Source organism: Synechocystis sp. LKSZ1 (assembly GCF_040436315.1).
GTDB lineage: Bacteria > Cyanobacteriota > Cyanobacteriia > Cyanobacteriales > Microcystaceae > Synechocystis.
Window position 1 is genome coordinate 2299259 of sequence record NZ_AP031572.1, and the last position, 230686, is coordinate 2529944.

Below are 230686 nucleotides of genomic sequence, written 5' to 3' on the forward strand. Positions count from 1 at the left end.
TGGTAACAAAAATCTGGTTTGGCTGCTGTTGGGGGCCTTGGCCCTGGTGGGCATTGGTCTAGGCGCCCCGTCTTCGTTCCTCTCTCACCTCACCGTCTTTGTGTTGGCCTGTGTTGTGGGCTGGCAGGTGATCTGGAATGTTGCTCCGGCCCTGCATACCCCCCTGATGAGTGTCACCAATGCCATCAGTGGCATCATTATTATCGGCGGCATGCTCCAGATTTCTGGCCCTCTCCAAAGCCCAACCACAATTCTGGGGATAATTGCCATCCTAGTCGGCACCATCAATATTTCCGGGGGCTTCCTGGTAACCCAGCGAATGCTCAAGATGTTCAGAAAATAAGTTTCTTGAGTTCAAATGACTAAGCCAAGGACAATACTAAAGCACTGCAACCGCGCTGAATTCCCTTGGCTAGCAAAAATTTCCGAATAGTTCATTCCTTTGCCCATTATGTCCAACAGCTTACAGACGGTGGCCTATATTGCCGCCAGTGTTCTTTTCATTTTTAGTCTAGGGGGCCTGGCCAATCAGGAAACCGCCCGACGGGGAAATTGGCTTGGTATCGCCGGGATGGTTTTGGCCTTTATCGCTACAGCTCTGAGTCCCCAGTTTCAGGGTTATGGGCCTCTAGTAGTGGCCATTGTGCCGGCCGTGCTGGTGGGTTTTCTGCTGGCCTCCCGTGTTGCCATGACCTCCATGCCTGAGTTGGTGGCCATTCTCCATAGTTTTGTCGGACTAGCGGCCGTATTGGTCGGGATTGGTAACTACCTGGCCCCGGAGGCCGGTTTGACAGGAGCAGAGGCCACCATTCACCAGATTGAAATCTATCTGGGCGTTTTTATTGGGGCTGTCACTTTTACCGGTTCCATTATCGCCTTCGGCAAACTGCGGGCTCTGATTAGTAGTAAACCGTTACTTTTACCGGCCCGTCATTTTTTAAATCTTGGCCTGTTAACTGCCGTCATCATTCTGGGCTGGCAGTTTATGGTTCTGGACAACCCCCAGGGCCTAAATCCCTTGCTGATCATGACGGGATTAGCGGGACTTTTAGGAATTCACCTCGTCGCGGCCATTGGGGGGGCTGATATGCCCGTTGTTATTTCTATGCTCAATAGCTATTCCGGTTGGGCAGCGGCGGCGGCAGGTTTTATGCTCTCCAACGACCTGCTAATCATCACTGGGGCATTGGTAGGCAGTAGTGGGGCCATCCTAAGCTACATCATGTGCCGAGCCATGAACCGTTCTTTCCTGAGTGTGATTCTTGGGGGCTTTGGTGAAGGGGCCAGTGCGGTGTCAGGCCCTAAAACCGACAATACGCCCGTCGGCACGGTAACAGCTACCACCGTCGAAGACGTAGCGGAACTCCTCAACCAGGCCCAGAGCGTGATTATTACCCCTGGTTACGGCATGGCCGTGGCCCAGGCCCAGCACGCTGTTTCGGACATTACTAAACTGCTCCGGGGCAAAAAAATCCCCGTTCGGTTTGGCATTCACCCGGTGGCGGGGCGTTTACCGGGCCACATGAACGTCCTTCTCGCTGAAGCCAATGTGCCCTACGACATCGTACTGGAAATGGACGAAATTAACGAAGATTTCCCAGAAACTGACGTTGTTCTCGTGATTGGGGCCAATGATACGGTCAACCCCAGTGCCCTGGAGGATCCCCAGAGTCCCATTGCCGGAATGCCCGTCCTAGAAGTCTGGAAAGCTAATCATGTTGTAGTCATGAAACGGAGTATGGCCTCGGGCTATGCCGGGGTAGAAAATCCTCTGTTCTACAAAGACAATACCCAGATGCTTTTTGGGGACGCCAAGCAAAACGTCGATGCCATTCTGGCTTGTCTCCGGTCTCATCAAGATGCGGGAGCAAAGGCGGCCCAGGTGCCCCTAGGCGTCTAATACTACCTCTCTGGAGCCTTCCACCACACAACTGGTACCTATCCTGTCCTCCCCTTTGCAAGGGGAGGTGCCGAAGGCGGAGGGGTAAAAAATCTGTAGTCTCCTAGTTTGGAGGATTAGACTAGAGGACATTGGCGGCAATTAGGGCCCTCAAAAAAGGAGAGTAGAAAAAGCCCAAATCTGGACTTAATCTACTCATCCCAACCACGATTATGAAGCTCAAAAAAACTGGAGCTTTCGGCGGCCGAGCTTACTCAGCACCACTCCCCACAAAGGCATCAACATCCTTCACAAAACCTGTGTAGGCTTCCATGCCGTGTTCGCCAATATCCAGACCCATGAGTTCCTCGTCCTTCTTGACTCGAATTCCGAGGGTTTGTTTCAGGATAAACCAAGCCAGGACACTAAAGGCAACGGTAAAGGCCCCAATGGCCACAATCCCGATAATTTGATTGATTAGGAGTCCAACGCCACCACCGTAGAACAGACCACTAGCCGCACCTTCCGCAGGAGCAATGGGGTTTTTGGGGTCGGCCAAAAGACCCACTGCGAGGGTTCCCCAGGTACCATTAACCAAGTGAACAGAAACCGCACCTACGGGGTCATCAACCTTAATACTGTCGAAAAAGCCAACAGCATAGACAACGAGGATACCGGCAATACTACCGACTAGAATCGCTCCCCAGTAGGAGAAAACATTACAGCCTGCAGTGACGCCGACTAAGCCCGCCAAAATACCATTAATGATCATACTGAGGTCGGGCTTACCATCCTTTGCCCAGCAAGTCGCCGTTGCGGCAATCCCTCCGGCGGCCCCCGCCAGGTTCGTGGTCACAGCAATGTAGGCACAATCTGGAGAAGCAGCTAATTGGGAACCGGGGTTAAAGCCAAACCAGCCAATCCAGAGAATTAAACAACCAAGGGTCGCAATACTGAGGTTATGGCCGGGAATCGCACTAGGACGACCATCAACATACTTGCCAATGCGAGGCCCGAGAATAATAGCTCCCACCAGAGCGGCCCAACCACCAACGGAGTGAACCACAGTAGAACCAGCAAAGTCACGGAAGCCTAGAGTACTAAGCCAGCCACCTCCCCAGGCCCAGTGGCCGGTGATGGGGTAAGAAATCCCTACTAGGAGCAGACTGAAGATAATAAAGTCAACAAATTTAATGCGCTCCGCCACCGCCCCAGAAACGATCGTGGCGGCGGTACCAGCGAAGGCTACCTGGAAAAGGAAAAAAACGGGAACGGGCAGGCCTTCGGGGAAGGGCTTGAGGCCATAGGTCTCTGAGGCACCACTCACAAACCAGCCACCAAGGCCCAGGAAGGGACTGCCGTCTGCACCAAACATCAAAGAAAAACCAATGGCCCAGAAAGCAATGGTAGCCAGAGCAAAGACGATCAGGTTTTTGGTCAAAATGTTAACGGCATTTTTTTGACGACAGAGGCCAGCCTCCAGCATACAAAAACCGGCATTCATGAAAATAACCAAAATGGCCGCGATTAGAATCCAGATGGCATCTAATGTCCCTTTCAGGGTAGCGACATTTGCGTTAACACTTTCAACGGTGATATTGACAACTTCGGTACTTTGGGCAGTCGCCGCTGCATGCCAGGCCACGACAATAAGAGCAGACAGAGGAACGCTGGCAAACCAGTAGGAAGTAAATAAAGGCTGGAGGAAACCCAGTCCACTGCGCCAATCTTCCTGGAGAGGTAATTGCTGACGGGATCGAACCCTGTCCGCGGAATTAACATAATCCACGGTCTTCTTCGTTAGAATCTGCTTAGACATCTTGATTTAATCGCTTACGTTTGACTAATTAATCTCTCAAAGACCCGTCTCATCCGGTATAAATTCGGACTAAAAAGGGGGGGAAATACCGAAGAAATGAAGGTTCCTAGGGATTTATCAGGTGTTAAGACTTACAGATTATTTATATTTTCTTTACTTTCTTTCTGTATTTTTAATTACAGAAGCAGTTCTAAGGCCCACTTCTTTCGGTCTCGGGACTGGTATCAATCTCGACGCTGGGCCAAGGTTTTCGTCCACCGTCGGCGAGCACAGCAGGCACAAACAGACCAACGGGCCAGGGCCAGGGAATCAGTGGGGGCCTGACATTGGGGACAACTAGGTAAGACTTGCCGCCGTTGTTCCATCACAGCTAGCCAACGGCCCAGGGCCTGCTCTGGATCCATCACGGGCTTTTGCTCGGGAGATTCTTCAGGAAAGAGTGTTGTCAGAGGTGGGGACGTTTCTGGCTCTGTCGGATTCGCATCGGGACGCCATTGGTACCACTGCCCTGGAGAAAAACGCAGATCCTGGAGGGGGTCTGAGAGATGGCGATTGAGTTGAGTCAATAGTTGAGGACGTTGGAAGCTCAGGGTCTGGGCCCAAACAGGGGAGGCCGTGGCAATCCAAAGTACCTGCTGGCGAAGGGCAATGGGGCGAGTATGCGAGTAGATCTCAGGCGTTACTACCTGACGCCAGGCTATCAGCGTTTGCTGGTAATGACGCAGGTGCTCCCAGTGGGGATGCTGTTGCAAATTACCAAGAAGACCGGACAGGGAGTTGAAGGACATGGCTATCACAAAGCCGCAGGGGATGGCCCTGATTCTAACGCTGACGAGGAGCCGAAATAGGGTACAGTAAGGCAAGGTAGCATATCATCCCCGTCCATAATCATCATTTTTTAAGGAGCACCTATGTTAACCCTCAAAATTGCGGTCTACATCGTTGTTGGCTTTTTTATCTCTCTCTTTATCTTTGGTTTTCTCTCCAGCGATCCCACCCGTAACCCCGGTCGCAAAGACTTTGAATAGGCATCCACAAACATTACTGGCCTTGAGTTACGCTAGACAGCAGGGACGAGAACGTTCTCGTCCCAGTTGCTTTTTTGGCACAATCTTTAGCCAAATCAGTCTTCATTACTGCTAAATATTGACTGTTAGTCGCCCCGTCGATCTAGATGCCCCCCTTTGTTGTCCCTCCTCCCCCGGCCCAAGTACAGTACGTCAGTCCAAGGGAAACGGATACCCGTCTCGTTGCTGAAACAAGAGGATCGTCTATATCGCCCATTCCTGCTGAGGTTCCTACGGTTGTAGAGTATCATTACGCCGCTCCCAAACCGACTCTATCTTCTCCCCTTCCTCCCCCAGCCCAGGCCCAGCAACTAGGACAACCCCTCTCAGTCCACACGGAGGGCACCCAGGGATGGAAGCCATCCTCGACAACACTCCAGCCCATTGTTGGCCTTGGTCAGGCCCAGCGCCTAGTAACCCAAGCTCGGCAGGGTACGTCCCAGGAATTTGTTATTACTCCTGAAAATCCCTCACCAGCACCAGCCGTCAAACCCGCCCCCCCTCCAGAAGTGGTGGAACTCATTTCTGACCAACAAGAATACGATAGTGAACGCCAAATCGTTACCGCCACCGGGAATGTGGTGATGCGGTTTACCAATGGGGTGCTGCTGGCCGACCGCCTACAGGTTAACTTGCCGGATCGTTTTGCCGTGGCTGAAGGCAATGTCACCTTAGAGCGAGGCGACCAAACGCTTAAGGGCCAACGTTTTGAGTATTTTTTTGTGTTGAATAAGGGGGTCATCTATCAGGCCAACGGGGATATCTACCAACCGACAACCGGCCGGGATCTGTCCCCCACCCTCCCCACCGACCCTGGGGGTAGTATTATTTCTGGCAGTACTCTCAATGAACGCTTGGCCGCCAATCAGCCCGTCCAGAATATTACGGCAACGGATGGCTTGGGAGTAGCGGTCGGTGGCGGTCTTAGCCTTAATCAATTCGGGACTGCAGGGACTCCCGGTACGTCTGGGGGCCAGGTCAATCGTCTGCGCTTCCAGGCCGAGCGAGTTGATTTTGATGCTGATGGTTGGAATGCCAAGAAAGTCCGGATTACCAATGATCCCTTCTCACCACCAGAGTTAGAAGTTCAGGCGGAAACCGCAGACTACTATAATGTGGCGCCCCAAGTCGATGAGGTGAAACTCAGTGGTTCTCGGGTTTTACTTGACCAAACGACCTCTCTCCCCTTCCAAGATCGTCTAACCATCGACCGTCGTGACCGGCAGCCAGGGGTTCTCAGCATCGGCTATGATGGCCAAGACCGGGGCGGGTTATTTATCCAATCGGGCTTTACGCCCATTGATACCAAGCAGGTTCGTTTCCAAGTCAAGCCCCAGTACCTGATTCAAAAGGCCCTTTTTCCCGATGCCTTTCCCCAGGCCAATCAGAGTGAATCGACAGTGTGTGCCCTTTGTCCTTCGGTTTTTGGCCTGATTACGGACCTGGATGTCAGCTTCAACGAGCGGATGCGGTTGATCAATACCCTTAATTTTTCTAACCTCAATCTTGATGAAGTAGACAATTCCCTGCGGGCTAAATTGGCCCTGCAAAATAAAATTGGGCCGATGGATAATCCCCACGACCTGCGGGTGGAATACAATTACCGCGAACGTCTTTTCAATGGTTCCTTAGGCTTTCAAACTGTAAACCAAAGTCTAGGGGCAGTCTTAGTCTCTCCCACCATCAACTTGGGCGACCCTAGTTTTCGTCTCAGTTATCAATTTTCCATCCAAGACATTCAGGCCGACACTGATCAGGCCGCTCTCCTGAGTCCTAATCGGGAAAATAACCTAGTCACCCTCCTACGCTACCAAGGGGCCGCTTCCATCAATAAGGATTTTCTTCTCTGGGCTGGAACCCAGTTACCCCTGACACCAGAAGAAGGCCTGCGTTATTCTCCACGCCCCGTGGTTCCCTACCTATCCCTAACAACGGGGCTCACAGGGGTTAGTAGTTTTTATAGCGATGGCAGTACTCAGCCGTCCCTAACCGGCAGCATTGGCTTATTTGGCCAGTTTGGTCATTTTTCCCGGTCCTACCTCGACTATACCGGCTTCAATATTACCTACTTCCAAGGCATTCGGGGGGAGGTATCGCCTTTTCTGTTCGACCGTTTTGCGGATACCCAAGTGTTGACCTGGGGCCTGACTCAACAGGTTTATGGCCCCCTCCGTGTCGGCATTCAGAGCGCCTATAGTATTGATGCCAACAAGGAAATCAGTACAGATTACTTTTTAGAGTATAGTCGGCGTACCTACAATTTACAGTTGCGTTACAATCCCCAACTCCAAGTGGGTTCGATTAATCTTCGCATTAGTGATTTTAACTGGAGCGGCAATCCCGGCACCTTTGAAGGCACAGACATCCGTCCAGTTATTCAAGGCGTTACTCGTTAGAATAAGAAAAGAAGCCTATGCAACTATCTAAACTTGAAAAAGTAGACTTAAGGGAAATTTGGAAACATGAAGCATTAGATTTTACAATTTGGCTTGCACAAGCAGAAAATATTGGTTCATTAAGTGATACAATAGAAGTGAATATTTCTATCATTCAGACTAAAGCAAGCATTGGAAAGTTCAATATCGATATACTGGCAGAAGAAGAAAATACTAGTAGAAAGATAATTATTGAAAATCAGCTTGAATTTACCGACCATGACTACCTAGACAAGCTTATTACCTAGTGCGTCGGGATTAAATGCAGAAATAATTATTTGGATTGTTAAAAATGCACATAAAGACTAGTCTCTATGAACAAGATTTTTACGCCTGGACACAATCCCAGGCAGAAGCCTTAGCCCATAGGCAAATTTCAAATTTAGACTGGCAAAACCTACAGGAGGAAATTTCAGCCTTGGGACGGCAAGAATACCGAGAAATAGTAAGTCGTTTAACCGTTCTGTTAGGGCATTTACTCAAATGGGAATTACAACCAGAAAAACGGTCTCGGAGTTGGTTTTTAACCATTCGTGAACAACGACGCTCAATTCGTCGTCACCTCAAACAAAATCCCAGTCTAAAGGCTCGATTACCCGAAGCCCTAGAAGAAGGATTTGAAGCCGGGACGGATCTGGCTTTACGTGAAACGGGCCTACCGATTCGTATTTTTCCTTTGGTCTGTCCCTATCCATTAGAACAAGTTTTGCAAGATTATTTTCTCTGTGACACAACTCAGGACTGGGATTAATCAAGATTGTTTATTGGTTAGAGAGGTAGAACAAAAGATTTAGCTAACTTGTCAGTTGGTTAGGTATTCACTGACAAAGCTTGGTAAGATATAAGACTGATTATTTATTGAAACAATTCCCTGACTATGGCCCCTTCTTCCAAAGCGACGGCTTTTTCACACGATGATTTTGCTAAAGCCTTAGAACAACACGACTACCACGCAGAAAAAGGGCAGACCGTACGAGGGAAAGTTTCCCAGCATACGTCTGATGGGGCCTATGTTGACTTTGGCGGAAAATCACCAGGGTTTTTACCCCTGCGAGAAGTGGGCCTTAATGCCGTACCCGTCCTTGAAGAAGAACTCCCCCTGGGTAGTGAATGGGATTTTCTGGTGATTAGTGAACAAAATGCTGATGGTCAGGTTCAGCTTTCTCGGCGTCAACTCCAACTCCAAGAAGCCTGGGATAATATCGCCAGCGCGGCGGAACAGGGTAAAGCGCTTGAACTGTTGGTCACAGGGGTCAATCGCGGTGGAGTCACGGGAGATGTGGCTGGTTTGCGGGGCTTTATTCCTCGTTCTCATTTAGTCGAAAAAGACAACCCCGAGGGGTTAGTGGGCCATGTTCTAACTGCTGAGGTGCTAGAGGCAGATCCAGACCGCAATAAGTTGGTATTATCTCAACGGAATCAGCTCAAAGCGGCGGCCATGAGCCAGATCGCGAAGGGGAGTATTGTGGCTGGACGGGTGGTCAAAATCCAACCCTACGGCATTTTTGTGGATCTGAATGGGGTGACAGGCCTATTGCACATTACCCAAATCAGTGGCGTTCGGATTAGTGACCTCAATACATTGTTTACCTATGGCCAAGGTATTCAAGTCATGGTTCTAGACATTGATGAGTACAAAAACCGTATTTCCCTCACGACGAAAATTCTAGAGGCCTATCCCGGAGAATTGGTGGAGAAATACGAGGAAATGATGGCGGATGTCCCCAACCGTATTGCCGATATTCAGGCCAAGTTAGCCCAGGCAGAAGCCCAAAAGGATTAAGTCCCAGGCCTCTGACCGATGGGTTAACCAAGCCGTCGAATTAACCGAAGGTTTGGATCAGCCAAGTCTGTAAAAGGGGATTAACTAGCTCGGGCGTATCATCGTGGGGACAATGGCCCGAATTGAGATAATGCTCCGTGAGGGAGGGGTAGAATTGTCGGAATTTTTCTCCCCGTTCCCGGGCCTTCATCCAGGGGTCATGCTCGCCCCACAACACTAATAGCGGTGACTGTAAACGTTCCAATAAATGATCAACGGCTTCTCCCTGGGGCGTTTTGAAGACAGAGGCGAAGACCTGGGCGGCGCCGGGGTCGCAGGACGGCTGATAAATTTCCTCTACGAGACGGTCGGTAATGGCGGTCTGATTGACGTAGACCTTCTGGAGGGTTTTACGAATATTGCCCTTGCGCCGCACGTATTGAAAAAGCAAGTTACTAGCCCAATCCTGAAGCAGGAGATTTTTGAGAAACTGCTGGACGGGGTTAGGTTGGCGGGGATGGAGTTGATCACTAAAGGGGCCAGCACTATTGAGGAGTACCACGCCGGCAACCTGTTCAGGATGATTGGCCCCGGCACAGAGGGCCGCGTAGCCGCCTAGGGAATTGCCCGCCACGACAGTCTTTTGGCCAATCACTTGTTCGATAAAGTCCTTTAACTGGGCCTGCCAGAGGGCGCCACTATAGGCTAAGGCCGGTTTTGCGGAGCGGCCAAAACCCAGGAGGTCAATGGCCCAAACTTGAAAATCCTGTTGGAGTTCGACGATGGTTTTGCGCCAGTGGTCGGTGGAGGCCCCAAAGCCGTGAACCAAGAGTAGCGGCGGACGCGAAGAGGCGGTCGAACCCGCTTGCACGTAATAGATAGAGTGTCCTTGCCACTGCCAAGTATTACCTGGAAAAGATTGGGCCAGCATGGGGGAAACCGCTTGCATATTGTTAAGAAATGTTAAGGATTTACCCCCTATCTTAGCCCATGGGGAGGCCTAGCCGGGGGGCCAAGCCAAGGGTCGATTGCCCAGGATATGACAGTGGAGATGATCAACGGTTTGACCAGCATCTGGGCCATTGTTGATCACCAGTCGATAGCCTCGGGTCAGACCGAGTTGCTCTGCTACGGTCTTGGCCTTGAGCAGGAGATGGCCCAGTAAGGCCTGATCAGCATCAATGGCGGCATCGAGTTGGGGAATGGGCTGTTTGGGAATTAGTAAGACATGAACGGGAGCCTGGGGATTCACATCCCGAAAGGCTAAGCAGAGGTCATCTTCGTAGACGATATCGGCGGGAATTTCACGGCGGATAATTTTGCTAAAAATCGTGTCGCTACCCATGGCAATCTCAAAAAAAGTCTTCAACAGTGTAACAATGGATGCAAAGAGGCGAAAACTTCACTTTTAAATGCGAATAGCAATCTCCTCCAATTAATACACCCCCTGAATTCCTAATCTAATACATTCTTTTAATTCCATTCTTATTTCGGTGTGGGTCAAACTATATAAATGTCTATTCGGATATGGATTAAAAAACTATTAAATGTCCTTTCTCAGGGGCCCCCTTCCTCCAATGACTCTCTTCCTGCCATTCTCCCTCCCTCACTGCCAGGGCTGATTTCATCGTTGCCACGGTCAACCACCGGTGAGGCTTCCTCGGTCGCAGACTTATCCGTACCAGAGTTGTATCGTTACCAGGGGGCTATTGCCGAACTGAGTCAACAAGGCATTGCCGCACGGGATCTGTATCCTTTTTTTGATGAAACAGCCCGCATTCTCCAGCAGACCTTAGCTGTCGATTGTGTTGCTTTGTGGGAGTTACTACCCAATCGCTCTGCCTTTCTACTTTCTGCTGGCCAGGGCTGGCCCAAGGGAGTTGTCGGTTCCTACACCATTGATGGTAGTCATCGCTCCTTTACGGGCTATACCCTGCGCCTGAACCAAGACCGTTCTATGTCATCCTACGAGGCGGTAGTGGTGGAAGACCTACGGGTAGAGACGCGCTTTCGGGCCTCGCCGCTGCTCCATAACAGACATCTCATTAGTGGCATCAATGTGGTGATTCCCACGCCCAAAGGCCCCTTTGGCGTTCTGGGGGTCTACAGTAATGCTTCTCGGCGATTTACCTCCGCTGAAGCCAACTTTCTGATTGTCGTTAGTCACATTTTAGCCGCGGCCATTGAACGGCAGGAGGATGAAGCCAAGCTCCAACTCCTCGAACGGGCCGTTAATGCGAGCCAAAATGGCATTTTAATTATTGATGCCTTGGAATCTAGTAATCCGATTATCTATGCGAATCAGGGTTTTGAGACCATTACTGGCTATAGCCGTCAGGAGGCCATCGGCCGGAGTTGTCGTTTTTTGCAAGGCCAAGACCGCCAGCAACCGGAAATTGATATTTTGCGTCAAGCCATTGCCCAGGGGCAAGAATGCAATGTGAGTCTCCGCAACTATCGCAAGGACGGGCAATTATTTTGGAATCGTCTCCACATTTCTCCCGTCCACGACAACAATGGGTGTCTGACCCACTTTATTGGCATCCAAACCGACATCACCGACTACAAACAAGCCGAGGCCCAACTACGCGATAGTGAGGCCCGGTTACAGGGTATTGTGAGCACGATCTCCGATGGCTTACTGGTTGTAACTCCCACAGGGATAATTAAGTTCGTTAATCCGGCCGCTGAGCGATTGTTTTGTCGGTCGAAAGTAGAATTACTAGAACAATATTTTGGCCTCCCCGTGGCCCAAGGAACGGCGACAGAAATTGAACTTACGTCCCCCACGGGCCAATTAACCATGGCAGCCATGCGGGTGGTCGATATTACTTGGGAACAGGCTCCTGCTTTTTTGGTCTCCCTACGAGATATCACTGAGCAATACCGAGTCACCCAGGCCTTGGCGGAAAGTGAAGAACGGCTAGAGGGTGTTTTAGGCTCGATTCAAGATGTGGTCTGGTCTACCGCCGCCGTAACCCGAGAGGTTCTGTATCTCAATCCGGCTACGGCTGAAGTCTATGGTCGTCCCGTGACCGATTTCTATCAGGACCCCCAGCTCTGGTCGGCTCTCATCCACCCAGACGATCGGTTACTCATGGAATATGGCCTGCAGAGCTTGCTAGAGCAGGGCCATCTGGAAATTGAGTACCGGATTCTGCGACCAAACGGGGAAATTCGTTGGCTCCTGCGCCGAGCCAGAGTAGTCCGAGATGACGAAGGCAATCCCCTGCGTCTCGATGGCATCGATAGTGACATTACCGAACGGAAGCTAGCCGCAGAACAACTCCACTACAGTGCGACCCACGATACGCTCACCCATCTCCCCAACCGTCTGTTCTTTCTGAATCGCTTAGAACATGCTCTCCAGCGTCACCGCCGTCATCCCGATTTTAATTTCGCAGTCTTGTTTCTCGATTTAGACAGTTTCAAGGTGATTAATGACAGCCTGGGCCATGCTTGCGGCGATCTATTGCTCCAGGAAATTGCCCAGCGGCTTAAGAGTTGTCTCCGGCCAGAGGATACTCTTGCCCGTCTTGGGGGGGATGAATTTACCATGCTGATTGAGGAGATTCACACGATTCAGGATGTTGTTTTGATTGCTGAGCGCATTCACCGAGCACTTTTTCGCCCTCTCAATCTCCATGGCCAGGAAATTTTCACCAATACCAGCATTGGCATTGCCACCAGTCACATCTTCTACCGCCGTCCCGAAGATATCCTCCGGGATGCCGATACCGCCATGTACCAAGCCAAGGCCAAGGGCAAAGCTTGCTACGTCGTTTTTGACCAGGCCATGCACCACAATGCGGTTTTACGCCTACAGCGGGAGAGTTCCCTCCGCCGGGCCCTCGAACGCCGAGAACTGGAACTCCATTATCAACCGATTATTAACCTGGATACCGGCCAACTATCAAGTCTTGAGGCCTTAGTTCGTTGGCGACATCCGGAAGAAGGCTTGATTATGCCCAGTCATTTCATTGACATTGCGGAGGAAACCGGCCTGATTATTCCCATCAGTCAATGGATTTTAGAAGAAGCTTGTGCCCAAACCTTGGCCCTGCAAGCGGAACTTTCTGCCTGGCACGACCTCACTATCAGTGTTAATGTGTCGAGCCGACATATGCGTAACCGCGATTTACTAGAGGATATTGATCGAGTGTTGGCCCTGACACATCTCCGGCCCCAATCTCTCAAGCTTGAAATCACTGAAACCCTACTGATGGATAATCTAGAATTGGCCACGGAGGTCTTGCTGGAACTACGCAAGCGAGATATTAGTATTTCTCTAGATGATTTTGGTACAGGCTACTCTTCCCTGAGCTATCTTCATCGTTTTCCCATCAATACGATCAAGATAGACCGCTCCTTTGTCAGCGATATGCAGCCCCATAGTGAAAATGCGGAGATTGTGCGCACCATTATTACCCTAGCCCATAGCCTCAACCTCGACGTGATCGCCGAAGGCGTTGAAACGGAATTACAATTAGCCCAATTGCATTGGTTGGCCTGTGACCAGGGCCAGGGCTTTTTCTTCTCTCCCCCCATTCCGGGCCCTCTCTTGAGCCAGACCCTCAGGGCCAAATTTATTGACCACAATCCTCTCAGGCATCTGAAGAGTACTCCCGGTTATCTGTGGCCGAACGGTTCTTCTCCCTCACGGGTAGATAAATTAGCCGAGGCTTGAGATAATACCGAGTGATCTTTCGCGGCCTTGATTCTCATGGCATTTCACCATCTTCTCGTCACGGGTGGGGCCGGTTTTATTGGTGCCAATTTTGTCCATCATTGGTGTCGCCGCTATCCCCAGGATCGTTTGGTCGTCCTAGACGCCTTGACCTATGCCGGCAATTATCAAACCCTCGCTCCTCTGGCAGGTCAGGCCAATTTTCGCTTTGTGCAAGGGGATATTAATGACCAACGCCTCGTGAACGAAATTCTAGAACAGGAAGCGATTACGGCCGTTGTTCATTTTGCCGCTGAATCCCATGTAGATCGCTCGATTTTAGGCCCTGTGGCCTGTGTCCAGACCAACGTGGTGGGCACGTTTAATCTACTGGAATGTTTTCGTCAGTATTGGTTGCAACAGGGCCAAGCCGACCAGTTTCGTTTTCTCCACATCTCAACGGACGAGGTTTTTGGCAGTTTGGCCCCCACGGATCCAGCCTTTACCGAAACCACGGCCTACGCCCCCAACAGTCCTTACTCCGCCTCCAAGGCCGGTAGCGACCACCTCGTCCGGTCTTATTTCCACACCTACGGCCTACCGACCCTGATCACCAACTGCTCCAATAATTATGGCCCTTACCACTTCCCCGAAAAGTTAATTCCCCTGATGTGTATTAACATTTTGCAGGGTAAGCCCCTGCCGATTTACGGCGATGGTCAAAACGTACGGGATTGGCTCTACGTGGAAGACCATTGCCGGGCCTTGGAAACCGTCCTCCGTCAGGGCCAACCCGGAGAACGCTACAACATTGGCGGCAATAATGAAGTCAAGAATTTAGACTTAGTTTATCTGCTCTGTCAATTAATGGATGAATTGGCCCCCCAATTGCCGGTAAGGCCCTGCCAACAACTGATCACCTTTGTCAAAGACCGGCCGGGCCACGACCGACGCTACGCCATTGATGCCAGCAAAATTCGGCGGGAGTTGGGCTGGGAACCCCAGGTCACTGTCGAAACTGGCCTGCGGAAAACGGTGCAGTGGTATTTAGACAATGAGGATTGGTGGCGGCCCCTCCTCTCGGCAGAATACCAGGCTTATTATCAACAGGCCTACGATTTAGATCCCAAATAATCCCTAAAACCTAACGGTTTTCAAACAGATCGAGGGGGAAATAACCATAGGTTCCGTTAATTGCTTCGCTGTCACTCTGAAAGGCGATCAGCACCCCCCGGTAGGGGCCATCGTAACTATCCAGGTAGGGGCTTTGTTTTTGGGTATTGAATTTGACATAAACCGGCCCGGAGCCTTGCTCTAAGGAATTCAGCACCAGATTGCTGTAACCCAGGGCCTGGAGATAACTGGCCAAGGCCTGTTGCGCTTCCTGGACGGTCTCGGCACAGATGCCTAAATTTTCGGACTCGGATTCCTGACAAACCAAGGTAATGGCCTGGCGCAGTGCCTGCTTTTCGGCCTCATTCTGGGGAATTTTGGGCGTGAGGCAACTGTAGCTTTTCAGTAAATCGAGGGCTTGCTGGAGTTCAGAAATCATAGTAAACGTAAGGGTGGGATAACCAGCTGATTCTAGGGCATTATACTCGGCGTTTTAACTCGGCCTTCACGGCATCGATAATCGTTTGAATTACCTGGACTCGGGCGTAGTATTTATCGTTGGCGGGAACTACCGTCCAGGGAGCCGCCGGGGTACTGGTGCGAGCAATCATCTGATTAATGGCCACGTCGTAGAGGGGCCATTTTTCCCGGTTGCGCCAATCTTCATTCGTCAGCTTGTACTGCTTAAAGGTATTTTTTTCCCGTTCCTGAAACCGCCGGAGTTGTTCCTCGGGGCTAATGTGCAAAAAGAATTTAACAACAACGTAGCGGCCCGTGGCGAGTTGAGCCTCAAACTCATTAATTTCCCGATAGGCCCGACGCCATTCCAGTTCGCTTGCAAAGCCTTCGATACGCTCCACCATCACCCGGCCATACCAACTGCGGTCAAAAATACCAATTCCCCCCCCAGCCGGTAACTTACGCCAAAAACGCCAGAGATAATGATAGCGCGCCTCCTCTTTACTGGGGGCCGAAAAAGCGTTAACTTGATAACTGCGAGGGTCGAGGGTATCGGTTAGGCGTTTAATTACCCCCCCCTTGCCTGCGGCATCCCAGCCTTCAAAGAGGGCCACCACCGGAATTTTGTGTTGATAAATTTGAACTTGTAAGCGGCGTAGCTCGACCTGGGCTTCTCGCAGTTGTCCAGAGTAATCTTCGGCTTTGAGATGTCGAGTCAAGTCTACTTTGGCTAAAAAGTTGGGCTCTGTTGGTAGGAGTTCTGTCTGAGGAGGCGGTGGCAGGTGTTCGGCCCGCGGTAGTTTGAGATTATCTAAGGCTTGAACAATGACGGCCACTAGTTGCGACAGCACTTTGACGCGGGCCCAGCGCTCACAATTGCCCTCTACTAAAACCCAAGGAGCATTTCCCGTACTGGTGTAGGTCAGCATTTCCTCCGCTAGGGCGCAGTACTCATCGTAATGTTTTTCCTGTTGCCAATCCTCTGGGCGCACTCGCCAGGATTCCAACTCATCGGCCTCATAGCGCTTGAGGCGCTTTTTCAATTCTTTGCGGCTGAGGTGAATCCAGAATTTAGCAATGGCGACCCCATCATCTACCAATTGATGCTCAAAGGCGTTGATGTCACGCATTTGCAGAGGGGCCTGGCTCGGTGTCACCCGGTTAAAAAGGCGCTCCTCTAGACAGTTGGTGTACCAACTATGATAGAAAAAACCGAGACTACCTTTGGGGGGAATTTTGCCCCAAAAACGCCACAGAAAAGGATAAAGGCGTTCCTGTTCCGTGGCCGTAAAGGTGGGATTAACGCGAAATCCCCGGGGATCCATGTAGTTGGTGATTTTCTTGAGTAGCGTTCCCTTGCCCGCGGCGGCCCAACCTTCTAGCACGACAATCACCGGCACTTGTTCTTCCCAGCAGGTCTGCTGGAGGGAACGCAATTGACGCATTAAATCTTCAATTTGGCCCTGGTAATCATCTTTACTTAAGCGGAGGTCTAGGTCGAGGGTGTCTAGCATCGGGATACAAAAGTCGGGAATAATGGGGAGGGAATTTCTCAAGTATAGAGACGATTATGGTAGAGCCACCCACAATTCTGGTGACGGGAGGGGCCGGTTACATTGGAGCCCATGCGGTTAAGGCCCTCCAGCAAGCCGGCTATCGGGTGTTAGTGCTGGATAACCTGTCCTACGGCCATGCCGAACTCCTGGTGCCACTGGGGGCTGAACTGATTGTGGGGGATACCCATGACCGCCCCTTGCTCGACCGTATTTTTCAGGACTATACCATTGCTGCCGTCATGCACTTTGCGGCCTTTATCGCGGTTGGCGAATCGGTACACCATCCCGCGATTTACTACCGTAATAACGTGCTCGGGAGCTTGACCCTGCTGGAGGCCATGCTGGCGGCCGAGGTCAAAAAATTTGTCTTTTCCTCCACCTGTGCAGTTTATGGCCTCCCCCAGGCCATTCCCATGACAGAAGAGCATCCCATTAATCCCCTCAGTCCCTACGCCACCAGTAAACGCATGGTGGAACAAATACTAGCGGATTTTGATCAGGCCTACGGCCTCAAGTCAGTCATTTTCCGTTATTTCAATGCCTCCGGGGCCGACCCAACCGGCCAACTGGGAGAAGACCACTATCCTGAAACCCATCTGATTCCCCTGGCCTTGCTAACGGCCCTGGGCCACCGTTCCCATCTTTCTCTTTTTGGCACGGATTACGATACCCCTGATGGAACAGCAATTCGAGACTATATCCATGTCTGTGATCTAGCCGATGCCCACATTCTGGGTCTGCAATATCTTTTGAAAAACGGCGATAGTGAGGTGTTTAACCTAGGTAATGGCAATGGTTTTTCGGTGCGGGAGGTGATTCAAACCGCTGAGCAAGTGACCGGCCTCCCTATTCCTGTCGTCGAATCTCCCCGTCGGGCCGGTGATGCTCCCGTTCTAGTTGGTAGTAGTACTAAAGCCCGAGAGATACTGGCCTGGCAACCCCAGTACGCAGAGCTAGAAACCATCATTGGCCATGCCTGGCAATGGCATCAACAACGCCACCCAAAATCAAAATCGTGAATCAAAATGGAAACTAAAGCCCTAGGGATTCCATCTCTAAGCTTATAGTTCTCTCTATGTCCCTGCCTCCATGAGTAACGCTGATTTCTTTTCCCTCTTCTCCGCCGATGAGCCGAGTCACCATGAGCACGCTGCTGACCTCAACTCATCCCTTCAAGAAATGGGGTTAGAACTCGATGCTGAAGCCGATGATTTTGAGGCCATGTTTGACCACCTTGGCCTAGAAGAAGACCCGGAAATGGAACTATTGGCCCTGGTAGAGCAGACTACACAAAAAACCGCGCCTTCTCTGATTCCGCCCTTTTTCCAGGCCCATCAGGCCCTTCAACAAAAAGTCCAAATTCTAGAATTGGCCCTGGCGGAGGCCGAACAACAACTCTCAGGTCAAGACCGCCGTACCCAGAGTAATGATGATTTAATTCAACAGCAGGCTGAGGCCCTGAAAACCGCTCAAGAGCAGTTGGCCCATACGGTGGCCGAACTGACGGTCTATCAACAGGAAGCCCAGCATCAACAATTCCAAGTGGAAACCCTCGCAGAAGACCTGGCTCGCAGTCAACAACAAGTCCAAGAATTCGAGCAGGAATGCCAACGCCTCCGTCAAGACCAAGCACTCCAGTCCCAACAGATGGCGGCCCTAGAGCATCAGACCCAAGACCTCCAAGCTCGTCTCCAACGCCAACAACGCTACACCCTCCAGTACAAGTCAGCGCTGGAACAGTGTCTAACTCAGCCAAATTTCCAACCCTCTTCGGATATTGCCAGCGCCATTGCCGCCCTGACGGGCAAACTCTCCGAAATTCGGCCCTGGTCGAGCTCTCCCTCAACAACTTCCCCAGACCTAGCTGAATCGGAGTCCCCGCTGGTTCCCAGCGTCGCGGCAGTAGAGAGCCCACCGCCGACCCTAGAAACATTGCCTGTCACTGAACCGGCCCTGGCCATTCCATCCTATCTAGCCCCAGAGGTGACTCCTCTGCCAGCCCGCCCAGCTCGGGAAAAACTCAGTTTTTCGATCCAACCCCAAAAAACATCTCGTCGGCCCATCGATCTGCCTCGTTTCCTCTCCCAATCGGCTCCCCAGGCCTAGAAGTCGGTCTTGGATATGCTGGGTCATTACCCCAGGGGCGTATAGTAATAGATTGGGCCCCTGGCCATTTCAGGGCCTTGAGGGATTACTGCGTTCTACAAAAATAGTATGTTAAATCTGAAGGGAAAAACGGCATTTGTCACAGGGATTGCCAATAATCGCTCCATTGCGTGGGGCATTGCCCAACAACTCCACCAGGCGGGGGCCGAATTGGCGGTTACTTTTTTACCCGATGACAAGGGACGGTTTGAAAAAAAAGTCCGGGAGCTAGTAGAGCCCCTCAATCCAGCCTTGATTTTGCCCTGTGATGTACAGCAGGAAAGCCAGATCGACGATTGCTATCAGGCCATTCAGGAAAAATGGGGCCGGCTCGATATCTTAGTCCATTGCCTCGCCTTTGCCGACAAGGAAGGCCTGACGGGCAACTTCACGGATATTTCCCGAGCGGCCTTTAGCCAGGCCCTGGAGATTAGTACCTATTCCCTGGGGCGCTTAGCCCAGGGGGCCAAACCCCTAATGACCGAGGGGGGCAGTATCCTGACCCTTTCCTACCTCGGCGGCGTTAAGGTGATTCCCAATTACAACTTGATGGGGATTGCCAAGGCCGGCCTAGAAATGAGTGTTCGCTACCTGGCCGCTGAACTTGGCCCCCACAACATTCGTGTCAACGGCATTTCCGCTGGCCCCATCCGCACCCTGGCATCCTCGGGGGTGGGCGGTATTTTAGACATGATTCACCACGTCGAAGAAAAGGCCCCCCTACGCCGCACCGTCAGTCAGTTAGAAGTGGGCAATACAGCGGCCTTTTTGGCCAGTGATCTCGCCAGTGGGATTACCGGACAAATCATCTATGTCGATGCGGGTTACGAGATTACCGGCATGTAGGCCCTGGCCATGAGCGACTCCTCTGCCAGTTTTCGAGAACAATTTCAAGCGGGCCGAGACGCCTTTGAGCGGGGGCAATACCGCCAGAGTATTACGGCCTTTGAAGCGGCCCTGAAGCTTACCAGTCTGGGCTCACGAGAAGGGGGAGAAACTCAACTCTGGTTAGTCATGGCCTACCAGGCAGCGGGGGATTTAAGTGAAGCGAGAAATCTCTGTCGTAAGCTAACCCGGCACCCCGATCCCGACTGTCGCAAGCAGAGTAAGCAAGTATTGTATATTCTGGAGGCCCCCCGTCTGGCTCGGCCTAAGGAGTGGCTAACAGAAATTCCTGATCTCAGCCAAACAGAGGGCCAACGCCCAGCCTATGTGCAATTTCAACGGGCCAAAAAAGAAAAGCCGCCGCCATCCCCTATTTATTTTGAGGATACTAGTCGCATAAATACGCGGGACAATGGTTTTATTCTGGTTGCCATTGCCCTAGCCGTGGTGCTTATCGGTGGTCTAATCTGGTTTGCTTAGGGAAAAAGGAGCGTTGTTGCTATGGCCTACTGGCTCTTTCAAGGAAATCCCAAATACTATCGCATCCAGGATGCTATCCGAGATTTGGATACAATGCCCTGGTTAGTCACTCGCTATGCTTCAGAAATCCAAGCGGGAGATGGTGTCTTGGTGTGGATTGCAGGACCAGAAGCCGGGATCTATGCCTTGGCAGAGATTATTGCCGCTCCCCAGGTTTTAACCAACATCCCTGATCAAAATTATTGGCTGATACCGGGAAATCAGCGGGCTGATAAGCCCCGGGCCTACCTTCGTTTTACTCGTAAACTATTGGGCCAACCCCTCCGCCGCCACGAACTCAAGCAAGACCAGGTGCTAAAACATCTACTGGTCATCAAGGCCCCGAACAGTACTAATTTTCGAGTCACACCAGAGCAGTGGGCACGCATACACCACCTTAAAGGGTAGGGGTCATAGAAAATAAATAGAGCATTGGTTTTTATCTCGTTTTGGTATTTTGTAGCTTGTATGACAGCTCCGGTGGGTAAGGGCCGACCTAGAGGTTAGCTAAGAGCGAAAAAATTTGATACCCTAGGCAAATACTTTGGGAAATCAAACAGCGTGACTATTACAATTGGACGGGGAAAAACCGCTCGTCGAGCCTACGGAATCGATGAAATTGCACTGGTCCCCGGAGTGCGTACTTTAGACCCTGTCTTAGCTAATACTCACTGGCATATTGGTGGTATCGAACGACAAATTCCTATTATTGCCAGCGCCATGGATGGTGTGGTAGACACCAAAATGGCCGTTCTCCTGTCTGAATTGGGGGCCTTGGGGGTTCTCAATCTAGAAGGCATTCAAACTCGCTACGAAGACCCTAATCCCGTCCTAGATCGGATCGCGTCCGTGGGCAAATCAGAGTTTGTTGGCTTGATGCAAGAACTCTATGCAGAGCCGATTAAGCCTGAGTTAATTCACAAGCGTATTACCGAAATTAAGGCCCAAGGGGGCATTGCCGCCGTCAGTCTGACCCCTGTGGGCGCGGCCAAATTTGCTTCGGTTGTAGCCGAGGCCCAAGCCGATCTGCTGTTTATTCAAGCCACGGTTGTCTCCACGGCTCATCTTTCGCCCGAATCGGTGCCAGTATTAGACTTGGCCAAGCTTTGCCAAGAAATGCCCATGCCCGTCATCCTGGGTAATTGCGTCACCTATGAAGTCACCCTAGAGTTAATGAGAGCCGGGGCGGCAGCTATTTTGGTCGGTATTGGGCCAGGGGCCGCCTGTACTTCCCGTGGAGTCTTAGGCGTCGGTGTTCCCCAGGCGACAGCGGTGGCGGATTGTGCGGCCGCCCGCGATGATTACCAGGCCGAGACCGGCCGCTATGTGCCGGTTATTGCCGATGGTGGCATTATTACCGGTGGTGATATCTGTAAATGTATTGCCTGCGGGGCCGATGCCGTCATGATTGGCTCTCCCATTGCCCGAGCCGCTGAAGCCCCCGGACGGGGTTTCCACTGGGGGATGGCCACCCCCAGTCCTGTTTTACCCCGAGGTACTCGGATTAATGTGGGCACGACGGGAACGATCCGCGAAATTCTAACCGGGCCCGCTAAGTTAGATGATGGCACTCACAACCTACTCGGGGCCCTGAAAACCAGTATGGGAACCCTGGGAGCCAAGGACATCAAAGAAATGCAACAGGTCGAAGTGGTCATTGCGCCCTCCCTGTTGACCGAGGGCAAAGTTTACCAAAAGGCCCAGCAGTTGGGCATGGGTAAATAAACGACTTCCATCCAGCACTGGCCAGGGATTGTTGGAGGTCAGGCCTCAGCCCTCCTCCTCTTCCCTCGCTGAATCTTGAGCCCTGCTAGCTCATCCCCCCATCCTCTCAATATCTATGGCCCGTAAACCGCCCCCCCGCTATACACCCCCTCGGGGTTATCCTCCAGAGCGAGACTACGATACTCCCCGCAATCAAAATAAATTTAATTTTAATTACGGTAGCTTGGCCCTGCTGGGAGGCATTTTTGTCCTCGGAATTGGGGTCGGTATTGGTTTTACGTCCACCGCTAGTTTTAGCCCTGAAAACGTTGCCTCTCGGGAAGTCATCGACCGCAGTGCCCCCAATACGGAACTCTGCATTCAATTTGGAGCCAGCGCCATTGTGACGGATATGCGGGTATTTGTCACCTTAAACCCTTTCAATGTCTATGTCACCCAACCCGTAATGCAACCCGGCTGTGTGTTGCGGCGTAGTAACTGGACAATTTTAGAGCAACAGAAATTAGTGGATGGCCAACAGGTCAATGATTGCCGCAACCGTATGAATACCTTCGGCTTTACCGGGCCCCTAGAGGGCAAGCCCAAGATTGATTGCATTTATCAAAACGAAGCCGCGGGCAATTTATTTATCAACCAACCGGGGGCGGTCGGGCCACGACCGGATACGGATAAATTCTAGTCCCTTCCATGCCGCTCCCTGAGCCGATCTGAGCGAAGACTTCCCTTTTGGCCAAATATTGTTAAACTTGGTAAAGAATCTGAACAAAAACCATTTATTTTTAATGCCATGGGTCGTGTTGGGGTATTGTTGCTCAATTTAGGAGGGCCGGAGAAACTAGAGGATGTCCGTCCTTTTCTCTTTAATCTCTTCGCAGACCCAGAAATTATTCGACTGCCCTTCCCCTGGTTGCAGAAACCCTTAGCCTGGCTCATTTCAACCCTCCGCAGTGCTAAGTCTCAAAAAAATTACGAACAAATTGGCGGCGGCTCTCCCCTTCTGCAAATTACCGAAGCTCAGGGAGAGGCCCTGGGCCAAAAATTAACGGAAATGGGCCAAAACGCCCACATTTACATTGGCATGCGCTATTGGCATCCCTTCACCGAGGAAGCCATGGCTCAAATTAAGGGAGACCAGATTCAGCAGTTGGTGATTTTGCCCCTCTATCCCCATTTTTCCATCAGTACCAGTGGCTCTAGCTTTCGTGTGCTAGAGGAATTGTGGAAGCAAGACCTCACTCTACAGCAGTTAGACTATACTTTGATTCCGTCTTGGTACGATCATCCAGGTTATCTCCAGGCCATGGCCGACCTGATTCAGCAAGAACTGGCCAAATTTCCCCAACCGGATCACGTGCATATTTTCTTCAGTGCCCACGGTGTTCCCCAAAGCTACGTCGATGAAGCCGGCGACCCCTACCAGGCAGAAATTGAGGCCTGTACTCGCCTGATCATGAAGACCCTGAACCGGCCCAATGCCCATACTCTGGCTTACCAAAGCCGAGTCGGCCCTGTAGAATGGCTCAAACCCTACACAGAAGATGCCCTGCATGAACTCGGTCAGGAAGGGATCAAGGATTTACTAGTAGTTCCCATTAGCTTTGTTTCGGAACACATTGAAACCCTCCAGGAAATTGATATTGAATATCGAGAAATTGCAGAGGAAGCGGGGATTTCCAATTTCCTACGGGTGCCGGCCCTCAATACCCATCCCGTTTTTATCAACGCTTTGGCCCAAATGGTGGTAGATTCTCTGTCCCAACCCCCCTGCACCTTTGAGACGGTTCCCCATCCCAAGAAAAATATGAAGATGTACCCCCAGGAACGTTGGGAGTGGGGCATGACAACGGCGGCCGAAGTCTGGAATGGCCGCTTGGCGATGCTGGGTTTTATTGCATTGATTCTGGAATTATTGAGTGGTCGAGGGCCGCTTCATTTTGTCGGTCTTCTGTAGGCAAATAATTGCCCCAGAGTCGAATCTGTCGGTCTTGGCCCCCAGTGACGAGATAACGGCCATCTCTGGATAGGGCCGCACACCAAATCCGTCCCTGGTGTTCCCGTTGCTGGTGAAAACAATGGCCCGTCTCCAGTTCCCAAAAGCGGATACTTTCGTCCCAACTGGCGGTGATAATGACGTGGTTGTCGGGGCTAACCAAAAGATCGGCAATACTTTTACTATGTCCACGCACAGTTTTACGGCATTTACCCTGACGGACATCCCAAATACTGATGGCTTTATTTTTACCTAGGGCCACAATTCGGCTGGCATCCTGGGTGATGACCGCCTTGTCAAATTGCTGAGAATGACTGGTCAAGACTTGGACACAGGCCCCCAAGTCTAAATCCCAGCAACGAATGGTGCCGTCCCAACTGCCACTGATTAGATAACGATTATCTGAGGTAAAGGTCAGACTATTGATATCCCCCTGATGGCCAACGAGTGGGCCAAGGTAATCTCCCGTTGGAAACTGCCAAAGGTGAATGTGATGGTTCCAATCCGCGCTGGCTAGGCAGGTCTCCGTAGAATTAATGGCTAAGCTACTAACCGGCTGTCTTGAGCCGAATGAATAGCCTTCGTTGAGGGATTGACGGGCCGGTAAATGCCGACATTGAATGGGTTCATCCCAGCTATAGGTGACCAGATACTCCTCCCTGGCAGAAATCCACAGGCCCTTAATTTGATGCAGGCCCGTTAGGGTGCGCAGACAATGGCCAGAGGCTAAATCCCAGATTTTAAGCGCGCCGTCCAAACTCCAACTATAGAGGTGCTCTCCCGTGAGACTCAGGGCCAGGGCATAGACAGATTTTTCATGGCCGGTTAGACAGCGTAGACAACGGAAGCGGGAGTAGTCAGGAGCTGGAGCCGTCATTAGCGAGGCGGAATAGGGCGCAACAGGGAACAGCATGGTAGCAGTCTCTAGGTTTGGTTTGAGATTGACCGAGTCAAAGAACCTGATCTTGAGAGTAAACCGCGCTTGCGGTTCTCGGCCATGGCAGAATACACAGTATCGGTAGTGGTTAGTCGATAACGCCCTAGCTCGTAGTGATTGACCAACCTCTGGCCTCAAAACTTGCCCTTGCTCCTGTGGTCAACCCTCCTGCCTTAACCACTGTCTATCATCTATCCTACGCCCAACGGGATGAGTTACCGGCCCTAGCCCAGCTTGACCAACAATGTCTAGGTGGCATGTGGACGCTAGCGGGCTACCAGCGGGAATGGGAAAGTCCCAACAGTGTTTTACTCCGCTTGACCCATCTGGCCAGCGGTGTTATTGGGGGCGGGGCCTTTTGGCAAATTTTAGAAGAGGCCCACATTACGCTGTTAATGATTCATCCCGATCACCAAGGGCAGGGCCTCGGTTCCCGGTTACTAGCGACGCTGTTGGCCCAAGCCGTGACTCGACAATTGGAGCGGGCGACGCTAGAGGTTCGTGTTTCCAATCAGCGGGCCCTGGCTCTCTACGAAAAGTTTGGCTTTCAAGTCGCCGGACGACGCAAAAAATATTATCCCGATACCCAAGAGGACGCCCTGATCCTCTGGCGTAATGGTCTCCAACATCCAAGCTTGGCCCAAGAATTATCGCCGTTTGGGCTGGCCTAGAGGTGTCATCGCCAATCTCGGAAGCCCGACGATACCACTGAGCTCACTGTCCCCTTACCAAGGGGAGGTGCCGGAGGCGGAGGGGTAAAAGTCTATCGCTTTAACTTGACGTGTTGGTATCTGCCCTTGTCATCATCCCCTGAGTCTATGGTTGGGATAGAAAAAAAGCGCTAGGGCGAGAAAACTGTAACGTTTTATTGCGATTTACCCGCCAGCAGAGAGAACCTTCTACAATCGCGGATATTTACAAATGTTAAGATTAAGAAACATAACAAGCTTTGTTTCTCACTTCTTTAAGTCACCTTAATATCCTCTTTACTGTCGTCCCTGTAACCTGTGTCTCCAACGACTGCTTCTGTTTCTAGCCCGCCCGCTGGTATTGAAGGGATTCGTATCTACGATCCCGCGGCCATCTCCCGTTACTACCGCTCTCGTCCCTGGCGACTCTTGGGACGGGCCCTGCTCATTTTAGGCTCCTTTCTTTGGTTTTTAGGAGGATTGCTGTGGGATCATTGGACGGGCCAAGGCGAGGCCCGCAAGGCCCAGCAGGCCAGCGATCTGCGAGAATTACTGACCCGTTTAGGGCCAACGTTTATCAAAGTGGGCCAGGCCCTCTCCACGCGTCCAGACCTGATCCGGCCCGATTTTCTAGAAGAACTAATTAAACTCCAGGATCAACTGCCCCCCTTCGACAATCAATTGGCCTTTGCTATTCTGGAACGGGAATTGGGCATGGCCGTGGATGAGGCCTATCGAGAAATTTCCCCCCACCCCGTTGCGGCCGCTAGTCTTGGCCAGGTATACCGAGCGGTGCTCTACAGCGGTGAAGAAGTGGCCGTTAAGGTACAGCGGCCCTATTTACGTCAAGTCTTAAGTTTAGATCTCTGTCTTTTGCGTTGGGGGGCCAGCCGCTTTGGTCGCTTTCTGCCCCTGAACTTGGGCCATGACCTGACCTTGATCGTGGATGAGTTTGGCATCAAACTCTTTGAGGAAATTGACTACCTCAACGAAGGCCATAACGCAGAAAAGTTTGCGGAAAATTTCCATGGAGATCCTGAAGTTAAGGTACCGGCCATCTATTGGCAGTTTAGTAGCCCCTTGGTACTGACCCTGGAGTGGATTCAGGGCTTTAAGCTGACCGAGACGGATAAAATTCGAGCGGCAGGCGTTGACCCCTACGCCATCGTCAAAATTGGGGTGACGTCCGGCCTGCGGCAACTGTTGGAACATGGCTTTTTCCACGCCGACCCCCATCCGGGGAACCTCTTCGCCACCCTCGACGGGCGCTTAGCCTACATTGACTTTGGCATGATGGACCAACTGGAAACCCAAACAAAGGAGACCCTGGCCAGTTCCGTGGTGCAATTGATTAACCAGGATTATGCGGCCCTGGCGGAGGACTTTGTCAGCTTGGGCTTCCTGGCCCCGTCCACGGATATTCGTCCCATTATCCCGGCATTAGAAAAGGTCTTGGGGAAGGCGATCGGCCAGAGTGTACGGGATTTTAACTTCAAGACGATTACCGATGAGTTTTCGGCCCTAATGTACGAGTATCCTTTTCGGGTACCGGCTAAGTTTGCCCTGATCATTCGTTCCCTCGTCACCCAGGAAGGATCGGCCCTGAGCCTCGACCCCAACTTCAAGATTGTGGAAGTCGCCTATCCCTACGTGGCCCGGCGTTTACTCACCGGCGAATCCCCCCAACTGCGGCGCCAACTGTTAAATGTACTGTTTAAAAATGGCAAGTTCCAGTGGCAACGTTTAGAAAGCATGATTGCTATCGCCCGTTCCGATAGTCAGTTTGACCTATTGCCCACGGCCCAGATGGGGTTCCAGTATCTGATGTCCGAAGAAGGGCTGTATCTGCGTCGTCAGCTACTATTGGCCCTAACGGAAGACGAACGATTGCATACGGCCGAGGTGCAACGACTCTGGGGCCTGATTAAGGATGAAATTAAACCTCAGCAGATCTTTTCCGTTGCCATTAATGCGATTCGAGATTTTTCCCTGACCGGGGTAACCACTCTGATTTCCCAAACGCCTGCCGGTTCTAGCCGCTAGGCCAGGGAGGCCAATTTGGTATGATGTCTGTTGGTTTATTTATTTCCTATTAATGCCATGTATTACTTGCCAGAACCCCCTTATTTTCTGGTCTTCGTCGGCCTCTTTGTCGGTATTACCTGTGGCCTGGCCTTTGAAGCGACCCTGAAACAAAAAGTAAGCACATGGCTGAAAACGCCCAATAGCAGTCTGCGGGATTTAGATCTACAGCTCCCTTTCCTCGGCATCTGTCTGGGGATTTGTGTCTTTCTCTCCTCGGGGGTGGAAATTTTCCTCGGCGATCGGTGGCTATCCTACGCCATCTCCTTGCCGGTCACGCTGTTTATCGCGGCTCTAGTCTGGCGACAATTGGATAGTTTGCTAAAACAACTCAAGGCCGGTGGGTCGCGGGCCATTGACCTCGATGCCTTTTAGTCACCATGCTTGATGGACAGTATGAAGTCCTCCTCGCCACGGCCCACCATACCCAGCGATTGGGCCAGGCCCTAGGCCAGGGCCTGCCAGCGGGGAGTGTGATTTTATTGAGGGGAGACCTAGGGGCCGGTAAAACCACCCTGGTTCAAGGCATTGGTGACGGCTTGGGCATTACCGAGCCCATTGTCAGTCCGACCTTTACCTTAATTAATGAATACCTCGAGGGCCGTCTGCCGCTCTACCACCTTGACCTCTATCGCTTGGCCCCGACGGAAGTGGCCCAGCTTTACCTGGAACAATATTGGCTTGGTCAGGATTATCCCCTCGGCCTCACCGCTATTGAATGGGCCGACCGCTTACCCCAACAGCCCGAGCAATGGCTGACGATTGAGCTTTATCCCTTCAATACAGGACGAGGGGCCAAGCTCATCTCCCCCTGGCTCGATCTAAAACCGCTCCTAACAAACGTTTTCTCCTTCCATTAATTTTGACTGTACTAACGGTGTTGGCAATGGCAACCTTACACGGTAGCTGGCGGATGACTCCCATGGGGAGATCTTTTTTTCTGTGGGGAGAAACCTGGCGAGATGAGGTGATTCCCCCTGAGCCTGAAGCAAAGCTTCCTTTTCATCCTTTTTGCCTCAACAGCACTGAACTCCAGGTCTGGCTAGAGCAGGAACTGTCTTTAAAGATGACCAGGGCCCAACCCCAAACGGAGACCCTGACGCTTCCCAGTCGCGTCCAGAAAAAACAATCCTTACCGCTCTTGGCGAGTCAAATCGGAGAGGGCCTTAAGCCCCAGGGTCTGACCTTGACTCCCTGGCAGATCTCTGGCCTGGCCTTAGCTCCCTCCGAAACGTTGGCACTTTTGCAGGCGATTCCCCTAGGAGAAACAGAAGCCCCCTTCTGGGGCCAGGAGCTCTTTTTCTTTGCCCATCTCTACCGCTGGAGTTTAGACCTTTTGGCCCGGGGCAAGATGGTGCCTGGCGTGCAAGCAGATAGGCTAGGAGCCCAGGCCGTTTGGTATCCCGTTTTAGACAGTACCCTCGACCAAGCTCGTTTAGCTCTTCTCTGCCAGGCCTTGCCGCCCTGTTGTTTAGCCGATAGCCATTCTAAGCAAGAAGTCGGCCCCCATGCCCTAATTCTCGACTGTCTCCAGGGCCTGCTCCAGGCCATCATCGGTGAAAGCGGCCTCACCCCCATGGCCAACCGAGAGCCTTGGTTACAGCCTTGGCTCCAGGGGTTAGTCTCTCGAACGCCCCAACCATTACCAGAAAGCACGGCCCAAAAACTACTCACCCCCCTCCAGCACTGGCAACTCCCCATCCAGACCTATCTAGGGCATCGCCACAATCGGGCTCTGGAACAACGTCAATTTCGAGTGGCCCTCCGTTTGGCCCCACCGCCATCCGGGTCAGAAAACTGGCGGCTAGAGTATCTGCTTCAGGCCCTGGATGAGGCAACCTTTCAAGTCGAAGCGGCCAGTATTTGGCAACTCGAGGCCGAAGCCATGGTTTATCACGGCCGGACAATCCATCACCCCTCGGAAACGCTCTTGCAGGGTCTAGGCCTCGCGTCTCGTTACTATCCCCCCATTGCCCAGAGTTTAGAAACTGGCTATCCGACGGGCTGTGACCTTGACCCTATCCAGGCCTACGAGTTTATTCAGGCCATTGCTTGGCAGTTGCAAGACCGAGGGCTGGGGGTAATTCTACCGGCGGGCCTCCAGGGCGGCCAATCCAGTCAACGTCTGGGGGTCAGTATTCAGAGCCAAGTCCAGCCCAAAAAAGGTGAACGTCTCAGCTTTCAAAGTTTGGTGAGCTATCGGTTACAACTGATGCTGGGGAAGCAGGTGATTTCCGAGCGGGATTTCCAGAACTTACTAGACCAGCGTTCTCCCTTAGTGGAAATTGGCGGCCAATGGCTAATTCTGCAACCGGTGGAAGTCCGGGCAGCCCAGGCAATTCTACAACAACGCCAAGGGCCGCTCGATTTAACCGTTGAAGAGGCCCTGCGTCTAGCCGTGGGAGAGCGCCAAACCCTGGCCAAACTTCCCGTGGTTAAGTTTGAGGCCACGGGTATTCTCCAAGACCTAATCCAGACCTTGAGCAATCCCCAAGGGGTCAAACCCATGGCCGCACCACCCGGTTTTAAAGGAGAGCTGAGACCCTACCAGGCCAGGGGGGTAGGCTGGTTAGCCTTCTTGGAACGCTGGGGCCTGGGGGCCTGTCTGGCTGATGATATGGGATTAGGGAAAACACCTCAACTCTTGGCGTTTCTGCTCCATCTCCAGGCCGAAGCCAGTTTAGAGCAACCGGTTCTAGTCGTCTGTCCAACCTCTGTGCTCAGCAATTGGTGGCATGAAGTCCAAAAATTTGCCCCTGGTCTGAAAGTCACCCTCCATCACGGCGACCGCCGTAAAAAGGGCCAACCCCTGCTCAAGGCCTATCAATCGCAACATCTGATCTTGACCAGTTACTCCCTCCTACACCGCGATTTAAGCAGTCTCAAGCTTGTCCAGTGGCGGGGTATTGTTCTAGATGAGGCCCAAAATATTAAAAATGCTGAAGCTAAGCAGTCTCAGTCCGTCCGTCAACTCACCGCCGGTTTTCGCATTGCTCTGACGGGAACCCCGGTGGAAAACCGTCTGCGGGAACTGTGGTCAATTCTAGATTTTCTGAACCCTGGCTTTTTGGGCAGTCAGGCCTACTTCCAAAAACGCTTTGCTACCCCCATCGAAAAATACGGCGACCGTCAATCCCTCTACGCCCTCCGGAGTCTGGTGCGGCCCTTTATCCTGCGTCGCCTCAAAACCGACCAGAGCATCATTCAAGACCTGCCCGCTAAACAGGAAATGACGGTTTTTTGTGCCCTCTCCCGTCGTCAGGCAGAACTGTACCAGCAATTGGTCGATCAGGCCCTAGAAAATATTGAAACCAGCACCGGCATTCAACGCCATGGCCAGATCCTGACCCTGATCCTGAAACTGAAGCAACTCTGCAACCATCCAGCCCAGTTTCTCAAGGAACCCCAGTTGAGTCAACCAGAGGCCTCCGGCAAATTACTCCGCCTAGAAGAGATGCTGGAAGAAGTGGTGAGCGAAGGGGAACGGGCCCTAATCTTTACCCAATTTGCGGAATGGGGCCATCTCTTGCAACCCTATTTAACCCACAAATTTAAACGGGATGTCCTCTACCTCCATGGCGGCACCCCCCGCCTCAAACGTCAGGCCCTGATCGAGCGTTTCCAGAACGACCCCGATGGCCCTCAACTCTTTATCCTTTCCCTCAAGGCCGGCGGCACAGGCCTCAACTTAACCCGTGCTAACCATGTCTTTCACGTTGACCGTTGGTGGAATCCCGCCGTGGAAAACCAGGCCACGGACCGGGCCTTTCGCATTGGCCAGACCCGTAATGTCCAAGTCCACAAGTTTGTTTGCACCGGCACCCTGGAGGAAAAAATCCACCAAATTCTGGAAAGCAAACAACAGCTAGCGGAACAAACGGTTGACGCCGGGGAAAACTGGTTAACCCAACTCGACACCGATCAATTGCGCCAACTACTGCTTCTAGACCGGGGCAGTATTATCGATGAAGAAAGCACCTAGCCTTAGATAGCGCGTACCTAGACTGTCTTCCGTAGGCCTTTGGCCAGGCCGGCCCCCTCTAAATCCACCGGCACAAATTCGAGGTGATTAAACAAGGTGGTTACGAATGCAAACAATAAAAACGGTAACGATAAAACCAGCACTAGCCCAACGGTAGCCAGGGCGTAGATCTGCCGAGTACTACTCCACAGGGCCAGGGCTGTAGCCAAGGAAAGAAAAATAACAATTAACCAGACAATGATTTGTCCATAAATATCACCGAAGGTCAAAGTACAAACCATGCGGTATTTGGGAGAGTCTTGATCCATTGTTAAAATCCTCTAAAAACGTGGAGAAGCAATCAGCGTAGTTAAAAATCGTCATTGCCCCAGAATTTTAGACGATAAACTCTGGCCCGGCTTACTTTTTAAAGCAGACTTAACAATAATCAGAAATCACCCCTCCCCGTTGGCCGGTGGTAACTCTAGGGGTAAGGGCCCCATTAGGCCCTTGCGAAAATCATTCAGCAGTTGCCGGGCCGCCCGTTCCTGGTCTTGCTGGTAGCGTTGCTCAGCCAGGCTGGCCAGATAATCCTCGGCGCTTTGGCCCGCCAGTTCCCACTGATAGCGTTGGGCCAAAATAGCGTCTAACCCTAATTGGCCTAGGAGATGAATCAGGGCAATGGCCGTGCGTTGGTTGTCGTAGGCCGCTTCCCCGATGTCTTCACAAATAGCTAACTTAACCGCATCCGCCTGATTGTCGAGTTTGAGGGGGATTACCCCTGGAGAATCCAGCAATTCAATGGTGTCCGAGATGCGAATCCAGCGCAGTTGTCGCGTGACCCCTGCCCGGCGGGCACTTTCCACCACCTTGCGCCCCAGGAGGCGATTAATCAGGGCCGATTTTCCCACGTTGGGAAAGCCCATGACGACGGCGCGGACGGCGCGGGGTTGCATACCCCGTTGTTGCCGTCGTTCATTGACGCTCTGGCCCGCTTTTTGGGCCGCTTTACTAATGGCCTTAATGCCAGTTCCCAGTTTGGCATTGGCACTAAAAACCTCTACCCCCTGGCCCCTAAACCAGGCCAACCAGGCCTGACAGGTCTCTTCAGGGATCATGTCCATGCGATTCAGAATTAAAAGACGGGGCTTACTGCCGATCCACTGGGGCACCTGGGGATGGTGGGAAGCTAAGGGAATTCTTGCATCCAACACCTCCAGCACCACATCGACGCGCTTGAGTTGCTCCTTCAGTTCCCGCTCTGCCTTGGCGATGTGACCGGGATACCATTGAATAAGTGCCATAAATTTACTCTTATGCCTGAAGCGTTGCTCCCGTCCCAGGGCCCGTTAACTCTATAATTGTAATGCCGAAGCTGGATTCCCCAGGCATCAGCGGTATTTTGCTCTCCGACGAGACCCCTTTGTTTGATGAATAGCTTGCAGGTGATGGCCGGTGCCCAGGAGTCTTTAGTCTTTACCAACGGTTCCTTAATTCAATTGGCCCTGCCCTACGTCAATCTCCACGGGGCCAACTTGATGGGAAGGGATTTGCGCCAGGCCAATCTCTTCGGGGCTAACTTGCAGGAGGCCAATCTGATTGCGGCTAGTCTCCGTCAGGCCAACCTCCGCCAAAGCACGTTGAACCGGGCCCGTCTCCAGCGCTGTAACCTCAGCGAGGCGGATCTAACGGCGGCCCATGGCAATGAGGCCGATTTTCAGCGGGCCACCTTTACGGAAACCGAGGCCCAGGGCATCTATCTCTACCGGTCTAATTTGAGCCAGGCTACCCTTGTCCAGGGCCATTTTCAACAGGCCTATGCCCCCGAGGCTAGTTTTGTGGCCATTGAAGGGGCCGGCCTAGATCTGCGGTGGGCCACCTTGATTCAGGCCCGTTTCAACTATGCCCGCTTACCGGGGGCCAATCTGCGGGGGGCCAACTTGAGCCGAGCCGATTTTACGGGAGCCGACCTGCGGGGCGCTGACCTGCGGGGGGCCCATCTCCAGGGAGTCATTTTTCACCAGACCTGTCTCGATGGCGTTAATTTTGACGATTAGCGGCCGATGGCCCTGCTAGGCTGGCAGTATGGTTTCTCTCTTTCCCCGTCAGGTCATGGAAACGACAATTTTAAAACTGGAACCGGCTATTCACCTCAGTGAGGGCCAATTTGTCGCCCTTTGTCAGCAAAATCCTGACCTGAAGTTTGAGCGAAATCCCCAAGGAGAGCTATTGATTATGCCCCCAACCGGCGGAGAAACTGGCCGTCGCAATGCCCTCTTGATTGCGCGTTTGGTGCTGTGGAATGAAACCTATGATCTGGGGGTTGTCTTTGATTCCTCGACCTGTTTTCGGCTACCGGGGGGAGGCGACCGCTCTCCCGATCTATCCTGGGTAACGAAGGCGCGTTGGCAGGCCCTGACCCCAGACCAGCAACGTCAATTTCCGCCTCTCTGTCCTGACTTCGTTTTGGAATTATTGTCGCCTACGGATACCCTCACCACGACCCAGGCAAAAATGCAAGAATATCTGGCCGCGGGGGCCCAATTGGGGTGGTTGATTAATTCCCTGGCCCAGCAGGTTGAAATCTATCGCCCAAGACGATCGCCCGAAATCTTGACCCGACCGGTTAGCCTAGGGGGAGAAACGGTTTTACCGAATTTTGAGATTAACCTGCAATGGCTATGGCCCGCTTGATTTACACTTTTTCTGTTTTTGTCTCGGCCCGGCGACGATGCTCTTGAATAAAGGATTCCACCAGGGCCACATCTTCAGGACTACCAATGACCAGGGGTGTCCGCTGATGTAGTTTACTGGGAACCAGATCCAGCAGAGGCGTCTGGCCATCACTGGCTTTTCCACCGGCCTGTTCTAACAAAAAGGCCAAGGGGGCCGTTTCGTAGAGGAGACGTAATTTGCCCTCAGGATTTTTTACCGTGCCAGGGTACAAAAACACGCCGCCCTGCATCAAGATACGGTGGATGTCTCCGACTAGGGCACCGCTGTAACGAGAGGTATAGCCTTCGTGGCGATGAACATAGCGGGTATAGTCCCGCAGGGCCTCGTCCCATTGCCAAAAATTGCCTTCATTGGTGCTGTAGATAGGGCCATGGGCCGGGATTTGAATATTTTCCTGGGCCAGAATAAATTCCCCGAGACTGGGATCAAGGATAAAAGCATGTACCCCAGAGCCAATGGAATAGACCAACAGGGTGGAAGGGCCGTAGAGGATATAGCCCGCCGCAATCTGTTGCCGCCCATTCTGTTGGAGTAGGTCACTAGCCGTACCGTCGAGGTCGTCTCCCTGTTGCTGACGAATGGCAAAGATCGAGCCGACGTTTAAATTAATGTCCACATTGGAGGAACCATCAATGGGGTCGTAGAGGAGGGTATAGCGGCCGATGGGGCAATTCTCGGGGATGTAGTAGGGGTTTTCCATTTCCTCCGAGGCTAGGCGACAGACCAGGCCACTCTGTTTAAAAACGGAAATAAATACCTCATTGGCGTAAACATCCATTTTTTTGACGGATTCCCCCTGGACATTGATCTCTCCCGTAAAGCCGAGGACATCCGCCATCAGGCCGGCCCGACTGAGGCGACGGGCAATCAACTTCCCCGCCAGGGCAATGCGATTCATGATGGCGCTCAAGTCTTGGGCATCCGCACTGAAGCTATGAAGTTGTTGCAGGACGTGGCGAGACAGGGTAGTACAGTCCCGGTCTAGGGTATGTTCAGGGATGGAAAAGGAGGTAGCCATGGAAAAGGAGATCTCTCGAGAATTGCAAGCCCATGCTAACGAATCTTCTCGGGCCCAAACCACCACGAGCGGCCGGGAGCTAGACATAGATCATTTAGCCTGGGTAATCACGATAGACACGATATAATTTAGATCCAGTAACCAAGGGAAATACTGATATCAAAACTTGAGAAGTTAGCCTTGGGCGGCTTCCGAGTTAATTTTTGTTACGTCGTACTGAGGAAATACCCTTGAATGCTGGCATTTTATCGGTTTTTCTGGGCAAGCTATTAGATAGCCTTTGGTGTGCGAAGCCATTGACCTACAATCCTTTTTGTAAACGATGACTGCTCAATTTCCGCCGTCTCCCTCCATTCCCATTCAAGAATTTTCTGCCTCACGGCAGGTCAGTTTTTTTGATGGCCTAAAGCAACCCCGTTTTAGTGGGCAACTGATCCTCACCAGTCCGACGGGAGAGCAGTGGTTTTTCTATTTCTATCTCGGGCGCATCATGTTTGCGACGGGGGGAAATCACGCTGTTCGGCGTTGGCGTCGGCAAATTACCCTCTATTTGCCGCAGATTGCCGCCAATCTGTCATCGGTACAACTGGATCTCGCCAGCATTGACCCCCAAGAACTCCAACTCTGCTGGGAATACCAACTCCTCTGCCATTGGGTAGAACAGCAAAAGGTGACCCGAGAGCAGGCCGCCCGCTACATCCGGGCCACAGTGGTCGAGGTCTTGTTTGACATTACCCAAACCAATGAAGTTTCCTGTGACCTGCGCCAGGATCATCTCCTCTCCACCCGTTTGGTGCTGATTGATGCCGACCAAATCATCGCCGAGGCCCAGCAACTCTGGCAGAATTGGCGGGGGGCCAAGATTGCTGACCGTTCCCCCAATGCGGCCCCCGTCATCCGTCAAGCAGAGGAATTGCAGCAGCGCACCTCTCCCCAGGTCTTTCAAACCCTGAAACAATTGCTGGATGGGAATCAGAGCTTACGGGATCTTTCGGTGCGGATGAAGCGGGATGTCCTGAGTGTGACCACCTCCCTCTTGCCCTATCTGCAACTGGGCCTGGTAGAACTGGTGAAAATTCCTGACCTACCGCCTCCCATTGCCCCGACGCCTCTGGGCGTAGTGGCCCAACCCGATGTCCCCACAGGGCCGCTGATCGCCTGTGTGGATGATAGCCCGCTGATGTGTCAGACCCTAGAAAAAATTCTGACGGCGGCCAACTATCAATTTATCGGTATTAATGATCCTCTGCGAGCGTTGGCGGTGTTGTTGGCCCGTAAACCGGCCCTGATTTTTCTCGATCTGGTCATGCCCAATGCCAATGGTTACGAAATCTGCGGTCAATTGCGGAAACTTTCCATCTTCCGCCAGACCCCCATTGTGATTTTGACGGGCAATGATGGCATTGTGGATCGTGTCCGTGCCAAGATGGTCGGCTCCACCGATTTTTTGAGCAAACCCGTGAATCCCGACACCGTCCTGCAGACAATTCAAAAGTATGTGCAGGAAACCGCAGATCATTCAGAAAGCGGATCTCCCTAGGCTCCTGTCCATTTTTTTTCTATGCTGGAAGGGAATGAGTTGATTACTCAACTGTCAATCGTTTGAAGTTTTTATTGAGGTAAACCATGGGCACGGCACTGGTCATCGACGATTCCTCTACGGAGCGCTCGATCATCACAGAAATTTGTAAAAGCCTAGGCATTAACGTTACGACAGCCGTCAGTGGTGAAGAGGCCTTGGAAAAATTGGCCCAAAGCATCCCCGATGTGATTGTCTTAGACATTGTTCTGCCGGGACGCAGTGGCTTTGAAATTTGTCGGGAATTAAAAGACCGGGAACAGACTAAACAGATTCCCATTATTCTCTGTTCCACCAAGGCTACCGATATGGATAAATTTTGGGGCAAGCGCCAGGGGGCGGATGCCTACATTACCAAGCCCATTGATCAAGCGGAATTTACGGCAACGTTAAAGCAATTCCTGACGGTGTAGTTTTCTATTTTTCTTTGTTGCGTCGTTATTGCCATGGCCTCCGATTTTTCCACTGCTTCCCGTACCCTTGCCCCGACCCAGGGCCAACTCCAACAATTTCTGCATTTTTCCCTAGAGCCCCATACCCAGGCCATGCTCCCTATTGCTCAACTGAGTGAGGTGCTCAATGTCCCCCTGGGCCAGATTGTCCCCATTCCCCACCTGCCCCCTTGGGTGCTGGGGGTTTATAACTGGCGCGGAGAGATTCTCTGGATGGTGGACTTGGGACAACTGCTGGGGCTGACCCCCTGGCATCGTCAATCTGTAGCTCGTTCTCACTATGCGGTCATTGTCCTTAACGGGAGCGGTGACTACGACCCCAAGCGGCCCCTGCGTCGTCAGAATCGCCAAGACCGCAACCAGATGCTCGGCTTAGTCGTCGGTGAAGTCAGGGATATTGAATGGTGTAATCCTGACCAAATTCAATCGGCCCCAACGGCCAGTATTAGTGCGGCCCTGGTGCCCTATCTGCGGGGTTTTTGGGTGAGTGAACCGGGGGAAATGTTTGTGGTGCTCAATGGCCAGGCGGTCATTTCCCGTCTTAACCAGGCATCCATTACTTAAGCATTAAATTTTACTCATTTTTTTATTATTTATCTTCATCCCTAGGCCTATTTTCAACGACTATGACTCAGACTTCCTCTCAATTCTCCCCCTCCGATGTCCCCGATGATGAGCCATTGTTTGCAGGAGACACTCTCCTGGGTAATCTGGATCCCGCTCTTCCTTCCCTAGAGGAAGCGGCCGTAACGGAAGATCCCTTGACCTTGGTGGATACTGACCCGCCTGAACCCGAAGCTATAACCGCCACCAATAATGCTGGAGACGGCCCAGCGACGCCGACTCCCGCCTGGGAGTCACCTAACCTCCCCCAGATTGAACTGCCCAGTCCCCCCACTTTGCCAGCGTTACCCCAGCTCACGCTACCCAGCCCGGCCCGGCCGCCCTTGCCGCAACCATCCCCTAGCAGTCCTCCCCCCGCATCTCCTCCCAATTGGGGCCAACGTTTCTCCTTTACCCAAAAAGCTGTCCTTGTGGCCCTGCTCATGGGCCTGGGGCCAGCGGCAATCATCGGTGGTATTAATAATCAGGCCACTCAACAACTACCCAACTCACCAGCCCCTCAACAAATTGAAGCAATTAAGCAATCAAATCAATCGACCCTCTGGCTGGGTCTACTCCTCACTGCCGGTCTAGTGGGTGGTCTAGCCTACGTTTTGGCCCATCAGAGCAGTCAAGCCTACCAGGCCCTTGTCAAAAGAGTGACCGCCCTGGGGGCCACTAACCTGGACACGCCCCTCAACCTCACCAGTCAGGATGAAATAGCCGTTGTTGATGCCACCGTGACGGCCCTGACCGAACAAATTCAGGTTCTGCGCCAGGGCCAATTGGAATCCCTCCGGCAGGCCCAAGTACTGAAGGATATTACCCTCAAGGTGTCAGCGGCCTTAAATACCACGGCGGTTTTTGAAGTAGCAGTGCAGGAAATTCGCCAGGCCATGAAGGCTGACCGGGTAATTGTCTACCGTTTTGATGACACCTGGGCTGGTACCGTCATTGCCGAATCCGTCGAGCCGGGGTATCCCGTGGCCTTGGGGGCCCAGATTGCCGATCCCTGTTTTGCCCAGAATTACGTCGATAAGTATAGCCAGGGCCGCATTCAAGCCACCCCCAACATTTTTGAAGCCGGTCTGACCCCCTGTCACCTGGGCCAACTGAAACCCTTTGAGGTCAAGGCAAACCTAGTCGCGCCGATTATTACCGAGGGCAAACTTCTTGGCCTGTTGATCGCCCACCAATGTGCTGGCCCCCGCCACTGGACGCCCGGGGAAATTGAGTTATTTGGCCAACTCACCATTCAAGTGGGCCTGGCCCTGGATCGAGCCGATCTTCTGCAACAACAACAGGAAGCCAACCGACAAGCGGAACTACTGAAGGATTTGACCCTGAAGATCTCGGCGGCCCTTAGTACCGAAGATGTGATGCAGGTGAGTGTCGCGGAGATCCGACAGGCCCTGAAAGCGGATCGGGTGATTGTCTATCGTTTTGATGAACGTTGGGCCGGCACCGTCGTTGCGGAATCCGTCGAGCCGGGCTATCCCGTGGCCCTGGGGGCCGAAATTATGGATCCCTGCTTTGCCCAAAATTACGTTGATAAGTACCGTCAGGGCCGGATTCAGGCTACTCCCGATATTACTAAGGCCGGTTTGACCCCCTGCCATCTGGGCCAACTCAAACCCTTTGAGGTCAAAGCTAACCTAGTAGCGCCGATTATCTTTAAGGGGTCATTGATGGGATTATTAATTGCCCACCAATGCGCTGGCCCTCGGGATTGGAGCCAGAATGACATTTATCTGTTTGGCCAGTTGACAGTGCAAATGGGCCTGGCCCTAGAGCGGGCGGATCTATTGGTACAGCAACGCTTAGCCGAGATTGAGCAACGTCAAGTGCGGGAACAACTGCAAAAACGGGCCCTGGAACTGTTGATGGAAGTCGATCCGGTCAGTCGCGGCGACCTCACCATCCGAGCCCACGTCACGGAGGATGAAATTGGTACCATTGCCGACTCCTACAATGCCACCATCGAAAACCTGCGACGCATTGTGACCCAGGTGCAAAAAGCCGCTACCCAGTTTGCCTCCACCACCGACACCAACGAAGCGGCGGTGCGCCAACTCTCTGGGGAGGCCCTGCGTCAGGCCCAGAACGTGGCCGTGGCCCTGGAAAGTTTACAGGCCATGACCCGCTCGATTCAGGAAGTCGCTGAAAATGCGGCCATGGCCGAAGCGGCAGTCCAACAGGCCACCCGCACTGTAGACCAGGGGGAAGATGCCATGAACCGTACCGTAGACGGGATTGTGGCCATCCGGGAAACCGTAGCGGCAACGGCCAAAAAAGTGAAGCGGCTGGGGGAATCGACTCAGAAAATTTCTAAGGTGGTGAATCTGATTAGCAGTTTTGCCGACCAAACCAACCTGTTGGCCTTAAATGCAGCCATTGAGGCGGCCCACGCTGGGGAAGAGGGCCGGGGCTTTGCGGTGGTTGCCGATGAAGTCCGTTCCCTGGCTCGTCAATCAGCGGAAGCAACGGCGGAAATTTCCGAGTTGGTGGCCAGCATTCAGGCCGAAACCAATGAAGTGGTGATTGCCATGGAGGCCGGTACCGAGCAGGTGGTGGTAGGAACCAAGCTGGTGGATGAAACCCGTAAGAGCCTCAACCAGATTACCGCCGCCAGTGCCCAGATTAGTGAGCTGGTGGAAGCCATTACCTCAGCGGCCATTGAGCAGTCCCAGACCAGTCAGTCTGTGACCCAGACCATGGCCCAGGTGGCCAAACTCGCCGACCAGACCTCCTCGGAGGCAGCCAATGTTTCCAATACCTTTAAAGATCTTCTGGCAGTGGCCCAATCCCTCCAGGATAGTGTGCGTCAATTTAAGGTGGAATAACCCGCCCGTTGTTTACCCCTACCGATTGCTAACCCCATGGTCTCTTCTAGCCTCACGTCTCCTGAACTGTCTCTCCTGACCCAGCAGGCCCTCCAGCAAACCTGTCAAAATCTGACGGAGCAAGTTGTTCGCTTGCAAAAACAAGAACAAAGCCTGCAACAGGCCATCACCCAGGGCACAAACCAGGGCCTGGAACATACGGCGGGGATGCAGACCCTGCGGGAAACCCTCGCCAACACCAGCGGCCAGATTCAACGGTTGGACCAATCCACCCAGGCCGTGGCCCAGGCCATTAACCTGATCCGACAATTCGCGGCCCAGACCCATCTCTTGGCCCTCAAGGCCTCCATCGAGGCGGCCCGGGCCGGAGAAGAGGGCCGGGGCTTTGCTGTGATTGCTGAGGAAGTAAGGGGCTTGGCTGCTCAATCCGCCGAGGCCACAGCGGCCATTGAAACCCTGGTGGTAGCCATTCAATCGGAGGCCAGGGAGGTCAGCGATACCCTCCAACGGGGCAAACAACAATTGGAACGGGAAAACCAGACCGTGGATACCATCCAAGACCACTGGCACCAGGCTGCCCAGTCCCAGCAGGCCTTGACCCTTGCCATCCAGTCCATTGCCCAAACGAGCTATCAACAACAGCAACTGCTGGCCCAACGACCGCAAGCCCTATGATTAACGCTGACATTCGTGACCACGCCTACCAATTCTTCATCGAAGAGGCCCCGGAACTGCTCCAGGTGATTGAACAGGAGTTATTAACTCTGCGCCAGGAACGCACACCAGCTAAAATCCATGCCCTGATGCGGGCGGCCCATTCCCTCAAGGGGGGAGCGGCCAGTGTGGGTTTGCCAGCCATTAAAACTCTGGCCCATCGTCTGGAGGATATTTTCAAGGCCCTCTACAGCGAAGCGGTGGTCATTGATGAGGATATGGAAAGCCTCCTGCTCCAGGCCTTTGATGGTCTGAAAAATCCCCTAATGGCAGAAATTGAACAGGGCCAGTTTGACAGTGACCAGGCCCTGGCCACGGGACTACCCGTGATCGAAGCCATTGAATTTCTACTGGGGGATCACCTGGCCGCTGGGGAACAGTTTTTACCCAGTTCGGCAGATCTCGGAGTGGATATTGTTTCCTCCCTGTTTGAAGTGGATATTCAACAGGGCCTGAACCAGATTCAAGGGGCCTTGGAAACGGAGGACGCTGAGGTAGTGCGGGAAACCCTAAGCGCCCAAACCGAGGTCTTTGCGGGTCTAGCGGAACTCCTAAACCTACCGGGGTTCCAGGAAATTACTACTCTGGTACAAACGGCGCTCGTTAATCAACCAGAGGCCATTTTGGCCCTGGCCCCCGTGGCCCTCCGAGATTGGCGGCAGAGTTGCCAACAAGTATTAGAACAAGGGGATCGTCAGCAGGGAGGCTATCCTTCAGCGGAACTCCAGGCCCTTGCGGGTGCATCTGGTTCCTTCACAACAGCCTCCGAAATCCCAGTGGAAACGCTAGAAACCCTTTGGGGCAATGCCGGAGATCTGACCCCAGCAGCGGCCATGGATAACCTTTGGGGTAATGCAGACTTGGGAGCTGAAACCTTCTCCCTGCCAGAACTGGAGCCAGCAGAATTAGCTTGGCCCGAACTTCCTCCCCTCACCGGAGAGCTGAGCCAAGAAGCAGAAACAGTCACGTCCGAAATGGTCAATACCGACGAGCCAGCCTATCAATTTTTTATTGAAGAGGCCCCGGAACTGCTCCAGATGATTGAAGAGGGCCTATTGACTCTCCGCCAAGACCGCAGTGCGGTCAAGGTTCATAGCATTATGCGGGCGGCCCATTCCCTCAAGGGGGGAGCGGCCAGCGTGGGTCTGACGGCCATTAAGACCATTGCCCATCGTCTAGAGGATATTTTTAAGGCCCTGCACAGCGAGACTCTCAGCTTTGATGAAACCCTAGAATCCTTGCTCCTAGCCGGCTACGACTGTCTGAAAAATCCCCTCGAAGCCCAAATCCATACCGGGTATTACGATCCCCAACAGGCCCTGGCCGCCGTCCAGCCGGTGCTAGAGGCCCTGGAATTTCAGTTAGGCGATGCCCTCCAGGCCGGAGAGCAGTTTCTGCCCAGTTCTGCGGATCTGGGGGTGGATATTGTTGCCAACCTGTTCGACTTGGATATTCGCCAGGGCCTGCAACAACTGCGGGAGGCCTTGGACAGTGATGATACCGAAATCGTCCGAGACAGCCTCATCGCACAAACAGAAGTCTTTTTAGGCCTGGCGGAAATTTTGAATCTCCCCGGTTTTAAGGCCATTGGGGAAGCGGTACAAAAGGCCTTAGAAAATAGTCCTGACCAGGCCCTGGCCATTGCCCAACAGGCCGTTGTGGATTGGACGAATAGTTGCGACCAAGTGCTCCAGCAGGGGGATCGACAACAGGGCGGCAGTCCTTCAACCTTCTTGCTAAGCTTTGGCGAAAAAGCGGTGGTTGAGGTCAAAGAGGCCCTCCAAGCCAGCCCGGCCTCACGCCTATCTATCAGTGATTTATTCTTTGGGGATGATGAAGAGGAAGCAGAGATTCCCTCAACGGCAGAAACTGAGGCCCCCAGTCGGGAAGAAGAAATACAAGCCCCTCTCGGCCTGGTAATGGAGCCGGAGATTCTAGCCGAAACAGAGGTACCCGTCGAAGCGACGCTAGCTGAAACCATCCTCGAGGGCCTACCCCTGGCCCCTTCCCTCGAAGACGTTTTTGGCGGACTGGTGGCCGAAGAAACTCTGTTGGATGCCGGGATTTTTGCCGACTACGATGCCACCCCCAGCGTTGACGACACGGAAATTGACCAAATGGTACAGTCCGTGGCTCAGGTATTTGAACAATTGCCGGCCCTGCCGGAAACACCACCCCTGACGGCCCCAGAACTGTCAACGGCCATTAGTCCGGCCCCAACACCAACCCCCCAACGGGCCGAAACGCCACCAACACCGACAGCGGCGCCCCTCTCCATTCGGGTTGATTTCCAGCGCCTGGAACGCATGAATAACTGGGTGGGGGAACTGGCTATTAACCGCAATAGCCTTTCCCTACAAAATCAACAACTACAAGGCTCAGTTCGTTCTCTGTTAACACGCTTTAGCCGTTTCCAGGGCCTGACAGTCAAACTACGGGAACTCGCCGACCAATTGGTGACAGCCCCCGGCGGCGATAAGCTATTCCGGCCCCAGGGATCCACTGCCTGGGTAAGCAATGCCTTCGATACGTTGGAAATGGATTCCTACAGTGCCCTCTCGGGACAATTGCAGGAAATTTTAGAGGAAATGATGCAGTTGGAAGAGGCTGTTGATGACATTGTGCTCTTCGCCCGAGCCTCTAACCAAAGCCTCGATGCCCAAAAGCAAATGCTTTTCTCCCTACGGGATGAACTGATGTGGGCCCGCATGTTGCCTCTGGGAGAAGTCCTCAACCGTTTTCCGAGAGTTCTGCGGGATCTTTCAACCCAGTACCATAAGCCGGTTCAACTCAAGCTCTATGGAACCTCTGTTTTGGTTGATCGCCTGGCCATTGAAAAACTCTACGACCCCCTCCTGCACCTACTGCGTAATGCCTTTGACCATGGCATTGAATCCCCCGAAGTACGCCGGGCCCAGGGCAAACCGGAAAGCGGCACCATTGAGATCCAGGCCTATCACCAGGGCAACCAGACCATTATTGAAATTCGGGATGATGGCGGGGGCCTGAATGCAGAGAAAATTGCCCAGCGGGGCATTGAGAAAGGCCTGATCACGGAAGCCCAGGCCAAAACGATGACGCCAGAGCAGATCTATAACTTGATCTTCGAGCCGGACTTTTCCACCGCCAGCCAAGTCAGTGAACTATCGGGGCGGGGCGTCGGCCTAGATGTGGTGCGTCAACAGATTGCCGCTCTTAAAGGAACTATTGTTCTTTCCTCTCGCCCCGGCCGGGGTACGACTTTTTCCCTGCGCCTACCCCTCACCCTGACCATTGCCAAGCTTCTGGTCTGCACCATTAGCCAAGACGACCAACGGACAGCGACAGCCATTGCCATTCCCTCCGATAGCGTAGCTGAATTGCTAGTTCCCCTCCCCAATCAACTGAAACTCTCGGGCAATCAACGGTTTCTCTTCTGGCAGGGCCAAATGATTCCCATCTATCCCCTAGCCTCCCTGATTCCCTACAACTGTCCCCTAGGAGACCGCCAATTGAGCAAGGTCTTGAGTGCTGTTCCTCAACCGGAAGACTGGAACTTACCGCTGATTCTGCTCCGCCAAGGAGACCACTACTACGCCCTCGAAGTCACTCGCCTGATCACCGAGCAAGAGTTGGTGATTAAACCCTTTGCCCCCATTCTGCGGGCTCCCGATTACTTATATGGCTGTACGATTCTGGGGGATGGTACTCTAATTCCGGTGATCAACGGCGGCCTCCTGTTGGAATGGTATTGGCAACGGGGCGAGGACAGCATGGGTCAATTCCTCACCGAAGGGCCGGTTCTGGCCGAAGAAACTCTAGCGGAAGTCGCAACCGGCTTGGCCCAAACCCAAACCATTTTGGTGGTGGATGATTCCGCCGCGATGCGCCGGACCCTGGCCTTTAGCCTCGAAAAATCGGGCTATCGGGTCCTCCAGGCCAAGGATGGCCGCGAGGCCCTGGATATTCTGGCCCAGACCCCCGGTATTCAACTGGTGATCTGTGACATAGAAATGCCTAATCTCAACGGCTTTGAGTTTCTGGGGCAACGTCGTCGTAATCCCGCTATGGCGAGTATTCCCGTGGCCATGTTGACTTCGCGGGGCAGTGATAAACATCGCCAACTAGCCACCCACCTCGGGGCCAATGCCTACTTCACCAAGCCCTACATCGAACAGCAATTCCTGACGGCCATCAAAGAACTGCTGGCCACCCCGGCCCTGTCTGTCTAAGTAAATCTACAACTTTTCTCAATCAAAATACAATTAATCATTGAATATTTGCTATTGACTAACGACTCACTAATACTAAATCGCTGAAGCGCGACGGCACAATTAAACCTCACCCGTCCTCCCCTTGCTAAGGGGAGGTGCTGGAGGCGGAGGGGTCAAGACCTGAAGACAGGGTTGACATTAAACCCTTTAGTCACAAGCGTCAGGGATTAAAGGCAAACTTTGCTAGAACACCTAACAGGGCCAGAAACATGCCTGAAATGAGAACCCATAGGCGGTTGTCTTGTTTGTCAGTCTGTTTTTTAAGGTCCGATAGGCTGGTATTGATGGCGTCTAGCGTTTCGGCCATGAGTGCTTGAGTGCTCTTACGCTCCGATGGATCTGAGAACAATCACAGGTAAGGTGTGAGTGGGATCACCACAATTTGCTCAAATCATTGAGTAGAATTAAAAAGTTCAGCATAATTACGGAAGAATAATTACGGAGAGACTCTTTCCCTTCCTCGTCCTCATCTTACGTTTATTGATAAATGTCAATTAATTTTTACAATCCATTAATCTTTGGCCATCTTCTCGATCCTTGGAAATGGTCAAGTGGTGATGGCACTCCCCTCCTCAAATCACTGACCTACCCAAAATCAACGGGTCGGCCCATGACCGCAGTATCCCGGAAATCCCACTCCGGCTTGGCCCAACTGATTTAAAAGTATTCTCCCGCTTCCTGAATCCCACTCTTTGTCCCCGCTCCTAATTCCATACCGACCATGACTGCATCGACCCTGCTCGTTCTAGATGCCCAAATTTCTCATGCAGAATCCCTGCTCGCGGCGGTTTTACCATCGATTCCTGTCGTGATTCTGTCCCCATCTAGAGATGGCATTACTCAAATCAGCCAGGCCCTCCAGGCCTATCCCGGTATTCGCTCCTTACACCTCGTTTCCCACGGAGCACCGGGATGTCTTTATTTGGGTAACAGCAGTCTGTCCCTGGAAAATTTGACCCAGCAGGGGGCTGAATTACGGCGCTGGTTTCAGGGAATTCCTCAGCCTCAAATATTCCTCTATGGCTGTCAGGTCGCGGCGGGGGATGCCGGGGCCGAATTTATTGAAAAATTGCGTATTTTAACTCAGGCCGCTGTGGCCGCATCAACAAGCCTAACCGGGGCCGCATCCCTGGGAGGCAACTGGAATTTAGAACTTCAATTAGGTGATATTGCCATGGAATCAGTTTTTTCTGCTAATGAGCTAAATAATTATGCCGGAGTTTTGGATGCGCCGGGTTCGTTATTTATCTATGCGGAATCCTCGGTAGCCTATACAGCCCTGCTTGACCCTCTGCAATTATTAGTACAAGAAAGACTGACGGACTGGTTTGGCCAGGAAGATTACCTAACTCAATTGGCCATTCCCTTTAGTGCCACAGCAAGCAGTGAGAGTTGGACAGCCAACGCAGAGGCCCTGCGCCAGTTGATCCTGGGCGGCGACTATTCCATTCGGTTAGAAGTTCGCTCCGGTGAAGAATTAGAAGGGGCCTTTGGGGCCTATAGTGCGACGGGAACCACTAATCAGCCGACGATTTATTTAAACGGGAATTGGTTAACGACAGCAAGTACCGACCAAATACAAGCGGTTTTATTGGAAGAGCTAGGCCACAGTTTTGATCAGATTCTGAATAATGGGGCCGATAGTCCGGGCGACGAAGGAGAAATTTTTGCCAATTTGGTATTGAATACTGGCGCAAGTACAGCTAGTCTTTTACAGCAAAATGATCATCAAATCGTGACCATCGGTGGTCAACAGGTGAAGATCGAGGCTGCTGCTTGGGGGCCGTCCAATGTGGCCCAGACGTTTTATCTGCCCATGGCAGAGGACCAAGTTCGTACTTCTCTTTTCAAAATCAGCAGTTCGGTGGGGAACGACATTCGCACAGTCATTTCCCTGGTATCCACCAGTAATGGTACGGTCATTGTCTATGACCATTGGGAAGATGGTTATGAGGCCGATATTAATAATCCCACCCAAGCCACAACACAAATTTGGGGGGATGGCAATTTAAGTAATGGTGTTGCCCCTGGTGATGCTGATGACGTGCTGGCATCCGGGCAAGTCATTACCCTCATTAATACCATTAATATTGGCAATCTTGCCGCGGTGGATTTCGATGGCCGTGATCGCATTGGAGCCACCAAGGCTATTGCAGTCACTAAAGCAGGATGGGCAACTAATCCTGGGACGGTCTTAGCCGGTGCAATCAATATCTATGATGTGGGCAATTCTGGGAAGGAATATATTATTCCCATCGGGCAGAATACCGTCACGAACAATGCCAATCCAGGTGATACGGCTAACCGTTTATTTGAATATACCTCCCTTCATATCATCGCCTACGAAAATGGCACGACGGTCAATATCGACCTCAATGGTGATGGTGATACCAGTGATGCGAATGAAGTTTCCGTTACCCTTGCCCAAGGACAAAGTTATCTGGTTAATGGCAATGTGTTAGCGGGAACTAAAGTCACCTCTAATAAGGCCATCGGGGTTTACAGCATTGCAGGGGATATTGGCTCTAGCTATGAAAACCGTTGGTTAGCTATTACTCCCACCGAGCAGTGGTTCAGCAGCTACTATGCCCCCGTTGCGACAACTCGTGCTGATGCACCGGCCCACGTGTTTCTTTACAACCCCGGCAATACAGCCATCACCGTCACCTACGATACCCAAACCACGCAAGGAGCCACCATTTCGGTTCCGGCTAAGGGGAATGCCTATGTAGTGATGCCAGCTTCGGCGGCCCATTTCTATACCGTTGGTGGTGAAAAGTTTTTTGCTATTAGTACTATTGATTCGGATGCGACCTCCAACCAGTCCTACGACTGGAGCTATAGTCTGGTTCCTGAAAGTTATCTAACGGATAAGTTTGTGGTGGCCTGGGGCCCTGGCTATAACAATACCGATGGTGCAATTCCTACCGCTAAAAATGGGAGTCCGGTGTGGGTAACGGCCCCTAAAGATACCACCATTTATATTGACTATAACGGCGATGGAACCGTTGATGCGACCTATAACCTCAAGGCCCTGGAGTCCTATCGGATTCGAGACAATGCAGATAAAGACCAAAGTGGGTTAACTGTCTATACTACAGATGGCACTTTGATCACGGCGGCCTGGGGGGAGGATCCTTCCGTTGCGGATGCGGGCAATCCTTATTTGGATATGGGAACTACCGTCCTTCCCTTCCCCGATTATGTCTTCAAAAAAGCCTCTAAGGAAGCAAGTACTGCTGTCTATGGAGCCGGCGTTAGTGACAATGACAACCTAGTAGAATTAACGGAGCAGATTGAATATACCGTCAGTGTCACTAATCGTGCAGTCATTGATCTATTCAATATCAACATCAAAGACTCTATTGCGCCTTCAGATAGTGCAACCTATGTGCCAAATAGCACCTCGTTCACCATCTACGATCCCAATGGTAATATTGTTGTTTCTGTTTTAGATTTAGACGGTGCTAGTAATAATTTCCCGTTATCAGGGGCCGGTTATACGATTACCGATGCGGATCCCAACACTCCAGGTATTCAAGGCTTGCAACGGGGCTATCAAGCGGTTATTAAATATCGGGTTCAAGTCCGGGCGGATATTAATCAAAACCTCAGTGATGCGGATTATGTCATCACCAATAATGCTCAATTAACGGGAAATCCCGCTGATGGAGATCCCATCACCAAGACTGTTGAGAATGAAACTCAAGTCATTGTCAATAGCTATGACGGTGAGGTCGCCTTTTATAAGTCCGATTTCTCTGCCATTGCGACATCCTTCCAGGAAGGCGATACGATCGGTATTCAAGTCACCGATCGTGACCCAAATAAAACGAGCACAACCGCTGAAACCTTGACAGTGACGGTGACTAATATCACCACCGGGGAAACAGAGGTAGTAACCTTAACGGAAACAGGCGTTAATACAGGAATTTTTCGGGGTACCCTAGCAACTTCTATTACCAGTTCCAATAATGGGAACAATAGCGGTACGCTTTACATGGTGCAGGCGGATTCCCTAAAAGTAGAATACACTGATCCAGTTTTTGGAACGGCGTTTGATAATCCAACTAAACCGGGGATTCCCCAGAGTTCTAACAATACGGCAAACCCATTATTACCATCTCCAGGAAATAATAGTGACGCTGATACCAGTACGGCTACGGGGAAACCGAATACAGCCAATGCAACGGTTGCTGTTCCCAGCAAAACGAAAATTTTATATCTATCGGCAGATGCGGCCGATAATGACGGAACCGGTGATTTAGACCGGATTAATCCAGCCGATCCTGATAGTAACCCAAGCACTTCAGACCCGGATACCTCGACTTCCAGTACGACTAACATTACTCCTGCTATCGCTGCTACAGGGGGCGGAACGGGGACTTATCGTGATAATTTTTCAACTGCTGCCTATAACAATAGTGATGGCACGGAAAGTTGGACAACCTCGTGGACAGAAGTTGGCACTAACACCGACACGAATGCTGGATCAGGGATCATCAAAATCAATACATCGGCTCCGGCTGGCTTGGCTTTTGAGCGAAGTGGGAGTACTAACCCTGTAGATGCTGATGTTCAACGCTCTTTGAATCTAAGCTCAGCAGATACATCACAGGCTATTACATTAAGCTTTACTGTTACAACACTAGATAGTCTTGGTTATAGTGGTATTAATAATGATAATAGTACTGAAAGTGTAACACTAAGAATTTCCACTGATGGTGGAACGACGTTTAATGCGATCACCACTGGAAGTTTTACAAAGACCTCAGGTTCAACCACCTCTGCTGTTCATAGTAACGGTGTATTTAAGGGGGACAGTAATGGTACGGGAAGTTATACAGTTGATATCAAAAGCTTGATTGCTAGTGCAACCAATAAAAACAATATCATTGTCCGATTTGATGGTACTAACTTAAGTAGAACTAACGCAAGTGATCCACTTTTTGCTGTTGATGATTTCCAAATTTCTTTTACGAAAACAGGTACCCCTGCAACGCCTGCTGTTCCTGCGACTTTCACCCAAGCTATCAACATGGCAGACGCTTTTGCCATGCCAACTGGTGGACAAATTTCTGTTGTTACCTACGTCAGCAATGTAACAGGAAATCCTAATGGTTCTGCCAATATCACTGCCAATCTTACCTATGGTGCTGGCAATACTGTCATTGCCAATTTGAGTAACCCTGTTTATAACAGTGGTGCCGGTACTCTTACTTGGACAGGAACATTAGCCAGTGCAGTTAATATACCTAGTGGAAATGCTGTTAAGTTAGTTATTAACAATAACCAATCTGGAGTCAGTTTCAAAGTTGATTATGACAGTAACACGAAACCCTCTCGCATTGAGCTACCGACTACAACAGTTATTGACATTAAAGACGTAGACAATAATGCCGGTAATGGCATCCAGGAAATTGGTTTTTATGACAATTCTTTAGCCAATGGCGGTAGTCTCATCACCGCTGGCACCGTTAATGCGGGTCAAATTGTTTACCTGCGCGTCAGAGTTAGTGATCCCTTTGGTGACTACGACATCACCGGTCTGACCGTAACTATTGATGGGCCAGGTGCAACTGGCGATCAAACGGTTACTTTAACCAATGCCAACGTCATCAATGCATCTGGAGATGGGGTTGCCATCAAAACCTACGAGTACGCCTGGCAGACTGTCTTTAATACCGGGATCTACGACATCAAGGTTGTGGCTAAAGAAGGTTCTGAAGGAATTACCACTAGTGCAACCTCCAGCCTTATTGTCACATCTACAGATACAGGCACTCCCTCTGTTACTACCTTTATCACGGCCCTCGGGGGAATCGATGCAGGCCCTAATTATGCCCAAGGAGCCAATGCCTTTTTGCGGGTCACTGACCTAGATGAAAATTCCAATCCCTCTGTTCAGGAAACAGTTACGGCCATTGTTAATGGCACATCTTTTACGCTTACTGAAACAGGGCCAAATACAGGGATTTTTGAAGCGGCCCTGACTGGCCCAGGTTTTACGAATTTACCCCAAGGTGCAGTCCTTAGCGCCAGCTATGTTGACAATGATGATGCCACCGACACCAGTACCGATGTCATCAGTGTTCCGGTTCCGGGCAATCAGGCGCCCGATGCCGTCAATGACAGTTTCAGTACCAATGAAGATACCCAATCTGCAGTCCTCAACCTGTTAGCTAATGATACGGATGTTGATGGTAATCCCCTAAGCATCACCAATATCGCTGGGACAGTCTTGACACCGGGGACAGCCCAGAACATCGCGGTGACCAATGGCACCGTGAATGTGAGTGCCGGTGGTCAAATCACCTTCACCCCAGCCGCCAACTACAACGGTCCCGTCAGCTTCGACTACACCATCAGTGATGGCAACGGAGGAACCGATACCGCCACCGTCAATGGCACCATCAATGCCGTTAATGATGCGCCCGATGCCGTCAATGACAGTTTCAGTACCAATGAAGATACCCAATCTGCAGTCCTCAACCTGTTAGCTAATGATACGGATGTTGATGGTAATCCCCTAAGCATCACCAATATCGCTGGGACAGTCTTGACACCGGGGACAGCCCAGAACATCGCGGTGACCAATGGCACCGTGAATGTGAGTGCCGGTGGTCAAATCACCTTCACCCCAGCCGCCAACTACAACGGTCCCGTCAGCTTCGACTACACCATCAGCGATGGCAACGGAGGAACCGATACCGCCACCGTCAATGGCACCATCAATGCCGTTAATGATGCGCCCGATGCCGTCAATGACAGTTTCAGTACCAATGAAGATACCCAATCTGCAGTCCTCAACCTGTTAGCTAATGATACGGATGTTGATGGTAATCCCCTAAGCATCACCAATATCGCTGGGACAGCCTTGACACCGGGGACAGCCCAGAACATCGCGGTGACCAATGGCACCGTGAATGTGAGTGCCGGTGGTCAAATCACCTTCACCCCAGCCGCCAACTACAACGGTCCCGTCAGCTTCGACTACACCATCAGCGATGGCAACGGAGGAACCGATACCGCCACCGTCAATGGCACCATCAATGCCGTTAATGATGCGCCCGATGCCGTCAATGACAGTTTCAGTACCAATGAAGATACCCAATCTGCAGTCCTCAACCTGTTAGCTAATGATACGGATGTTGATGGTAATCCCCTAAGCATCACCAATATCGCTGGGACAGTCTTGACACCGGGGACAGCCCAGAACATCGCGGTGACCAATGGCACCGTGAATGTGAGTGCCGGTGGTCAAATCACCTTCACCCCAGCCGCCAACTACAACGGTCCCGTCAGCTTCGACTACACCATCAGCGATGGCAACGGAGGAACCGATACCGCCACCGTCAATGGCACCATCAATGCCGTTAATGATGCGCCCGATGCCGTCAATGACAGTTTCAGTACCAATGAAGATACCCAATCTGCAGTCCTCAACCTGTTAGCTAATGATACGGATGTTGATGGTAATCCCCTAAGCATCACCAATATCGCTGGGACAGTCTTGACACCGGGGACAGCCCAGAACATCGCGGTGACCAATGGCACCGTGAATGTGAGTGCCGGTGGTCAAATCACCTTCACCCCAGCCGCCAACTACAACGGTCCCGTCAGCTTCGACTACACCATCAGCGATGGCAACGGAGGAACCGATACCGCCACCGTCAATGGCACCATCAATGCCGTTAATGATGCGCCCGATGCCGTCAATGACAGTTTCAGTACCAATGAAGATACCCAATCTGCAGTCCTCAACCTGTTAGCTAATGATACGGATGTTGATGGTAATCCCCTAAGCATCACCAATATCGCTGGGACAGTCTTGACACCGGGGACAGCCCAGAACATCGCGGTGACCAATGGCACCGTGAATGTGAGTGCCGGTGGTCAAATCACCTTCACCCCAGCCGCCAACTACAACGGTCCCGTCAGCTTCGACTACACCATCAGCGATGGCAACGGAGGAACCGATACCGCCACCGTCAATGGCACCATCAATGCCGTTAATGATGCGCCCGATGCCGTCAATGACAGTTTCAGTACCAATGAAGATACCCAATCTGCAGTCCTCAACCTGTTAGCTAATGATACGGATGTTGATGGTAATCCCCTAAGCATCACCAATATCGCTGGGACAGTCTTGACACCGGGGACAGCCCAGAACATCGCGGTGACCAATGGCACCGTGAATGTGAGTGCCGGTGGTCAAATCACCTTCACCCCAGCCGCCAACTACAACGGTCCCGTCAGCTTCGACTACACCATCAGCGATGGCAACGGAGGAACCGATACCGCCACCGTCAATGGCACCATCAATGCCGTTAATGATGCGCCCGATGCCGTCAATGACAGTTTCAGTACCAATGAAGATACCCAATCTGCAGTCCTCAACCTGTTAGCTAATGATACGGATGTTGATGGTAATCCCCTAAGCATCACCAATATCGCTGGGACAGCCTTGACACCGGGGACAGCCCAGAACATCGCGGTGACCAATGGCACCGTGAATGTGAGTGCCGGTGGTCAAATCACCTTCACCCCAGCCGCCAACTACAACGGTCCCGTCAGCTTCGACTACACCATCAGCGATGGCAACGGAGGAACCGATACCGCCACCGTCAATGGCACCATCAATGCCGTTAATGATGCGCCCGATGCCGTCAATGACAGTTTCAGTACCAATGAAGATACCCAATCTGCAGTCCTCAACCTGTTAGCTAATGATACGGATGTTGATGGTAATCCCCTAAGCATCACCAATATCGCTGGGACAGTCTTGACACCGGGGACAGCCCAGAACATCGCGGTGACCAATGGCACCGTGAATGTGAGTGCCGGTGGTCAAATCACCTTCACCCCAGCCGCCAACTACAACGGTCCCGTCAGCTTCGACTACACCATCAGCGATGGCAACGGAGGAACCGATACCGCCACCGTCAATGGCACCATCAATGCCGTTAATGATGCGCCCGATGCCGTCAATGACAGTTTCAGTACCAATGAAGATACCCAATCTGCAGTCCTCAACCTGTTAGCTAATGATACGGATGTTGATGGTAATCCCCTAAGCATCACCAATATCGCTGGGACAGTCTTGACACCGGGGACAGCCCAGAACATCGCGGTGACCAATGGCACCGTGAATGTGAGTGCCGGTGGTCAAATCACCTTCACCCCAGCCGCCAACTACAACGGTCCCGTCAGCTTCGACTACACCATCAGCGATGGCAACGGAGGAACCGATACCGCCACCGTCAATGGCACCATCAATGCCGTTAATGATGCGCCCGATGCCGTCAATGACAGTTTCAGTACCAATGAAGATACCCAATCTGCAGTCCTCAACCTGTTAGCTAATGATACGGATGTTGATGGTAATCCCCTAAGCATCACCAATATCGCTGGGACAGTCTTGACACCGGGGACAGCCCAGAACATCGCGGTGACCAATGGCACCGTGAATGTGAGTGCCGGTGGTCAAATCACCTTCACCCCAGCCGCCAACTACAACGGTCCCGTCAGCTTTGACTACACCATCAGCGATGGCAACGGAGGAACCGATACCGCCACCGTCAATGGCACCATCAATGCCGTTAATGATGCGCCCGATGCCGTCAATGACAGTTTCAGTACCAATGAAGATACCCAATCTGCAGTCCTCAACCTGTTAGCTAATGATACGGATGTTGATGGTAATCCCCTAAGCATCACCAATATCGCTGGGACAGCCTTGACACCGGGGACAGCCCAGAACATCGCGGTGACCAATGGCACCGTGAATGTGAGTGCCGGTGGTCAAATCACCTTCACCCCAGCCGCCAACTACAACGGTCCCGTCAGCTTCGACTACACCATCAGCGATGGCAACGGAGGAACCGATACCGCCACCGTCAATGGCACCATCAATGCCGTTAATGATGCGCCCGATGCCGTCAATGACAGTTTCAGTACCAATGAAGATACCCAATCTGCAGTCCTCAACCTGTTAGCTAATGATACGGATGTTGATGGTAATCCCCTAAGCATCACCAATATCGCTGGGACAGCCTTGACACCGGGGACAGCCCAGAACATCGCGGTGACCAATGGCACCGTGAATGTGAGTGCCGGTGGTCAAATCACCTTCACCCCAGCCGCCAACTACAACGGTCCCGTCAGCTTCGACTACACCATCAGCGATGGCAACGGAGGAACCGATACCGCCACCGTCAATGGCACCATCAATGCCGTTAATGATGCGCCCGATGCCGTCAATGACAGTTTCAGTACCAATGAAGATACCCAATCTGCAGTCCTCAACCTGTTAGCTAATGATACGGATGTTGATGGTAATCCCCTAAGCATCACCAATATCGCTGGGACAGTCTTGACACCGGGGACAGCCCAGAACATCGCGGTGACCAATGGCACCGTGAATGTGAGTGCCGGTGGTCAAATCACCTTCACCCCAGCCGCCAACTACAACGGTCCCGTCAGCTTCGACTACACCATCAGCGATGGCAACGGAGGAACCGATACCGCCACCGTCAATGGCACCATCAATGCCGTTAATGATGCGCCCGATGCCGTCAATGACAGTTTCAGTACCAATGAAGATACCCAATCTGCAGTCCTCAACCTGTTAGCTAATGATACGGATGTTGATGGTAATCCCCTAAGCATCACCAATATCGCTGGGACAGTCTTGACACCGGGGACAGCCCAGAACATCGCGGTGACCAATGGCACCGTGAATGTGAGTGCCGGTGGTCAAATCACCTTCACCCCAGCCGCCAACTACAACGGTCCCGTCAGCTTTGACTACACCATCAGCGATGGCAACGGAGGAACCGATACCGCCACCGTCAATGGCACCATCAATGCCGTTAATGATGCGCCTGTCTTAGATTTAGATGCAAATAATAGCAGTGGGGCCAGCGGGGCCGATTATGTAACGGCCTTCACTCCTGGTGTCCCAGTCGCTATAGGAGATTCAGATCTCACCATCACAGATGTTGATAGCTCCAATATTGTCAGTGCAACGATTACCTTAACCAACGCCCAAGCTGGGGATGTCCTCAACACCCCCACTATTGCTGGGTTAAGCTTTAACACCGACACATCAGTAGCGGGTCAAATAAAGGTCACTGTAACGGGTAGCAAAACCCTAGACGAATACGAAGCGGCCATCAAAGCTATTACCTTCAGCAATAGCAGTAACAACTCTGATACTACGGCTCGAACAATTACAGTTGTTGTCAATGATGGCGATCAAGATAGCAATATAGCTACCACGACTATCAGCACGTTAAATATCAATAGCCTTACTGTTAATGAAGGCTCCCCCTATGCCGTATTTACGGTAACCGGTAGCAGTGGACAATCCGTCTTTCTCAGCACCACTGGAGGAACCGCCACCAAAGAAACGGATGGGATACTCGGTAATGGTGAAGACTTTGGCAATGGACTAGAGTATTTTGATGGTACGTCCTGGGTTGCTTATACGGGGACTGCAGTAACCTTCCCTTCGGGAGGAACGACTCTTCTAGTCCGTACTCCAATTACGAATGACTCGCCATTTGAGGGCCCGGAAACCTTTACCTTATCTGCCATAAGTAGTACGGGAGGATCTAGTGCAACCGGAACCGGAACTATTGTTGATGATGGTACCGGTACTATCTTCAACGACAACGGCACTCCAAATAATACAGCGCCTAAAGATGATGACCGACCGAGCTTCAGCATCAATGATGTCACGGTCAACGAAGCGGCCGGAACAGCAACCTTTACGGTCACCAAGACTGGTACCACTACCGAGAGTGCAACGGTCAATTTTGGTACATCCAATGGCAGTGCTACCTCAGGTCAAGACTACACAACCAACAGCGGCACCCTGACCTTTGCGGCCAATGAAACCAGTAAAACGGTCACGGTCAATATCACCAACGATGGCATCTTTGAAGGCAGTGAAACCTTTAATGTCAATTTGTCCAATGCCACTAATGCCACCATTGCTGATGGGACGGGGGTAGGAACCATCAAGGATGATGGAACCGTGAGCGGGCCAGGCCCAATTCCCGCTGATGATGACCGACCGAGCTTCAGCATCAATGATGTCACGGTCAACGAAGCGGCCGGAACGGCAACCTTTACGGTCACCAAGACTGGTACCACTACCCAGAGTGCAACGGTCAATTTTGGTACATCCAATGGCAGTGCTACCTCAGGTCAAGACTACACAACCAACAGCGGCACCCTGACCTTTGCGGCCAATGAAACCAGTAAAACGGTCACGGTCAATATCACCAACGATGGCATCTTTGAAGGCAGTGAAACCTTTAATGTCAATCTGTCCAATGCCACTAATGCCACCATTGCCGATGGGACGGGGGTAGGAACCATCAAGGATGATGGAACCGTGACCGGGCCAGGCTCAATTCCCGCTGATGATGACCGACCGAGCTTCAGCATCAATGATGTCACGGTCAACGAAGCGGCCGGAACGGCAACCTTTACGGTCACCAAGACTGGTACCACTACCCAGAGTGCAACGGTCAATTTTGGTACATCCAATGGTAGTGCCACCTCAGGTCAAGACTACACGGGAACCACTGGCACCCTGACCTTTGCGGCTAATGAAACCAGTAAAACGGTCACGGTCAATATCACTAACGACGGCATCTTTGAAGGCAGTGAAACCTTTAATGTCAATCTGTCCAATGCTACTAATGCCACCATTGCCGATGGGACGGGGGTAGGAACCATCAAGGATGATGGAACCGTGAGCGGGCCAGGCCCAATTCCCGCTGATGATGACCGACCGAGCTTCAGCATCAATGATGTCACGGTCAACGAAGCGGCTGGAACGGCAACCTTTACGGTCACCAAGACTGGTACCACTACCCAGAGTGCAACGGTCAATTTTGGTACATCCAATGGTAGTGCCACCTCAGGTCAAGACTACACGGGAACTAATGGCACCCTAACCTTTGCGGCCAATGAAACCAGTAAAACGGTCACGGTCAATATCACCAACGATGGCATCTTTGAAGGCAGCGAAACCTTTAATGTCAATTTGTCCAATGCCACTAATGCCACCATTGCCGATGGGACGGGGGTAGGAACCATCAAGGATGATGGAACCGTGAGCGGGCCAGGCCCAATTCCTGCTGATGATGACCGACCGAGCTTCAGCATCAATGATGTCACGGTCAACGAAGCGGCCGGAACGGCAACCTTTACGGTCACCAAGACTGGTACCACTACCCAGAGTGCAACGGTCAATTTTGGTACATCCAATGGTAGTGCCACCTCAGGTCAAGACTACACGGGAACCACTGGCACCCTGACCTTTGCGGCTAATGAAACCAGCAAAACCATCACCGTTAACATCATCAACGACGGCACCTACGAAGGCAGTGAAACCTTCAATGTCAATTTGTCCAATGCTACTAATGCCACCATTGCTGGCGGTACTGGCGTAGGAACCATCAAGGATGATGGAACCGTGAGCGGGCCAGGCCCAATTCCTGCTGATGATGATCGACCGTTAAATGTCAGTAGCCCAGTGGTAACGGAAGGGACTAACCCCTTTGCCATTTTTGAGATTCAGGGAGTGGCTGGTCAAACACTATCGTTGACATTGGGCAATACCAGCGATGGTGAGAATACAGCCACCCAAGGCTTAGACTACGCCTCTTCAACGCCTGCTCTCCAGTACTCTATCGATGGAGGGCAAACTTGGCAGGCCTACAGCGGTGGCAATATCACCATTCCAGGGGTATCGGGAAGTACCAACGCATTTTTGGTGCGGACAGTCATTGTCGATGATACCGTTGCCGCTGAAGGCAATGAAACATTCACCTTGAAAGCCACCTATACCAGTGGTGCCAGCAAGAGTGCAACGGGAACCGGCACGATTCAGGATAATGACTCTTTAAATGTAAACGTCATAGCCTTGACCCCCGTCAATGAAGCCTCAACCTATGCCCTGTTCACTGTGAATGGCAGCATCGGAGAAACGCTAGATCTTAGTCTAGGTAATACAACAACTGGAACAGACCAGGATGCCAGCATCAATGGCTTTGTAATGGAGTATTCCAGCGATGGTACAAACTGGATAGCCTATAGTGCAGCCAGTAAACCAATTGTTCCTGCCAGTGGCACGATCTATGTACGGGTCAACATTAGCAGCGAGCAAGATAGCCCCTATGAAGGAGCAGAAACGTTTACCTTAAAGGCAGACATCACCCGAGCCCCTGGGGCAAGTGATACGGATATTGCCACCATTGTTGATGATGGAACGGGCAATAAATATACAGGCAATATCATCGGAGGAAACCCTACCACGGATCCAACGACCAAGGATGATGACCGTATTCTGACAATTAATGACGTTACGGTCAACGAAGCCTCACCCTACGCGGTCTTTACGGTTACAGGCATAAGTGGCCAAACCATCTCACTTGCAAGCAATGGAGACAGTGCGTCAAAGGGGATAGACTTTGGTGACGCTCTAGAATACTCCTTAAACAATGGCATAACTTGGAACAACTACTCGACTCCGGTCACCCTAGCCGGGACGACGATGCTAGTTCGCAGTGCCATCAATAACGATACATCCTACGAAGGAGCGGAAACCTTCACCTTAACGGCCACCTATACCAGTGGAGGCGTGAAGAATGCCACGGGAACCGGAACCATTATCGATGATGGCACGGGTATTATCTTCAATCCCAACGGTAGCCCAGATAATACAACACCCAAAGATGATGACCGTCCGAGGATTAGCATCAACACCATTGCCGGAGACGACATTATCAATGCATTGGAAGCCAGTAGTCCAATAGCAGTAAGTGGCACTACCAGTGGTGTAGAAGATGGACAAACCGTAACAGTTATCATTGACGGCAACATTTATACCACCACGGTGAGTAGCAATGTTTGGACGCTCGATGTCCCCGTTGCGGATATTGCCAACTTTGAAGCGAGTGAAATCGTCACCGCCAATGTGAGTGACCTGGCGGGTAACCCAGCGCCCCAGGCCAATCGGAATATCATTATAGATACCGCTGCCCCTAATGTGGCCATCACCAGCATTACGGATGACAGTGGCAATGCAGGAGACTTCGTTACCAATGACCAAACCTTAGTGATTGCTGGAACTTGGACAAATCTGCCCACAAATACCTTGGCAGTAACCTTTAACGGAATTACTTATACACTGGGAATAGCTCCTCAATTAACGGTTAGTGGCAATAATTGGACGTTAGATCTCACTGGTGTGACGACCTCTCCAGGTAATTATGTCGTAACAGCTAAAGCCACTGATCTTGCTAACAACACGGCCCAGACCAGTCAAAATATTACGATTGATACCACCGCTCCGACTCTAGACATCACAGGGCCAACAGATCCCCTTGGGCCTGGAGAAAGCAGGACGATTACCTTCACCTTCAGCGAAGTCCCCGTTGGGTTTGATAGCAATGACATTACGGTAACGGGCGGAAACCTATCGAACTTAACACCAACGGCAAACCCCTTAATCTTTACCGCGATTTTTACCCAGTCAGGTACTGGTGAGCCTAGCATCAGCGTGGCCAACAACCGCTATAGCGACGAAGCGGGGAATCTTGGCACAGGAGATAGTTTAACCCTGGGTATTGATGCCACACCGCCCGATATCCGGATTACCCTGGCTGCTGATATTACCGCGGATGACATTATCAATGGAGCAGAGGCCAGCCAAAGCATTCCCATCACAGGCACAGTCGAAGGAGAATTCAACCCTGGCGATACGGTTATCCTAACGATTAATGGTCAAACCTTTACTGGCCCCGTTGGCAACGATGGTAGTTTTAGCATCAACGTACCCGGCAGTACCCTGGCCGCCGATCCTGACCGTACTATCGAAGCTAGCATCACCAGCACAGATGGCGTGGGCAATAGCACTACTGCCACGGATACCGAAACCTACAGCGTTGATACGACAGCTCCTGGTGCGCCCACGGTCACCATTACCGAAGATACCAACAATGACGGGATTCTGAATGGAGATGAATTGAGTGGTAACGTCGATGTCAAAATCGATCTACCTGCCGATGCCTTAGTAGGAGATAAACTCACCGTCACTGACGGTAGTATCCCCCGGGAAATCATCCTAACGGCACAACAAATCACCGATAAATTTGTTACTACCAGCTTTGTCCCACCCGCCGATGGTTCCTCCCTCACGGTAACGGCTTTCCTAACTGATCGAGCGGGCAATACAGGGCCTGCCAGTAACGATAGTGCCACCTTGGATCTCACCGGGCCTGAAACCGGCGACCTTGATATTACCGATGCAACAGATACCGGGGCTGATGATCTATTAACGGCTAATGGCAATCCTCAGCTCACCTTCGTGGGAGAGCCCGGCCTGACTATTTCCCTACTCGGGCCGAACGAAGAACCTTTAGAGAGCAATCAATTCAGTGTCAGCTACGACCCTGTCACCGGCCTTTACACAGTTACCCTACTCGATGCCGATCTGGCTCAAAGCGGGAATCAACCCTTCGGTACCTTTGACAACCAAGGGCCAACGAATAATCCGCCCAATGCTGTGGATGGTTTCTACACAATCCTTGCCACGGATACAGCGGGCAATGAGGCTGATGTCGGCCAGTTTGAAATTGAGACTTCCCCCCCTCCTCCACCGCCCCCAGTCAGTGTAACGGTAACGAGTCCCACGGTGAATGAGGCCTCTCCCTATGCCGTCTTTACGGTGGATGGAGCACTAGGCCAATTAGTCAGTCTCTCGCTCACTAACGGCACAGCTGGGTCAAGCGACTATGGCAATGGTCTGGAGTATTCTGCGGATGGCGGAGCCACCTGGACATCCTATACGGGGGGGGGAATTCCCCTCAATGGCGCTGGGGGAACTCTGCTGGTGCGCACACCAATTACCAATGACACGATCTATGAGGGAGCGGAAACCTTTACCCTGACGGCAACTCCCACCGGCGGAACGGCGGCAATCGGAACGGGAACCATTGTCGATGATGGCACGGGTATTATCTTCAATCCCGACGGTAGCCCAAATAGTACCGCACCCAAGGATGACGACTTCATTCAGGCTCTACCTGACTACAAGTTCATTGATCAAAACACCGATAAGCCTTACCTGATTAATGCTCTTGCTAATGATGCTGGCAACCAAATTAGTATCCTGAGTTATGAGCAACCTCGTTTGGGAACGGTTACTAAAGTTCCAATGGCTCCATCTCTAGGAGTAGAAGGCAATAATTCCAACAGCGAACAATTTCTCTATACACCGGCTTTGGTCGGTGATGATCCTGAATTTATTGGCTCTGAGTTTGTCAATCAACTCATCACAGAAGTTACACAAGGCGTATTCCGACTCTCAACTACCGGCATCAATAATCTCCCGGGTGCAATCCCTCAGCTCAAATTCACCCTCAAAAATAGTAAGGGGGAGTTTACCAACGAGCTATTTGTTTTCAAGGTTGATGATGCTAGTGGCAGTATCAATGGTCTTCAACCGGGTCAAGCCGGATACCTGGCCGCAGCCCTCCAATCTAGTCGGGTGATTTTCTCGGCCCTGGCCAATAATCGTCTTCTGGAAACCTCTCGTATTCTGGATGACTTTAGTGCCACTGACCTCGTCGGATTTGCTTTGGTACAAAATAGTAGCCTCGAAGATGTTTTAGCCGCTCTTGAGACGGGCACAACCCCCGCTAATGTTTTCTTGAGCATTGCCAAAGGGAATCCTGATGGTATTAATCATGTTCAGCGCTCAGGTATTAGTACCAATCAATTTACCCTGAGCTTTGAAGATCAACTCAATGGGGGCGACAGAGACTACAACGATGTTGTGATTCAAGTAGAAGCCAATAATGACTCGATGCGCCTTGGTACGGAAATTCAAGGTTCTCCGGAAAATGAAGTCATTGACCTCCGTCAAAGTACTCTGCCGATTACTGCATTTTTCAACATTAGTGGCAATAGTATTGCACGCAATCAACTCGGTTTTTATCGGGTTGAAAACGAACAGGGAAGTATTCGTAACCCTGTCACGGGTGCGCTGGTTAATCCAGGAGATGCTAACTATACACAGTTGGCCCTGCAAATCAGTAATAGTCTTGGCTTATCTTCTGTACAAAATCTCCGCTCTGCGAACTTAGCGCCCGGATTTTTGTACGCCCCTTACATCACAACGGTGGGCGAAAATAGTTCCAATACCTATTTCCCCTACCGTCTTGCGAACTCTGATGGCATCGACCACGTTCGTCTGTTAGGAGATAATACCTTTGGATTTGAGGATACGGAAGGGGGCGGTGACAAGGATTATGAAGACCTCGTTGTCCAGGCCAATTTGGAGATGGAAACCAGTCGGGGAGTATTTCAACTCCGGCAAATTCAGCCCTACACGGACACCTTTAACTACACGATTACGAATGCTAGCGGACTAACGGCAGAGACAACTGTAACGATAGATGTGCAGGATACCTTGATTTCTAACCTCAAGGTTACTCTCCTAAACAACAATGCTGGCTTTAATAATGAGGTTATTTTCTTCAAAGTCGAAGATGATGCTGGGACAATTAACGGTTTAAAGCCGGGTGATGCGGGCTATCTTGAGACGGCCTTAGCCCGCAGTCGGGTCATCTTTTCTGCGATTAATGGGGCCACATCTCCGTTTAATGAACCCCTCACTCGCATCTTTGAAGATTTTACTCCCACTGATCGACTGAGCTTTGCCCTCATCCAAAATAGTACCCTTGATGATGCCTTAGACGGACTGTCCCTGGGACAGGCCCTACCGAATATTTTCTGGAGCCTGGAAACTGCTAATAAGGATGGAATCAACCATGCCAATCTAACCGCCTTTAGCCCCAGTTCCTTTACCTTGAGCTTTGAAGATTTAGCAGGAGGCGGAGACCTGGACTACAACGATATCAATCTTAAAGTTGAAGCCACCAGTGAAGTTATTCCCTTTGGCGCTAATTTGCAAGGTGGACAACAAGGTGAAATTCTCGACCTGCGCTCAACGGCATCACTCCAGGCCTTAGACTCAACCGAAATTCTCCTGGGCTTCCAAGTCAAAACCGCCGCCAGCAATCTCAACTCGGTCGGTTTGTATCTCGTCCAAGATGCCGAAGGAACCATTCTAGACGCCAATGGCAATCGGTTAACTCCGGGTAATCCCAACTATGCGGCAGAAGCCATTCGCCAGCGTGTCCCCTTGATTTCCAATGGCTTGCCTATTGGGACAACCATTGCAAAAGAGGGAATCTATGCTCCATTCTTGATTACCAAAGGAACCGAATCAGACTTTCTGGCCAAAAATCCCCAAAACCTGGCTCAAACAGATACGCCCATTGCCTATTTCCCCTTTATTGAAGCTAATCCAGATCAACTCGATCACCTTCGATTGTTAGCCGATAATACATTTAGCTTTGAAGATCAGCTGGGGGGAGGCGACCAAGACGATAATGATGTCATTGTTAAGGTCAATCAAACTCCGCTGAATAATGAACTTCTCGATTTAAGTTCTTTCTCGGGCCAAGTTCAAGCCAGCTTTACCAATATTGTGAGTAATGCCCAGTTTCTTAATTCCGTTGGCTTCTATCGTGTAGCAGATCAATTGGGTACAGTTATTGACCCCCTGACCAATCGGGCCTTAACGCCTAATGATCTGGGCTATGCTGAAGCGTCCTTGCGTAACGCTATTCCCGGTTTAGTGATTAATAAAAATACGTCTCCGTCAACCATTAACCTACCAGGAGGTAGTCTTTTTGCTCCCTACTTAATCGTGGATACTGGAACTGGACTGCCAACAACCTACTTCTCCTACCTGGGGGCCAATCCCGATAAGGCCGACCATATGATCTTCTCGGAGGACAATAAACTCTTCCGCTTTGAAGATTCCTTTGGTGGTGGTGACATCGATTTCAATGACCTGCAATTCCGGGTCAACCTCAGTCCCCTCTAGGCTTTTCGGGAAAGCTTAATTCTTCAGGGTAGGGCGATGATGACTCCGCTCTCCCTGATTTTTGATCTCTGCCAAGATGGAGCGGGGGATGGTAGGCTTAGTAAAAACGTCAGATAACAGGTCATTAGGTTGAGGATTAGGGTTGTGGACTGGAGAGTGCGGGCCATTCGTGGCGCAACAACAGTAACGGAAAATACTGCCGCGGCCATGCGAGAAGCCGTCAGCGAATTACTGGATACTATTGAAGCCCACAATCAATTTGACCCTAGTGACATTGTCAGTGTCACTTTCTCCGTCACCCGTGATCTAGATGCCCTCTTTCCGGCGGCCATTGCCCGAGAACGGCCTGATTGGGATAATGTCCCCCTGTTGGATGTCCAGCAAATGCATGTCCCTGGTAGCTTGGAACGCTGTATTCGAGTGCTGATTCATCTCAATACTTGCAAGCCCCAGACCGAAATTCACCATGCTTACCTCCGTCGGGCCCAAAGCCTACGACCCGATTTGCCCGTGGCCCAACTGAGTCTCTCGGCGCCAATTCGTTGAGTTGGCCCTCAGTCGGAAGGATTGATAGATTTATAATCGAGTTGATCAAAGCACCAAAAGGTCTTTCTCCTATCCGCTAAAGTTTGGGGTTTTCAAAAGCTACAATCTTTCCGTAGGCGTTTGGCTGGATAATCAGTCAAGATAGGGGCTAGTCTATTGACAGGTTGTCAAAGCTCCCTTTATCGCGTCATGCTGGTATCTGTTCTTCTTTATCTGTGAGGTAACTGTCCTGTGTCTAACCCTATCCAAGATACCTCTACGTCCTCTACGGATTTGCCCTGGTGGAGTCGTCCCATTGAAGGGAAAGGCGGGCTCCTTGATAGTCTATTAAACCGGAGTAAGAAGCAGGACATTCCAGAGGCGGTGCTGGCTTTTCGGCAAAAGCAAATGCTGGATATACGGGTTTTTGCAAAAACGGCTGAGGCCATTGACTCCGATAAATTTGGCGATGAAGAATTTTTGACCTATGTGAGGATCAAGTATCTTTTGGCAAAGGGCATCGGTGAATTTGCAGGTTTGGGGGAAAGCGCACAACTCTTACAATTTGCCATTGATGCCAAGGATTTGTTTATTGGCATTGACCAAACAGAACTCCGCTACCGCAGTGTTAAACAGCAGGAGTTTTATCAGTTTGTAGAAGAACTACTTAGAGAAGAGATTACCGCTCAGGATTTTCGGGCCAAGGTTCTCGAAAAAGCAGAGGATATTATAGCCTTTGTTAAGACCGAAGAAGGACAGCAAGCCATGCAGGTCTATACCCGCAATCTAGAAAAAGTGTCGGAAAATCCCCTTGGTTTAGAACTCCTTTCCCTCTTTAAAACCTTTCAATTGGCCGACTATTCCATTTTAAGAACCATTGCAGACTATATCTTGAATATTGAGATCAAGCATATTTACGACATCCGGGCCTTAATCAGTTTTGTTAATGCTAATCTCCCTATTTTTGAAAAACTCAGAAATATTATTAAACTGTCTGAAACGCTGGCTACCCCCCAGGCCTACGCGGTGATGGTACAGTATATTGCCCTTTCCCACCAACATGCGATCTCCTACCTCAAATTTGAGGAGTTAATGAAAGTTCTACGCAAATGGAATCGCTACTATCAAAACCTGCTCCAGGTTGCGACGGAATATCCCGAAGCGGATTACGCTTGGCCCCAGGAATTTAAAGAACCGATTCCGGGCGAAACGATATACCTCAAATATCAAAAATGGCTGACGGATCCCAAAACGGGGATGGTCTACTATGACTTTTTCTAAGACTGCCAGAGTATTATGATAAAAAACGATTCTCTGCCGACCAGTTCTGTTTTTGATTTGCCGCTCCACCTCTCATCTAACTATTTGGCTTGGTTGGCGCAACGCTTAACCAAGGGAAAAGGCGGCCAGGTCGTCACCCTCAATGCCGAAATGGCCATGCTGGCCCAGAAAAATCCGCGTATTCATGACATTATTCAGCAAGCAGACCTCATCGTTCCCGATGGAGCCGGCATTATTTTTTATTTACGCTTGCAGGGCCGACGTCAGCATCGTTGCCCAGGCATCGAACTTGCGGCGGATCTCATTCATCACAGCGCCCAACAAGCGCAACCCTATCCCATTGCTTTCTATGGCGGCGCGCCGGGAGTCGCCCTACGGGCGGCAGACTATTGGCAAAGTCAGTATCCCCAGTTGACTATCCTTGCAAACCACGGCTTTCTCTCGGAGCCGGAGCAGGCCCAATGGTGTCGTACCCTAGCGGAAAAGCAACCTGCCATTATTTTTGTGGCCCTCGGTGTACCCCGTCAAGAATACTGGATTCAAGACCACCGTCACCTCTGTCCCCAGGCCCTCTGGATGGGGGTCGGGGGGAGTTTTGATGTCTGGTCTGGCGAAAAACAACGGGCCCCCCAATGGTTTTGTGATAACCATCTCGAATGGCTCTACCGGCTGTATCAAGAGCCTTGGCGTTGGCGGCGGATGCTGGTCTTACCTCGATTTGCCTGGAAAAGCCTATACCATCATTTCCGCAAGGCCTAGCTATTGACAGGCCCCCAGGGCCAAGCTCGCGTTTATTGACAGGCTTGCAAAGCCGCCAGGTCAGCCCCGACAATTTTGTCCAGATGACGGGTAATTTTTTCGATGTTCCAGTCCCACCAGGCAATCTCCAGTAAAGCCGCTATCGTCTCTGAATCAAAGCGCTGACGAATCACCGTCGCAGGATTGCCGCCGACCATCGTGTAGGGAGAAACATCTTTCGTAACGACGGCTTTTGCGGCCACAATGGCCCCATGGCCAATCTGAACCCCTGGCAAGCAAAGGGCCTCGTAGCCCAGCCAGACATCATGGCCAATGACCGTATCACCTTTATAGGGATAGGCTTCTGGCGGCGGCGCAAATTGGGCCCAATCCTCACCAAAAATTTCAAAGGGATAGGTAGAAAACCCCGCCATTTGATGATTAGCGCCATTCATAATAAACTTGACCCCCCGGCCCAGGGCACAGAATTTGCCGATAATCAAGCGATCCCCCACAAAGGGAAAGTGATACAAGACATTGCGCTCAAAGTTTTCTGAATCTTCGGGGTCATCATAGTAAGTATAATCCCCAATGATGATGTTGGGATTCTGAATCGTATTTTGAATAAAGCAGACCTGGGGAAAGCCGGCGAGGGGATGAATCTGACGGTGGCTAGGGTAGGGCATAGGCAAAGATAGAGATTAAACCAATGGGAGAGTATCCGGCAGGCCCTGTTCTGTATCGACAAACGTCACCAGGGCCAACTCGTCGGCAGAGAAAGTCTCCTGCTCCCGTTGTTGTTGGGCCAGTAGGTCGGCGGTAGCGTCGGAAATATCATGCTTACGTTCTAGTAGACGGGCCTGGAGCGTGTTTAAACTGGCCTGGCAGTAGATAATCCGCAGGGGAATTTGCTGAGCTTGAGCGGCGGTGATCACCGTTTGGCGTTGGTCTCGGCACGGGTAGCGGGCATCGAGAATGACCGTGAACCCCTGGGAGGACAAGGAAAGCCCGAGGGCCAACAAACGGTCGTAGGTCTGGGTCGTCATTTCCGGGCGATAAAGGTCTACGTTTCCCCGCTGGTGGAGGGGGATGCCGGCCAACTGCTTGCGGACTGCATCAGAACGGAGGTGAATAGCCTTAAGTTGGGCCGCTAAGCGACGGGCCAGCCTGGTTTTGCCTGAACCCGATAGGCCAGACATGATCAAAATTTGGCCCAATTGAGGTTGAGTGTATTTCCAGGCCAAGTGGTAATAGGCTTGAGCAATAGCGAGGGCGTCTTGTTTGTCCTGCTCGGCAATATCCGGGTCATCCAGGAGCATAGAAGTCACCTTGGCGCGGACGTAGGCCTGACGGGAGAGATAAAAGGGTAAAACTTGTACACCCTCCCAATCCCCTGTCTGTTCCAGGTAGGTATTTAAAAATAAATTGCCCCAATCCGGTCGGCCCTTAGCTGTAAGGTCCATGACGGTGAAGGCAATATCGTACATGACATCCACAAAGCGGAAAGGTTCATTAAATTCGATACGGTCAAAGAGCTGAATTTGCCGATGCCAGTAACAAATATTTTTGAGATGTAAATCCCCGTGGCATTCGCGGATTTTGCCCTGGGCCTGACGCTCTTGAAAGAGGTCTTTTTTTTCGGTTAGAAACCGGTTGGTAAACTGTCGGGTCTGGTCGTACTGGGTTTGGGTCTGGGCCAAGCCAATATATTTCTCGGTCGTAGTGTAGTTATCCTCAATGGACTGGCGAATGACTGCAATGGAACCAAATTGACTAATATACTCGCCTGTCCGAGCTTGTTGGTGAAAATCCGCTACCTTTCGTCCTAGTTCCTGAATTTGCTCCGGGGTCAACTGGCCCTGTTCAAACAAATGAATAAGCAGACAATCCTGGGGAAATTGATGCATTTTCAAGGTGTATTCCACCACGGCCTGTGGGTTAGCGAGCAGAAATTTTTCTCCCACTTGACTAATGGCCATGACTTCGACATAAATATCAGGCGCTACGGGTTGATTGAGGGCCAATTCCTGATGCAAAAAATAATGTCTTTTTTCTAGCGTCGAAAAATCCAAAAAGCCAAAATTGACGGCTTTCTTTAACTTGTAGGCAAACTTCCCGGTCAAAACCACCACCGAGCAATGGGTCTGGAGAATTTGAATTGGCTCCGTCACCGGATGATCGTAGAAATCCGGGCGCTGCATGGCTTGTAGTAGGAGAGAGCCAGTTGTCATTATGGGTGGAAAAAAGGGGGTGTTGGGCCCCTAGAGTCGGGCGAGGAGTTCTTGCTTCTTGGACTGGAACTCTTCCTCCGTGAGAATTCCCCGGTCTTTTAATTGACCGAGTTTTTCCAAGGCTTGATAAATATCCGCCGCATCATCGCCCTTTTCGTTCTCTAGGTCTGAGACATAACTTTTACCTTTTTCAAAGGCCGAGTCGTAGGCACTTTTCACGGCATCATCGACAATATTATTGAGGTTACCCCCACTGGCAAAATGACTGACGGCTACCTGGCCTACGGCGTAGGTCGAAGCCCCGGAGGTAATGGCCATGGAGGCTCCCCCTAAAATGGAACCAAAACCAGGGATGGCTTTAATAAAGCTGGCCCCGAGACTTGCCAAGGTTGTACCCGTTAAAGCCGAAACGAAGGCTTTGCCCGTACTGCGAGAGTAGTTGACGTTGTAGAGATGGGCGAGTTGTTGTAACATCTCCAGTTGGATAGCGGTCACCGCCGCAAAATCGACCAGGGGAATCGGGATCAAGCCTCCCCCCATGGCCCAAAGTACATGGGAGCGAATAATAGCCTCGGCTTGGGTTGATTTGCTCATGGTGTTACCTGCTGGGAAGAGAAAATGGGCTTATCTCGGCTTTATTCTAGACAAATTCCTGAGTAACGGAGAGAGATACTCAAAATTTCTCGATCTCATCAAATCTTACTCAGGGTAATTACCTAGATTAACGAAAGAGTGTTACCTTATGGCACGAGAGATTCTCGCATGGATGCTTCTAGATAGTGATGGTAGAGCCAATCTTGCCTAATTTTTGTTGCGTGGCCAAGGGCCTAGAGGAGACGGCAATACCTGAGATAGATCCCCGCCTTGAACAGGCCCTCAGTAGTTTTCCTGGCCAAACCCTGACATTGCCAATGGGGAGTTATGTTCTAGCATCTCGTCCCAATTTATACGGCACCCTTAGTCGTGAGCGGGTTTTGGCAGAATGTATGACTTATCTCCGTCAGGCCCTTGACCATTTGGGGCTTTCTTCACCACCACGTTTACTGTTAGTACTGCCCGACAAAACCCGAACGAATATCGCTGCCCATCTCCTTTTAGACGTAGTTTTGAGTTTGCAGACGGAATGTCCAGGCCTACAATTTACAGTGCTCTTTGGCCTGGGAACTCATCCACCGATGACGGAGCAGGACCTCGAACAATGGCTAGAGCCCCAGCGGTACCACCAGCTAAAAATACGAGGGATTAGCCTGCGGCAACAAACGACTCTGGCCCCCCTCCAGCCCCAAGCCACGGTTGAAGTCAGAGAATTTCCTGAAATGTCTGCTAGTAGTTTTTCGGCTCTCCATCAGGCTATCACTCAACTCCAGGGCCATTTGACGGCGATGACCTCTCCAGGTGAACCGCTAACCTTGGAACGTTACTTGGAACGAGAACAGGCCCTTAAGGAAACAACTCCTTTCCAGACAGCCTCTACTGGCCCGGAAAACCCGCCGGCTAGTACTGTTCCCCTAGCAACGGCGGCTCAGCAAGGCTTCTCTCTCTCTCTCCCCCTGGAACTCTGGCAACACCATTTAACCCTGGTGGCGGGGGACACGGAGTTACATCCCTACGAAGTTCGGGGTGGCAGTGGTGGTATCCACAAAATGTTGGCAGTTGGCTTGGCGGATCTACAAACCATTAGACGAACCCATAGCACTCGCATTTTATTAGATGCAACCTCTCCTACGGCTGAGGCCAACAATGCCTTTGTCCGGAGTTTAGACCATATTATTGCCGACCTCTACCAAGACCTCCTGCATCGTCCCGATAGTCTAGCTTGCACTATTCCTCTGGGTCTTTCCATTGCCTCCCTACAACCAGGCTGTATTAATGGTCTATGGCTAGGCCAAGCAGAACCCGCTCGACAGCAATTGACCCGTATCGTTCGGCACAGTAATACCGTTAGGCTATCCCAGGCGACCCATTTAGTAATTGGTGATGCGGATCGCAAAAAAGGAACAGATATTTTGGCTGGGGCCCGGGCCCTGCAAACCCTCTGTGAGGAGGACCGGGGGGATAATGTGTTGTTAGCTGATAGTCCCCGTCAGCGGGTTGCCTTACTGTTTAATCCCTGTCTGGAGACTCGCAACCATGGCGGCATTGGTAATCTAGGCACGAAAAAACAACTTGATGTGCTAGGGCAATTAGTTCATGAATGCCAGGGCATTCTCCAGGCCCAACTATCCGCTGTAGAAACCTTTGACCAGGCCTTGACCCTGGTGCAGGCCCGACGTCGTCAAATTTTAACGGCCTGGACGCATCATTTACTCTTGGTGAGTGACTTCCCAGATTTTCTTGATTTGCTAAAGACCTTAATCAGAATGTTAAGACAATTGGCAAGTATTAATTTTGATCCCCAAAAAATTGGGGAATATCTACAAAGCAGTCTGAGTAATTATGCCAATCATTACAGTGATGAAGGGAGGATGATTCATCAACTACAAGCCGCTTACCTTAGCCAGCCAGACCTCGAAGCCCTTTTCTATCAAGTGAGTAACCTCCAGCAAGCTTACACAAAGATGGAAGGGTTAGGGGAAGGGGGACAAAGGGCCCTACGATTGCTGAAGATTTTGCAAAATTTTGAGACGTTTCTCCTTGCCACAGATAACGTCATGGTCTTGAACTACCTAGAAGCATTAGATCCCGACTTGGCCCCTTGTCTGCCAGCTCCTTTAGGTTCAGGCTTAATCAATCAAGGTCTCCGGTTTGGCCTACTGGGGATAACCGGCATTGATCTTACGCGACATGCTTGCCAACAGGCCCTCGATAAGGCTATTGATTATATAGAATTCTATAATTCCCAATCTAAAAACTATCAAATTACTTTTCTTCCTAAGCCTTTAATTATCAAAAATCCCCAAACAGAATCTTCTGACCTCAGGAAATAAATCATCAACTATGAATCCTTTTTTAAATCTATTTCTAAGGCTTTATCTTCCCATTGGCAGTGCCTGGGGCATCGGTTTTTTATTCAGCTTTCTGCTCCAGCGGGATTGGATTGCTAGACGCTTTGGCCCTGCTTGGTACCGCACAATTCCTGCCTACCTCGGTAAATTCCTGTTTTTAGTGGGGGTTCCCTTCAGTGTGGTTAATTTTATCCGCAGGGCCAACTGGACTGGTGCCATCTGGCTTGCGCCAGTGGTGGCTTGGGGGGCCATTCTTTTGGCCTGGTTCTGTAGTTGGCTCTGGCTCAGAGCCTTGCCCCATCAACCGGCCCTCAAAACCCGCAGTAGTTTTACGTTAAGCAGTATGGTGGGCAATACGGGCTATCTTGGCTTTCCAGTGACCTTGTTATTGCCCCAATTGGGCCCAGATTATTTCGGTTGGGCTTTGCTCTACGACGTGCCAGGAACATTCTTTGGGGCCTATGGCCTTGGCTTTATTTTGGCGGCTCAGACCTATTTTCGGAGCAAATCGCAATCAGCGATAGCAGAGGAGGAGTCGGTGCGGTCGGAGGAACTGATGGGAGAGGAGCCATTTGAGAAAATTCCTTTTTCCCCGAATCAGTCCCAAATCTCTCTAAAAAGTCTCCAATTTTGGCAAAAAATAGTCAAGGAGTTACTCAAAAACCCTAGTCTTTTGGCCTTTTTTGTTGGATTGGCCCTGCGGGGGGTCGCTTTTCCTGAGTGGTTGGATGGAACGCTGAACGGGTTTGCTTGGGGAGTCATTATGCTTTCCCTAGTACTCATGGGTATGCGGTTACAGCAGTTGGATTCTTGGCGAAATCTTCCCCTGGCCCTGGGAGCTGTAAGCATCAAAATGTTTTTAGTGCCTCTGATCATTGCTATGCTCCTTACCAGCTTGGGCATGGAAGGCCCGCCGAGACTAGTCTTGATTCTGCAATCGGCAATGCCCTGTGCCTTTGCCACCCTTGTGTTGACAGAGGCCTACGACCTAGACCGGGATCTCGTGGTGACGGCTCTTGGTATGAGTTCCCTGGCCTTAGGGCCACTCCTGCCGTTGTGGCTTTGGGGCTTTGCCACTTGGTAGCCGCGACATCTAGGGGATGAGTGTCCGATCAGGGGATCCTAAGCTCACCTGATCCGTTGGGCCGGGATTCAAATCCGTCGCCAAAATATGCCAATGCTCGGCCAAGCGCTGGAGCAAGCGATCCTGCTCGGCCCGGAGACGGTCAAAATGGGGCCCACCATTAATCACGGTAAACCAGACAATGCCCCGCTCTTGGGTAGGAATGATGCCCGCAAGGGCACTGACTTGATTAAGAGTTCCGGTTTTTACTATCAGGCCGGGCGGTAGGGCACGCCATTCCAGGGTTCCTTTGTGGTTACGGCCCATCACGGGAAACAGATCCGCTAAGGTTAGGCCCTGGGGTTTTAGTAGGCCTTGCAGGGCCTGGTAAAGTTGTGTGACAGCCCTGGGGGAGAGACGATTCTCCACCGCTAGGCCCGAACCATTTTTGAGCTGGATTTCCCCAGGGGCAATCTTGGCCAAGCGACTGGCCTCCTGGGCGACGACAGCCGCACCACCTAGCGACTGGGCCAGTATTTCCGCAATATCATTGTTGCTGTAGATATTCATCTGTTTGACAATCTGGGCCAAGCTCAGGGATTGCCGACGCAGGAGGGGTTGGGCTTCGGCTGGTAACTGGGCCTGGGTCAAAACCTGGCCCTCTAGGGTGACATCGGGTTTTGGCGTTCCTGCCGGCAGGTTAGCGTATTGTTTTTTGATCAGAGGCGACCAGCGTTGGGCCTGGAGGGCCTGTTGAAATAGGGCCCCGGCAATCTGGGGATCGGTTTTAAAATTCATGGCAAAATTGCCTGTAATGACTAAATTTCCCCTGATTTGCTTAATTCCTTGGCGATTGAGGGCGTTACCAACAGCAATCGCTTCTTCCCAAACAAACAATGGGTCAAAGCCTCCCTGGATGATCAAATCTCCCTGCAGCACCCCGGCCACGACCGGCCCTGTGCTATAAAAACGGGTCTCGAAACGGTGCTCAGGCCCCCAGCGGTTAATCACAGCAAGGCTGGTGGCAATCTTGGTCAGGGAGGCGGCAGAAATGGCAACCGCTTCCTGGTTGTGAGCCAGATAAGCCCATTCACTCTGGAACCAAATCCCCTGGCGTTGACGGTCGTAGCCCTTGGCTTCTAGGCGGTCGAGGTAGTCTTCAATCAAGTTGGTAACGACGGGATCGGTCTCGGTCGGTAGATCAAAAAGTTTAGCTTCCTGCCACTGGATCGCCGTACCGGAGAGAGGGGCCGGGGAGGCAAACCAGAAAAAAAAGCCGAGCAGGGAAGGAAGGAGCGTAAACATCGGCAAGCAGAGGCGCGCTAGGAACGTTGACTCAGCCAGAGAATGGCCTGACGAATCCATTCTTCCACAGGCGTAGTAGGCGTCAGGGCCGTCTCTTGACGGATGGCCCCCAAGGCCTGATGGATCTCTTGGTCAGTGTAACCCAAGGCCAGCAGGGTTAACTCCAGATCTTCCCGTTGATTGGCCCCCAATTGTAATTCCGTCGTATTTACGGTCAGACCCAGGGATTGCCGCCACTGGGACAGTTTACTCTTCAGTTCTAGGGCCAGGCGCTCCGCCGTTTTTTTACCCACGCCGGGGGTTTGGCAGAGTTGATTGATATTACCCGTTACCACCGCCTGTACCAGGCCCTCTAGGCCCAAGGTATCGATTAAAGCCAAGGCTAACTGGGCGCCAATCCCCGACACACTGAGTAATTGATTAAACAAATCCCGCTCCGCCAAGGTCGTAAAACCGTAAAGGTAGGGCTGTTCTTCCCGTACTTGGAGACTGACAAAGACTTGGAGCATCGGGGCCGACTCCGAATTCAAGCCAGCAGAGAAACGGGCCGGTACTTGGATTTCGTAGCCAGTCTGTTGGACTTCTAGCACTAGCATGAGACGATTCTGGGCATTTTTACCCAGAGAGAGCATCTGGCCCTTAAGGAATTGGAGCATGGCTAACAGAACGGTGGGGAGCCTGGGGGCTTGATTCTAGAACGGATTGAGTTCCCGCAGGAGTTCTTCGGCAACCCGACGGTAGTCCGATTCGGCTTCCTTGGCCTGTTTGCCTTTCCAGTGGGTGATGGCAACGCCGTCCAACACAGACCGCTCGTGGGCCTTATAGTTGCGCACGAAGGCATGGCAAGCAGGAATCCCCAATTCCAAGAGGGTATTTTGGGCCTCTAGGGTTTCCTTTAAACTGCGGGAATCGACCTTGGTCAGGAGCACACGGTGGGCCACCTGGAGGGGCATGACAGCGGTACGCACCGTATCGATCAGGGCCGTTAGATCCATGGGGGCCGGGGGGGTCGGCAAGACAAGATAATCCGCCAAGCGAATCACGGTTTTAAGGGCCTCGGAGCGGAGGGCCGGCGGGGTATCCACCACAATGATGCGGTACTGGGACGATTGATGGAGTTGGGTCAGGGCCTCGGGCCGGCTTTCCTGGCTAAAGCTAAAGGGCATTTGGCCCTCACTGCGCTCTACCCACCAGGAGGCGGAACCTTGGGGGTCGGCATCCACTAGCAGAACGGGGTGTTTTTCCGCCAAGATGGCAGCCAGGTTAACTGCCGTTGTCGTTTTACCTACGCCCCCTTTGCCATTGACCACCGCCAATATCCGGGGTTGGATCGTGCTAGATTGTCCAGGTCGCGAGACTTTTGCCATATTATGCTCCGGGGCTGACGTTGGCCCCTTGACGGTCTAGGGCCAGGATGTGGGTCTGGGTATTGATGCCTTGGTCTTGCCAGGTTTGTTGTAGGGCCTGGGCCACTGGGGCGGCCGTTTCCGGTGAGGTAATGGCCAACAGGGTCGGCCCGGCACCGCTGATCACCAAATTGTAGGCTCCGGCGTCCAGGGCCGCTTGTTTCAGGGCCAAGTAACCAGGAATGAGGCCCTGGCGGTAGGGTTGATGAATTTTATCTTCCATGGCCACTCGGAGCCAATCCCCCCGCCCCGTGGCTAAGGCCTGGAGCAGTAGGGCTAAATGAGCGCTATTAAAAATCACGTCTTTGCGGTCGTAGGTTGAGGGCAGAACCGAGCGGGCCGCCTCTGTGGAGAGTTCAAAATCAGGAATTGCCACCACGGGAATCAGGTTGTCGGCCCAGGGCATGGCGTTAATTTCCCAGCGGCCACCGTCTTGAACCGACAGTTGACAGTTACCCAACAAGGCAGGCGCCACGTTATCGGGATGGCCTTCCAGGGCAATGGCCAGATCGAGCAATTCTTGGTTACTACAGGGAAAACCCGACAGCGCATTGGCCCCCACCAAGCCCGCCACAATGGCCGTTGCCGAACTGCCCAGGCCCCGAGCCAGGGGAACCCCCAGCTCAATGTCTAACTGGAGGGACGGCACGGATTGCTCTCGGTGGCGGTAGAAAGTCAGGATCGACTGGTAAATTAAATTATCCGTTTGCCGACTTACCTTATCGGCCTCAGGGCCTGTCACGGCAATGCTTAAGCAAGGCTCGGTATCCGGTAGCTGGGTTAGGGTGACGCGGTTATACAAACTGAGGGCCGCTCCTAGGCAATCAAAACCCGGGCCTAAATTCGCTGTGGTAGCGGGAACCGTAACCGTAAAGGAAGACATCATACTTCGTTTCGATGGCAATCTTTTTCCATTGTCTAACGCCGGGGCCGCAAGAAACCGTTCTGGGGGATTGCAAACCCGGTCAATATAATAAGATGAAGGCAGAGCGAGGGGGCGTCACCCAGTTTTTCTTTCTGTCTTGGCCGGGTCTCTCGTCGTTCTCCGCCATTATTTCGGGGAGTTTCCCCGCTGAATTCGGATAGGCCCTTATGTTAGATGCCATTATCATTCTTCTCTTCATCTTTGCCTTGGCAGGGGTTGGCTTCGACAGCGTTGATCTACTCCCTGAGCCGGTAAGACTCCAAATTTCCAACGTAGAGGCCCTGCGCTGGTTAGCCGCTGGTTTTACCTCCATTATTGGCCTGGCCATCGGGTTAGTGGCCCAAACGACCTATCGACGCCTAGAAAAACGCATCCGAGAAACCCCGATTGAGACGATTCTGACCCGAGCCGTGGGCCTGGTCATTGGCCTATTGATCGCTAACTTGATGCTCGCTCCCATTTTTTTACTACCGATTCCAGGGGAATTCTCGTTTCTTAAACCAACCCTGGCCATTTTTGGCAGCGTCATCTTTGCCTTTTTGGGCATCAGTCTTGCCGACACCCACGGCCGAACCTTTCTAAGGCTGATCAATCCCAATAGCCTAGAAACCATGCTCCTGGCGGAGGGGACTCTCACCCCTGTCGCCCCGAAGATTCTAGACACCAGTTGCATCATCGACGGCCGCATTGAGCAATTACTGGGTACTGGCTTTATTGAAGGACAAATTCTGGTTCCTCAATTCGTGCTGGCGGAACTCCAGCAGTTGGCTGATGCCAGCAATGACCAAAAACGGGTGCGGGGCCGCCGAGGGCTGGATATTCTGGGCCGCATCCAAGAGGCTTTCCCCGAGCGTATTGTCATTCATTCCGCTGATTATGATGACATCCCGACGGTAGATGCCAAGCTCGTTCATCTGGGCCAGGAAATTAACGGTACGCTCCTGACCAATGACTACAACCTCAGCAAGGTGGCCAACCTGCAAAAAGTGGCGATTCTAAACGTCAATGACCTCGCCCAAGCCATTCGCCCCATCTATCTCCCCGGCGATACACTTGATCTTAAAATCCTGAAGCAAGGCAAAGAACCGGCCCAGGGCATTGGTTATCTAGAAGATGGCACCATGGTGGTGGTGGAGGAAGGTCGGGAATACGTTGGCACTGAATTGCGGGTGGTGGTGACCTCGGCCCTGCAAACAGCGGCAGGACGTATGATTTTTGCCAAACCGCCTTCTATTCTTGCTTCGTGACGATTTTCGGCCAATCCCTAGGGGCCTCGTTATAGTTGAAAAAACATAACAACGGGAAATAACCTATGTTACTGAAACGAAGCAGTCAAGACCGGGGCTATGCAGACCACGGCTGGCTCCAGAGTTATCACACCTTTTCCTTTGCCAATTACTACAACCCCAACCACATGAGTTTTAGTAGTCTGCGGGTGATTAACGAAGACCGCATTCAGGGCGGCGGCGGCTTTGCGACCCATAGCCATCGAGACATGGAAATTATCACCTATGTTCTAGAGGGCCAACTCGAACACAAGGATAGCCTGGGCAACGGTTCGGTGATTGAACGGGGTAAAATTCAGCGGATGACGGCGGGAACCGGTATTGCCCACAGTGAGTACAATGCTTCGCAGACGGAACCGGTTCACCTATTGCAGATTTGGATCTTGCCGAACCAAGTGGGCCTGACTCCCAGCTATGAAGAAAAGGCCATTGACCTCACGCCCAGCCAAGGCCAGTTTCAATTGATTGCAACCCCCACCGGCGAGCAGGAGACGATTACCCTCCACCAAGATGCCACTCTGGCTGTGGCCCGTCTCCAGGCCGGCCAATCCCTAACCCAGGCCTTTAATCCCCAGCGCCATGGTTGGCTTCAGGTATCCCAGGGCCAACTGGCCCTCAATGGCCTAGACCTAGAACAGGGAGATGGTGTAGCTATTAGCGAAGAATCCAGCTTGGTTTTAACGGCTACCCGTGACTGCGAAGTCCTGCTATTCGATTTACCGTAAGAGGGTGTTTGAAAATCCCCCGGCTAAACCGTAAAGCCTGCCGTTAGACTGACAAGGGGGGCTTGCCGCGTTAGGGACTAGCGCCTTGGGCAGAGACAGCAAAGAGAAAATGACGGTCTCGCCTTTGCTAGCTCCGGGCGATGAGCCCGCAGGCCCGACCCATGAGCAGAGCTAGCGAAGCGGATGGGGAACGCTCTATGATATTCAAGGATATTCAAGATAGGTTTGCCCAATTTTGGGGGAGTAATGCTTGGGGCAATAGTCGCGCGCACTACGGCAAGGAGTTTTTGGGGTGGTGTAGAGTTCATAAGCAAGTACACTAATCGACATAACACGCTTTTGGGTGTCTGATACAGAAAACTTCTTACCATTCCTCTATCTAGAATAATATGCTGAAATATTTTTAAAAAATGTGTATGTAGCATAATACATAGAAAGTTTCCTTCTAATCGCTAGTTAGCGCCGAGAAAACATGAAGAATTGAGCATTACAATGAAAATAAAGAAGTTGCATTTACGAAATGGATATAAACGCTTTTTTGATCTCACAATTGACCTGGGAGAAGATCCTAAAAAAATTGTCGCGTTGGTTGGTCCAAATGGATGTGGCAAGAGCAGTGTTTTAGATGGAATGTTATTTCATGCTAATGCGCACGGGCGCATCGGGAACAAAAATAATAAAGATTACCAGTATCATTCAATGCATGGATCGCCTAGCTATACCCATCAAAACATAATAATAAATTTTGACAAAGGTACATTTCCTGAAGTTCGAGCTAGCAAGGCTGAAAATGGTAAGGAAAACACGATTTTTTCATTTAGAAGCCCTTATAGATACAATAGTAATCTAAAAATAAATGAATCTAAAGCAACCAAAGAAATTAGGCTGAATAATTATGGCGCTACTACAGCCTCGGATTTAGACGACAAAATGGAAGAAAACTATAGGCGCTTATACATTAGATATAACAAATATCTTCATGATGAAGACTGCAGACCAAGTCAAGCTAAGGCTAAAATTATTGGCGACCTAAACTCCTCTATAAAAAAATGTCTAAGCTTAGAAATTTCTAGTATTGGAAATATAGAAGCATCTCAGGGAACTTTGTACTTTAAAAAAACAGATCATCCTACAGAATTTGAATTTAATGTTTTATCTTCTGGAGAGAAAGAGGTTGTAGATATTCTATTAGACCTTTATTTGCGGCAAGACGAATACAATGATACCGTGTTTTTACTAGATGAACCTGAACTACATATAAACACAAGCATTCAAAAGAATCTTTTAATTGAGATAGATAGGCTTATTGGAGATGATTGCCAAATATGGGTTACAACTCACAGTATTGGGTTCCTTAGAACACTACAGAATGAAATGAGAGATAAATGCCAAGTTATTCAATTTAAAAATGAGTATAACTTGGCATCAGAATCGTATGTACTTCAACCAATACCTATGTCTAGATCTAACTGGAAAGATATCTTTGAAATTGCCTTAGATGATATAGTCAACCTAATCAGTCCAAAACGCATCATATATTGCGAAGGAAAGGATAAGCCTGGGAGCAACGGTATAGAGAAAGGACTTGATGCACAAGTATTTAATAACATCTTTGCAAATACATACATGGACACTTTATTTGTTTCAAGTGGTGGGAATACAGAGCTTGATCAAAGAAGTGAGATTGCAATCGCCATTCTCAGTAAAGTATTTGCCGATCTGGAAATATTAGTTCTCAAAGATAGAGATATGGCATCTGGAAAAAACATAGATGAGAATGATCGGGCAATTTACCTTCAGAATAATCCCAACAATCATAGGGTACTCAAAAGATGGGAAATAGAAAATTACCTATATGACAAGGAAGTTTTAATGAACTACTGTAAAGCCAATAGCCTGGATTTTGATGAACAAGCTTACGATAAGCTTGTTACAGATATAGACAATCAAAACTTAAAAGATATTACTGGACAGATTAAAAATATTTGCGGAGTAAAAACCAGCATAAATCCTGAGAAATTTAAGCTAACCCTATCGCGTCATGTTAACCCTGGAATGAAAGTGTATTTAGAGCTTGAGTCATGCGTGATCAACCGAGAGTAGCATAGTTTGCATCGCACAACTTAACCGTTATAAACAGGGACAAACTCCCTCATTAATCCCATCAAGTCTATTTGGTATTTGTTGTAGTGGCTAGTAATTGGCTACCAGCCCGACAACCCCATAACGACTTGTCCACAACACCTGATGAAACGTTCTCCTAAGCTAAGACAGCAGGCGATACCGCTAAGCAGGTCTTTGAGGCTCTGTGGGATGACAGAGATGATTTAGGCCTAGAATCTGATTAGGGTTGTTTTCAATATTTCTAGGGGAGTGTTTCTAACTCCCTTTTTTTTCTCCAAGCCCAACCCATTAGGATAAAGGGCCTTGGTGGGTTTAGAGAGGTGAATCGGTCTTTTTCTCAATGATGCCGCCCCCCAGCACACAATCCCCGTCGTAGAGAACCGCCGCTTGGCCGGGCGTGATACCAAACTGGGGTTCATCAAAGACCAGGCGAACCCGGTTGCCTAGGGGAATCACCTGCACGGGAACCGCCGCTGAACGATAGCGGACTTGGGCCTGACAGCGGATCGGGGCCTGGGGTTCTGGGATCGAGACCCAATTGAGACGACTGACGAAACAATCGGGACTCCCTGCATTTTCACGATTGCCGACAATGACGCGATTCAAAACTGGATCGAGGTGAACCACGTAGAGCGGTTCGGGCGCGGCAATACCCAGGCCTTTCCGCTGGCCAATGGTGTAGTGATGAATACCTTGGTGCTGGCCCACCACTTTGCCTGAGACATCGACAATCTCCCCGGCCCTGGGGGCCAAGTACTGGTCGAGAAAGGTTTTCATGGAGCCGTGGGCTTCAATCAAACAGAGGTCTTGGCTATCGGGCTTTTCTGCGGTTTTCAGTCCCAATTCCTGGGCAATTTTTCGGGTTTCGGGTTTCGTCAGTTCCCCCAGGGGAAAGTGCGTGGCCCCGAGGATGGCCTGGTCGAGGTCGTAGAGAAAATAGGACTGGTCTTTCTGGCGATCCACCGCTCGCAGAAGTTGATAGCGACCGAGACTGTCGTCGTAACGAATACGGGCATAGTGGCCCGTGGCAATCTGATCGGTTCCGTGGGTCTCCTGGGCATAGCGCACCATGGGGCCAAATTTAACCGCTTTATTGCATTGGGAACAGGGAAGCGGCGTCACCCCATCACCGTAACCCGACACCAAATAATCGACGATGTGGGTTTGGAACAAATCCCGCGTATCAACGATCTCGTGGGGAATGCCCAGTTGCTCGCAAATAAAGGCTGCATCCACCATCCCTTCGGAACAGCATTGGCCCTTGCCCTTCATTAACCAGAGGGTTAAACCCACTACTTCATAGCCTTGACGATGGAGCAGGGCCGCCGCCACTGAACTATCAACCCCACCGGACAGGCCCACCACAATTTTTTTGACCATCACCCAATCGTTAAACTTTATACAACAAACGCCACAAACTATTCCTAGGCTAACATTTGCATCTCTGCCTAGCCAGGTATTTGGGCCGGGTTCACGGCTGGGGGCCTTCCCGTAATTGCTTGAGTAACCAGTAACTGACGGAAAGACAGATAGTCGCAACCCCTAGCGCAATGAGACTAAGGTAGCTATATTTGCTAGAGTCGAAGATGATGACTTTGCGGGCAATGGCAATAATCGCCGTCACCAATACCAGCTCGACTTGTATAACATTTTTCCTTAAATAGGCTGTAATATTTTCTAGCAGTTCTAGGGCAATTAAAATATTTAAAAACAGGCCAAATAGTTGTATAAGGGTAGTATTGAAAAAGCCGATGGGTTCTTGCCACAACTCTACGATCAGAACCCTAATTAAATCAAATAGAGAAACAAAAATAACAGCGACTAAGCAGACTGCTAAAACCTTAGCAACGAATTTTTCTAGATCATGAAGCCAGTGGAGAAAGTTATCATCACGATAGCTTTCCCTGACTTTTTTCAATAGTTTTAACAGACTCCTCTCCATCGTTTATTCCTACCTAAAATTCAGGAGAACCTGGCTATTCTACCGCAAGACCTTCCCCACTCCCCAGTACATTGAGGGCTGACATCAGCGCAGTGTCCCCTCTTGACTGATAATGAATGGTGACGTTACCTGCTGGTCAATGGTTCACCTAGCCTAGTAATATTCCTATTGCCCTTTTATCTGTAAGGTTTCTATGCCCACCTCGCCGCTTCCCCGTCGTACCAAAATTGTGGCTACCATCGGCCCTGCCACCCAGAGCAAGGAAGTGCTAAGGCAGTTAATTCAAGCTGGGGCAACCACCTTACGCCTAAACTTTTCCCATGGCGACCACGATTACCATCACCAAAGTATTCGTCTGATTCGGCAAACCGCCTTTGAACTGAACCAACCCGTCGGCATTCTCCAAGACCTCCAGGGCCCGAAGATTCGGGTCGGCAAGTTTCTCAACGAAACCCAATCGATTATTTTAAAACCCGGAGACCGCTTTACCCTCACCAGTCGCAAGGTAGAGTGTAATCAGGAAATTAGTTCGATTAGTTACGAGCGTTTGGCCGAGGAAGTGCCGGAAGGAGCCCGAATTCTCCTGGATGATGGCAAGTTGGAGATGCGAGTAGAAAGCATTGACCTGGCCAATAAAGACCTCCACTGTCGCGTCGTGGTGGGGGGCACCCTTTCCAGCAATAAAGGGGTTAACTTTCCGGGGGTTTATCTGTCGGTCAAGGCCCTGACGGAAAAAGATAAAGAGGATTTGATGTTTGGGCTGGATCAAGGGGTTGATTGGGTGGCTCTGAGCTTTGTGCGGAATCCCCAGGACATTGAAGAGATTAAAGGCCTGATTGCGGCGGCGGGAAAATCTGTGCCGGTGATTGCCAAAATCGAAAAACATGAGGCCATCGAAGACATGTGGGCCGTCTTGGAAAAGTGCGACGGAGTGATGGTGGCTCGGGGGGACTTGGGGGTAGAACTGCCCGCTGAAGACGTGCCGATTTTACAGAAGAAACTGATCGCTACGGCCAACCAATTGGGTATTCCCGTGATTACGGCCACGCAAATGCTCGACAGCATGGTCAATAATCCCCGACCAACGCGGGCGGAGGTATCCGATGTAGCTAACGCGATCCTAGACGGTACCGATGCTGTCATGCTCTCCAATGAAACGGCGATTGGTAAGTTTCCGGTGGAAGCTGTGGCCATGATGGCAACGATTGCCGAGCGCATTGAGCAAGAACAAATTGCAACCGACCGCTCCGCTAGTCCCAAAACCTCGATTCCCAACGCCATTTCGGCGGCAGTGAGTGACATTGCCGAGACCTTAAAGGCGGCGGCGATTATGACCCTAACCAAAACGGGAGCTACAGCCCGTAATGTGTCCAAATTCCGGCCCAAAACCCCAATTCTTGCCATCACTCCCCACGTCGATGTCTCGCGGCAATTGCAATTGGTTTGGGGCGTCAAACCGCTTCTGGTTCTTGACCTCCCCTCCACGAGTCAAACCTTCCAGGCCGCCATTAATGTGGCCCAGGAAAATCTTCTACTCAAGGATGGCGATCTGGTGGTGATGACCGCCGGTACGCTCCAGGGGGTGGCGGGTTCTACGGACTTGATTAAAGTGGAAGTGGTTAAGGCCATTTTGGGCCGGGGCGTCGGCATTGGCCAGGGGGCCGTGAGTGGCCGGGCTCGGGTGGCTAACAATTCCAAGGAATTGAATCAATTTAGTCCTGGGGAAATTCTGGTCGTGCCTTCCACCAGTGCCGATTTCGTGGAGGTAATGCGCAAGGCCGCTGGCATTATCACCGAGGAACCCAGCCTTACCAGTCATGCCGCTATCATTGGCCTACGCCTCGGCGTCCCAGTGATCGTTGGTTTTAAACAGGCCACTCAGATCGTTCGGGAGGGGGCCATTCTCACCCTCGATGCCCAAAAGGGCCTAGTTTATTCCGGGGCCATGGCCAGCGTTCCCCAGTAAGCCCTTTGTCTTGGGAGAGAATCTCCCTAACCCCATTGCAATCTAGACGATTAATTCTCTATGACCACCCTGCGTGACGACCTTAAAAGTTTGGATGACAAGCTCTCTAATCGTTTTATTGACCTAGACCCCGGCGGTTACTGGATTATTGCCATTGATGCCTCGGCCCCCGTGATTCGCATAGAACATTACGGGAATGCCATCAATGACCAGGGCCTGGCAGTCGATCCCGAAACTGGGGAAGTTATCGCCTGTCGGGGCGGGGTGGTTCGTCGTCCGAGCTTGACCCTGACCGGCCAAACGGCCAAGGAACTCTGTATCAAACTGTTTGAGGAGCTTGACCCCTGTCCTGTCACTCGGCTCGATCATGCGGCTTACCTCGGTCGGGAACTGGTCAGGGCGGAACTGGCCCTGGTCACCGGCACGGAATATATCCAGGATTAGGCCTAGCCCAGGAGTCGCTTCACCCAAGTTAATTTTTTACCGTAGGGGGGATAGCGCAGGCCCGATTCCAACCAAAACGGTCGCTTGAGGACGCTTTTAAAGTGACTAAAAGTATCAAAGCTGGCCTTACCGTGATATTGGCCCATACCACTGGGGCCAACTCCGCCAAAGGGCAGATCCGTCACCCCCAAGTGCATGATGGTGTCGTTAATACAAACTCCACCACTAGAGGTGCCGGCTAGAACCTGGGCCTGTTTTTGGGAATCTTTCGAGAAGAGGTACAGGGCCAGAGGTTTGGGCCGTTCATTGACAAAAGCAATGGCTGTTTCCAAGGACTGATAGGTCAGAATCGGCAGAATTGGCCCGAAAATTTCCTCCGCCATCACCGGCGCATCCGTAGAGACATTCGTCATCAGGGTCGGGGCCAGGTAACGGCTGACCGGGTCACAGGCCCCACCGTAATCAATATCGCCGCTATCCAGTAGGCCCACCAGGCGGTCAAATTGCCGTTGGTTGATGATACGGCCGTAATCAGGGCTTTCGGCGGGATTCGTACCATAAAAATCCTCGATGGCCTGCTGGAGGGTCTGGAGTAGGGGTTGCTGGATAGTTTCTTGCACTAGCAAATAATCTGGGGCGACACAGGTCTGGCCCGCATTGAGAAATTTCCCCCAAGCAATACGCTTGGCGGTTTCCGTCAGGTCAATCTCCCTATCAACAATGCAAGGGGTTTTACCGCCGAGTTCCAAGGTCACGGGGGTGAGATGTTTTGCCGCCGCTTCCATCACAATTTTGCCAATACGAGTGCCGCCGGTAAAAAAGATATGGTCAAAGCGTTCCTGTAACAGGGCCTGGCTCACGCTGGCATCGCCTTCCATTACTTGGATCAATTCGGGGGGAAAATGGCGATTGAGCAGATCCGTAATCACTGCCGATGTCGCCGGACTCAGTTCCGATGGTTTAATCACGGCACAGTTTCCCGCCGCAATGGCTCCGACCAGAGGAGACAGGGCCAGACCAAAGGGATAATTCCAGGGGCTAATAATGAGGACAACGCCTAAGGGATCGGGGTAGATGCAGGCTTGGCCGGGAAAAGTTTCTAGACTGATCGGCACCGACCGGGGTTTGATCCACTGGGGCAGGTGCTTGATAGCGTAATCAATTTCCTTGGTTGCGGCCAAAATTTCCGTCAAGTAGCCCTCGAAGTTAGGTTTATAGAGATCCTGCTGGAGGGCCTGTAAAATTTGGGGCTCGTACTCTTGGATCAGGGTCTTGAGCTTTTTAAGCTGTTCCAGACGAAAGGCCAGGGGACGGGTGGCCCCAGTATTAAAATATTGGCGCTGTTGGTGCAGGAGGGAGGAAAAATCAAGGGCGGTGGTCAGCATAGCTCAGGAACAGGAAAGGTGATAGAGGAATGGCAAAAACGCGGCTCCCTTCTCCCTGACTTGGCAGAGGGGTTGGCGGTGAGGGCAAAATAATCTGGGTCATCCCCTCCTATTTTGGCGGATCTAGCGGGTCGGCCACATTCAGCACGGGGTTCTGGCCAAAGAATCCCCAGGGCATAATTTTGAAACTCACCGGATGCACCGTCATGATCGGCCATTCCTCCGGGCGGGGAATATGGGTTACGCCCATAGTGTACCAAATGACTAGATCTTGATTCTCGAGGGATTGATTATCCGCGATCCATTGGGGCAGGCCCTGGTTAGGCAAGCCTTGATTGGGGTAATCCCCCCCGGCATAACGTTCCTGGGGATGATAGGCGGTGGCCCAGAAGTGATGACGGGCAAACTGGCCCCGTTGAAAAACATTGCTGGTGGAAGCCGGATAAAAAGGGGCATTACCACCGGGCATGAGCATATAGCCGGTTTTGGCCCCGAGGGAATTTTGATGCTGGGCACTGGTGATCACCCAGGTACGACTCTGGGCCAGACTCACGTCTCGCACGGCTTCGGTTTCCCGCCGCAGGGGCTGGGCTTGCATGGAAAAGGCATTGCCCTGGGGATTGGTGTCACTGACGGGTAAGGCCTTCACATTCATTTCCGCAACGTTATTGACGGGGCCGTCCACATCAAAGTCGAGGCGAAAATTCATAAAGTGCTGATGATTCACGGCGACGACATTGGGGGCCACCAACGTTCCAAAGGGTGTACTGTGATGGCCCTCATCCTGGGTCTGGGCCGTGGCCTGGGCCAGCATAATGCCGGTCAAGTCTACTTCCACCGTCAAGGTACCGTCCTGATGGAAAACCCAATTGATGCCGTAGTCGTAATTGCCAATGGCTGAAACGGTGGCCAAAACCAGTTCTCGGGCTCGATGGCCTTGGTAATCTTCGGTGTTGAAATCGTAGTGCCGCCAGAGGATACCGCCATCCCGCTCGTAGATGCCCAGGACATTTTTGCTGATACTGGGCTGGCCCTGTTCATCGGTAAAAAGCGCATCCAGCAGGAGGGCATGATTCGGCACATCTTTACCCTTAACCAAGGTTGTGGATAGCCAACCAAAACGGTATTCCCCCACATCAAAGGCACTCCTCACCACCCAAGGCGGCGTAGGGTCAGCGTAGGGAACCACCATCTCCGATAAACTGGCGCGGTAAAGCACTGGCCGCTCCTGGCCTTGATCCTTGTAGCTGACTTGGTAGAGGGTAAGGCCTTCTCGGGGATGCATCAAATAGCGAAATGTCCAATTGTGCCATTGGATCTGATTTCCCTGGCGTTGAAAACTGGCCCCCTGGGGTTGTTGCCAGAGCAGAGGTTTCAGGGCCGGTTGGAGCGGTTTAACACTGTCGGGATCGTAGTCAAAATTGGCCTTGGAGAAGGGAACCACGCCGTAGTCTCGGATATCCACTAGTTGCCGACGCTCCAAGTCCACCGTCACCATCAGGTTTTCGATGGGCGCACCATAGTAGTTTTTTCGTCCTGCGGTGGGATAGTAGGTAATGCCGCGTATTAAACGTTTTCCCGAATTGGCTTCCGCTTCATTCTGGAGGCCCAGGGCCCAACCATCAATGACTGCTGGCTTAAAGTCCCTAATACCGCGCTTTTGCAGGGCCGCCTGCCATTGAGGATCGGCCTTGACAACCTCGGTTAGGGTTTCGTAGTCAGAATCAGCAAAGGGGGGTTGGCCCTGGGTGACGGTCTGCCAGGTGTTGATCCGCTGGCCCTGGAGATCGACCACCGCCTCGTAGGTGAGATGCTTGCCTAAGTCCCGTAGAATAGCGGCGGCCTGGCGGGGAAACGGTTGCTGGTTTTGAAAGTTAAGCACGGTCTGCTTATCCGGTTCCTGGAGGGCCAAGTCAATAAAGATAACCTGCTTGCCCAGTTGCTTTTCGGTTTTCAAAACCCGGACGGCGGTTTGGATTTCCTCGGCGGTGAGGGGATCGAGGGGATGTTTGGGAACCCCTTTGGCAACGGCCCGCTGACTGAGGCCCCAGACCCCCAGACTCAAGCAAACCAACAGGGTTAGGCAAAACAACCAGAAACGACGGCGTAGCATAGACAGGGCAAGATTCTTTTTCTGCCCCAGTCTAACCCGTCTGATATTGCTTGAGTTCAATCCTGTGGGCCATCTCTTACCCCAGGCCCATGGTCAAGGCACAGAGGATCAAGACCTCGGCCCACTCCACCACGGCCCCGTAGCTATCGCCGGTATGGCCCCCTAGTTTTCGTCCCAACCCGAGGGCCACTGCTCCCGCGATCAGGCTTCCCATACTATTACTCAGCAGAATCCAGGGCCAGGCCTGGGGTTGACCACCATACCAAACAGCCGAGTAGGCCAGTAAGGCCCCAGGGCCAAGCAGGAGATCCTGAGGCATTTTTAGGGTTTGACGGTGTATTGCCCCTTTGCCCTCGGGACGGAGGTAGGGAAAGCCGGCAATGGCCACCAGTTGGCCCCAGCGGGCCCAGCCCAAGGCCAGGGGCAGCCCCCAGAGTCGATCCGTCGTCAGCAAAGCAGAGAGTGCAACGGTTTTGAGTAACAAAATTATGCTCAGGGCCATCACGCCAAAGGCCCCAGTTAGGCTATCTCGCATTACCGCTAGACGACGCTCCGGGTCAAAGACGGCTAAGCCATCGGCGGTATCAGCGGCTCCGTCTAGGTGCAGGCCCCCGGTGAGCCATGCTAAGGCCGCCACTAAAAGCCCGGCCCGAACAAATTCTGGATAATGAAGTTGCGTCAGGCCAAAATTGCTCCCCAACAAAATCAGGCCCAGAAATAGGCCGACCAAGGGAACCCAACGGGCAATACGTTCCAGGGAAGCGGGCCAGCTTGACGGTAAGGGAAGAGTGGTATAAAACAGGATGGCTCCGAGGAGGGAAGCAAGCCAGGGCATAGCAGGTGTCGTAATGAGTTTTTACTCAGTCAAAGTTTAAAAATTCGTTATGAAAGATTGAGTTAAGATTGAAGGCGAGCGGGGATCAACGCTGACCGAAGTCACCAGAGTTTGAACGACCAGTGGCTAGATCTATCTTATGGCCCTCGTTCGCGGCCCCCACTCCTCCTCTGCGATGGTGATACCCCCATGAATCCTGAGCATCCTCCCCACGATCTGCCCGCTCCCTGCATTATTGATCAAGGCATTGTTGTTCATAAAGAGGATATGAAGCGACTGCTTAATGGCCTGAGTCATGTCAAGTATATCCATTCACTAGACGGGGTTTGCCAAAGTCAAGGTGAAGGCTGGATTCTAGAGGTATTTGCCGACCATCAACAGGCCACCCTGGTCATGAACCAGTCTCTTTATCTCAACGTTTATAGCTTCGATTATCTCCAGTTGAGTCGCAATGCCGAAGCCCAGACCGTTATTAATCTCTGGCAAGACCAACGCCATCTACAATTGATTCCCCAGACTAATCCAGTCTCTACGCCCCCCACTAACCATCGCTTGGATGCCGATACCCTCGAAGCCATGATGACCCAAATGCTCTCGGCTCAATGGGATGTCCAGTTGGATGATGATTTGTTCTGAATCCGGGCTACTGTACTCCGATGCGTCGGCCCTCACTGCCTAAAATCAAAGGGGTCTCCGTTGCCAGGGGTTCCCAGCCAATATCAAACCCTTGGCGTTGGGCCAATTTGCGGGCCTGGCGAAAGGTGCGGAAGGCATCGGGCCGAACAACAAAGGCTACGTAATCCCGTTGGGGGTCTAGGGCCTGGAGTTGTTGTGCAAAGGGAGACTCGGCAGACTGCAAGGGGGGATCTGACTGCTTCCCCGCCTTGGGAGTGTACTGAAAGGCAAAGTTATCGACATTAACCAAGGTAACTTGGTAGTCAGCGGTTTCCACCTTTAACTTAGCCAGATGTTCACTCTGCTGGAGCAGACAGGCCTGATAATTCTGAAACTCCGCCAGATAGGCTCCGTAGTCTTCGGCCTTGGCTTGGGGCCGGGGACAGGTCGGCAGGGCCTGCAACTGTCGCTCGACCTCAGTCTGTACCGTTTGGGTATCCACCGCCAGCACTTGTTCTCCCCGTAACTCAAAGAGATGGACCTGCTTGTTGCTGGTTTTAACCAGAGGTGTCTGAATAATAGCCGCCGATTCCACCGTGACCAGAGTAATAAACAGGCCGATAAACATCAAGGCCCCCACTGTATTGGTCAAAATATCGAGAAAGGAGTCTAGATTTTGCTGGGGGGGCAGGGAATGGTAGGGGGAGTGCCGTCTTCTTGCCATGGGAAAGGGAAAAATAAGGATAGAGATCAGGAAAGGGCCCCAGAACCTGTCTGTCAGGTCTTATTTTGCCCTCTAAATCTCCTCGTCTGGAGACCCCCCCAATCTTGGGGGGCGGGGGGCTTTTCAAATACGCTCTAGGGGGCCTCCGTTTTGAGGTTCAAGCGCCAGCCTTCCTCCAGGGGTTCATAACCCAGGTCAATGCCCCGATTCTCCACCAGGGCCCGGAGTTGTTTAAAAACTTCGATACCCTGGGGCCGAACCACCACGATCAGATATTCGCGGTCTTTACGGCGGGCCAACTGCCGGAGCAGGGTTTCGAGGGGGGATTGGGGACTGCCCAGACTAGCGCTAGAAACAAAAGTGCCCTGGGGATGGATGACGATCCCACCAGCTTGGCACTCAACATAACGGGGTTGCTTTTGTTGGTTTTGTCCTGTCTCGGGCCTGGCCAAAATGGTAACACTGCGGCCCTTGCCCAGGGATTGGAGCGTCATAACAATGATCAATAAAATCAGGGTTCCAATCGTGCAAGCCAGGATCGAGAGAAAGGGAAACAGATCCGGCTCGGGATGCGATTTTTTGGCTGATCGTCGGGGCATGATCTTCTGGCCTAGGCCTCAGGGCCTTCATCAACAGTTTCCACCCAGGTTAAGCGTCGGGGCTTGCTGAGTTGGTTCAAACTAGGTTGCAGTTGGGTTAAACAGGTTTCGAGTTGGGCCAAGACCCCCTCCAGGGTTTCCTTCTCCTTGAGGGTGCGGAGGGTCTCCGCCAGAGCCGCTTGCAGTCGGGCCACTTCATTGATTTGGGCCGTTTGCTCCACCAACTGGCCAACCCGCATTTCCAGGGCCTGAGCCGTCTGTTCTAGTTGCTGATTCAAGCCAACACTGCCGTCTCGAATCGTGGTATTGGTTTGTTCCAGATTGGTAATCAAGGTGGCCACTAGGCCCTGTACTGTTGTGATTTCTGCCTGAAAGCCTTGGGCCAGGGCCTGAGCGGCCTGTTCGGCGTAGTGCTGGGCCGGCTGAATTAAGGCCTCGGGGCCCGGCAGGGATCGTTTGACGGCTTCATCGACCCATTGACGAATCTGCTCGGGCCGATGCGTGCCCTGAAAGCGGGGCAACACCTTATCGTTAATGTAGATATCCATGGCCAAGAGCAAGCGCAATTCCCAGCGTTCCACCAAGGAGAGGGGAATCATGACAATAACGCTAAATAACAGGGCCAGCAAGGTGGTATCAAAGGCAATGGCCAGGCCACTAGTAACGGTACCAATGCCCTCTTTAATTTGGTCAATATCACTGGATTGATCCAAAAAACTGGAAAAACCATTGACTGCTGCACTAATGCCCAGTACCGTACCAATGAATCCCAGCAGGGGAATAGCCCAGATTAGAATGCGGGGCAGGGCATAGGAGGCCTCAGAACTATTTTGGTAAAAGGCGGCATCCTCTAGGGCAAACTCTGTTGCTACCGGCCGTTCTTGGGAGTAGAGATAGGCCCCGAGAACACGACTACAACGTCGGGCCAGGACACTGGTTTCTTTACTCAGATTATGCTGGAGGGTCAGAGCCGTACTATCTTCCGGCGGAATCATCGTTAACCCCGGCGGCAACCAGTCTTGAGTCAAGGCCTTAAATTCCCGCTGAATCTTCAGGGCCTTCAAGGCCAAAAACGCCAGCACAAAACTGGCAAAGAGGATAACCAGATGCTGGGTAAAGCCCCGCTCGTAGAGCAGGATTCCCAGGTAGGATTTTTGCACGGGCCAGAGGGCCCCGTAGATTGCCAACGTCAAGAGTAAAGCCAGGCCCAGACAGAGCCAGGGGGATACCTCTAGTTCCCGACGGTCAGACTTGAGGGAATTAAAAACTAACTTTAGTTTCATTACTTCGGCGTCAAACTCAAGATAGCCGTAGTGTAGGGGAAGAGGGAAGGCGATGCAAATGCTCTGGATTCTCTCGCCCAAAAGCAACGGAATCTGGGGGCGCAATGGTTGCAATTGACCCCGAACCGATTCAAGCTTAAAGACGTGTTTTCCATGATTTCGGATTTTGTTTACTGTGAAAACAGGCAATTACAACAACGCAATCTTTTTCAAGTACATAAAAAATTCCATAGGGAAAACGCCGAATGAGTGCCCGTCGCACTTGTTTATAGATGACTGAATAGGTAAGCGGATTACGTCCAACGCTAGACAGGCAAGCATCAACCGCCCGAACAAACTCAGAACCAAGCCCTAAAATTTGTGCTTCATACCACTCAAAAGCCTCTTGAATATCCAATTCAGCATCTGGACGGATGATCAGTTTGTAGGTCATTGGGAAACGCCGAGTCGTTGTTTGACGTCTTCCCAGCTTGACCCGGCGATTGCGTCCTGTTGATAGTCATCTAATCGGCGATCAAGCTCTTGTTTTTGGGTATCGGTTAAAGATACTTTGTCTTGACGCTCTAAAACACTATCCCAAAGGTCTTCAGCCAGTTGGATGCGCTCAGTAATGCTGAGTTGAGAGATTTCGACTTTGAGGAAAGGGTGATTACTCATCGCAATAGTTTTTTTGTATCTTTTTTGTTGGACTAATTCAATTTTAGAGCTTGGAGCGGTTGGAGGAAGATCTGCTAGATTGCTTCCCTACACCACAAACCAATGCTCCGCACAACCCAAGCTCCAACTAACCTTTGACGCAAATCACCTGTTTCAGGGTTGCGACGATTTCCACCAGATCGGCTTGATTGGCCATCACCTGTTCAATCGGTTTATAGGCCCCTGGGATTTCATCAATAATGCCTTCGTCCTTGCGGCATTCAACCCCCGCCGTTTGTTGGATTAAATCATCCAGGCTAAAGGTATTTTTGGCCTTGGTTCGCGAGAGCAGACGGCCAGCCCCGTGGGAACAGGAACAATAGCTTTCGGCATTGCCCTTGCCCTTGACAATGAAGGATTTGGCCCCCATGGAACCCGGAATAATGCCGTAGTCCGTTTCTCGAGCCCGGACGGCCCCCTTGCGGGTTACAAACACCGATTCACCGTAGTGGCTTTCCTCTTCGGCATAGTTGTGGTGGCAATTTACCAAGAGTTTGGGTTTAAAGGGTTTACCTCCCGCTAGCTGTTTTTCAATGATTTTTTTGAAACGGGCCATCATCACCTCTCGATTGCGGCGGGCATAGTCTTGGGCCCAGCAGAGGTCGTGCCAATAGGCGGCAAATTCCGGCGTATTTTTGACAAAATAGGCTAAATCCGGGTCAGGTAGAGATGATCCAGCTAATCTAGCCAGATTTTTAGCGCTATTGATATGGCACTGGGCCAGAAGATTACCAATGCCCCGTGACCCCGAGTGCAACATTAACCAAACCTTATCTTCACTGTCGAGACAAACTTCGAGGAAATGATTGCCGCCCCCCAGGGAACCCATCTGGCGGCTAGCTTTTTTATATTGGTCTTGCACCCCTGCATGGAGTTGCTTAAAGTCGTCCCATTGTTGCCAATTTTGGGCATCCTTGGCGACTTCTTTGTTTTCCTGGAAACCCACAGGAATGGCGGCTTCGATGTCTAGGCGAATGCGTTTGAGTTTGCCTTCCAACTGATTAGCAGAGTAGGGCGTTTGTAGCGCGGCCATGCCACAGCCAATATCCACCCCCACCGCCGCTGGGATGAGGGCATCTTTGGTGGCGATCACCGACCCGACTAAGGCCCCTTTCCCCAGGTGGACATCGGGCATTAGAGCAACATGTTTAAATACAAAGGGAAGCTGAGCCACATTACGGGCCATGCGGCTTTCTTCAGGGCCAAGGTCATGGTTGGCCCAGGATAAGACAGGGACGCGGGTTGAAAGAGGGAGGGCTTCGTAGGGCATAGCGGTTTGCTCAGGGGCCAGAGGGCCGGACAGTCATTGAGACGAATTTGGCCAATTCTAGCGCGGCGACCGGGGGATGGTGGTCAACTTGACGTTCCTGGGGCTTCCACACTATCGTTGGCGATAATGGTTTGGTGTGTGTGAGGACAATATGGTGTTAGGTCGGGAACGGCGTCCCCCTCTAGAATCCGTTTATGCGGGCCGTTTTGATTATCGTCTCTCGGAACTGATCCGTCAGCGGGCCTGGGTTGAAATTGACCAAGCGGCGTTAATCCACAATGTTCAACAATTTAAGGCCTATCTCAAACCCCGGACGGAACTGATCGCCGTGGTCAAGGCTGATGCCTACGGGCACGGGGCCCTGCGGGTGGCCCAAACTGCGCTCCAGGCGGGGGCCCAGGGTTTGGCCATTGCGACCCTTGGGGAAGGTATTGAATTACGGGAAGCGGGGATTACTGCCCCGATCTTGCTCTTGGGTGCAACTAACACACCAGAAGAAATCAAGGCCCTGGCCCATTGGCAACTCCAACCCACCCTGGCCTCCTTGGCCCAAGCCCAGATTTTTGCCCAAACCCTGGCTCAGCTTGGCCAATCCCTGCCGGTTCACCTCAAGCTGGATACAGGGATGTCGCGTCTCGGGGTTCCCTGGCAACAAGCTGTTACCTTTGTCGAACAGGTTCGTCAGGCCCCACAACTACGAGTTGCCAGCATTTACTCTCACCTAGCAACGGCGGATGACCCCGACCCGACTCAAATGCAACGGCAAAAACAGTATTTTGAATGGGCGATTGCCCAACTGCGCCAAGTTTACTACCATCCGCCGAAACTCCACCTGGCCAACTCGGCTGGAGTGCTCAATGGCCCAGAGTGGCACTATGATTTGGTGCGTATCGGTCTGGGTCTCTACGGCCTCTATCCGGCCCCGCACCTGCAACCCGTCCTCAACCTGAAACCCGTCCTCAGCGTGCGGGCCAAAATTACCCAGGTCAAAACCATTCCTGCGGGTACAGGGGTCAGCTATGGCCACCACTTTGTCAGTGACCGGCCCATGCAGATTGCGGTTCTTGGCATTGGCTATGCGGATGGGGTTCCCCGTAATCTTTCTAACCGTCTCTCGGTTCTACTCCGGGGCCAAGAAGTCCAGCAGATTGGGGCCATTACCATGGATCAAATGATGCTTGATGTCAGCCAATTCCCTGACCTCCAGCCAGGGGAAGTTGTAACCCTGATCGGCCAGGATGGGCACCAATCCATTTCTGCCGACGACTGGGCCCAAACCCTCGGTACTATTTCCTGGGAAATCCTGTGTAGCTTCAAACACCGCCTACCCCGTATTGCGGTGTAATCCCAAATCACTAAAACCCGATTACACAACTAACTCCCCCCGTCCTCCCCTTCGTAAGAGGAGGTGCCACAGGCAGAGGGGTAAAAATCTGCAGACCTTATTTAAGGGGATTGACCGCTTCGAGCTCGTCTAATTGGAAGGTGACCAGTTTGTCCCAGTTGCCATTTTCAAAAAGAACCGCAGCCTTACCATCACTAATTCTTTGGACAAGGCCCTCAAAACGATAGTAGGTATCTTCGGTATTGACGACACGCACGGTGGCACCGGGGAGAATGATCATAACGTTACCCTGTGGACTCTACTGTTGGAATTAGTTTAATTGATTTTATCGTGGCCATGATATCAGGCGTCAATTTCCTGCCAGGAGTCTTGAGAGGGCCCTGGGCCACTACTGTTTCAGTTGTGCTTTGGCCTGTTGCCAGAGGGCCTCTAGTTCGGCCAAGGTATAGTCACTCAAAGGGCGTGCTCCCGAAAATTGTTCCATGAGTTGCAGGCGTTGGATAAAGCGCTGGTTGGTGCCCTGTAGGGCCTGGGACGGATCAAGACCATACCAACGGGCCAAATTAATCAGGGTAAAGAGGAGATCCCCGAGTTCGGCGGTTTGATGGGCCGGATCCTCTCCTTCTAAGGCCTCGCGGAATTCTGCGAGTTCTTCCTCAAATTTGGCCCACACCCCCTCGATAGTTTCCCATTCAAAGCCGAAGGCCGCTGCCTTGTGAGAAATTTTACTGCCGGCCATTAACGGGGGTAAGGTTTTGGCATAGCGACCCAGTTTTTGACTCAAGGGAATTTCCTGGCCCGGTTCTAGGCCCTTTTCCTGGGCCTTAATCTGTTCCCAGTTGGCCCGGACGGCTTCGGGACTGTCGAGACAGGCCTCTCCAAAAACGTGGGGATGACGACGAATCAGTTTAGCGGTAATGCCCTCAGCCACTTGTTCGAGATCAAACTGGCCTAGATCACTGGCTACCTGGGCCTGGAGAACCACTTGCAGTAATAAATCCCCTAATTCTTCGGCAATGGCGTCCGGGTCTTGGCTTTGGATCGCGTGAACCACTTCGTAGGCCTCTTCGATCACATAGGGAATGAGACTTTCCGGGGTCTGGGCCAAATCCCAGGGACATCCCGCTTCCGGGTCTCGGAGACGGGCCACCACCTCAATCAAATTCTGGAGTGCCACAAGCATAGCGGAGGAAGGAGAAGACATAGATACAAAGGGAAGAGGCGACACCCTACTATAAATCAGCTTCGATCAGGGCTTCAACTCGTCCAGCTTTCACCGCCTGAACCAAGATGTTATAGTCTTCTTCATTTTGATTAGCGTAGGCCAGGGCAAACTCTCCCATAGCCACATCAAACTTATCTCCTTTGCCCAGGTAGCCGCTGATGGTGGCGGAATCCCCCGACTTGGCATGGGCCCGGGCCAGTGTCCAACCACAGAACTCAGCGTAGTGGTGGAGTTGAGCGCTGGAAACCCTCTCAACGGGGACAGAAAATTTCATATCCCGTAGTTGCCGCACATAGAAATGATTACCGTGACGGCCCTTCGTCCAGCCCAAGAAAATATCGCTGGAGGATTGCATCAGGCGCTGGCCCCGAACCACCCGTTGGCCCTGGTTATCGTAGTGGCAGGGCCGGGTATAGGGTTCTAGGACAGAACGATTGGCCTCCTTGACCTGTAAAATCAGGGGATGATTTTCTTCGGAAAAAAGCAAGGTAATGTAACACCGCGTTCCCACACTGCCAATCCCTACCACCTTGATCGCAATATCCTCTAAGCGATAGCGGTCTAACAGCACTCGACGTTCTTCGGAAAGGCTTTCCCGGTAGTCCTCCAGGGCCTCTTGTACTCGGTTCTGAAAATCTTCCTCTGGGATATGAAAAAGAATGGGGGGTTGATCCACAAACCGATAGCGGCCCCCAACTTGGCTGGTAATCTTAGGGAACAGATAATCAATCACTCGCTGGCGGGCCTTTTTGGCCATTTGTTCGCGTGTTTTCTTGGTATCTTCATCGGGGGCCATGGCAATAATATCTTGCATATCCAGGCGTGCGTACCAAACCTCCAGGGGACTCATTTTGGAATATTCTCGCAGGTGTTCCCGGTAGGCCCGCACCGAGGTTATGGCCACGGACTGCGCCTCTGCATCCGTCAGGTCATTGTCCCGACTCGCGATTACAAAACTAGCGGCCAAGCGTTTAAGATCCCATTCCCAGGGGGCCGGGTGGGTTTCATCAAAGTCATTGAGGTCAAAGACTAAATTCCGCTCGGGGGTAGCAAAGAGGCCAAAATTCAGCAGGTGGCAGTCCCCGCAGGCCTGGACTTCAATGCCCGTGTTGGGTAATCCCGCTAAATCGTAGGCCATCAAGGCCGCTGAGCCCCGAAAAAAGGTAAACGGACTCCGCAACATCCGGCCATAACGAATGGGGATTAATTCCGGCAGACGTCCCTCGTTGGAGGCTTCTAAAATATCAATGGGATCCCGACGGTCTTTGGGCGGAGACCAGGCCCCATGTACCGTCCGAGGCAGTTTATCTCGCAACAGTTTTCCTTGAGTAAGACGCTCCGACCGAGCTAAAAATTGAGACTGGAAGGACGGACGAACAAAGGGTTCGAGGGGGCTATACATGGGCTCATACCTGACTCTTCTTCCAGTTTAGTCTTTAATGTTAAAGCCCCGTCACGGACATTTTGTTTCTAGGGAAATCAACCTAGAATTGCAGTATAAATAACAGTCAGAGCATGAAAATTTTACTGGTAGAGGATGATCTGCGTATTGCCCAGGCCATTGCCGAAGCCTTAAAGGATCAAAAATATACCGTAGAACTGGCCCAGGAAGGACAACTAGGCTTAAAGCTAGCTCAAACTGGCGCTTTTGACTTAATTGTTTTGGATGTGATGTTACCGGAATTAGATGGCATCACCCTTTGCCATTGCCTCCGACAACAGGGAGATAAGACACCCATTTTAATGTTGACAGCCCGAGATACCAGTCGAGATAAAGTTCTTGGCCTAGATGCAGGAGCAGATGATTATGTCATTAAGCCTTTTGATTTGCCAGAGCTTTTAGCGAGAATTCGGGCCCTATTGCGTCGGGGGGCCATCACCTTTTCCCCTATTCTGGAATGGGAGCGGGTCAAACTCGTCCCCAGTGATTGTCAAGTCTTTTACGACAATTGCCCTGTGGCCCTCACGCCCAAAGAGTATGCCCTACTTGAACTCTTTCTTCGCCATGGTAGTCAGGTACTTAGTCGTAGTGCCATTCTGGATCACGTCTGGGGCTGGGAAGAGACCCCTGGAGAAGAAACCGTTAAGGTTCATCTCCGCAGTGTACGCCAGAAACTCAAGGCAGCCGGTGCCCCAGCTAATTTAATCGAAACTGTCTATGGCATGGGATATAGACTTAACCCCAATCTCTGACCAGCGCTTTAGCCAGCTACGTCGGCGTTTATTGTCATCCTATTTACTGGTAATCGCCACTATCCTAGGGGGCTTTTCTGTAACGGTGTATGCTCTGGTGGCCCATGAACGTAATCAACAATTTAACCAGCATCTCCACCAGTCCGCGAATAGTTCTGCCAGTCTGTTTGCAATGATCAAGCATGAATACGAAGAAGTCAAAACTGACCTGGAAGAGGAATCTTTTTCCCATTCCACCGCCGCCGTCTCCATGCCCCGAACCTTGACAGAATTAATGCACCGTTCCCCTGAAGCGGCTATCCCCTTGCCTCCTGGCACCTCTTCAATGACCGCAGAGCAGGGGGTCGAATGGTATGATGCCCAACAACAACAATTAGTCCGAGATGGAGGACTTTTTCCATCAACGCCGTTACCGAAGCTTGTAGATCCAGCGGGTCAATGGGAACAGCAAGGCAGTACCCGGAGTTTTATTCATCCTGTATACCGAGACTCTATCGCCAGTCAAGCGACTCTGTTGGGTTATGTACGAGTGACGGAATCGACCCTGGCCCTAGAAGCAGAATTACGTCGTTTGCGTTGGGGATTGGTTCTGGGCGGATTGGCTGTTTCAGGCCTGGCCATGGCGGGGGGGGTCTGGTTAACCCGAGTTGCTCTCAGGCCCATTACCCAAAGTTTTCAGCAACTGCAACAGTTTACTGCCGACGCATCCCATGAACTGCGTAGTCCCCTAACCGCGATTCGGGCGTCCATTGCAGTGATGCAGAGCCATCCCGAACGTATTCACGCTGCCGATGTCGATAAACTTGCGGCTGTTGCCGAGGCCTCTACCCAAATGAGTCGATTAGTCGAGGAGCTATTGCTCCTAGCCCGCATGGATCAACAGGCTCCTGACCAACAGGGATGGCAACGGGTTGCTCTGGATGAAATCCTAGAAGATTTAGTAGACCTCTATCATGATCAAGCGGAACAGGCCCAGCTTGCTCTACAAACTAACCTCATGTCTCCGGTCGAGATTCGGGGGGATGTCGCCCATCTCCAGCGCCTGTTTACTAATCTTTTAGCCAATGCTCTGCACTATACCCCCTCCGGTGGCAGCATCTTTGTTTCCTTACAAGTTCGAGGGAACTATGCCTTCACAGAGATCAAGGACACAGGAATTGGTATTTCTCCTGAGCAATTACCCCACATTTTTAAGCGATTCTGGCGGGCCGACCAAGCTCGTCGTCATGATAATGCTGGTTCTGGCCTGGGTTTAGCCATTGCCAAGAGCATTGTGCAATGCCACGGGGGCGAGATCATTGTTCGTAGTGAAATGGGGGTAGGGACTAGTTTCCAGATTAAATTGCCCCTGAGCTAATGTCTCCAAAGCCGACCTTTCCGAGATTTTTACATTTCTTCCTTACTATAAATTCAATTCTTCAGCCATTGCGAAGAAACCGACAACTATGCTCAATACCTTAAACTGTTTTCTTTTAACGTGAATTCGGTTTAAGGACTGTTTTGTGAGGCAAGGCTTTAATCTGTCTCACTTCGTTCAAAAGCGATGGCAACACAAGAGCTTTAGCTTATTCCAAACTAACGTTATCTACGGTTACTTTTATGGTTACTCCTTTTTCTCCCTTCACTGGTACCAATAACTCTCTACTGACTGATGCCCTTTTAGCCGCCAACTCAGGCATCACTATTACCCCAAATTCAATTACCTTAAATGCATCAGCACCGGATGCGGTCAATTTTTATGATGGCTCCTTGACTCCCCTCGGTATCGGCTCAGGATTGCTATTGACTTCAGGGACAACCCCAGGCACTTCTAATACAGTCGGTTGGTTTGGCAATGATAATAGTGCAACCAGTGGTTTTGATAACGGCGATGCGGACATTAATGCCGTTGTAAATACAGTTTTTCTAACCCAGTCCTACGACGCAACCAGCTTAGCTTTTGATTTTACGGTTACGGATCCAACGGCTACTTCTATCAGTTTTGATATTGTTTTTGGTTCTGATGAATATCCCGAATGGGTGGATGCCTTTGTTGATTCGGCGATCGTAATGGTGAATGGGGTCAACTATGCGCTGTTTAACCATGATCCCTTGCATCCCCTGAGCGTTGTTAGTTCTAATTTAGCGGCGGGTTACTTTCAGGACAATGCCACCAATGCCTTGCCCATTGAATATGACGGAGTTAGCCATGTATTGAAAATTGTGGCGCCTATTCATGGGGGTGGCATCAATAATCATATTAAAATCGCGATCGCGGACACAGGAGATCATATTTACGATAGTGGTATTTTTATTTCTAATCTTTCGGCAGGAAATACCCCGGGTTCAGGGGTTGTGAGTGTTACACCGCCTGGCTCAACGACCAATAGTAATGATGTGGTGACTGGTTCAGCCCAGGATGAATTCATTGATTTGCAAGGAGGCGACGATATTGCCTATGCGGGGGCTGGGGATGACATTGTGGTTGGGGGTGCCGGTAATGATTCCTGCTATGGCGGTAGTGGTAATGACCAGCTAAAAGGCGATGCCGGCAATGATTACCTCGATGGGGGGGATGGGGTCTCTGATACCGCCGTTTTTGCGGGTCTGAGCAGTGAATATACCCTGGTTTATAATGCCGCCAGTGCCACCTACACGATCACCGACAGCAAAACGGGTATTACGGCTGAGGGTACCGACACGCTGGTTAATGTGGAATTGGCTAAGTTCAATGATGGGCTTTTTAGCATTACCATCGGTGGCCTAACTTCGGTTTTGGCTCCTCCTCCGCCCCCGACTAATACCCCTGGTTTTGTGATTCTGAGTGGTGTTGCGTCGGCAGGGAATGTTTTGACCGCAACGGTGAGTGATCCCGATGGAATTTCAGGGATTGTTAGCTATCAATGGCAGTCATCCAATGACAATGGTCTGAGCTGGAGCGATATCGGCGCTGACAGTAATAGCTATACCGTGACATCGGCTGATACAGGTAATCTGATTCAGGTCATTGCGAACTATACCGATAATGGGGCGATCACCGAGTCTCCGGTGAGTGCGCCCAAAAGCATTTTACAAACCAAGCAAGGCGATTTGGTGGTTACCTTGTTGCAACTGAAAGCCCCCTTGGGAGCCAGTAATATTAATCCCTTAACGACCCTAGTACAGGATGCCATTGATCTGGGTTTATCCCCCAATACGGCAGTGAATGCGATCAAGACGGTTCTGGGTCTTCCTGCTGACATCAAATTGCAAAGCTATGATGCCTACGGGATTTTACAAATGAATCCAACTAATGCCCAGGCCCTGGCGGTGGAGAAGGTGGCCGTTCAAGTAGCGATTCTTACGTCATTGTCTGATGATGATACGGGCTTGAATTTAACCTCTGCTATTATCAACGCTGCCGCCAACGATACAACCCTGAATCTAGCCGACGCCAATGATCTGGCAGCCATTCTGGGGCTGAATATTACAGGCTTAACTAAAGCCAACTATCCTCAACCTCTCCGGGAAATTTTTGATCGAAATAAGAGTATGTCTGATGCGATCGCCGATGGAAAAGGGATTGGCGTCATTGAACAAGAATGGCAAGATTTACTCAGCATCAACGATGGTATTCAGTCTACGTCAATTGCCGATCTGAGTATCCACATTAATCAAGCACCCATTGGCACAGCAACCGCCAGTTTAGTTCAGGGAACGGAAGGCTCCCCCTATACTCTCAATGCCGCTGATTTACTGGCGGGTTTTAGCGATTCAGACGGTGGGACTTTATCCGTAACTAATTTGGCAGCCAGTGTTGCTGGTACGTTCATTGATAATCAAAATGGCACCTGGACATTCACCCCAGATAACAATAATTACAGTGGCCCTGTAGAGCTTACCTATACTGTCATTGATGGTCAAGGTGGCAGTATCTCGGCAAATCAACTTTTTGTTTTAGAACCGATTCCCGTCACTCCTGTCAACAATGCTCCCGTTGGGACTGCAACCGCCATTTTAGGTAATGGAACAGAAGATACCGCCTATGTCATCAATAATGCTGACCTGTTACAGGGCTTCAGTGACCCTGATGGTGACAATCTAACGGTGGATAGTCTAACCGCCACAAACGGTAGCCTAGTGAATAACGGTGATGGTACTTGGACATTTAATCCCAACAGCAATTACAACGGCGCAGTTGCCCTTAGCTATAACGTCATTGATGGTAAAGGTGACAGTGTCGCCGCCAATCAAAACTTTAATCTCACAGCCGTTAATGACGCTCCCATCGGTACTCCTGCGGCAACATTAGTTTCTGGGACAGAAGATACCCCCTATCTCATCAACGCTAATGATTTATTACAGGGCTTTAGCGATGTTGATGGTGATCCCCTCTCTATTACTGCTTTGACAGCCACGAACGGTAGCCTATTAGATAACGGCAATGGCACTTGGACATTTAATCCCAACAGCAATTACAACGGCGCAGTTGCCCTTAGCTACAACGTTATTGATGGTAACGGTGGTACTCTCGCTGCGAACCAAAACTTTAGTCTCGCGGCTGTTAATGATGCTCCCATCGGTACTCCTACAGCAACGTTAGTTTCTGGGATAGAAGATACCCCCTATCTCATCAACGCCAATGCTTTATTACAAGGATTTAGCGATGTTGATGGTGATCCTCTGTCTATTTCCGCTTTGACAGTCACGAACGGTAGCCTATTAGATAACGGCAATGGCACTTGGACATTTAATCCCAACAGCAATTACAACGGCCCAGTTGCCCTTAGCTATAACGTCATTGATGGCAATGGTGGTATCCTACCCACAACTCAACAGTTTATCTTGTCACCAGTCATTCACACTTTTACTGGTACTTCCAAAGCTGATACCCTGACTGGGACAACAGGAGCCGATACATTAATTGGCCTAGCTGGCAATGATACCTATATTGTTAATCATTCTGGTGACATTGTTGTTGAGAATGCCAAGGCAGGCACAGATACCGTCCAGGCTTCTATTTCCTACACCCTCGGAGCCAACGTCGAAAATCTTGTCTTAACTGGTATTGACGCCATTAATGGTACAGGGAATGCTCTCAAAAATGTAATCACAGGGAATGATGCGGCAAATATTTTAGATGGAGGAACAGGAGCCGATACTTTAGTTGGAGGAACTGGTAACGACACCTATATTGTTGACAACACAGGTGATTTGGTCATAGAAACCTCCACCTTAGCCACCGAAATTGACACAGTTCAGTCTTCCGTTACCTACATCTTAGGAGCCAATGTAGAAAACTTGATTTTAGTAGGAACTAACTCGATTAAAGGAACGGGTAATGTGCTTGATAATTTCATTACAGGTAATGGTGCTGCTAATACGCTTGATGGTGGTGCTGGCAATGATAGTCTTTTTGGTGGTGCCGGTAATGATATCCTCACAGGAGGCGGCGGTAGTGACCTCTTAGTTGGAGGAACCGGTAACGATACCCTCAATTTAGGCCTTAATGATGGCGTTGCCGATGTGGTTCGTTATACCATTGGAGATGGTGCGGATGTGATTAATCAATTTGTGAAAGGCATTGATAAACTAGCCTTTACGGGTATTAGTTTTATTGATGTCAAAGTCTTAGGAAGCGATACCCAATTACGGTTAGGAAATGGCATTGCTGGTGATGCCGGATTTGGTACAGGAACGTTACTGGAAACCATCAAAGGGGTAACTGGCTTTACGGCGGCTCATTTAGGGGTTGGTGGAACCAGTGTGGACAGTAGCAATACTGCTCAATTTTTCTTTGGCTAAATGGGGATAGGGACTAGTTTCCTAATTAAACAACCCCCAAGCTAACTCAGCTTTGCCAACCTTTCCGAGATTTTTACATTTCTTCTCTAGAATGAGCTTAACTCTTCAGATATTGTGAGGAAATTGACGATGATATATCAAACTTTCAACCGTTACTTTGGCCTTGGGATGGCAACGCTGCTTATCAGTGCCGGAAGCATTGCCCAGGCCTCCCCTCAATCCACTTCTTCTAGGGAACACTCTGCGTTAGCGACGTCCCACCTTCATCTAGGAACTCAGGATGCCCGAGTGGCTTCTAGTCGTGACGATAATGATGATAAGGATGAGCATGGTAAAAATGATCAGGATGATGACCACAAAAAACCGTCTTCGAAAAACTCCTAGACCTTGATAGATATTTTTCCCAAGACTAAAACATTGAGTCTCTCGTCCACACTTTCAGGTAGCTAACCAGCAATGAATTTCAGCAAAATACATCGTAAAATTGCCCCTATTCTCCTGATACCGTTACTCTTAACGGCTGTTTCTGGGCTGGCCTATCGTCTTGGCCGAAGCTGGTTTGGCCTTGATGATGAATTTGGAGAATTGATGATGTCTCTCCATGAGGGACGATTTTTAGGAGACGGTTTAGTCCCTTTCTATGTTTTGCTCATGGGGCTAGGACTGTTGGGGTTGCTGATTACGGGATTGGTCGTTTTTCGGAAACGGCGTGCCCTATCAAGAAATCACCCAACCCAGAATTGGCGGCGTTACCATTACATGGTTGCCCTAGCTGCCGCTCTACCGTTATTGATCTCCCTACTAACGGGTATTGCCTATCGCCTTGGGGTGAATTGGTTTGGGGTTTCAGAGGAATCTGCTGAAATCCTCCTGGTCATCCACCAAGGGGCCTACCTCGGTTCTGCTCTCAAACCTTTTTATGTTCTGGGCTTAGGTCTTAGTCTATTGGCTCTCATTATCACAGGCCTGCAAATGCTAGGTGTTCTGCGTCAATGGCCGAGTTTTTCCCGTTGAAAACAGTCGAGTCTTTGTTGACTAGGATTTTAAGGTCTGGTAGCGACGTTTAAACTCCTTTTGCTGTTGATTGTGATCGACAATGGCGGGAACATAGCCCAATCGCCGTCGCTGATAATCAGATATTTTTCCTGTTAACAATTCTGATGTATCGCAGCTAGCCAACTCCGGTAACCAGCGACGAATATATTCACCTTCTGGGTCGAACTTTTGGGCCTGGGTCATGGGGTTAAAAATCCGCAAAGGCTTGGGATCCATACCACTGGAGGCGCTCCACTGCCACCCCCCGTTATTCGCGGCCAAGTCACCATCGTAGAGGGTTTGCATAAAATACAATTCCCCTTGCTGCCAATTAAGGATTAAATCCTTGGTTAAAAAACTGGCTACGATCATGCGACAACGGTTGTGCATCCAACCCGTTTGGTTTAACTGCCGCATCGCCGCATCCACGATGGGAAAACCTGTCCGGCCCTCACACCAGGCCTGGAAATGCTCCGGATTATCCTCCCAAACAAAATGATGGAACGGCTCCCGGTAGGGGCCCAGGGCCAGACGAGGGAAGAAGTAGAGACAATGCTGATAAAACTCCCGCCAGGCCAGTTCCTGTTGCCAGGTTTGGATACTAGCAGTTTCCTCTTCACTGCGACTATGGGCCAAGGCTTCCAAGGTGGCCTGCCAGAGGGTACGAATACCGATCACGCCAAATTTTAAGGCGGCACTGAGTTGAGAGGTTCCATCCAGGGCCGGAAAATTGCGATTTTGCTGGTAGTTAGCCAGGGCCTGGTCAACAAACCAGTCTAGGCGCTCACGGGCGGCGCTTTCTCCGGGGGCCAGGGGGAGGGGATTATCCCAAGTGAACCCCAGGTCAGCCAGGGTCGGCAGGGGGATTGGCTTCAAAGCTTCTAATTGTTCCTTGTCTTCGGTTTCTAGACCAACTAAGGATGAGAGTGCTGGCGCTACGGTAGCCTTGTCTTTTTGCGACCAATTCTTCCAAAAGGGGGTGTAGACGCTGTAGGGTTGGCCCGCTTGGGAAAGGATGGCCCCAGGGTGGTGCAGGAGTTGATCCCAGACTGTTTCTAGCGCAATCCCCCGACTTCTCAGGGCCGTGGCCACCTGTTGGTCTCGCTGTTGGGCGTAGGGTTCAACATCCAGGCCCCAGGCCACTATTTTGGCCCCTAGTTTTTCTGCGACTCGGGGAATCACTTCGGTGGGATCTCCCTGAAAGATCAGCAGTTGACTGCCCAGGGCCTGATAATGCTGTTCTAAATCGGCCAAACAGCCCAGGAAATAGGCCATCCGAGCTGGTGCCATATCGGCGGCCCGTAGAATTTGGGGATCCAAGCAAAAAAGGCCCACAATCCGGGCACTCTTCTCTCGCACTTGACTCAGGCCCAGGTGATCCATCAGTCGGAGATCCCGACGATGCCAAAATAAAACCAACGGATGACTCATAAAAAATTCAAAAACGAAAGACTAACATGGATTTTCCAGAGAAGCATACTGATTATGGGCAATGGCCCTAGAATTCTGCTAGTTTTTCCAGGAGCGATTTTCAAGTCGAGGCCGATATAAGGTGTTCTTGACCATCTCGTCCGGGTTGAAATCGGTACAACCCCTCCCCGATGACGACGTTCGCTAGCAAAGTGTGGCAAGATAAACAAATCGGTATTTTCCGAAAGTCCCAGGCTTAAAGCGCCTATATCGTTCTTCTGCCTTTTCTAATCCTATGACCAGCGTTCCCTCCGACAGCAATAAAAACCTAGAGGCCATGAAGCATTTTGCTGAGCAGTATGCTAAACGGACGAATACCTATTTTTGTAGTGATCTGTCGGTAACGGCGGTGGTAATTGAAGGATTAGCGCGCCACAAGGAAGAACTCGGGTCGCCCCTCTGTCCCTGTCGCCACTACGAAGACAAGGAAGCCGAGGTTAAAAATACCTTTTGGAATTGCCCCTGTGTGCCGATGCGGGAGCGCAAGGAATGCCACTGTATGCTCTTTTTAACGCCGGATAACGACTTCGCTGGCCAGGAACAAAATATTTCCATGGAACTACTGTCGGAAGTCAAGGCCAGCATGAGCGCCTAATGTCCCTACCGAGCCTGGCCCTGGCCGTTGCGGAATTTAATCAACGAGAATTCTACGCCTGCCACGACATTCTAGAGGCTATTTGGCTAGAGGCCGAGCCGACGGAAAAAAATTTCTACCAAGGCATTTTGCAGATTGCTGTTGGTTGCTATCATCTGCAAAACCTCAACTGGCAAGGAGCCGTTATTTTACTAGGGGAAGGGATTCGACGACTCCAGACCTTCCAACCCCAGTACCAAGGGGTTCAGATTACGGCCCTGATGGAACAAAGTTTTGCTCTGCTGACGGCCCTCCAGGCCATTACCCCTGAGCAAGTTGCAACCTTTTGGGAGCAACAGGTCTTGTCGGGAGAACAACCCCTGCCGATACTCACCCTGGTCGTCGGGCCAGATAGCTAATCCCCATCCTCCTGTTTACCCCTCCGCCTACAGCTCCCCTCTTGCCAGGGAGAGAACAGATGGGGCCAGTCGCTTTTCTAGGCCAGAAGGAATTTTTCCAAGGCCAGGGCCACACCATCCGCTTCCACATCATCGGTAATCCAGTCAGCAACGGCCTGGACGGGTTCCGGGGCATTACCCATGGCTACGCTTAGACCGGCATAACGAAGCATTTCCAGATCATTAAAATTGTCGCCAATGGCCATCACTTGCTCCGGTTGGAGGCCCAGGTAATCTTCGGCCAGATGCTGAACCGCTAGGCCTTTATTCGCTTTGGCATGGGTGATTTCAAAGTAAATTTCCGTCGATTGGGTCAGGTGGACGTCGTGGGTCGCATAACGCTGGTGCAGATCGGTGATCAGGGCCTGGATCAGACCCACCTGGGGGCTAATGGCCAACAGCTTAATCGTTGATTTCTCAATAATTGGTCGCAGGTCACCGACGGCATGGGGCTGGACACCGGAACGGGCCACGTAGCGCTCGGTTTCTGGGGTAATTTCGCGCACGTAGAGCTGGTCTTGGTGGTAGCAATGGACTTCTAATTTTTGCCGCAGGCCCGCTTGTTCAAAATAGTCCAAAATCTCTAGGGCCAGGGTCGTGGGCAGGGCAAACTCCCGCAATAGTTGGTCTTGTTGGGGGGCCTTTGTCCAAGCGCCATTATAGGCAATCAGGGGAAACGTGGAGGCAATGGCCTGGTGGAAAGGCAAAGCGGAATGGTACATTCTGCCGGTGGCAAGGGTGACGGCAATGCCCTTGGCTTGGACTTTGCGGATCGCATCCTTGACCTTGGGACGAATGTGATTGGACTCGCCCGCAATGGTTCCATCAATATCTAACACCAGCAATTTAATGGCCATGACTCTCCCCGCCAGCACTACCCCCCTAAAGTAACGTGAGGAAAGAGTTTGGGGAAGGCCCCCTGTCGTCATAAAACCTTAAGCCTGGCCCGAGCCTTCATCACCGTGCGTCGGGCAGAGTGGGAAGCCCTACAGAACCGAGGCCTGGAACTGGAACGGGCTATTCTCTTAAGTCGTTTTAGGCCTTAGAGGCATAGTAATCCCGAGTGCCTTTGGCATCTAGCGCTTCTCCTAGGCGATTCAGGGCCTGGATATAGGCAGCCGTGCGGAGGGAAACCCCAAATTCCTGGGCAATCCGCCATACCGATTCTGCTTCGGCGACTAGACGGGTTTGTAGGCGCTCATTGACTTCGGCCACACTCCAGTAGAGGCCACTGCGATTCTGCACCCATTCAAAGTAACTCACCGTAACGCCCCCGGCATTGACCAAAATATCGGGGAAAACGGGAATCCCTCTGGCCGCTAAAATGGCATCCGCCTCGGAGGTGGTGGGCCCATTAGCCACCTCAAAAATATAGCGGGCTTGCACCTGCTTGGCATTGGCTGCTGTAATTTGGTTTTCTAGGGCCGCCGGAATCAGGACATCCACCGGTAAGGCTAACAGGTCTTCGTTACTAATCTGGAGATTGTCCCCCAGGTTACACACGGTTTCATCGCAATACATCCCCGCCAGGGAACGATGCTCCCGTTTGTGCTGAATAATCTCCGGGATGTTTAGGCCCTGTTCATTGTAAATGCCGCCCTGGGAATCACTGATAGCAAGCACCTTGTAGCCGGCCTGGTAAAGCAACTCCGCCACCACCATACCGGCATTGCCAAAACCCTGTACTGCTAGGGTCGTATTACTGGGATACTGCTCAAACTTGGGCAGCATTGCCTGGAGGAGATAAAAGGCCCCTGTTCCTGTGGCCGTGTTACGGCCCACACTACCCCCCATCGTCACCGGTTTGCCCGTCACCACCCCTGGGCTAATTTTGCGCTGAATAATGCTGTATTGATCCATCATCCAGCCCATGATCATCTCATTGGTGTAGACATCTGGGGCCAAAATATCAATATCTGGCCCAATGAAGTCCGCAATGGCCTCAATGTAACCCCGGCTCAACCGCTCGAGTTCGGCCTTAGTCAGGGCCTTGGGATTAAGGGTAATACCTCCCTTGGCCCCACCGAAGGGTAAGTTTAACAAGGCACACTTGAAAGTCATCCAAAAGGCCAAGGACTGTACTTCATCCAAACTCACCTTGGGATGGTAACGAACACCGCCCTTACCTGGGCCACGGGTGTCATCGTAGCGGACACGATAACCCTGGAAAATTCGCAGGGAACCATCATCCATCCGCACCGGAATCGAAACACTGAGGCTATTTTTCGGATACTTTAACCGTTCACCCGCATCTTCGGAAATGGCTACGTACTTTAAAGCCTTTTCTAAACGCTTACTCGCATCGGCAAATAAACTTCCAGACATCGCCGTTACGCTCCTTTGCCCCAGGGCGGCTCATCCGCTTTCCGATGGCAATATTTAAGGTTTTCTATTTCCATTAGACCATTTTTTAGTATAAACAGCTACATTTTTAGTCCTGGCCCTGATGTCTTCTTGCTCTCCCCGGCCGGAAGAAGTCCACCAGGCCCTTTAAAATGGAACGAGCCTCTCAGCGACCGTTAACTCTGTTTTTCTCGACTATGACCACGCCCCCCGTCCTCAGCGGTAACGAAATTCGCCAGAAATTTTTAACCTTTTTTGCCGAGTGCCAGCATCAAATTTTGCCTAGTGCTTCTCTCGTTCCCGAAGATCCAACCGTTCTCTTAACCATTGCCGGGATGTTGCCCTTCAAGCCCATTTTCCTCGGCCAGCAAGCGCCGGATTTCCCCCGAGCCACGACGTCCCAGAAATGTATCCGTACCAACGATATTGAAAACGTCGGTCGCACGGCTCGCCACCACACCTTTTTTGAGATGCTGGGCAATTTCAGCTTTGGTGATTATTTCAAAAAACAAGCCATTACCTGGGCCTGGGAACTTTCAACTCAAGTTTTTGGCCTGCCCGAAAATCGCTTAATCGTCAGTGTGTTTGAAGAAGATGACGAGGCCTTTGCCCTCTGGCGCGACGAGATCGGCATTGCGCCCCACCGCATTCAACGCATGGGGGCCGATGATAATTTTTGGGTGTCGGGGCCAACGGGACCCTGTGGGCCTTGCTCGGAAATTTACTACGACTTCAAGCCAGAACTGGGGGATGCTCACATTGATCTCGAAGACGACAGCCGCTTTATCGAATTTTATAACCTCGTCTTCATGCAGTACAACCGCGATGCCGAGGGTAATCTGAGTCCCCTACAAAAGCAAAATATTGATACCGGCATGGGCCTAGAGCGCATGGCCCAAATCCTCCAGCAAGTTCCCAACAACTACGAAACCGATTTAATTTTTCCCATTATTCAAACCGCGGCCCAGCTCGCTGGCATTGATTATGCTCAAGCAGACGAAAAAACCAAGGTTTCCCTCAAGGTGATTGGCGACCATGTTCGTTCCGTGATGCACATGATGGCTGATGGCATTACTGCCTCTAACATTGGCCGGGGCTACGTCCTCCGGCGTCTAATTCGTCGCGTGGTGCGTCATGGCCGCTTAATTGGTATTGAGGGGGAATTTACCCTGCCCGTTCTAGAAACGGCCATGCAGTTGGCCGAAGCGGTTTATCCCAATGTGCGGCAACGACAAACGGCCATTCAGCAGGAATTACAACGGGAGGAACAGGCCTTCCTCAAGACCTTGGAACGGGGCGAAAAATTACTCGCTGAAGTCATGGGCCAGGCCCAGGGTCAAATTTCGGGGGCAGATGCCTTTACCCTCTACGACACCTACGGCTTCCCCTTGGAATTAACCCAGGAAATTGCCGAAGAACAGGGCCTGACTGTTGACGTAGCTGGCTTTGAAGCAGAGATGAAACAACAACAGGAACGCTCTAAGGCGGCCCATGAAACCATTGATCTAACCGTCCAGGGTAGTTTAGATAAACTGGCAGAGCATATCCATCCCACCACCTTTATCGGTTATCACCAGGCCCAGAGCGAAGCTCAAGTGGTCGGGGTTTTGGTCAACGGCAAACTAGAAGACGAGGCCGAAGCTGGCACGCTGGTGCAAATCATTCTGGATCAGACCCCCTTCTACGCCGAATCTGGGGGCCAAATTGGCGACCGGGGTTATCTCAGTGGCGATAACTTAGTCATCCGCGTTGAAGATGTTAAAAAAGAATCGGGGATTTTTGTCCACTTTGGCCGGGTCGAACGGGGCCGAGTCTTCCAGGGCCAAACGGTAACGGCTACCATTGACCGGGCTTGTCGGCGGCGGGCCCAGGCCAACCATACCGCCACCCACCTCCTGCAATCGGCCCTAAAAAAAGTCGTCGATGATAATATTTCCCAGGCCGGTTCCCTGGTGGACTTTAATCGACTGCGCTTTGACTTTAATTGTCCCCGGGCCATCACCAGTGCAGAACTTCAGCAGATCGAGGATTTAATCAATACCTGGATTGCCGAGACCCACGACACCCAGATCGCCGTTATGTCCATTGAAGCGGCCAAGGCCAAGGGGGCCATTGCCATGTTTGGGGAAAAGTACGGTGCGGAAGTGCGGGTGATTGATGTTCCCGGTGTTTCCATGGAACTCTGCGGTGGAACCCATGTCCGCAATACGGCGGAAATTGGCCTGTTCAAAATTGTCTCGGAAGCAGGCATTTCTGCGGGGGTGCGTCGCATCGAAGCGGTGGCCGGCCCGTCAGTACTGGCTTACCTCAATGTGCGGGAACAGGTGGTTAAAGACCTAAGTGATCGTCTCAAGGCCAAACCGGAAGAAATTCCGGAACGGATCACGGCCCTGCAACAGGAACTCAAACAAAATCAAAAAGAACTGGAACGAGTGAAACAGGAACTGGCCCTGGTGAAATCGGAGCAATTACTGAGCCAGGCTGAGGCCCTGGGAAGCTTTAAATTATTGGTTGCCGACCTGGGCAATGTTGATGCCGAATCCCTTAAAACCGCCGCCGAACGTCTTCAGCAAAAACTCGGAGAAGGGGCCGTGGTGCTGGGTTCTGTGCCGGAAGCGGATAAGGTCAGTCTGGTGGCGGCCTTTAGTCCCCAATTGGTCAAGGAGAAAAAGCTCCAGGCGGGCAAATTCATCGGCCAAATTGCCAAACTCTGCGGTGGGGGCGGTGGGGGCCGGCCCAATCTGGCCCAGGCCGGTGGCCGGAACCCCAGTCAATTACCAGAAGCGCTGAAAGTGGCCCAGCAGGAACTTCGTCAGGCCCTGCAATAGTCAAAACCCGGCCCTTGGCTCAGACAACGGGGTCGGGGAATTGGGGAATAGACGCAATCAGCTTCTGGGTGTAAGCACTCTGGGGGGCCGTGATGATGTCCTGGGCCGGGGCAATGGCCTCGGCTAATTGGCCTCGATTCATGACCATAATGCGGTCGCTCATAAACCGCACCACACTCAAGTCGTGGGAAATAAAAATGTAGGTGAGTTGCCGCTCCCGCTGGAGGTCTTTGAGGAGGTTGAGCACCTGGGCCTGTACCGAAACATCTAGGGCCGACACTGATTCATCACAAATAATGAAACGAGGATTCAGGGCCAGGGCCCGAGCAATGCAAACCCGTTGACGTTGGCCCCCCGATAGTTCGTGGGGATAGCGATGGAACCAAGCGGGGTCGAGGCCCACCCGTTCCAATAGCTCTGCCACCCGCTGACGTTGTTGTTTTGGTCCACCAACCTGATGGATCTGCATCGGTTCCTGGATGGCCTGGCCAATGCTCAGACGCGGATTCAGGGAACTGTAGGGATTTTGAAAAATAATTTGCATCTCTCGACGCAGGTGACGCAAGCGAGCCGAACGCCGGGCCAGGGCCGTTAATTCCTGTTGGTCAAACCAAATGCGGCCGGAGCGGGGCGTAATCAAGCGCAAAAGGGTTCTCGCTAGGGTTGATTTACCGCACCCCGATTCCCCCACCAAGCCAAGAGTTTCTCCTGGATAGACCTGAAAGGAAATCTGGTCTAGGGCCTTAAATTTGCGGGACTGCCCCCCTAGTCTGGCCCGGCCAAATTCCACCGTCAGGGCCTCGACTTGGAGCAAGGGCGGTTGGGCCATTAGGCCCTGGAGTCGGGTTTGTTCAGCTTCGGGGGTAACTAGAATGGAGGCCGGGGGCTCTGCTGGGCTTCCTAAAAAATCTGCCACCGTGGGTAGTTGGGCCAATTGGGGTTGCAGACGGGGACGACAGGCCAAAAGGCCTTGACTGTAGGGATGCTGGGGATGGTGGAGAATCTGGTCTTTTTCCCCCTGCTCTACGATCTGGCCCTGGTACATGACGGCAACCTGGTCAGCAATTTCGTTGATCACCCCCAGGTCATGGGAAATAAAGACCAAGGACATGTCTCGATGGGTTTTACACAGATCCCGTAGTAGGCGTAAAATCTCGGCCTGAACCGTCACATCCAGGGCCGTGGTGGGTTCATCAGCAATCAGCAGGGTCGGATTACTGGCAATGGCCATGGCGATCATCACCCGCTGGAGTTGGCCCCCGGATAATTCGTGGGGATAGCGCTTCAAAAGGGCCAGCTTGCGTTGGCGAATATAACGCTTGAGCTTAATCAGGACGGAACCGGCATCGTGGGGCCCCAGGGCCAAAAATTCCGCTTCCAGGGCCTCGTCTCTAGGCAATACCTGGACTTCCTGTAGGAGGGCCATAGCCTGGTTTTGGGCCTGCTCAGCCGTTACTTGTTGGTGCAGACGAATGGCTTCAATAATTTGAAAACCAATGCTATAGACCGGATTGAGGGAACTCATCGGCTCTTGGAAAATCATGGCCATTTGGCCGCCGCGATAGCGTCTTCGCTCGGCTTCCGCTAGGGTGACAAGGTTGACGGTCGGCCGGTCGGCCTTGCCCGCAAACCAAATCTCACTGGTGGGTAGCACTCGGCCAGGAGCCGGGACCAAGCCCATCAGGGCCAGGGCCGTCACGGATTTGCCGGAACCCGATTCCCCCACTAAACCCAGTACCTGGCCCCTTTGTAGCTGAAAATCAATGCCCTTGACCGCCGCTAACCGCTGGCCGGGGGGGCCAAATTCCACCTGTAAGTGACGCACCTCTAGAATTAAGTCAGCCATCGCGGTTTAGGACAAAAGAATCTCAAAATTGTAGCGGATCTTCTGGACTCTCCAGCGCTGGAGGGGGAGGAGACGCGAGACGCGGTTCCGGAGTGGGCAGGTCTTCGTAGGCCAAATAAACGGCCTCTAGAAACAGATCTGGCGCTAAATCCGGGGAAAATTGACTAAATTGGATAATTTCCTGCACCTGGGTCTGGAGTTTCTGACTAATATTCTGGCGGGCTGTTGCCAGCATTTCTCGGCGATTAAGCAAGTACTGACGCACAATGGCCAATTGTTCAGGGGATAACTGCCCCAGGTTACTGTGAATCTGCAAGCGTTGGGCCAGGGGTCGGGCCCGTTCTAGGGTTGCGAGTAATTTGGGGGATTGCTGACGGCGAGGAACAGTAGTTTCCTCAATCACCAAGGTTCCCGCCAGCCAATCACCAATGCGTTTTTCTTGACGACTAAAAATAATAAAAAACATGCCGATGTAGAGCAGGTCATCAATGGGCCGCAGGAGGGCCCGCAGGGTAGCTTGGGCCAGGCCGATGGGACGGCCATCATCCCGAATGACTCGAATTTTCACCCAGCGCTTACCGGGGGTTTGGCCCTGCCAAAGGGTTTCAAAACAGACGAAATAGCCGACGTAGAGGGCAAACAGGAGGAGTAATTGGATGGCAAACAACCACAATTCCCAGCCGGCAATGCCACTGAACCAATCCTCTAGAGCAAAAAAACAAATCAACCAGACCAGCATCAGGGCAATGATCATGACCCCAAGAAAGAGGTAATCGAGGAGCAGGGCATAGAGTCGATTGCCAATACCCGCCAGGCGAAAATCTAGTTCCACACTTTCCGGGGTTTGCAGGGTGTAACGATTAAAAAGAGCCATGGCTAACGGGCCTGTTTAAGGGTGCGCGTTTCTTCTAGAATACGCTCAATGTCTGTTTCCGAAAGCTTTTGGATATAGTTGAGCTTGAATTCTTCTAGGAATTCCACCAAGAGCTGCTCTATTTTTTCGAGGTTATGGGCCGCCTGGAGTTCTCGGTTTAGGCTTTGGTTAAAGGTGGTGCCAATTTGAGCCAAGAGTTGCTCCGCTTGGGGGTCTTCCTGCAGGAGGCCCTGGAGAGCCAAGATAAGCTGCTGATAAATATTATTGACCAGTTGGCCAAGGACTTGGGTCTGTATTTCTCTCATACCGGGCCAATGCTGAAGGGTCTTGTAGGTCGGGATTTGTTGGCAAGCTTGCTGGAGATTATAGACCAGCCAAGTTTCCACATCTGGGGTTAAACTCGGTAGAACTTTTTCCACCATCATCGTCCCCAAAATACGGCTGATGTCAACGATTTCATTGCGATTATTGAGGTCAATGTAGGCCCTGGTTCCCTCTTGCCATAGCCATTGTCGCAACTGGCCCTGTTGAATCAGTTGCTGAATCTGACTAATCAATCGGATGATGATCACTTCAGTCATTTCTTCGGCAATAATGGCCACGAATCCCTGCACCGCTTGACCGCGAATTTGGGCTAAGTTAATCAGTCTGGCCTGATCTAGTCGAATCAGTAAAGGAATAATCCGTAACCAGCGGAATACGGGTAATAGCAAGAAAACATCGTACCAACGCCACAGCATGGCATCCCACCAGCTCACCCCTCGATAGCGTTGACTGATCAGACGAGTCCGCACCAGAAAATCGACTAGGAAAATGACGAAAAAAGGAAAATCTAGGAGGGGAAAATTATCCACAGGTTGGCCATTTTCACCAATAGCCCGAAAGTAATTACTGGCGATTAACGGACGAATTTGTTCATCAAAAAACTTCAATTCCTGGCGAGACCCCTTTTCCAGCAAATAGGCCTTGCTCCAAAACCGCTCAAAGGCCTGCGTTGCAGAAGCATCCTTGGTGCCGAAAACATGGAGACGCATCTTATTCTTAATCCGTTCTAGGGTTCCCGTTTTATTCGCAACCTGGAAGGGATTTTCAGCAATCATTTGTTGGCTTTGCTCCCGGAGTTGGGCCAGGATGGTGTCGATCTCCGTCTGGGGCCGGGCCGGATTTCCCTCTAGGGCCCGTTGGTCAATTTCAGCGGTGAGCTGATCCACTAAGGCCAAATAGGCTTCGGTACTGCGGTAGGGTTCAATGCCTTTGACCCAGTCGTAGGCGGGGGCCACGGAAATGGGCAGGATGCGGAGAGGTGGATTGGGGATCTCCTTTTCCCAAGGGCCAATTTTGAAGGTAATTTGGACGCGGCCCTGGAGCCAAAAATCCCGCAGAGGAATGTAGCTTAGGTCAAATAAAACTAACAAATAGTTGACCAACACCAGCAGGGCCAGGCCCCGTTCAAACCAGAGGGGAACGGCAAGGCGCGTGGGCTGACGAGGAGAGACAGAGGGCTTATTGACCATGGGCTGGAAGCGGTCCGACGGATCCTAGATATCTGGCTACGTCACCATTTTAGGCGGGTTACGGAGGGAATTTTTCTAGGACAAACCAGGAACTCGCTAACGGAAAATATTGACTTTGCGCAAAAGCCAATGCCCGATAAGATAGAGTAACTCTTTTTGCAAATGCCTTCAGTACCCGTGGAAGTTTTCGTTTACCATACGCCGGAATTAACCCCAGCCGATACTTTACCCGACTGTGCGGTTGTGATTGACGTTCTACGGGCCACCAGCACCATTGCCACTGCCCTCAAGGTGGGAACCTGCGCCGTACAAACGTTTAGCTCCTTAACCGACCTCGTTAATGCGAGTCAGCAATGGCCAGCCTCCCAACGCTTGCTAGCGGGAGAACGGGGCGGGGCCAAAGTGGAAGGCTACGACTTGGGTAATTCTCCCCTGGATTGCACACCGGAATTAATGGCGGGGAAAAGGCTTTTCTTAAGTACAACCAATGGCACCAGGGCCCTGCAACGGGTAACAGAGGCTAAAACCGTCCTGGCCGGTGCGCTAATTAACCGTCAAGCCATTGTTAACTATCTCCTCGATCACCAACCCCAAACCCTGTGGCTCTTAGGTTCCGGCTGGGAGGGGGGCTACTCCCTCGAAGATACGGTTTGTGCAGGGGCCATTGCCAGCCTATTAACCCAGACCGCTAGCTATCAAGTGGGTAATGATGAGGTGATTGCCGCCATTGCCCTGTACCAGCAGTGGCAAGACCGTCTGGGGGAACTTCTGCAACAGGCCAGCCATGGCCAACGCCTGCTCCGCCTCGGTTGTAACCAAGACCTCCACTACTGTGCCAGCCTGGATATCTTGGATATTGTCCCGATGCAGATGGGCCCTGGCTTGATGATGACGTTTTAGAAGCGGTTTTGAAGGTTTTATTTTGCGCCTAAATCCCTTCACCAGGGAGATGTCCTCGTTGCTCAGGGGAGTGTAACGGCAGACATTTAGACCTTGGTGGCCCGGTTGGCACTGGCCTCCACCGCCCTGACCTTTTTGCCTCGCCAAAACAGCCGCAGGGGAGATCCTTGAAAACCGAGTTGCTTACGGAATTGGCCCTCAATGTAGCGACGATAGTTGTCGTTGAAGCGCTGGGGGTCGTTGACAAACAAAGCAATGGTGGGAGGCTGAGTGGAGACCTGGGTGCCGTAGTAGATTTTGCCCTGTTTACCCTGGCGCGTCGTCGGGGGAGAATGCCAACCCACGGCCTCTTCTAGGACTTCGTTGATCACGGCGGTACTGACTCGCCGACGGTGACTTTCCGCCGCCACATCCACCGCATCCAGGATTTTTTGCACCCGCTGGCCGGTCTGGGCACTAATAAAAATCATTTCGGCCCATTCCATGAAATAGAGACGGGAAAGGAGGTCTTTTTGATAGTCGTAGATGGTGTAGTTATCCTTCTCTACCGCATCCCATTTATTAATCACTAAAATGACGGCCCGGCCCTCTTCAATAATTCGTCCCGCCAGTTTCAAGTCTTGCTCTGTGACCCCGTCTAGGACATCTAGTACAAACAGCACCACATCGGAACGACGAATGGCCTTGAAGGAACGATTAATACTAAAAAACTCGGCTCCGTAGTCCACATTTTTTTTGCGGCGAATCCCAGCCGTGTCGATCAAGCGGTAGCGTTGGCCGTTTCGTTCCACCACAGTATCAATGGCATCCCGCGTCGTCCCGGCAATGGGACTGACAATGGCCCGCTTTTCCCCCGTCAGGGCATTGAGCAGGCTGGATTTCCCCACATTCGGCCGACCGATAATCGCCACCTTAATTTCATCCGGTTCGGCATCGGGGTCAATGATCGGCAGATGGTGCAAGAGGGCATCCAGCAATTCTCCGGTGCCACTGCCATGGATGGCAGAGATGGGAAAGGGTTCTCCCAGGCCGAGTTCCCAAAACTGGGCCGCTTGGATTAGGCCCTGGTCAGGGGATTCACACTTATTCACGGCCAAAATCACAGGCACCGATTGATGGCGCAACCACTGGGCAATTTCCTCATCACTAGGGGTCGGGCCACTCTGGCCATCTACCACCAAAATGGCTACGCGGGCCTCCGCCAGGGCCAGGCTGGCCTGTTCACGGATTTGAGGCAGAAATTCACTATCATCATCAAATACTAGGCCCCCGGTATCCACTACTTGGAACTCCCGGTCTAACCAAAAGGCGGGACGGTAGGTACGGTCTCGGGTAATCCCCGGCTGGTCGTGAACAATGGCCTGCTGATTACCGGCCAAGCGGTTGACCAGGGTCGATTTGCCCACATTAGGCCGGCCAATAACAGCAACAATCGGGAGAGGCATAGGGAAATAGTCGTGGAGGTGAGGATTTTTCCGAAACTCCAGTCTAGCAGGAAACGCTAGGGGCCTCTTTTCCCCCTTGACAATGGACGCTAGTTCTGGGAAGACAATTGTTGTTTGAGGATTTCTAGGGCCGACCAGCGCTGATCACGCAGGGCCTCGCCCGGGGGAGGAACAGGGGCCTGACAGGCCTTGCCACAGAGGCGTCGTAGGGGATGGGCCAGCATTAATTGTTCGTAGAGCCACTTCTCGGCATCAAAGTGGCCATCGGGGGGGAGTGTCTCCGACAGGTCTTCCCAGGCCAATTCCCGTTCTGCGCCGGGCACTTCCTCTCCTTGGGTTTTATCCAACCAGATCAATTCAGACGTTTCGACCACTAGACGGTGGTTATAGTTCTGGATACAGCGGTCACAGAGCAAGGTCACAATTGTTTCAGCTTTCAGGGTCACTTCCAAAAAGGTTCCTCCATGGCGCACCGTCAATTCTCCCCGCACAGGGGTCAAGGTTTCCAATTCCGGCACCATCTGATCCAGGTAGAGGGTCTGCCGGGTCTGGGGCATCTTCAGTAAATGGGGAATGTAGATCGGTTGCATGGGTGACACCGTCAAAGAAATAAATAAAACCATGGGCAAGGTGGTTGCCGAGGGCTGATTGGCCGCCTCCCCACGAAGAGCATCGAAGCGGCCAGCTCCACACCCCCGACCCTAAGGATTCGTTTCTGAGGAGGATGGGGCTGGAGGAGCAGCATTTCTTTCACGCTCGACTTCTGCCTGGAGGGCCTCCCGTTCCGCTGGTGTCATATTGTCCCAACGCTTTTGGATCATGGCCTCCTCATAGTCCTTGATTTGCTGATGGTAGGTCATGTCGTGGGTAAATACCCGAAAAATATAGGACAACAACCAAAGCACCAGGCCCCCGACCAGAACCGCCTGAGTCCAAATCCCGGCTTTTTGGCTATCTACCCCAAGACCTAACAAAATGGCGTACACCAGTCCCCCGGAGAGGAAAAAGCCTAGCCCAATACCGAGGGCATCAATCCGTCGCATCGTCGTTTTAGCCTATGAAGAAATGAGTATCAGCGTCCCTAAACCGCCCGGCGTTGAGGACGAAAATTCAAAATCGGGCTTAGCAGGAGCATCCCCGGAAAAGAGAAAAAGACCAGGAAGTACATGATCACTCGTTCCACGGAGCTAGCTACATACCAGCGACTATTGAGGTAGAAATAGACCACGGCTGGCAAAACCAGCAGATACACGCCACTGAGGACAAGGTAAAGTAGGGCCAGGAGGCCCGTATCTGAAATGATTAGGGGCAACAGAGCATTCATATTGGAGAGGTTGACAATCGGTCTGCTCTAAACTGTAGCTTATTTCGCCTAGAACTTCGATCGCGGTTGCCAATAAAGTGAGGACAACTCAGTTCCCCTCGGCCAGCATGGAGAAAGGAATGAGAGCAAGGATAGAAGGGTTTCCTGCTGTTTTGAAATGACGGTAGGTGTCTGTGTGCTTGACAAAACGTTGATTGAGCCAAGAAAATAATAGATTGTGTGTCTAATGCCCGGCTCGGATCAGGTTCAGGCATCATCATCCAAATCCACTGTTTTTGGGCAGTTGGATACCTGTACGGCAAATTACTAAATAAAATCCACCATGAGTTACGCCATTATTGAAGCTGGGGGCACCCAGTTACGGGTAGAACCCGGTCGCTTCTACGACATCAATCGTCTAGCAGGAGAACCTGAAGACGCCTACGTGATTGATAAAGTACTGCTCATTAACAACAATAACGACATTAGTGTTGGCCAGCCCTTTGTGGCCGGGGCCACCGTTGAAGGCGAAATCCTTTCCCACCGTCGGGGTCGCAAAATTATTGTTTACAAAATGCGCCCGAAGAAGAAAACTCGCAAAAAACGGGGCCACCGTCAGGAACTTACTCGTTTGTTGATCAAGTCCATCAGTATTAATGGTCAAGCGATTGCAGCAGTCAGTGACGAAGATTTGAAGAAACCCGTGCTGGGGGCTTCGGAAGAAGACTAGATTACTCTCTATAATTTGGAATACAACTAGGAGTTAGCAAAGACCATGGCTCATAAGAAAGGAACTGGCAGTACCCGTAACGGACGGGACTCAAATTCTAAGCGTCTCGGTGTCAAACGCTACGGTGGACAGGCGGTCACTGCAGGCAGTATCCTGATTCGTCAGCGGGGCACCCAGGTTCACCCCGGCGAAAATGTCGGTCGCGGTAGTGATGATACCCTCTTTGCCTTGATTGATGGCGTTGTGAAATTTGAATACAAAACCCGCAGTCGTCGCAAAGTTAGCGTCTATCCGGTAGCCACCGAGGCCTAAGTTCTTAGGCTAAAAACCTTGATAAGGATAGGAATGGGGTAGGTCTTTGACCTACCTTTTTTTTGATCGGGGAGTGGCCCAGCGGAAGACTATGATAAAAAAGAAGTTTCAGATTGATGTTGCATATCTAGACTGTGATGGTAAACCAAGCCCCGTCCGCTCCTGAGCCAATCCAACTACTCCGTACCAGTGAATCGGAACAACTCAAAAAAATTCGTCATACCACCTCCCATGTGATGGCGATGGCTGTGCAGAAGCTCTTTCCCCAGGCGCAGGTTACCATTGGTCCCTGGACAGAAAATGGCTTCTACTACGACTTTGATATTGATCAGCCCTTTACCGAGCAGGATTTGAAGGCGATTAAAAAGGAAATGATCAAGATCATTAATCGGAAACTGCCTGTCCTGCGCGAAGAAGTCTCCCGAGAAGAGGCCCAGCGGCGTATTGAGGCCATCCAAGAACCCTACAAGCTAGAGATTTTAGCCAGTATCCACGAACCCATTACCATCTATCATCTGGGCGACCAATGGTGGGATTTGTGCGCTGGCCCCCACCTGGAGAATACGGTCGAGTTAAATCCTAAGGCCATTGCCCTGGAAAGCGTGGCTGGGGCCTACTGGCGGGGCGATGCCAATAATGCCCAATTGCAACGCATCTATGGAACGGCCTGGGAAACCCCCGAACAACTAGCCGAATACCAACGCCGTAAGGAAGAGGCCCTGAAGCGGGACCACCGCAAATTGGGTAAAGAACTGGGCTTGTTTATGTTTGCCGATGCCGTCGGGCCAGGCCTACCCCTCTGGACGCCTAAAGGAACGATTATTCGCTCTCTGCTGGAGGATTTTCTCAAACAGGAACAGATTAAACGGGGGTATCAGCCGGTCGTGACCCCCCACATTGCCCGAGTGGATCTTTTTAAAACCTCGGGCCATTGGCAGAACTACAAGGAGGATATGTTCCCGTTGATGGCGGAGGATGCGGCCAGTGCGGCCCAGGAACAGGGTTTTGTACTCAAACCGATGAATTGCCCCTTCCATATCCAAATCTATAAACATGAACTGCGCTCCTACCGGGATTTACCCTTGCGCTTGGCAGAATTTGGCACCGTCTATCGTTTTGAACAATCGGGGGAACTAGGGGGCCTGACCCGAGTCCGGGGGTTTACCCAGGATGACTCCCACCTATTTGTTACCCCGGATCAATTGGAAGCGGAATTCCTCAGTGTCGTAGATCTGATTTTGTCGGTGTTTCAGAGCCTCCAACTCAAGAACTTCCGGGCTCGTCTCAGTACCCGTGACCCGGCTTCTAATAAGTATATTGGCGCTGATGAGGCCTGGCAAAAAGCAGAAAATGCCATTCGTCAGGCCCTCGACCACAAGGGCATGGCCTATTTTGAGGCCCCAGGGGAAGCGGCGTTCTACGGGCCAAAACTCGATTTCATTTTTCGGGATGCCTTGGAACGGGAATGGCAGTTGGGAACGGTTCAAGTGGACTACAATCTCCCCGAACGCTTTAACCTGGAGTACATTGCCCAGGATGGCTCCCGTCAACGACCCGTGATGATTCACCGGGCCCCCTTTGGTTCCCTAGAGCGACTCATTGGCATTTTGATCGAAGAGTACGCCGGAGATTTTCCTCTCTGGTTAGCCCCGGTGCAGATTCGTCTCTTACCCGTCAGTGATGAGCAACGGCCCTTTGCCCAGGCCGTAGAAAAGCAAATGCGGCTTGTAGGAATTCGAGCCGAAGTGGATAGCAGTGGCGAACGCTTGGGCAAGATGATCCGCAACGCGGAGGTTCAAAAAATTCCAGTCATGGCCGTGGTGGGGGCCAAGGAGGTCGAGGCCCATAGCCTCAATGTCCGGACGCGAGCCGCTGGAGAATTAGGGGCCCTGCCGATAGAGGATGTCATCACTAAAATCCAGGCCGCGATTGATCAGCATCAATCCTTCTAGGCTTGTCTAGGGAGTGGTTTTGCGCTTGATGGGCTTCGGTAAGGGCCGTCGCGGTTTTGGCTTCGGTAGCTCAGCGGTCGAATGTAGAGGACGGGGGGGCAGACTGTCCCCTTGGCCAAGGGGGCGTCGGGAGCGCTGAGGGGGGAAGGAGCGTGGCGTTGTGGGTCGTCGTTCGGAGCGGGGACGGATAATGAATCCGAGATCTTGAGCAGACTTCAGCACAAAGGTCTGGCCTTGGAGTTGGGCCTCCATCGACCAGAAACGGCCGACGGGCCGAGCCGAGAGGGTTCCTCGGATACGCACTTTAAAGAAAGAAGCCTTTTCACCGCTAGCTTTGGGGGATTGCCGGACTTTAACCACAATCAGTTGTTCTGCCGGGGCGACAAAAACCACCTCACCCCGGATGGAAAAATAACCCTTTTGTTGTTCTGCGGGTAAAGGAGGGGAAGAGGATGATAACGACAGTGGTATCTTAGAAACGCCGGGCCCTAGGGTCTGGGGATCCCAAATACCGGCCAGTTGGAGGTGGAGGTGATTGTCTTCGTCCCGAGCCCGAGGATAGACAATCCAGAGATGAGGTTGAGATAAGTTGAGGTGTTTTTTAAACAGGCTCAGCATTTTCCCCAACATGACTGCTTCAATAATGGCTCCGTCCTCTGTGGCTAAGACTCCCCGTGTTGGATACTCTTCACTGGGATAGTACTGTCCATACACCAATCCAATGGCCCGAAATTGTCGCGGATGACTCGGGGGGGGAATCGGATGTTGACGCTCGGGAAGGAAAAAGTCGGTCATGACAGCAAAGAAAGGACAACATAAGGAAGCAACTAGGCCTATTCTAGGGGAGAAGCCAGGGCCGACAGAAGTTGGCTATGCTGGAAGCTAATGACTTGGAACGGAGAACTAATAATGAAGGTGTCGCAACCCAAACGGAGTCGTTGGCTTTATCTTGGCTTGGGCTTAATGTTAACCGCTCTCATTTTATTTTCTATCTTGCCGTTGGCCACCAGTATCTGGCAACAGAGCCAAACTAATTCTAGTACGGGAGTGACCTCGGAAGCGGTCAAACGCTTAGAAAATCAGGCCCTGGGTTATCAAATGATCCTAGAGCGAGAACCCGGTAATCTTAACGCTCTCCAAGGCCTGCTAGAAACTCGCCTCCAACAAGGGGATCTGACCAAAGCCCTAATCCCCCTAGAGCAACTGGCCCAATTACAGCCGGAACAAATACAGTACAGTATTCTGCTGGCTCAGAGTAAACAGCAATTACAGGATGAAGAGGGGGCCGCCCGTATTTATCGTAATCTCCTAGCCAAACAACCCGACAGCTTACCGGCCCTCAAGGGTCTCAGCGATCTTTACTTGGCTCAAAACCGTCCTCAAGAGGCCATTGCCACCGTCCAAGCCGCCATTACCCAAAGTATCCAGGCCCAAGGCAATCGCTCCGATTTGAAGAACCCGACGAATATCACCTCTTTGCAGTTACTTCTAGGGGAAATTTATCTCCAGCAAGAGCGGCCCCAGGAAGCTATTGCTCTCTACACGGCCGCCCATCAACTCAATCCCCAGGACTTTCGTCCCGTTTTGGCCCAGGCCATTGTACTCAAGCAACAGAAGCAGGACAGCCAGGCCAAGCCCTTATTTGATAAAGCCGTGGGCCTAGCGCCGGTAGAATACAAAGAAGCGATTAAGCAAATGGCTGTATCTACGCCGGCCGCCTCTACGCCAAAGCATTAGGTTCTGTTGTCAGCACTTCTAGGTATTGGCTCTCTACCAAAAAAACACCCCGCTCGAAGCGAATGCTCCAATAGCCAGCGGGACGGCGCTCCAATACTCGGCCTTCCTCTCCAATACCCACGAGATCCGGTGGGCGGAGCATAGGCATCGGGTCTGCGGTTTTAAAATAGGTCGGCCGGGCGATTAATCGGACGTTACTGCCAACACTCAGGGGGATCTCAGACATAGGATTTTATGATTCTTCCCGTTAGTTTAAGTCTAGATTAGGCACAAATGCCTGGACTTTTGAATACTTCTAAGATTTTTCCCGATTGATTATGCTTGATTTCCCAGAAACTCTGACGGCTATTCCCCAGGCCCCGCCTGATTTTAAATCGGGTTTTGTCGGTATCCTTGGCCGGCCCAATGTGGGGAAATCGACGCTGATGAACCATCTGGTGGGGGAGAAAATTGCCATTACCTCCCCGGTGTCTCAAACGACCCGTAACCGCCTCAGGGGAATTTTGACAACGGAGCAGGCCCAGATAATTTTTGTGGATACACCGGGGATCCATCGCCCCCACCATGAATTAGGCAAAGTACTGGTCAAAAATGCAGAACGGGCCATCAATAGTGTGGATATCGTTCTGTTTGTGGTGGATAGCGCCGTACCCTTAGGGGGGGGAGATCGTTATGTTGCTGAGCTACTGAGCCGGGCCAAAACCCCTGTGATTTTGGGGCTCAATAAAGCCGACCAACAAGGAAAGGATGCTCCAGAACTTGATCAAACCTATCAAGCTCTAGCGGAAGCCCAGGCCTGGCCTTGGTGCAAATTTTCCGCCTTGACAGGGCAGGGCCTAGCCGACCTCCAGCATCTTCTCCTAACTCATTTGGAACCCGGCCCCTACTACTATCCCCCCAGCCTCGTAACCGACCAGCCAGAGCGCTTTATCATGGCGGAGCTCATTCGCGAACAAATTCTCCTCCTAACTCGCCAGGAGGTGCCCCATTCTGTGGCCATTACCATCGAAAAAGTGGAAGAGACCCCCGAGCGCACCCACGTCTTTGCCGCTATTACCGTAGAACGGTCTTCCCAGAAGGGAATTTTGATCGGGAAAGAGGGCAGTATGCTCAAGGAGATCGGGCGTGCCGCCCGTCAGCAAATGCAAAAGTTGGTGGATGGTGCTGTTTTTCTAAAATTGTTCGTCAAAATTGAGCCGAAATGGCGTCAGTCTCGCCAGCAGTTGTTAGAATTTGGATACCGCGTTGAAGATTGAGACCGGAACGAGAACAGGGCCAGCTTTTTGGGGCGGCATTCTGTTTCTCCTTTCCCTGAGGTGAATCAATCCAATTCGACCCTAGAGCCTTGCCTGCCCCGTTGACTCTGACAGGATTAAATCATGATGAATAGTGACCCCCAAGCCACGCCAGCGATCGACAATTGGTTTGAAAATGACATGGAAGGGTTATTTCAGGATTTAGAGTCGGCAGACCAGCCAGCAGCTTCAGAAAATCTCGATGAATTCAACGACTTAATGGACTTTTTTGATGATGACCCCGTCTCATCTGTGACGGATTTTGGCCTGCCCGCAGAGATTATATTAGACCCGGAATCAGAAACGCCTTTTCCCGAGGAGACAGTACCGGTAGAAGATGCCGTGGCAGAAGATTTGCCCCAGCGCATGGTGTTGTCCTTTGATAGCGCGGAAGCAGAACTAGAAGCCCTGTTTGATAACGCTAATGAAGCGGATGTGCAACCCAGTAGCACAGATCCCTACGAGACGGCCAACTGGCTGGAAATTGATCATTTGATGGCGGAACAACCCGTGGCGGAAACCCCGGCCAACCACGATGACTTTGAAAACCTAGACCAGTGGTTTGATCAACAGGTAGAGGAGCAACCGGTTGACCTTAACAGTGCGGCCTTTGCGACGCTAAAACAGCCGGAGGATGCCGAGCTATTATCGGCTTTTGCGACGCTCAAGCAATCCGATCTCGATGACATTCTGAATGTGGCCCGTCAAACCCTACCGGAGAAGATAACGGTTACCCCCTTCGAGAACGAGTTAGATGACCTCCGGGAACTTTTGGGGCTTGAGAGTGAGGCCCCGGCGACCGAGACTGCGGCTCCGTCCCTTGCGTTAGCACCAATATTCTATGATGACTTAGAACAATGGGATAACCTGCTAGCCCAAGGGCCAAGCTTTCCGGTGCCCGATTTATTTAATCCCATCGCCCTAGAAAATCTCCTGAATGCACCGGCTCGAAGCGTCTCGACGCTCCAAGCACCACCGCTGACGCCAATTAAGCGCCCCGTCACGGCAGTAGCGGCCCCCACCGAGGAGATTGAAGATGAATTTAAAGACCTTGAGGCCCTGCTAGAACAAGCCGATCGAACCATGGGCGGCCCTCCCGCCATGGTCGCCGTTGGTGGTCAGCGCCTCCAATCCCGTAGCCGGGCAACAAAGGCCAAGGTCTTTGAGCAGACCATGCGGGTTCCGGTTAAGCAATTAGATAATTTGAGTAACTTAATTGGGGAACTGGTCATTAAACGTAACCGTTTGGAGCAGGATCAGGAACGTCTGCGGCAGTTTCTCGATAATTTACTCAATCAAACGCAAAATTTGAGTGAGGTTGGCGACCGGATGCACGACCTTCATGAACGAACCCTGCTGGAGGGGGCCCTCTTGGCCAGTCGTCAGTCTGCCCGTTACCAGTCCAAAGTGACTTACCCCGGTGATAAAGCCACGGTGCCTGGGGCCAGTACCCTGGCCGACCAACCCTTCGATGCCCTAGAGATGGATCGGTTTACCGGCTTTCACCTCTTGTCCCAGGAGATGATTGAGTTAATTGTTCGGGTACGGGAATCAGCGTCCGATATCCAATACCTGGTAGATGAAACCGACCAGTTGGCCCGTTCTCTGCGCCAGGTCACAACCCAACTCCAGGAGGGGATGACCCAGTCCCGGATGGTGCCCTTCGCCCAGACCGCAGACCGTCTGCCCCGAGCGATTCGGGAAGTGTCCCTCAAACTCAACAAAAAAGTTAATTTAGAGGTTGAGGGGCGAGAGGTGCTGATTGACAAAATGATCCTGGAGCAACTCTATAACCCCATGACCCACCTGGTGAATAATGCCATTACCCACGGCATTGAAACGCCAGAGGTACGGCGTCAACTAGGCAAACTGGATGAGGGTAAGTTGAGCGTCAGGGCCTTTCTCCAAGGCAATCAGACCTTGATCACTGTGGCGGATGATGGGGCCGGCATTGATGCAGAACGGGTGAAACAAAAGGCCATCGAAAAAGGCCTAATTACGGCCCTGGAAGCCCAGAATATGGGGGAACAGGATGTCTATGACCTCCTCTTCCATGCAGGCTTTAGTACTAAAGACAAGGTTGATGACTTTGCCGGACGGGGCGTGGGTCTAGATGTTGTCCGCACGAGCCTCCTAGAAATTCGCGGGGGCGTAACCGTCGATTCCGCCCTTGGCAGGGGAACAACCTTTACCATTCGCCTTCCCATTACCCTCAGTATCTGTAAAGCCCTCTGCTGTTTGAGCGAACGAGCCCGCATTGCCTTTCCCATGGATGGAGTTGAGGACACCAAGGACTACCTGCCCAGTGAGGTCTTCACCAACGAAGAGGGGCAAAAATGTGTGTCCTGGAACGACCAGCCCCTCCCCATCCATCCCCTCGGAGATCTCCTGAGCTATAACCGAATTCTCAGTCGTGGTACTGTTTATGGTGGTGCGCCGGAGGACGATAGTCTGGCCATTGTGATTCTGCGCGGCGGCAGTGGAAACCTTTTGGCCCTCCAGATAGATCAGGTATTGGGGGAAGAAGAAATTGTCATCAAACAAATTGAAGGGCCAGTTCCCAAACCACCAGGGATTGCTGGAGCCACTGTACGCGGCGATGGCAGTATTATGCCCATCGGTGATGTTTTAGAATTGATGGAAATTGCCCAGGGCCGGATGCGCACCGACAGCAGTGGTGGCCTCTGGCGCAAGACCTTAACTCCAGCGGCTAGCGAACTTCAGTTAGAACCAACGGTGCTGATTGTGGATGACTCCATCACTGTGCGGGAATTACTGTCTTTGAGCTTCAGCAAGGCTGGTTATCGCGTAGAACAGGCCCGAGACGGACGCGAGGCCTTGGAAAAACTAAAATCAGGCCTTCCCTGCGACCTCGTCTTCTGCGATATTGAAATGCCGCGCATGAATGGTTTAGAGTTACTTTCCCAACTCCAGGCCGATGAGATGCTAGCCAATCTTCCCGTGGCCCTGTTGACCTCCCGGGGGGCCGACCGCCACCGTAAAATGGCTGCTAAATTAGGGGCCAGCGGTTACTTTACTAAGCCTTACACCGAAAAAGACCTCCTGGATGCTGCTGGCCGGATGCTCCAAGGAGAAATTCTCCTCCCCGGTAGTGTTCGTCAGTCTAATTCCGTTCTCTCTCGCTTTAAACAGGCCAAGCTAGCGGCCCCGGAAGCGTCCCCACCCAAGCTGGAGATGCCCGAAAGTCATCCTCCCCGGGTGTTGATTATTGACGACTCTGTGATGGTGCGGGAAATGCTTTCCTTGACCTTCCGTAAGGCCAACTACATCACCGAGACGGCGCGGGATGGCCAGGACGCCTGGGAAAAACTACGGTCGGGTCTGCCCTGTGACTTGATCCTCTGCGATATTGAAATGCCCCGCATGAACGGTATGGAGTTGCTGGATCGCCTACATGAAGACCCGGAACTCTCCCAAATTCCCATGGCCATGATTACCTCACGAGGCGCCCAAAAAATGCAACGGCTAGCAGCGGAGAAGGGGGCCAAGGGGTATTTTGTTAAACCTTATATTGAAGAGGCGTTGCTCGAAGCCAGTCAGCGACTGTTGGCCGGTGAGGTGTTATTGGATGTCAATGCTCTAGTCGAGGACTAATGTCCGTTTCTCTGCCTGACCAGCTTACTGCATTCATCACTGCCTTACGCTGCCTTAGCCAAGTGGATGTCCAGTCCCAGTGGCGGCTCTGCTCGGCCCTGCCAACGCAACCGGTTGATTCAGTGAGCTATCCAATTGCTCCCCTCAACGACAAGGGCTACATCGTCTGGTCAAAAGGCCAGCAAGTCCAATGGTTGGCCCAATCCTTTACCATTCCTCCGGCCCTCGCCGGTTATCCTCTCCAGGGCCTAGTTTTCCGTTTGGCCCTGACCTGGTGGGCGGAGGATGCTCAGATTTTTGTCCAGGGCCAGCTTGTCCAACAGGGCGACCTCTTTGATTCCAAGGCCCGCATTGTGCTCATGTCCCAGGCCCAACCAGGAGAAACGATCACCGTTGCCCTACGTCTGGTGAGTCCTGGCCATGATATTGGGGCCTTGATGCAATCCCAATTGTTGTACGAGCGGGATTATCCGGCCCTCGACCCTGGTTTCGTCGCTGATGAACTGCAAGTACTGGCGGAGTATCTGGCCCGCTTTGCTCCTGAGAATTTGCTTCAACTTACCCAAGCAGTAGCGGCCTTTGAGGAAACGTCAGTAGCCGACCCAGAAAATGTTGACCAGGCCCTGGCAGAGTTGCGGCAACAGTTACTTCCCCTCGCGGCAGCAGTGGGCATTAAGCAACGCACCTTTCACCTCCTTGGTCATGCCCACCTCGATATGGCTTGGCTCTGGCCCTTGGCGGAAACCTGGGAAGTTGGGCAAAGAACCTTTCAGTCTGTACTCACACTCCAACAAGAATTTCCTGACCTGGTGTTTGGTCATACCAGCCCGGCCCTCTATGAATGGATTGAGCAAAACCGTCCGACTTTGTTTGCCCAGATCCAACAGGCGGTTAAAGAGAACCACTGGGAACTTTTGGGCGGGATGTGGATCGAACCCGATGCCAATCTCCCCTCCGGCGAGTCCCTGGCCCGGCAACTCCTCTACGGTCAGCGCTATTTTCAATCTCGTTTTGGTCGGGTCAGTCGAGTGGCCTGGCTACCGGACAGCTTCGGTTTCTGTAGTCAACTACCGCAATTACTAGCCCAGGCAGGAATTCCCTATTTTGTCACGGCTAAACTGCATTGGAATGATACAACGCTCTTTCCCCATGGGGTTTTTAACTGGCGTTCCCCGGATGGTAGTCAAGTGTTGACGGTGATGGGGCCGCCTAATGTAGCGGGGGTGATGGATACCCGACCCTTGGTTATGACCCAGTATGCCCTCGATTGGGAACCCCAAACTGGCCTCAAAGACATGCTCTGGCTACCCGGTGTGGGCGATCATGGTGGCGGGCCAACCAAGGATATGTGGCAGGTAAAACAACGCTGGCAGGCCTCTCCTTTCTTTCCGACCCTCGTCAGTCAGCGGGCAGAGGATTATCTTCACCAGATCGAGCAACAACTGAGCCAAAACCCCATAGCAATCCCCACCTGGCAGAATGAACTTTATCTGCAATACCATCGGGGTTGCTATACCAACCATGCCGACCAAAAGGCCTATAATCGCCGGGCCGAGCATCTCCTCACTGAAGCTGAATTATGGTCGGCCTGTGCCACTCGTCTTGCCCAAACGCCCTATCCCCACGATGCTCTGGAAGCGGCCTGGAAAAAAGTTCTGCTTAATCAATTCCACGATATTTTGCCGGGAACGTCGATTCCAGAGGTCTTCGCCCAGGCCAACCAGGATTGGGAAACAGCGATCCAAGGGGCCACGGCCGTCATCCGCCAGGCCTTAACTGAGATTGCCCAACAGATCGCTTGGCCCCGCCCCACCCACCCCCAGGCCCAACCACTTTTGGTCTTTAATGCCCTCAATTGGCACCAAACCGGGGTGATTTCTCTGCCCGTTTCGCCTCAGGATTGGCAGGTCTATGACAGCGAAGGCCAGGCCCTGCCTCAGCAGGCCAGTCATGATCAACATCTGTTATTTAAAACCCCATCCGTTCCCGGCCTCGGCTACCGTAGCTATTGGCTTGTGCCCCAATCCCATCCATCGCTTTCCCTCTCCAGCACAGCAGCCCCTATCCTCGATAATGGCCGGCTCCGGGTTTGCCTGGATGAGGAGACGGGAGAATTAGCGAGTATTTTTGACTACGACCTACAACGGGAGCTGTTGAGTGGGCCGGGGAATCAATTGCAGTTTTTCCAAGACCAGGGCCAGTACTGGGATGCCTGGAACATTGACCCCCACTATGCCCAACACCCTTTACCTAGCGCTCAATTGGAATCCCTGGAGGTACTTGAGCAGGGCCCTCTACGCTGGCGAATTCGTGTCTATCGCACCTTTCAACAGTCCCGCTTCCAGCAAGATTATTGTTTGGAGGCAGATAGTTCCCTACTCCAGATCCAAACCCAGGTCGATTGGCAAGAACGCCAGATTTTAGTCAAAGCCGCCTTTCCCCTGACCCTATGCAGTGATACCTTTACCACCGAGGCCCCCTGTGGTGTAGTCGAGCGCCCGACCCAGCCCCAAACAGAAGCCGAAAAGGCCCAGTGGGAAGTCCCCCACCAGCACTGGGTCGATGTGAGTGATCCAGAACAACACTGGGGCGTTAGCTTGCTCAATGATAGTAAGTATGGCTGTGATCTCCAGGGCCAACAAATGCGCTTAACCCTGCTCCGGGGGAGTCTCTGGCCCGATCCCGATTCTGACCGAGGCGACCATTCCTTTAGCTATGGCTTCTATAGCCATCGAGGCAATTGGCGCGATGGAAAAACTGTTCAAAAGGGCTATGCCTTTAATCGTCCCCTGCGACCCTGGTATCCAAAATCAACATCCTCTAGTGGCACCTTAGCTCCGACTCAATCCCTGTTGTCTCTGGGGGCCGACCATCTGTGTTTGCTGGCCCTGAAGCGAGCAGAAGCTTCCGATACCACTTGGATTCTGCGGGTCTATGAAAGTTTAGGGCAACCTGCTGATTTCATTTTTGAAAATGCTTTAAACCTCCAAGTGGCCGCGAGGGTTAACCTTTTGGAAGAAGCCACTGAGTCATCTCATCGAGTTAATCCCTGGGCCATTGCCAGTTTTGCTCTACAGGCCCTGGACTAATCTTCGTGGTCTTCGAAGGGGTCACTGAGTTCCGCCGAGGGGGGCCCAAAGGCGGTGTAAACAGAAAAACCCGTAATGGCTACGAGAATAACAGCGAAGGTGATACCAACAACGATGGCAGGTTCCATAGGGTCTAGGAGAGGGTTAATTGATAATGATGCCTGTTCTCCTATATTATGGCAGAAGATTAAAAATCTAAATTTAGCGATACGACGGGTAATCTATGGCACAGCGTACTCGGTTAGGAGATATTCTCAGACCTTTAAATTCTGAATACGGCAAAGTGGTACCAGGTTGGGGCACGACCCCTGTGATGGGCATCTTCATGTTGCTCTTTTTGGTCTTTTTGCTGATTATTCTGCAAATCTACAACTCCTCCCTGATCCTAGAAGGGTTTAACGTCGGTTGGCGAGGCTAGGTATTGTAAGGTTAAACATTTGACCAACTTGTCAGCTATTGACCAACTGATCCCGGCTTGCCGGGGTCTTTTTCTATTTTTTTGGTTTTATTCGGAGTCAACCCCATGAATATCTTTGGCATTGGTTTGCCGGAAATGGCAATTATCCTGGTGATTGCCCTGCTGGTTTTCGGCCCCAAAAAGCTCCCCGAAATTGGCCGCAGTTTGGGCAAGACTCTGCGGAGTTTTCAAGAAGCGTCGAAGGATTTTGAAACAGAATTCAAGCGAGAAGCCGAAGCCATGGAAAAATCCGTACAAATGCAGGCCCAGTTAGAGTCAGAAAAATCCAAAACTCCACCGGACGCTCACGGATAGGCAGAATCCTTATCTAAGGCCCATCGCTGATTGTGTTGGGTTCCCCTCAACTAGTAAACTTGGCATAACCCATGTTTTGTCAGTCGGGGAGGCTCTCGCTTGGACGATACCTATCAAATCTATGTGAATCGGGTGGCACGTCTCACCCTACCCGCATCCTATCAAAGCCAATTGGCTAATATTCAGCCATCACCCAAGTTTCAACAGGGCCAGCCTCTGGCCTTCCCTGGCTACAGCATTATTACCCCGCCAGCTGCCGAAGATAGCCTTAATACTCAGTTTTATCACCACCTGAGCGAGGTTCAACAGGAAGTCAGCCAATGCTTTGGTCAACGATTAAATACGGTTCCCCAAGAGAGCTTCCATCTGACCATTGCGGATTTGATCTGGGATGCCCAGTACCAAGGGGTCTTGGCAGAGAATCCCCACTTTGAGACCCAACTCAAGGCCTGTATCCAGAAAAGCTTTGAGCAATACCAGCCAACGTGGGCAGAGGATAGCCAAGTACAATGGCAAATTCTGGGGCTATTGATTTTACCGAGGGCCTTGGCAGTGGCTCTGGTGCCCCGCACGGAAGCTGACTATCCCCCCATTTTGCAACTACGCCGTTTACTCTACCAAAGTCCCGACCTCATCACCTTGGGTATCGAACAACAATATCACTACACAGCCCACATTACGCTGGGGTATTTTGGTGAAGCATTGCCAACCAATGAAATCGAGGCCCTGACGGAGCAATTGAGTGGACTGAACGACCGCTGGCTAGAATTAACACCCCAAACCCTCCAGATTGCCCAGGTGGAACTTCGTCATTTCAAAGATATGACGACCTTCCTGCGTCAGGCTGATTATCCTCAGTTAAGCCTACGGCCCTAGCCTTAATAACGAATGCGGGGGTCGATATAGGCATTAATAATGTCAATGAGTAGACTCATCACGACCACAATCACACCAAAAAAAATCATCAGGCCCTGCACAGTAGGATAGTCCCGTAGGGCAATGGCTTCGTAGAGGCGATTACCCAGACCAGGCCAGGAAAAGGTGACCTCCGTTAACACGGCACCTCCCAGGAGAGAGGCAAAAGTTAATCCCAATACGGTAATCACCGGAATCAGGGCATTTTTGAGAGCATGGGCCAACAAAATTCGTCCTTCAGGAATGCCCCGTGCCCGTGCTGCTTCCACGTAATCAGCCGCCAAGGTTTGTTGTAAATTAATCCGCACCATCCGCTCAAAGATACCACTGAGCAATAGGCCGAGGGTCAAACTGGGCAAGGTTAGATAGTACAAAGCCGTTGCCAGTTGGCCAAACTGCCCACTCAAGAGACTATCGAGGGTGTACAGGCCCGTCCACCCCTGGGGTGGCGTTTCACTTAATGGGAAACGGGTACCGAGGGGAAACAGCTTTAAATTGACAGCAAAAATAAGCTGTAGCAACATCCCGGCCCAAAAAACCGGTAGGGAATAGGTCACGATGCTAAAAATTCGGCCCCCAGCATCCAGGGCTGTGCCGGAGCGGGAAGCGGCTAAAACCCCTAAGCTCACACCTACGGTAACAGCGACCAAGAGACTATAGACCGTTAATTCCACCGTTGCCGGAAAATGCTGTTGGATGATTTGCCATACTGTAGTTCCCTGGCGAGTAATTGACTCCCCCAAGTCCAGGCGTAGTAATTGGCCCAAATAATCAACGTATTGCCCTAGTAGGGATTGATTCAGACCCAATTGTTCCCGCAGGGCCTGTTTAGCAGCTTCTGGGGCACGATTGCCCAAAATGGCATCCACGGGGTCTCCTGGTGTAGCTCGGAGGAGCAGAAAAACCAGGGTTACAATTGTCCAAATCATTAAAGGGGCCAGGAGGAGACGAGCCGTAATGTAGTATTGAAGCGCTTTTGCACGAGACATGGATAAAACCCTGCATGAAATCCCTAGCAGGCAAAATTATAGCCGCTCGTCTCTCAAAAAAATGGTTGCTGGGGGCTAACAGACGGACTGAATCCAGGCCCAGAAGGCCTTGATGGTTTTATTTCTGCCATCGATGGGTATGCATTGGAGGGATTGGGGAATGACCTGTTTGAGGGGAAGTTGGAGAAATAAAGGACTCAATTCTTGTTCTTGGTATTGGCCCTATTCTAGACAATGAATTCGGAATTGGCCCTGCTCAAAGCGCCACACTTCAGGTACGCCTAACTGGGCATAGATTTCTCGGTAGGTACGGGAGGTGACATCCACCTTTAGGGCCAGATCCGGCGGGGGATCAATAGTCATATCCAAACGATTTTAACCCCGTACTTTTGCTTCATTTTGGATATAGAAGCAGCTATCTGGCTCTAGACCTAGGCTGAGTAGTTTATGTTTAAAGGTGGTCGAACCCAGGGGGTAGAATTCAATATCGAATTCCTCTAGCAAAATTTCTACCAGGTTTGAGATGAGTCTCTTGCCAATTTTGTGTTCCGGTAAGGGGGCCATCGTGTCCAGTTGGTGCTGGTGGTAGGCCATGAGAGAATGTCGATATTCTCCCAGTTCCTCTAGAATCTGTTCCATTTCCTCCCAGTCTACATCCCGCAAAATTAAGGTCTGGCCAGGGAGCACACTAATCCGTTCTAGGGCTAGTAACATAGTCGATATTTCGCTAGCGGGTTTGCCTCCTATTATGCCCCAGGGCCTAAAAATCCCTAGAAAAACCATGGCTCTCATCGCCTTGCCTAATGGTGAGGGCCTTGGCCTGGAGTTCTAGAATGCTCCAAGCCAGGGAAAGTGACTTATTTTTTCAAGTCCTTGGCCATTTGGCGGAACATATCCAGGTTGCTATCCTGGCGGCGGCGTTCGTTGTCAACAGGAGCCGTGGTTTCGGCCTCAGTGATAGGCTTAACTGGAGTTGCCGGCCGGCCATTTTCCTGGAGACGTACTTTTTCTAGGGAGGAAACTTGTTGCACGAATTCCCCACCACCACCATTGACAGTTTTGGGAAAACTGCGTTTGATGGTTACGGGTTTACGCATAAATTCGCTATTTCCTAGGCTTTTGGCCGCATCGGGTTCTAGAAAAAAGGCATCTTTTTTTTCCGGGGAGGATTCTACCGTATCTTTTTCATCGACGTACTTAGTACGACCGCCAAAAAGTCCAAAAAGTCCAGCCATGTTGTCTATCTCCGGAATCGATTGAGAAATGAAGGTTGTTATTACTTTATGTTAAATTTTATCAAAATTTATAAAGGATTTGCCCCTGGGCGGCTCTTCTGCCGGGGATTGGGGAGCCGGTTTTGGTTTGCGGGCCTCCTCCTCGGACTGGTACTCCACGGGGTACTCAGTGGGGGAATTTCCGGAGTTCAGGCCCAAGGGGAACCGAGCTCCTTGCAACGAGGAACAACGGTCAAACTAGTCGGTAAAAGTTACCCAGTGGCTTGGGCCCAATGGCAAGACCAGGGCCAACTCCGAACCGGGCTGAGTGATACTGGCGCCTGGCAAATTTTAGGTCTTGAACTGCTCTCGAATCAACAGCCTCAGCGGCAACCCGTACAGTGGTTCTCGGCGCAACCGCTTCCTCTAGTCGCTCGATTTCTGTCCCCCTATCGTTACCTAGATGTGACGGAATTATTAACCGACAGTCAACCCCAGACCCAGGGAGATTCCTTGGTGCTGGCGCCTCCCCCAGCAGAGATTTTGGCCGTTCGGGAAGGGCAACAGGCCTGGGGCAAACGAGTGGTGCTGGAGCTGTCCCGTCCCGTGTATTGGCAAAGTAGCCAGGCGAAGAATGAAGCGGTCATTTCCCTCGCCGCGACGAAGCGTCGTGATCTTGGGGAAACAGGTCAGAATGGCCCTGTATCGGCTCCCGCTTCCATCGATGAGGACGACCTCGGTAGTGGAGCGATGTCAGCCGGGACTCCTCGTTTTTATCTGGAAAATCTGGCAGAGGGGACAAAAGTTCATTTTCACTTGCCGACTGCTCATAAACTCCAGGTTACGACCCTCTCGAATCCCCCCCGACTGGTGATCGATGTCCGTCCGGATGCGCCGGCCCCTCGGCACATTGCCTGGACTCAGGGCCTAACCTGGCATCAAGATTTTGTGGCCCTGAAAAGTGGCCTCCGTTTTCCCGTCACCTGGCTAGAACTAGACCCCCAAGCCCCGAATTTACGTCTGCAACCGCTAACGGCAACGCCTCAGGGCCAGACGGGCATTACCCCCCTAGTTAGCCTGGCTCGTGCTCGACAGGCCTCCGCGGCTATCAATGCGGGTTTTTTCAATCGCCAGACCCAACTCCCCCTTGGGGCCCTGAAGGGAGATCAGCGTTGGTTTTCGGGCCCAATCCTCAATCGGGGGGCCCTGGCCTGGAATGATCAGGGCCAAGTCAAAATCGGGCGACTGCAATTACGGGAAACGCTAACAACAGATAACGGTCAAAAACTAGAGATTACCCACCTCAACAGTGGCTATAGTCAAAAGGGCCTGGCCCGCTATAGCCCAGAGTGGGGCACCGTCTATCGGCCTCTAACGGATAATGAGACGGTTTTTGTCGTACAAAACCAACGAATTAGCCAACAGCAGGTCAGCGGCAAGGCCGGCCAAAGTACGATCCCTATTCCCCCGGATGGTTATCTACTGGCCCTGCGGGGGAATGCCTTTTCACCGAACCTTTTAGCAACCGGCACTCGGATAACCCTGGAAAGTATGACCATCCCGGCGGATTTCAACCGTTATCCTCATCTCATCGCTGGTGGGCCTCTCTTGCTGGATCAAGGGCAGATCGTTCTCAATGCTGAGGCGGAAAAATTTAATGCCAGTTTCCAACAGCAGACGGCCTCTCGTTCGGCTATTGCGGTGGATCCGCGGGGAAGAATTTTATTGGTGGCAGTGCATCATCGCATTGGTGGTAGTGGGCCAACCCTAGCGGAAATGGCCCAACTGTTACAGGCCCTGGGGGCCCGTTCGGCCCTGAATTTAGATGGAGGTAGTTCCACCTCCCTCGTGTTGGGTGACCAGTTAATCGACCGTTCAGCGGTGACAGCGGCGAGGATTAACAATGGCCTGGGCATTTTTGTTCGGCCCTAAGGCCCTGGCCCTCCCTGGAACTTTGGGATCCCTATGTTAGTCTAGACAAACTTAACCTGCTACTTTTGCCAAGGAATCCTTACGTCTATGGTCTCTACCCTCACACCAGAATTAACTCTGCCCGCCGTGGATTCTTTTCCTGGAACAGGGGTAACGGAAACTCGGCCCTGGGGGTCGTTTACCACCCTAGAGGAGGGGAATGGCTACAAAATTAAACGTATTGAGGTCAATCCTGGCCATCGCCTCAGCCTACAAATGCACTACCATCGCAGTGAGCACTGGATTATTCTTTCGGGAACGGCCAAAGTGACCTGTGGCGATACGGTTGAGTTGCTGGAAGCCAATCAATCCACCTATGTCCCCCAATGTACGGCCCATCGCCTGGAAAATCCGGGGGTAATCAAGTTGGTGATTATCGAAGTCCAAAACGGCGAATATCTGGGCGAGGACGATATTGTGCGTTTTCAAGACGACTATGCTCGTCTTTAGGCGCTGTTGGTCAAGCCCCCGACTCCTCAGCCCCAATACTGGGGGGAGCATGACCAATATTTCGCCAAGCCTAGAGTCACTCTGAACTGCTCAAACACGCTCTTAGGGACGGTTGAGGAGATTGCTCATAGTTGCGTTAAGAAGCGGTCTGAAAACCTAGATTTTCCCCCAAAGGCCTTGGTAAATATCAAGCAGGCCCCGCTTGCCGATAAAATAACTAGCATTCCAAGAACTTGACTTTGACCCCTAAACCTGACTTAACAAACCATTGGGAGAACTCACAAATGCTTAAAAAATTATTCGGCGGCAAAAAAGAAGAGTTTTTTATCCAACTCGATGAAACTAACGCTAAATCGGCCGAACCCGCTGATGTTGCTCCGACCCCCGAGGCCCCCGTTGCTGAGACCGAAGTGACTGAGGCCCCTGAGGCTCCGGCTAAGGCTAAGAAAACCTCGATTAAAAAGAGCGCTAAACAGATCGCCCCTGCGGCCCCTGCGAAACCCGCTCCCGTTGCAGCCGCCGCCAAGGTCGAGCCTCAGCAGGTGGAATTTGCGACCCAATATTTACTGACCCAGACCCTGGTGCGTCGCCAGCCTGGCCCCAGCCTCAACAAATTCAAGGCCATGGCCCGCCAGGTCAAAACCCGTTAGTCTTGACGAAATTTTTGAAACCTAGACTATGCTGAACCCAGAATCGTTCTGGGTTTATTTTTGACCAAAATTTTGCCCCTAGCCGCAAGAAATGTAACACTGGCTAAATTTTTGGGGAGGGATTTTGCTAACGTAGGAGATCTGAAAATTTTTCCTGCGCCCATTGAGGGGTGTTAACGAATTACCATGGCTCTCATTGTCCAAAAGTACGGTGGTACCTCAGTTGGAACGGTAGAACGCATTCAAGCGGTGGCCCAGCGCGTTTGTCGGACGGTGCGCGAAGGTAATGCTGTCGTGGTTGTTGTTTCGGCTATGGGTAAGACAACGGACACCCTCGTTAACTTGGCCAGGGAAATTTCCCCGAATCCCTCACGGCGGGAAATGGATATGTTGCTTTCAACGGGGGAACAGGTTTCCATTGCCCTTCTCAGTATGGCCCTCCAGGAACAGGGCCAGGCGGCCATTTCCTTAACGGGGGCTCAGGTCGGTATTGTGACGGAGGCCGAGCATAGCCGGGCGCGGATTCTAGAAATTAAGCCGGATCGTTTGAGCCAGCACCTGGAGGAAGGCAAGGTTGTTGTTGTGGCTGGTTTTCAGGGCATTAGTAGCCTAGGCCAGTGGGAAATTACCACTCTGGGCCGGGGCGGTTCGGATACCTCGGCGGTGGCCCTGGCGGCGGCCCTCAAGGCCGATTGCTGTGAAATTTATACCGATGTGCCGGGAATTTTAACCACTGACCCCCGTCTGGTACCAGAGGCCCAACTAATGGCCGAAATCACCTGCGACGAGATGCTCGAGCTAGCCAGTTTAGGGGCCAAAGTCCTTCATCCCCGAGCCGTAGAAATAGCCCGCAATTACGGCATTACCCTAGTGGTGCGTTCCAGTTGGAGTGATGAACCCGGCACGAAAGTATTGGCCCCGCCCCCCCAACCCCGTTCTTTAGTGGGTCTGGAAATTACTAAAGCCGTCGATGGCGTGGCCTTGGATGCCGACCAGGCCAAGGTGGCCCTACTGCGAGTTCCTGACCGCCCTGGGGTCGCCGCTAAACTCTTCCGAGAAATTGCCCGCCAAAGCGTTGATGTGGACTTGATTATTCAATCCATCCACGAAGGCAACAGCAATGATATTGCCTTTACCGTCGTTAAACCGGCTCTCACCAAAGCAGAAGCCGTCGCCCAGGCCATTGCCCCGGCCCTCCGCAGTCACCCCAACCACACTGAAGAAGCCGAAATCCTCGTCGAAAAACGCATTGCTAAAATTGCCATTGCCGGAGCCGGTATGATTGGTCGGCCGGGCATTGCCGCCAAAATTTTTCGTACCCTAGCTGAGGCAGGAGTCAACATCGAGATGATTTCCACCTCGGAAGTAAAGGTGAGTTGCGTGATCGAGGAACAGGATGCTGACCGGGCCATTCGTCTTCTGGCGGAGGCCTTTGGTATTTCCTCTTCCGTGATCCAGTCGGGCCAGCGTAATGAACAGTTACCGGCGGTGCGGGGCGTGGCCTTAGATCAACATCAGGCCCAGATTGCGTTGCGTCATGTTCCCGACCGGCCCGGCATGGCCGCCCAGATTTTTACGGCCCTGGCCGACCAGAATATCAGTGTGGATATGATTATCCAATCCCAGCGCTGTCGCATTGTCCAGGATACGCCCTGCCGTGATATTGCCTTTACCGTGGCTCAGGCTGATCTCGCCACGGCCCAGGGAGTCTTAGAACCCCTAGCCCAGAGCCTTGGCAGTGGGGCCGTCGATGTCAATGCCGATATTGCCAAGGTTAGTATTGTCGGTGCGGGAATGGTGGGCCAACCGGGAGTGGCGGCGCAATTTTTTGAGGCTTTGGCTCAGGCGAGTATCAATATTGAAATGATTGCTACCTCAGATATCAAAATCAGTTGCGTCGTTCCCCAAGCCCAGGGGGTACAGGCCCTTAAAGTCGTCCACGAGGCCTTTGGCCTAGCTGGCCAGACTGCCATTACGGTTCCCGCCTAGTTTTTCCCGACTATTGACCCAACTTACTATGCAAATCCGCCGTCGTCCTCCCAATCCCCATGTTGCCGTCGAACACCTCCGCTATCAAATTCAACATCCGGAGTCCCAGCCCCGCCATATCCTCGAAAAAATTGTCTGGCATAAGGAAGTCGAGGTAGAAAAACTGCGGGAAAAACTACCCCTGCTCCAATTGCAAAAAGGGGTGATAGAACAAACGCCAGCCCGTGATTTTCTGGGGGCCCTGCGCCGGAGTCCTCGTCAGCCGGCCCTAATTGCGGAAGTGAAAAAGGCCTCTCCCAGCAAAGGGGTGATTCGGGCCGATTTTGACCCCGTGGCCATTGCCCAGGCCTACGAGCAGGGAGGGGCCAGTTGCTTGTCTGTGTTGACGGATGCCGAGTTTTTCCAGGGCAGTTTTGATAATCTGGCCCGAGTCCGCCAGGCCGTTGACCTGCCCCTGCTGTGCAAGGAATTTATTATTTATCCCTACCAAATTTATCTGGCTCGCTACCACGGCGCCGATGCGATTTTGTTGATTGCGGCCATTCTCCACGACCGGGACTTGCAGTATTTTTTAAAAATCATCCAGGCCCTAGGGATGACAGCCCTGGTAGAAGTCCATACCCTCGCCGAACTCGACCGTGTGCTGGCCCTGGAAGGTGTACAACTCATCGGCATCAATAACCGCAATCTAGAAACCTTTAGCGTGGATTTGCAAACCACCCAGCAACTGCTCCAAGCGAGAGGGCCTCAGTTGCAGGAGCGACAAATTCTAGTGGTCAGTGAATCCGGCCTCCATGGCCCGGAAGATTTAGCCTTCGTCCGTCAGGCCGGTGCTCAGGCCATTCTCGTGGGGGAATCCCTGGTGAAACAGCCCGACTCAACCCAGGCCATTGCGGCCCTGTACGGTAACGCTGCCTAGGGTTGAGGATCAGAGCCAACGGCCGGCAAGACCCCCGGCCAGCGCCGATACTTCAGGTAAAATCCCCCGAAACATAGGACAATAACCAGCAAAGACCCCAGGGCCAAGTAACTGGGTACCCAAAAGACCGCTTCAATCGTGTTAATTTGGCCGGGTTTCAGTTGCCAATGGCGTTGTCCTAGACCGGCCTCAGGTTCAGCCCCTAAGACCTCAGGGTTTTCTGGAATTGTCAGCCAGAGCGGTGTTTGCAGGCCAAAGGAGAGGTCGATCAGGGAGCCGGGACTGAGGATAATATTGCCCTGTTGGGAGAGCACGCCCAGGGCTCGCAGATCAACGCTGAGGGTCAGGTGATTGCGGTCGAACAGGAGCCAATTTTGCTGGTCTAGGGCCATTTCCGCCTTGAGTTGGAGCAGGTCTAACTGCTCAGCTTTGGGTTTGGCCCGATTGCCGGAGGCGGGAGGATTAAAAAATTGATTGAATTTACTGACCAGCTCTTGGCCGTTACCAAAGGGAATGGTGATCTCCAACTCTTGGGGGGATAACCGTTTGGCCTTCCCCTGCAGGGCGCGGGCCCGAGTTTCCAGACTAGCTAGCCAACGGTCGGCCTCCGCCTGACTGAGGGTCGTCAACTGTTCCCCTAGACGGATGTGCTGGACAATGTCGCCCCGGTGTTGCTCGGCAAAATGAACGCCCACGTCGTAGCGGACACAGCCCCCCAGCAGGAGACTCAGACCAAGCAGGAAGGGGAGTAAGCTTCCCCAAAGACGCTGTTGAAAAAACCCTTGCATTATTCCTCTTCCCAATCTGCTTCAATCGCGGTGGCGGTACTGCCCCCTCCCACGGTGACCAGATCAATCTGTTGACGGTAATAGTCTACACTCTTGACCTGGACATCGACTTCATTGCCGAGGCGATAGGCGGTGCGGTTTTTGCGGCCGACCAGACAACTATGACGGGCCCGGTATTCGTACCAGTCGTCCTTAAGGGAACTGACGTGAACCAGGCCTTCCACGAGTAAGTCTTCGAGTTCAACAAAGAAACCGTAGGATTGCACCCCGGTAATCAGGCCCCGGAAGACTTGTCCTGTACGTTCCTTCATTTTCTCCGATTTCTTCAGGCCCCGGAGGTCGGTTTCTGCGTCCTCAGCCACTTTTTCTCGGTCGTTGAGGTGGCTGACCAAATGGTGCAATTCCTCGGCTAACTTCTCGTGGGTGATGGGGGGCAATACACTCCAGCTAATCTGGCCCCGGCATTCCAACGTGGTGAGATTAACCCCAACTTTACTGTGCTTCGTTCGGCGGTCGCGGCCCTCACTCAGAACCAGTTTAAGGATTCTTTGTACCACTAAATCAGCGTAGCGTTGGCCGGGAGCGATGCAATGGGTATAACCATCCGGGTAGGCCAAACCAAAGTGAGATGCGGGATGACTGCTATATTTTTCCGTCTTGAGGGTCGCTTCGAGGAGATGGTTGAGAATACGGGAGGCGGGTAATTTGGCCAGGGCCTGACTGAGACGGGCGTAGTCCTGGGGCTTGACATCCGCTTCGGTGTCAAAGGTTTGCTCCGACCCCAGGTTGGTGACCAGCTTCAACAGGTCGGTCAGTTCTTCCCAATCCGGCTCGGGTTGAATACAGTAAAGGCTCGGAACCCCCAGGGCCGTTAATTGATCAGCAACAACTTTCTGCACCAAAATGACTAGCTCAGCCAGCAGGGTTCGCAGAGGCAGGGCCTCGGTGACTAGCAGGGTTCCCAAACGTCCTTCATCGAGGAAGGGAACTAAGGTATCGGACAGAATTTCAAAGCCACCCCGTTGTAGGCGCTGGGATTTGGCCAGGGCACTCAGGTTGAAAAAGAGAGTGCGAAAACGTTCCTGGAAGGGGGCCAGGGCCGGTTCTCCCTGGTCACTATTGGCCAGCAGGGACTGTACTTCTGCAAAACTGAACTGGCGGTCTACCTGAATGACACTACTCTGGAACTGAAAGGCCGTCAGGGCGCCACTGGCATCGAGGGTGACAAAAAAGGAAAGGGCCAAACGCTCGGCTCCAGGCACCAAGGAACAACGCTGTTGGACAGCATCGGGAAAGAGAGAACATACCTTGTCCCCCAGATAAACTGCCGTTCCCCGTTTGCGGGCAGCCCGGTCAAGAGGAGTATCTTCGGCAATATAGTGGGCGACGTCTGCGATATGAACACCGAGACACCATTGGTCGTCCTGAGCTTCGAGGCTAAAGGCGGTTTCTATCCAAGGATTTAGGCTTTGGAGGCGATCATCGACGAAGGTGAAGGTGAGGAGGGCACGCAGGTCAGCCCGCTGTGAGTATTCCGTGGGGTTGAAACCCAAGGGGAGTTTATCTGCCTGCTGTTGTAGGTCTTCTGGCCACTGGAGGGGCAGATCATGTTTACAACTAACAATATCTGTGTCGGCGGCGGCCTCAGCATCACTCCCGAGGATCTTGGTGATGCGACCCAAGGGGGGATACTCGCCAATGGCATAGCGAACAACCGCCACATGGACAAGGTGATTAATGGCTTGGGTTAGGTCTTGGCCATTGGCCTCTAAATTAAGCTCAAACAATAGTCGGTCATCCAGGGGCACGGCTCGGAAAACCTCCTCGGCCTGTTTGACCTGGGCTAGCAAGGACGGATTGGCCCGTTCCAAGATCAACCGAACTTCTCCTTCCGGTGAACGGCGCCGCGTTCCATCTTTAATGATCCTGACCAAAACCCGGTCGCCATTCCAGGCATTACTCAGGTGGGCCTCCCGCACGTAGATATCATCGGCATCTTCATCATCTTGAATGGCAAAACAGAAGCCCTTACTGGAACAGCGCAATTTGGCCTCGACGACGTTATCTTCCAGCACACGGCGATATTTGCCCCGTTCCTTGACTAAGAGGCCAGCCCGTTCTAAAGCATCTAGAATAATTTGTAATTTCTCGATGGCTAGCTCATCTTCACAACCGAGCTTTTTTTCGAGTACCTTACCGGCGACTAATTTATCATCACTAAAGTGCGAGAGGAGTGTGGCGAGGGAGAAGTCCATGTAATGAGTTTCCTTGGGTGGAGAGGGCGAGGAATGGGCAGATCAGATGTCGTATTTCACGCTGGGGGCGGCAACTGAAGCAAACTGCTTGTCGAGACCACTGCCCTAACCAGGGAAAACGCAAGGGAAACAGCCGGGAAGCATTCTAAACCGAAATTGCAGGGGATTTTAGAACGAATCCAGTCCTTGACGATGGGAGAAAGGAGCATACCCTAAGCTGAGTTAACTGTCCATTGTATCAAGATTGTGGCCCCCTTAAAGACAAAGGGCCAAAACCCAGGGATGGGTAATCCAGATTTTTTGTACCCATTAATCATCGCCGCTCAACTTTCAGGGTTTAGCAGGCTCTGTATCAACAGGGTCAACTCTTTGAGCTTGATGGGTTTACTGAAATAGTAGTTCGCGCCGGCCTTTAAGCATTTCTCTTCATCTCCCTCCATGGCCAAGGCTGTCAGGGCCACAATGGGGAGTTCAGTTAACCCCAATTCCTGCCGAATTTTCCGAATTGCTGTTAGGCCATCCATCACCGGCATTTGAATATCCATTAATACCAAATCAGGACTTTCTTGTTGGATTAAAGCAATGGCGGCTTCGCCATTAGGAGCATGTCGCATCCGATAACCTTTGGCCTCAAAATAGCTCATAACAGTCATGGCGTTAGCTTCATTATCTTCGGCTAACAAAATCAAAAAAGACGAGGAAGTTGCCAGGCTAGGGGCTGGGGCCGACTCCAAATTGGCAATAGACTCAGTCGCGGTGAGGCTATCGGTTGGTATTACCGGTAAGCTGACAGTAAAAGTACTACCTATATCCAAGCGGCTAAACACTTTGACTTCCCCTCCATGCAACTCTACCAGTTGTTTGACCAAGGCTAAACCTAAGCCGGTTCCTTCGTATTGACGATTGAGGGCGCTATCAATTTGTATAAAGGGTTTAAATAGTTTATGCACATTTTCCGGCGCAATGCCAATACCCGTATCGGTAATAGAAATTTCTACAAACGAGGAGGGCCTGGACTGTTCAAGATTCGGCATCGGCTGAACAAGAGAGACTCGTTCAATCCCCTTTAAGGCCTCGTGATTGTGTGGCAGTAATGGGGACACCAGCAAACGAACTGTTAAGGTAATACGTCCCCCTGTTGGGGTAAATTTGACAGCATTATTGAGTAGATTAATCAGAATTTGACGTAGGCGTCGTTCGTCTCCCCATACATTGGGAAGATTGTCGGAAATCTGGCGCACCACTTGAATATTTTTTTTATGAGCTAGTTGCTTGACAAAAACTAAACTATCATCGCAGAGACGTTTTACGGAAAGGCTCGTACAATTGAGAACGACTTCCCCCGCTTCAATTTTGGCCACATCCAGAATGTCGTTAATCAAGGACAGTAAATGATTGCCGCTACGCTCCACGGTTTCTAAAGAACTGCACTGCTTGTCCGTCAAAGGGCCAAAGACCCCTTCTAGTAGGGCTTCCGTTAATCCCAAAATGGCGTTGAGGGGAGTTCGCAGTTCATGGCTCATATTGGCCAGAAATTCGTCCTTAAGACGGGTCGCCCTGGCTAATTGTTGATTCATCATCGCCAGTTCCTCGTTGCGTTCGCTGAGTTGCTCTTGGGCGGATTCCCGTTGGGCTAACTCCTGTTGCAATCGCTGATATAAATCCGCCTGTTGGATAGCAATTGCCAATTGATTGGCCACCCGTCGCAGTAAATTAATTTCCCAATCCTGCCAATTACGGGGGCCATCGCATTGATGGGCAATCACTAAACCCCAAAGTTTGTCCTGTTGCACAATTGGCACAACTAATTTAGCTTGCACCCCAATTTCCCTGAGAAAATCGATTAAGCAGGGTAAAACGATTTTGCTTTGGGCACGGCGATCATACAGAGCAAAAATCCGTCCGTTGGCGTAGCGTTCATAATTTTGCTTAGGAAAAACTTCCTCCGGAAAAACGCGGTCCAATAACCGTTCCCAGCGAGGCAGTACCGATTCGGCGATGGCGGCCCCTGTGCCATTATCAAAGATGCGATAGATCAAAACCCGGTCTGCCTGCAATATGTCCTGCAAAGACTTCACTGTTGTCGTTAATACTGCGTCCAACTCGATGGAAGAGCGCATTCGCTCGATGATTTGAGTCAAGACTCGTTCTTGTTGGGCTTGACGCTGTAACTGGCTTTCCACCAGCTTCCGTTGGGTGATGTCCTGGGCAACGCCGACCACCTGTTGCACCTGTCCCATGGCATTGCGTTTATAAATCACATCCTGACTCAAAAACCAGCGCCAACTCCCGTCCTTTGCCCGTACTCGGTATTCATTTTCGATAATCATGCCCGGTTCGGCCCGCTGAATACGCTCAAAATGCTTGAGAGAGTTACCTAGGTCATCAGGGTGAATTAACGTTAATAAAAACCGCTCCCCCATCGCTTGAATTTCTTCGGCCGAATATCCTAGTATGTGACTACCTTTGCGATTAACATAAATATTGCGTTGCTCAATGACATCAAACACATACAGCACATCGGGAGATGCATCAGTAATGCCTTGGATCAAGGCCTGACTATCTTTTAACTTTAGTTCGTTTTGTTTCTGTTGAGTAATATCAATATGCCCCCCCACCATTCGTAGAGGGTGCCCTTGCTCATCCCATTCAATCACTTTTCCCGCGCAGAGTACCCAAACTATCGAGCCATTCTTGTGGCGATAGCGCACTTCGTTGCGATGGGAAGTTTGACCCCGACTTTGGATATGGCGTTCTAAACTGTGTTGGATAATAGGTAAATCCTCGGGAACAAGAACATCTTGAAAACTGGTGATATCCGTCGCGTTCGCATCGGCTTCATAACCGAACATGCGGCGAAAACCAGGGCTTAAATATTCTTTATTGGTAACCATATCCCAGGCCCAATAGCCACCGATCACGTCGTCGAGGACTGTTTCCACCACCGTTAACTCATCTTCTAGACTCTGTTTCTGTGCCGCTTCCTGTTTTAAGGCTATCTCGTTGGAAATATCCTGCCGGGGGCCTAATGCTGTCAGTTTCTTTTGAGATGCGTGCAAGGATGACTCTAACCGTTGCCGTTCGTTGATTTCTGCTTTTAATGCCGCGACTAAATTACTTTGTTGAATCGCAATTGCCAATTGCACGGATAAATCTTGCACAATTTGGGCTTCTATCGATTGCCATTGGCGTGTACCGTGACAATGATGGGCAATCAACAGACCCCACATTTTTTCTGCCACATAAATGCTCTGCACTAAGCTTGCTGCCACGCCAGATTGTTCCAGTAATTTCACATGGCAGGGTTCATAGCCCATTTCATAGATGCTATTGGCAATGATCGGTGCTTTTCCCTGGAGTGCTAAGCCCTGCCACTTTTGAAAACAACTATCGTCGATGCGATGGCCCAATACCGAGGCAATGCCCTCCGCCACGGACTCCGCGACAATCACCCCCGACCAATCGGGTTGAAATTGGTAGATGAGCAGGCGATCGCTATGGAGACAGGCCCTTAATTCGGTGACACAAGTCTGCAAAATCTCTGGTAATTCCAGGCTCTGCCGAATTTGCAACGCCATCCGATTCACCAGACCCTCGCACTCAGATTGATCTAGATTGAAAGAGACGATAGGGGCACTGCTTGAGTCAGAAGAAGTCGCAACATTTGCCATTAGGACACGCTGGACAAAAGAAGAGGCTAATAATTTATTTTATGATTGTGTATACTTAACGACAATACGGCTGTTAATTTTTTGTGATAAACAGACTTCTCTATGAACAGACAGTCTATAAACCCCTAATCCTTGACTATTCAACTACTCTTTGATCTTAATGCATGGAGCCCAATCAATTTAGCACAAAAGAGTCAGGATAAATCAAGGGTTAAAGCAGAAATAGGAAAATGAAATAAGATATTAATAAGTCTACTTGATAGACTTTCGTGATGAACAATGGGCAATTATCAAACCCAGAATTTTCAAAGTGAATCATTCAATTAAGTAACGTATTAGTCGTTGCTGACTCTCAAATTACTAGGCAAAGATAGAGGCCCCTGATTTTCCCATCACCATAATGGCAGGTCAGCATAGAGTACAAAACGGCCGGATACTCTTGCAAAAGACCGGAAACCTCTCTGTTAGGATGGAGAACAGTTAATCTTATGCCTATCATGTTCAGTCAATTCCGTGCCCAGTATCCCCAGGGGAGCCTCACCAGTGAACTTCTCCAGATTGACCATGGCCGCTACATCGTCCGTGCCTTGGTGGTGGTGGATGGCGTGACGCTAGCCAGTGGTCTGGCCGCCGATCTGGCCCTTGAAACCGCCGAGGATCAGGCCCGTTTGCGGGCCTTGGCCCTGCTGAATCTCGATACTGCCCTAACCCGCACGGAATCGCCTGGCCCTCTGCTCCAGACTGAACCAATGCAGAGTCCACCGGCCCCCGAACCACCGCCGTTGGCGACTAGCCCGACACCTAGCGCGATTGCCTCTCCTCCCCCAGCCAAGGTGACCCCCGTTCCTATCCCAGACCCCTTGCCGATAGAGAAAAAAGCAGAGAAAGCGGAGAAAGACGAAATTCCCCCGGTTCCCAGTGCTCCATCCATCAAGGAAACGGCCCCAGAGGTAGAGGCCCTGCCGCTCCCTGCCATTACCGTGGCTCCCCAGTCCAACAGCCTTCCCCCCAAGACTGATGTGATTCAACCTGAGGTGGAATCGATACCAATTCCCCACCCGGCCCCGCTTACCGAAAGCCCTGCTCCCCTGCTGACTTTTATTCCTGAAACCGAGGTACCACCGGCTACGTCCTCTCCTGCTCCCGTGCTTGAGGAACCCATTGATTTTTCTGAAGTGATTGCCCGCAGTAATGTGGAGTTGAAACGCCTGGGCTGGACGAGTGACCAAGGACGAAATTATCTCCTACAGACCTACGGTAAACGCTCCCGCCAGTTGCTGTCCGATGAAGAATTACTAGAGTTTTTACAATATTTGGAAAGCCAGCCGACCCCCAACTAGGGGCCCCCGGAATGGGTTAAATTTGAGACCACAGTCTAACAGTCACCAGCGCTATGGATACAAAAGCCTTTAAACGGTCATTGCAGAAATCAGACAACTACCACCGCAAGGGATTTGGCCACGGCTCCGAAGTGATGGGCGTGATGAATACGGAGTACCAGAGCACGCTGATCCAGGAAATTCGTCAAAATGATTATTGCTTAGAGCGGGGGGAAGTTACTATTCGCTTGGCTGAGGCCTTTGGCTTTTGTTGGGGGGTCGAACGGGCCGTTGCCATGGCCTACGAAACGCGCCAGCACTTTCCCAACGAACGACTGTGGATTACCAACGAGATTATTCACAATCCCTCGGTGAATCAACGATTACGGGAGATGGAAGTCGGCTTTATTCCGGTTCAAGATGGCGACAAGGATTTTTCGGTGGTGGAATCCGGGGATGTGGTGATTTTGCCCGCCTTCGGGGCCAGTGTCACCGAAATGCAATTACTCAACGACAAGGGCTGTACGATTGTGGATACCACTTGTCCCTGGGTTTCTAAGGTCTGGAATTCCGTCGAAAAGCACAAGAAAAAAGAATATACATCGATCATTCACGGCAAATACAACCACGAAGAAACTATTGCGACGAGTTCCTTTGCCGGGACTTACCTCATCGTCTTGAACCTGGCCCAGGCCCAGCGGGTTTGTGATTATATCCTCCAGGGGGGGGATAAAGCAGAATTTTTGACCTACTTTAAAAACGCCTACTCGGAAGGTTTCGATCCTGACCGCGACCTTGTTCGTCTGGGTGTGGCCAATCAAACCACGATGCTCAAGAGTGAAACCGAACAAATTGGCAAATTGTTTGAAAAAACCATGCTCCAAAAGTATGGCCCGACGGAACTCAACGAGCATTTCATGAGTTTTAATACCATCTGCGATGCCACCCAGGAACGTCAGGATGCCATGTTTAAGTTGGTGGAGGAAGATTTATCCTTGATGGTTGTTATCGGTGGCTACAATTCCTCCAACACCACCCACCTCCAAGAAATTGCCATTGAACGGGGCATTCCTTCCTACCACATTGATAGTGCCCATCGCATTGGCCCTGGTAATCGCGTCGAACATAAACCCCTCGGCCAAGATTTGGTGGTGTTAGAGCCTTGGTTACCGGCCGGTAAAATTACGGTTGGGGTTACTTCCGGGGCCTCCACCCCAGACAAGGTGGTGGAAGAGGTGATGGAGCGGATTTTAGCGATCAAGGCCGACCTCGCCGCTACGGTCATGGCCTAACTCACCGACCATGCTAAACCCGACTACCCGCTTGTTACTCAAGGTTTTCTTGCTCTCCTGGGGAGTTTCCTGGGCCATTAAGGCCCTTGGGCCGGGCCTCAATTTTGTACCCAGTGACACCAATGCTTGGCTAGGGGCCAGCCTCACGTCCTTGGTGATCGCTCTCCTCCTGGCATGGCAATCAGGGCCAGGGAGATAGACGAAATGCAGTTTGCCCAATGGCTCGGTTTAATTAGCCTCCTGTTGGTGGTGCTGACCCTGTGGCGCATTCGCCAACTGTTACTCCTACTGTTTGCCGCCGTGGTCGTGGCCAATGGGCTTAATCATTTAGCCACTTATTTTCAGCGCCAGGGCCTAAAACGCGGCCTGGCTATTGCCTTGGCGGTGGGCTGTTTCCTGGGGAGTTTAGGCCTGTTTATCTGGCGCATTATCCCCCCCTTTCTCCAGGAGTTTCAGCAATTATTAACGCTGGTGCCCCAGGGCATTAATGAACTGAATACTTGGCTCGGCACGATGCTGGCCCAGTTTGACCCTAACCTAGTGGCCCTCCTACCCACGGCCCAACAACTCAATCAACAATTTCAACCGCTTCTGACCCAGATCGCCGGGCGAGGCGTGAATTTGTTCTATGGAACTCTCGGTCTGCCCCTTAGTTTTTTGCTCTTGCTGGTGCTGAGCCTAATGCTTTTGGCCGACCCCCAGGCCTACCGTCGTGGCTTTATTCGCCTATTTCCGGCCTTCTACCGTCAACGTCTGGACTATATTCTGACCTGCTGTGAGGCCCAATTAGAGGAATGGCTGGTAACGATGCTGTTGAGCCTGGTCAGCGTCTCTGTCCTGACTTTTTTAGGCCTGTTAATCTTGGGCATTCCCCTGCCCCTGGCCCTGGCCCTCTTAGCGGGTCTGCTGTCGATCATTCCCAATATTGGCCCTTTGCTAAGTGTGATTCCCCCTATGGCTATTGCCCTCCTCGATACCCCTGGTAAGGCCTTAGCTGTATTGGTGGTGTATGTCGCCATTCAGCAATTGGAGAGTCACTACATTGTGCCCCGTCTGTTGGGGAAACCCTTGGCTCTGCTCCGGGGCCTCTTGCTCCTGGCCCAGGTATTTTTTGCCAGCATCTTTGGCATTCTGGGTTTAGTTTTGGCGGCCCCGTTGACAGTGATTACCCAAGTCCTGTTTAAGGAAATTCTGGTGAGGGATATTCTTGACCCCTGGCAAGGCCGACGTTACGGAGCAGCAGAACCTCGCTTAGCGCCTAATAATGACTACCCGATTTACGGTGATGAATCGCCGTGACCCCTTCCTGGAGCAACTGTCCCCGCTCCGTAGCGGCGTACAATACCCAATGATCGCCACATTCGAGTCGGTCTTGGACGCGACACTCTAGGTAAGCCAGGGCCTGTTTGAGGATGGGCGCACCATTCTGGGCGGTTTCTGTTTCAATCCCTTCAAAGCGGTCGGCGCCGGGCCCAAAAGGCTTCAGGAAATGCTTCATCAGGCCGAGGTGCTCTCCTTCCGCCAAGATATTCAGAACAAAATTACTGTTTTTATAGAGCAGGGATTCAATGGCCCTTTCCTTGGCTACGGCGAGGGTTAATCCCGGTGGACTAAAGGTGGCCTGGGAGACCCAGGAGGCCAACATGGCCCCTTTGACGTCTCCCTGCTGGGTAGTGACAATACAAAGCGACCCCACCAAGCGCCCCAAGGCCTGTTCCGCCCGAGCCGATTGGGACTCACTTACCGAAGCCTTAGGTTGACGGGCCTTTTTAGCTTTTTTAATGGCCTGGGCAAAGTCTGTTCCCGCCTCCTCGCACATTTTGAGCACAGCGTCGGTCGGTTTGAACTTGACCCGGATAGTCTCGAAACCAAAGCGAAAACCTGCATCGCGAAACTTTGCCTCCAACAGATCAATGGCCTCGCCACTCCAACCAAAGGAACCAAAGACCCCACAGAGTTGATTGCGGTCAGCATTGGCCAGGGTAATCCCCAGGGCCGTTTGAATGGGTGTGGGGGCATGGCCACCCAGGGTGGGAGAACCAAAGATAAATCCCGCCGATTGCTGGATGGCTTGCTTGATCTCTTCTCCCGTTGCTATTTCTGCATTAATGGCCTCGACGCTTACTCCAGCTTTACCCACTCCCCGAGCAATAGCCTGGGCCAGGGTGGCTGTATTACCGTAGGCGGAGGCATAGATGAGCGCTACTTTGAGTTCTTTACTTTCCTGCTCCGTTAACCAGTGACCGTAACTGATTTTGAGTTCCTGGAGGCCATAGCGTACTAAAGGTCCATGACCGGGTGCGTAGAGCCGCGCTGGTTTAAAGTTCAATTTCTCTAAGGCGGTTGCTACCTGCCGTACCGCTGAAGCCAGGACACAATCGAAATAGTAGCGTCGGTCTTCTTGGTAAATGCTCCAGCCTTCGTCCAACACTTGGTCGCCGCAGACGTGGGCCCCAAAGAGTTTGTCGGTGTAGAGGACTTGGGTCTGGGGGTCGTAGGTACAGAGTTGGTCGGGAAAACGGGGATGGGGCGTTAAAACAAATTCCAACTGATGGCCTTGGCCTAAATCCAAGCTTTCCTCTCCCTTGATCACCTTAACTGAGGCGGAATTACCTTCCAAAATTTTTTCCAAGGTCAGGGCCGCTGGATTAGAACAAACAATGGTGGCCTGGGGGGCCAGGGCCAACAAGGCTTGAAGTGTAGCCCCCCGGTTAGGATTGAGATGACCCAGGATAATGTAGTCCAAACGGCTCAAATCCAGGCGTTGTTGGAGGGCCGCTAGAAAGATGGCAGTAAAGGATTCCCCCGGCGGATCCAGTAGAGCCGTTTTATCCCCTTGGATCAGATAGGCATTGGCGGTGGTTCCCCGTTGCAGGCCGTACTCAATTTCAAACTTCAGACGCTCCCAGGTGCGAGAACGCAGGACAAGGGTGTGTTCAGCTAGCGGGAAAACTTGTACGTCTTTGGTTTTCATAGAAATAGGGCCATGAATTGGGGAATGAGTTGAAGGAAAAGGAACTAATAATTTTAATTATAAAAAAAAGGCTCTACCCAATGGCAGAGCACCCTAGCAATTTGCTCACGGTGAAGAATTAGGATTCACTTTCTATATGGATAAAGAGCAGACCCATGGTGACAGCAGGGAATAACCAACCGACGATGGGAATTAAAATCCAAGGCAAATAGGAAGCGGCGTAAGCTCCGGTCATGGTCGTAATCTCCTTAAAAATTGAGGTTGACAAAAAGGAATTTTGCTAAAAAAATGCCAGCGCCTAATTGACTAAGCCCCGGAAAATGCTATCGACAACAGCGATATTTTCCAGCAAGAAATAGGCCACAAAGGCACCGCCCATACCACCAACAAAGAAACCCGCTGCAAACTGGCTCCAGCCTTCGGAGGATTGCAGAGAATCAGCACCGCCTTGTTCCCCTTGGAAGGAGACGAGACCGTAGCTACTGAGGGCTGTGGTCGCGATTAACACCAAGGCCAAAGCGCCAATCAGACCACCCAGGGCTGGGTTATCCCCATCCCGGAGGGGGCCCAACAGGGTCCAGGGGCCGACGAGGAAATAGCCGTGGGCCATACCAACTTCTAGGCCGCGCAGAATGGGAGAGAGGCCTTTGCGGTAGGCGGGTAGATTACCAATAAAAGTTCTCGTAAAGTCGGAATCAGAAATAGGGGTAGAGAGGTGCCCGGTAAAAGGGTCATCGTTATAGGCTTTGACGACCTGAGTATATTCAGCCATCTTAATTGAGTTCTCCTCGTAACGAGTGGGTATAGTCAAACTTAACAGATTATTCTACGCAGGTCAGGGGCGTCTGACGGCTAATTGGGGGACAAGCGTTAAAAAAGTTCATGAAGTTTTTTGACATCGGCCTTGGCAGCGGAGAAAGTAGCTAAGGAGAAACTTCGGTTTAAGATGAAGTCATTATTTATATTTCATTCCAGCATTGCTTTAACTCAATATGAATCGGATGTTTTCTCCCCTCGGCTGGTTCCGCGCCCTTGGGCAAGGGTTACTGGGGCTGGCCCTTCTGTTGACCGTTGTTCTCGGGTTTAATGCCCCCCCCGCTAGGGCCACCAGCGTTTATGATTTACCCGTACTCAGTGCCGGTTCCCCAACTTTCTTGGTGGATGCCGCCGACGCCATTAGTTTGGCTAACGAGGGCCGTTTGAATAATGACCTGAAAAAATTGGCCCAAAAAACCGGTCAGGAAGTGCGGTTTGTCGTTATCCGTCGCCTAGATTTTGATACCACCATGGACGGCTTTGCCGACCAACTCTTTCAAACCTGGTATCCTACCCCGGAAGAACAGGCTCAGCAAACTTTGCTGGTGTTAGATACCCTCACCAACAGTACCGCTCTACGGCATGGCGAAGCGGTCAAAAGCCTTCTGAATGATGAGCAAGTGACGAGCATCACTAACGAAACTATCGCCGTTCCCCTCAAAGATGGCGCTAAGTATAATCAGGCCCTGCTGGAGGCAGACAAACGTCTTGTCGCTATTCTCTCGGGCCAAACCGACCCCGGCCCTCCCCGTGTAGCGGAAATTAGCCTGGAGGGAACCTTTGCCACGGCGGAGGAAACCGATGACCGCAGTGCGACGCTTTGGGTTGTCGTTTTACTGGCCCTGGCGACGCTGATCCCAATGGTGACTTATTTTTGGTACGTTGGCCTGCCGGGCCGTTAATCGCAAAAGAGGGTGTCGCGGGTGGCCCGCCCGGTTTCTGGGTTGGTTCCCCGAGCCCGTTCACAGAGGTAGGCTTCCACATCGGGGCGTAGGATCATGTCCGTAAAGTCGGCCCCTTCAATATTGGCTTCACCCACCTTAATGTTGGTACCAAAGGCCCCCTCTAGCACCGCATTTTTAAAGTTGGCATGGGTCAACCGGGCCGATTCAAAATCCGTAACCCGCAGGTTGGCTCCCTCAAAATTGGCGCCCTCCAGATTCGCGGCAAAAAAACGAACTCCCCGCAGGTCTGAGTAACTAAAATCGGAGCCCCGTAGATTGGCATGGTCAAAGTTGGCATCCCGCAGGTCTTGGTGGGAAAAGTCCGCATCCACGAGACTGGCTTTAACGTAACTGACTGCCTCCGCCGGTAGGGACAAGGTCAACCATAACCAGAGGACAGTCAGGACTAGTAGCCGTTGATGCCCTTGGAAAACGAGACGACGGAGGGGATAGAACAACTGCAACATGGGGGAGCGGCCTCAGGGGCAAAAAAGCAAGCAATTACGAAGAAAATCCGGTTAAATTCTGGGTTTTAGCCCGACCGTGCTCTAGAATTTTAGCAAACTTGCGTAAGCCTTCATGACGGACATTGGGGAAATCGGAGAGCAACTCGTTGCCCATTGGCTCCGCCAACAGGGATGGATGCTCCGGTACCACCGTTGGCGTTGTCGCTGGGGAGAAATTGACCTCATTGTCCAGGGGGAAGAGCCAACGACTCTAGCCTTTGTGGAGGTTAAAACCCGTCGAGGACGCAGTTGGGATGAGGGGGGTTTGCTGGCTATCGTACCAACAAAGCAGCGAAAATTGATTGTGACGGCCCAGCACTTTTTGACCCAGCATCCCCACTTGAGTTCTCTGCCTTGTCGCTTTGATGTGGCTCTCGTGCAGTACCGCCAAAATCCCCAAGCCCAGGCCGGCCAACTCCCGTCCCAGTTGGGCCTAGGGCAATATTGTTCCTGGCAGGGTTACGAGATTTGTTTACAGAATTACTTGGTGGGGGCCTTTGAGGGCTAAAGTCTTATTGATGTCCGTCAATACGGATACTCGGCCATGCCCCGATTTCTTCCTATAATACCGTCGAGCAAAAGCACTCTACAGTAAAAATTGTTTATGAATAATCAAGAACTCTGGCAACGTTATCAAGATTGGCTATATTTTCACCCCGGTCTTGAATTTTACTTAGACATCAGTCGGATGGGCTTTGATGAGCGGTTTGTAGCCAGTCTTGAACCGAAATTTAAGCAAGCTTTTCAGAGTATGGCCGCCCTAGAAAAAGGGGCTATTGCTAACCCCGATGAACAACGGATGGTGGGTCACTACTGGCTCCGTAATCCTGACCTGGCTCCCAACGCGGCCCTGAGACAGGAAATCACCGAACCCCTAGCCCAAATTCTTCGCTTTGCTCAGCAAGTACACCAAGGCCAGGTCAAGCCCCCCCAAGCCGAACGCTTCACCCAGATTTTGGCCATTGGCATTGGCGGCTCAGCCCTCGGCCCCCAGTTTGTTTCCCAGGCCCTGGCCCCAGATTTCCCTCCCCTAGAGATTCAATTCATTGATAACATTGACCCCGCCGGCATTGACCGAATTTTTCAGCGCTTGGGAGACCACCTGAAGAGTACCCTTGTGATTACCACGAGTAAGTCCGGGGGCACCCCTGAACCTCGCAATGGTCTTGCGGAAACCCAGGCCGTTTTTCAGCGTCAGGGCCTGAATTTCCCAGCCCAGGCCGTAGCTGTCACCATGCCGGGCAGTCACTTGGATCAACAGGCCAAAGCCGAACAGTGGTTGGCCATTTTCCCGATGCAGGACTGGGTAGGGGGCCGCACCTCGGAGCTATCCGCCGTTGGTCTCCTGCCAGCAGCCCTCCAGGGTATCGATATTCAGGCCATGCTAGACGGAGCCAAGGTGATGGATGAAGCCACCCGTGTTCCCGATCTAAAAACCAATCCCGCTGCTTTATTGGCCCTGGCCTGGTACTACGCCGGTAATGGCCGGGGGGAAAAGGACATGGTCATCCTCCCCTACAAGGATAGTTTGTTGCTCTTTAGCCGCTACCTCCAACAATTGGTGATGGAATCCCTGGGCAAGGAACGTGACCTAGACGGCAATCTAGTGTACCAGGGTATTGCGGTCTATGGTAATAAGGGTTCTACCGACCAGCACGCCTACGTCCAACAACTGCGGGAAGGGGTTCCCAACTTTTTTGCCACCTTCATTGAAGTTCTGGAAGACCGTTCTGGCCCTTCCCTGGAATTGGAACCCGGCATCACCAGTGGCGACTTTCTCTCGGGCTTTTTACAGGGAACGCGCCAGGCCCTGTTTGATAATCATCGGGATTCGATTACCGTCACCATTCCCCAGGTTAATCCGCGTACTGTGGGGGCCCTGATTGCGCTCTACGAACGGGCCGTGAGTCTTTACGCCTGTCTGGTTAATATCAATGCCTATCATCAGCCGGGCGTAGAAGCGGGGAAAAAAGCAGCGGCGGCCATCCTGGCTTTGCAAAAAACCGTCCTCCAGGTTCTCCAGTCCCAATCGGTTCCGATTTCCCTAGAAGCATTAGCAGTAAAAGCAGAGGCCCCAGAACAGGTTGAAACCATTTATAAAATTGTCCGTCACTTAGCGGCCAATCAGCGGGGGGTCGTACTCACAGGGGATCTGCGTCAGCTAACCCGTTTGCAAGTGATTTGGCAGAAAGTGGTTGAGATACATAACTAACTTAATCAGTAGCGTTTCAATGGAGTGGAGATACTTCTGCTATCAGTAATTGGGAGAGGAAATGGGAGTGAGAGCAATAATTAAACAGCTTCACTTTTTTAAGCTCTCTCAGTCTGGCTTATCTTTCCCTCTCTGATAGCCGTTTCTCTGAGCTAGTATTGGCCCTCATCCTAGCCTGAGCTTCCTCACTTATCCAGTCCCCTGGTATTAAGCATTGATACTCGGTCATACATAAAATATAGAATTGGCACACCTTCTTCTTGTTCGCCCGGCTTGAAGCAGAGCCCCTGCCAGCGTAAGATAACTCTGAAAATTATTAACATCACGCAATCTATGAGTCGCCGCTATCACGTCTATGGGATCGGAAATGCCCTGGTGGATATGGAATTTACCGTCACGCCGGAACAGCTAGAAGCCCTGGGAATTGACAAGGGCGTGATGACCTTAGTGGATGAGCAACGGGAAAATGAATTGATTGCCCAGCTCCAGTCCCAACGCTGTAAGCAGAGCGGTGGAGGGTCAGCAGCCAATACGATGGTGGCCCTGGCACAACTGGGGGGTAAGGGGTTTTATTCCTGCAAAGTAGCTCAGGATGAAGCTGGCACTTTTTATCTCGCAGACCTCCAGGCCTGTGGCCTAACGACCAATCTCCACAACGGAGATCGCCAACCGGGGATTACCGGCAAATGTCTGGTGCTGATTACCCCCGATGCTGACCGTACCATGAACACCTTTTTGGGAATTACGGCCCATCTTTCAACGGCGGAATTAGTCCCCGAGGCCCTCCAGGATTCCGACTATCTCTACATCGAAGGCTATTTGGTGACCTCTCCCACCGCCAAAGCCTGCGCCATTGAAGCAAAGGCCCTCGCTGAGGCGGCCGGGGTTAAAACCAGCTTGTCGTTATCTGACCCCAACATGACCACCTATTTCAAAGAGGGCCTATTGGAAATGATTGGCTCTGGGGTTGATTTACTCTTTGCCAATGAATCTGAGGCCATGACCCTGGCCGGAACCCCGGACTCTAACGAAACCCTCGCCTACTGCAAGACCCTGGCCAAAAGCTTTGCCATTACCAAAGGCTCCCAAGGCTCCGTCATTTTTGATGGTGAGAAGTTCTTAGAAATTCCGACGACGCCCGTCCAGGCCATTGATACCGTAGGGGCCGGCGATATGTATGCGGGCGGATTACTCTACGGTCTGACCCAGGGTTGGGATTATGGACAGGCCGCGACCTTGGCCTCTCGTCTAGCGGCTAAGGTGGTCACTTGCTATGGCCCTCGCCTGGAACCTTCGGTGATCCAAGCAATTACCACAGAAGTGCTGCAAGACCGGGGTTAATATATTGAGCATGGTGGCTGTTCTTTTGAGAGTGTGAATATCACAATTGTTAAAGAATGGACGCAATGATTTTACTCATTCAACTCTACGATATGCACTGGATAGATATGACTTCAAACAGCAGAGGTGATAGACTTTTTACAAATTTTCTACTTCAAACAACGACGGAAGAAATCAGTAACTTTATCTACATATAATCTCGGGTCTGTATTATAACTCTCGGGATGTGTTTGAGCATCGGTCTCCCAGTATTCTGCTGGGGGATATGCCGCTTTGAGCTGGTAAGCATTGTCAACAGAGGTATAGGGGTCAAGTTTACTATGAATAAGCAAGACCGGTCGCGGGGACAAGTGGTGAATTTCTTGCACCGGTTTCGATGATGTCAGATCATAGCCAGTAAGCAAACGGCCAAATATCATTACAGAAGGTAAAAAGACATCTGGTAGTCCCGAGGCCGATTGCCAATGTTTTTGCATAATCGGGTAAACTTCTGCATAACCGCTGTCTATCACAATAGCGGCAATATCTGGGGTATCGGCAGCCGCTCCGATAACACAAGCCGATCCCATCGATACGCCTAAAACTCCAATTTTTCCAGCTCGGAAACCCTTGTGTTTAAGCCAATGGGCTGCAGCAATAATATCTTTTCGTTCAGTCAAGCCAAAGGTCAATTTGGCATCAGAACTCTGCCCGTGCCCTCGCAAATCTATCATCAGGATAGAAAAGCCCTGTCGATTCAGCGCGGCCCCAAATTCAGTAAATTGACCTGCAAATTCTTGGGTGCGACTGGAATGTAAACCATGTACTAAGATAATAGCCTGATCTGATGATTTAGATTCAAGATACCATCCAGCAATATTTTGATGATCTGATGTCAAGATGTAAACATCCTCTGGTTCAGCGTCAAAAACAAATCTTTTGTTTGGATCAAATATCCTGATTGGTTTAATCAGTTTTCTGGCGGCGGTCGCTGACATTCCCAGATAGGCAAAAATGACTGCTAATAGCCCCCAGAGAATTCCCTTAGTGTATAGATCCCAAGTCATACTCCACTGCAAACAGAAAAGGAGCTAGAAATCTGCGTCCTAGCCCCTATAAAGCAACACAAACTTGTCGAGAGAGTCCCTAGCCTCCCGCTACGGCGGGGACAATGCTGACTTCATCGCCATCGCTGAGGGCCGTGGCCGTTCCTTCGAGGAAACGAATATCCTCACTGTTGACGTAAAAGTTAAGAAAGCGGCGGGGTTTGCCCTCTTCATCACAGAGGCGGGCCTTAATGCCGGGGCAATTGTTTTCTAGGGACTCGATCAGTTCCCCTACATTGCTGGCAGAGCACTCGATGGTGGCCTGCTCATTGGTAAATTTTTGCAGGGGGGTGGGAATTAGGACTTTGACGGCCATAGGTTACAAAACAGTTAACAACGTAATTGAAATCAAGGATCAAGGATTGGGCTCAACCTAAACCAAAACCTGTTGCCATTCCAGGCGCTCTAGGGTGCGAGACCGTTCCAGGGCCCGCTCGAAGCTATCGAGTTTGGGGTCAATCACCAGGGGTTCACCGATGTAGCCTTGCACCGCTTCTTGGGTTTTCAGACCATTGCCGGTGATGTAGGCCACGGTGGTTTCTTCCGGGTCAATTTTACCGGCTTCCACCAGCTTTTTGAGTACTGCGATGGTGGTACCGCCAGCGGTTTCGGTGAAGATGCCTTCCGTTTCCGCCAACAGTTTGATGCCTTCCACAATTTCAGCATCGGTAACACTTTCGATATAACCATTGGTTTTACGGGCCAGCTCTAGAGCATAGACCCCATCCGCCGGATTACCGATAGCAATAGATTTAGCAATGGTGTTGGGTTTGACAGGGGAAATGAAGTCCCGACCTTCCTTAAAGGCGGTGGCGATGGGGGAACACCCTTCGGCCTGGGCACCGCTGAACCGCACGGCTTTGTCTTCCACTAGGCCCACTTTGATAAATTCTTGGAAGCCTTTGTGGATTTTGGTGTAGAGAGAACCGGAGGCCAAGGGGGCTACCACATGATCAGGGAGTTTCCAGCCCAATTGCTCGGCAACTTCAAAGCCCAGGGTTTTGGAGCCTTCGGAGTAGTAGGGCCGCAGGTTAATGTTGACAAAGCCCCAGCCATAGGTGTTACCAACTTCACAACAGAGGCGGTTGACTTGGTCGTAGTTGCCTTTGACGGCCATCACCGTCGGGTTGTAGATAAGGGTTCCCAGGATTTTACCGGCTTCGAGATCCGCTGGAATGAAGACACAGCAATCAAGACCGGCATGGGCTGCAATGGCCGCCGTCGAGTTGGCCAAGTTCCCCGTACTCGCACAGGAAACGGTGGTGAAACCCAATTCCCGCGCCCGCGTTAAGGCAACGGAAACTACCCGGTCTTTAAAGCTCAGGGTGGGCATATTGACCGCATCGTTTTTGATGTAGAGATTTTTCAGGCCCAGACGGCGGGCTAAACGATGGGATTTGACCAAGGGGGTCATGCCGGTACCCACATCGATCAGGTCATTGCCTTCGACGGGCAAAAAGGCCCGGTAGCGCCAGATGGAGTTGGGGCCGGCTTGGATGGTTTCACGGGTAACGTGGCGACGAATCAGGTCGTAGTCGTAGGCTACTTCCAGGGGCGCAAAGGTTTCTTCACAGATGTGAATGGCCTTGAGGGGATATTCGGTGCCGCCTTCCTTGGAAACCAGTTTGGTGCAGGCAGAGGTAAAAGTTGGGGTTGTTTGTGTTGCTACGGTCATGACAAGAAAAATCCTTTTCTCCATGGGTCTTGCAGAATCCTAACACGGGGCAAAAGGGTCGTCAAATATACCCGACAAAAATAGTCGGGATTAATCTTTTTGCACTTGTTAACCGGACAACCGGGGCGCTTGCCGATACAATGGCCGGCAATCCCTTGCTTAATCAACCGCCGCCGTGACGACGTTTCGCTTACCACTGATCTCCGCCCTCCGTCCCAGTTTGTCCCAGCGCCTGATGCTGACCGGGCTGATCCTGACGGGGGGATTTGTGCTGATGGCGGTTCTGGCCCCCCTTTTCCAGGCCCTGCACCTGATTGCCGACCCCCAAGATATTCTGAGTAGTCTGCCCCTAGAGGCTCCAAGTCCTAGCCATTGGTTTGGCACTAATGTGCGCGGCTATGATGTCTTTTCTCGTACGTTGTTTGGAACGCAGGCGGCCCTGCAAGTGGTGATTTTGGCCACAACCCTATCCCTGGTGATCGGCGTTCCCTTGGGGATGATCAGCGGTTACCTAGGCGGAAAGGTTGATAAGTGCTTACTGTTTTTGATGGACACGCTGTATACTCTGCCCGGTTTACTGTTGTCCATTACCCTGGCCTTCATCCTGGGCCGGGGCCTGCTCAATGTGGCGGTAGCCGTGAGTATTACCTACATTCCCCAGTACTATCGCCTGGTGCGCAACCACACGACCAGTGTTAAAACCGAATTGTTTATCGAAGCCGCTAGGGCCATGGGGGCCAGTCCCCGCCGTGTTTTATCTCGCTATCTCTTCGGTAACGTCATCCAGAGTGTCCCCGTGCTATTTACCCTCAATGCCGCTGATGCCATTTTGATCCTAGGAGGCCTGGGTTTCCTGGGTTTGGGGCTACCAGAGGAACTACCGGAATGGGGCCATGATCTGAAAGAGGCCCTACCGGATCTGTCCACAGGCATTTGGTGGACAACCCTATTTCCAGGCCTGTTTCTAACTACTCTAGTCGTGGGCATTTCTTTCATTGGCGAAGGGGTGAGTGAACTCCTCAATCCCCGCCTCCGCCAACAACGCTAAGACGAGATTTTTGCCTTAGAGTCTAAACAGTAGTTGAGCCTACTTCGATGAGACCCTGGAAAACAGGCTGAGCTGGCCCTGTCATATATACCCGGCCATCCGCCATCGACCATTCAATGTCCAGGCAACCACCGGGTAACTCCACCGTACAGCGCCGTTCACTCCGCCCCGTCAGCACCGCTGCCACCACGGAGGCACAGGCCCCCGTCCCACAGGCCAGGGTAATGCCGGCCCCCCGTTCCCAGACCCGCATTTTGAGGTAGTCCGGGGCCAGCACTTGAATAAATTCCGTATTGGTTCGTTGAGGAAAGACCGGATGATGCTCAAACAAAGGGCCAATCTGGGCGAGGGGAATAGCAGCCGTATCTGGAACAAAGGTAATACAGTGGGGGTTGCCCATGCTGACACAGGTGACGGGCCAGGCTTGTTCCGCAACCGTGAGGGGAGACTCAATGACTTTTTCCCCCGGCTGGCCTAGGGTCGTCGGAATTTGCTGGGCCAGGAGTTGCGGTTCCCCCATATCGACTCTGACCTGGCCCTCGGGGGTTAATTGAGGCGAAATCACCCCAGCCAAGGTGTGGATGCGATAGGTTTTGCCGGGGGTTACCTGGCCCTCTAGCTCGGCCAAAAAATGGGCCAAACAACGAATGCCGTTGCCGCACATTTCCGGTTCGGAACCATCTGAGTTAAAGATCCGCATGGTGTAGTCCGTATCCCCTTGGCCCGGCAGGGCGAAAATCACCCCATCGGCCCCAATGCCAAAATGCCGGTCGCACCATTGCACCGCCGTTGCCGGGGAGATGATCGGTTCGTCGTGATGGCGATTGTCGATCAAGATAAAGTCATTGCCGAGGCCTTGGTATTTGGTGAAGGGTTGTGCCATGAGCGTTATTCCAGCTGGGTGATAGAAAATGTGGGTCTCGACTCCCCCGGATATCTGGCTGGAGTCCCCTTCTTGTGTTGTATCACGGGCCGTCCCCAAGACAGCAGGGCCATGCTATGTTAAGTTCTGTTACGTTTCCCGCCCAAGGGATTCACGCCGTTGCTGTCCGACCATTGGGGAAATCTAGAAGATGTTAGAGCTTTATCAATTTGAACTATCCCAGTACTCTGAAAAAATTCGTCTGATCCTCGACTACAAAGGCCTGGACTATCGCAAAATTGAAGTCGTACCAGGGGTTGGCCAGTTTGAACTGTTTCGCCTATCGGGCCAGGCCAAGGTTCCCGTGCTCAAGGATGGCGACACGATTATCGCCGACTCTACGGAAATTGCCCTCTACCTCGACCGCAAGTTTCCCGAAAAACCGTTAATTCCCACGGATCCGGTACTGCGGGGCCGCTGTTTATTGATGGAAGAATGGGCCGATGAATCCATTGGTTTAAAAGGACGGACTGCCTTTATTGGGGCCTTGAACCAGAATCCCCAGTTTCGGACGTCCCTTTTACCCAAGGAAACACCCGGATTGCTTAAGAATTTAGTCAGCGCTGTGCCTGGGGATATGCTCGACTTGTTGGGAACCGGCATTGGTTTTGGGGGAGAAGCCGTCAAGGAGGCCCTGCGGGGATTACATCAGGATCTAGAGGCCCTGACCCTAATTTTGCAGCATCAACCCTATTTGGTCACCGACCATCCCACCTTGGCGGACTTGGCTGTAGCTGGACTGAGCATGATCCTCAAATTTCCGGGAGATGGTTACCTGAAAATTCCCCAGGGCCTGAAGGGCAAAGGCATTCCTGGCCTGGGAGACAACAGTGCCTATGCCCCCTTCTTTGAATGGCGTGACCGACTGTATCAGCAGTACCGCAAATCGGGGGGAGATTTTTCGACGCCGGCCCAGGGAAGTAGTAATCCCACTACCATCACCATTGAATAGTCTCAAACTGGCCCATTAACTGCTGTAGCCATTGGGCCTCCTCTCGACGGTTGCTGGCAATTTCCCACACTCGGATGCCGGGGGGAAAGTCCAAAGCCAGGGCCTGCTCTAGGGCCGGGAGGCTAGCGATGACGTGATGGGCCACGCCATAGGTGCGACAGAGTTGAGCAAAATCGATAACCTGGGGAGTGGCAAAGTAACGCTCAAAAACCTCGGAAAATTGAGTAATGGGCAACATTTCAAAGATGCCACCTCCCTGGTTATTCACCAAAATAATGGTTAAGCTCCCCTGGAAAAGGGGCCCTAGGAGAAAGCCATTGCTGTCGTGGAGCAGGGAAAGGTCGCCGGTGAGCAACACCGTCGGCCAGTCACGATGGGCCAGGCCCAGGGCCGTCGAAAGCGTGCCATCAATGCCATTAGCCCCGCGATTAAAGTAAATCTCATATTTTTGCTGAGTCCTCGGCCAAAAAAACTCCATGTACCGCACCGGCATACTGTTGGCAACCATCAGTACCGTTTCGGGTGGTAAACCCTGGGCTAAGTGGGGCATCAGGTTACTTTCCGCCAGGGTATCTCGATGCAGAAGGGCCTTGTGCAGAAGGGCTTGAGTCTGGTCTTCGTAGGCCTGCCACTGTTGGGGGTAGTTATCAGCCCGAACGTTAGAAAACTGGGGGCGTAGCGCGGCCACCAAGGCCGGTAGGGAGCAACGTAGGGAACGAACCGAGCCGTGGAGGGGGTCGAAATTTTCCCCCGTCGGGTCGAGGATGTAGCGCGGTACCGCGAGACTATTTAACCAGTTTCGTAGTTGTTTGCTGGTAGGAAGTTCGCCAATTTGTAGGACACAACTCGGTTGTAATGCTGCTTGGGCTGAGGGAGAGCGCAAAATAAAATCGTAGCCCGTCACTAAAGAATAATCTCCCCTAAATCGATGGCGGAGAGGCGAGAGGGCATCACTCAGGACGGGATAATTCAGGCCCTGGGCTAGATCAGCAATCAGGGTGGCATAGGTCTCTGGCTCTGGCCCTTGATACAGGCCGGCAACAATGAGGCCCCCTGCTGGCAAGGAGGGAAGCTCAATCAGGGAATCTGAGACAGACATCCCGGTTTTGGATGACAGATGGCGAAAAAAGTTGGCCTGGGGAAAAGCCGGCCCGAGGGACTGGATACTGGGGTCAGGAATCGGGGCCAAAGGTTCAGTGAAGGGGCAGTTAAGGTGAACAACGCCAGAGCGGGGATAGATAGTTCGTTCCCAGGCGTAGGCCAGGGTTTGGCGCAGGTATTGCAGGGCCATTAAATCCGCACTGGGCAGGGCGAGTTCCGTCTGCCACTGGGGATAGGCACCGTACAGCTTAAATTGATCAATGGTCTGACCCGCATGGCAATGGCGCAGGTGGGGAGGGCGGTCAGCCGTTAACACCAAAAGGGGAACTTGACTTTCCTTGGCCTCAATGATGGCAGGGAAAAAATTGGCCGCCGCAGTTCCCGATGTACAGACCAAGACCACTGGCCCGTGAAGGCGTTTGGCCCGACCCAAGGCAAAAAAGGCCGCCGACCGTTCATCAAGAATCGGAATCACCTCTAGCTGGGGATGACGGGCCAGGGCCACGGTGAGGGGCGTAGAGCGAGAACCCGGACAGACGACCGCTAGCTTTAGGCCAAGACTAACCAGGGTTTCTACCAGGACAGAAGACCAAAGACTATTGACATTAGAAAAATCTAGCATTCCGTCTAGGGCGTAATCGGCAAGGTGGGAGCAGGGGAAGGAGAGTCCGTCGGCCGGGAGAATAAATCCGGAAAAGCCAAGACCACGAACCAGGACAGCAGTAGTAGACCGACCAAACCGGAAAGGCTTAAAGCCCAGACCGAGTTTTGCGGTGTAGAAGCGGGAACAGAGGGAGGGGTTAGGGTCAAGCTCGGAAGAGCCGGGAGAGGCTCTGGGGACTCTGCCACAACGACGGGAGGAAGGGTAGATTTATCCCCGACTTTGTTGACGCCTGGGTGAGGATAGGCCAGGGATTGGAAGGTTTCCGGTGCTTGAATTTGGCAGTGAACAAGGGCCACGGTGACATTGTCATGGCCGTTGACCTCGTTGGCCATTTGAATTAACGCATCTCCGGCAGTGAGCAAGTCCATTTCCCCACTTAATACAGGGGCTAGTAAGCGAGGCCAGTACTGATCAACGCGATAAAAATCACACAGGCCATCGGAGCAAAGTAAAAAGAGAGAGTTTTCGGGAACTACCACTTGTTGAATGGAAGGATGGAGACGCTGAGAGCTGTCCAGGCCAATCACCTGGGTCAAGGCACCGGAACGGGGCAGTTTTAGTGCATCGCGGTAGAGCATATAGCCCAGACGCACTTCTCGACAGGCCAGATCATCATCCACCGTCGCCTGGAGACAGCTTTGGGGCGTAATCCAGTAACAGCGGGAATCCCCCACGTTAACGATGTAAAGATGGTGCTGTTGGGCCAGGCTCATTACCAGGGTCGTCCCCATCCGCTCCCGTTCCTGGCGATTTTCTTGATTATTCCGTTGGTTGAGTTGGTCGTTGACCTGATTGAGACAGGTCTCGATGAGCGGCGCTAGGCGACGATGGGGGGCCTTGCCGCCGAGTTCGGGTTGATTGGCAATAGCTAGGGGTAAATGTTCAACAACCCACTGGGATGCAATTTCGCCTCCTTCCTGGCCCCCAACGCCATCACAGACAATGGTCAAAGTTGTAAGGAGTTGTTGACCTTGCTGGAGCACTTGAGTCGGCGGATAGCAGGCGTCCTCATTGTGGTCTCGGTTTGGCCCCCGGTCGGTTCGCGTACAAATTTGGTAATGGTGCTGGTACTGACTAGCCAACTGCTCAAGCCCTTGCCCAAGAATATCCAGGAGTTGCCCATCGTGGTGAATCTTGCCCTGCTCTAACTGTTGGTGGAGCGTCTGGCAAAAATCGGCAATGGCCGCGTGGGCCTGGAGCAGGAGTGGCCCCCAGACTGAGGCTAAATGCTTGGGCTCATAGAATTGGTGCTCATCTACCTGGAGTTCCCGGAGTTGCACCTGGGCCCCATTCACCTTTAAAAACTCTGGCTGGAGAAGACTCGACACCACCCCCTGGGCTTGGAAAGGATGCCAAAGCTGGGCCATTTGCCAGAGCCAAGTGAGTTGTTGGAGGGGCGAAGCAGTAATCCATTGACTAGTCAGGGCCGGCAAGAGTTCAGGGTAAAGCGGTTCTCCCTGTTCATTGAGGGGAATTGGGCCGTAGTCCAAAAACCAGAGACTGAGATCTAATTCTGCATCCGTACTAGGGAAAAAATCATAAACTTGAGGGACATGTAAACGATAGGGAAACAGCTTAAGGTAGGGCGTAATGTAGGCAGGAATTTCCTCCGGACCATCTATCAATAAAGCTGGTTGAGTATCAAGTAATATTCGCGGTTGGACTAGCTCGTAGCGTTCATCGATCATCTGGCCTAGCGGATAGGCTTTAATCCAGTCTCCCACGACCCAGAGGTAACGCTTGAGTAACAGCGTTTGACAGGTTTCGCAGTGCTGGTGACTCAGGGGATTAGGGGTTTGACAGCGCGGATTCGGACAGCAGATCGGGGCCACGGGCAGTTTCGCAAAAGCAAGGTCAAGTTAATTTTAGAGAAAATTGCCCTTGGGGGCATAGATGGGGGCCAGAAAGCTTCCAGACCATTTGTGAAGTGATCTAACTCAGAGCCACCGATTTTGAATAACATTGATAGGATAAAAATAGAGCATCCGCCGATCTCTAGCCTAGACGGGTTGACGGGGCATCCCAGAAATTCCCATCATCTCTCCCCTTTTTTGAATACATTAACTAATACACTATTTGGATGGATGACAATCCCCCGGCAAAGTCCTTTGATTCCCTTGGTATGAGACTCCTATGACAACCAACTCCCAAACGGCGAAGACCTACATCAATGTGATGGAGGCTTTGGTACAACAAGAAATCGAGAAACAACTGAAGTTTTATCCCCAGAATCTAAGATCATACCTTAATACTGTTGAAGTAGCCACCTACGCCCTTAATCGCCTGCCGCCCCTCTATGCCTCCAGCACCACAGGACAACGGCAACAGGAATACCAAGGGGGTAAAAAATACAAAGAAGAAATTACCTCCGCCGTTCGTCGTGCCATTGCCGCCGTTGAGCGAGACCCGCTCCGGAGTTGCACCCCCATTGTTTCAGAAATGGAACTCCAGTATGAAGAAGCGGCTCAGGTTCTCCATGGCATTCAGGCCCTTTTGAGTGAACGGGGCCTGTTAGACTATCCCGGTCAGACCTTGAATTGGGAAAATTGCCTACGGGTTCTTAAAAAAGCCTTTGACCGAGCTACGGGTAAGGCAACAACGCCACCACCTTCTTTTACGCGTAACGTACCACCGCCACCACCAGCTCCCAATCCCCGTCGTACTAACTCGAATGCAACCCTGTGGTAGCGCCTTGGGCCTGTTGACGGATTAGTTTTTGCACAGCGGCCAGGGCCGGGTTAACTTCGTAGCTCCGTTGCTCAGGATGACGGAGATAGGCCTGTTGTTCTTGCTCGATCATCATCACGTCCTGCTCCACCAGGCCCTCTAGCAGTCTGCGGGCGGAACCGAAGAGCCGGTTTTTTAAAAATTGCCGAAAGGCGACGGGCAGTTTATGGAGGTTAGGAAAGGCCTGGAGAGAGGTGAAATGAACCAAGTAGGCGCGGGTGTGGGTCTCACTGACGGGGCAAAAAAGACAGTAAATCTTGAAGTCTTCCCCCAGACTAGAGGCCCAGTGGGGGTAATGGTAGCTGACGGTTAAGGGCTCAGGATGGAGACGACGCAGGGCCGGAAAAAAGAGCTGGGAAATCGACCAGATTTTATCAATTCTGTAGTAGCTCTGGGCTTCGTAGTAGGCATGGACGCAGTCCGGAGTCGCTTCGATACGCTGGAGGGAGGCGGAGGCCCAGGCCTGGTAGTTATCGTGGAGATGGCCATGGTACATATCCATCAGATTTTCGATTAGGAAGGAAAAATGGCCCTGGCAGTCAATGGTGGTAAAACTAGCAATATAGTTCAAATGCTTCCATTCCGGTAGGCCCATGGGTTCAATAGCCTGCTGAGCAAGTTGCTCAGGATCACCGGGATAAAGCCAGATAAAGCCATCCAGTTCGCGGACGGGATAGGTTCGCAAACGACACTGGGGGCGTTTCTGTCGTTCTGTTAAATACGGAATTTCTACACAGTGGCCTGTACCATCAAACTGCCAGCCATGGTAAGCACATTCTAGATGATTCCCTACCACCTTGCCTTCACTCAATTTGACCTGCCGGTGGGGACAGCGGTCTTCGATGGCCTGAATTTGGCCCTGGGCATCCCGAAACAGTACAATTGGTTGGTGCCAGAGGGTGACACTGAGGGGCCGTTGGTGGACTTCGCCACTCTGGGCCACAACGTACCAATGCTCGAGATGAATGGGGCAGACACGCAGGGGGATCTTGCTGGAACGAGTTGTCGAAACCACGGACATAGGCAGGGGGGGAACAGGAAATGCCATCTAGACTAGCATTAGCAGATACGAAAGCCATCGTCTAAGTTCCCACATCAGCCCTGCGAGGGCCAGCAGTCTGGATCTTGGCCAAGAGAAAATGACTAAGATTATCCATCGCTAACCGTAGGGTTAAAGCCAGAGGGTTTTATGGCTTCCCAAAACTGCCACGCTCTATAATCAGACCGGACTGTTGCGTCGAGCGCCATTCCCATCCAATACCATCTAACTAGTCCAATATTAGGATAAGTATCCCCATAGCCCCATCCATTCTGCCAGTCTTCTCTTCTTTGGTCATTACTCTGTGAAATCCGCTTCTCCTCGGTTCCAGCCTCAACTGAATTTAGTCATTACCTGGGCCGGAGGGGCTACAGAAGAGAGTCCCTTGGGCCAGCTTCGTCAGCAAACTATGGCCCTCCTGCGTTGGCTGATCCCTGGACTAGAGGGCTGGTTCTGGGAATTTCCAGTGGCCCAAGTATTGAAACTCCATTGCTACAGCGCTCCCCTCAGCAAATCTTTTCTTTGCTTTTGTCAGGAAATGATTGAAGGCTACCAAGCCGATTTCCAGCAGGGCCAGGCCTACTTTGCTCACTTCGACCCCCCGGAGATTCTCGGTTTCTCCGCTGACCAGGACACCTATTCTTTACCATTTCTCTTCCTTCCCTGTCTTTACCAGGGCCAGTACCTGGGGGGAATGTGTCTGGGTCATCCCGGCCCTCCCATGTGGCATCAACAGCAACTCCAGCCCCTTCAAATCATTGTCGAACAGTACAGCCTTGGCTATACCCTAGCTCAATCCTCCCCAGCGGCCTCTCTGGGGACGATGGCCTTAGACCTCTCCCATCTACACCACGAACTCCGGACACCGCTGACGGGAATCTTGGGGTTTTCTAAAATGCTTAAGGAAGAACTGTACGGGCCGCTCAACGATAAGCAACGACAGTACGTTCAAGGCATTCTACTCTCGGGGGAGCATCTCCTTTCCCTCGTCAACGATTTTCTAGACCTAGCTAAAATTGATGCTCGGCGGGAAGAACTCTTTTTAGAAGTGGTGGCGGTGGAAGACCTCTGCTGGGCGGCCCTATCTATGGTACAAATTAATGCCAGGGAAAAGGGCCTAGACCTTAAACTTGAGATAGCCCCGGAGGTGGATTTTTGTCGAGTGGATCAGAAGCGGGTTAAGCAAATTCTACTCAATCTGCTGTCCAACGCCATTAAATTTACTCTGGAGGGAGGCGTAACGCTCCGGGTTGAGCGACAAGGGGAGTTCTTAACCTTGGCGGTGATCGATACCGGCATTGGCATTGAAGCAGCAGACCAAGCCCAGTTATTTCAACCGTTTAAGCAACTCAAGCATCCCCTCAACCGCCAGACCAAAGGAACAGGTCTGGGCCTGGTACTATCCCGCAAGTTGGCCCAGTTGCACGGTGGCGATATTTACCTAGAATCCTGCCCAGGCCAGGGGAGTTGCTTTACTCTCCAGCTTCCCCTAGAAAATTTAGGCTCAGCAGATGAGTCTGAGGCCTAATCCTTGGCTATCATAGGCGGTGTCTCCTGCCACGGGTTTAACCTCCAGGGCCTATGTCAAACGCGTCTCAGTCCACGGTTATTGTGGGGGCCGGTTTTGCCGGTTTATTTACGGCCCTGCACCTGCGCCATCGCCAATACGGAGAGCCCATTTTCCTGATGGATCCCCAGGAACGGTTTGTCTTTAAGCCCATGCTCTACGAACTGTTGACGGGGGAATTACCGGAATCTGTTGTCTGTCCCCAATACGAAACCCTGCTCGAACATAGTCGCATCACCTTTGTTCAAGACCGGGTAACGGGCATTGATTTACAACAGCGGCAATTAGAATTGGCCAGCGGCCAACGCCAGGCCTTTAACCATCTGGTACTCACCGTCGGAGCTAGTCAAGGCTATTTAGGAACTCAAGGGGCCGAAGCCACCGCCTTTGCCTTCCGCTCACGGGAGCAGGCCCTGGCCCTGCGGCAACATCTCCAGGATTTACTTCGCCAGGCCCAGCAAACGACCGACCGAGAACACCGCCGTCAGCTTTTGACCGTGGCCATCGTGGGGGCCGGCCCTGCCGGGGTTGAAATGGCGGCCACCCTTGCAGATTTATTGCCCAGTTGGTACGCCAAGATGGGGGGGGATATCCGTGATATTCGCCTTTGTTTGATCAACCATGCCGACTCCATTTTGGCCGGGGATGCCAATGCTCGCCTGAAAAAAGAGGCCCTGGCGGCCCTGCACCAGCGCATGATTCCGGTCGAACTTTTGCTAGGCATCGGAGTCAAGGCGGTTTATGGTGATCATCTGGAGTACCAAAAAAAGGGCGAGACCGATATTCAATCCCTGCCGGCCCACACCACCATCTGGACAGCGGGAACGGCCGTGAATCCGCTGATAAAGGAGATTGCGACCCAGCTCAGACCCGAAAATCTCGACCGCCACGGCCAACCCTTGGTGACAGAAACCCTGCAATTACCAGATTTTGATTATGTCTTTGCCGCTGGGGACTGCGTTACCGTCCAGGGCCAACCCCAACCGGCTCTGGCCCAGATTGCCTACCAGCAGGGCGCGGTAATTGCCCATAATATCCAGGCCCTCAGCCAAGGCCGGCCCCTCAAACCGGCTCAACCCACCCTACGGGGTACTTTGATGAAACTGGGCCTGGGCAACGGTGTGGCTAATCTCTTCGACAAAGTCCAAATTCACGGCAAGGTGGGCGACCTACTCCGCAATGCCACCTATCTAGAACTTCTGCCTACTCCTCTGCATAATTTCAAGGCAACGACCCAATGGCTAGAAGAAGAAACCATCCATCGTTACCATCGGCCCCAGGCCCTGTCTCCCCAAGCAGTCGCAGAACTGCGGCTCTCCGCAGCCGACCGCCGGGCCCTGGGCTGGGTCAAAACTTTGGCCGTTGCGGCTCCTATCGTCTTTCTCGTGGCGGTGTTTCTGGGCCTACAAACGCCTAGCAATGAACGTCAGCCCTTTCGTCCCCTGCCTACCCCTGTTGCACCGACACGCTAGCCCATGTTTAGCTTAAATAACCAAAATCTGCCCTATCCCGACACTCTGCATCCGATTATTGTCCATTTTGTGATTGCCATGGTTTTTTTCGCCTATTTTTGCGATTTAACCGGCTATCTCACCCGCCGGCCCCATTGGTTTGAAGTGAGTTGGTGGAATCTGGTGGTGGCCTCCATTGCTATTTTTTTTGCTGTCATCTTTGGGGAATTTGAGGCGGCCCTGGCCCTGCCCTACCCAGCGGCCCAACCGGCCCTGGATTGGCATACGGTCAATGGTTGGTCTCTATCGGCTCTACTAGTGGGCTTAACGGCCTGGCGGGGCGTCTTGCGAGTACGCAATCCCCTCAAGCTTTCGGTGCTTTACCTGGGAGCGGCGACGGTGCTGATGTGCCTCATTTGTCTACAGATTTACCTCGGCTCCCTGGTGGATTGGGTCTTTGGACTCCATAGTGTACCGGTGGTGGAGGCCACCAAGGCAGGAAAATTGCAATGAATCCCTCCTTGATTGACCAACTGCAACAACTGGCCCTGGAACTGGGCACCAATGGCCTGCCCTACCGTTTTCCCCTCCATCCCAACCTCGTTCATTTGACCTTAGGCCTGTTTATTATTGCGCTGATTTTTGATTTTGCCGGCACCTTCTTTTTTCTAGAACGCCCCATTCTTAAGGCTTTTGCTATCCCTGTTAGCCGCCAGAGTTTCTTTGATGTTGGTTGGTATAATGCCGTCGCTGGGTCCTTGGTGACGTTTTTCACCGTCGCGGCGGGCTTTTTTGAAATCCTCCTGGCCCAAGCCCCCAGCAACCAGACCAGTGATTGGGGCTTAGGGGCCGGTAGTACGATGCTCCTCCATGGCGTTGGTGGTGTCCTCCTCCTAGCGATGATGGTGGCCATGACCCTTTGGCGGGGCTATCTCCGCTATGCTTGGCGCAAGGACAACCCCCAGCAGGTAGATGGTTGGTATTTAATGGCCGGCCTATTCCTAATGGCCTATATGGCCCTGCACGGCACCCTGGGGGCCCAATTGGGGGCCGAGTTTGGTGTGCATAATACCGCGGCGCATCTCCTGCGGATGGGCCAAAATCCCAATCAAGTTCTCCAGTAGGTGAAGTGCATGCAGGCATTTAATTGGCTTCTGTTGACCGTCTATACCTTGATGAGTCTGGCTTTGAGTCATTGGTTGGGCCAACAGGCCTATGGTTGGCTCCCTCCAGCGGCGGCCCTGGAAGCGGAACCCATTGGTGATCTATTGAGCTTTATGACCCGCCTGGCCACCCTGATTTTTATGGGGGTCATGGGGGCCTTGTTATATTCTTTGCTGTTCTATCGGGCCCGGCCGGGACAGGAAGAGGGGGCACCGATTCGAGGCAATACCCAACTGGAAATTATTTGGACGGTGATCCCCATTTTGTTAGTCACCTGGATTGCCCTTTATAGCTATCAGATCTACCAACGCATGAATGTGCTTGGCCCCCTACCGATTGTCGAAGTGCCGAATCCCCTGGATGCTCCCGCCCTGGCCCAAGGAGAAGCATCCCCTAGTTCTATAACAGTTCCAGAAAATATTGAAGTCCGCGTCAAACAATGGGCCTGGGCCTTTACCTATCCCCGTGCTGGTGTGACCAGTGCCGAACTGCATCTCCCCGTCAATCGCCCGATTCATTTTCAAATGACCTCAGAAGATGTGATCCACGGTTTTTACATTCCCAATTTTCGGCTGAAACAGGACATTGTCCCTAACCGCACTATTGAGCTGAGCGTGACACCAAGTCGAGAGGGCCAATACCAACTGCGGGATTCCCAATATAGCGGCACCTATTTTGCGGTCATGACCGCTCCCGTTTTCGTTGAATCCCCGGCGGCCTACGAACAATGGCTCCAGGCCCAGGTTACATCTAAGCCAAGCCCTAACCCGGCTCATCAGGAACATCAAAATCCACCGCCAACGCGCCTCAAGAGTGGTTGGCCCACGGTGAAACCGGTAGAATCCTTCGACCCTGCGCTAGAAAAACCTCAACTAGAGGCTAAGGCATTAGTCATGGCAATAATCCAGGGTACAGGAGTTGAACCTGTCTAGGGCGAATTATGAGTTCGCTGCCTCAACCGCTCGGCCAACCCTGGGGAGTTTTTGCTCCCTATTATAGGCTAGAATCGGCGTCTTCCCCAGTACCCAGGTGATATTTGCTTTGCACCAACCCATTCGTAAACACAGTGGTTTCAATATGAATAAGAGCCAGGGCCTGATCCAGTGCTCCAAATAGGGGAATCCCTTTCCCCAGGAGAATTGGCATCCGAGTAATGATCAGTGTTTGAAGAAGGCCCTCGCGGAGGAAGCTCTGGATAGTCTGGCCCCCATCAATGTAGAGATGCTGACAAAACCATCCACACTGGTCGCAATATAGGCTGTTGTTTTAATCATCTTGTCTCTGGAATGTCAATTATTCTTGATACGCTTCCCATGGCCAGGATTAGAAATCGTTAAGATAGAATACTAACTACTTGCTCCCACCTTCTTCTCCTGCTGACGTTGTCTGCTATTGATGCATCTCAATCTCAGACCGTATTTCTGCCCTATTTCGCCATCATTTTATGATAGAAGCTACAGCAAGTCCCTCCGCGAGTTCCTCAGAAGAATCCCTACTATCGGGGGAAGAACGGGTCACCCAAATTCGGCATCTAATCGAAACCCTGCGTGTTGCCGATGAGGTTGCAAGTAAAGGCTATCTGATTACCAGTTCAGAATTAGCAGATTTAATGGATATTAATGCCAGTGCGGTCACGAGTCGGGGCGACCATTGGTCTTGGCGCAATTGGGTGGTTTCCCGAGTCCGGCGGGAGGGCAATCAAATCCTTTGGCAATTAGAGCGTGTTGATTAGGGCCAAGCGATGGTTGAACCCTTAATCCAACTCCAGGGGGTTTCCAAATCCTTTGGGGAGCGCCGAGTTCTAGACCAGATTGACCTGGCTATTTATCCTGGAGAGGCCCTGGTGATTATTGGCCCCTCTGGGACGGGAAAATCGACGATTCTCCGCATTATTGCTGGGCTTTTACCCCCCGATTCCGGCCAAGTATTAATCAAAAATCAAGTTCGACAGGGCCTGGTAGAAGATGGAGAAGATTTAATTCGCATTGCCTTGGTCTTTCAGCAATCGGCACTGTTTGATTCCCTCACCGTCGAAGAAAATGTGGGGTTTTTTCTCCATGAGCATTCCCAATTACCCCGAGAGACGATTCGCAGTCTAGTGGAAGAAAAATTGGCCCTAGTTGGCCTCCAGGGTATTGCTGACGATTATCCAGCCCAGCTATCGGGAGGGATGCGAAAACGGGTCAGCTTCGCCCGGGCCATCATGTCCAACCCCAGTAATCCCAAGGACAATCCAGAAATTATTCTCTACGACGAACCAACGGCGGGCCTAGATCCCATTGCGTCAACGGTGATCGAAGACCTGGTGCGCCATCTCCAGCAGGCCCCCCAGGGTTGTGGCACCTACGTCATGGTCAGTCACCAGGAAAGTACGATTCGCCGGACTGCCGACCGCGTTGTTTTTTTGTACGACGGCAAAATTCAGTGGCAGGGCCTGGCGAAGGAGATTGAAACCACAAGCCATCCCATGGTGCGTCAATTCTTTGCCGCTAGGACGGATGGGCCAATTCACGTTTTAGATTAAGGTTTAACTGCCGTCAGGGCGCGATTGAGTTTACCACTGGCGTATCCTTCCAGATCGAGGGTGACATACACAAAACCAAGATCTTGAAAGGTCTGCACCACTTCCGCTAGGGGAACATTGGCCACAAAGGCCTGAATGTCTTCTGGAGATAATTCAATACGAGCCGTGTCTTTTTCGGAACGCACCCGCAGATTTTGGTAGCCCCATTGGCGTAGGTAAATTTCGGCCCGACCAACCCGGCGGAGTTTTTCCACGGTAATTGCTTCACCGTAGGGAAAGCGGGAGCTAAGACAGGGCTGGGCCGGTTTATTCCACCAAGGCAGGCCTAACTGCTGGGACAGTTGCCGCACCTCCCATTTACTCAGGCCCACTTCGGCTAAAGGAGAACGGGCCCCCCGCTCCTGGGCCGCCTGGATACCTGGCCGATAGTCCTGGAGATCGTCTCCATTCACGCCATCCACCACGTAGGGATAACCCCGGTCCAGGGCCAGGGGTTTGAGGGTGTTGTGGAGTTCACTTTTGCAAAAATAACAGCGATTTTCGGGATTGGCGGTGTAGTTGGGATTCTCCATTTCCCGCGTTACCACCAGTTCATGGCGAATGCCGATCCACCGGGCCTGATCCTCCGCCTCCACTAATTCCTCCGGCAGAAGAGAGGGGGAAACCGCTGTGACTGCCAGGGCCTGGTCGCCCAGAACATCCTGGGCAATTTTAGCCACCAGGGCACTATCCACCCCGCCGGAGTAGGCAATCAGGGCCCGTTCCATGGTTTGGAAGATCTGCTGTAGCTGCTGTAACTTCGTTGACAACATAAGTTAGGGGGAGTCTTGCCAGAAAACCAGACGGGGGTTAAGGGATTGGATTTTGGTACCCGGGTAATAAAATTCCAGAATTTTTTCCGCCGACCAGCCCAACTGGGCTAAGCGATAGGAACCAAACTGACTCATGCCTACCCCATGGCCCAGGCCGCCGCCAACAAAGGTAAAACCCAGGAGTTGTTTTTCGTTGTTGTAGTTGGGCTCTAGGTAAAACAAGGTACTCCGGGGAGGGCCAAAGGCGCTACGGGCCTCGTTTTTAGCCAGTTCCACTGGGCCTCGATCCGTTTCTACCGTCAACAACAATACCCTGCCTGAGGGAGAACGACGGGTGACCTGCATGTTTTGAATGGTTGTGAAGTTGGCCAGGGGATGTTTGCGTTTGGCCAGATAGTCCTTGAGATCCTGGGTCAATTCCTTCAGAGAAGCCGTATAACGCCAGCGAAACACCTTCCGCCCCGTTTCATTAAAACCCTCCTGCAAACTCATAAACTTACGAAAGGCACTTTCCTGCTCTAGGCTGTTCTGGGCCAAATCCCAGACCTTCTGAGGAGAATCAATCAAGGCCTTGAGGTAGGGCCGGTCGGCCCCATTCCAGACATCACTAAATTTGGCGGTGACCCCGCCGGTGGTAGAGGAATAGAGGGCATCAACGAGTTCATTGTTGTAGGTTAAAACCTGGCCCTGGGTAGCGGCAATGGCCTTATCTGCTTCCGGGTTAGCATCCTTGAGTCCGTAGTAAACCTGGCAATGGGTGGTCGCACAGAGTTCGTAGTTATCGGCGGCAAAACGGCGTAGATTACGGAGGGCGTAAGTACGGGCAATAATGGTTTGAGCCCGGGCAGCGTTGGCTGGGGCGTTGTGGCCAATTTCGTGGGGAACAACTCCCCGCAGATAAGCCTCCAAGGGGACTTGATTGACCAAGGTATAGTTGCCGTAGGCATTAGGCTGGAGAACCAAATTCCCTGGATAGAGCTGGTTTTTTTGTTGGCCTTCGGTCACTTGAATTTGATTTTTGCTGGCGCTAACCGTCAGGCTGTTAGTGGGATATTTTTGCCCGTTCAACACTAGGATAGCTTGGGGTTTAGCGCTTACCATCCGGCTTGCAAGATAGGGAAAGTCATAACCTTGACTGCGGAGACTGGCCAGTAACCAGCGGCGGACACCGGCACTGCCGTAGGTACTGCGCTTGGCCCAAACCTGCCAGCGTTCTGGCTGGGTCACTTCCACTTCAATACCCTTAGCTCGCCATTGCTTGGCATTATCTTCAGCGGTTTCAAAGGTAGCATGGTCGCTGAGCACCAGGTATTCTTGTAAACTCGGCTGGGATAGGCCCTGGCGATTGATGGTAATTGTGGCCTGTTTCCCTTCTAGGGTTTGGGTTTGGCCTGCTAGATTGACCAGAGTAAAGGTCAAAGTATCATTACCCGTGCCGCTCAAGCTGAGTTGGTCACGGTCTTCATTGCCAAACTGTTGGACAATGCCGACTTTCAGGGTAATATCCTTGGACTGTACGGGAACGCTCGCTAGAGTTCCTAGGCTTAACAGACAGCCCAGGCTACCCAGGCAGAAAAGACGGGAGGGCAGGAACAATGATGGCCAACGCATACGCAACTTTTTAGCTTCAACCCATAAGACGGTGTACTTGAGTCCAGACGTCTTCTCCGTGGCCCTTGACCTTCACCTTGGGCCAACAGTAGATGATTTTTCCCTGGGCATCAATCAGGAAGGTAGAGCGGAGAATGCCCCAATATTCTTTGCCCATAAATTTCTTCAGGCCCCAGGCCCCATAAGCCTCGGCAATGGTGTGGTCGGGATCACTAAGGAGGGGAATGGTTAACTGATATTTCGTGATAAATTTGTCGTGGGATTGGGGCGAGTCGGGACTAACCCCTAAAATTTTAACGCCCAGGGCCGCAAAGTCTGGGGCCAGCTTGCTAAAGGTGACCGCCTCCGTTGTACAACCAGGGGTATTATCCTTGGGATAAAAATAGAGAATGAGGCCAGAACCCGCAAAATCTTGCCAACTGAGGGGTTGACCCCGATGGTCTAGACCTGAAAAGGGGGGCGCTGGGTCGCCAATCTGTAAAGGCATGGTACTCAACTGAAGTGGAACGGGATGAAGGCCAAGGGAGCCAGGATGAGGATGATCCCCAACAGTAGCCAGGGTTGATAGGAGTTTGGAAAGGCAGGCGTCGTGGAGACCGGTTGGAGTAAATTTTCGATACGAACCTGAAAACGTTGTTGGTGCTGGTAAAAGGGCACGGCCCCTGTCTCCAAGACTGGGTGAAAGGGTTGCTGTTGACTGGCCTGGGTAACGAGGAGGAGAGCTTCGGCCAGGGCCAGGGCATCGGCCTTTTCCGTTGCTTTTTGATCGGCTCTCATTTCCCGTAACAGCAGTAGTTCTTGCCAGAGGCGTTCACTATGGGGCAACCAAGCCGTCATTTGGCGGAGCCAGCCTAAGCAGAAAAAGCAAAGACCATCCCGATAGTGGTGGTGGGCGGCCTCGTGGGCCAGAACCGCCTGCAACTGTTCTGGATTCAACCGATCAATGAGGCCTTGGCTGACAATTAAGCGAGACCGCCAAAAACCGACCTGGGCGCTGTAGGGAAAGGCAGTTTCTAGAAGATGGATGGTCTGGCCCTGGAGTTCTGTGGGCTGTAGTGCCTGAATTTGTTGATCTAAACTACCGATTTCCTGCCATCGTTGACCTAGGCCCCAAACGGCCCAACCCAGAAAGGCCCAGGCCAAGAGGTAACTACCGAGACTCGCAGCCCAGCCGAGCATCTCCCCCTGATAGCCCATCCAAACAATGGCCAGGGCAGTCATTAAGAGCAATAGCGGGGGACAGACAAAGCACCATAACGCCGTTGTCCAGGTTAGAGGAGTTCGTCGCCAGACTAAACTGCCCCGTAACATGAGGGCAATAGCCATGGCCAGGAGCACCATTAAGCCATGCATTAGGCCCCCTCCCCGCGTTGACGACGTAGACTTTTGAGGCGAGCCGCAATGGCTTCTAGCTGGTCGAGACTTGCCGTATCCAGACTGTCGGCAAAGGCGGTGACAACTTCAGGATTACTCACGGCCAAAAATTGCTGGAGTTGTTCGTAGGATTGAATGGCCCGGGCCTGTTCAGCGGACACTCTAGGCACCCAGGAAAAGGCCTTACCGTCTCGTTGACAGAGCAACCAACCCTTATTTGTTAGGCGGTTCAGCACGGTGGTGACGGAAGAATAGGCCAGTTCTCGGTCTGGATTAGCCAAAATGTTTTCGTGAATATCCTTAACCGTTGCTTTGCCCAATTGCCAGAGGATTTCTAGGATCTCTTGCTCTAGGGGGCCAAGGGACATTTGTTTTGGTCGGTAGGGGGGAGACCAGGCCATAGGAGAACTGCAAAATAGGGAAATTGCCCCTATTATAGGCGAGAAAATTCCAGAAAAAATCCCTCCGAGCTAAGCGCGAAGGGACATTACATCGAGCACGGGGAGGCGTCTAGAAATTCAACTCCGCCGCTTGGACTTTTTCAATTTGTTTCTTCTTGAGCACTAGCAGGATCTGGGCCAGCATAATCACTGCCAAGAAGACCGCCAAGAACTTAATCCGTGCCGGATTTTGCAGAACCACTTCCGTATCTTTTTGGCCAAAGCCGCCGACATTGGGGTTAGTCGTCAGAAAATCACCGGCATTAACCGCTTGGCCTTCGGTGACAATCAATTCTGCGCCAGCCGGGAGCGTCACACTTTCGGTTCCGGTTTCCGTCGTCAGGGCTAATTCGTAGCCACCAGCGTCTAGGGCGGTAACTTGGCTAATCGTGCCGGCTTTAGGTGCCTTGAAGGCATTATTATTACTCAGTTCCCCGGTGGGATAAACTTGGCCGCGACCCCGGTTAGCGCCGAGGTGAACCGAATACTTACCGTAGTGGATATTTTTATCCGTTTCTGGGTTGGGGGCCAGAACGGGGAAGACAATCTCTTGGTATTGCTCGCCAGGAAGGGGGCCAACAATCACCACGTTATCCAGGCCCTCACGGTAAGACTGATAGTACAGGCTACCGACCTTCTCCTTCATTTCTTCGGGAATCCGATCCGGAGGCGCAATCTTAAAGCCGTCGGGCAACATCAAAACTGCACCGACATTCAGACCGCCCTTCGAGCCATCCCCCAAAACCTGTTGGCTACTGAGATCGTAGGGAATTTTGACCACCGCTTCAAAAACGGAGTCCGGTAGAACGGCTTGGGGAATTTCAATTTCAGCGGGCTTCTGGGCCAAGTGACAGTTGGCACAAACAATGCGTCCCGTGGCCTCCCGAGGCGTTTGGGGGGCCGTTTGCTGAGCCCAGAAGGGATAGGCTTGGGCAACTTGGGGCGTTACCAGATCGCCAAAGGCCAAAAAAGTGACGGTGGCAACGGCCAGAATCAGAGCGCGACGGAGGGCCGTTTGTCCGTTGGCCCACAGTCCCAAAACATCAGAAGTTCTCATCTCTAGGTCAAATAATTAGGGTTAGCAGTGGTTGTCGAGCAAGGGGTCACAAAGACGAGACCATCATCTCCGTAGACTAGGCCCACCAGGGGTCTTCATTGGTACGAAAATCTGTTTCTGTCCAGGGGCTAAAGACGAGCTTGTCGTTATCCGTTACCGTGGCATGGGCCAGGGCCAAGGACAGGGGCGCGGGCCCACGGACGACCTTTCCTTCAGCGTTGTATTGAGAACCATGGCAGGGACACATAAACTTATTTTCGCTAGCATTCCAGGGCACAACACAGCCTAAATGGGTACAGACCGCGTTAATGCCATAGTTAGCGATAGTTTTATCTCCCTGGACAACCATGTAGGTGGGATCTCCCTTGAGTCCCTGGGCCAACGTTCTATCCCCAGCATTATGGGAAGCCAAAAATTCACTGACAATGACATCATTACCCAGGGCATCCTTGGCCGTGACACCGCCCCCTGCACTGCCGCTAGAAGGGGGAATGAAATATTTCACCACGGGGTAGAGTGCCCCCGCAGCAACTCCTGTAATCGTCCCAAAGGTCAATAGGTTCATGAACTGACGACGCCCCAAATCGGGAACATCGGACGCACCTGAAAGCTGAGCCATAATGAATCGTCTAAATTGTATATTTTTGTTAAGAAGATCTAAGATTTCTCCTAGAAAAAGACCGCTTCTGACTCCGGCCTAGGGCCTGGAGGGGATGGTCTCAAAGAGCAAAAGACAACTTGCGGAAAAAGTTACAAGTTCTTACTAGGGTATCAAAAAAAGGCAGTAGAAAACGGAGAACCTCGCCCCCTGTCGGTTGCCTAGGATTGTAGAGGGGGCTACCAAAGACTCGCGAAAATTCTCGTGAGGGGTCGGCTGAAACTGTGAACCATTGTGCTAGAATCGGCTTGTACCGTTGGATACATCCAAGGCGCCAGCCCAGCCCAGGCTATTCAAACTCTAGGCCAGAAAATGTCTATCTCATTGAGGCAATTGAATAGCAAAATGTCTCCTTCGGTTGAGCTTTTAGCCGAAATTCGCATCTCCTTCCTGTGGTAGCACCTCACGTTGACACAAACATGAGTCGTGTACTGAGCTGAACCTTGTCTTTAGACCTCCTCAACATTGCTTTTTTTAGATATTGAGGGTCTTTCTCCCCTGCTAATTGTTGCCTTAGCTAAAAGATGCAGACAAGCCAATAAATGCTCTGTGTTTATGCGGAATCCACTCTGCTCGGACGGACGGATAAATGCCCCTCAACCATGGTGGGGGTTTCAACGGAGCCTGCTCGCGCCTGAGGGCAACTCAATTAAAGGGGCACTTCCCTTGGGGGTTATCCTCTACCAGTAGTCTACTGGTACTGTTAAAACAGTGAAAATGGGCCTTGACTCCCTCGGTTTTAGCCGACCAATCCCTGCTAGAAGCTGAATAGATTGGCTCAGTGCCAGGGAACGTTCTTCCCAGCATCAGGGTTTCCGGTTTTTAGCTTTTCCTAACTCCACTGCATAGCAGAGCTTCCTGTAGAACAGAATCTGCCCTAGCGACAAACCTTTGAGGAATATTCATGCCAAAACAAATCATCATTGCGGAACAACATCAGATTGCCGCGGTTTTTTGGGAAGACCAAATCCAAGAACTGGTGGTGGCCACCGGCAACCAACAGGTGGGCGATATTTACTTGGGTTTAGTGGAAAATGTCCTCCCAGGTATCGATGCCGCATTCGTCAATATTGGTGATGCTGAGCGGAATGGCTTTATCCATGTAACGGATCTGGGCCCCCTCCGCCTGAAGAAAAATTCGGGGGCGATTACAGAGCTCCTGGCCCCCCAACAAAAAGTTCTGGTTCAGGTGATGAAGGAGCCGACGGGGAACAAAGGCCCCCGACTCACCGGAAATATTAGTTTGCCGGGCCGTTACGTTGTCCTTATTCCCAATGGCAAGGGAGTTAATCTATCCCGTCGCATTGTTTCCGATACTGAGCGCAGTCGCCTACGGGCCTTGGCTATTTTGATGAAGCCGGCGGGGATGGGAATGCTAGTACGGACAGAAGCGGAGGGAAAAGCGGAAGAGGCGATTATTGAAGACCTCGAATTCCTGCAAAAACAATGGGAAACCATCCAACAACAGGCCATCAGTGCTCGCCCCCCGGCCCTGCTCAATCGAGACGATGATTTTATTCAGCGGGTGTTGCGGGATATGTACTCCGCCGATGTCAACCGCATCGTGGCGGATAGTCAGGCCGGTGTGAAACGGATTAAACAAAACTTACTGGGTTGGAGTGGGGGACGGCCTCCAGAAGGCGTATTAATTGACCAGCACCGGGAACCGCAATCCATCCTAGACTATTTTCGGATTAACGCAGCCATTCGTGAGGCCCTAAAGCCACGGGTTGACCTGCCCTCCGGCGGATACATCATCATTGAGCCGACAGAGGCCCTCACGGTTATTGATGTGAACTCTGGCTCTTTTACCCGTTCTGCAACCTCACGGGAGACGGTTCTGTGGACGAATAGCGAAGCCGCCACGGAGATTGCCCGTCAACTCCGTCTTCGTAATATCGGTGGGGTGATTATTGTCGATTTCATTGATATGGACTCCCGCCGAGACCAACTGAAATTACTGGAGCACTTTAACCGTTGCCTGCGGGCCGATAAGGCACGTCCCCAAATTGCCCAACTTTCAGAACTCGGCCTTGTCGAATTGACTCGCAAACGCCAGGGCAAAAATATCTACGAACTCTTTGGACGGCCCTGTCCGACCTGTGGTGGATTAGGCCATCTAGCCGATTTACCGGGAGAACGGGAGGCGGTGGCCCTGGAAAGCGTGACCCTCAACTTACCCAGTACTGGTCCTCGGGTGATCGAAAAACCAATTCTCGATATTGCTCCAGAGCCTAGCTTTGACAAGGGTTTCGAGTCAACGGAGAACGACGATGAGTTTGACTTGACTCACCATCCCAGCTATCAAGAGCAGGGAGGGGCCAATCGCCGCCGCCGGCGCCGTCGCGTCCCAGAATTAGGCAAAGAGGAAGCGCCGGTGAAGCCCGTTCTGTCTCTGCCGATTAAGACCAGTGAGCCGGAAAAAGAAGCAGAACCAGAAGAACGCAAGGAAAAGCGGGTTCGAGAACGCAGTCCTCGCCGGGAAGAAGCGGTTGTTGAAAGAGTCACTGTGGAGATGACGCCTCTAGAGCAGGAAATCTATGCGCTCATGGGTATTTCTCCCCTCATTCGTTTAGAGCAATCGTTTAAAGACCCAAAATCCGTGATTGTTTCCGTCCAGACGCCGGGGAGTTCAGCTACGGCCGAAACTAGTGTAGAACCAGCACCAACGACGGTGACAACCCCCAATAAAGTGATTAACTTAACCACTCTAGAGCCAAGAAGTGGGGACAGGCCCCGTTCCCTGCGCCAGGATAGCCCTCTATCAGAAACTCGCAGTATACCGAGTCCTAAGCCCAAGGTGACGTTACCAGTTCCAGAATCTAAGCCTTCTACGATTGTTTCGCCATCCTTGGACACCAGTCCTACCGCTGAGGAAACGGAGGAAAAAAGCGGTACTCGTCGTCGTCGTCGTCGCTCTTCGGCCAGTGACAGCTGATGTCTGGCTAGCCGGTGTTGATGAAGTAGGCAGGGGGGCCCTGTTTGGCCCCGTTGTGGCCGCGGCGGTATTAATGCCGGCGAGCGCGATCGAGGGACTCCGGGCGATTGGGGTGAAAGACAGTAAACAGCTCTCACCCCGGCGACGACAGCAACTGGTGACGGAGATTAAGGCCTTGGTTCCGGGATGGCATATTAGCTTTGCCAGTGTGCCTGAAATTGAACGCTTCAATATTCGCCAGGCTTCCCTCCTGGCCATGGCCCGCGCTCTCCAGGGTTTACCCCAGGCCCCTGACCACTGTTGGATCGATGGACAGGATCAAATTCCCCTATGTCCCTGGCCCCAAACCCCCCTAGTGCGGGGAGACCAGCAATCTCCTCTAATTGCGGCTGCGAGTATCTTGGCTAAAGTCTGGCGGGATGATCTGATGATTCGTGTTGACCAACGTTTTCCGGGTTATGCGCTGGCGGCCAATAAGGGTTACGGGACGATCGCCCATCGCCAAGCGATCCAAGACCAGGGCCTAACCCCTCTCCATCGCCGCCACTTTTGTCGCCGTATCCTAATAGCGGGCGCTGATGCCGCTAGAGAATGATAACTCAACACAAAAACCCCTCGAGGGAGGGGCTTGAAAGATTGAAAGCCGTCGTTCGGCAAGCTTTTAGCTATCCGCCGTGGCCAATTCTGCTTCGGTACTGCCGGGTGTCCGCCGACGGGTCAAGCTATTAAACAGCATAATACCAATAGCCTTAATTAAGTTACCTTCTAGTTCATTGAACATTTTCATGTTCATGCCAAAGGCCTTGTTAGCTTCATCCACAATGCGCTCCGCTGTCGCTTGATCCACGGGTAAGTCATTCATGGCCTGACGATATTTATTTTTAAAGGCCTTTTCGTCACTGATGTCTGCAAATTCATAGAAGGCGGTGCCGCCGTCATGGAGATTCATCGCATTTTGGGCAATTTTTTTGAGAATTTGCCCACCAGACAAATCTCCCAGGTAACGGGTGTAGGAATGGGCCACCAATAGTTCGGGAGCGGTGGCCGCGATCTCATGGATACGCTCCACGTAGGCCTTGCCTGCCGGGGAAAGTTGGACTTCTTGGCGCCAGTTGGGTCCATAGTAGAACTGTAAATCTTGCTCTAGGCTATGCTTACGATTCAGTTCAGCGAAGTAGATTTTTGAAACGATGGGGTGGTCGCGCAACTTGTCCATTTCCTCTTCCATCGCACTGTAGACAAAGTAGAGGTTGCCCACCAACTTGCGATAGGAGTTTTTTTCAACAACGCCTTTGAGAAAACACTTCACAAAACCGACGTTTTCTGCCATCGAGTGAGACTTTTTCGTCCCTTCGCGTAACAGCGTGGCTAAATTGACGCTCATGCTTAAAGTATCCTGTGTCTTGGGTGAACTGATTAGGTGGCTTATTAGTAAAGATTTTAAAAAAATTCGCCTAATTTGCTAGGTTAAACTGATTCGCTGAGAAATTTCATTAAGTTTTTTAAAGCTGGGCGGCTCTGTTACCCCGAGGGCTAATGCCAGGTTCCTCTAGTTTAGAATGCTTCCTAAGCAGACTCTGAGCTTTGACTCAAGGAAGAATATTATACTTGAGGGAAGCCCTATTTTGTCGTCGTCATTAGTCTCTAACCCCCCTGTGCCTCGACAGAAAGTGATCAAGCTTACCCTGTATTGTGAATACCCCTGTCCCTGCCGTCGCCGAGGGACACTAGTCCCCATTGTGTTAACCGAGGCCTTTGGCTGTAATCGCTGTCAACAAATTTTTCGGTTTGATGAAAGCAAGCAGGAGATTGAACTGGTTTCCTCAACCCATCCCGACAAGCGGCTATGGTACTGGACTGGAACCCATTGGCGCGTCCCCTCCTCGCCCTGGCCGAGGCCCCAAGAATTAAGCTTAATACTATTGGGTTTTTTGCTCCTGGGGAGCGGGTTATTCCTCGCCTTGCGCGCGTCCCTCACCTTGAGTGTAATCTTAGGAATAATTATTTCGGGTTCCCTCTTTTTCGGCCTGCTCTACAGCCTCTGGCTGGTCTATCGACGCTAACTTTAATTATGGCCCATTCTTCCCGGTCAAATCCCCTCGAAACGGCGCTTCAGTCTGCCCAAAAGGCCTTCCTGGCCCTTAGCCAATGTAATGGTTCAGACCGGAACAGAGGTGTCCGAGCCATGGCCAAAGGACTAGCGAGCCACTTTGATCAAATCCTAGAAGCCAACACGCTTGATCTGGAAATGAGTCGAGAGATGGCTATCTCCCCCTGCCTGCTGGATTGGCTAAAGCTCACCCCAGAACGTCTGGAAAATACGGTGGAACTGCTGGAACAGTTGGCGGAACTCCCCGATCCGATTCAGCGGGTCATGAATGCCCCCTACCAGCTCAATCCCTCCCAAACCTATTGTCAGCTAATGCCTCTGGGAGTTGTGGCTCTGATTTATGAAGCCTTTCCAGAACTCGGGGCCATTGCCGCCGGCTTTTGCCTTAAAACTGGCAATAGTTTAATTCTAAGGGGGTGTGGTACAGCTAGTCATTCTAATACGATGATGACCCAGATTCTACGGCAAAGCCTGGAGGAAGTCGGCCTACCGGCGGGTTGTATCGAATGGATTTCCAGTGATGATGTGCCGGTAATCCAAGACTTGATTATTCAGGATAAACACATTAACCTGATTATTCCCTACGGCCGCACGAGCTTAGTGGAACAGGTGGCGCAACAATCCGTTGTCCCTGTCCTCAAGGCTGCCCTGGGGAACTGTTATCTCTACTGGTCGGCTAAAAGTGACCTGGAACTTGTGCGCTGGATGATCCTGGATAGCCATGCGAGTGATCCTGACCCCGTCAATGCCATTGAAAAGGTCTTGCTCAGTCCGTCTCAGAATGGCGCTCTACTTGCCCGGCTTTTTAATAGCTTGCAGGAAAAAGGGTTTGAACTGCGGGGGGATGAGGCCCTCTGCGAAGAATTTCCCAATTACCTCACGCTGGCTAAAGATAGTGAGTGGAGCAGGGCCTATTTAGCCAAGATTATTGCCTTTCGCACCATGCCCAGTTTGACAGAGGCAATTACCTGGATTAACCAGCATAGTAGTGGCCACGCCGATTGTATTGCGACGGAATCCTATCAAGAAAGCCGACAATTTGCCATGGAGATCGATAGCGCCCTTGTCTATATCAATGCCTCCCCCCGCTTTTCCCGTAATCCTAAGCAAGGGGAATCGCTCTTTTTAGGCATTTCTAACCAAAAGGGCCATCGTCGTGGCCTGATTGGCCTGGAGACCTTTACCACCCTGAAACAGGTAGTACAAGGCAACGGCCGCAGTTAGGCCCTAGGCCACCTCATGACCAGCGGCTTCAATGGCCTGTTGAATAATAGCGGCAGACAAAAAACTATTGACTTGCACATGTTGGCTTTCCACTGTAATGACGACCTGGGCCTGGGGGTCTTGCTGGTGAATGGCCTGGGTAATGGCCGTGGCACAGGCCGAACAAGCTATCGTCGGAACGTTGAATTGATACATCGCGTTAAAAAGGGCAAAAGATCTGCCCCGTATCCTAGCAGAGACCCTGTAAATATTACAGAGTGTAACCAAGGGCTTGGGCCGGGCGATGAGTCATGGTAACTTTTGGAGGAGTTTTGTTTTGTCGATGTTAGCCCCTAGGAGGATATAGACGGTGTTAGCCGCTTCCCGCCCTGTCCAAACTGATGCCATTGGTGACTACGTTGCTGAACTCCAGCTACATATGACGCTCCAAGCCCGTAATCTCGTGCCGACCTTTGCCCACTCTGGGGACAGCCGCCAACAACTCGTTCATGAAAGCCAGGCCATGGTAGAGAAGTTGGTATCTCGTCAACCTCGCTCGTTTTAGCAGAATTTTATCGTTTTTTTTATAGATCTACTCGGTTTACGATCCAAGGGGTGTTTTCCCAGCGACGATGAAAAGGCTTGGGAAAGCATTCTTTTTTTATGGGGAGTTCTCTGGAGAACGCCGTTCCCACCACTGGCTAATTTTGACGATTAACCAGTTACCCAAGGCCCCTACGATTAAAATGGCAATGGCCGGATTAAAGAGGGGAAGCCACAATTGTTGCCAGAGGTGATATCCCAAGGAAAGGCCCGTCGATTCACCGACAACGGCAACAATAAACCAAAGAAAACCAAGAAAGACAACAAAAACATCGAGCACAAGCAGACGATTCAGCCAGGTCTGTAGAAAATCCCGCATAGGGCTTGCTGGTGAGAAGAGCAAAATTAATCTTAGCGCTGAATCGGAGTCGTGGCCACTGTCCGATACAATAAAAACCTGTGACTCGCCGCCCCTACCCGATTGAGTCTTTGGTTAGCCATTTTTATTTCGAAGCAATTATGACCCAACCCTATCGCATCACCCTCCTGCCCGGCGACGGCATTGGCCCTGAAATTATGGCGGTAGCGGTGGCGGTTCTCAAGGCCATTGCCCCCCAGTTTGATTTGGTTTTTGAGTTTCAAACGGCCCTGATCGGTGGTGCGGCCATCGAGGCCACGGGTCAACCCCTTCCCCCCGAAACCCTGAAGCTGGCCCGCCAGAGTGATGCCGTTTTATTGGCGGCCATTGGGGGTTACCAATGGGATAATTTACCCCGCCAACAACGGCCGGAAACCGGCCTCTTGGCCATCCGGGAGGGGTTAGAATTATTTGCCAATCTCCGGCCAGCGACGATTTTTCCTCAACTCATTGATGCCTCGACCCTCAAGCGAGAGGTGGTAGAAGGAGTTGATATTATGGTGGTACGAGAATTAACCGGCGGTATTTACTTTGGCCAACCCAAGGGAATCTTTACCACAGAAACGGGAGAAAAGCGGGGGGTTAATACCATGGCTTATCGCACCTCGGAAATTGACCGCATCGCCAAGGTCGCCTTTGAAACGGCCCGCAAACGTCGGGGTAAACTCTGCTCAGTCGATAAAGCCAATGTTCTGGATGTCTCCCAACTATGGCGTGACCGGGTGACAGCGATGGCCAGCCAGTACCCCGAGGTTGAACTCAGTCACCTCTATGTCGATAACGCCGCGATGCAATTGGTGCGGACCCCAAAGCAGTTCGACACGATCGTCACGGGTAACCTGTTTGGGGATATTTTGTCCGATGAAGCAGCCATGCTGACGGGGAGTATCGGAATGCTCCCCTCCGCCAGTCTTGGCGCCGGCGGCCCCGGCCTATTTGAACCCGTGCATGGCTCCGCCCCGGATATTGCAGCCCAGGACAAGGCTAATCCTTTAGCTCAAGTGTTAAGTGCGGCCATGATGCTCCGCTATGGTTTAGACCAACCCGCCGCCGCCAGCAAAATTGAACAAGCGGTTCATGGGGTTCTCGCCCAGGGCTATCGTACTGGGGATATTTTGTCGGCAGGTACCCAATTAGTGGGTTGTCAGGCCATGGGAGAGGCCCTTTTGGCCAATTTGGAATCCTAACCCAGCCTCATTTCGTCTAGGCAAATCATTGGTTATGATGTTGGACAAAACCATGTACAGGGTGAGGAGAGTTGAATCATGATTTATTTACCCGATGACACTGACCTAATGGAAACAGCGGTCGAGACGCCACGGCTGTTGGATCCTAAATTACTCCGGATGGCCCGCCGGATCTATCGTAGTTATTGTGTTCTCCATCCCAAGGCGAACAAACAACCGTTTGGTATTGCTATTCATAAGGAAACTCACCGGGGCCAATTGATGTTCAATCGTCGGCCGATTTTGTTGCCTGGGGAATATTTTGTGCCGATGCAGCAATTGGAGGCCGAGGTTCACTAGGGGGAGATCCCTCTTAACCCAATACCTGGTCTAGGGCCTAGAGGAAAATAGCCAGCTTTTCATTTTGCCTGGATTAAGCAGGCCGTAGGGGTCTACCTTCTTTTTGAAAGCCAGTTGGGCAGGATCAATCTGGCCGTTACCGCCTTCCTCAATGGTATAGACGTGGGGATTGGCAATACTGGCTCCAGCATCCCGGTGGATTTTCATAATTTCCGCCAGGCGTTTTTCTGTGGTGTAGCGAATCAACGGTAAACCAGCGGGGATAATTTGCCCATTCACTCGTAAAAATTCCAGGTGAATCATCACCTCCGTACCAAAGTAGGTATGGAGTTTTTCCACCCGAGCCAAGTTCCCGTAGAAAACCTGGAGGTAGGTCAAGCTCTCATCAACAGCCCGAGCCAGTAAGGTTGTATGATTCCAACAAAATTCCAGTAACCGATGGCTCTTTTTTGAAGATTGGAGTTGATAGTCCGTCAGCTGGCCCCCGTGGTGGTGAACTAACGCTTCGCAGGCTTCACGGTCGTAGTCGGAAACAATGACAAAAACAGCGCTGTGGTCAGGCAGGAGCCATGATTTCAGGGCTGTAAAGTATTCTGGGATAGGATGGGCATGAACCGCCACCTGTTTTTTATGTATACCGCCGCTGTTCGCTAAATCCTGGGCAAAGACCGTCGCAGCCTTAAAGGTTTCAAAACAGACAATGGCCTCCGCCCAGGGGGCCGTTGGTGCCAGGGCCACCTCCAGTTGGCTGATAATACCGTTGGTGCCATAGGCATGGAGCAAGACTCGGGCTTGCTCCCCCCGCAGGGAGAGAACCTGGGGGTCATCTTCGAGGGTGACAACCCGCGCTCCTCGGAGATTGCCGCGATCAGTGAGCATACCGTAGTTGATGGAACCCATCCCCACACTGCCCCCACCGATGAAACCTCCCAAGGTGGCCACTTGGTAAGTGGAAGGGGCCATACGGAGTTCCCAGCCCATGTCCTGAGCCTGTTTGTCTAGGGCGCTGAGTCGGACGCCCGGCTCCGCAATGACCTGGCCGGGTTGGAAGGAAAGGACACGGTTCATTTGGCTCAGGTCAAGGATGACTCCCCCCTCTAAGGGAATACATTGCCCGTAGTTCCCGGTTCCGGCCCCCCGGACGGTCAGGGGAATTTGAAAATAGACGCAAAGGCTAGCTACGGTGAGAATCTCAATTTCATTACGGGCCAGAACAATCAGATCCGCTCGTTTATCTTTGAGTTGTGCCGCCAGGATGGGGCTGAAGTAGTAGTAGTCGAGGGATAATTTTTGACAGAGGGACGGGTCATCAATAACAACCAGGCCCTGCTGACGGAATTCCTTTGCGATTGCCTGCCATTCCACAGTACTCACTCCTACGGGTACATGAATACGAAAAGTTTAAAACTGTTGGGGGAAAACGATCCTTCGGATTGCTGGAAATTTTGCAGTAGGCTTACCAAAACTCGCTAAAGTAATGGAAGTGACCCTAGGGGCTTCAAGAGTATTGTCCTAGCCCGAACCATTAAAAATCGTAACACAATCAAAGGAGAGGCTAAGTTGGTTAGCGCAACCCCTTTTAAAACAACCAAATCAGAAGAAATTTTTGCCACAGCCCAAACCCTGATGCCCGGTGGAGTCAGTTCCCCCGTTCGTGCCTTTAAGTCCGTTGGTGGCCAGCCGATTGTTTTTGACCGCGTCGAAGGGGCCTATATTTGGGATGTCGATGGGAACAAATATATTGATTACGTTGGCACTTGGGGCCCTGCGATCTGCGGCCATGCTCATCCAGAAGTGATTGCGGCCCTGCAGGCGGCCCTGAGTAAAGGAACGAGCTTTGGCGCTCCCTCGGTTCAGGAAAATATTCTGGCGGAAATGGTGATTGATGCCGTTCCCAGCATTGAAATGGTGCGCTTTGTCAATTCTGGCACCGAAGCTTGTATGTCCGTTCTGCGTCTGATGCGGGCCTTTACGGGGCGGGAAAAAATTATTAAATTTGAAGGCTGCTACCATGGCCACGCGGATATGTTCCTGGTCAAGGCCGGCTCTGGCGTGGCCACTCTAGGTTTGCCCGATTCTCCCGGTGTGCCAAAAACCACCACCAGCAGTACCCTCACGGCTCCCTACAACGATCTGGAAGCGGTGAAGGCCCTATTTGTGGAAAATCCCGATAGTATTGCAGGGGTGATTCTCGAACCCGTTGTTGGAAATGCGGGCTTTATCGTACCGGACGCGGGTTTCCTAGAAGGCCTACGGGAACTGACCCAGGAATACGGCGCTCTACTCGTCTTTGATGAGGTGATGACGGGTTTTCGGATCGCCTACGGGGGGGCCCAGGAAAAATTTGGCATCACCCCGGATTTGACCACCCTGGGTAAGGTGATTGGAGGCGGCCTGCCGGTGGGAGCCTATGGTGGCCGTAAAGACATTATGAGTCTCGTGGCTCCAGCTGGCCCGATGTACCAGGCAGGAACCTTGTCGGGTAATCCTCTGGCGATGACGGCGGGTATTAAGACCCTAGAACTGCTGCAAAAACCCGGCACCTACGAGTACCTGACCCAAGTGACCCAGAAACTCAGCCAGGGCCTTCTGCAGGCGGCGCGAGACTGTGGACACGCCGTGTGTGGCGGATCCTTGAGTGCCATGTTTGGTCTCTTTTTCACGGCTGGCCCGGTGCGAAACTACGAAGATGCCAAAAAAGCTGACCTTGCCAAATTCAGTCGTTTCCATCGCGGTATGTTAGAGCAAGGCATTTACCTGGCTCCCTCCCAATTTGAAGCCGGTTTTACCTCCCTGGCCCATACCGACGAAGATATTGAGCAGACCCTGGCAACAGCTCGCATGGTGCTGGCAACCCTATAGTCATTAGGCTTGAGGGAGAGTCTTTCGATCCAAGACGGGGGAGAGGCTCTAGCAATCATGCTCATTTCCATTGTTGTGCCGACGCTCAATCGTGCCGTGGTCTTGCAAAAATGCCTGGCCTCTCTGTTGGCCCAGGATCTCGATGCCGAGGCCTACGAAATCCTAGTGATTGATAACGGCTCTCAGGACACAACGGCCCAGGTTGTCCAGGTGGCCCAGGAGCAGGCCCCCAGCTATCGTCTTTCTTATCACTACGAACCGATGCCTGGCTTGCTATCGGGACGACACCGGGGAGCTCAGGAGGCTCATGGGGAGATCCTGGTATTTGTGGATGATGACATCGAAGCTGCCCCCCATTGGCTCTCGGCCATTGCTCAAACCTTTCAAGACCCGACGGTTCAGTTGGTCGGCGGCCGTAACCTCCCTCGCTATGAGGTAGAACCACCAGACTGGCTGCGTTGGTTTTGGCTCGATTGCCCCCAGGGCCGTTTCTGTTGTGAGTTGAGTCTGCTGGATTTCGGAGATCAGGTGCAGGACATTGATGCCAACTATATCTTCGGGTTAAATTTCTCCATCCGTCGTCAGGCCCTGTTAGATTTAGGGGGCTTTCACCCTGATTCTTTACCCAAACATCTCCAGCGTTTTCAAGGGGACGGGGAAACTGGCCTCACCCTCAAGGCCAATCAACGGGGTTATCGGGCCATTTACCAACCCCAGGCAGTGGTCTGGCACCAGGTTCCCCAGGCCCGTATGACCTATCGCTACTTCCAACAACGTTCTTTTTTCCAAGGCGTTTGTGATTCATTTACGGAAATTAGAAAGCTAGAGGGCCTACCAGAAACAGATAGGGCCCCTTCCCTCCAAGAGCGCGTACAATTCTGGATAGAAGATCTAGAACGACACTTTTTCGTTGAATCCGACCAAGAGCCTGAAGCCTCTGTCCTCAAGGCCCGTTTTCGTCAATCCTTTGCAGCAGGATTCCGTTTCCATCGTAATGCCATTCGCCGTGACCCCCAACTACTCGCCTGGGTTTTGCGACCCGATTATTGGGACTATCGCCTGCCGGGATTTTAGCGCCTTACCATGGCCCCCTTCATCCCTTCTAGCAGAACTTCGCTGAACTAATTCGTCTAGCCCTGCCGATCTAGCATTAGCAATTGTTGCATTTGGTATAGGCTAATGTCCGATCCCTAGTCAGCGATCTAAGCTTAGGTTAAGTCCGTTCAGCTTCCTAACGAAGATTTTACCCTCGATTGTTTTAGACATCTTCCAAACCCATGACCCAGTCCCCTCGCCCCTCCGTTCCTCCGTTACCGCCAATTCCTACTCCCACCGGCATGCCGCCCAGACCTCAGCCAGCGGAGGAAAGTTTAGCCGGTTCTACCCAATTTATGCCCCCATCTGCAGCGTTTTCTCCTCCATCCCAGCTTAATTCCGCGACAGTCCCCCTGTCCACCGTCAATCGTCCTAGTACTGGCCGAGCTCCCGGCCAACCCAGTCTAGCCGAGTTGGTCTTAATGGCCTTTGAAGAGGGTTATTCCGATGTCCACGTCGGTGTGGGGGAAGTGCCGCGCATGCGAGACCGGGGTGAAATGCTGACCCTCTCCTATCCTGAAACGGATCTGCCGACCTTTATGAGTTGGTTGCGGGAGATTTTGAGCGAAGATGAGATCCAACGTTTCCAACGGGAACTCGAGTTTGATGGTGCAACCCAGTACGAATTTGCCAGGGTACGGATCAATGTCTTTGATAGCTTACGGGGGCCAGCCCTAGTCTTGCGTTTGATTCCCCTCAAGATCCTGACCATGGAACAACTGCGGCTTCCCGATATTTTTCGTAAGGTGTCCGATGCCCACAAGGGCCTGATCCTGGTGACGGGGCCAACAGGTTCCGGGAAATCAACCACGATGGCGGCCATGGTGGACTACATCAACAAAGAACATGCTAAACACATCATTACCATTGAAGACCCGGTGGAATTTGTGCACCAGAGTCGGCGCTCCCTGATCAAGCAACGGGAAGTCGGGATGCATACCCATGAGTTTGACCGGGCCCTCAAGGCGGCCCTGCGGGAAGACCCGGACATCATCCTGGTGGGGGAAATGCGGGACAGAGAAACGGTTAATACGGCCCTCAAAGCGGCTCAAACCGGTCACTTGGTTATGGGAACCCTGCACACCAATAGTGCCATTAAAACCCTGGAACGGATTTTAACCCTCTATACTGCAGAAGAACAGCCGGCCATGCGGACAGCTATTGCCGAATCCTTAGTGGCCATTATTGCCCAGGGCCTGTGCCGCACGACGGATAGTAAACGTGCCGCCTACCACGACATTATGATTAATACCGAGACGGTTAAGGACTATGTTCGCCAGGGCAAATACGATGAAATTGCGGAGTTAATGCTAGATGGGGAGTATGACGGCATGATCACCTCAAACCAATCTCTCTTCAACCTCTATCAAGAAGGCCGGATTACGGAAGAAACGGCCCTGGAAATGTCGCCGACTCCCAACGAAATGGCCATGCGCCTGCGGGGTCGAGTCTAGCTTGACTCGGCTTTAGGGTGCTTTCTGCGATGAGGGCCCAAAGTAGCCCTATTTAAAATTAGCGGTGGGCCATGGCAATAAGTCGGTAAAAGTCTGAAATGGCTTCAATCACTGCTTGGGGATTACTCATGTGGGGAAAATGGCCCTTCGCTGGAATAAGACGAAGGGTACTGCCCCAGATCCGTTGATGGAGGTACTCCCCAACACTTTGAGGGACAAACAGGTCTTCCTTCGTTTGTAGGATTAAAACTGGCAGTCTGATTTGGCTAACGGCCTGTCGATAATCCGAATCCATAATCAAGCTAAAAATCAGCAAAGCAAAATCTGGGCGCAACTTTAACAAACTCCGGGAGAATTCCTCCGAGAGCAGGGGTTGAGTCGGGGCATTCATGATGGAAGGGGCGTACTTACGGGCCCAGTTGGCATAGTTGTGGGCCATTTCATTTAAGAGACTACTGATGTCACTAGTCTGAAACCCCCCTTGATAGTCTCCTGCGTTCAAATAGCAAGGCGAAGCCCCGATAAACACAAGACTGGTGAAAAACTCTGGGCGTTTAAGGGCCACTAGTGTTCCCAGCATACTACTGACAGAGTGGGCAATGAGATGAGCTTGCCGGAGTTGCAGGTAGTCACAAATTTGAATCAAATCCTCGGCGTAGTCCTGAAGAGAGGTGTGGCGTAGGGTTTCTCGTTCACTAACCTTGACGCCGCCGCAACCGGCCAGGTCAAACAAAACCAAACGATATTGCTCTTGAAAGGCCGGGGTAATAAAGCGCCAGGCCCGCTGGTCACTGCCAAAGCCATGGGCAAATAAGATAGTTTGGGGCGCCTGGAGATTGCCTGTGATCTGGAGGTTGTATTGACGAAGAATATCTAGAACCATAGGAAGAAGAGACGGAGGAAAGGAGAGGCCCGGCAATTATCCAATGACCGTGCCGGTGCGATACTTGAGAGCGTATCATCCCCGTCGTCGTTAGACTAGAATCAGATCATTAGCCAGTACCGAGAAGCAAGGCCCATGACGCTAGCCTGTGAACGAGACCTCATTTATCCTGATAGCGACGGACAACCCATGGCCGATAATACGCTGCAATTTCGCTGGATTGTGCTGATCAAGGAAAACCTGGAATGTCTTTTTAGCGATGACCCCCAGGTGTTTGTGGCGGGGGATTTGTTGTGGTATCCAGTGGAAGGTCGTCCCGATATTCGCGTAGCCCCGGATGCCATGGTTGTTTTTGGCCGCCCCAAGGGTGAGCGGGGTTCCTATCGGCAGTGGCTGGAGGGAAATCTGGCCCCCCAGGTCGTCTTTGAGATTCTGTCGCCGGGCAATACCCTCAAGGAAATGGCTAAGAAGTTGGAATTTTACGACCGATATGGCGTAGAAGAATACTATATCTATGACCCCGACCACATCGATTTAAATGGCTATCAACGGGTTGCAGGCCGGCTCCAGGTGATTGAGGAGATTAGCGATTGGATCAGTCCTCGTCTAGGGATTCGCTTGCGGTTGACGCCCGACCAGCTAGAGGTTTATTATCCCGACGGGGGACGGTTCCTGACAACGATAGAACTGTCCCGCCAGGCCCAGCAGGCCCAAGAAATAGCCCAGCAAGAACGGCAACGAGCGGAGCTAGCAGAACAGGAAAATGCTCGCCTTAGGGCCTTACTCCAGCAGGCCGGTATTCCAGATCCGTCTTCGATCTCGTCCTAAACCGTACCGATAAGCTAGGGCCATCTGCCAGGCCCCATCGCTTCCCCTGACTGGCTTGGCCCTGATATTCCCTCTGGTAAATGCCCTAACTGATGCTCGAACAGATTACCGACCATGGCCAACTCCTGGCCCTGATTCTTTCCCACCGCTTTCAAGCAGAGGGCATTCATTTTTTTACGCCCAATGAGCTTTCTCAACAACTGGCCTATATGAAATATCCTGCGGGGAAAGTGATTCCGGCCCATGTGCATAACCCTGTACCCCGCGATGTTCTATTTACCCAGGAAGTGCTCTTTATTAAGCAGGGCAAACTACGGGTTGATTTTTATAGTGACCAACAGCAGTACCTAGAAAGTCGTTTACTGGAAGCCGGGGATGTCATTCTTTTAATTACTGGGGGCCATGGTTTTGAGGTGATCGAGGCCTTGGAAATGATTGAGGTCAAGCAAGGCCCCTACGTGGGAGAACAGGATAAAACCCGTTTCCAAGGGATTCAGGGTCATCAGGCCCGGCTTGGCCCACTCCCCTAAAGTCGGCGCCAGCGTCGGCCATCACGATTGATCAGATCTTCAGCCTCACTGGGCTCCCAGGTACCGGCTTCGTATTGGGGCACCGTACTGGGCTCAGCCGGAGCATCCCAGGCGGACAGGGCCGGAGTCACGACCCGCCAGGCCTCTTCTACCTCATCGGCTCGGGTAAAGAGGGTCTGGTCTCCGAGCATACAATCGAGCAGCAAGCGATGGTAGGCATCGGCGGTGGCCACCCCAAAGGAGGAACCGTAGCTAAAGTCCATTTCCACGGTACGGGTGCGGAGTTCGGCCCCAGGCATCTTGGCCTCAAAACGCAGGGAAATCCCTTCGTTGGGCTGGATACGCAGACTCAAAATGTTGGGATTGGTCTGGTGAGCTACGGATTGAAAAATAAGTAGGGGAACTTCCCGAAACTGAATCGCAATTTCACTCACTTTCTTGGGTAAACGCTTGCCCGTGCGCAGATAAAAGGGGACTCCTTGCCAGCGCCAGTTGTCGATCATTAGTTTCAGGGCCACAAAGGTGGGCGTTGTGGATTGGGGATTGACCCCCGGTTCTTCTCGATAACCGGCGACGGGCTTGCCGCGCATCCAACCAGCTTTGTACTGGCCACGGATGGCACAATTTTCCAGATTATCGGCGTCAGCTAAACGAGTGGCCTGGAGCACTTTAACCTTTTCATTGCGGATGCTATCGGCATTGATGGCATTGGGAGGTTCCATGGCTGTTAGGCAAAACAATTGTAGAAGATGATTTTGTACCATATCCCGCAATGCCCCGGAGGTTTCGTAGTAGCCAGCCCGGTCTTCCACTCCCACTGTTTCTGCGACGGTAATTTGCACGTGGTCGATGAATTGACGATTCCACAGCGGTTCAAAAATCGCGTTGGCAAAGCGGAAAACCATCAAATTTTGAACGGTTTCCTTGCCGAGGTAATGATCAATACGATAAACTTGTTCTTCTTTACAGACCCGCTGAACCACCTGATTCAGGGCCTTAGCCGAACTTAGGTCTTTACCAAAGGGTTTTTCAATTACAATGCGATGTTTGAGGGGATCCTTGAGCATGCCTGCAGCCCCTAATTGCTTAATCCCCGGCGGAAAGAATTTAGGTGAAACCGCTAGATAGAAGACGCGATTGCCTCTTGTGCCTCGGCTTTGATCCAGGCCATCTAGGAACTGTTTCAGGGCCTGGTAACTGTCGGGATTATCCATGTCGCCGGAAAAATAAAATAGGCCCTGGGAAAATTCCTGCCACAGGTCTTCACTGCCAATGCCATCGGAAAATTCTTCAATACCATGGCGCATTTGTTCCCGGAAATAGTCGTGGCTCCAGTCCCGACGGGCAAAACCGACGATGGTCAACTCGGGGGGCAAACGCCGCTCCCGTTTCATCTGATAAATAGCTGGGACGAGCTTGCGTTGGGTGAGGTCACCGGAGGCCCCGAAAATAATCAGAATTAAGGGCTCGGGGGTACGTTCTTGGCGGAGTCCAATGCGGAAGGGATTTTCGAGTAAAGTTACCATGGCTATTTTTGTCCTGTGACCACTAGGCTAAAAATAGCGTACAAATCCAAAAGCGCAGGCCAGATCTTGCAAAAGTCTTAACAAATGATGGGGGCCTTATACCAAATCTCTGAAGCCCGCCTATACAACTGGCCCCAACTGTCCTCCCCTTGCCAAGGGGAGGTGCCGTAGGCGGAGGGGTAAATATCTATAGCTCTAATTTGGAGAATTGGTATTAACGAGGGGCAAGGGCTGGGTAAGCGACAGCGGAATACAATTCCCAATAACTATAGGGCCTCCGTATTTAGTTGATTAATCCGAGTTAACTCGGCGGCTGTTGGCCAAAGCGATATCCCTTGCCATAGACAGTGTGAATCAGGGCCGGTTCTCCTTCGGCTTCAACTTTACGACGCAGGAGACGGACTAGAGCCGCAATCACGTTACTTCCCGGACTGCTTTGCTCGGGCCAAAGGCATTGATAAATCTGCTCGTGGGTGATCAGTTGTTGGGGATAGCGCAGAAAAAGACTGAGGAGTTGCACTTCTTTGTCCGATAAATTAATCATGCGGCCCTGGCGGTAGGCCACTTGGTTGTCCGCATCTAGACTCAGGCCATCTACGCCGGCGGGTTCTGTCAGCAGGCCACTATCCCAATTAGGAGAGCGCCGGAGCAGGGCCCGTACCCGAGCTAAGAGTTCTCGCAGTTCAAAGGGTTTAACTAGATAGTCATCAGCCCCGGCATCCAAGCCCAAAACGCGGTCATCAAGGGTATCCTTTGCAGTCAAAAATAAAACTGGTGTTTGCTTGCCCTGGCAACGGAGTTGCTGACAAATTTCCAGCCCGGAATAATGGGGTAACATCCAATCAAGAATGAGGAGGTCGTAGTCCTGGGCCAAACCTAGGGTCAAACCCGTCTGGCCATCCGCGGCCACTTCCACCTGATAACCCTCACGGCCCAAGACTTGACTGAGGGGTTGGGTCAGGGCCATTTCATCATCCACCAGCAAAATTTTCATCACAAAATTATTATGAAACCAACCTTTAGCAGTCAACGGGATTGGGAACAAGCCGAAATCCTAATGCAGCCGGCCCTGATCCGTATTCTCGATCACCTGCGCCAGGCAATAGAAACCAGTGCTTGGCGAGGCACTTACCAGGAAGTGCAAGACCCCTACCCCGGTCATCAATTGATTTTAGAAGATCAGGGCCAAGCCGTTGTCTTTAGCCTCTGGGAACTCTGCTTTCAGGTCTGCTTTGTCGATTATCAACCCCAGGCCCCAGCGGCTCAGCCTGTCACCGTTGATCCGAACCTATTGACCGCTGAGAACGAGGTAGATTGGCGGGCCCTGGATCACAAAGCTAAACACTTGATCGACAATATTTTTGCGGATTTAGCTGCCAAAGGGGCCTGAATGGCTACAGTTTTGCTGAATGGAAATCGAGATAATAAGAAACAAGATTTTGTCCGGGCATCGGGAGGACAAACCATGAAACCCCGCATTATCGTCTGTGGCTTGGGCCAAACCGGCTATCGTATTTTTAGTTTGTTAAAACAACAGGGGGCCGATGTCGTGGGTATCTCAACCCAGGCCATTGCAGGCGAAAATCCCCAACGGATTGTGGTGGGCGACCTGCGTTCCCCGGCGACCTTGGCCCTGGCCAAAATTCAAACGGCCCAAACCCTCGTCCTCGCCACCAGCGACGATGCCCTCAATTTAGCCATTCTCACCCAGGCCAGAATTCTCAATCCCGGCATTCGCGTGATTAATCGTTTGTTTAATCATACGTTGGGAGACCGCCTAGACCAGACCCTACCTGATCATCTGAGCCTAAGCGTTTCGGCCCTGGCCGCGCCGATTTTTTCCTTTGCAGCCCTGGGTAATCAGGCCATTGGCCAATTGCGCTTGTTTAATCGCACCTGGCCCATTCAAGAAATTGTGATCGATGCCCAGCACCCTTGGCGTGATCTGCCCCTCAGTGACCTCTGGGACGATCCCCGACGCATGTTAATTCATTACCTACCGGCTCGGGGAGAGATGGATTTGGTTTCCGCGGTGACCCAGGGCCAGACCTTGAAGCTCGGCGACCATCTTATTGTCGGTTTACAGCCCCAATACCGCCAACGTCGGGGTTCTCTTTGGCCCAAACTGCTGAAGGTGGTGACCAATTTGCGCCAGTACCAACGCTACATTCGTCAGGTGCTTTGGGTGTCCCTCTTCCTCTTGCTGATGATTTTGACGGCCACCTTTACCTATATTTGGGTCAATCAAAAAATTTCCCTCGTTGATGCTCTCTACTTTTCGGTGGGCATGATTACCGGAGCCGGGGGCCAGGAAAAAGTGGCTGAAACCTCCCCCGATGCGGTCAAACTCTTTACCACCGTGATGATGATTGCCGGAGCTGGTGTCGTTGGCATTTGCTACGCCCTCCTCAACGATTTTGTCCTTGGTAGTCGTCTCAAGCAATTTTTAGATGCGGCCAAACTCCCCACCCAGAATCACTATATTATTTGCGGTTTGGGCGGGGTCGGCATGGCTATTCTGGAACAGTTGCAAGGCCAGGGCCATGAAGTGGTGGCCATCGAAGTGGATGATGATAATCGCTTTCTTCACACGGCCCGGTCTTTGGGCATTCCTGTGATCGTCGAAGATGCCTGCTTAGAAGCGACCCTCAAGGCCGCCAATATCCATAAGGCCCAGGCCATTTTGGTGGCTACCAGTGATGACACCGTGAACTTGGAAATTGCCCTGACGGCCAGGGCCATTGCGCCCCAATTACGAGTCGTATTGCGCTGTCAGGATGCCCAGTTTAGTCAATCAGTGCAGGAATTATTTGAATTTGATGCCGTCCTCTGTCCCTCAGAATTAGCGGCCTACTCCTTCGCAGCTGCCGCCTTGGGGGGCAAAATCTTAGGCAATGGCATGACGGAAGACCTCCTCTGGGTGGCCCTGGCGACCTTAATTACCCCTAATCATCCCTTTTGCGACAAGGTGGTTCAAGAGGCGGCGATGGCCATGGACTTCGTGCCTCTGTACTTGGAGCGTGCCCAGCAGACGATCCATAGTTGGGAACTCCTGGAAACCCGCCTGAATTCTGGGGATGTTTTATACGTGACTATGCCGGCTATGAAACTCGACCAGTTGTGGCGGATTCCCCAAACCGATCTACAACTCCTCTAGGCCCAGATGCCCTGTCGTGACTTAAGCATTTCTTAATGTGAACAGACTGGGGCCGCAAATATTCTGATTAATTTATTATTAATCTTCTTTTAACCTCTCTGCAATGATTTTGGGATTATATGTTTTGTGAGTGAAAATATTTTTCGGGCCATGCCTTAGTCTCTCCCAGGTCATCACCATTCCCATTGACGGCTGGCTATGCCTCGCCCTCAAACCTATTCCTGGTAGCGGTAGTCTGCAATACCTTCGCCTGAAAACGGTTATTCTATGGTGAAAGCTTGAGGTTCACGCTCCTATTCCCGAGACGGTTAGTTACCACTACCATTAGGTTGCTTACTGTCCTACGTTAGTCCCTTGATCAACAAAAACGCTTATTTTTAAACCCCTCTGCCGTGAATCTCCTACAATAGCCATCAAACTGAGACCTTATATTCATCGACTAGGTAAGTAACTGCTGTGACGATCATGATGCCCCCTCCCCTTTCTAGTTCTGCCAACCTGACTCAAACGGAAGGAACGCTTTATCGCGTCTTGCAAAAGCTCATCATCAATCAAGCATCAGGAAAATTAATTGTCGAAAATCCCAGTGATTCGTCACTACACTGGCGTATTTACCTCGGTAATGGCAGAATTCACTTTGCCGGCAGTGAAAAAGGGCAATCTGAGCGACTCGGCTACCTACTCCAACGCTACGTTCCCAATAAAACCTTCCAACTCCCGGAAACGATTACTGATGATTACCAATATCTCTGTGACCTCTGGCAGTCCGGGGAATTTAGCTTCCAGGAAGTCCGCTCTATCCTCGCGAAATTTACCCAAGAGGCCCTGATTCAAATTCTCTCCCTGAAGCAACCCCGCTGTCATTTTGAAAATACGGTGGGGTTAGAACATCTTCTGCTCTACCTCGACCTCAAACAACTGATGGTTCCGGCAGAACAGCAAATTAAATACTGGGCCAAACTGCGGGCTGAGATTCCTTCCGTGCTCTATCGGCCCACGGTCACCGAACCAGAACTCCTCGACCAGTTTGTCAGCCGCCATCTACTCCTCGATAGTAAACAAGGGACGCAATTCCAGCTTGTGCGGTCGTTGCTGGAGGAAAAATTGTGTTTGTACGAATTAGCCCAGCGAGGTCAAACCAGTACGCTAAATACGGCTTTGGTACTCCAGCCTCTGATTAAGACCGATGTTATTAAACTGTTGCCCTACGAACTGCCCCAGGCGGATAACCGCCCCGTCGTGGCCTGTGTAGATGATAGTCCTTCAATCCAGCGGGTAGTGTCCTTTACCCTAGAGGCCAGTGGTTTTCGAGTCATTAATATTAAAGATCCGGTTAAGGCCCTAACGGCCTTACTTCATGCCAAGCCCGACCTCATTTTAATGGACATTAACATGCCGGAAATTGATGGTTATCAGCTCTGTAGTCTCTGCAATAAGTCTAGTGCTCTGAAGGATATTCCCGTTGTTATGTTAACGGGAAGAAATGGTATTCTTGACCGAGTTAAAGCTAAAATGGCTGGGTCGGTGGGCTATATTTGTAAGCCTTTCCTACCCCAAGAATTGGTGCAGACGGTTAGCACCTATATTTCCCAATCCTCTCCCTCTAAGGAAGCATAATGAAACGTATTTTAGTTGTCGAAGATTCTAAATCAGAGCAATTATTAATCTCTGGTCTATTAAAAACTTTGGGTGCTGAAATTATCGCCCTGAGCGATGGCAATTCTGCCATTCAATGGCTGACGGATAATCCAGCGCCGGATTTGATTTTTTTAGATATTGTTATGCCAGATATCAGTGGCTATGATCTCTGTCGTAAAATTCGTACAGACCTTGGTTTGGAGACGGTTCCTATTGTTTTTTGCTCCACAAAAAATGAAGAATACGACCGCTTTTGGGCCCTCCGTCAAGGGGGTAATGCCTATCTAACCAAGCCCTACAGTCCCAGTGACTTGATGAAAACAGCTAAGGAATATTTAGCTATTTAACGCTCAATACTTTGGGAGCAGTGGCATGGAAGAGAAACGGCATTATGGCGAGGATTGAGCAATGGTAAAGGATTTTTTCTGGGTTGAACTCACATCTGCTCTGTCCCTGGCGATCCCCCTAGAACAAACCGCTGAAGTGTTATCTATGGGGCCGACGGAGTTGTGCCCGGTGCCCGGAATTAAACCCGCGTTTCTGGGGGTTAGCAACCAACGGGGCCAACTACTCTGGGTGATTGATCTGAATCATTTATTGGGAGAACACAAAGCCCCGGCCCGTCGTGTCATGGGTCGTACCGTCGGGATTGTCCTGCTCAAGGATAGCTTTCGGGTAGCAGGATTGGTGGCCAAGCTCAATGGCATTATCAGTCTTGACCTTAACGTCTCAGGCCAAGCTCCCCAGCGACCTTGTTTGCAGGCCCAGACGCGCATTGACGGCCAATCTGTGGGAATTCTGGACGTGGATGCGGTATTCCAGGCCTTACAAGGGCCCAACCCGACCCCAATTTCCCTTGTTTCTTCATCCCATTAATCCTTGGAGATTACCATGACTGCTACCCAAGATTCCTCCCCCAAAACGCTTTTTTCAGCGGAAATTATTGAACTCCAGAAGGCCGTTGACCAAGACCCCAACGACCTCATTGCCAGGATGTCCTTGGCCAGTGCCCTGGAGGAAGGGAAATTTTGGAGTGAGTCCTTGGTACAGTACCAAGCGGTGAAAAATCTGGCAACGGACGAAACGTTCCAGGCCGTAGCAGATAAGGCCATTGCAGATCTCCAACTCAAACTGGGCCAGTCGGCTACGGTCTCTGCAGAATCTCGACGATCCTACCGCCAGGGCAAGATTGATGTAACGGCCAATGCCACGGATGTCAGTTTTTGGCTACAGGAAACCGCTCTCCAGGAACGTCAGTACCCGGAAGAAGTGGTGGCCCTCCAGCAAGCAGCGGCGGCCAACCCCAGTGATATTGTGACCAAGATCGCTCTGGCCAGTGCCCTGGAACAGGTCAATTTTCTACCGGAGGCGGCGGCCCTCTACCAGGAAATTAAGGCCTTAGATACCGACCAAACCTTTAGTGCCACCGCTGACCAGGCCCTAGCAGGGATTCGGGCCAAATTAGAGAAGGAAGCGGAAGCCTCCGTTGGCCTATCCTACCGACAGGGCCTGATTGAAACGGGTTCTTCGGAAGAGCAAGCGGCCCTAGAGCAGGAATACGAAGCGGAATTAAAGGCAGGGAAATTAGTCCCCGAGAGCTTCCGGCAGAGCTTGCTCAACCTGCCCATTGCCTACAAGCAATTTATTGCCTTTTTAACCTGTAGTACGATTTCGGTGGTAGGGGTTGTTGGCGCTGGGATGGCCATTGCCCTCTACTCAGGGCGAGCCCAACTCCAGAGCCAAGCCTCGGCGGAATCCCTCGTGGCGGAAATTAACTACAACATTAAAATCAACCAGATGAAGTTGGGCTTCCGGGGTCAAGCCGAAAACTTAGCCATCATCCAAGCGGCTCGTCTATCGGCTCAGAAAAAGCCTCTACCAGCGGATCTTAAGGAACAGGTACGCCAAATCCTGAACAACGAAATTAAGGCCCGTAACATCGAGTACGCAACCCTGGTGGGTAAGGATAAAAAAATTATTGCCAATGCCAACTTTGACCGAGCAGGCGAGACCTTCGACCCCAGTGGCTTGGTGAAAACTGTCCTTAGCAATCCCCAACAAATTAGTCAGTCGGCCCTAATTACAAAAACCGATCTCGAAAAGGAAGGGGCTCCCTTCATCACTGAGTTCATGAACGCCGATAACACCAAAGGTCTGATTCGTTTTACCGCAACGCCGGTGCAGGATCCGAAAACCCAGGCTCTCCTTGGTGTCTTGATTGCCGGGGATTTGGTAAATAACAAAAATTCAATTGCCACGGACACCGCCCGGACCCTGGATGGTGGTTACACGGCGGTTTACTATACCGAAGACGGTAAGCAACCGCTCCTCGCCAGTTCTGTCCTGCAACAAGGTAAGGGAGAAAATGCCACCTTCGTTGATAATCTCCCCCTGGCCGACCTCAGTATTCTGCAAAAGGCCCTCAAGGGGGACAGCAAAAACCTCACCACTCGCTCTAAGGTGGAGGGCCTTCCCCTGACCATCGCGGTACAAACCATTGCCGATACCCAGGGGAAACCCCTGGCCTTTCTGGTGCGAGGAACGCCAGAAACCAACCTGGAGGCCTTACTTCAACAAACCTTCCTCCTCCAGTTAGGGGTCGGGATTTTGACCCTGATCTTCGCGGCGGTGGTCGCTTCATTGTTAGGCCGTGCCCTGACGCAACCCCTGAAGCAGTTACAGTTAACAGCCCAGCGTCTGGGGGCAGGGGAATCGGGGATCCGCGCCGCTGTGGCCTCGGAGGATGAGGTCGGTCAATTGGCCAAAACCTTCAATGAAATGGCCGACCGGGTGGAAACCTACACGAAAACCATTGAAGAGGCAGCCCGTCAACGTCAGCTAGAAGCGGAAACCCAACGTCAGCAAAAAGAAGAGCTCCAGCAAGATGCGATTCAACTCCTTCTAGACATTGAAGAAGTGGCGCGGGGGAATTTAACCATCAAATCCCAAGTACAAGCCGGAGCAGTGGGTTCCATCGCCGACGCCTTTAACGCCACCATTAGCCGACTCCGCGCCCTCGTGCAAAAAGTATTGCTTACCGCCAACGAAGTAAACGAACGAGCCCTCCGCAACCGCAAATCCGTGACCAGCTTGTCCTACAAAGCCATGGCAGAGGCCAAAACCCTAGAGACAGCTAGCCATTCCGTAGAAGAGATTGCCGCCTCGATTGAGTCGGTGTCCGAGGCGGCCCAGAATGCCGCGATGATTGCCCGTCAGGGTAGCCAGGCGGCCCAACAAGGTCAAGATACGATGGATAAAACTGTCAACAGTATCTACAAAATTCGGGGCCGGGTAGCGGAAATTTCCAAAAAATCGAAGCGTTTGGCGGAATCTTCCCAGGAAATTTCCAAAATTGTTGGGATTATTTCCGGTATTTCCGAAAAAACCAACCTACTGGCTTTTAACGCCTCCATTGAGGCGGCTCGGGCGGGGGAAAATGGCCAGGGTTTCCGGATTGTGGCAGATGAGGTACGACGCCTGGCAGAAATGGTAACGGCCTCGGCCCAGGAAATTGAGCAGGTGATTTTGCGGATTCAGGAAGAAACGACCCAAATGACCCAGATGATGGAGGAAAGTACGACAGAAGTTGTAACGGGAACCCAACTGGTGCAAACCACGAAGGAGACGCTTCAGAATTTAGCGGGCATTAGTCAAGAAATCGACCAGTTGTTAGCCTCCATTTCCGAGACCACGGAATCCCAGCGCTTAACCTCCCAACAGGTGACGAAAAAAATGCAAAATATCGCGACGGTTTCCCAGAAGACCTCCGAACGATCGGCGGTGGTGGCCAAGTCCCTGGAGGAACTGGTGGCGGTGGCGGGGACCCTAGAAGAGGCCGCCGGTCAATTTACCGTGGACTAACGCCCTCGGTTTTTGGGAATTAGGGATAGCAGTAAACCAGATCATGAAGGACAGAGGCCAGAGAGAAAGCAGATGCTAGATGCCGCAATGTTGGAAGCCATTACTCAAGAGGCCCGTAAGGCCTTTCTAGACGAAGATGCCCCCGAATGTATTGATGTGCTTGTTCAAGGTTTCCAGCATCTATCCCAGGGCCAGGATGCCGGCCCCCAGGCCTTGGCCAGTCTCTACAAAAAGATGGGGCGGGCGGCCCATTCCCTCAAGGGCGGCGCTGGCATGGCCACCCTCATAACCCTCCAGGGCCTGTGTCATCACTTGGAGGCTTTGTTTGAGGCCCTAGAGCAGGGCCAGGTGAAGGATACGGCTACGGCTTGGGAGTTGATCGCCATCGCCATTGAGGCCATCCAAGACCAGGTCAATCTGGCCCAACAACCTCCCTCCGCAGAAATGGCGAGCCAGCCCTTAGAGATTAGTGAGGCCCTGGCGGCCTTTTTGGCCCAGGGCCTAGTGCTAGAAAATGCCAATATTAATCTGGGAGATGTTTCTGACTTCGTGCGGACGGCCCTCGTGGTGGAACTAGAGGCCTGCTTGGAGCGGGTAGAACTGCAAGTTGCGGCAGGCTTGGCCGGCGCCAAGTTGTGGGAGAGTTTTCAACTCTTGCTGGAGGAATGTACACTTCTGGGCCAGGCCTTAAGTTGTGACTGGTTGACGAATCTGGGTCAGGGCCTTGAATTATCGCCTAACAGTTCATCGTTAGCCCAGCAGATCACCACCACCATTACCGAAGTTCGCACCCTGCGCGACCAATTTCTAGCCCGTCAGGGGACGCCTGCGCCCTCTATCCCTAGTATTACTCCTCGAGTCGTTGACCCAGAGAGTAGCCGGCCATCTCCGGTAACCAGCTTCCCGGCCTCTACTGCTGGGGGATTGGATGCTGACCTCCTCGCCGCTATCGCTGTTGAAGCCCGTCAGGCCTTTTTAGAAGAAGATGCCCCCGAGTGTCTAGCGGCCCTTTCCCAGGGGTTTGGCCAACTCCAGCAGGCCCTGGCCGAATCCGCCTCGGTGGCCCAACTCCAGCCCATCTTTAAAACCATGGGCCGGGCGGCCCACTCCCTCAAGGGCGGTGCTGGCATGGCGGAATTACCCACCCTCAGTCACCTCTGCCATCGCATGGAGGATGTCTTCGAGGCCCTAGAACAGCATCAACTCCAGGATATTCCCACGGCCCTGCAATTGCTTTCCCTAGCGCTAGATGAAGTCCAAAGCTTGGTGGATGCGGCCAATGCCGGTCTGATGGATAGCGCCGATGCACCGCCCCTGGACATCACCCAGGCCCTGGAAGACCTGTTGGCCCAGCCTGCCGGTAGTCGAGAAACCCCAGAACATCTCGGTGATATTAGCGACTTTGTCCGCATTACCCTAACCACGGAACTGGAAAGTCGTCTCGGGGAATTGGAACAATCCCTCCAGGCCGGTCAGCCCTCCGCCCAACTCCAAACCCATTTCCAGGCCTTTCTAGAGGAATGCATTCTCCTGGGGCAGGCCCTCAGTTGTCCCTGGTTAGAGGCCCTGGCCGAGCAGGCCCTGCCCCAACTGACTGAGGCTTCTGTCCTTAGTCTCATGCCAGAGGTGATTGCTAATCTCCGGTACCAGCGCGAGCAATTTTTAGTGGCCCCGGAACCGGTGGTTGCCGTTACGCCCCCGCCGCTCCAGGAGAAGGCCCCCGCCCCAATAGAGGTTCTGCCGTCCCCATCCCGTGAGGCCCAGGCCCCCACCCCCATTCCCAGTGAGCGTCGCCAAAGTCTACGGATTCCCTTGGAACGGCTGATTCACATGAGTAGTGTGGTAAGTGAACTCCTGATTAACCACGAGCAATTGTTAGTCTACGACCGGCAACTCCGTCAAGCCAGTTTAAACCTGAAAAACCGGAACCAGCAACTGATTCCGCTCCGGGAACAGGTGGAATCTCTCTACGATGAACTCTCCTTTTCTGAACAAACCCTCTCCTCCCCCTCTAGTACGGAGGAAGATAACGGAGGAATGGGGGACTTCGATGCCCTGGAGTTTGACCGTTATACCTCGGTCCATAGCCTACTCCAGCGCTTTCAGGAAATGATGGTGCAGGTCCAGGAAATCCAAGATGACGTTGAAACCGTGGAACGCGACCTCCAGGAAACCCTCATCCAGGTTCGCCAATCCCTGCAAAATCTGGATGAGGAGTTGACCCAATCCCGTCTCCTCCCCTTCGGTAACTTGGCCCGCTCCTTTATCCAACCCTTGGCCAAGCTCAACCAGCGGCACCAAAAAAACGTGCAACTGGAGATTATTGGGGAGTCGGTTCTGCTGGAGCTTACGGTTTTTGAACAACTACGTAATCCCCTAACCCATCTGATCCGTAATGCCTTTGACCATGGCATGGAGACCCCCGAGGAGCGTCTAGCGGCCGGGAAATCTCCCCAAGGAACCATCACCCTCGCCGCCGCCCTAACCGGCAACCAAATCACCATTACCCTGGCCGATGATGGCCGGGGCATTGATCCGGAAAAGATTCGTCAAAAGGCCGTTACCCAAGGGTTAATCAGCGAAGCTCAAAGCCATCGGGCCAGTAAGGAAGCTATTTTCGAGTATCTTTTTGTGCCAGGTTTCTCCACCGCTGAGACCGTAAGCGACCTTTCCGGACGGGGCCTGGGTTTAGATATTGTGAAACAACTGGTGGATAGCCTCCGGGGCAATCTACGTCTTGAAAGTCACCTCGGCCAGGGTACCCGCTTCCTAATTCGTATTCCCCTGTCCCTCAATATCATGCCCTTGCTCCTGGTTCGAACCCAGCAAAGGCTTTTGGCCTTTCCTTCGGAAAACGTTTTGCGGGTTTTGCCCCTGAAGGAATACGCCATCCAAGACGGCCACCTGGAATGGCAGGGCCAGAAAGTACGGGTTTGCCCCCTGGAACAACTTCTTCCCTATAACAGTGCCCTAGCGGAATTTGCACCAGTCCGGCCGGCCAACGTCGGTTTAATGGTGGATATTGGTGACCGCCCGTCGGTCTTGACTGTGGAGCAAATTGTGGACGAGCGGCCCCTGGTGGTTAAAGCCTTTGACCCCCTCACGCCCTTACCCACTTATCTGGGAGGCTGTACGGTCTTGGGGACAGGGGAAGTCGTCCCTATTCTCCTGCCCAATAACCTGGATAGTCTCTGGAATGCGGCGGTTGCGTCTCCAGGTCTTCCCTCCCTGGGCACTCCTAGCGTTGAACCCTACTCCACCGACCAGAACACGATCCTGGTTATTGATGATTCCGTCACGGTACGCCGTACCCTCAACCGGGTGCTGGGACGCTCGGGCTATCAAGTCCTACAATGTCGTGATGGACAGGAGGCCTGGGAACTGCTCAACCGTCAGACCGAGGGCATTGCCCTAGCCATCTGTGACCTAGAAATGCCAAATATGGATGGCTTTACCCTAATGCGTCTAGTTCGTTCTCACCCCACTTGGCAGGGCCTACCGATTATTGTCCTGACCTCTCGGGAAAATCCCTTACACCGTCAACGGGCCAGCGAATTAGGGGCCACCCATTACCTCACTAAACCCTTCCAGCCCAACTATCTCTTGGATACCCTGGCCCAAGTCCTGAACCACTAGGTCAAACGGTGACGCAAAATGAATTCGGCAATGGCCAAATCCATGGGGGTCGTCACTTTGAGATTGGTTTCCTCACCCTCAATGATTTTGACGGGAAGCTGACACTTTTCAAAGAGGGCCGCATCGTCGGTCACTTCCCAGCCCAAGGCTTCCCCCTGCTGGTGACAATTTTTAAGGAGGGCTACCTCAAAGCCTTGGGGCGTCTGAGCGGCCCAGAGATGTCGTCGGTCGGGAGTGTCCTGGATCCAGCGGTGTTCATTCACCACTTTGATTGTGTCCTTAACCGGGATGGCCGCAATCAGACCCTGGCAGTTTTTCAAGGCCTGGGCACAGCGATTAAACAGATCTGCCGTAGCTAGGCAGCGGGCCCCATCGTGGATCAATACCGCTGGGGCATCGGATGGCAGGGCCTTGAGACCATTAAACACCGAGGCCTGGCGAGTCTCTCCCCCCTGAATCAGTTCTACCGGTATACTGAGGTTTAAATCATCCAGAATATCGACAAATTCATCAAAATCGTAGGGTTGGCCAATAATCCCGATCCAAGTAATCTGCTCTGCTACCGCCGCCGCCTGTAACGTCCAGGCCAGCAGGGGTTTCCCCAGGAGCGTCAGTAACAGCTTATTGCGGTCACTGCCCATTCGTTTTCCCATCCCCGCCGCCGGAATCAGTAAATGCATGTGTGCCCCTCCCAATGCTCTCTGTTAATCCTGCTACTGTTTGCGCTGCCGCACTATGAATAATAAAAGACTTTGGGCCTGGTTTGTTGGTATAACCCTTTTACTGGGGGCCGGGTTTGGTTTCTACCAATGGGAGGGCCAAATTTTGACTAACTATCAATACACCGGTGTCATCCAAGACAAGTGGCATACGACCGACTGCTATCCCCGCTACGACAGCAATGGTAACTACGACGGTGAAAACTGCCAGGACAAATTTGTGGTGGTGCTTAACTTGCCAGACCTGGGCCGTCTCAAAAAAAATATCAACCGACGGAAATTTGAGGACTTCGTGGTAGGCAGTCCGGTGACCTACTCCTTTGCTCGGGGCCGTCTGGGACTCAAGCACCAAGAAAAAATCGAGTTAAGTAGCTAGCATTATAGTTTCCAATGAATTGATATAGAGATGGAAGCTTACTTGAAGGTTAGTGACATTATTAATTGGCAATACCCTGAAATTATTCAGCTGGCCCAACAGATAGCCCTAGGACAGGAAACCGTAACCGCCGTTGCCAGGGCCTGCTTCGAGTGGGTGCGGGATGAAATTCGCCATAGCGTTGACTATCAGTTGAACCCTATTACCTGTCGTGCGTCGGATGTTCTCAAGTACAAGACAGGTTATTGTTTTGCTAAAAGTCACCTATTGGCGGCCCTACTGAGAGCCAACCGTATTCCAGCGGGATTTTGCTATCAGCGCTTGAGTATTGATGATCAAGGTGCGCCCTACTGCTTACATGGCTTTAACGCAGTATATTTACCTGAAATGGGTTGGTATCGCGTTGATGCGAGGGGGAATAAAGAAGGTATCAAGGCTCAATTTACGCCCCCCAAGGAGCAATTAGCTTATAATGTCCGACTTCCTGAAGAAGCTACGTTTCCGGCCATTTTGGCAGATCCCCTGCCGATCGTTGTAGAGGCACTACAAAGCCAGCGTAGTTGGGATGCCATGCTCTGCTATCTTCCAGATATTGCCTTAGCATCGGCCAAGGATTATGGCCTGAACACAATCAATCCCCTATCCTCAGCATCCCCAACGCCTTAACCCTGAAAATAGTTAAGCTCACTAGCTTTTAAATGGCTCCCGAGCAAGACGAAAGCCAAGTTTTCCCACTATACTGATTGTTCTGTCTAGCGTGATGGAAGTACCACCCGCATGTGGTTAATCTATAAAGAATTTCGGTTTGAAGCGGCCCATGTCTTGCCCCACCACGATGGCAAATGCTGCCGTCTCCACGGCCATAGCTGGATTGGCCGGGTCTATATTCAGAGTGATAGCCTCCAGACCAGCGGCCCTCAACAGGGAATGGTGATGGATTTTGGGGAGATTAGCTGCTATCTGGAGCCCTTACTGGAAAATTATCTTGATCATTACTACTTGAATGAGACTACTGGCCTGGAAAACCCCACCAGTGAGGCGGTGGCCCAATGGATTTTTGAGCAACTGGAAAAAGCCGGTCTGGCAGGCCTGCATTCCGTCGAGATTCGTGAAACCTGCACCAGCGGTGCGCGTTACTTTCACCCCCATCTAGGAGCGCAAGCACTGTGTTAAAACGGATCGGCTTGGGCCTGCTGGCCTGTGTTCTTTGTCTGACCCTGGGGTGGGGCGTCCCCAGTTGGGGCCGGAATGGGCCGGAGATTCTTTGGGATCGTTGGGGCATTCCCCACATTTTTGCGTCGGATCAGGAAAGTCTCTTGCGGGCCTTTGGTTGGGCCCAGGCCCAGGGCCATGGCGATCTCCTCCTGCAATTGTATGGAGAGGCTCGGGGCAGAGCGTCCGAGTACGGCGGCATTGATTACCTGGCCACTGATCAGTACGTCCAGATGATGGCTATTCCCGAACGGGCCCAGGCCTGGTATGACCAACAAACTCCCACTATGCGGGCTAATCTAACCGCTTTTGCGGCCGGGATTAATCAATACTTTCAGCAGTATCCCCAGGCCGTTACCCCGGCCCATCGTCAGGTTTTACCCGTCAGCGGCGTTGATGTTCTAGCCCACGTCCAACGGGTCTTATACTTTCAATTTCTCACTAATCCCCAGCAAATTGAGGCCGTTCGTAATCACCAACCCATTCCCGTATCACCAGGTGGTTCCAATGCCTGGGCCATTGCCCCAAGTCGTTCTCGCTCTGGCCATGCCCTACTACTTGCCAATCCCCACCTTCCCTGGGGTGGACTCTATCGTTGGACAGAGGCTCAACTCCAGGCCCCTGGCCTTAACCTGAGTGGGGTAACGCTGGTAGGTATGCCCGTCTTGGCTATGGGCTTCAATGACAACCTGGGTTGGAGTTTGACCGTCAACTATCCCCACAACGTCAATTTCTACGAGCTGACTGTCCAGGATGGGGGGTATCTTTGGCAGGGTCAGATCCAGACCTTTGGTCGAGAGCGCAAAACCCTCAAAATTCGCCAGGCTGATGGCAGTTTCCAGGCCTTGGAATGGGAGATTCAGCATAGCGAAGCGGGGGTCGTCCTTTCCCAGCAGGGAGACCGGGCCTACGTTCTGCAGATGGCGGGGTTAGACCGGCCCCAGGTGTTAGAGCAATTTTGGCAGATGGGCCAAGCCTCATCCTTTAGCGACTTTGAAGCGGCCCTGAAAACCCTGCAATTACCCATGTTCAATCTGCTCTACGGTGACCGGGAGGGTAATATCTTTTATCTCTACAACGCCCTGGCTCCGGAACGCACGGGCACTTGGCAGGAATGGGGCCAAATTCGGCCGGCCCGAGGCCCTCAGGATCTCTGGCAGGGTTATTTTGCTTACCCCAACTTGCCCAAACTGAAAAATCCCCACACCGGCTGGTTACAAAATAGTAATGATCCTCCTTGGACTAGCACTTGGCCCTCCCAACTTAAACCAACGGACTACCCCGCCAGTCTAGCGGCGGCCAATCTAGGCCTGGCCCCGGAAATTTTCCGTAGTCAACGTTCCCTCAAGCTGTTACAGACGGCCGAAAAGCTCAGTTTGGAGCAGATGATTCAACAGAGTTTGGACTCTCGCCTCGAGTTGGCAGATCGCGTTTTGCCCCTATTGATTCCCTCCGCCAAGGCCTTGGCCAATCCCATTGGCATTGAAGCAGCCCAAGTTCTAGAGCGCTGGGATCGTCAAAATAATGCCGATAGTCGCGGGGCCGTTTTATTCCTGCTTTGGGCCCTGACCCTCGGCCCTGAGCGGATATTTTCTCGGCCCTGGAATCCCCAAGACCCCCTCAATACCCCGGCTGGCCTGGCGGATTTGAATACGGCTCTGGCAGTATTGGAAGGAGTGGCGGCTCAGATGCAACTGCTATACGGTTCTCTTGATGTTGCTTGGGGGGAGGTGGTAACGATGACGGCAGGAAAAAGTACCCGACCGGCCCAGGGAGGCCCTGGTAATCTGGGGAGTTTCCGGGTGCTGGAACTCAGAGCCAAGGCCGACCAACGTTTCCAGGCGATTGCGGGAACGAGTTACCTCAGCGGGGTGGAATTTAGCAATCCTGTCCAGGCCCAGAGTATTTTGGTTTACGGTAATGCGAGTCAAAGTCAGTCCCCCCACAATGGTGATCAATTGCTCCTCTATAGCCAAAATCAGCTCCGGCCCGTGTGGCGCACCCGCGAAGCCATTCAGGCCCATCTGGAAAAGCAAGAACAATTGCCTTAAAGAGTCTGTGATCTAAAAATGAGTTGCCCATACCCCGTAGCTTGTTGCGATTGGGCTCAGCAAACACCTAGACAATCAAGGGTTTTTAATTAGTTTTGTCCCTGCGAGCTAAGCTTAAACTGGAAGAAAGACACGCTCCTGTATTGCCTCCTGTCTTCCTTGAGTGCTCCCTATGCGCAGGCTATCCCGGTGGTTTTTTGCTGTTTCCAATTTTGGTTTAGACCGGGTTTGGCGTGGCCTGTTGATTGTACTGGCCATTGTGATTCTCTTGAGTGGGTTTAGTATTGCCCAGTGGCGGATGGCAGAGGCGGATCAACAAATCCGTACCTTGCTCCTGAATCAGACTAAAACCATTGCCGCTAGTTTAAATCAGAGTCAACTGGGAAATTTTACGTTTACACCGGCGGATTGGCAACGCCCTTATTTCCAACGTTTGCATCAGCAAATGGCGATCTATGGCAAGCAGTTGGGATATCGCAGTATCTACACCATGGCATTCCGGAGTCAGCAGATTATTTTTGGGCCGGAAAGTTTAGAGCCGGATGACCCCCTGGCAAGTCCGGTGGGAACGGTTTACGAAAAGCCCCCCCCAGAACTTTACCCCCTATTCCAAGCGCCTGGTCACCTCACCATTGGCCCCTATCGGGATGAATACGGACAGTTTATCTCGGCCTTTAGCTCGGTGGTGGATCGGGATACGGGGGCGGTGATGGCAGTGGTGGGGATGGATATAGAGGTCGATGAATGGCAACAGCAATTGAATCGCTTTCGGCTGCTGCCCCTGGGCGTGACGTTGGTGTTAGTGGTGATTTTACTGGGGAGTTTTGCCTTTTCCCTGAGTCGACTGAGTGATAGTTCCCGCTGGCGCTATTGGGGAAGTTACGTTACGGCCCTGGCGGGGGTAATCATAACGCTGAGTATCAGTGGTCTGCTCCAGGAAAATCAGATGCTGGCCCAACAGAAAAATTTTGAGGCGATCGCCAATAATCAGGTCGAACAGTTTTTAGAACAGTTGGTACAGATCCGGGATGAGCAATTGAGGATGCTCAGTCAGTTTATTCTCTCGAGTCAAGAGGTCACGGAGGCGGAGTTTCAACAATACACGCAACCGATGGTGCAGGTGAGTCGAATTCAGCACTGGCAATGGGCTCCCTTGGTTGCGGCGGATCAAAAAAATGCCTTTGAGCAACAGTTGCGCCAACAGGGCCTCCCGAACTTTAGGATTTTTCAGTACGATGCCCAGGGACGAAAAGTCCCCGTCACGGAGCGGGCCGACTACTATCCGGTGCTTTACAGCGTTCCGGCTAATGAGCAAGCCATGATTAAAGGTTACGATTTAGCCACAGATCCGACCCAAGGGTTGGCCCTGCGCTCGGCGGTCACTAGCCGACTGAACACCGCGACAGATCTACTGACCCAGAAGACCCCGGTTAATCAAACGAATACCCTGCGTCTGTACTATCCTGTTTTCCGAAAGGAGGCGATCCTGACGAGTGGAGTCATCTCCGCTGTCATTGAACCGCAAAAATTACTGTCGATTAGCCTAGCCAGTGGCTTTTATCAGCAGACGCTCTCGGATCTGTACTGGTTGGCCCTGTTTGCTGACCGACCGCCCGCAATCCTTGCCGAAAAAGCTGTCGGGACAGAAGCGCCCCAACTGTTCCCCCCAAGCCTAACCAACCACCATGTCAGGAACTTGGTGTCTGTTTATCCTCTGTTTATTTTTGGCAAAACCTATGTGTTAACCGTGTCCCCCAATGCCAACTTCTGGGCATCCTATCCGGTAATTGCAGGGAAAGTCGCCCTCGTGATGGGATTAGGGATGACGATTCTATTGACGATGGTGGTGACTCTGTTGGGGAATCGTCGTCGGGTGATGGAACAGAAAATTCAGGAACGCACCCAGGCATTAAATCAGACTACCGCTGATCTGAAGGAACGAATTAAGGAACTGAACTGTTTGGTGCAACTGAGTCGGCTGACCCAGCAGGAAGATTTCCAGGTGGCGGCCTTTTTGCAACAGTGTGTTGAACTGCTCCCCCCAGCTTTTCAATATCCAGCCATAACCTCGGCTTGTATCCACTGCGGCAATGACCAGTATGTGACCCCTCACTACCAAGCGAGTCCTTGGCAACTGACCGCAACTTTTTCGGGCTGTGGGACAGGGCCAGGACGCATTGACGTTTATTATCGCGAAGATCAAGGGTTTCTCCCCGAAGAAGAAACCCTTCTGCAAACCGTGGCCCGGATCATTGAGGATGTGTTGACTAAGCAAAGTATGGTGATTGCGGTTCAACAGAGTGAGCGCAACTACCGGGCCATTTTTAACTCCACCTTCGAGGCTATTTTTGTTGAGGATATTGATACCGGCGAGATTCTGGATGTCAACGAGCCCGGTCTGAAACTCTATGGCTACCCGACTAAAGCGGAACTGATTGGCCTAGATATTTCTGCCGTTAGTGGCCATGAACCCTGGCAAACCCCAGAGAAAATTTTAGGGTATCTCCAGCAAGCCAAAGCCGGCCAAACTCCTGTCATTGAATGGTTGGGCAAACGCAAGGATGGGGAAACGTTTTGGGTGGAAGTGACCTTGGGGATTGCTACCATTGATCATCACCAACGTATCCTCGCCGTAATCCGGGACATCCGCGAACGTAAGCGCCAGGAGCAAAGAATCCGTTACCTTACCCGTCTCTATGCCACCCTCAGCCAAGTTAACCAAGCCATTATCCACAACCGCACCCAAGATAGTTTGTTTTGGGCAATCTGTACGACGGTGGTTGAGGTGGCCCAATTTTCCCTGGTCTGGATTGGCTGTGTTGACCCCGAAACCCAGGAAATTATCCCCTTTGCTAAGGTCGGTCCAGCGACGGCCTACATCGAGAACATTCACGTCACCGCTCTAGATGAACCCGCCGGCCGAGGCCCCACTGGTACCGCTGCCCGCACCAACCAACTGGTGCTTTGTGAGGACTTTGACACCGATCCTCTCATTGCTCCCTGGCGTGATCGAGCCTTGTCCTACGGTTTCCACTCCTCCGCGGCCGTCCCCATTCAGCAGAATAATCGAGTAGTAGCCGTGCTGACTATCTACTCCTCAGAAAAAGGATTCTTTAGCGCCGATGAACGGGCCTTGCTGCAGGAAATTAGCGACAATATTTCCTTTGCCCTGGATGCCATCCAAGCCGACCTAGACTACCAAGCCACCGAACAAAAATTACGGGAGAACGAGAAAAAACTCCAAGAGGCCCAATTACAAAACCTCTCTAACCGTTTAGCCCTGGCCCTCGAAGCAGGCCTGATCGGGAGTTGGGAATGGACAGAAGGGGAAGGTTTACACTGGGATGCCCAACTCTATTCCATTTACGGCATTGAACCCGTCGGCCGCCCCATGACCCAAAATGATTGGTTGCAGTGTATTCATCCCGATGACCGAGCACGGATGGAAGAAGCCGCCCAAGCCGCCTTTGGCTATCTGTCCCACTTTGAAACGGAATTTCGGATTGTGCGTCCCCAGGGGGAAATCCGCTGGATCTTCGATATTGGCATCGTTCACCGGGATCCTGATACGGGCGGTGTGAACGTTATCGGCATCAATCAGGATATTACGGAGCGCAAACTCGCGGAACTACAACTCCAGCAAACCAACGAGGAACTGGTACGGGCCACTCGTCTTAAGGATGAATTTTTGGCCAATATGAGCCACGAGCTACGCACGCCCCTGAATGCCATTCTAGGAATGACGGAAGTCTTGCAGGAGGAAATCTTCGGGCCGGTGAATCTGAAACAACAGGAGGCCCTGAAGACTGTTGAGAATAGTGGGAACCACCTCCTCTCGTTGATTAACGATATCCTTGACCTCTCCAAGATTGAATCCGGTCAGATGGAACTCAATATTGGCCCAGCGACAATCCCAGAACTCTGTAAAGACAGTCTATCTTTCATCAAACAGCAAGCCATGAAAAAAGGCCTGCGGGTGGAAACCCAGCTAGCCCCGAACCTCCCCGAACTGTGGGTCGATGAACGGCGGATTCGCCAGGCCCTGATCAATCTCCTCAATAATGCGGTGAAATTTACCCCTGAGGGGGGACGGATTACCCTGAGTGTCTCTTGGCCCACCGCGGACAGGGTGCGCTTTAGCGTGGAAGATACGGGCATTGGTATTGCCCCAGAACAGATGGGTAAGCTCTTCCAGCCTTTTATCCAGGTTGATAGCGCCCTCAATCGCCGCTATGAAGGAACGGGTTTGGGCCTGGCCCTGGTCAAACGCATTGTGGAACTCCATGGAGGGGAGATCGGCCTAACCAGCCAAGTTGGGGTGGGGAGTTGTTTTACCCTTGACCTTCCTTGTCCTGAACACGCTCTGGTCTGTTCGGTTCCGGAGGCCAGTCCAGGGCCTGGCATGGAGGCCCTTTCCATCAGCGGCCAATCTCCCCTGATTTTGTTGGCAGAGGACAATGAGAGTAATGGTCTTTCTCTGTCGAGTTATCTCCAAGCCAAGGGGTATCGGGTCGCCTGGGCCAAGGATGGAAAAGCGGCGGTCGCCATGGCGATAGAACAAAAGCCCGACCTAATTGTGATGGATGTACAGATGCCGGAGATGGATGGCTTAGAGGCAATGCAACGGATCCGCACGCAGGAAAACCTTCAGCAAACCCCCATCATTGCCCTAACAGCCCTAGCGATGGAAGACGATGCCAAACGCTGTTTAGCTAGTGGGGCCAATTGTTATCTGAGTAAGCCGGTGCGCTTGAAGGAATTGGCGGGCGTCATCCAGGAATTGCTCCGGTCTACGGGGGCCTGATCCCCATCCTTTAAGGTGAGGCTACCGATGGTTCCCCCTCTGCCAACAGCATCTCCCCTGGTTTAGGGGAGACGGGTGGGGTCAGTTGTGTCGTTAGGCCTCAGAGAAGCGGTAGACTAAATTCGCTATTTAATGAATAGCATTTCTTGATAGGTCGGTAACGGCCACTCGTTATCCGCCACTTCCCCTTCCAAGGCGTCAGCAGATTGGCGGAGCTGATCCATTAAGGGACGCAGGGTTTGGGCGCAATATTGCATTTTGGCTTCGGTAGACTCAAAATCATGTTTAGCTAGCGCCTCCTTTAATTGGTTGGCGGCCGTCAGGAGTTGATTGGCTAGGGTGGCGACACTTTGGGCGACTTGGCTATCCAGGGTAATCCCCAGATTCGAGAGACTGCCCATCGTGCTGGTGAGTTTAGCAAGATAGGACAGGGCCGCGGGATAAATTAAGGTTTTTGCCATGGAAACGGCTAGTTTGGCCTCCACCTCAATGGAAAGAATATATTGCTCTGCATAGACTTCAAAGCGGCTTTCCAATTCCACTGGGGTTAGCACCCCGGTTTTCTGGAAGAGTTCTTCAATGGCCTCGGCTTTGAGATAGGGTAGGGCATCGGCGGTGGTGGGCAGATTGGCGAGGCCCCGCTCTTCAACGGCTATTTTATGCCATTCTTCGGAATAGCCATTGCCGCCAAAAATCACTTGTCCATGCTTCATCATCACTTCCTTGAGGACGGTGAGAATAGCCGCATCTAAATCCAGTCCCTGGTTTAATTCCGTTTCGAGCCGATTACCGATCCAGTCGAGGGAATCCGCCAAAATTGTATTGAGTACAATTAATGGTCCAGACACCGATTGACTAGAGCCCACCGCCCGAAATTCAAAGCGATTACCGGTAAAAGCAAAGGGAGAGGTACGGTTCCGGTCACCGGCATCTTTGGTTAAGGTCGGCAGAACATCGACCCCGAGATCCATCACTCCTTTTTGCTTCGATTCGGTCACGGTTCCATTTTTGATTTGTTCAAACACATCCTCTAATTGGGTACCAAGATAAACCGACATAATGGCCGGAGGCGCTTCATTGGCCCCAAGACGGTGGTCATTGCTGGCGGTGGCAATCGCGGCCCGCATCAGAGGGCCATATTTATGGACACCGCGGATGACGGCACCGCAAAAAATGAGAAACTGCGCGTTATCGTGGGGAGAGTCACCGGGATCTAGCAGATTGCCTTGGGTTTCATTTCCCACTGACCAGTTGACATGCTTGCCGGAACCGTTAATTCCCGCGAACGGCTTTTCATGCAATAAACACATGAAACCGTGCTTTTTAGCCGTATTTTTTAATACCGTCATCAATAATTGTTGATGGTCACTCGCCACATTGGCCGCTTCAAAGAAAGGCGCAATTTCAAATTGTCCCGGCGCGACTTCATTGTGGCGGGTTTTAGCAGGAATCCCTAACTTGTAGAGCGTTTCTTCAACGTCCTGCATAAATACTTGTACTCGCTCAGGAATGGCCCCAAAGTAGTGGTCATCAAATTCCTGGCCCTTAGCAGGGGCCTTACCGAAGAGGGTTCGCCCGGCCAAGAGCAAATCGGGACGTTGCGCCGCAAAACTAGCATCCACCAAAAAATATTCCTGCTCTGCCCCACAGCTTGAGTTAACTCGAGCAATATTACTATGGCCCAATAATTTCAACACTTTATTGGCCGCTTTATCCATCGCGGCGATGGAACGCAACAACGGTACTTTTTTATCTAAGGCTTCCCCTGTCCAGGAAACAAACACCGTTGGAATGCAGAGGGTAGAACCATTATCGGTTTCCATGATGTAGGCGGGACTGGTTACATCCCAACCCGTATAGCCCCGTGCCTCAAAGGTGTCCCGAATTCCCCCGTTGGGAAAGGAAGACCCGTCCGGTTCGCCTTGCACTAAGACTTTCCCCGAAAATTCTGAAATCACTTTGCCGTCACTTTGCACGGAAATAAAGCCGTCATGCTTTTCCGCTGAGAGATTGGTCATGGGGTAAAAAACGTGAGCATAGTATTTTGCCCCCTTGCCCATGGCCCAATCGCGCATCGCCATTGCTACCGCATCCGCAACGGAGGGGTCTAATTTTTGACCCGTGGTGATCGTATTTTTAATCGATTTAAACACAGTTTTCGGCAGACTTGCCTGCATTTTGCTCAGATCGAACACGTTCTCTGCCCAAATGTCTTCTAAATGGGTTGGGGGCACTGAGATCTTGACCGGTGGACGATTAACAATCTGCTGAACTGCCTGCAAACGACCCATATTTCCACTCATGACATAACCTCAATCTTAATCAGGGCTGATCATACCGAAGTCAACCGACCCCATATAGACAGTAAAGATACAAAAGAGAAAATAGCACCACCCTCAATTTCTAAATAGACAGAATAGCAGCGACTCCAAGACTTTAATACCACCATGATTTTCAGGATGGTCTTGGGTGGGCAGGGCCAAGCAAGGACAGGCAACCAGGGGCCGTTTCTTTAAAATCGGGCAGATCTTTCAAAAAAAACTAAATTACAATCATTACATAACGGTAAGTGTTAATAACATGACCCTCCCTTTTTGATGGCAAAAAAGTTTGAGTCCTTTATTTTTTGATTTGTTGACTAGTATTCTTGAATTTAATTGTGTACAGGATCGGCCCTATTGTCCCGTTAGCCCTCACGAGTCAAGTCGATGACAAGGCCTAGGCCTTGCGCCAGCTTGATCAAGCTTTAAGTCTCTCCTGTAACGCCGATCCTCACCGATAAGTATGAGTTTACAATCTGCCCTAATTCGGAATCCGCTCACTGTCTCGCCAGCAACCCCTGTCCGCGAAGCCATTGGCCTGATGTATCAAGGGGAAGGGTCATCTACATCTCCTCTGCCATTAACCTATCCCCTAGACTGTGTGGTAGTCGTGGCCGACAATCAGCAAGTGGTGGGCCTGTTGACGGAACGGGATGTGGTGCGTTTGTGGGCGCAAAGGCAGTTGTTGGATGACTTGGCAGTGGGCCAGGCCATAACTGGGCCCGTCTTGACCCTACGCGAATCGGCCTTAACCGATAGTGCGGCGGCCCTCGCGTTACTGCAACAAAACCGGGTGCGGCATGTGCCCATTGTGGATGACCAGGGCCGACTCGTGGGACTCGTAACGACGGAAAGCCTCCAGCAGGCCTCCCAAACGCAATGTGTCCTAGATCTCCAGCAGAATAGTCAACGCTTTCGGGAAGCCCAACGCATTGCCAAAGTCGGCAGTTGGGAACTGGATCTTCTGAGCAATCGCCTCTACTGGTCGGAGGAAGTT

General features: G+C 51.9%; 191 protein-coding genes, 1 tRNA gene and 1 pseudogene (2 of these 193 cut by a window edge). 112 read left to right on the top strand and 81 right to left on the bottom strand.

From position 1 onward, the window contains the following. Together pntA and pntB are read left to right on the top strand one after the other, a co-directional pair. On the top strand, positions 1–343 hold the final stretch of the coding sequence (gene pntA / locus ABXS88_RS10555) for a Re/Si-specific NAD(P)(+) transhydrogenase subunit alpha (RefSeq protein ID WP_353672008.1). 1256 nt of this gene lie to the left of the window's left edge; 343 of the gene's 1599 nt are visible here — the last part of the coding sequence; its start codon lies beyond the left edge, outside the window; the stop codon is at positions 341–343. A gap of 108 nt (positions 344–451) precedes the next feature. Beyond that, positions 452–1900 carry a Re/Si-specific NAD(P)(+) transhydrogenase subunit beta gene (pntB, locus tag ABXS88_RS10560; protein WP_353672009.1) on the top strand — a complete coding sequence of 483 codons (1449 nt, stop codon included), beginning with the start codon at positions 452–454 and terminating at the stop codon, positions 1898–1900. A gap of 250 nt (positions 1901–2150) precedes the next feature. On the opposite strand, the gene ABXS88_RS10565 is transcribed toward pntB, so the two are convergent. Both ABXS88_RS10565 and ABXS88_RS10570 read right to left on the bottom strand, forming a co-directional pair. Beyond that, positions 2151–3698, bottom strand: a complete 1548-nt coding sequence (locus tag ABXS88_RS10565; protein ID WP_353672010.1) for an ammonium transporter — start codon at positions 3696–3698, stop codon at positions 2151–2153. 224 nt (positions 3699–3922) lie between these two features. After that, positions 3923–4486, bottom strand: coding sequence for a DciA family protein (locus tag ABXS88_RS10570; RefSeq protein ID WP_353672011.1), 564 nt, complete (start codon positions 4484–4486; stop codon positions 3923–3925). Positions 4487–4609: 123 nt separating this feature from the next. Between ABXS88_RS10570 and ABXS88_RS10575 the strand changes: the two genes are divergently transcribed. From ABXS88_RS10575 to ABXS88_RS10595, 5 genes are all read left to right on the top strand, one after another. Then, a complete protein-coding gene (locus ABXS88_RS10575) occupies positions 4610–4726 on the top strand; it encodes a photosystem II reaction center protein I (protein WP_353672012.1) in 117 nt (38 codons plus the stop codon). A gap of 146 nt (positions 4727–4872) precedes the next feature. Then, positions 4873–7161, top strand: coding sequence for a DUF3769 domain-containing protein (locus ABXS88_RS10580; RefSeq protein WP_353672013.1), 2289 nt, complete (start codon positions 4873–4875; stop codon positions 7159–7161). Between the two features lie 17 nt (positions 7162–7178). After that, positions 7179–7448: a hypothetical protein gene (locus ABXS88_RS10585; protein ID WP_353672014.1), complete on the top strand. Its 270-nt coding sequence runs from the start codon at positions 7179–7181 to the stop codon at positions 7446–7448. Positions 7449–7492: 44 nt separating this feature from the next. Beyond that, positions 7493–7951: a DUF29 domain-containing protein gene (locus tag ABXS88_RS10590; protein ID WP_353672015.1), complete on the top strand. Its 459-nt coding sequence runs from the start codon at positions 7493–7495 to the stop codon at positions 7949–7951. Between the two features lie 126 nt (positions 7952–8077). Further along, positions 8078–8983, top strand: a complete 906-nt coding sequence (locus tag ABXS88_RS10595; RefSeq protein ID WP_353672016.1) for a S1 RNA-binding domain-containing protein — start codon at positions 8078–8080, stop codon at positions 8981–8983. A gap of 40 nt (positions 8984–9023) precedes the next feature. On the opposite strand, the gene ABXS88_RS10600 is transcribed toward ABXS88_RS10595, so the two are convergent. Both ABXS88_RS10600 and ABXS88_RS10605 read right to left on the bottom strand, forming a co-directional pair. Further along, on the bottom strand, positions 9024–9911 hold the full coding sequence (locus tag ABXS88_RS10600; RefSeq protein WP_353672017.1) for an alpha/beta fold hydrolase: 888 nt from the start codon (positions 9909–9911) through the stop codon (positions 9024–9026). Positions 9912–9962: 51 nt separating this feature from the next. Next, positions 9963–10307, bottom strand: a complete 345-nt coding sequence (locus tag ABXS88_RS10605) for a histidine triad nucleotide-binding protein (RefSeq protein ID WP_353672018.1) — start codon at positions 10305–10307, stop codon at positions 9963–9965. Between the two features lie 285 nt (positions 10308–10592). On the opposite strand from ABXS88_RS10605, the gene ABXS88_RS10610 reads away from it, so the two are divergent. Both ABXS88_RS10610 and rfbB read left to right on the top strand, forming a co-directional pair. Next, a complete protein-coding gene (locus tag ABXS88_RS10610) occupies positions 10593–13649 on the top strand; it encodes an EAL domain-containing protein (protein ID WP_353672019.1) in 3057 nt (1018 codons plus the stop codon). Positions 13650–13685: 36 nt separating this feature from the next. Then, a complete protein-coding gene (rfbB, locus tag ABXS88_RS10615) occupies positions 13686–14762 on the top strand; it encodes a dTDP-glucose 4,6-dehydratase (protein ID WP_353672020.1) in 1077 nt (358 codons plus the stop codon). Between the two features lie 10 nt (positions 14763–14772). Here rfbB and ABXS88_RS10620 read toward each other — a convergent pair whose 3' ends face one another. Further along, the gene (locus ABXS88_RS10620) at positions 14773–15180 is read right to left on the bottom strand and encodes a DUF1824 family protein (protein WP_353672021.1); all 408 of its coding nucleotides are present in this window, start codon (positions 15178–15180) and stop codon (positions 14773–14775) included. Positions 15181–15220: 40 nt separating this feature from the next. Further along, positions 15221–16714, bottom strand: coding sequence for a polyphosphate:AMP phosphotransferase (gene pap / locus ABXS88_RS10625; protein WP_353672022.1), 1494 nt, complete (start codon positions 16712–16714; stop codon positions 15221–15223). Positions 16715–16770: 56 nt separating this feature from the next. Here pap and galE point away from each other — a divergent pair, with 56 nt between their 5' ends. From galE to hemH, 8 genes are all read left to right on the top strand, one after another. Continuing rightward, complete coding sequence (gene galE / locus ABXS88_RS10630; RefSeq protein ID WP_353672023.1) at positions 16771–17775, top strand: UDP-glucose 4-epimerase GalE; 1005 nt, start codon at positions 16771–16773, stop codon at positions 17773–17775. A gap of 70 nt (positions 17776–17845) precedes the next feature. Then, positions 17846–18862, top strand: a complete 1017-nt coding sequence (locus ABXS88_RS10635) for a hypothetical protein (protein ID WP_353672024.1) — start codon at positions 17846–17848, stop codon at positions 18860–18862. Positions 18863–18970: 108 nt separating this feature from the next. Beyond that, positions 18971–19747 carry an enoyl-ACP reductase FabI gene (fabI, locus tag ABXS88_RS10640; RefSeq protein WP_353672025.1) on the top strand — a complete coding sequence of 259 codons (777 nt, stop codon included), beginning with the start codon at positions 18971–18973 and terminating at the stop codon, positions 19745–19747. Positions 19748–19756: 9 nt separating this feature from the next. Then, positions 19757–20266, top strand: a complete 510-nt coding sequence (locus ABXS88_RS10645; protein ID WP_353672026.1) for a tetratricopeptide repeat protein — start codon at positions 19757–19759, stop codon at positions 20264–20266. A gap of 21 nt (positions 20267–20287) precedes the next feature. After that, the gene (locus ABXS88_RS10650; RefSeq protein ID WP_353672027.1) at positions 20288–20713 is read left to right on the top strand and encodes an EVE domain-containing protein; all 426 of its coding nucleotides are present in this window, start codon (positions 20288–20290) and stop codon (positions 20711–20713) included. 153 nt (positions 20714–20866) lie between these two features. Then, positions 20867–22030, top strand: coding sequence for a GuaB3 family IMP dehydrogenase-related protein (locus ABXS88_RS10655; RefSeq protein WP_353672028.1), 1164 nt, complete (start codon positions 20867–20869; stop codon positions 22028–22030). Positions 22031–22145: 115 nt separating this feature from the next. Continuing rightward, a complete protein-coding gene (locus tag ABXS88_RS10660) occupies positions 22146–22709 on the top strand; it encodes a DUF3172 domain-containing protein (protein WP_353672029.1) in 564 nt (187 codons plus the stop codon). Between the two features lie 108 nt (positions 22710–22817). Further along, a complete protein-coding gene (gene hemH / locus ABXS88_RS10665) occupies positions 22818–23981 on the top strand; it encodes a ferrochelatase (RefSeq protein WP_353672030.1) in 1164 nt (387 codons plus the stop codon). On the opposite strand, the gene ABXS88_RS10670 is transcribed toward hemH, so the two are convergent. After that, the gene (locus ABXS88_RS10670; protein ID WP_353672031.1) at positions 23917–24933 is read right to left on the bottom strand and encodes a WD40 repeat domain-containing protein; all 1017 of its coding nucleotides are present in this window, start codon (positions 24931–24933) and stop codon (positions 23917–23919) included. The two genes, hemH and ABXS88_RS10670, sit on opposite strands and share 65 nt — an antisense overlap. Positions 24934–25112: 179 nt before the next feature. On the opposite strand from ABXS88_RS10670, the gene rimI reads away from it, so the two are divergent. The 5 genes from rimI to ABXS88_RS10695 all read left to right on the top strand — a co-directional run bounded on the left by rimI (position 25113) and on the right by ABXS88_RS10695 (position 31710). Then, the gene (gene rimI / locus ABXS88_RS10675; RefSeq protein ID WP_353672032.1) at positions 25113–25628 is read left to right on the top strand and encodes a ribosomal protein S18-alanine N-acetyltransferase; all 516 of its coding nucleotides are present in this window, start codon (positions 25113–25115) and stop codon (positions 25626–25628) included. Positions 25629–25964: 336 nt separating this feature from the next. Beyond that, positions 25965–27689: an AarF/ABC1/UbiB kinase family protein gene (locus ABXS88_RS10680; protein ID WP_353672033.1), complete on the top strand. Its 1725-nt coding sequence runs from the start codon at positions 25965–25967 to the stop codon at positions 27687–27689. A gap of 57 nt (positions 27690–27746) precedes the next feature. Continuing rightward, positions 27747–28103: a hypothetical protein gene (locus ABXS88_RS10685; protein WP_353672034.1), complete on the top strand. Its 357-nt coding sequence runs from the start codon at positions 27747–27749 to the stop codon at positions 28101–28103. A 5-nt stretch (positions 28104–28108) separates the two neighbouring features. Continuing rightward, positions 28109–28588 carry a tRNA (adenosine(37)-N6)-threonylcarbamoyltransferase complex ATPase subunit type 1 TsaE gene (gene tsaE, locus ABXS88_RS10690; RefSeq protein ID WP_353672035.1) on the top strand — a complete coding sequence of 160 codons (480 nt, stop codon included), beginning with the start codon at positions 28109–28111 and terminating at the stop codon, positions 28586–28588. A 26-nt stretch (positions 28589–28614) separates the two neighbouring features. Then, positions 28615–31710 carry a DEAD/DEAH box helicase gene (locus ABXS88_RS10695; protein WP_353672036.1) on the top strand — a complete coding sequence of 1032 codons (3096 nt, stop codon included), beginning with the start codon at positions 28615–28617 and terminating at the stop codon, positions 31708–31710. A 17-nt stretch (positions 31711–31727) separates the two neighbouring features. Here the strand turns inward: ABXS88_RS10695 and ABXS88_RS10700 are convergent, their stop codons facing one another. Together ABXS88_RS10700 and ylqF are read right to left on the bottom strand one after the other, a co-directional pair. Next, positions 31728–32018 carry a hypothetical protein gene (locus ABXS88_RS10700; RefSeq protein ID WP_353672037.1) on the bottom strand — a complete coding sequence of 97 codons (291 nt, stop codon included), beginning with the start codon at positions 32016–32018 and terminating at the stop codon, positions 31728–31730. A gap of 126 nt (positions 32019–32144) precedes the next feature. Then, the gene (gene ylqF, locus ABXS88_RS10705) at positions 32145–32993 is read right to left on the bottom strand and encodes a ribosome biogenesis GTPase YlqF (RefSeq protein ID WP_353672038.1); all 849 of its coding nucleotides are present in this window, start codon (positions 32991–32993) and stop codon (positions 32145–32147) included. A 126-nt stretch (positions 32994–33119) separates the two neighbouring features. Between ylqF and ABXS88_RS10710 the strand changes: the two genes are divergently transcribed. Together ABXS88_RS10710 and ABXS88_RS10715 are read left to right on the top strand one after the other, a co-directional pair. After that, entirely contained in the window at positions 33120–33746 is a 627-nt protein-coding gene (locus ABXS88_RS10710; RefSeq protein ID WP_353672039.1) for a pentapeptide repeat-containing protein, read from the top strand. Positions 33747–33801: 55 nt separating this feature from the next. Further along, positions 33802–34383 carry a Uma2 family endonuclease gene (locus ABXS88_RS10715; RefSeq protein ID WP_353674806.1) on the top strand — a complete coding sequence of 194 codons (582 nt, stop codon included), beginning with the start codon at positions 33802–33804 and terminating at the stop codon, positions 34381–34383. Between the two features lies 1 nt (position 34384). Here the strand turns inward: ABXS88_RS10715 and fbp are convergent, their stop codons facing one another. Further along, entirely contained in the window at positions 34385–35443 is a 1059-nt protein-coding gene (gene fbp, locus ABXS88_RS10720) for a class 1 fructose-bisphosphatase (protein ID WP_353672040.1), read from the bottom strand. A gap of 322 nt (positions 35444–35765) precedes the next feature. Between fbp and ABXS88_RS10725 the strand changes: the two genes are divergently transcribed. The 11 genes and pseudogenes from ABXS88_RS10725 to ABXS88_RS10775 all read left to right on the top strand — a co-directional run bounded on the left by ABXS88_RS10725 (position 35766) and on the right by ABXS88_RS10775 (position 68433). Continuing rightward, complete coding sequence (locus ABXS88_RS10725) at positions 35766–36983, top strand: response regulator (RefSeq protein WP_353672041.1); 1218 nt, start codon at positions 35766–35768, stop codon at positions 36981–36983. An 86-nt stretch (positions 36984–37069) separates the two neighbouring features. Further along, positions 37070–37435, top strand: a complete 366-nt coding sequence (locus ABXS88_RS10730) for a response regulator (RefSeq protein ID WP_353672042.1) — start codon at positions 37070–37072, stop codon at positions 37433–37435. Between the two features lie 33 nt (positions 37436–37468). Further along, complete coding sequence (locus tag ABXS88_RS10735) at positions 37469–38038, top strand: chemotaxis protein CheW (protein ID WP_353672043.1); 570 nt, start codon at positions 37469–37471, stop codon at positions 38036–38038. Positions 38039–38349: 311 nt separating this feature from the next. Next, positions 38350–40920, top strand: a pseudogene (locus ABXS88_RS10740) (methyl-accepting chemotaxis protein); the annotation flags it as partial. A 36-nt stretch (positions 40921–40956) separates the two neighbouring features. Then, on the top strand, positions 40957–41595 hold the full coding sequence (locus ABXS88_RS10745; protein ID WP_353672044.1) for a methyl-accepting chemotaxis protein: 639 nt from the start codon (positions 40957–40959) through the stop codon (positions 41593–41595). Further along, positions 41592–45845 carry an Hpt domain-containing protein gene (locus tag ABXS88_RS10750; protein ID WP_353672045.1) on the top strand — a complete coding sequence of 1418 codons (4254 nt, stop codon included), beginning with the start codon at positions 41592–41594 and terminating at the stop codon, positions 45843–45845. The genes ABXS88_RS10745 and ABXS88_RS10750 overlap by 4 nt, the downstream gene beginning before the upstream one ends. A gap of 529 nt (positions 45846–46374) precedes the next feature. Continuing rightward, positions 46375–46548, top strand: a complete 174-nt coding sequence (locus tag ABXS88_RS10755) for a hypothetical protein (RefSeq protein ID WP_353672046.1) — start codon at positions 46375–46377, stop codon at positions 46546–46548. A gap of 60 nt (positions 46549–46608) precedes the next feature. Continuing rightward, on the top strand, positions 46609–65868 hold the full coding sequence (locus tag ABXS88_RS10760) for an Ig-like domain-containing protein (protein ID WP_353672047.1): 19260 nt from the start codon (positions 46609–46611) through the stop codon (positions 65866–65868). Positions 65869–66012: 144 nt separating this feature from the next. Further along, positions 66013–66414, top strand: a complete 402-nt coding sequence (gene aroH / locus ABXS88_RS10765) for a chorismate mutase (protein ID WP_353672048.1) — start codon at positions 66013–66015, stop codon at positions 66412–66414. A gap of 231 nt (positions 66415–66645) precedes the next feature. Next, entirely contained in the window at positions 66646–67674 is a 1029-nt protein-coding gene (locus ABXS88_RS10770) for a hypothetical protein (RefSeq protein ID WP_353672049.1), read from the top strand. A 15-nt stretch (positions 67675–67689) separates the two neighbouring features. After that, on the top strand, positions 67690–68433 hold the full coding sequence (locus tag ABXS88_RS10775) for a WecB/TagA/CpsF family glycosyltransferase (RefSeq protein ID WP_353672050.1): 744 nt from the start codon (positions 67690–67692) through the stop codon (positions 68431–68433). 32 nt (positions 68434–68465) lie between these two features. Here ABXS88_RS10775 and ABXS88_RS10780 read toward each other — a convergent pair whose 3' ends face one another. The 3 genes from ABXS88_RS10780 to ABXS88_RS10790 are packed head-to-tail and all read right to left on the bottom strand — an operon-like array spanning position 68466 to position 71237. After that, positions 68466–69098, bottom strand: a complete 633-nt coding sequence (locus tag ABXS88_RS10780) for a Vat family streptogramin A O-acetyltransferase (protein ID WP_353672051.1) — start codon at positions 69096–69098, stop codon at positions 68466–68468. Between the two features lie 15 nt (positions 69099–69113). After that, on the bottom strand, positions 69114–70643 hold the full coding sequence (locus ABXS88_RS10785; protein WP_353672052.1) for an AAA family ATPase: 1530 nt from the start codon (positions 70641–70643) through the stop codon (positions 69114–69116). A 30-nt stretch (positions 70644–70673) separates the two neighbouring features. Continuing rightward, positions 70674–71237, bottom strand: coding sequence for an SHOCT domain-containing protein (locus ABXS88_RS10790; protein ID WP_353672053.1), 564 nt, complete (start codon positions 71235–71237; stop codon positions 70674–70676). A 188-nt stretch (positions 71238–71425) separates the two neighbouring features. On the opposite strand from ABXS88_RS10790, the gene ABXS88_RS10795 reads away from it, so the two are divergent. Both ABXS88_RS10795 and ABXS88_RS10800 read left to right on the top strand, forming a co-directional pair. After that, a complete protein-coding gene (locus ABXS88_RS10795; protein WP_353672054.1) occupies positions 71426–73570 on the top strand; it encodes a hypothetical protein in 2145 nt (714 codons plus the stop codon). 10 nt (positions 73571–73580) lie between these two features. Next, positions 73581–74672 (top strand): AEC family transporter, encoded by a 1092-nt coding sequence (locus ABXS88_RS10800; RefSeq protein WP_353672055.1) that lies wholly within the window; start codon positions 73581–73583, stop codon positions 74670–74672. Between the two features lie 9 nt (positions 74673–74681). Here ABXS88_RS10800 and ABXS88_RS10805 read toward each other — a convergent pair whose 3' ends face one another. From ABXS88_RS10805 to thrB, 4 genes are read right to left on the bottom strand one after another with little or no spacing between them, the layout of a single operon-like run. Further along, entirely contained in the window at positions 74682–75956 is a 1275-nt protein-coding gene (locus ABXS88_RS10805) for a D-alanyl-D-alanine carboxypeptidase (RefSeq protein ID WP_353672056.1), read from the bottom strand. 17 nt (positions 75957–75973) lie between these two features. Beyond that, the gene (gene ruvA, locus ABXS88_RS10810) at positions 75974–76612 is read right to left on the bottom strand and encodes a Holliday junction branch migration protein RuvA (protein WP_353672057.1); all 639 of its coding nucleotides are present in this window, start codon (positions 76610–76612) and stop codon (positions 75974–75976) included. A 36-nt stretch (positions 76613–76648) separates the two neighbouring features. Continuing rightward, complete coding sequence (locus tag ABXS88_RS10815) at positions 76649–77323, bottom strand: ParA family protein (RefSeq protein ID WP_353672058.1); 675 nt, start codon at positions 77321–77323, stop codon at positions 76649–76651. 1 nt (position 77324) lies between these two features. Continuing rightward, positions 77325–78245, bottom strand: coding sequence for a homoserine kinase (thrB, locus tag ABXS88_RS10820; RefSeq protein ID WP_353674807.1), 921 nt, complete (start codon positions 78243–78245; stop codon positions 77325–77327). A gap of 209 nt (positions 78246–78454) precedes the next feature. On the opposite strand from thrB, the gene ABXS88_RS10825 reads away from it, so the two are divergent. The 3 genes from ABXS88_RS10825 (at position 78455) to ABXS88_RS10835 (ending at position 82401) form a co-directional block, all read left to right on the top strand. Further along, positions 78455–79534: a PIN/TRAM domain-containing protein gene (locus ABXS88_RS10825; RefSeq protein ID WP_353672059.1), complete on the top strand. Its 1080-nt coding sequence runs from the start codon at positions 78455–78457 to the stop codon at positions 79532–79534. A 65-nt stretch (positions 79535–79599) separates the two neighbouring features. Continuing rightward, a complete protein-coding gene (locus ABXS88_RS10830) occupies positions 79600–80298 on the top strand; it encodes a pirin family protein (protein WP_353672060.1) in 699 nt (232 codons plus the stop codon). A gap of 492 nt (positions 80299–80790) precedes the next feature. Then, positions 80791–82401: an ATP-binding protein gene (locus ABXS88_RS10835; protein ID WP_353672061.1), complete on the top strand. Its 1611-nt coding sequence runs from the start codon at positions 80791–80793 to the stop codon at positions 82399–82401. Positions 82402–82734: 333 nt separating this feature from the next. Here ABXS88_RS10835 and mnmA read toward each other — a convergent pair whose 3' ends face one another. Together mnmA and ABXS88_RS10845 are read right to left on the bottom strand one after the other, a co-directional pair. Continuing rightward, positions 82735–83802: a tRNA 2-thiouridine(34) synthase MnmA gene (gene mnmA / locus ABXS88_RS10840; protein WP_353672062.1), complete on the bottom strand. Its 1068-nt coding sequence runs from the start codon at positions 83800–83802 to the stop codon at positions 82735–82737. Positions 83803–83893: 91 nt separating this feature from the next. Further along, on the bottom strand, positions 83894–84364 hold the full coding sequence (locus ABXS88_RS10845; RefSeq protein WP_353672063.1) for a phosphate-starvation-inducible PsiE family protein: 471 nt from the start codon (positions 84362–84364) through the stop codon (positions 83894–83896). A 193-nt stretch (positions 84365–84557) separates the two neighbouring features. On the opposite strand from ABXS88_RS10845, the gene pyk reads away from it, so the two are divergent. Together pyk and ABXS88_RS10855 are read left to right on the top strand one after the other, a co-directional pair. Further along, a complete protein-coding gene (gene pyk / locus ABXS88_RS10850; protein ID WP_353672064.1) occupies positions 84558–86330 on the top strand; it encodes a pyruvate kinase in 1773 nt (590 codons plus the stop codon). A gap of 60 nt (positions 86331–86390) precedes the next feature. Continuing rightward, on the top strand, positions 86391–86774 hold the full coding sequence (locus ABXS88_RS10855) for a DUF4346 domain-containing protein (protein WP_353672065.1): 384 nt from the start codon (positions 86391–86393) through the stop codon (positions 86772–86774). Positions 86775–86776: 2 nt separating this feature from the next. On the opposite strand, the gene ABXS88_RS10860 is transcribed toward ABXS88_RS10855, so the two are convergent. From ABXS88_RS10860 to cobS, 3 genes are all read right to left on the bottom strand, one after another. Continuing rightward, a complete protein-coding gene (locus ABXS88_RS10860) occupies positions 86777–88159 on the bottom strand; it encodes an aldehyde dehydrogenase (protein WP_353672066.1) in 1383 nt (460 codons plus the stop codon). 109 nt (positions 88160–88268) lie between these two features. After that, complete coding sequence (locus ABXS88_RS10865) at positions 88269–90272, bottom strand: primary-amine oxidase (RefSeq protein WP_353672067.1); 2004 nt, start codon at positions 90270–90272, stop codon at positions 88269–88271. A gap of 76 nt (positions 90273–90348) precedes the next feature. Next, entirely contained in the window at positions 90349–91107 is a 759-nt protein-coding gene (cobS, locus tag ABXS88_RS10870) for an adenosylcobinamide-GDP ribazoletransferase (protein WP_353672068.1), read from the bottom strand. Between the two features lie 189 nt (positions 91108–91296). On the opposite strand from cobS, the gene ABXS88_RS10875 reads away from it, so the two are divergent. Continuing rightward, positions 91297–91743 (top strand): hypothetical protein, encoded by a 447-nt coding sequence (locus tag ABXS88_RS10875; RefSeq protein ID WP_353672069.1) that lies wholly within the window; start codon positions 91297–91299, stop codon positions 91741–91743. A gap of 7 nt (positions 91744–91750) precedes the next feature. Here the strand turns inward: ABXS88_RS10875 and ABXS88_RS10880 are convergent, their stop codons facing one another. The 6 genes from ABXS88_RS10880 to ABXS88_RS10905 form a co-directional block, all read right to left on the bottom strand. Further along, a complete protein-coding gene (locus tag ABXS88_RS10880) occupies positions 91751–92446 on the bottom strand; it encodes a hypothetical protein (protein ID WP_353672070.1) in 696 nt (231 codons plus the stop codon). Between the two features lie 134 nt (positions 92447–92580). After that, entirely contained in the window at positions 92581–93045 is a 465-nt protein-coding gene (locus ABXS88_RS10885) for a hypothetical protein (protein WP_353672071.1), read from the bottom strand. An 11-nt stretch (positions 93046–93056) separates the two neighbouring features. Further along, positions 93057–94328 carry a MotA/TolQ/ExbB proton channel family protein gene (locus ABXS88_RS10890; RefSeq protein ID WP_353672072.1) on the bottom strand — a complete coding sequence of 424 codons (1272 nt, stop codon included), beginning with the start codon at positions 94326–94328 and terminating at the stop codon, positions 93057–93059. Between the two features lie 136 nt (positions 94329–94464). Continuing rightward, on the bottom strand, positions 94465–94761 hold the full coding sequence (locus tag ABXS88_RS10895) for a type II toxin-antitoxin system RelE/ParE family toxin (RefSeq protein ID WP_353672073.1): 297 nt from the start codon (positions 94759–94761) through the stop codon (positions 94465–94467). Beyond that, complete coding sequence (locus ABXS88_RS10900; protein ID WP_353672074.1) at positions 94758–94985, bottom strand: addiction module protein; 228 nt, start codon at positions 94983–94985, stop codon at positions 94758–94760. Before ABXS88_RS10900 ends, ABXS88_RS10895 begins: the two co-directional genes overlap by 4 nt. A gap of 127 nt (positions 94986–95112) precedes the next feature. Continuing rightward, positions 95113–96294: an RtcB family protein gene (locus ABXS88_RS10905; RefSeq protein WP_353672075.1), complete on the bottom strand. Its 1182-nt coding sequence runs from the start codon at positions 96292–96294 to the stop codon at positions 95113–95115. Between the two features lie 151 nt (positions 96295–96445). On the opposite strand from ABXS88_RS10905, the gene alr reads away from it, so the two are divergent. Then, positions 96446–97639, top strand: coding sequence for an alanine racemase (gene alr, locus ABXS88_RS10910; protein ID WP_353672076.1), 1194 nt, complete (start codon positions 96446–96448; stop codon positions 97637–97639). 97 nt (positions 97640–97736) lie between these two features. On the opposite strand, the gene ABXS88_RS10915 is transcribed toward alr, so the two are convergent. The 3 genes from ABXS88_RS10915 to ABXS88_RS10925 form a co-directional block, all read right to left on the bottom strand. Beyond that, positions 97737–97916 carry an NAD(P)H dehydrogenase subunit NdhS gene (locus ABXS88_RS10915; RefSeq protein ID WP_353674808.1) on the bottom strand — a complete coding sequence of 60 codons (180 nt, stop codon included), beginning with the start codon at positions 97914–97916 and terminating at the stop codon, positions 97737–97739. A gap of 111 nt (positions 97917–98027) precedes the next feature. Then, positions 98028–98843: a nucleoside triphosphate pyrophosphohydrolase gene (gene mazG, locus ABXS88_RS10920; protein ID WP_353672077.1), complete on the bottom strand. Its 816-nt coding sequence runs from the start codon at positions 98841–98843 to the stop codon at positions 98028–98030. Positions 98844–98871: 28 nt separating this feature from the next. Continuing rightward, positions 98872–100266 carry a DUF2252 domain-containing protein gene (locus tag ABXS88_RS10925; RefSeq protein ID WP_353672078.1) on the bottom strand — a complete coding sequence of 465 codons (1395 nt, stop codon included), beginning with the start codon at positions 100264–100266 and terminating at the stop codon, positions 98872–98874. Positions 100267–100379: 113 nt separating this feature from the next. On the opposite strand from ABXS88_RS10925, the gene ABXS88_RS10930 reads away from it, so the two are divergent. The 5 genes from ABXS88_RS10930 to ABXS88_RS10950 all read left to right on the top strand — a co-directional run bounded on the left by ABXS88_RS10930 (position 100380) and on the right by ABXS88_RS10950 (position 107834). Further along, the gene (locus tag ABXS88_RS10930; protein ID WP_353672079.1) at positions 100380–101057 is read left to right on the top strand and encodes a response regulator transcription factor; all 678 of its coding nucleotides are present in this window, start codon (positions 100380–100382) and stop codon (positions 101055–101057) included. Further along, a complete protein-coding gene (locus ABXS88_RS10935) occupies positions 101023–102414 on the top strand; it encodes a HAMP domain-containing sensor histidine kinase (RefSeq protein ID WP_353672080.1) in 1392 nt (463 codons plus the stop codon). The genes ABXS88_RS10930 and ABXS88_RS10935 overlap by 35 nt, the downstream gene beginning before the upstream one ends. 242 nt (positions 102415–102656) lie before the next feature. Next, the gene (locus tag ABXS88_RS10940; RefSeq protein WP_353672081.1) at positions 102657–106820 is read left to right on the top strand and encodes a cadherin-like domain-containing protein; all 4164 of its coding nucleotides are present in this window, start codon (positions 102657–102659) and stop codon (positions 106818–106820) included. Between the two features lie 129 nt (positions 106821–106949). Continuing rightward, positions 106950–107204 (top strand): hypothetical protein, encoded by a 255-nt coding sequence (locus tag ABXS88_RS10945; protein WP_353672082.1) that lies wholly within the window; start codon positions 106950–106952, stop codon positions 107202–107204. Between the two features lie 72 nt (positions 107205–107276). Further along, entirely contained in the window at positions 107277–107834 is a 558-nt protein-coding gene (locus ABXS88_RS10950) for a PepSY domain-containing protein (RefSeq protein WP_353672083.1), read from the top strand. 21 nt (positions 107835–107855) lie between these two features. On the opposite strand, the gene ABXS88_RS10955 is transcribed toward ABXS88_RS10950, so the two are convergent. After that, on the bottom strand, positions 107856–109286 hold the full coding sequence (locus tag ABXS88_RS10955) for a deoxyribodipyrimidine photo-lyase (protein ID WP_353672084.1): 1431 nt from the start codon (positions 109284–109286) through the stop codon (positions 107856–107858). A 274-nt stretch (positions 109287–109560) separates the two neighbouring features. Here ABXS88_RS10955 and ABXS88_RS10960 point away from each other — a divergent pair, with 274 nt between their 5' ends. Further along, on the top strand, positions 109561–109920 hold the full coding sequence (locus tag ABXS88_RS10960; RefSeq protein ID WP_353672085.1) for a ferredoxin-thioredoxin reductase catalytic domain-containing protein: 360 nt from the start codon (positions 109561–109563) through the stop codon (positions 109918–109920). After that, positions 109920–110318 (top strand): DUF309 domain-containing protein, encoded by a 399-nt coding sequence (locus tag ABXS88_RS10965; protein WP_353672086.1) that lies wholly within the window; start codon positions 109920–109922, stop codon positions 110316–110318. The genes ABXS88_RS10960 and ABXS88_RS10965 overlap by 1 nt, the downstream gene beginning before the upstream one ends. A 77-nt stretch (positions 110319–110395) precedes the next feature. Here the strand turns inward: ABXS88_RS10965 and ABXS88_RS10970 are convergent, their stop codons facing one another. Continuing rightward, positions 110396–111214 carry a Cof-type HAD-IIB family hydrolase gene (locus tag ABXS88_RS10970; RefSeq protein ID WP_353672087.1) on the bottom strand — a complete coding sequence of 273 codons (819 nt, stop codon included), beginning with the start codon at positions 111212–111214 and terminating at the stop codon, positions 110396–110398. A 48-nt stretch (positions 111215–111262) separates the two neighbouring features. Between ABXS88_RS10970 and ABXS88_RS10975 the strand changes: the two genes are divergently transcribed. After that, positions 111263–111403 carry a hypothetical protein gene (locus tag ABXS88_RS10975; RefSeq protein WP_353672088.1) on the top strand — a complete coding sequence of 47 codons (141 nt, stop codon included), beginning with the start codon at positions 111263–111265 and terminating at the stop codon, positions 111401–111403. Here ABXS88_RS10975 and gdhA read toward each other — a convergent pair. Next, the gene (gene gdhA, locus ABXS88_RS10980; RefSeq protein WP_353672089.1) at positions 111393–112682 is read right to left on the bottom strand and encodes an NADP-specific glutamate dehydrogenase; all 1290 of its coding nucleotides are present in this window, start codon (positions 112680–112682) and stop codon (positions 111393–111395) included. The genes ABXS88_RS10975 and gdhA overlap by 11 nt on opposite strands. A gap of 215 nt (positions 112683–112897) precedes the next feature. Between gdhA and alaS the strand changes: the two genes are divergently transcribed. After that, positions 112898–115528, top strand: coding sequence for an alanine--tRNA ligase (alaS, locus tag ABXS88_RS10985; protein ID WP_353672090.1), 2631 nt, complete (start codon positions 112898–112900; stop codon positions 115526–115528). A 19-nt stretch (positions 115529–115547) separates the two neighbouring features. Here the strand turns inward: alaS and ABXS88_RS10990 are convergent, their stop codons facing one another. From ABXS88_RS10990 to ABXS88_RS11000, 3 genes are read right to left on the bottom strand one after another with little or no spacing between them, the layout of a single operon-like run. Beyond that, positions 115548–117374, bottom strand: coding sequence for an ABC transporter ATP-binding protein (locus ABXS88_RS10990; protein ID WP_353672091.1), 1827 nt, complete (start codon positions 117372–117374; stop codon positions 115548–115550). 22 nt (positions 117375–117396) lie between these two features. Beyond that, positions 117397–118248, bottom strand: a complete 852-nt coding sequence (locus ABXS88_RS10995) for an RDD family protein (RefSeq protein WP_353672092.1) — start codon at positions 118246–118248, stop codon at positions 117397–117399. Positions 118249–118250: 2 nt separating this feature from the next. Further along, a complete protein-coding gene (locus ABXS88_RS11000) occupies positions 118251–119762 on the bottom strand; it encodes a hypothetical protein (protein WP_353672093.1) in 1512 nt (503 codons plus the stop codon). Positions 119763–119939: 177 nt separating this feature from the next. On the opposite strand from ABXS88_RS11000, the gene ABXS88_RS11005 reads away from it, so the two are divergent. Beyond that, complete coding sequence (locus tag ABXS88_RS11005; protein WP_353672094.1) at positions 119940–120662, top strand: 2-phosphosulfolactate phosphatase family protein; 723 nt, start codon at positions 119940–119942, stop codon at positions 120660–120662. An 86-nt stretch (positions 120663–120748) separates the two neighbouring features. Here the strand turns inward: ABXS88_RS11005 and der are convergent, their stop codons facing one another. The 4 genes from der to ABXS88_RS11025 form a co-directional block, all read right to left on the bottom strand. Beyond that, the gene (gene der / locus ABXS88_RS11010; RefSeq protein WP_353672095.1) at positions 120749–122107 is read right to left on the bottom strand and encodes a ribosome biogenesis GTPase Der; all 1359 of its coding nucleotides are present in this window, start codon (positions 122105–122107) and stop codon (positions 120749–120751) included. 89 nt (positions 122108–122196) lie between these two features. Then, a complete protein-coding gene (locus ABXS88_RS11015) occupies positions 122197–122697 on the bottom strand; it encodes a YceD family protein (RefSeq protein WP_353672096.1) in 501 nt (166 codons plus the stop codon). Between the two features lie 111 nt (positions 122698–122808). After that, positions 122809–123150 carry a DUF3007 family protein gene (locus ABXS88_RS11020; RefSeq protein WP_353672097.1) on the bottom strand — a complete coding sequence of 114 codons (342 nt, stop codon included), beginning with the start codon at positions 123148–123150 and terminating at the stop codon, positions 122809–122811. 38 nt (positions 123151–123188) lie between these two features. Continuing rightward, complete coding sequence (locus ABXS88_RS11025; protein WP_353672098.1) at positions 123189–123431, bottom strand: NAD(P)H-quinone oxidoreductase subunit L; 243 nt, start codon at positions 123429–123431, stop codon at positions 123189–123191. Between the two features lie 322 nt (positions 123432–123753). Here ABXS88_RS11025 and rplU point away from each other — a divergent pair, with 322 nt between their 5' ends. The 3 genes from rplU (at position 123754) to thrS (ending at position 126404) form a co-directional block, all read left to right on the top strand. Next, entirely contained in the window at positions 123754–124140 is a 387-nt protein-coding gene (gene rplU, locus ABXS88_RS11030) for a 50S ribosomal protein L21 (protein ID WP_353672099.1), read from the top strand. Positions 124141–124185: 45 nt separating this feature from the next. After that, on the top strand, positions 124186–124452 hold the full coding sequence (gene rpmA / locus ABXS88_RS11035) for a 50S ribosomal protein L27 (RefSeq protein ID WP_353672100.1): 267 nt from the start codon (positions 124186–124188) through the stop codon (positions 124450–124452). Between the two features lie 137 nt (positions 124453–124589). Beyond that, positions 124590–126404 carry a threonine--tRNA ligase gene (gene thrS, locus ABXS88_RS11040; RefSeq protein WP_353672101.1) on the top strand — a complete coding sequence of 605 codons (1815 nt, stop codon included), beginning with the start codon at positions 124590–124592 and terminating at the stop codon, positions 126402–126404. A gap of 6 nt (positions 126405–126410) precedes the next feature. Here the strand turns inward: thrS and ABXS88_RS11045 are convergent, their stop codons facing one another. Next, on the bottom strand, positions 126411–127199 hold the full coding sequence (locus ABXS88_RS11045) for a hypothetical protein (protein WP_353672102.1): 789 nt from the start codon (positions 127197–127199) through the stop codon (positions 126411–126413). A gap of 114 nt (positions 127200–127313) precedes the next feature. Between ABXS88_RS11045 and ABXS88_RS11050 the strand changes: the two genes are divergently transcribed. Beyond that, on the top strand, positions 127314–128141 hold the full coding sequence (locus tag ABXS88_RS11050; protein WP_353672103.1) for a tetratricopeptide repeat protein: 828 nt from the start codon (positions 127314–127316) through the stop codon (positions 128139–128141). Here ABXS88_RS11050 and sipA read toward each other — a convergent pair. Further along, the gene (sipA, locus tag ABXS88_RS11055) at positions 128125–128367 is read right to left on the bottom strand and encodes a regulatory protein SipA (protein ID WP_353672104.1); all 243 of its coding nucleotides are present in this window, start codon (positions 128365–128367) and stop codon (positions 128125–128127) included. The two genes, ABXS88_RS11050 and sipA, sit on opposite strands and share 17 nt — an antisense overlap. A gap of 91 nt (positions 128368–128458) precedes the next feature. Here sipA and era point away from each other — a divergent pair, with 91 nt between their 5' ends. From era to ABXS88_RS11070, 3 genes are all read left to right on the top strand, one after another. Further along, positions 128459–129397, top strand: coding sequence for a GTPase Era (era, locus tag ABXS88_RS11060; RefSeq protein ID WP_353672105.1), 939 nt, complete (start codon positions 128459–128461; stop codon positions 129395–129397). Positions 129398–129520: 123 nt separating this feature from the next. Further along, positions 129521–133051 (top strand): hybrid sensor histidine kinase/response regulator, encoded by a 3531-nt coding sequence (locus tag ABXS88_RS11065; protein WP_353672106.1) that lies wholly within the window; start codon positions 129521–129523, stop codon positions 133049–133051. Then, positions 133051–136140 carry an alpha-mannosidase gene (locus tag ABXS88_RS11070; protein ID WP_353672107.1) on the top strand — a complete coding sequence of 1030 codons (3090 nt, stop codon included), beginning with the start codon at positions 133051–133053 and terminating at the stop codon, positions 136138–136140. The genes ABXS88_RS11065 and ABXS88_RS11070 overlap by 1 nt, the downstream gene beginning before the upstream one ends. Here the strand turns inward: ABXS88_RS11070 and psbN are convergent. Further along, positions 136137–136268 carry a photosystem II reaction center protein PsbN gene (gene psbN / locus ABXS88_RS11075; protein ID WP_353672108.1) on the bottom strand — a complete coding sequence of 44 codons (132 nt, stop codon included), beginning with the start codon at positions 136266–136268 and terminating at the stop codon, positions 136137–136139. The genes ABXS88_RS11070 and psbN overlap by 4 nt on opposite strands. 95 nt (positions 136269–136363) lie before the next feature. Between psbN and psbH the strand changes: the two genes are divergently transcribed. The 3 genes from psbH to ABXS88_RS11090 all read left to right on the top strand — a co-directional run bounded on the left by psbH (position 136364) and on the right by ABXS88_RS11090 (position 137788). Next, the gene (gene psbH, locus ABXS88_RS11080; RefSeq protein ID WP_353672109.1) at positions 136364–136558 is read left to right on the top strand and encodes a photosystem II reaction center protein PsbH; all 195 of its coding nucleotides are present in this window, start codon (positions 136364–136366) and stop codon (positions 136556–136558) included. A 105-nt stretch (positions 136559–136663) separates the two neighbouring features. Further along, positions 136664–136912 carry a TatA/E family twin arginine-targeting protein translocase gene (locus tag ABXS88_RS11085; protein ID WP_353672110.1) on the top strand — a complete coding sequence of 83 codons (249 nt, stop codon included), beginning with the start codon at positions 136664–136666 and terminating at the stop codon, positions 136910–136912. A 99-nt stretch (positions 136913–137011) separates the two neighbouring features. Further along, a complete protein-coding gene (locus tag ABXS88_RS11090; RefSeq protein WP_353672111.1) occupies positions 137012–137788 on the top strand; it encodes a DUF1868 domain-containing protein in 777 nt (258 codons plus the stop codon). Between the two features lie 2 nt (positions 137789–137790). Here the strand turns inward: ABXS88_RS11090 and ABXS88_RS11095 are convergent, their stop codons facing one another. From ABXS88_RS11095 to ABXS88_RS11115, 5 genes are all read right to left on the bottom strand, one after another. After that, complete coding sequence (locus tag ABXS88_RS11095) at positions 137791–138816, bottom strand: ABC transporter permease (RefSeq protein ID WP_353672112.1); 1026 nt, start codon at positions 138814–138816, stop codon at positions 137791–137793. Between the two features lie 75 nt (positions 138817–138891). Beyond that, positions 138892–139017, bottom strand: coding sequence for a hypothetical protein (locus ABXS88_RS11100; RefSeq protein ID WP_353672113.1), 126 nt, complete (start codon positions 139015–139017; stop codon positions 138892–138894). Positions 139018–139038: 21 nt separating this feature from the next. After that, entirely contained in the window at positions 139039–139179 is a 141-nt protein-coding gene (locus ABXS88_RS11105) for a hypothetical protein (protein ID WP_353672114.1), read from the bottom strand. A gap of 12 nt (positions 139180–139191) precedes the next feature. After that, complete coding sequence (locus ABXS88_RS11110; protein WP_353672115.1) at positions 139192–139530, bottom strand: hypothetical protein; 339 nt, start codon at positions 139528–139530, stop codon at positions 139192–139194. Positions 139531–139673: 143 nt separating this feature from the next. Then, a complete protein-coding gene (locus ABXS88_RS11115) occupies positions 139674–140051 on the bottom strand; it encodes a hypothetical protein (protein ID WP_353672116.1) in 378 nt (125 codons plus the stop codon). Between the two features lie 48 nt (positions 140052–140099). On the opposite strand from ABXS88_RS11115, the gene ABXS88_RS11120 reads away from it, so the two are divergent. The 5 genes from ABXS88_RS11120 to trpC all read left to right on the top strand — a co-directional run bounded on the left by ABXS88_RS11120 (position 140100) and on the right by trpC (position 146009). Further along, complete coding sequence (locus ABXS88_RS11120) at positions 140100–141962, top strand: phosphodiester glycosidase family protein (RefSeq protein ID WP_353672117.1); 1863 nt, start codon at positions 140100–140102, stop codon at positions 141960–141962. 87 nt (positions 141963–142049) lie between these two features. Then, positions 142050–142451 carry a phosphomannose isomerase type II C-terminal cupin domain gene (locus tag ABXS88_RS11125; RefSeq protein WP_353672118.1) on the top strand — a complete coding sequence of 134 codons (402 nt, stop codon included), beginning with the start codon at positions 142050–142052 and terminating at the stop codon, positions 142449–142451. Between the two features lie 284 nt (positions 142452–142735). After that, complete coding sequence (locus ABXS88_RS11130) at positions 142736–143101, top strand: hypothetical protein (RefSeq protein ID WP_353672119.1); 366 nt, start codon at positions 142736–142738, stop codon at positions 143099–143101. A gap of 186 nt (positions 143102–143287) precedes the next feature. Beyond that, the gene (locus ABXS88_RS11135; RefSeq protein WP_353672120.1) at positions 143288–145090 is read left to right on the top strand and encodes an aspartate kinase; all 1803 of its coding nucleotides are present in this window, start codon (positions 143288–143290) and stop codon (positions 145088–145090) included. 28 nt (positions 145091–145118) lie between these two features. Continuing rightward, the gene (gene trpC, locus ABXS88_RS11140; protein WP_353674809.1) at positions 145119–146009 is read left to right on the top strand and encodes an indole-3-glycerol phosphate synthase TrpC; all 891 of its coding nucleotides are present in this window, start codon (positions 145119–145121) and stop codon (positions 146007–146009) included. Here the strand turns inward: trpC and ABXS88_RS11145 are convergent. The 3 genes from ABXS88_RS11145 to ABXS88_RS11155 all read right to left on the bottom strand — a co-directional run bounded on the left by ABXS88_RS11145 (position 146006) and on the right by ABXS88_RS11155 (position 152630). Further along, positions 146006–146797 (bottom strand): DUF3153 domain-containing protein, encoded by a 792-nt coding sequence (locus ABXS88_RS11145; protein ID WP_353672121.1) that lies wholly within the window; start codon positions 146795–146797, stop codon positions 146006–146008. The genes trpC and ABXS88_RS11145 overlap by 4 nt on opposite strands. Beyond that, positions 146797–149052 (bottom strand): ribonuclease R family protein, encoded by a 2256-nt coding sequence (locus ABXS88_RS11150; RefSeq protein WP_353672122.1) that lies wholly within the window; start codon positions 149050–149052, stop codon positions 146797–146799. The genes ABXS88_RS11145 and ABXS88_RS11150 overlap by 1 nt, the downstream gene beginning before the upstream one ends. A gap of 323 nt (positions 149053–149375) precedes the next feature. After that, entirely contained in the window at positions 149376–152630 is a 3255-nt protein-coding gene (locus ABXS88_RS11155; protein ID WP_353672123.1) for a GAF domain-containing protein, read from the bottom strand. A gap of 581 nt (positions 152631–153211) precedes the next feature. On the opposite strand from ABXS88_RS11155, the gene ABXS88_RS11160 reads away from it, so the two are divergent. Genes ABXS88_RS11160 through ABXS88_RS11175 form a run of 4 tightly spaced genes read left to right on the top strand, consistent with a single transcriptional unit; the run spans position 153212 to position 156633 of the window. Then, positions 153212–154063: a hypothetical protein gene (locus ABXS88_RS11160; protein ID WP_353672124.1), complete on the top strand. Its 852-nt coding sequence runs from the start codon at positions 153212–153214 to the stop codon at positions 154061–154063. Between the two features lie 53 nt (positions 154064–154116). Continuing rightward, positions 154117–155334 (top strand): 4-hydroxy-3-methylbut-2-enyl diphosphate reductase, encoded by a 1218-nt coding sequence (locus tag ABXS88_RS11165; RefSeq protein ID WP_353672125.1) that lies wholly within the window; start codon positions 154117–154119, stop codon positions 155332–155334. 10 nt (positions 155335–155344) lie between these two features. After that, positions 155345–155533, top strand: a complete 189-nt coding sequence (locus ABXS88_RS11170; protein ID WP_353672126.1) for a hypothetical protein — start codon at positions 155345–155347, stop codon at positions 155531–155533. 5 nt (positions 155534–155538) lie between these two features. Further along, complete coding sequence (locus ABXS88_RS11175) at positions 155539–156633, top strand: AI-2E family transporter (RefSeq protein ID WP_353672127.1); 1095 nt, start codon at positions 155539–155541, stop codon at positions 156631–156633. On the opposite strand, the gene ABXS88_RS11180 is transcribed toward ABXS88_RS11175, so the two are convergent. The 3 genes from ABXS88_RS11180 to ABXS88_RS11190 all read right to left on the bottom strand — a co-directional run bounded on the left by ABXS88_RS11180 (position 156593) and on the right by ABXS88_RS11190 (position 159080). Then, the gene (locus ABXS88_RS11180) at positions 156593–158308 is read right to left on the bottom strand and encodes a diflavin flavoprotein (protein WP_353672128.1); all 1716 of its coding nucleotides are present in this window, start codon (positions 158306–158308) and stop codon (positions 156593–156595) included. The genes ABXS88_RS11175 and ABXS88_RS11180 overlap by 41 nt on opposite strands. A gap of 118 nt (positions 158309–158426) precedes the next feature. Then, positions 158427–158543, bottom strand: a complete 117-nt coding sequence (locus tag ABXS88_RS11185; RefSeq protein ID WP_353672129.1) for a photosystem I reaction center subunit VIII — start codon at positions 158541–158543, stop codon at positions 158427–158429. 63 nt (positions 158544–158606) lie between these two features. After that, positions 158607–159080: a photosystem I reaction center protein subunit XI gene (locus ABXS88_RS11190; protein ID WP_353672130.1), complete on the bottom strand. Its 474-nt coding sequence runs from the start codon at positions 159078–159080 to the stop codon at positions 158607–158609. A gap of 220 nt (positions 159081–159300) precedes the next feature. Here ABXS88_RS11190 and ABXS88_RS11195 point away from each other — a divergent pair, with 220 nt between their 5' ends. Further along, positions 159301–160026, top strand: a complete 726-nt coding sequence (locus ABXS88_RS11195) for a TPM domain-containing protein (RefSeq protein ID WP_353672131.1) — start codon at positions 159301–159303, stop codon at positions 160024–160026. On the opposite strand, the gene ABXS88_RS11200 is transcribed toward ABXS88_RS11195, so the two are convergent. After that, the gene (locus ABXS88_RS11200) at positions 160023–160535 is read right to left on the bottom strand and encodes a pentapeptide repeat-containing protein (protein ID WP_353672132.1); all 513 of its coding nucleotides are present in this window, start codon (positions 160533–160535) and stop codon (positions 160023–160025) included. The two genes, ABXS88_RS11195 and ABXS88_RS11200, sit on opposite strands and share 4 nt — an antisense overlap. A 112-nt stretch (positions 160536–160647) precedes the next feature. Between ABXS88_RS11200 and ABXS88_RS11205 the strand changes: the two genes are divergently transcribed. The 3 genes from ABXS88_RS11205 (at position 160648) to ABXS88_RS11215 (ending at position 164127) form a co-directional block, all read left to right on the top strand. Next, positions 160648–161082: a YraN family protein gene (locus ABXS88_RS11205; protein ID WP_353672133.1), complete on the top strand. Its 435-nt coding sequence runs from the start codon at positions 160648–160650 to the stop codon at positions 161080–161082. Between the two features lie 96 nt (positions 161083–161178). Next, on the top strand, positions 161179–162786 hold the full coding sequence (locus tag ABXS88_RS11210) for a glucose-6-phosphate isomerase (protein WP_353672134.1): 1608 nt from the start codon (positions 161179–161181) through the stop codon (positions 162784–162786). Between the two features lie 333 nt (positions 162787–163119). Beyond that, positions 163120–164127, top strand: coding sequence for an adenosine kinase (locus ABXS88_RS11215; RefSeq protein WP_353672135.1), 1008 nt, complete (start codon positions 163120–163122; stop codon positions 164125–164127). Positions 164128–164276: 149 nt separating this feature from the next. Here the strand turns inward: ABXS88_RS11215 and ABXS88_RS11220 are convergent, their stop codons facing one another. The 3 genes from ABXS88_RS11220 to thrC form a co-directional block, all read right to left on the bottom strand. Beyond that, positions 164277–165173 carry an alpha/beta fold hydrolase gene (locus tag ABXS88_RS11220; RefSeq protein WP_353672136.1) on the bottom strand — a complete coding sequence of 299 codons (897 nt, stop codon included), beginning with the start codon at positions 165171–165173 and terminating at the stop codon, positions 164277–164279. A 79-nt stretch (positions 165174–165252) separates the two neighbouring features. Further along, a complete protein-coding gene (locus ABXS88_RS11225; protein WP_353672137.1) occupies positions 165253–165528 on the bottom strand; it encodes a MoaD/ThiS family protein in 276 nt (91 codons plus the stop codon). A gap of 57 nt (positions 165529–165585) precedes the next feature. Beyond that, positions 165586–166887 (bottom strand): threonine synthase, encoded by a 1302-nt coding sequence (gene thrC / locus ABXS88_RS11230; protein WP_353672138.1) that lies wholly within the window; start codon positions 166885–166887, stop codon positions 165586–165588. A 235-nt stretch (positions 166888–167122) separates the two neighbouring features. On the opposite strand from thrC, the gene ABXS88_RS11235 reads away from it, so the two are divergent. Next, complete coding sequence (locus tag ABXS88_RS11235; protein ID WP_353674810.1) at positions 167123–167935, top strand: ABC transporter permease; 813 nt, start codon at positions 167123–167125, stop codon at positions 167933–167935. A gap of 22 nt (positions 167936–167957) precedes the next feature. Here the strand turns inward: ABXS88_RS11235 and dapF are convergent, their stop codons facing one another. After that, complete coding sequence (gene dapF, locus ABXS88_RS11240) at positions 167958–168818, bottom strand: diaminopimelate epimerase (protein WP_353672139.1); 861 nt, start codon at positions 168816–168818, stop codon at positions 167958–167960. Positions 168819–169008: 190 nt separating this feature from the next. Here dapF and ABXS88_RS11245 point away from each other — a divergent pair, with 190 nt between their 5' ends. Further along, positions 169009–169809 (top strand): glutathione S-transferase family protein, encoded by an 801-nt coding sequence (locus tag ABXS88_RS11245; RefSeq protein WP_353672140.1) that lies wholly within the window; start codon positions 169009–169011, stop codon positions 169807–169809. On the opposite strand, the gene menD is transcribed toward ABXS88_RS11245, so the two are convergent. Both menD and ABXS88_RS11255 read right to left on the bottom strand, forming a co-directional pair. After that, positions 169796–171532: a 2-succinyl-5-enolpyruvyl-6-hydroxy-3-cyclohexene-1-carboxylic-acid synthase gene (gene menD / locus ABXS88_RS11250; protein ID WP_353672141.1), complete on the bottom strand. Its 1737-nt coding sequence runs from the start codon at positions 171530–171532 to the stop codon at positions 169796–169798. The genes ABXS88_RS11245 and menD overlap by 14 nt on opposite strands. 5 nt (positions 171533–171537) lie before the next feature. After that, positions 171538–173406: a PP2C family serine/threonine-protein phosphatase gene (locus tag ABXS88_RS11255; protein ID WP_353672142.1), complete on the bottom strand. Its 1869-nt coding sequence runs from the start codon at positions 173404–173406 to the stop codon at positions 171538–171540. Between the two features lie 301 nt (positions 173407–173707). Between ABXS88_RS11255 and ABXS88_RS11260 the strand changes: the two genes are divergently transcribed. Beyond that, the gene (locus ABXS88_RS11260) at positions 173708–174262 is read left to right on the top strand and encodes a late competence development ComFB family protein (protein ID WP_353672143.1); all 555 of its coding nucleotides are present in this window, start codon (positions 173708–173710) and stop codon (positions 174260–174262) included. Here the strand turns inward: ABXS88_RS11260 and ABXS88_RS11265 are convergent. Continuing rightward, a complete protein-coding gene (locus tag ABXS88_RS11265; protein ID WP_353672144.1) occupies positions 174237–175322 on the bottom strand; it encodes an aromatic ring-hydroxylating dioxygenase subunit alpha in 1086 nt (361 codons plus the stop codon). The two genes, ABXS88_RS11260 and ABXS88_RS11265, sit on opposite strands and share 26 nt — an antisense overlap. Before the next feature lie 322 nt (positions 175323–175644). Here ABXS88_RS11265 and ABXS88_RS11270 point away from each other — a divergent pair, with 322 nt between their 5' ends. Genes ABXS88_RS11270 through ABXS88_RS11290 form a run of 5 tightly spaced genes read left to right on the top strand, consistent with a single transcriptional unit; the run spans position 175645 to position 180454 of the window. Next, a complete protein-coding gene (locus ABXS88_RS11270) occupies positions 175645–176868 on the top strand; it encodes a HAMP domain-containing sensor histidine kinase (RefSeq protein WP_353672145.1) in 1224 nt (407 codons plus the stop codon). Positions 176869–176921: 53 nt separating this feature from the next. Continuing rightward, the gene (locus ABXS88_RS11275; protein WP_353672146.1) at positions 176922–178379 is read left to right on the top strand and encodes an NAD(P)/FAD-dependent oxidoreductase; all 1458 of its coding nucleotides are present in this window, start codon (positions 176922–176924) and stop codon (positions 178377–178379) included. Between the two features lie 3 nt (positions 178380–178382). Then, the gene (locus tag ABXS88_RS11280) at positions 178383–178871 is read left to right on the top strand and encodes a DUF2231 domain-containing protein (protein ID WP_353672147.1); all 489 of its coding nucleotides are present in this window, start codon (positions 178383–178385) and stop codon (positions 178869–178871) included. After that, a complete protein-coding gene (locus ABXS88_RS11285) occupies positions 178868–179482 on the top strand; it encodes a DUF2231 domain-containing protein (protein WP_353672148.1) in 615 nt (204 codons plus the stop codon). The genes ABXS88_RS11280 and ABXS88_RS11285 overlap by 4 nt, the downstream gene beginning before the upstream one ends. Positions 179483–179491: 9 nt before the next feature. After that, positions 179492–180454 (top strand): cytochrome c oxidase subunit II, encoded by a 963-nt coding sequence (locus tag ABXS88_RS11290; protein WP_353672149.1) that lies wholly within the window; start codon positions 179492–179494, stop codon positions 180452–180454. On the opposite strand, the gene ABXS88_RS11295 is transcribed toward ABXS88_RS11290, so the two are convergent. Both ABXS88_RS11295 and ABXS88_RS11300 read right to left on the bottom strand, forming a co-directional pair. After that, a tRNA-Ile gene (locus ABXS88_RS11295) sits at positions 180426–180498 on the bottom strand. The genes ABXS88_RS11290 and ABXS88_RS11295 overlap by 29 nt on opposite strands. Before the next feature lie 17 nt (positions 180499–180515). Then, complete coding sequence (locus tag ABXS88_RS11300; RefSeq protein WP_353674811.1) at positions 180516–180737, bottom strand: dihydrofolate reductase family protein; 222 nt, start codon at positions 180735–180737, stop codon at positions 180516–180518. A 229-nt stretch (positions 180738–180966) separates the two neighbouring features. On the opposite strand from ABXS88_RS11300, the gene ABXS88_RS11305 reads away from it, so the two are divergent. Both ABXS88_RS11305 and ABXS88_RS11310 read left to right on the top strand, forming a co-directional pair. Then, positions 180967–181254 (top strand): hypothetical protein, encoded by a 288-nt coding sequence (locus ABXS88_RS11305; protein WP_353672150.1) that lies wholly within the window; start codon positions 180967–180969, stop codon positions 181252–181254. Between the two features lie 9 nt (positions 181255–181263). Beyond that, positions 181264–182046 carry an ABC transporter ATP-binding protein gene (locus tag ABXS88_RS11310; RefSeq protein ID WP_353672151.1) on the top strand — a complete coding sequence of 261 codons (783 nt, stop codon included), beginning with the start codon at positions 181264–181266 and terminating at the stop codon, positions 182044–182046. Here ABXS88_RS11310 and larE read toward each other — a convergent pair. From larE to petC, 7 genes are all read right to left on the bottom strand, one after another. Continuing rightward, entirely contained in the window at positions 182043–182858 is an 816-nt protein-coding gene (larE, locus tag ABXS88_RS11315; protein WP_353672152.1) for an ATP-dependent sacrificial sulfur transferase LarE, read from the bottom strand. The genes ABXS88_RS11310 and larE overlap by 4 nt on opposite strands. 3 nt (positions 182859–182861) lie before the next feature. Beyond that, entirely contained in the window at positions 182862–184469 is a 1608-nt protein-coding gene (locus tag ABXS88_RS11320) for a SpoIID/LytB domain-containing protein (protein WP_353672153.1), read from the bottom strand. Between the two features lie 16 nt (positions 184470–184485). Continuing rightward, positions 184486–184956: a thioredoxin-dependent thiol peroxidase gene (gene bcp / locus ABXS88_RS11325; protein ID WP_353672154.1), complete on the bottom strand. Its 471-nt coding sequence runs from the start codon at positions 184954–184956 to the stop codon at positions 184486–184488. 5 nt (positions 184957–184961) lie between these two features. Then, the gene (locus tag ABXS88_RS11330; RefSeq protein WP_353672155.1) at positions 184962–185822 is read right to left on the bottom strand and encodes a M48 family metalloprotease; all 861 of its coding nucleotides are present in this window, start codon (positions 185820–185822) and stop codon (positions 184962–184964) included. Beyond that, on the bottom strand, positions 185822–186244 hold the full coding sequence (locus tag ABXS88_RS11335) for a BlaI/MecI/CopY family transcriptional regulator (RefSeq protein WP_353672156.1): 423 nt from the start codon (positions 186242–186244) through the stop codon (positions 185822–185824). The genes ABXS88_RS11330 and ABXS88_RS11335 overlap by 1 nt, the downstream gene beginning before the upstream one ends. A 109-nt stretch (positions 186245–186353) precedes the next feature. Further along, positions 186354–187340: a cytochrome f gene (gene petA, locus ABXS88_RS11340; protein WP_353672157.1), complete on the bottom strand. Its 987-nt coding sequence runs from the start codon at positions 187338–187340 to the stop codon at positions 186354–186356. 76 nt (positions 187341–187416) lie between these two features. Beyond that, positions 187417–187959 carry a cytochrome b6-f complex iron-sulfur subunit gene (petC, locus tag ABXS88_RS11345; protein ID WP_353672158.1) on the bottom strand — a complete coding sequence of 181 codons (543 nt, stop codon included), beginning with the start codon at positions 187957–187959 and terminating at the stop codon, positions 187417–187419. Between the two features lie 943 nt (positions 187960–188902). On the opposite strand from petC, the gene ABXS88_RS11350 reads away from it, so the two are divergent. Both ABXS88_RS11350 and ABXS88_RS11355 read left to right on the top strand, forming a co-directional pair. Then, complete coding sequence (locus tag ABXS88_RS11350) at positions 188903–190936, top strand: Rne/Rng family ribonuclease (RefSeq protein ID WP_353672159.1); 2034 nt, start codon at positions 188903–188905, stop codon at positions 190934–190936. After that, positions 190926–191531, top strand: coding sequence for a ribonuclease HII (locus ABXS88_RS11355; protein ID WP_353672160.1), 606 nt, complete (start codon positions 190926–190928; stop codon positions 191529–191531). Before ABXS88_RS11350 ends, ABXS88_RS11355 begins: the two co-directional genes overlap by 11 nt. Positions 191532–191597: 66 nt before the next feature. Here the strand turns inward: ABXS88_RS11355 and ABXS88_RS11360 are convergent, their stop codons facing one another. Next, positions 191598–192320: a heme oxygenase (biliverdin-producing) gene (locus tag ABXS88_RS11360; RefSeq protein ID WP_353672161.1), complete on the bottom strand. Its 723-nt coding sequence runs from the start codon at positions 192318–192320 to the stop codon at positions 191598–191600. A gap of 271 nt (positions 192321–192591) precedes the next feature. Between ABXS88_RS11360 and ABXS88_RS11365 the strand changes: the two genes are divergently transcribed. Together ABXS88_RS11365 and ABXS88_RS11370 are read left to right on the top strand one after the other, a co-directional pair. Beyond that, a complete protein-coding gene (locus ABXS88_RS11365; RefSeq protein WP_353672162.1) occupies positions 192592–192999 on the top strand; it encodes a hypothetical protein in 408 nt (135 codons plus the stop codon). An 8-nt stretch (positions 193000–193007) separates the two neighbouring features. Next, positions 193008–194270: a glutamate-5-semialdehyde dehydrogenase gene (locus tag ABXS88_RS11370; RefSeq protein ID WP_353672163.1), complete on the top strand. Its 1263-nt coding sequence runs from the start codon at positions 193008–193010 to the stop codon at positions 194268–194270. A gap of 3 nt (positions 194271–194273) precedes the next feature. On the opposite strand, the gene ABXS88_RS11375 is transcribed toward ABXS88_RS11370, so the two are convergent. Further along, entirely contained in the window at positions 194274–194465 is a 192-nt protein-coding gene (locus ABXS88_RS11375) for a heavy-metal-associated domain-containing protein (RefSeq protein ID WP_353672164.1), read from the bottom strand. A gap of 154 nt (positions 194466–194619) precedes the next feature. Between ABXS88_RS11375 and ABXS88_RS11380 the strand changes: the two genes are divergently transcribed. Then, on the top strand, positions 194620–194814 hold the full coding sequence (locus ABXS88_RS11380) for a hypothetical protein (protein WP_353672165.1): 195 nt from the start codon (positions 194620–194622) through the stop codon (positions 194812–194814). 96 nt (positions 194815–194910) lie between these two features. Here the strand turns inward: ABXS88_RS11380 and ABXS88_RS11385 are convergent, their stop codons facing one another. Then, entirely contained in the window at positions 194911–195171 is a 261-nt protein-coding gene (locus tag ABXS88_RS11385) for a hypothetical protein (RefSeq protein ID WP_353672166.1), read from the bottom strand. Between the two features lie 140 nt (positions 195172–195311). Here ABXS88_RS11385 and leuB point away from each other — a divergent pair, with 140 nt between their 5' ends. Continuing rightward, positions 195312–196397 (top strand): 3-isopropylmalate dehydrogenase, encoded by a 1086-nt coding sequence (leuB, locus tag ABXS88_RS11390; protein WP_353672167.1) that lies wholly within the window; start codon positions 195312–195314, stop codon positions 196395–196397. 78 nt (positions 196398–196475) lie between these two features. After that, a complete protein-coding gene (locus ABXS88_RS11395) occupies positions 196476–196736 on the top strand; it encodes a hypothetical protein (RefSeq protein WP_353672168.1) in 261 nt (86 codons plus the stop codon). Positions 196737–196766: 30 nt separating this feature from the next. Here ABXS88_RS11395 and ABXS88_RS11400 read toward each other — a convergent pair whose 3' ends face one another. Next, positions 196767–198101, bottom strand: coding sequence for an FAD-binding oxidoreductase (locus ABXS88_RS11400; RefSeq protein ID WP_353672169.1), 1335 nt, complete (start codon positions 198099–198101; stop codon positions 196767–196769). 195 nt (positions 198102–198296) lie between these two features. Here ABXS88_RS11400 and hemL point away from each other — a divergent pair, with 195 nt between their 5' ends. The 3 genes from hemL to ABXS88_RS11415 all read left to right on the top strand — a co-directional run bounded on the left by hemL (position 198297) and on the right by ABXS88_RS11415 (position 202147). Beyond that, entirely contained in the window at positions 198297–199598 is a 1302-nt protein-coding gene (gene hemL / locus ABXS88_RS11405) for a glutamate-1-semialdehyde 2,1-aminomutase (protein WP_353672170.1), read from the top strand. Positions 199599–199655: 57 nt separating this feature from the next. Continuing rightward, entirely contained in the window at positions 199656–200672 is a 1017-nt protein-coding gene (locus tag ABXS88_RS11410; protein ID WP_353672171.1) for a glycosyltransferase family 2 protein, read from the top strand. Between the two features lie 203 nt (positions 200673–200875). After that, positions 200876–202147: a type IV pilus twitching motility protein PilT gene (locus ABXS88_RS11415; protein ID WP_353672172.1), complete on the top strand. Its 1272-nt coding sequence runs from the start codon at positions 200876–200878 to the stop codon at positions 202145–202147. 58 nt (positions 202148–202205) lie between these two features. Here ABXS88_RS11415 and ABXS88_RS11420 read toward each other — a convergent pair whose 3' ends face one another. Next, the gene (locus tag ABXS88_RS11420; RefSeq protein ID WP_353672173.1) at positions 202206–203030 is read right to left on the bottom strand and encodes an alpha/beta hydrolase; all 825 of its coding nucleotides are present in this window, start codon (positions 203028–203030) and stop codon (positions 202206–202208) included. 135 nt (positions 203031–203165) lie between these two features. Between ABXS88_RS11420 and ABXS88_RS11425 the strand changes: the two genes are divergently transcribed. Both ABXS88_RS11425 and ABXS88_RS11430 read left to right on the top strand, forming a co-directional pair. Beyond that, positions 203166–203858, top strand: coding sequence for a Uma2 family endonuclease (locus tag ABXS88_RS11425; RefSeq protein WP_353672174.1), 693 nt, complete (start codon positions 203166–203168; stop codon positions 203856–203858). A gap of 92 nt (positions 203859–203950) precedes the next feature. Further along, entirely contained in the window at positions 203951–204388 is a 438-nt protein-coding gene (locus ABXS88_RS11430) for a hypothetical protein (protein WP_353672175.1), read from the top strand. Here ABXS88_RS11430 and zwf read toward each other — a convergent pair. Together zwf and rppA are read right to left on the bottom strand one after the other, a co-directional pair. After that, positions 204385–205914, bottom strand: coding sequence for a glucose-6-phosphate dehydrogenase (zwf, locus tag ABXS88_RS11435; RefSeq protein ID WP_353672176.1), 1530 nt, complete (start codon positions 205912–205914; stop codon positions 204385–204387). The genes ABXS88_RS11430 and zwf overlap by 4 nt on opposite strands. 301 nt (positions 205915–206215) lie before the next feature. Further along, entirely contained in the window at positions 206216–206908 is a 693-nt protein-coding gene (gene rppA, locus ABXS88_RS11440; protein WP_353672177.1) for a two-component system response regulator RppA, read from the bottom strand. A 12-nt stretch (positions 206909–206920) separates the two neighbouring features. Here rppA and ABXS88_RS11445 point away from each other — a divergent pair, with 12 nt between their 5' ends. From ABXS88_RS11445 to ABXS88_RS11475, 7 genes are all read left to right on the top strand, one after another. Then, on the top strand, positions 206921–207304 hold the full coding sequence (locus ABXS88_RS11445) for a hypothetical protein (protein WP_353672178.1): 384 nt from the start codon (positions 206921–206923) through the stop codon (positions 207302–207304). 75 nt (positions 207305–207379) lie between these two features. Beyond that, positions 207380–209071, top strand: a complete 1692-nt coding sequence (locus ABXS88_RS11450) for an NAD-binding protein (protein ID WP_353672179.1) — start codon at positions 207380–207382, stop codon at positions 209069–209071. Between the two features lie 465 nt (positions 209072–209536). Further along, positions 209537–210688: a response regulator gene (locus ABXS88_RS11455; RefSeq protein ID WP_353674812.1), complete on the top strand. Its 1152-nt coding sequence runs from the start codon at positions 209537–209539 to the stop codon at positions 210686–210688. Further along, positions 210688–211056 (top strand): response regulator, encoded by a 369-nt coding sequence (locus ABXS88_RS11460; RefSeq protein ID WP_353672180.1) that lies wholly within the window; start codon positions 210688–210690, stop codon positions 211054–211056. The genes ABXS88_RS11455 and ABXS88_RS11460 overlap by 1 nt, the downstream gene beginning before the upstream one ends. Before the next feature lie 61 nt (positions 211057–211117). Beyond that, positions 211118–211585: a chemotaxis protein CheW gene (locus ABXS88_RS11465; RefSeq protein WP_353672181.1), complete on the top strand. Its 468-nt coding sequence runs from the start codon at positions 211118–211120 to the stop codon at positions 211583–211585. A gap of 15 nt (positions 211586–211600) precedes the next feature. After that, positions 211601–214570 carry a methyl-accepting chemotaxis protein gene (locus ABXS88_RS11470; RefSeq protein ID WP_353672182.1) on the top strand — a complete coding sequence of 990 codons (2970 nt, stop codon included), beginning with the start codon at positions 211601–211603 and terminating at the stop codon, positions 214568–214570. Positions 214571–214642: 72 nt separating this feature from the next. Further along, complete coding sequence (locus ABXS88_RS11475; protein WP_353672183.1) at positions 214643–218206, top strand: response regulator; 3564 nt, start codon at positions 214643–214645, stop codon at positions 218204–218206. On the opposite strand, the gene ispD is transcribed toward ABXS88_RS11475, so the two are convergent. Continuing rightward, positions 218203–218886, bottom strand: coding sequence for a 2-C-methyl-D-erythritol 4-phosphate cytidylyltransferase (ispD, locus tag ABXS88_RS11480; RefSeq protein WP_353672184.1), 684 nt, complete (start codon positions 218884–218886; stop codon positions 218203–218205). The two genes, ABXS88_RS11475 and ispD, sit on opposite strands and share 4 nt — an antisense overlap. Before the next feature lie 55 nt (positions 218887–218941). Here ispD and ABXS88_RS11485 point away from each other — a divergent pair, with 55 nt between their 5' ends. From ABXS88_RS11485 to ABXS88_RS11505, 5 genes are all read left to right on the top strand, one after another. After that, a complete protein-coding gene (locus tag ABXS88_RS11485; RefSeq protein ID WP_353672185.1) occupies positions 218942–219301 on the top strand; it encodes a hypothetical protein in 360 nt (119 codons plus the stop codon). Between the two features lie 30 nt (positions 219302–219331). Next, a complete protein-coding gene (locus ABXS88_RS11490) occupies positions 219332–219967 on the top strand; it encodes a transglutaminase family protein (protein ID WP_353672186.1) in 636 nt (211 codons plus the stop codon). Positions 219968–220078: 111 nt separating this feature from the next. Next, positions 220079–220474: a 6-carboxytetrahydropterin synthase QueD gene (queD, locus tag ABXS88_RS11495; protein ID WP_353672187.1), complete on the top strand. Its 396-nt coding sequence runs from the start codon at positions 220079–220081 to the stop codon at positions 220472–220474. Next, complete coding sequence (locus ABXS88_RS11500) at positions 220468–222564, top strand: acylase (protein ID WP_353672188.1); 2097 nt, start codon at positions 220468–220470, stop codon at positions 222562–222564. The genes queD and ABXS88_RS11500 overlap by 7 nt, the downstream gene beginning before the upstream one ends. A gap of 172 nt (positions 222565–222736) precedes the next feature. Then, entirely contained in the window at positions 222737–227368 is a 4632-nt protein-coding gene (locus ABXS88_RS11505; RefSeq protein WP_353672189.1) for an ATP-binding protein, read from the top strand. Positions 227369–227493: 125 nt separating this feature from the next. Here ABXS88_RS11505 and ABXS88_RS11510 read toward each other — a convergent pair whose 3' ends face one another. Next, positions 227494–229671: a glutamine synthetase III gene (locus tag ABXS88_RS11510; RefSeq protein WP_353672190.1), complete on the bottom strand. Its 2178-nt coding sequence runs from the start codon at positions 229669–229671 to the stop codon at positions 227494–227496. Positions 229672–230152: 481 nt separating this feature from the next. Here ABXS88_RS11510 and ABXS88_RS11515 point away from each other — a divergent pair, with 481 nt between their 5' ends. After that, positions 230153–230686: the beginning of a PAS domain S-box protein gene (locus tag ABXS88_RS11515; RefSeq protein WP_353672191.1), read on the top strand. Its footprint extends 4488 nt past the window's final position; the window shows 534 of its 5022 coding nt (coding positions 1–534); it begins with the start codon at positions 230153–230155; its stop codon lies beyond the right edge, outside the window.

Excerpts from the sequence above, each read along its gene's own strand:
- petC (WP_353672158.1), bottom strand. The coding sequence starts at position 187,959 with ATGGCTCAGCTTTCAGGTGCGTCCGATGTTCCCGATTTGGGGCGTCGT.
- leuB (WP_353672167.1), top strand. The coding sequence starts at position 195,312 with ATGACCCAACCCTATCGCATCACCCTCCTGCCCGGCGACGGCATTGGC.
- ABXS88_RS11320 (WP_353672153.1), bottom strand. The coding sequence starts at position 184,469 with ATGCGTTGGCCATCATTGTTCCTGCCCTCCCGTCTTTTCTGCCTGGGT.
- ABXS88_RS10775 (WP_353672050.1), top strand. The coding sequence starts at position 67,690 with ATGATAAAAAACGATTCTCTGCCGACCAGTTCTGTTTTTGATTTGCCG.
- thrB (WP_353674807.1), bottom strand. The coding sequence starts at position 78,245 with ATGTCTTCCTTTACGGTTACGGTTCCCGCTACCACAGCGAATTTAGGC.
- ABXS88_RS11245 (WP_353672140.1), top strand. The coding sequence starts at position 169,009 with ATGTTAGAGCTTTATCAATTTGAACTATCCCAGTACTCTGAAAAAATT.
- ABXS88_RS10760 (WP_353672047.1), top strand. The coding sequence starts at position 46,609 with ATGACTGCATCGACCCTGCTCGTTCTAGATGCCCAAATTTCTCATGCA.
- petA (WP_353672157.1), bottom strand. The coding sequence starts at position 187,340 with ATGAGAACTTCTGATGTTTTGGGACTGTGGGCCAACGGACAAACGGCC.
- ABXS88_RS10695 (WP_353672036.1), top strand. The coding sequence starts at position 28,615 with ATGGCAACCTTACACGGTAGCTGGCGGATGACTCCCATGGGGAGATCT.
- ABXS88_RS11110 (WP_353672115.1), bottom strand. The coding sequence starts at position 139,530 with ATGTTACTAGCCCTAGAACGGATTAGTGTGCTCCCTGGCCAGACCTTA.
- ABXS88_RS10685 (WP_353672034.1), top strand. The coding sequence starts at position 27,747 with ATGTATTACTTGCCAGAACCCCCTTATTTTCTGGTCTTCGTCGGCCTC.
- zwf (WP_353672176.1), bottom strand. The coding sequence starts at position 205,914 with ATGGTAACTTTACTCGAAAATCCCTTCCGCATTGGACTCCGCCAAGAA.
- ABXS88_RS11125 (WP_353672118.1), top strand. The coding sequence starts at position 142,050 with ATGGTCTCTACCCTCACACCAGAATTAACTCTGCCCGCCGTGGATTCT.
- ABXS88_RS10955 (WP_353672084.1), bottom strand. The coding sequence starts at position 109,286 with ATGAGTCATCCGTTGGTTTTATTTTGGCATCGTCGGGATCTCCGACTG.
- ABXS88_RS10635 (WP_353672024.1), top strand. The coding sequence starts at position 17,846 with ATGAGTAACGCTGATTTCTTTTCCCTCTTCTCCGCCGATGAGCCGAGT.
- ABXS88_RS11485 (WP_353672185.1), top strand. The coding sequence starts at position 218,942 with ATGAATAATAAAAGACTTTGGGCCTGGTTTGTTGGTATAACCCTTTTA.
- ABXS88_RS11225 (WP_353672137.1), bottom strand. The coding sequence starts at position 165,528 with ATGGCCGTCAAAGTCCTAATTCCCACCCCCCTGCAAAAATTTACCAAT.
- ABXS88_RS11490 (WP_353672186.1), top strand. The coding sequence starts at position 219,332 with ATGGAAGCTTACTTGAAGGTTAGTGACATTATTAATTGGCAATACCCT.
- ABXS88_RS10960 (WP_353672085.1), top strand. The coding sequence starts at position 109,561 with ATGACCAGCGTTCCCTCCGACAGCAATAAAAACCTAGAGGCCATGAAG.
- ABXS88_RS10745 (WP_353672044.1), top strand. The coding sequence starts at position 40,957 with ATGGTCTCTTCTAGCCTCACGTCTCCTGAACTGTCTCTCCTGACCCAG.
- mnmA (WP_353672062.1), bottom strand. The coding sequence starts at position 83,802 with ATGGTCAAAAAAATTGTGGTGGGCCTGTCCGGTGGGGTTGATAGTTCA.
- ABXS88_RS11175 (WP_353672127.1), top strand. The coding sequence starts at position 155,539 with ATGCAGTTTGCCCAATGGCTCGGTTTAATTAGCCTCCTGTTGGTGGTG.
- rppA (WP_353672177.1), bottom strand. The coding sequence starts at position 206,908 with ATGAAAATTTTGCTGGTGGATGATGAAATGGCCCTGACCCAACCCCTC.
- ABXS88_RS10885 (WP_353672071.1), bottom strand. The coding sequence starts at position 93,045 with ATGCCCCGACGATCAGCCAAAAAATCGCATCCCGAGCCGGATCTGTTT.
- ABXS88_RS11195 (WP_353672131.1), top strand. The coding sequence starts at position 159,301 with ATGAATCGGATGTTTTCTCCCCTCGGCTGGTTCCGCGCCCTTGGGCAA.
- ABXS88_RS10755 (WP_353672046.1), top strand. The coding sequence starts at position 46,375 with ATGTCAATTAATTTTTACAATCCATTAATCTTTGGCCATCTTCTCGAT.
- sipA (WP_353672104.1), bottom strand. The coding sequence starts at position 128,367 with ATGTCTGAGATCCCCCTGAGTGTTGGCAGTAACGTCCGATTAATCGCC.
- ABXS88_RS11415 (WP_353672172.1), top strand. The coding sequence starts at position 200,876 with ATGACCCAGTCCCCTCGCCCCTCCGTTCCTCCGTTACCGCCAATTCCT.
- tsaE (WP_353672035.1), top strand. The coding sequence starts at position 28,109 with ATGCTTGATGGACAGTATGAAGTCCTCCTCGCCACGGCCCACCATACC.
- ABXS88_RS11430 (WP_353672175.1), top strand. The coding sequence starts at position 203,951 with ATGCTCGAACAGATTACCGACCATGGCCAACTCCTGGCCCTGATTCTT.
- ABXS88_RS11210 (WP_353672134.1), top strand. The coding sequence starts at position 161,179 with ATGAATAATCAAGAACTCTGGCAACGTTATCAAGATTGGCTATATTTT.
- ABXS88_RS11445 (WP_353672178.1), top strand. The coding sequence starts at position 206,921 with ATGAAACCAACCTTTAGCAGTCAACGGGATTGGGAACAAGCCGAAATC.
- ABXS88_RS11350 (WP_353672159.1), top strand. The coding sequence starts at position 188,903 with ATGCCAAAACAAATCATCATTGCGGAACAACATCAGATTGCCGCGGTT.
- ABXS88_RS10645 (WP_353672026.1), top strand. The coding sequence starts at position 19,757 with ATGAGCGACTCCTCTGCCAGTTTTCGAGAACAATTTCAAGCGGGCCGA.
- ABXS88_RS11385 (WP_353672166.1), bottom strand. The coding sequence starts at position 195,171 with ATGCGGGATTTTCTACAGACCTGGCTGAATCGTCTGCTTGTGCTCGAT.
- ABXS88_RS10890 (WP_353672072.1), bottom strand. The coding sequence starts at position 94,328 with ATGAAACTAAAGTTAGTTTTTAATTCCCTCAAGTCTGACCGTCGGGAA.
- ABXS88_RS11235 (WP_353674810.1), top strand. The coding sequence starts at position 167,123 with ATGCTGACCGGGCTGATCCTGACGGGGGGATTTGTGCTGATGGCGGTT.
- ABXS88_RS11095 (WP_353672112.1), bottom strand. The coding sequence starts at position 138,816 with ATGTCTCGTGCAAAAGCGCTTCAATACTACATTACGGCTCGTCTCCTC.
- alaS (WP_353672090.1), top strand. The coding sequence starts at position 112,898 with ATGACCACGCCCCCCGTCCTCAGCGGTAACGAAATTCGCCAGAAATTT.
- ABXS88_RS10790 (WP_353672053.1), bottom strand. The coding sequence starts at position 71,237 with ATGAGCAAATCAACCCAAGCCGAGGCTATTATTCGCTCCCATGTACTT.
- ABXS88_RS11260 (WP_353672143.1), top strand. The coding sequence starts at position 173,708 with ATGACAACCAACTCCCAAACGGCGAAGACCTACATCAATGTGATGGAG.
- ABXS88_RS11150 (WP_353672122.1), bottom strand. The coding sequence starts at position 149,052 with ATGGACTTCTCCCTCGCCACACTCCTCTCGCACTTTAGTGATGATAAA.
- ABXS88_RS11135 (WP_353672120.1), top strand. The coding sequence starts at position 143,288 with ATGGCTCTCATTGTCCAAAAGTACGGTGGTACCTCAGTTGGAACGGTA.
- bcp (WP_353672154.1), bottom strand. The coding sequence starts at position 184,956 with ATGCCTTTACAGATTGGCGACCCAGCGCCCCCCTTTTCAGGTCTAGAC.
- ABXS88_RS11185 (WP_353672129.1), bottom strand. The coding sequence starts at position 158,543 with ATGACCGGAGCTTACGCCGCTTCCTATTTGCCTTGGATTTTAATTCCC.
- ABXS88_RS11220 (WP_353672136.1), bottom strand. The coding sequence starts at position 165,173 with ATGACTTGGGATCTATACACTAAGGGAATTCTCTGGGGGCTATTAGCA.
- ylqF (WP_353672038.1), bottom strand. The coding sequence starts at position 32,993 with ATGGCACTTATTCAATGGTATCCCGGTCACATCGCCAAGGCAGAGCGG.
- ABXS88_RS10715 (WP_353674806.1), top strand. The coding sequence starts at position 33,802 with ATGGAAACGACAATTTTAAAACTGGAACCGGCTATTCACCTCAGTGAG.
- ABXS88_RS11145 (WP_353672121.1), bottom strand. The coding sequence starts at position 146,797 with ATGCAAGGGTTTTTTCAACAGCGTCTTTGGGGAAGCTTACTCCCCTTC.
- trpC (WP_353674809.1), top strand. The coding sequence starts at position 145,119 with ATGCAAATCCGCCGTCGTCCTCCCAATCCCCATGTTGCCGTCGAACAC.
- menD (WP_353672141.1), bottom strand. The coding sequence starts at position 171,532 with ATGCTAGATTTTTCTAATGTCAATAGTCTTTGGTCTTCTGTCCTGGTA.
- der (WP_353672095.1), bottom strand. The coding sequence starts at position 122,107 with ATGCCTCTCCCGATTGTTGCTGTTATTGGCCGGCCTAATGTGGGCAAA.
- ABXS88_RS10585 (WP_353672014.1), top strand. The coding sequence starts at position 7,179 with ATGCAACTATCTAAACTTGAAAAAGTAGACTTAAGGGAAATTTGGAAA.
- ABXS88_RS10965 (WP_353672086.1), top strand. The coding sequence starts at position 109,920 with ATGTCCCTACCGAGCCTGGCCCTGGCCGTTGCGGAATTTAATCAACGA.
- rplU (WP_353672099.1), top strand. The coding sequence starts at position 123,754 with ATGAGTTACGCCATTATTGAAGCTGGGGGCACCCAGTTACGGGTAGAA.
- ABXS88_RS11360 (WP_353672161.1), bottom strand. The coding sequence starts at position 192,320 with ATGAGCGTCAATTTAGCCACGCTGTTACGCGAAGGGACGAAAAAGTCT.
- ABXS88_RS11190 (WP_353672130.1), bottom strand. The coding sequence starts at position 159,080 with ATGGCTGAATATACTCAGGTCGTCAAAGCCTATAACGATGACCCTTTT.
- ABXS88_RS10935 (WP_353672080.1), top strand. The coding sequence starts at position 101,023 with ATGGCATGGGATATAGACTTAACCCCAATCTCTGACCAGCGCTTTAGC.
- ABXS88_RS10595 (WP_353672016.1), top strand. The coding sequence starts at position 8,078 with ATGGCCCCTTCTTCCAAAGCGACGGCTTTTTCACACGATGATTTTGCT.
- ruvA (WP_353672057.1), bottom strand. The coding sequence starts at position 76,612 with ATGCTCCAATTCCTTAAGGGCCAGATGCTCTCTCTGGGTAAAAATGCC.
- ABXS88_RS11165 (WP_353672125.1), top strand. The coding sequence starts at position 154,117 with ATGGATACAAAAGCCTTTAAACGGTCATTGCAGAAATCAGACAACTAC.
- ispD (WP_353672184.1), bottom strand. The coding sequence starts at position 218,886 with ATGCATTTACTGATTCCGGCGGCGGGGATGGGAAAACGAATGGGCAGT.
- ABXS88_RS11370 (WP_353672163.1), top strand. The coding sequence starts at position 193,008 with ATGGCCCATTCTTCCCGGTCAAATCCCCTCGAAACGGCGCTTCAGTCT.
- ABXS88_RS10900 (WP_353672074.1), bottom strand. The coding sequence starts at position 94,985 with ATGAGTAATCACCCTTTCCTCAAAGTCGAAATCTCTCAACTCAGCATT.
- alr (WP_353672076.1), top strand. The coding sequence starts at position 96,446 with ATGGTGTTAGGTCGGGAACGGCGTCCCCCTCTAGAATCCGTTTATGCG.
- ABXS88_RS10785 (WP_353672052.1), bottom strand. The coding sequence starts at position 70,643 with ATGACAACTGGCTCTCTCCTACTACAAGCCATGCAGCGCCCGGATTTC.
- ABXS88_RS11000 (WP_353672093.1), bottom strand. The coding sequence starts at position 119,762 with ATGGTCAATAAGCCCTCTGTCTCTCCTCGTCAGCCCACGCGCCTTGCC.
- ABXS88_RS10600 (WP_353672017.1), bottom strand. The coding sequence starts at position 9,911 with ATGCAAGCGGTTTCCCCCATGCTGGCCCAATCTTTTCCAGGTAATACT.
- pyk (WP_353672064.1), top strand. The coding sequence starts at position 84,558 with ATGCCCACCTCGCCGCTTCCCCGTCGTACCAAAATTGTGGCTACCATC.
- ABXS88_RS10995 (WP_353672092.1), bottom strand. The coding sequence starts at position 118,248 with ATGGCTCTTTTTAATCGTTACACCCTGCAAACCCCGGAAAGTGTGGAA.
- ABXS88_RS10855 (WP_353672065.1), top strand. The coding sequence starts at position 86,391 with ATGACCACCCTGCGTGACGACCTTAAAAGTTTGGATGACAAGCTCTCT.
- ABXS88_RS10970 (WP_353672087.1), bottom strand. The coding sequence starts at position 111,214 with ATGGCCATTAAATTGCTGGTGTTAGATATTGATGGAACCATTGCGGGC.
- ABXS88_RS10735 (WP_353672043.1), top strand. The coding sequence starts at position 37,469 with ATGGCCTCCGATTTTTCCACTGCTTCCCGTACCCTTGCCCCGACCCAG.
- ABXS88_RS10865 (WP_353672067.1), bottom strand. The coding sequence starts at position 90,272 with ATGCTACGCCGTCGTTTCTGGTTGTTTTGCCTAACCCTGTTGGTTTGC.
- ABXS88_RS10825 (WP_353672059.1), top strand. The coding sequence starts at position 78,455 with ATGTTAGATGCCATTATCATTCTTCTCTTCATCTTTGCCTTGGCAGGG.
- ABXS88_RS10835 (WP_353672061.1), top strand. The coding sequence starts at position 80,791 with ATGAAAATAAAGAAGTTGCATTTACGAAATGGATATAAACGCTTTTTT.
- ABXS88_RS10605 (WP_353672018.1), bottom strand. The coding sequence starts at position 10,307 with ATGGGTAGCGACACGATTTTTAGCAAAATTATCCGCCGTGAAATTCCC.
- ABXS88_RS11160 (WP_353672124.1), top strand. The coding sequence starts at position 153,212 with ATGCCTATCATGTTCAGTCAATTCCGTGCCCAGTATCCCCAGGGGAGC.
- ABXS88_RS11375 (WP_353672164.1), bottom strand. The coding sequence starts at position 194,465 with ATGTATCAATTCAACGTTCCGACGATAGCTTGTTCGGCCTGTGCCACG.
- ABXS88_RS11205 (WP_353672133.1), top strand. The coding sequence starts at position 160,648 with ATGACGGACATTGGGGAAATCGGAGAGCAACTCGTTGCCCATTGGCTC.
- ABXS88_RS11275 (WP_353672146.1), top strand. The coding sequence starts at position 176,922 with ATGTCAAACGCGTCTCAGTCCACGGTTATTGTGGGGGCCGGTTTTGCC.
- ABXS88_RS10660 (WP_353672029.1), top strand. The coding sequence starts at position 22,146 with ATGGCCCGTAAACCGCCCCCCCGCTATACACCCCCTCGGGGTTATCCT.
- queD (WP_353672187.1), top strand. The coding sequence starts at position 220,079 with ATGTGGTTAATCTATAAAGAATTTCGGTTTGAAGCGGCCCATGTCTTG.
- mazG (WP_353672077.1), bottom strand. The coding sequence starts at position 98,843 with ATGTCTTCTCCTTCCTCCGCTATGCTTGTGGCACTCCAGAATTTGATT.
- ABXS88_RS11310 (WP_353672151.1), top strand. The coding sequence starts at position 181,264 with ATGGTTGAACCCTTAATCCAACTCCAGGGGGTTTCCAAATCCTTTGGG.
- ABXS88_RS11130 (WP_353672119.1), top strand. The coding sequence starts at position 142,736 with ATGCTTAAAAAATTATTCGGCGGCAAAAAAGAAGAGTTTTTTATCCAA.
- dapF (WP_353672139.1), bottom strand. The coding sequence starts at position 168,818 with ATGGCACAACCCTTCACCAAATACCAAGGCCTCGGCAATGACTTTATC.
- ABXS88_RS11065 (WP_353672106.1), top strand. The coding sequence starts at position 129,521 with ATGATGAATAGTGACCCCCAAGCCACGCCAGCGATCGACAATTGGTTT.
- ABXS88_RS10570 (WP_353672011.1), bottom strand. The coding sequence starts at position 4,486 with ATGTCCTTCAACTCCCTGTCCGGTCTTCTTGGTAATTTGCAACAGCAT.
- ABXS88_RS10565 (WP_353672010.1), bottom strand. The coding sequence starts at position 3,698 with ATGTCTAAGCAGATTCTAACGAAGAAGACCGTGGATTATGTTAATTCC.
- ABXS88_RS10725 (WP_353672041.1), top strand. The coding sequence starts at position 35,766 with ATGACTGCTCAATTTCCGCCGTCTCCCTCCATTCCCATTCAAGAATTT.
- ABXS88_RS11510 (WP_353672190.1), bottom strand. The coding sequence starts at position 229,671 with ATGAGTGGAAATATGGGTCGTTTGCAGGCAGTTCAGCAGATTGTTAAT.
- ABXS88_RS11290 (WP_353672149.1), top strand. The coding sequence starts at position 179,492 with ATGCAGGCATTTAATTGGCTTCTGTTGACCGTCTATACCTTGATGAGT.
- ABXS88_RS10875 (WP_353672069.1), top strand. The coding sequence starts at position 91,297 with ATGAATCCTGAGCATCCTCCCCACGATCTGCCCGCTCCCTGCATTATT.
- ABXS88_RS11050 (WP_353672103.1), top strand. The coding sequence starts at position 127,314 with ATGAAGGTGTCGCAACCCAAACGGAGTCGTTGGCTTTATCTTGGCTTG.
- ABXS88_RS10940 (WP_353672081.1), top strand. The coding sequence starts at position 102,657 with ATGGTTACTCCTTTTTCTCCCTTCACTGGTACCAATAACTCTCTACTG.
- ABXS88_RS11200 (WP_353672132.1), bottom strand. The coding sequence starts at position 160,535 with ATGTTGCAGTTGTTCTATCCCCTCCGTCGTCTCGTTTTCCAAGGGCAT.
- ABXS88_RS10905 (WP_353672075.1), bottom strand. The coding sequence starts at position 96,294 with ATGCCCTACGAAGCCCTCCCTCTTTCAACCCGCGTCCCTGTCTTATCC.
- ABXS88_RS10795 (WP_353672054.1), top strand. The coding sequence starts at position 71,426 with ATGGTAGAGCCAATCTTGCCTAATTTTTGTTGCGTGGCCAAGGGCCTA.
- ABXS88_RS11455 (WP_353674812.1), top strand. The coding sequence starts at position 209,537 with ATGATGCCCCCTCCCCTTTCTAGTTCTGCCAACCTGACTCAAACGGAA.
- ABXS88_RS11105 (WP_353672114.1), bottom strand. The coding sequence starts at position 139,179 with ATGACTATTGATCCCCCGCCGGATCTGGCCCTAAAGGTGGATGTCACC.
- ABXS88_RS11305 (WP_353672150.1), top strand. The coding sequence starts at position 180,967 with ATGATAGAAGCTACAGCAAGTCCCTCCGCGAGTTCCTCAGAAGAATCC.
- ABXS88_RS11115 (WP_353672116.1), bottom strand. The coding sequence starts at position 140,051 with ATGGCTGGACTTTTTGGACTTTTTGGCGGTCGTACTAAGTACGTCGAT.
- ABXS88_RS11120 (WP_353672117.1), top strand. The coding sequence starts at position 140,100 with ATGTTAAATTTTATCAAAATTTATAAAGGATTTGCCCCTGGGCGGCTC.
- larE (WP_353672152.1), bottom strand. The coding sequence starts at position 182,858 with ATGTTGTCAACGAAGTTACAGCAGCTACAGCAGATCTTCCAAACCATG.
- ABXS88_RS10650 (WP_353672027.1), top strand. The coding sequence starts at position 20,288 with ATGGCCTACTGGCTCTTTCAAGGAAATCCCAAATACTATCGCATCCAG.
- ABXS88_RS11155 (WP_353672123.1), bottom strand. The coding sequence starts at position 152,630 with ATGGCGTTGCAAATTCGGCAGAGCCTGGAATTACCAGAGATTTTGCAG.
- psbH (WP_353672109.1), top strand. The coding sequence starts at position 136,364 with ATGGCACAGCGTACTCGGTTAGGAGATATTCTCAGACCTTTAAATTCT.
- ABXS88_RS11285 (WP_353672148.1), top strand. The coding sequence starts at position 178,868 with ATGAATCCCTCCTTGATTGACCAACTGCAACAACTGGCCCTGGAACTG.
- ABXS88_RS11475 (WP_353672183.1), top strand. The coding sequence starts at position 214,643 with ATGCTAGATGCCGCAATGTTGGAAGCCATTACTCAAGAGGCCCGTAAG.
- ABXS88_RS10845 (WP_353672063.1), bottom strand. The coding sequence starts at position 84,364 with ATGGAGAGGAGTCTGTTAAAACTATTGAAAAAAGTCAGGGAAAGCTAT.
- ABXS88_RS11420 (WP_353672173.1), bottom strand. The coding sequence starts at position 203,030 with ATGGTTCTAGATATTCTTCGTCAATACAACCTCCAGATCACAGGCAAT.
- galE (WP_353672023.1), top strand. The coding sequence starts at position 16,771 with ATGGTAGAGCCACCCACAATTCTGGTGACGGGAGGGGCCGGTTACATT.
- hemH (WP_353672030.1), top strand. The coding sequence starts at position 22,818 with ATGGGTCGTGTTGGGGTATTGTTGCTCAATTTAGGAGGGCCGGAGAAA.
- ABXS88_RS10580 (WP_353672013.1), top strand. The coding sequence starts at position 4,873 with ATGCCCCCCTTTGTTGTCCCTCCTCCCCCGGCCCAAGTACAGTACGTC.
- ABXS88_RS11020 (WP_353672097.1), bottom strand. The coding sequence starts at position 123,150 with ATGCGACGGATTGATGCCCTCGGTATTGGGCTAGGCTTTTTCCTCTCC.
- ABXS88_RS11045 (WP_353672102.1), bottom strand. The coding sequence starts at position 127,199 with ATGACCGACTTTTTCCTTCCCGAGCGTCAACATCCGATTCCCCCCCCG.
- ABXS88_RS11410 (WP_353672171.1), top strand. The coding sequence starts at position 199,656 with ATGCTCATTTCCATTGTTGTGCCGACGCTCAATCGTGCCGTGGTCTTG.
- ABXS88_RS11395 (WP_353672168.1), top strand. The coding sequence starts at position 196,476 with ATGATTTATTTACCCGATGACACTGACCTAATGGAAACAGCGGTCGAG.
- ABXS88_RS10895 (WP_353672073.1), bottom strand. The coding sequence starts at position 94,761 with ATGACCTACAAACTGATCATCCGTCCAGATGCTGAATTGGATATTCAA.
- ABXS88_RS11170 (WP_353672126.1), top strand. The coding sequence starts at position 155,345 with ATGCTAAACCCGACTACCCGCTTGTTACTCAAGGTTTTCTTGCTCTCC.
- ABXS88_RS10930 (WP_353672079.1), top strand. The coding sequence starts at position 100,380 with ATGAAAATTTTACTGGTAGAGGATGATCTGCGTATTGCCCAGGCCATT.
- rfbB (WP_353672020.1), top strand. The coding sequence starts at position 13,686 with ATGGCATTTCACCATCTTCTCGTCACGGGTGGGGCCGGTTTTATTGGT.
- era (WP_353672105.1), top strand. The coding sequence starts at position 128,459 with ATGCTTGATTTCCCAGAAACTCTGACGGCTATTCCCCAGGCCCCGCCT.
- ABXS88_RS11265 (WP_353672144.1), bottom strand. The coding sequence starts at position 175,322 with ATGTCCGTGGTTTCGACAACTCGTTCCAGCAAGATCCCCCTGCGTGTC.
- ABXS88_RS10860 (WP_353672066.1), bottom strand. The coding sequence starts at position 88,159 with ATGCTGACCACCGCCCTTGATTTTTCCTCCCTCCTGCACCAACAGCGC.
- ABXS88_RS10925 (WP_353672078.1), bottom strand. The coding sequence starts at position 100,266 with ATGTATAGCCCCCTCGAACCCTTTGTTCGTCCGTCCTTCCAGTCTCAA.
- ABXS88_RS10805 (WP_353672056.1), bottom strand. The coding sequence starts at position 75,956 with ATGTTTACGCTCCTTCCTTCCCTGCTCGGCTTTTTTTTCTGGTTTGCC.
- ABXS88_RS11015 (WP_353672096.1), bottom strand. The coding sequence starts at position 122,697 with ATGCAACCGATCTACATTCCCCATTTACTGAAGATGCCCCAGACCCGG.
- ABXS88_RS10990 (WP_353672091.1), bottom strand. The coding sequence starts at position 117,374 with ATGGCTGACTTAATTCTAGAGGTGCGTCACTTACAGGTGGAATTTGGC.
- ABXS88_RS11470 (WP_353672182.1), top strand. The coding sequence starts at position 211,601 with ATGACTGCTACCCAAGATTCCTCCCCCAAAACGCTTTTTTCAGCGGAA.
- pntB (WP_353672009.1), top strand. The coding sequence starts at position 452 with ATGTCCAACAGCTTACAGACGGTGGCCTATATTGCCGCCAGTGTTCTT.
- ABXS88_RS10830 (WP_353672060.1), top strand. The coding sequence starts at position 79,600 with ATGTTACTGAAACGAAGCAGTCAAGACCGGGGCTATGCAGACCACGGC.
- ABXS88_RS10750 (WP_353672045.1), top strand. The coding sequence starts at position 41,592 with ATGATTAACGCTGACATTCGTGACCACGCCTACCAATTCTTCATCGAA.
- ABXS88_RS11465 (WP_353672181.1), top strand. The coding sequence starts at position 211,118 with ATGGTAAAGGATTTTTTCTGGGTTGAACTCACATCTGCTCTGTCCCTG.
- ABXS88_RS10815 (WP_353672058.1), bottom strand. The coding sequence starts at position 77,323 with ATGGCAAAAGTCTCGCGACCTGGACAATCTAGCACGATCCAACCCCGG.
- ABXS88_RS11180 (WP_353672128.1), bottom strand. The coding sequence starts at position 158,308 with ATGAAAACCAAAGACGTACAAGTTTTCCCGCTAGCTGAACACACCCTT.
- ABXS88_RS10950 (WP_353672083.1), top strand. The coding sequence starts at position 107,277 with ATGAATTTCAGCAAAATACATCGTAAAATTGCCCCTATTCTCCTGATA.
- rpmA (WP_353672100.1), top strand. The coding sequence starts at position 124,186 with ATGGCTCATAAGAAAGGAACTGGCAGTACCCGTAACGGACGGGACTCA.
- ABXS88_RS11450 (WP_353672179.1), top strand. The coding sequence starts at position 207,380 with ATGAAACCCCGCATTATCGTCTGTGGCTTGGGCCAAACCGGCTATCGT.
- ABXS88_RS11425 (WP_353672174.1), top strand. The coding sequence starts at position 203,166 with ATGACGCTAGCCTGTGAACGAGACCTCATTTATCCTGATAGCGACGGA.
- cobS (WP_353672068.1), bottom strand. The coding sequence starts at position 91,107 with ATGCCCTGGCTTGCTTCCCTCCTCGGAGCCATCCTGTTTTATACCACT.
- fabI (WP_353672025.1), top strand. The coding sequence starts at position 18,971 with ATGTTAAATCTGAAGGGAAAAACGGCATTTGTCACAGGGATTGCCAAT.
- ABXS88_RS11460 (WP_353672180.1), top strand. The coding sequence starts at position 210,688 with ATGAAACGTATTTTAGTTGTCGAAGATTCTAAATCAGAGCAATTATTA.
- ABXS88_RS10800 (WP_353672055.1), top strand. The coding sequence starts at position 73,581 with ATGAATCCTTTTTTAAATCTATTTCTAAGGCTTTATCTTCCCATTGGC.
- pap (WP_353672022.1), bottom strand. The coding sequence starts at position 16,714 with ATGCTAGACACCCTCGACCTAGACCTCCGCTTAAGTAAAGATGATTAC.
- ABXS88_RS11330 (WP_353672155.1), bottom strand. The coding sequence starts at position 185,822 with ATGCATGGCTTAATGGTGCTCCTGGCCATGGCTATTGCCCTCATGTTA.
- thrC (WP_353672138.1), bottom strand. The coding sequence starts at position 166,887 with ATGACCGTAGCAACACAAACAACCCCAACTTTTACCTCTGCCTGCACC.
- ABXS88_RS11505 (WP_353672189.1), top strand. The coding sequence starts at position 222,737 with ATGCGCAGGCTATCCCGGTGGTTTTTTGCTGTTTCCAATTTTGGTTTA.
- thrS (WP_353672101.1), top strand. The coding sequence starts at position 124,590 with ATGGTAAACCAAGCCCCGTCCGCTCCTGAGCCAATCCAACTACTCCGT.
- ABXS88_RS11280 (WP_353672147.1), top strand. The coding sequence starts at position 178,383 with ATGTTTAGCTTAAATAACCAAAATCTGCCCTATCCCGACACTCTGCAT.
- ABXS88_RS10710 (WP_353672039.1), top strand. The coding sequence starts at position 33,120 with ATGAATAGCTTGCAGGTGATGGCCGGTGCCCAGGAGTCTTTAGTCTTT.
- ABXS88_RS10945 (WP_353672082.1), top strand. The coding sequence starts at position 106,950 with ATGATATATCAAACTTTCAACCGTTACTTTGGCCTTGGGATGGCAACG.
- ABXS88_RS10880 (WP_353672070.1), bottom strand. The coding sequence starts at position 92,446 with ATGGCAAGAAGACGGCACTCCCCCTACCATTCCCTGCCCCCCCAGCAA.
- ABXS88_RS10730 (WP_353672042.1), top strand. The coding sequence starts at position 37,070 with ATGGGCACGGCACTGGTCATCGACGATTCCTCTACGGAGCGCTCGATC.
- fbp (WP_353672040.1), bottom strand. The coding sequence starts at position 35,443 with ATGGCTACCTCCTTTTCCATCCCTGAACATACCCTAGACCGGGACTGT.
- ABXS88_RS10575 (WP_353672012.1), top strand. The coding sequence starts at position 4,610 with ATGTTAACCCTCAAAATTGCGGTCTACATCGTTGTTGGCTTTTTTATC.
- ABXS88_RS10590 (WP_353672015.1), top strand. The coding sequence starts at position 7,493 with ATGCACATAAAGACTAGTCTCTATGAACAAGATTTTTACGCCTGGACA.
- ABXS88_RS11335 (WP_353672156.1), bottom strand. The coding sequence starts at position 186,244 with ATGGCCTGGTCTCCCCCCTACCGACCAAAACAAATGTCCCTTGGCCCC.
- ABXS88_RS10780 (WP_353672051.1), bottom strand. The coding sequence starts at position 69,098 with ATGCCCTACCCTAGCCACCGTCAGATTCATCCCCTCGCCGGCTTTCCC.
- ABXS88_RS10670 (WP_353672031.1), bottom strand. The coding sequence starts at position 24,933 with ATGCTGTTCCCTGTTGCGCCCTATTCCGCCTCGCTAATGACGGCTCCA.
- ABXS88_RS11070 (WP_353672107.1), top strand. The coding sequence starts at position 133,051 with ATGTCCGTTTCTCTGCCTGACCAGCTTACTGCATTCATCACTGCCTTA.
- ABXS88_RS11085 (WP_353672110.1), top strand. The coding sequence starts at position 136,664 with ATGAATATCTTTGGCATTGGTTTGCCGGAAATGGCAATTATCCTGGTG.
- gdhA (WP_353672089.1), bottom strand. The coding sequence starts at position 112,682 with ATGTCTGGAAGTTTATTTGCCGATGCGAGTAAGCGTTTAGAAAAGGCT.
- ABXS88_RS11215 (WP_353672135.1), top strand. The coding sequence starts at position 163,120 with ATGAGTCGCCGCTATCACGTCTATGGGATCGGAAATGCCCTGGTGGAT.
- psbN (WP_353672108.1), bottom strand. The coding sequence starts at position 136,268 with ATGGAACCTGCCATCGTTGTTGGTATCACCTTCGCTGTTATTCTCGTA.
- ABXS88_RS11025 (WP_353672098.1), bottom strand. The coding sequence starts at position 123,431 with ATGAATGCTCTGTTGCCCCTAATCATTTCAGATACGGGCCTCCTGGCC.
- ABXS88_RS10700 (WP_353672037.1), bottom strand. The coding sequence starts at position 32,018 with ATGGATCAAGACTCTCCCAAATACCGCATGGTTTGTACTTTGACCTTC.
- ABXS88_RS10620 (WP_353672021.1), bottom strand. The coding sequence starts at position 15,180 with ATGATTTCTGAACTCCAGCAAGCCCTCGATTTACTGAAAAGCTACAGT.